This window comes from Lysobacter sp. P5_B9 (genome assembly GCF_054049835.1).
Genome location: NZ_JBFULP010000001.1, coordinates 509,903 through 736,928, shown reverse-complemented (window position 1 = coordinate 736,928; position 227,026 = coordinate 509,903). Strand labels below are relative to the sequence as shown.

205 protein-coding genes, 13 tRNA genes, 1 other RNA gene and 1 pseudogene (2 of these 220 cut by a window edge) are annotated in these 227,026 nt (G+C 66.0%); 67 read left to right on the top strand and 153 right to left on the bottom strand.

Annotation, left to right across the window (positions count from 1 at the left end):
* Positions 1-613, top strand: partial view of an acyltransferase family protein gene (locus ACXJJ9_RS03450; RefSeq protein ID WP_457095830.1) — the 3' portion only. The gene continues 578 nt to the left of window position 1, outside the view; 613 of the gene's 1,191 nt are visible here — the last part of the coding sequence; its start codon lies beyond the left edge, outside the window; it ends in the stop codon at positions 611-613.
* 79 nt (positions 614-692) lie between these two features.
* Here the strand turns inward: ACXJJ9_RS03450 and ACXJJ9_RS03445 are convergent, their stop codons facing one another.
* From ACXJJ9_RS03445 to ACXJJ9_RS03420, 6 genes are all read right to left on the bottom strand, one after another.
* On the bottom strand, positions 693-1,613 hold the full coding sequence (locus ACXJJ9_RS03445) for an alpha/beta hydrolase (protein WP_457095829.1): 921 nt from the start codon (positions 1,611-1,613) through the stop codon (positions 693-695).
* A 131-nt stretch (positions 1,614-1,744) separates the two neighbouring features.
* Positions 1,745-4,633, bottom strand: a complete 2,889-nt coding sequence (locus ACXJJ9_RS03440; RefSeq protein ID WP_457095828.1) for an EAL domain-containing protein — start codon at positions 4,631-4,633, stop codon at positions 1,745-1,747.
* Between the two features lie 287 nt (positions 4,634-4,920).
* Positions 4,921-5,403 carry a glutathione peroxidase gene (locus ACXJJ9_RS03435; RefSeq protein WP_457095827.1) on the bottom strand — a complete coding sequence of 161 codons (483 nt, stop codon included), beginning with the start codon at positions 5,401-5,403 and terminating at the stop codon, positions 4,921-4,923.
* Between the two features lie 117 nt (positions 5,404-5,520).
* Positions 5,521-7,821 (bottom strand): TonB-dependent receptor, encoded by a 2,301-nt coding sequence (locus tag ACXJJ9_RS03430; RefSeq protein ID WP_457095826.1) that lies wholly within the window; start codon positions 7,819-7,821, stop codon positions 5,521-5,523.
* Positions 7,822-8,042: 221 nt separating this feature from the next.
* Complete coding sequence (locus tag ACXJJ9_RS03425) at positions 8,043-10,082, bottom strand: amidohydrolase family protein (RefSeq protein ID WP_457095825.1); 2,040 nt, start codon at positions 10,080-10,082, stop codon at positions 8,043-8,045.
* Positions 10,083-10,382: 300 nt separating this feature from the next.
* On the bottom strand, positions 10,383-10,808 hold the full coding sequence (locus tag ACXJJ9_RS03420) for a CBS domain-containing protein (RefSeq protein WP_457095824.1): 426 nt from the start codon (positions 10,806-10,808) through the stop codon (positions 10,383-10,385).
* A gap of 163 nt (positions 10,809-10,971) precedes the next feature.
* Here ACXJJ9_RS03420 and ACXJJ9_RS03415 point away from each other — a divergent pair, with 163 nt between their 5' ends.
* The 6 genes from ACXJJ9_RS03415 (at position 10,972) to ACXJJ9_RS03390 (ending at position 18,080) form a co-directional block, all read left to right on the top strand.
* Positions 10,972-13,200, top strand: coding sequence for a M3 family metallopeptidase (locus tag ACXJJ9_RS03415; protein WP_457095823.1), 2,229 nt, complete (start codon positions 10,972-10,974; stop codon positions 13,198-13,200).
* A gap of 125 nt (positions 13,201-13,325) precedes the next feature.
* Positions 13,326-13,402: transfer RNA gene (locus ACXJJ9_RS03410), tRNA-Arg, on the top strand.
* An 88-nt stretch (positions 13,403-13,490) separates the two neighbouring features.
* Positions 13,491-15,023, top strand: a complete 1,533-nt coding sequence (gene amaB / locus ACXJJ9_RS03405) for an L-piperidine-6-carboxylate dehydrogenase (protein WP_457095822.1) — start codon at positions 13,491-13,493, stop codon at positions 15,021-15,023.
* A 3-nt stretch (positions 15,024-15,026) separates the two neighbouring features.
* Positions 15,027-16,082 (top strand): quinone-dependent dihydroorotate dehydrogenase, encoded by a 1,056-nt coding sequence (locus ACXJJ9_RS03400; RefSeq protein WP_457095821.1) that lies wholly within the window; start codon positions 15,027-15,029, stop codon positions 16,080-16,082.
* A gap of 17 nt (positions 16,083-16,099) precedes the next feature.
* Complete coding sequence (gene murB, locus ACXJJ9_RS03395) at positions 16,100-17,152, top strand: UDP-N-acetylmuramate dehydrogenase (RefSeq protein ID WP_457095820.1); 1,053 nt, start codon at positions 16,100-16,102, stop codon at positions 17,150-17,152.
* Positions 17,153-17,213: 61 nt separating this feature from the next.
* Positions 17,214-18,080, top strand: coding sequence for a DMT family transporter (locus ACXJJ9_RS03390; RefSeq protein ID WP_310053811.1), 867 nt, complete (start codon positions 17,214-17,216; stop codon positions 18,078-18,080).
* 27 nt (positions 18,081-18,107) lie between these two features.
* Here the strand turns inward: ACXJJ9_RS03390 and ACXJJ9_RS03385 are convergent, their stop codons facing one another.
* Both ACXJJ9_RS03385 and ispG read right to left on the bottom strand, forming a co-directional pair.
* Positions 18,108-18,830 carry a phosphatase PAP2 family protein gene (locus ACXJJ9_RS03385; RefSeq protein WP_457095819.1) on the bottom strand — a complete coding sequence of 241 codons (723 nt, stop codon included), beginning with the start codon at positions 18,828-18,830 and terminating at the stop codon, positions 18,108-18,110.
* Entirely contained in the window at positions 18,808-20,091 is a 1,284-nt protein-coding gene (gene ispG, locus ACXJJ9_RS03380) for a flavodoxin-dependent (E)-4-hydroxy-3-methylbut-2-enyl-diphosphate synthase (protein ID WP_457095818.1), read from the bottom strand. Before ispG ends, ACXJJ9_RS03385 begins: the two co-directional genes overlap by 23 nt.
* 87 nt (positions 20,092-20,178) lie before the next feature.
* Between ispG and xseA the strand changes: the two genes are divergently transcribed.
* The 3 genes from xseA (at position 20,179) to ACXJJ9_RS03365 (ending at position 24,920) form a co-directional block, all read left to right on the top strand.
* Positions 20,179-21,519: an exodeoxyribonuclease VII large subunit gene (gene xseA, locus ACXJJ9_RS03375; protein ID WP_457095817.1), complete on the top strand. Its 1,341-nt coding sequence runs from the start codon at positions 20,179-20,181 to the stop codon at positions 21,517-21,519.
* 76 nt (positions 21,520-21,595) lie between these two features.
* Positions 21,596-23,020, top strand: coding sequence for an aldehyde dehydrogenase family protein (locus ACXJJ9_RS03370; protein ID WP_457095816.1), 1,425 nt, complete (start codon positions 21,596-21,598; stop codon positions 23,018-23,020).
* An 88-nt stretch (positions 23,021-23,108) separates the two neighbouring features.
* Complete coding sequence (locus tag ACXJJ9_RS03365) at positions 23,109-24,920, top strand: vWA domain-containing protein (protein ID WP_457095815.1); 1,812 nt, start codon at positions 23,109-23,111, stop codon at positions 24,918-24,920.
* Positions 24,921-24,991: 71 nt separating this feature from the next.
* On the opposite strand, the gene ACXJJ9_RS03360 is transcribed toward ACXJJ9_RS03365, so the two are convergent.
* The gene (locus ACXJJ9_RS03360; RefSeq protein ID WP_457095814.1) at positions 24,992-27,910 is read right to left on the bottom strand and encodes a bifunctional diguanylate cyclase/phosphodiesterase; all 2,919 of its coding nucleotides are present in this window, start codon (positions 27,908-27,910) and stop codon (positions 24,992-24,994) included.
* Positions 27,911-28,150: 240 nt separating this feature from the next.
* Between ACXJJ9_RS03360 and ACXJJ9_RS03355 the strand changes: the two genes are divergently transcribed.
* From ACXJJ9_RS03355 to ACXJJ9_RS03340, 4 genes are all read left to right on the top strand, one after another.
* Complete coding sequence (locus ACXJJ9_RS03355; protein ID WP_457095813.1) at positions 28,151-28,705, top strand: RNA polymerase sigma factor; 555 nt, start codon at positions 28,151-28,153, stop codon at positions 28,703-28,705.
* The gene (locus ACXJJ9_RS03350; protein ID WP_457095812.1) at positions 28,702-29,706 is read left to right on the top strand and encodes a hypothetical protein; all 1,005 of its coding nucleotides are present in this window, start codon (positions 28,702-28,704) and stop codon (positions 29,704-29,706) included. The genes ACXJJ9_RS03355 and ACXJJ9_RS03350 overlap by 4 nt, the downstream gene beginning before the upstream one ends.
* Positions 29,703-30,287, top strand: coding sequence for an IMPACT family protein (locus tag ACXJJ9_RS03345; protein ID WP_457095811.1), 585 nt, complete (start codon positions 29,703-29,705; stop codon positions 30,285-30,287). The genes ACXJJ9_RS03350 and ACXJJ9_RS03345 overlap by 4 nt, the downstream gene beginning before the upstream one ends.
* Positions 30,288-30,382: 95 nt before the next feature.
* The gene (locus tag ACXJJ9_RS03340; protein WP_457095810.1) at positions 30,383-32,140 is read left to right on the top strand and encodes an ABC transporter transmembrane domain-containing protein; all 1,758 of its coding nucleotides are present in this window, start codon (positions 30,383-30,385) and stop codon (positions 32,138-32,140) included.
* A 38-nt stretch (positions 32,141-32,178) separates the two neighbouring features.
* On the opposite strand, the gene ACXJJ9_RS03335 is transcribed toward ACXJJ9_RS03340, so the two are convergent.
* The 9 genes from ACXJJ9_RS03335 to ACXJJ9_RS03295 all read right to left on the bottom strand — a co-directional run bounded on the left by ACXJJ9_RS03335 (position 32,179) and on the right by ACXJJ9_RS03295 (position 41,541).
* The gene (locus tag ACXJJ9_RS03335) at positions 32,179-33,813 is read right to left on the bottom strand and encodes an acyl-CoA dehydrogenase family protein (RefSeq protein ID WP_457095809.1); all 1,635 of its coding nucleotides are present in this window, start codon (positions 33,811-33,813) and stop codon (positions 32,179-32,181) included.
* 144 nt (positions 33,814-33,957) lie between these two features.
* The gene (locus ACXJJ9_RS03330; RefSeq protein WP_056133187.1) at positions 33,958-34,161 is read right to left on the bottom strand and encodes a cold-shock protein; all 204 of its coding nucleotides are present in this window, start codon (positions 34,159-34,161) and stop codon (positions 33,958-33,960) included.
* 127 nt (positions 34,162-34,288) lie between these two features.
* Positions 34,289-35,041, bottom strand: a complete 753-nt coding sequence (locus tag ACXJJ9_RS03325) for an S-methyl-5'-thioinosine phosphorylase (protein ID WP_457095808.1) — start codon at positions 35,039-35,041, stop codon at positions 34,289-34,291.
* Positions 35,042-35,043: 2 nt separating this feature from the next.
* Positions 35,044-35,592, bottom strand: coding sequence for a hypoxanthine-guanine phosphoribosyltransferase (locus ACXJJ9_RS03320; RefSeq protein ID WP_457095807.1), 549 nt, complete (start codon positions 35,590-35,592; stop codon positions 35,044-35,046).
* On the bottom strand, positions 35,592-36,602 hold the full coding sequence (gene nagZ / locus ACXJJ9_RS03315) for a beta-N-acetylhexosaminidase (RefSeq protein WP_457095806.1): 1,011 nt from the start codon (positions 36,600-36,602) through the stop codon (positions 35,592-35,594). Before nagZ ends, ACXJJ9_RS03320 begins: the two co-directional genes overlap by 1 nt.
* A gap of 121 nt (positions 36,603-36,723) precedes the next feature.
* Positions 36,724-37,239, bottom strand: coding sequence for a CYTH domain-containing protein (locus tag ACXJJ9_RS03310; RefSeq protein WP_457095805.1), 516 nt, complete (start codon positions 37,237-37,239; stop codon positions 36,724-36,726).
* 81 nt (positions 37,240-37,320) lie between these two features.
* A complete protein-coding gene (rlmD, locus tag ACXJJ9_RS03305; protein WP_457095804.1) occupies positions 37,321-38,664 on the bottom strand; it encodes a 23S rRNA (uracil(1939)-C(5))-methyltransferase RlmD in 1,344 nt (447 codons plus the stop codon).
* A gap of 188 nt (positions 38,665-38,852) precedes the next feature.
* Positions 38,853-39,470 carry a DUF1318 domain-containing protein gene (locus ACXJJ9_RS03300; protein ID WP_310051853.1) on the bottom strand — a complete coding sequence of 206 codons (618 nt, stop codon included), beginning with the start codon at positions 39,468-39,470 and terminating at the stop codon, positions 38,853-38,855.
* A 52-nt stretch (positions 39,471-39,522) separates the two neighbouring features.
* Entirely contained in the window at positions 39,523-41,541 is a 2,019-nt protein-coding gene (locus tag ACXJJ9_RS03295) for a hypothetical protein (RefSeq protein WP_457095803.1), read from the bottom strand.
* A 32-nt stretch (positions 41,542-41,573) separates the two neighbouring features.
* Here ACXJJ9_RS03295 and ACXJJ9_RS03290 point away from each other — a divergent pair, with 32 nt between their 5' ends.
* Positions 41,574-42,290: a response regulator gene (locus ACXJJ9_RS03290; RefSeq protein WP_457095802.1), complete on the top strand. Its 717-nt coding sequence runs from the start codon at positions 41,574-41,576 to the stop codon at positions 42,288-42,290.
* Between the two features lie 37 nt (positions 42,291-42,327).
* Here the strand turns inward: ACXJJ9_RS03290 and recO are convergent, their stop codons facing one another.
* The 9 genes from recO to rpoE form a co-directional block, all read right to left on the bottom strand.
* On the bottom strand, positions 42,328-43,059 hold the full coding sequence (gene recO, locus ACXJJ9_RS03285) for a DNA repair protein RecO (protein ID WP_457095801.1): 732 nt from the start codon (positions 43,057-43,059) through the stop codon (positions 42,328-42,330).
* 17 nt (positions 43,060-43,076) lie between these two features.
* A complete protein-coding gene (gene era, locus ACXJJ9_RS03280) occupies positions 43,077-43,985 on the bottom strand; it encodes a GTPase Era (RefSeq protein ID WP_457095800.1) in 909 nt (302 codons plus the stop codon).
* A 70-nt stretch (positions 43,986-44,055) separates the two neighbouring features.
* Complete coding sequence (gene rnc, locus ACXJJ9_RS03275; RefSeq protein WP_457095799.1) at positions 44,056-44,715, bottom strand: ribonuclease III; 660 nt, start codon at positions 44,713-44,715, stop codon at positions 44,056-44,058.
* Positions 44,712-45,095, bottom strand: coding sequence for a DUF4845 domain-containing protein (locus ACXJJ9_RS03270; RefSeq protein ID WP_457095798.1), 384 nt, complete (start codon positions 45,093-45,095; stop codon positions 44,712-44,714). Before ACXJJ9_RS03270 ends, rnc begins: the two co-directional genes overlap by 4 nt.
* Before the next feature lie 31 nt (positions 45,096-45,126).
* The gene (gene lepB, locus ACXJJ9_RS03265) at positions 45,127-45,930 is read right to left on the bottom strand and encodes a signal peptidase I (RefSeq protein WP_457095797.1); all 804 of its coding nucleotides are present in this window, start codon (positions 45,928-45,930) and stop codon (positions 45,127-45,129) included.
* Positions 45,931-46,057: 127 nt separating this feature from the next.
* Positions 46,058-47,851, bottom strand: coding sequence for a translation elongation factor 4 (gene lepA, locus ACXJJ9_RS03260; RefSeq protein ID WP_457095796.1), 1,794 nt, complete (start codon positions 47,849-47,851; stop codon positions 46,058-46,060).
* Between the two features lie 118 nt (positions 47,852-47,969).
* Positions 47,970-49,502: a DegQ family serine endoprotease gene (locus ACXJJ9_RS03255; protein ID WP_457095795.1), complete on the bottom strand. Its 1,533-nt coding sequence runs from the start codon at positions 49,500-49,502 to the stop codon at positions 47,970-47,972.
* A gap of 118 nt (positions 49,503-49,620) precedes the next feature.
* A complete protein-coding gene (locus tag ACXJJ9_RS03250) occupies positions 49,621-50,526 on the bottom strand; it encodes an RseA family anti-sigma factor (protein ID WP_457095794.1) in 906 nt (301 codons plus the stop codon).
* Positions 50,523-51,146: an RNA polymerase sigma factor RpoE gene (gene rpoE / locus ACXJJ9_RS03245; protein WP_310051829.1), complete on the bottom strand. Its 624-nt coding sequence runs from the start codon at positions 51,144-51,146 to the stop codon at positions 50,523-50,525. The genes ACXJJ9_RS03250 and rpoE overlap by 4 nt, the downstream gene beginning before the upstream one ends.
* Positions 51,147-51,389: 243 nt before the next feature.
* On the opposite strand from rpoE, the gene ACXJJ9_RS03240 reads away from it, so the two are divergent.
* Positions 51,390-53,450, top strand: a complete 2,061-nt coding sequence (locus ACXJJ9_RS03240; protein WP_457095793.1) for a 3-hydroxyacyl-CoA dehydrogenase NAD-binding domain-containing protein — start codon at positions 51,390-51,392, stop codon at positions 53,448-53,450.
* Between the two features lie 21 nt (positions 53,451-53,471).
* Here the strand turns inward: ACXJJ9_RS03240 and ACXJJ9_RS03235 are convergent, their stop codons facing one another.
* From ACXJJ9_RS03235 to ACXJJ9_RS03170, 14 genes are all read right to left on the bottom strand, one after another.
* Positions 53,472-54,113, bottom strand: coding sequence for a hypothetical protein (locus ACXJJ9_RS03235; protein ID WP_457095792.1), 642 nt, complete (start codon positions 54,111-54,113; stop codon positions 53,472-53,474).
* 24 nt (positions 54,114-54,137) lie between these two features.
* Complete coding sequence (locus ACXJJ9_RS03230; RefSeq protein ID WP_457096149.1) at positions 54,138-54,491, bottom strand: PilZ domain-containing protein; 354 nt, start codon at positions 54,489-54,491, stop codon at positions 54,138-54,140.
* A 5-nt stretch (positions 54,492-54,496) separates the two neighbouring features.
* On the bottom strand, positions 54,497-55,498 hold the full coding sequence (locus ACXJJ9_RS03225) for a DNA polymerase III subunit delta' (RefSeq protein ID WP_457095791.1): 1,002 nt from the start codon (positions 55,496-55,498) through the stop codon (positions 54,497-54,499).
* Positions 55,495-56,145, bottom strand: coding sequence for a dTMP kinase (tmk, locus tag ACXJJ9_RS03220; RefSeq protein WP_457095790.1), 651 nt, complete (start codon positions 56,143-56,145; stop codon positions 55,495-55,497). Before tmk ends, ACXJJ9_RS03225 begins: the two co-directional genes overlap by 4 nt.
* Entirely contained in the window at positions 56,142-57,161 is a 1,020-nt protein-coding gene (gene mltG, locus ACXJJ9_RS03215) for an endolytic transglycosylase MltG (protein ID WP_457096148.1), read from the bottom strand. The genes tmk and mltG overlap by 4 nt, the downstream gene beginning before the upstream one ends.
* Positions 57,162-57,239: 78 nt before the next feature.
* Complete coding sequence (gene pabC / locus ACXJJ9_RS03210) at positions 57,240-58,061, bottom strand: aminodeoxychorismate lyase (protein WP_457095789.1); 822 nt, start codon at positions 58,059-58,061, stop codon at positions 57,240-57,242.
* Complete coding sequence (locus tag ACXJJ9_RS03205) at positions 58,058-59,413, bottom strand: aminodeoxychorismate synthase component I (protein ID WP_457095788.1); 1,356 nt, start codon at positions 59,411-59,413, stop codon at positions 58,058-58,060. The genes pabC and ACXJJ9_RS03205 overlap by 4 nt, the downstream gene beginning before the upstream one ends.
* Before the next feature lie 94 nt (positions 59,414-59,507).
* Positions 59,508-60,743: a beta-ketoacyl-ACP synthase II gene (fabF, locus tag ACXJJ9_RS03200; RefSeq protein ID WP_457095787.1), complete on the bottom strand. Its 1,236-nt coding sequence runs from the start codon at positions 60,741-60,743 to the stop codon at positions 59,508-59,510.
* Between the two features lie 173 nt (positions 60,744-60,916).
* Entirely contained in the window at positions 60,917-61,156 is a 240-nt protein-coding gene (gene acpP, locus ACXJJ9_RS03195) for an acyl carrier protein (RefSeq protein WP_200613703.1), read from the bottom strand.
* A gap of 133 nt (positions 61,157-61,289) precedes the next feature.
* Positions 61,290-62,036, bottom strand: coding sequence for a 3-oxoacyl-ACP reductase FabG (gene fabG / locus ACXJJ9_RS03190; protein ID WP_457095786.1), 747 nt, complete (start codon positions 62,034-62,036; stop codon positions 61,290-61,292).
* Positions 62,033-62,980: an ACP S-malonyltransferase gene (fabD, locus tag ACXJJ9_RS03185; RefSeq protein WP_457095785.1), complete on the bottom strand. Its 948-nt coding sequence runs from the start codon at positions 62,978-62,980 to the stop codon at positions 62,033-62,035. The genes fabG and fabD overlap by 4 nt, the downstream gene beginning before the upstream one ends.
* Positions 62,981-63,089: 109 nt before the next feature.
* Positions 63,090-64,070 carry a beta-ketoacyl-ACP synthase III gene (locus tag ACXJJ9_RS03180; protein WP_310051805.1) on the bottom strand — a complete coding sequence of 327 codons (981 nt, stop codon included), beginning with the start codon at positions 64,068-64,070 and terminating at the stop codon, positions 63,090-63,092.
* Positions 64,071-64,303: 233 nt separating this feature from the next.
* The gene (gene rpmF, locus ACXJJ9_RS03175; protein ID WP_310051803.1) at positions 64,304-64,498 is read right to left on the bottom strand and encodes a 50S ribosomal protein L32; all 195 of its coding nucleotides are present in this window, start codon (positions 64,496-64,498) and stop codon (positions 64,304-64,306) included.
* Between the two features lie 42 nt (positions 64,499-64,540).
* Complete coding sequence (locus ACXJJ9_RS03170; RefSeq protein ID WP_457095784.1) at positions 64,541-65,068, bottom strand: YceD family protein; 528 nt, start codon at positions 65,066-65,068, stop codon at positions 64,541-64,543.
* A 147-nt stretch (positions 65,069-65,215) separates the two neighbouring features.
* On the opposite strand from ACXJJ9_RS03170, the gene ACXJJ9_RS03165 reads away from it, so the two are divergent.
* A complete protein-coding gene (locus ACXJJ9_RS03165) occupies positions 65,216-65,587 on the top strand; it encodes a hypothetical protein (RefSeq protein ID WP_457095783.1) in 372 nt (123 codons plus the stop codon).
* 2 nt (positions 65,588-65,589) lie between these two features.
* Entirely contained in the window at positions 65,590-66,165 is a 576-nt protein-coding gene (locus ACXJJ9_RS03160) for a Maf family protein (protein WP_457095782.1), read from the top strand.
* A gap of 21 nt (positions 66,166-66,186) precedes the next feature.
* On the opposite strand, the gene ACXJJ9_RS03155 is transcribed toward ACXJJ9_RS03160, so the two are convergent.
* Positions 66,187-68,058, bottom strand: coding sequence for an ArnT family glycosyltransferase (locus ACXJJ9_RS03155; protein WP_457095781.1), 1,872 nt, complete (start codon positions 68,056-68,058; stop codon positions 66,187-66,189).
* A 49-nt stretch (positions 68,059-68,107) separates the two neighbouring features.
* On the opposite strand from ACXJJ9_RS03155, the gene ACXJJ9_RS03150 reads away from it, so the two are divergent.
* From ACXJJ9_RS03150 to ACXJJ9_RS03135, 4 genes are read left to right on the top strand one after another with little or no spacing between them, the layout of a single operon-like run.
* A complete protein-coding gene (locus ACXJJ9_RS03150) occupies positions 68,108-69,061 on the top strand; it encodes an AAA family ATPase (protein WP_457095780.1) in 954 nt (317 codons plus the stop codon).
* 40 nt (positions 69,062-69,101) lie between these two features.
* Positions 69,102-70,106: a DUF58 domain-containing protein gene (locus ACXJJ9_RS03145; RefSeq protein ID WP_457095779.1), complete on the top strand. Its 1,005-nt coding sequence runs from the start codon at positions 69,102-69,104 to the stop codon at positions 70,104-70,106.
* Positions 70,103-72,082: a transglutaminase TgpA family protein gene (locus ACXJJ9_RS03140; RefSeq protein WP_457095778.1), complete on the top strand. Its 1,980-nt coding sequence runs from the start codon at positions 70,103-70,105 to the stop codon at positions 72,080-72,082. Before ACXJJ9_RS03145 ends, ACXJJ9_RS03140 begins: the two co-directional genes overlap by 4 nt.
* A gap of 21 nt (positions 72,083-72,103) precedes the next feature.
* On the top strand, positions 72,104-72,592 hold the full coding sequence (locus tag ACXJJ9_RS03135; protein WP_457095777.1) for a Slp family lipoprotein: 489 nt from the start codon (positions 72,104-72,106) through the stop codon (positions 72,590-72,592).
* An 87-nt stretch (positions 72,593-72,679) separates the two neighbouring features.
* On the opposite strand, the gene ACXJJ9_RS03130 is transcribed toward ACXJJ9_RS03135, so the two are convergent.
* Genes ACXJJ9_RS03130 through dnaX form a run of 4 tightly spaced genes read right to left on the bottom strand, consistent with a single transcriptional unit; the run spans position 72,680 to position 75,833 of the window.
* Entirely contained in the window at positions 72,680-73,030 is a 351-nt protein-coding gene (locus tag ACXJJ9_RS03130; protein WP_310051786.1) for a histidine triad nucleotide-binding protein, read from the bottom strand.
* A gap of 17 nt (positions 73,031-73,047) precedes the next feature.
* The gene (gene recR / locus ACXJJ9_RS03125; RefSeq protein ID WP_457095776.1) at positions 73,048-73,641 is read right to left on the bottom strand and encodes a recombination mediator RecR; all 594 of its coding nucleotides are present in this window, start codon (positions 73,639-73,641) and stop codon (positions 73,048-73,050) included.
* A gap of 44 nt (positions 73,642-73,685) precedes the next feature.
* A complete protein-coding gene (locus tag ACXJJ9_RS03120) occupies positions 73,686-74,006 on the bottom strand; it encodes a YbaB/EbfC family nucleoid-associated protein (RefSeq protein ID WP_310051781.1) in 321 nt (106 codons plus the stop codon).
* A gap of 57 nt (positions 74,007-74,063) precedes the next feature.
* Positions 74,064-75,833, bottom strand: a complete 1,770-nt coding sequence (gene dnaX, locus ACXJJ9_RS03115) for a DNA polymerase III subunit gamma/tau (RefSeq protein ID WP_457095775.1) — start codon at positions 75,831-75,833, stop codon at positions 74,064-74,066.
* A 218-nt stretch (positions 75,834-76,051) separates the two neighbouring features.
* On the opposite strand from dnaX, the gene ACXJJ9_RS03110 reads away from it, so the two are divergent.
* Positions 76,052-76,144, top strand: a tRNA-Ser gene (locus ACXJJ9_RS03110).
* 72 nt (positions 76,145-76,216) lie between these two features.
* Positions 76,217-76,313, top strand: an RNA gene (ffs, locus tag ACXJJ9_RS03105) — signal recognition particle sRNA small type.
* Positions 76,314-76,561: 248 nt separating this feature from the next.
* Here ffs and ACXJJ9_RS03100 read toward each other — a convergent pair.
* From ACXJJ9_RS03100 to ACXJJ9_RS03075, 6 genes are all read right to left on the bottom strand, one after another.
* On the bottom strand, positions 76,562-76,981 hold the full coding sequence (locus ACXJJ9_RS03100) for a molybdenum cofactor biosynthesis protein MoaE (protein ID WP_457095774.1): 420 nt from the start codon (positions 76,979-76,981) through the stop codon (positions 76,562-76,564).
* Between the two features lie 95 nt (positions 76,982-77,076).
* A complete protein-coding gene (locus ACXJJ9_RS03095; protein WP_457095773.1) occupies positions 77,077-77,322 on the bottom strand; it encodes a MoaD/ThiS family protein in 246 nt (81 codons plus the stop codon).
* The gene (gene moaC, locus ACXJJ9_RS03090; protein WP_457095772.1) at positions 77,319-77,807 is read right to left on the bottom strand and encodes a cyclic pyranopterin monophosphate synthase MoaC; all 489 of its coding nucleotides are present in this window, start codon (positions 77,805-77,807) and stop codon (positions 77,319-77,321) included. The genes ACXJJ9_RS03095 and moaC overlap by 4 nt, the downstream gene beginning before the upstream one ends.
* Positions 77,808-77,849: 42 nt before the next feature.
* Positions 77,850-78,878, bottom strand: a complete 1,029-nt coding sequence (moaA, locus tag ACXJJ9_RS03085; RefSeq protein WP_457095771.1) for a GTP 3',8-cyclase MoaA — start codon at positions 78,876-78,878, stop codon at positions 77,850-77,852.
* Positions 78,875-79,630 carry an MBL fold metallo-hydrolase gene (locus tag ACXJJ9_RS03080; RefSeq protein WP_457095770.1) on the bottom strand — a complete coding sequence of 252 codons (756 nt, stop codon included), beginning with the start codon at positions 79,628-79,630 and terminating at the stop codon, positions 78,875-78,877. Before ACXJJ9_RS03080 ends, moaA begins: the two co-directional genes overlap by 4 nt.
* Positions 79,630-80,379, bottom strand: a complete 750-nt coding sequence (locus ACXJJ9_RS03075; RefSeq protein WP_457095769.1) for a 3-deoxy-D-manno-octulosonic acid kinase — start codon at positions 80,377-80,379, stop codon at positions 79,630-79,632. The genes ACXJJ9_RS03080 and ACXJJ9_RS03075 overlap by 1 nt, the downstream gene beginning before the upstream one ends.
* A gap of 22 nt (positions 80,380-80,401) precedes the next feature.
* Here ACXJJ9_RS03075 and ACXJJ9_RS03070 point away from each other — a divergent pair, with 22 nt between their 5' ends.
* Together ACXJJ9_RS03070 and ACXJJ9_RS03065 are read left to right on the top strand one after the other, a co-directional pair.
* Positions 80,402-81,460 (top strand): glycosyltransferase family 9 protein, encoded by a 1,059-nt coding sequence (locus ACXJJ9_RS03070; RefSeq protein ID WP_457095768.1) that lies wholly within the window; start codon positions 80,402-80,404, stop codon positions 81,458-81,460.
* 10 nt (positions 81,461-81,470) lie between these two features.
* The gene (locus ACXJJ9_RS03065) at positions 81,471-81,920 is read left to right on the top strand and encodes a nuclear transport factor 2 family protein (RefSeq protein ID WP_310051759.1); all 450 of its coding nucleotides are present in this window, start codon (positions 81,471-81,473) and stop codon (positions 81,918-81,920) included.
* A 6-nt stretch (positions 81,921-81,926) separates the two neighbouring features.
* Here the strand turns inward: ACXJJ9_RS03065 and ACXJJ9_RS03060 are convergent, their stop codons facing one another.
* Complete coding sequence (locus tag ACXJJ9_RS03060) at positions 81,927-82,334, bottom strand: DUF6165 family protein (protein WP_457095767.1); 408 nt, start codon at positions 82,332-82,334, stop codon at positions 81,927-81,929.
* Positions 82,335-82,483: 149 nt separating this feature from the next.
* On the opposite strand from ACXJJ9_RS03060, the gene ACXJJ9_RS03055 reads away from it, so the two are divergent.
* Together ACXJJ9_RS03055 and ACXJJ9_RS03050 are read left to right on the top strand one after the other, a co-directional pair.
* Positions 82,484-82,574, top strand: a tRNA-Ser gene (locus ACXJJ9_RS03055).
* Between the two features lie 132 nt (positions 82,575-82,706).
* Positions 82,707-83,411: a PP2C family protein-serine/threonine phosphatase gene (locus tag ACXJJ9_RS03050; RefSeq protein ID WP_310051754.1), complete on the top strand. Its 705-nt coding sequence runs from the start codon at positions 82,707-82,709 to the stop codon at positions 83,409-83,411.
* A gap of 23 nt (positions 83,412-83,434) precedes the next feature.
* On the opposite strand, the gene dnaQ is transcribed toward ACXJJ9_RS03050, so the two are convergent.
* The 3 genes from dnaQ to ACXJJ9_RS03035 all read right to left on the bottom strand — a co-directional run bounded on the left by dnaQ (position 83,435) and on the right by ACXJJ9_RS03035 (position 85,497).
* Positions 83,435-84,193, bottom strand: coding sequence for a DNA polymerase III subunit epsilon (gene dnaQ, locus ACXJJ9_RS03045; RefSeq protein WP_457095766.1), 759 nt, complete (start codon positions 84,191-84,193; stop codon positions 83,435-83,437).
* A gap of 96 nt (positions 84,194-84,289) precedes the next feature.
* Positions 84,290-84,754 carry a ribonuclease HI gene (rnhA, locus tag ACXJJ9_RS03040; protein WP_310051749.1) on the bottom strand — a complete coding sequence of 155 codons (465 nt, stop codon included), beginning with the start codon at positions 84,752-84,754 and terminating at the stop codon, positions 84,290-84,292.
* Entirely contained in the window at positions 84,751-85,497 is a 747-nt protein-coding gene (locus ACXJJ9_RS03035) for a methyltransferase domain-containing protein (RefSeq protein ID WP_457095765.1), read from the bottom strand. The genes rnhA and ACXJJ9_RS03035 overlap by 4 nt, the downstream gene beginning before the upstream one ends.
* Before the next feature lie 52 nt (positions 85,498-85,549).
* Here ACXJJ9_RS03035 and gloB point away from each other — a divergent pair, with 52 nt between their 5' ends.
* The 4 genes from gloB (at position 85,550) to ACXJJ9_RS03015 (ending at position 89,028) form a co-directional block, all read left to right on the top strand.
* A complete protein-coding gene (gloB, locus tag ACXJJ9_RS03030; protein WP_457095764.1) occupies positions 85,550-86,314 on the top strand; it encodes a hydroxyacylglutathione hydrolase in 765 nt (254 codons plus the stop codon).
* The gene (locus ACXJJ9_RS03025; RefSeq protein WP_457095763.1) at positions 86,311-87,576 is read left to right on the top strand and encodes a transglycosylase SLT domain-containing protein; all 1,266 of its coding nucleotides are present in this window, start codon (positions 86,311-86,313) and stop codon (positions 87,574-87,576) included. The genes gloB and ACXJJ9_RS03025 overlap by 4 nt, the downstream gene beginning before the upstream one ends.
* Before the next feature lie 143 nt (positions 87,577-87,719).
* Complete coding sequence (locus tag ACXJJ9_RS03020; RefSeq protein ID WP_457095762.1) at positions 87,720-88,514, top strand: enoyl-ACP reductase FabI; 795 nt, start codon at positions 87,720-87,722, stop codon at positions 88,512-88,514.
* Between the two features lie 136 nt (positions 88,515-88,650).
* Positions 88,651-89,028 (top strand): hypothetical protein, encoded by a 378-nt coding sequence (locus tag ACXJJ9_RS03015; RefSeq protein ID WP_457095761.1) that lies wholly within the window; start codon positions 88,651-88,653, stop codon positions 89,026-89,028.
* Between the two features lie 60 nt (positions 89,029-89,088).
* Here ACXJJ9_RS03015 and ACXJJ9_RS03010 read toward each other — a convergent pair whose 3' ends face one another.
* The 17 genes from ACXJJ9_RS03010 to grxC all read right to left on the bottom strand — a co-directional run bounded on the left by ACXJJ9_RS03010 (position 89,089) and on the right by grxC (position 102,119).
* Positions 89,089-89,559: a hypothetical protein gene (locus ACXJJ9_RS03010; RefSeq protein WP_457095760.1), complete on the bottom strand. Its 471-nt coding sequence runs from the start codon at positions 89,557-89,559 to the stop codon at positions 89,089-89,091.
* 186 nt (positions 89,560-89,745) lie between these two features.
* Positions 89,746-91,722 (bottom strand): peptidylprolyl isomerase, encoded by a 1,977-nt coding sequence (locus ACXJJ9_RS03005; RefSeq protein WP_457095759.1) that lies wholly within the window; start codon positions 91,720-91,722, stop codon positions 89,746-89,748.
* Between the two features lie 198 nt (positions 91,723-91,920).
* Positions 91,921-91,997: transfer RNA gene (locus ACXJJ9_RS03000), tRNA-Asp, on the bottom strand.
* A gap of 67 nt (positions 91,998-92,064) precedes the next feature.
* Positions 92,065-92,139 (bottom strand) — tRNA-Val (locus ACXJJ9_RS02995).
* A gap of 133 nt (positions 92,140-92,272) precedes the next feature.
* On the bottom strand, positions 92,273-92,545 hold the full coding sequence (locus tag ACXJJ9_RS02990; RefSeq protein ID WP_056133023.1) for an HU family DNA-binding protein: 273 nt from the start codon (positions 92,543-92,545) through the stop codon (positions 92,273-92,275).
* A 218-nt stretch (positions 92,546-92,763) separates the two neighbouring features.
* A complete protein-coding gene (lon, locus tag ACXJJ9_RS02985; RefSeq protein WP_457095758.1) occupies positions 92,764-95,205 on the bottom strand; it encodes an endopeptidase La in 2,442 nt (813 codons plus the stop codon).
* A 421-nt stretch (positions 95,206-95,626) separates the two neighbouring features.
* On the bottom strand, positions 95,627-96,910 hold the full coding sequence (clpX, locus tag ACXJJ9_RS02980) for an ATP-dependent Clp protease ATP-binding subunit ClpX (protein ID WP_310051727.1): 1,284 nt from the start codon (positions 96,908-96,910) through the stop codon (positions 95,627-95,629).
* A 150-nt stretch (positions 96,911-97,060) separates the two neighbouring features.
* Positions 97,061-97,687: an ATP-dependent Clp endopeptidase proteolytic subunit ClpP gene (clpP, locus tag ACXJJ9_RS02975; protein WP_457095757.1), complete on the bottom strand. Its 627-nt coding sequence runs from the start codon at positions 97,685-97,687 to the stop codon at positions 97,061-97,063.
* A 191-nt stretch (positions 97,688-97,878) separates the two neighbouring features.
* Positions 97,879-99,174 carry a trigger factor gene (gene tig / locus ACXJJ9_RS02970; RefSeq protein WP_457095756.1) on the bottom strand — a complete coding sequence of 432 codons (1,296 nt, stop codon included), beginning with the start codon at positions 99,172-99,174 and terminating at the stop codon, positions 97,879-97,881.
* A 342-nt stretch (positions 99,175-99,516) separates the two neighbouring features.
* A tRNA-Leu gene (locus ACXJJ9_RS02965) sits at positions 99,517-99,601 on the bottom strand.
* Between the two features lie 71 nt (positions 99,602-99,672).
* Positions 99,673-99,748: transfer RNA gene (locus tag ACXJJ9_RS02960), tRNA-Lys, on the bottom strand.
* Between the two features lie 62 nt (positions 99,749-99,810).
* Positions 99,811-99,887, bottom strand: a tRNA-His gene (locus tag ACXJJ9_RS02955).
* A gap of 26 nt (positions 99,888-99,913) precedes the next feature.
* Positions 99,914-99,990, bottom strand: a tRNA-Arg gene (locus ACXJJ9_RS02950).
* Positions 99,991-100,054: 64 nt separating this feature from the next.
* Positions 100,055-100,131, bottom strand: a tRNA-Pro gene (locus ACXJJ9_RS02945).
* A gap of 103 nt (positions 100,132-100,234) precedes the next feature.
* On the bottom strand, positions 100,235-101,239 hold the full coding sequence (locus ACXJJ9_RS02940) for an isocitrate dehydrogenase (RefSeq protein WP_457095755.1): 1,005 nt from the start codon (positions 101,237-101,239) through the stop codon (positions 100,235-100,237).
* Positions 101,240-101,439: 200 nt separating this feature from the next.
* Positions 101,440-101,853: a carboxymuconolactone decarboxylase family protein gene (locus ACXJJ9_RS02935; protein WP_457095754.1), complete on the bottom strand. Its 414-nt coding sequence runs from the start codon at positions 101,851-101,853 to the stop codon at positions 101,440-101,442.
* Positions 101,850-102,119, bottom strand: coding sequence for a glutaredoxin 3 (gene grxC / locus ACXJJ9_RS02930; RefSeq protein WP_310051713.1), 270 nt, complete (start codon positions 102,117-102,119; stop codon positions 101,850-101,852). The genes ACXJJ9_RS02935 and grxC overlap by 4 nt, the downstream gene beginning before the upstream one ends.
* A 203-nt stretch (positions 102,120-102,322) precedes the next feature.
* Here grxC and ACXJJ9_RS02925 point away from each other — a divergent pair, with 203 nt between their 5' ends.
* The 5 genes from ACXJJ9_RS02925 to ppx all read left to right on the top strand — a co-directional run bounded on the left by ACXJJ9_RS02925 (position 102,323) and on the right by ppx (position 109,973).
* Complete coding sequence (locus ACXJJ9_RS02925) at positions 102,323-103,900, top strand: M48 family metalloprotease (protein WP_457095753.1); 1,578 nt, start codon at positions 102,323-102,325, stop codon at positions 103,898-103,900.
* A gap of 104 nt (positions 103,901-104,004) precedes the next feature.
* Positions 104,005-104,712, top strand: coding sequence for a phosphate regulon transcriptional regulator PhoB (phoB, locus tag ACXJJ9_RS02920; RefSeq protein WP_457095752.1), 708 nt, complete (start codon positions 104,005-104,007; stop codon positions 104,710-104,712).
* 151 nt (positions 104,713-104,863) lie between these two features.
* Complete coding sequence (gene phoR / locus ACXJJ9_RS02915; RefSeq protein WP_457095751.1) at positions 104,864-106,237, top strand: phosphate regulon sensor histidine kinase PhoR; 1,374 nt, start codon at positions 104,864-104,866, stop codon at positions 106,235-106,237.
* Positions 106,234-108,351, top strand: coding sequence for a polyphosphate kinase 1 (gene ppk1 / locus ACXJJ9_RS02910; RefSeq protein WP_457095750.1), 2,118 nt, complete (start codon positions 106,234-106,236; stop codon positions 108,349-108,351). Before phoR ends, ppk1 begins: the two co-directional genes overlap by 4 nt.
* 92 nt (positions 108,352-108,443) lie before the next feature.
* Positions 108,444-109,973 carry an exopolyphosphatase gene (gene ppx, locus ACXJJ9_RS02905; RefSeq protein WP_457095749.1) on the top strand — a complete coding sequence of 510 codons (1,530 nt, stop codon included), beginning with the start codon at positions 108,444-108,446 and terminating at the stop codon, positions 109,971-109,973.
* A gap of 9 nt (positions 109,974-109,982) precedes the next feature.
* Here ppx and ACXJJ9_RS02900 read toward each other — a convergent pair whose 3' ends face one another.
* From ACXJJ9_RS02900 to ACXJJ9_RS02825, 16 genes are all read right to left on the bottom strand, one after another.
* Positions 109,983-111,011, bottom strand: a complete 1,029-nt coding sequence (locus tag ACXJJ9_RS02900; protein ID WP_457095748.1) for a TraB/GumN family protein — start codon at positions 111,009-111,011, stop codon at positions 109,983-109,985.
* A gap of 138 nt (positions 111,012-111,149) precedes the next feature.
* Positions 111,150-111,226 (bottom strand) — tRNA-Pro (locus ACXJJ9_RS02895).
* 53 nt (positions 111,227-111,279) lie between these two features.
* Entirely contained in the window at positions 111,280-111,636 is a 357-nt protein-coding gene (locus ACXJJ9_RS02890) for a MerR family transcriptional regulator (protein WP_310051699.1), read from the bottom strand.
* Positions 111,629-111,931, bottom strand: a complete 303-nt coding sequence (locus ACXJJ9_RS02885; protein WP_310051697.1) for an integration host factor subunit alpha — start codon at positions 111,929-111,931, stop codon at positions 111,629-111,631. The genes ACXJJ9_RS02890 and ACXJJ9_RS02885 overlap by 8 nt, the downstream gene beginning before the upstream one ends.
* A 37-nt stretch (positions 111,932-111,968) precedes the next feature.
* Positions 111,969-114,341, bottom strand: a complete 2,373-nt coding sequence (gene pheT / locus ACXJJ9_RS02880) for a phenylalanine--tRNA ligase subunit beta (protein WP_457095747.1) — start codon at positions 114,339-114,341, stop codon at positions 111,969-111,971.
* A gap of 84 nt (positions 114,342-114,425) precedes the next feature.
* Positions 114,426-115,421, bottom strand: coding sequence for a phenylalanine--tRNA ligase subunit alpha (pheS, locus tag ACXJJ9_RS02875; protein ID WP_457095746.1), 996 nt, complete (start codon positions 115,419-115,421; stop codon positions 114,426-114,428).
* A gap of 247 nt (positions 115,422-115,668) precedes the next feature.
* Complete coding sequence (gene rplT, locus ACXJJ9_RS02870; protein ID WP_207525558.1) at positions 115,669-116,028, bottom strand: 50S ribosomal protein L20; 360 nt, start codon at positions 116,026-116,028, stop codon at positions 115,669-115,671.
* 11 nt (positions 116,029-116,039) lie between these two features.
* Positions 116,040-116,237 carry a 50S ribosomal protein L35 gene (gene rpmI / locus ACXJJ9_RS02865; protein ID WP_056132915.1) on the bottom strand — a complete coding sequence of 66 codons (198 nt, stop codon included), beginning with the start codon at positions 116,235-116,237 and terminating at the stop codon, positions 116,040-116,042.
* A 448-nt stretch (positions 116,238-116,685) separates the two neighbouring features.
* Positions 116,686-117,207 carry a translation initiation factor IF-3 gene (gene infC, locus ACXJJ9_RS02860; protein WP_345784488.1) on the bottom strand — a complete coding sequence of 174 codons (522 nt, stop codon included), beginning with the start codon at positions 117,205-117,207 and terminating at the stop codon, positions 116,686-116,688.
* A 74-nt stretch (positions 117,208-117,281) separates the two neighbouring features.
* Positions 117,282-119,183: a threonine--tRNA ligase gene (gene thrS, locus ACXJJ9_RS02855; protein ID WP_457095745.1), complete on the bottom strand. Its 1,902-nt coding sequence runs from the start codon at positions 119,181-119,183 to the stop codon at positions 117,282-117,284.
* Between the two features lie 405 nt (positions 119,184-119,588).
* On the bottom strand, positions 119,589-121,106 hold the full coding sequence (locus ACXJJ9_RS02850) for an efflux transporter outer membrane subunit (RefSeq protein ID WP_457095744.1): 1,518 nt from the start codon (positions 121,104-121,106) through the stop codon (positions 119,589-119,591).
* On the bottom strand, positions 121,100-121,837 hold the full coding sequence (locus ACXJJ9_RS02845; protein ID WP_457095743.1) for an SDR family oxidoreductase: 738 nt from the start codon (positions 121,835-121,837) through the stop codon (positions 121,100-121,102). The genes ACXJJ9_RS02850 and ACXJJ9_RS02845 overlap by 7 nt, the downstream gene beginning before the upstream one ends.
* 73 nt (positions 121,838-121,910) lie before the next feature.
* Positions 121,911-125,099, bottom strand: coding sequence for an efflux RND transporter permease subunit (locus tag ACXJJ9_RS02840; RefSeq protein ID WP_457095742.1), 3,189 nt, complete (start codon positions 125,097-125,099; stop codon positions 121,911-121,913).
* Between the two features lie 208 nt (positions 125,100-125,307).
* A complete protein-coding gene (locus ACXJJ9_RS02835; RefSeq protein ID WP_457095741.1) occupies positions 125,308-126,525 on the bottom strand; it encodes an efflux RND transporter periplasmic adaptor subunit in 1,218 nt (405 codons plus the stop codon).
* Positions 126,522-127,475 (bottom strand): SDR family NAD(P)-dependent oxidoreductase, encoded by a 954-nt coding sequence (locus ACXJJ9_RS02830; RefSeq protein ID WP_457095740.1) that lies wholly within the window; start codon positions 127,473-127,475, stop codon positions 126,522-126,524. Before ACXJJ9_RS02830 ends, ACXJJ9_RS02835 begins: the two co-directional genes overlap by 4 nt.
* A complete protein-coding gene (locus ACXJJ9_RS02825) occupies positions 127,472-127,741 on the bottom strand; it encodes a hypothetical protein (protein ID WP_310051671.1) in 270 nt (89 codons plus the stop codon). Before ACXJJ9_RS02825 ends, ACXJJ9_RS02830 begins: the two co-directional genes overlap by 4 nt.
* Before the next feature lie 128 nt (positions 127,742-127,869).
* Between ACXJJ9_RS02825 and ACXJJ9_RS02820 the strand changes: the two genes are divergently transcribed.
* Positions 127,870-128,922, top strand: a complete 1,053-nt coding sequence (locus ACXJJ9_RS02820) for a LysR substrate-binding domain-containing protein (protein ID WP_457095739.1) — start codon at positions 127,870-127,872, stop codon at positions 128,920-128,922.
* 106 nt (positions 128,923-129,028) lie between these two features.
* Here the strand turns inward: ACXJJ9_RS02820 and ACXJJ9_RS02815 are convergent, their stop codons facing one another.
* The 3 genes from ACXJJ9_RS02815 to ACXJJ9_RS02805 all read right to left on the bottom strand — a co-directional run bounded on the left by ACXJJ9_RS02815 (position 129,029) and on the right by ACXJJ9_RS02805 (position 131,380).
* Positions 129,029-129,709, bottom strand: a complete 681-nt coding sequence (locus tag ACXJJ9_RS02815; protein WP_457095738.1) for a hypothetical protein — start codon at positions 129,707-129,709, stop codon at positions 129,029-129,031.
* 94 nt (positions 129,710-129,803) lie between these two features.
* Positions 129,804-130,589: a CPBP family intramembrane glutamic endopeptidase gene (locus ACXJJ9_RS02810; RefSeq protein ID WP_457095737.1), complete on the bottom strand. Its 786-nt coding sequence runs from the start codon at positions 130,587-130,589 to the stop codon at positions 129,804-129,806.
* A 407-nt stretch (positions 130,590-130,996) separates the two neighbouring features.
* Positions 130,997-131,380 (bottom strand): hypothetical protein, encoded by a 384-nt coding sequence (locus tag ACXJJ9_RS02805; protein ID WP_457096169.1) that lies wholly within the window; start codon positions 131,378-131,380, stop codon positions 130,997-130,999.
* On the opposite strand from ACXJJ9_RS02805, the gene ACXJJ9_RS02800 reads away from it, so the two are divergent.
* The 3 genes and pseudogenes from ACXJJ9_RS02800 to ACXJJ9_RS02790 all read left to right on the top strand — a co-directional run bounded on the left by ACXJJ9_RS02800 (position 131,268) and on the right by ACXJJ9_RS02790 (position 133,533).
* On the top strand, positions 131,268-131,576 hold the full coding sequence (locus ACXJJ9_RS02800) for a GFA family protein (RefSeq protein ID WP_457096147.1): 309 nt from the start codon (positions 131,268-131,270) through the stop codon (positions 131,574-131,576). The two genes, ACXJJ9_RS02805 and ACXJJ9_RS02800, sit on opposite strands and share 113 nt — an antisense overlap.
* 59 nt (positions 131,577-131,635) lie before the next feature.
* Complete coding sequence (locus ACXJJ9_RS02795) at positions 131,636-132,529, top strand: 3-hydroxyacyl-CoA dehydrogenase (RefSeq protein WP_457095736.1); 894 nt, start codon at positions 131,636-131,638, stop codon at positions 132,527-132,529.
* Between the two features lie 99 nt (positions 132,530-132,628).
* A pseudogene (locus tag ACXJJ9_RS02790) lies at positions 132,629-133,533 on the top strand (SphA family protein).
* Positions 133,534-133,763: 230 nt separating this feature from the next.
* Here the strand turns inward: ACXJJ9_RS02790 and ACXJJ9_RS02785 are convergent.
* The 11 genes from ACXJJ9_RS02785 to ACXJJ9_RS02735 form a co-directional block, all read right to left on the bottom strand.
* Positions 133,764-134,420: a MarC family protein gene (locus ACXJJ9_RS02785; protein WP_457095735.1), complete on the bottom strand. Its 657-nt coding sequence runs from the start codon at positions 134,418-134,420 to the stop codon at positions 133,764-133,766.
* A gap of 51 nt (positions 134,421-134,471) precedes the next feature.
* Entirely contained in the window at positions 134,472-134,999 is a 528-nt protein-coding gene (locus tag ACXJJ9_RS02780) for a YidH family protein (RefSeq protein WP_457095734.1), read from the bottom strand.
* Complete coding sequence (locus ACXJJ9_RS02775; RefSeq protein WP_457095733.1) at positions 134,996-135,364, bottom strand: DUF1622 domain-containing protein; 369 nt, start codon at positions 135,362-135,364, stop codon at positions 134,996-134,998. Before ACXJJ9_RS02775 ends, ACXJJ9_RS02780 begins: the two co-directional genes overlap by 4 nt.
* Before the next feature lie 4 nt (positions 135,365-135,368).
* Positions 135,369-136,343, bottom strand: coding sequence for a formylglycine-generating enzyme family protein (locus ACXJJ9_RS02770; protein WP_457095732.1), 975 nt, complete (start codon positions 136,341-136,343; stop codon positions 135,369-135,371).
* Positions 136,340-137,269 (bottom strand): HAD family hydrolase, encoded by a 930-nt coding sequence (locus ACXJJ9_RS02765; RefSeq protein ID WP_457095731.1) that lies wholly within the window; start codon positions 137,267-137,269, stop codon positions 136,340-136,342. Before ACXJJ9_RS02765 ends, ACXJJ9_RS02770 begins: the two co-directional genes overlap by 4 nt.
* A gap of 180 nt (positions 137,270-137,449) precedes the next feature.
* Positions 137,450-138,238 (bottom strand): transporter, encoded by a 789-nt coding sequence (locus ACXJJ9_RS02760; RefSeq protein WP_457095730.1) that lies wholly within the window; start codon positions 138,236-138,238, stop codon positions 137,450-137,452.
* A gap of 54 nt (positions 138,239-138,292) precedes the next feature.
* Positions 138,293-139,243, bottom strand: a complete 951-nt coding sequence (locus ACXJJ9_RS02755) for a SphA family protein (RefSeq protein WP_457095729.1) — start codon at positions 139,241-139,243, stop codon at positions 138,293-138,295.
* 110 nt (positions 139,244-139,353) lie between these two features.
* On the bottom strand, positions 139,354-140,940 hold the full coding sequence (locus tag ACXJJ9_RS02750; RefSeq protein ID WP_457095728.1) for an arylsulfatase: 1,587 nt from the start codon (positions 140,938-140,940) through the stop codon (positions 139,354-139,356).
* Positions 140,941-141,491: 551 nt separating this feature from the next.
* Positions 141,492-141,953, bottom strand: coding sequence for a response regulator (locus ACXJJ9_RS02745; RefSeq protein ID WP_457095727.1), 462 nt, complete (start codon positions 141,951-141,953; stop codon positions 141,492-141,494).
* Positions 141,954-142,047: 94 nt separating this feature from the next.
* Positions 142,048-142,683 carry a response regulator gene (locus ACXJJ9_RS02740; RefSeq protein WP_457095726.1) on the bottom strand — a complete coding sequence of 212 codons (636 nt, stop codon included), beginning with the start codon at positions 142,681-142,683 and terminating at the stop codon, positions 142,048-142,050.
* On the bottom strand, positions 142,659-144,248 hold the full coding sequence (locus ACXJJ9_RS02735) for an ATP-binding protein (protein ID WP_457095725.1): 1,590 nt from the start codon (positions 144,246-144,248) through the stop codon (positions 142,659-142,661). The genes ACXJJ9_RS02740 and ACXJJ9_RS02735 overlap by 25 nt, the downstream gene beginning before the upstream one ends.
* A 225-nt stretch (positions 144,249-144,473) precedes the next feature.
* Between ACXJJ9_RS02735 and ACXJJ9_RS02730 the strand changes: the two genes are divergently transcribed.
* Positions 144,474-145,391: a helix-turn-helix domain-containing protein gene (locus ACXJJ9_RS02730; protein WP_457095724.1), complete on the top strand. Its 918-nt coding sequence runs from the start codon at positions 144,474-144,476 to the stop codon at positions 145,389-145,391.
* Positions 145,392-145,521: 130 nt separating this feature from the next.
* Here ACXJJ9_RS02730 and ACXJJ9_RS02725 read toward each other — a convergent pair whose 3' ends face one another.
* The 7 genes from ACXJJ9_RS02725 to ACXJJ9_RS02695 form a co-directional block, all read right to left on the bottom strand.
* Positions 145,522-147,126, bottom strand: coding sequence for a serine hydrolase (locus tag ACXJJ9_RS02725; protein WP_457095723.1), 1,605 nt, complete (start codon positions 147,124-147,126; stop codon positions 145,522-145,524).
* A 2-nt stretch (positions 147,127-147,128) separates the two neighbouring features.
* Positions 147,129-148,268 carry a YkvI family membrane protein gene (locus ACXJJ9_RS02720; RefSeq protein ID WP_457095722.1) on the bottom strand — a complete coding sequence of 380 codons (1,140 nt, stop codon included), beginning with the start codon at positions 148,266-148,268 and terminating at the stop codon, positions 147,129-147,131.
* Positions 148,269-148,284: 16 nt separating this feature from the next.
* Positions 148,285-149,301: a DUF1611 domain-containing protein gene (locus tag ACXJJ9_RS02715; protein WP_457095721.1), complete on the bottom strand. Its 1,017-nt coding sequence runs from the start codon at positions 149,299-149,301 to the stop codon at positions 148,285-148,287.
* Positions 149,302-149,368: 67 nt separating this feature from the next.
* Positions 149,369-151,705: a TonB-dependent receptor gene (locus tag ACXJJ9_RS02710; RefSeq protein ID WP_457095720.1), complete on the bottom strand. Its 2,337-nt coding sequence runs from the start codon at positions 151,703-151,705 to the stop codon at positions 149,369-149,371.
* A 224-nt stretch (positions 151,706-151,929) separates the two neighbouring features.
* Complete coding sequence (locus ACXJJ9_RS02705) at positions 151,930-153,258, bottom strand: peptide MFS transporter (protein ID WP_457095719.1); 1,329 nt, start codon at positions 153,256-153,258, stop codon at positions 151,930-151,932.
* Positions 153,255-154,271, bottom strand: coding sequence for a dipeptide epimerase (locus tag ACXJJ9_RS02700; protein ID WP_457095718.1), 1,017 nt, complete (start codon positions 154,269-154,271; stop codon positions 153,255-153,257). Before ACXJJ9_RS02700 ends, ACXJJ9_RS02705 begins: the two co-directional genes overlap by 4 nt.
* 57 nt (positions 154,272-154,328) lie before the next feature.
* Positions 154,329-156,350, bottom strand: coding sequence for a serine hydrolase domain-containing protein (locus ACXJJ9_RS02695; RefSeq protein ID WP_457095717.1), 2,022 nt, complete (start codon positions 156,348-156,350; stop codon positions 154,329-154,331).
* Between the two features lie 212 nt (positions 156,351-156,562).
* Here ACXJJ9_RS02695 and ACXJJ9_RS02690 point away from each other — a divergent pair, with 212 nt between their 5' ends.
* Entirely contained in the window at positions 156,563-157,222 is a 660-nt protein-coding gene (locus tag ACXJJ9_RS02690) for a helix-turn-helix domain-containing protein (protein ID WP_457095716.1), read from the top strand.
* 116 nt (positions 157,223-157,338) lie between these two features.
* Here the strand turns inward: ACXJJ9_RS02690 and ACXJJ9_RS02685 are convergent.
* Positions 157,339-157,413, bottom strand: a tRNA-Val gene (locus ACXJJ9_RS02685).
* Between the two features lie 139 nt (positions 157,414-157,552).
* Positions 157,553-159,583: an excinuclease ABC subunit UvrB gene (gene uvrB, locus ACXJJ9_RS02680; protein ID WP_457095715.1), complete on the bottom strand. Its 2,031-nt coding sequence runs from the start codon at positions 159,581-159,583 to the stop codon at positions 157,553-157,555.
* Between the two features lie 162 nt (positions 159,584-159,745).
* On the opposite strand from uvrB, the gene ACXJJ9_RS02675 reads away from it, so the two are divergent.
* Both ACXJJ9_RS02675 and ACXJJ9_RS02670 read left to right on the top strand, forming a co-directional pair.
* Positions 159,746-160,276, top strand: a complete 531-nt coding sequence (locus ACXJJ9_RS02675) for a GspH/FimT family protein (RefSeq protein ID WP_457095714.1) — start codon at positions 159,746-159,748, stop codon at positions 160,274-160,276.
* A gap of 54 nt (positions 160,277-160,330) precedes the next feature.
* A tRNA-Asn gene (locus tag ACXJJ9_RS02670) sits at positions 160,331-160,407 on the top strand.
* 105 nt (positions 160,408-160,512) lie between these two features.
* Here ACXJJ9_RS02670 and ACXJJ9_RS02665 read toward each other — a convergent pair.
* From ACXJJ9_RS02665 to ACXJJ9_RS02650, 4 genes are read right to left on the bottom strand one after another with little or no spacing between them, the layout of a single operon-like run.
* Positions 160,513-162,870, bottom strand: coding sequence for a type IV pilus modification PilV family protein (locus ACXJJ9_RS02665; RefSeq protein ID WP_457095713.1), 2,358 nt, complete (start codon positions 162,868-162,870; stop codon positions 160,513-160,515).
* Positions 162,871-162,883: 13 nt separating this feature from the next.
* Positions 162,884-164,554: a hypothetical protein gene (locus ACXJJ9_RS02660; protein WP_457095712.1), complete on the bottom strand. Its 1,671-nt coding sequence runs from the start codon at positions 164,552-164,554 to the stop codon at positions 162,884-162,886.
* An 18-nt stretch (positions 164,555-164,572) separates the two neighbouring features.
* A complete protein-coding gene (locus tag ACXJJ9_RS02655) occupies positions 164,573-165,181 on the bottom strand; it encodes a PulJ/GspJ family protein (protein WP_457095711.1) in 609 nt (202 codons plus the stop codon).
* The gene (locus ACXJJ9_RS02650) at positions 165,175-165,750 is read right to left on the bottom strand and encodes a GspH/FimT family pseudopilin (RefSeq protein WP_457095710.1); all 576 of its coding nucleotides are present in this window, start codon (positions 165,748-165,750) and stop codon (positions 165,175-165,177) included. The genes ACXJJ9_RS02655 and ACXJJ9_RS02650 overlap by 7 nt, the downstream gene beginning before the upstream one ends.
* 160 nt (positions 165,751-165,910) lie before the next feature.
* On the opposite strand from ACXJJ9_RS02650, the gene ACXJJ9_RS02645 reads away from it, so the two are divergent.
* Positions 165,911-166,288, top strand: a complete 378-nt coding sequence (locus ACXJJ9_RS02645) for a type IV pilin protein (RefSeq protein WP_457095709.1) — start codon at positions 165,911-165,913, stop codon at positions 166,286-166,288.
* A 1-nt stretch (position 166,289) separates the two neighbouring features.
* Here ACXJJ9_RS02645 and ppnN read toward each other — a convergent pair whose 3' ends face one another.
* The 5 genes from ppnN to grxD form a co-directional block, all read right to left on the bottom strand.
* The gene (gene ppnN / locus ACXJJ9_RS02640) at positions 166,290-167,681 is read right to left on the bottom strand and encodes a nucleotide 5'-monophosphate nucleosidase PpnN (RefSeq protein WP_457095708.1); all 1,392 of its coding nucleotides are present in this window, start codon (positions 167,679-167,681) and stop codon (positions 166,290-166,292) included.
* Positions 167,682-167,782: 101 nt separating this feature from the next.
* Positions 167,783-171,046, bottom strand: coding sequence for a TonB-dependent receptor (locus ACXJJ9_RS02635; RefSeq protein WP_457095707.1), 3,264 nt, complete (start codon positions 171,044-171,046; stop codon positions 167,783-167,785).
* A 208-nt stretch (positions 171,047-171,254) separates the two neighbouring features.
* Positions 171,255-171,854, bottom strand: coding sequence for a MarC family protein (locus ACXJJ9_RS02630; RefSeq protein ID WP_457095706.1), 600 nt, complete (start codon positions 171,852-171,854; stop codon positions 171,255-171,257).
* Between the two features lie 10 nt (positions 171,855-171,864).
* Complete coding sequence (locus ACXJJ9_RS02625) at positions 171,865-172,608, bottom strand: SDR family NAD(P)-dependent oxidoreductase (protein WP_457095705.1); 744 nt, start codon at positions 172,606-172,608, stop codon at positions 171,865-171,867.
* A complete protein-coding gene (grxD, locus tag ACXJJ9_RS02620) occupies positions 172,605-172,925 on the bottom strand; it encodes a Grx4 family monothiol glutaredoxin (RefSeq protein WP_310051589.1) in 321 nt (106 codons plus the stop codon). Before grxD ends, ACXJJ9_RS02625 begins: the two co-directional genes overlap by 4 nt.
* Before the next feature lie 166 nt (positions 172,926-173,091).
* Between grxD and sodB the strand changes: the two genes are divergently transcribed.
* Entirely contained in the window at positions 173,092-173,670 is a 579-nt protein-coding gene (gene sodB, locus ACXJJ9_RS02615; RefSeq protein WP_457095704.1) for a superoxide dismutase [Fe], read from the top strand.
* Between the two features lie 145 nt (positions 173,671-173,815).
* Positions 173,816-174,316 carry a hypothetical protein gene (locus ACXJJ9_RS02610; protein ID WP_457095703.1) on the top strand — a complete coding sequence of 167 codons (501 nt, stop codon included), beginning with the start codon at positions 173,816-173,818 and terminating at the stop codon, positions 174,314-174,316.
* Between the two features lie 22 nt (positions 174,317-174,338).
* On the opposite strand, the gene ACXJJ9_RS02605 is transcribed toward ACXJJ9_RS02610, so the two are convergent.
* Together ACXJJ9_RS02605 and purE are read right to left on the bottom strand one after the other, a co-directional pair.
* A complete protein-coding gene (locus ACXJJ9_RS02605; protein WP_457095702.1) occupies positions 174,339-175,484 on the bottom strand; it encodes a 5-(carboxyamino)imidazole ribonucleotide synthase in 1,146 nt (381 codons plus the stop codon).
* Between the two features lie 10 nt (positions 175,485-175,494).
* A complete protein-coding gene (gene purE, locus ACXJJ9_RS02600; protein ID WP_457095701.1) occupies positions 175,495-175,998 on the bottom strand; it encodes a 5-(carboxyamino)imidazole ribonucleotide mutase in 504 nt (167 codons plus the stop codon).
* Positions 175,999-176,055: 57 nt separating this feature from the next.
* On the opposite strand from purE, the gene ACXJJ9_RS02595 reads away from it, so the two are divergent.
* Positions 176,056-176,325 carry a Trm112 family protein gene (locus ACXJJ9_RS02595; RefSeq protein ID WP_457095700.1) on the top strand — a complete coding sequence of 90 codons (270 nt, stop codon included), beginning with the start codon at positions 176,056-176,058 and terminating at the stop codon, positions 176,323-176,325.
* Positions 176,322-177,209 carry a carboxylating nicotinate-nucleotide diphosphorylase gene (gene nadC / locus ACXJJ9_RS02590; RefSeq protein ID WP_457095699.1) on the top strand — a complete coding sequence of 296 codons (888 nt, stop codon included), beginning with the start codon at positions 176,322-176,324 and terminating at the stop codon, positions 177,207-177,209. The genes ACXJJ9_RS02595 and nadC overlap by 4 nt, the downstream gene beginning before the upstream one ends.
* 90 nt (positions 177,210-177,299) lie before the next feature.
* Here the strand turns inward: nadC and ACXJJ9_RS02585 are convergent, their stop codons facing one another.
* The gene (locus tag ACXJJ9_RS02585; RefSeq protein ID WP_457095698.1) at positions 177,300-178,079 is read right to left on the bottom strand and encodes an FHA domain-containing protein; all 780 of its coding nucleotides are present in this window, start codon (positions 178,077-178,079) and stop codon (positions 177,300-177,302) included.
* A 65-nt stretch (positions 178,080-178,144) separates the two neighbouring features.
* On the opposite strand from ACXJJ9_RS02585, the gene ACXJJ9_RS02580 reads away from it, so the two are divergent.
* Entirely contained in the window at positions 178,145-178,468 is a 324-nt protein-coding gene (locus tag ACXJJ9_RS02580) for a DUF3301 domain-containing protein (protein ID WP_457095697.1), read from the top strand.
* 26 nt (positions 178,469-178,494) lie between these two features.
* On the opposite strand, the gene ACXJJ9_RS02575 is transcribed toward ACXJJ9_RS02580, so the two are convergent.
* The 6 genes from ACXJJ9_RS02575 to ACXJJ9_RS02550 all read right to left on the bottom strand — a co-directional run bounded on the left by ACXJJ9_RS02575 (position 178,495) and on the right by ACXJJ9_RS02550 (position 183,640).
* Positions 178,495-178,989, bottom strand: a complete 495-nt coding sequence (locus ACXJJ9_RS02575; RefSeq protein WP_457095696.1) for a ClpXP protease specificity-enhancing factor — start codon at positions 178,987-178,989, stop codon at positions 178,495-178,497.
* An 88-nt stretch (positions 178,990-179,077) separates the two neighbouring features.
* The gene (locus ACXJJ9_RS02570) at positions 179,078-179,713 is read right to left on the bottom strand and encodes a glutathione S-transferase N-terminal domain-containing protein (protein ID WP_310053803.1); all 636 of its coding nucleotides are present in this window, start codon (positions 179,711-179,713) and stop codon (positions 179,078-179,080) included.
* A 175-nt stretch (positions 179,714-179,888) separates the two neighbouring features.
* On the bottom strand, positions 179,889-180,638 hold the full coding sequence (locus ACXJJ9_RS02565; RefSeq protein ID WP_457095695.1) for a cytochrome c1: 750 nt from the start codon (positions 180,636-180,638) through the stop codon (positions 179,889-179,891).
* Positions 180,631-181,899, bottom strand: a complete 1,269-nt coding sequence (locus ACXJJ9_RS02560) for a cytochrome b (protein ID WP_457095694.1) — start codon at positions 181,897-181,899, stop codon at positions 180,631-180,633. Before ACXJJ9_RS02560 ends, ACXJJ9_RS02565 begins: the two co-directional genes overlap by 8 nt.
* 3 nt (positions 181,900-181,902) lie before the next feature.
* Complete coding sequence (gene petA, locus ACXJJ9_RS02555; RefSeq protein ID WP_457095693.1) at positions 181,903-182,526, bottom strand: ubiquinol-cytochrome c reductase iron-sulfur subunit; 624 nt, start codon at positions 182,524-182,526, stop codon at positions 181,903-181,905.
* Between the two features lie 175 nt (positions 182,527-182,701).
* Complete coding sequence (locus ACXJJ9_RS02550; RefSeq protein WP_457095692.1) at positions 182,702-183,640, bottom strand: lytic transglycosylase domain-containing protein; 939 nt, start codon at positions 183,638-183,640, stop codon at positions 182,702-182,704.
* 165 nt (positions 183,641-183,805) lie between these two features.
* Between ACXJJ9_RS02550 and miaB the strand changes: the two genes are divergently transcribed.
* Entirely contained in the window at positions 183,806-185,206 is a 1,401-nt protein-coding gene (miaB, locus tag ACXJJ9_RS02545) for a tRNA (N6-isopentenyl adenosine(37)-C2)-methylthiotransferase MiaB (protein ID WP_457095691.1), read from the top strand.
* A gap of 63 nt (positions 185,207-185,269) precedes the next feature.
* Here the strand turns inward: miaB and ACXJJ9_RS02540 are convergent, their stop codons facing one another.
* The 5 genes from ACXJJ9_RS02540 to ACXJJ9_RS02520 all read right to left on the bottom strand — a co-directional run bounded on the left by ACXJJ9_RS02540 (position 185,270) and on the right by ACXJJ9_RS02520 (position 190,817).
* Complete coding sequence (locus tag ACXJJ9_RS02540; protein WP_457095690.1) at positions 185,270-186,358, bottom strand: ABC transporter permease; 1,089 nt, start codon at positions 186,356-186,358, stop codon at positions 185,270-185,272.
* Positions 186,355-187,281 (bottom strand): ATP-binding cassette domain-containing protein, encoded by a 927-nt coding sequence (locus tag ACXJJ9_RS02535; protein WP_457096146.1) that lies wholly within the window; start codon positions 187,279-187,281, stop codon positions 186,355-186,357. Before ACXJJ9_RS02535 ends, ACXJJ9_RS02540 begins: the two co-directional genes overlap by 4 nt.
* Before the next feature lie 26 nt (positions 187,282-187,307).
* Positions 187,308-188,255: an HlyD family secretion protein gene (locus tag ACXJJ9_RS02530; RefSeq protein WP_457095689.1), complete on the bottom strand. Its 948-nt coding sequence runs from the start codon at positions 188,253-188,255 to the stop codon at positions 187,308-187,310.
* A 59-nt stretch (positions 188,256-188,314) separates the two neighbouring features.
* Complete coding sequence (locus ACXJJ9_RS02525) at positions 188,315-188,920, bottom strand: TetR/AcrR family transcriptional regulator (RefSeq protein ID WP_457095688.1); 606 nt, start codon at positions 188,918-188,920, stop codon at positions 188,315-188,317.
* A gap of 226 nt (positions 188,921-189,146) precedes the next feature.
* Entirely contained in the window at positions 189,147-190,817 is a 1,671-nt protein-coding gene (locus ACXJJ9_RS02520; RefSeq protein ID WP_457095687.1) for an amidohydrolase, read from the bottom strand.
* A 103-nt stretch (positions 190,818-190,920) separates the two neighbouring features.
* Here ACXJJ9_RS02520 and ACXJJ9_RS02515 point away from each other — a divergent pair, with 103 nt between their 5' ends.
* Both ACXJJ9_RS02515 and ybeY read left to right on the top strand, forming a co-directional pair.
* Positions 190,921-191,907, top strand: coding sequence for a PhoH family protein (locus ACXJJ9_RS02515; RefSeq protein ID WP_457095686.1), 987 nt, complete (start codon positions 190,921-190,923; stop codon positions 191,905-191,907).
* Between the two features lie 40 nt (positions 191,908-191,947).
* Positions 191,948-192,430, top strand: a complete 483-nt coding sequence (gene ybeY / locus ACXJJ9_RS02510; protein ID WP_310051544.1) for an rRNA maturation RNase YbeY — start codon at positions 191,948-191,950, stop codon at positions 192,428-192,430.
* Between the two features lie 46 nt (positions 192,431-192,476).
* Here ybeY and ACXJJ9_RS02505 read toward each other — a convergent pair whose 3' ends face one another.
* On the bottom strand, positions 192,477-193,163 hold the full coding sequence (locus ACXJJ9_RS02505) for a DUF6496 domain-containing protein (RefSeq protein WP_457095685.1): 687 nt from the start codon (positions 193,161-193,163) through the stop codon (positions 192,477-192,479).
* Positions 193,164-193,291: 128 nt separating this feature from the next.
* Here ACXJJ9_RS02505 and ACXJJ9_RS02500 point away from each other — a divergent pair, with 128 nt between their 5' ends.
* The 5 genes from ACXJJ9_RS02500 to ACXJJ9_RS02480 all read left to right on the top strand — a co-directional run bounded on the left by ACXJJ9_RS02500 (position 193,292) and on the right by ACXJJ9_RS02480 (position 198,850).
* Positions 193,292-194,155 carry an HlyC/CorC family transporter gene (locus ACXJJ9_RS02500; RefSeq protein ID WP_457095684.1) on the top strand — a complete coding sequence of 288 codons (864 nt, stop codon included), beginning with the start codon at positions 193,292-193,294 and terminating at the stop codon, positions 194,153-194,155.
* Positions 194,148-195,416: a lipoprotein N-acyltransferase Lnb domain-containing protein gene (locus tag ACXJJ9_RS02495; RefSeq protein WP_457095683.1), complete on the top strand. Its 1,269-nt coding sequence runs from the start codon at positions 194,148-194,150 to the stop codon at positions 195,414-195,416. The genes ACXJJ9_RS02500 and ACXJJ9_RS02495 overlap by 8 nt, the downstream gene beginning before the upstream one ends.
* A 46-nt stretch (positions 195,417-195,462) precedes the next feature.
* Positions 195,463-196,464: a magnesium/cobalt transporter CorA gene (gene corA, locus ACXJJ9_RS02490; RefSeq protein WP_457095682.1), complete on the top strand. Its 1,002-nt coding sequence runs from the start codon at positions 195,463-195,465 to the stop codon at positions 196,462-196,464.
* 110 nt (positions 196,465-196,574) lie between these two features.
* Entirely contained in the window at positions 196,575-198,647 is a 2,073-nt protein-coding gene (locus ACXJJ9_RS02485; protein WP_457095681.1) for a carbon starvation CstA family protein, read from the top strand.
* Positions 198,644-198,850: a YbdD/YjiX family protein gene (locus tag ACXJJ9_RS02480; protein WP_310051531.1), complete on the top strand. Its 207-nt coding sequence runs from the start codon at positions 198,644-198,646 to the stop codon at positions 198,848-198,850. Before ACXJJ9_RS02485 ends, ACXJJ9_RS02480 begins: the two co-directional genes overlap by 4 nt.
* A gap of 7 nt (positions 198,851-198,857) precedes the next feature.
* On the opposite strand, the gene ACXJJ9_RS02475 is transcribed toward ACXJJ9_RS02480, so the two are convergent.
* Positions 198,858-199,034, bottom strand: coding sequence for a hypothetical protein (locus ACXJJ9_RS02475; RefSeq protein WP_457095680.1), 177 nt, complete (start codon positions 199,032-199,034; stop codon positions 198,858-198,860).
* 95 nt (positions 199,035-199,129) lie between these two features.
* Between ACXJJ9_RS02475 and ACXJJ9_RS02470 the strand changes: the two genes are divergently transcribed.
* Positions 199,130-199,261, top strand: coding sequence for a hypothetical protein (locus tag ACXJJ9_RS02470; RefSeq protein ID WP_457095679.1), 132 nt, complete (start codon positions 199,130-199,132; stop codon positions 199,259-199,261).
* 77 nt (positions 199,262-199,338) lie between these two features.
* Here the strand turns inward: ACXJJ9_RS02470 and ACXJJ9_RS02465 are convergent, their stop codons facing one another.
* Positions 199,339-201,429, bottom strand: a complete 2,091-nt coding sequence (locus ACXJJ9_RS02465) for a prolyl oligopeptidase family serine peptidase (protein ID WP_457095678.1) — start codon at positions 201,427-201,429, stop codon at positions 199,339-199,341.
* A 129-nt stretch (positions 201,430-201,558) separates the two neighbouring features.
* Positions 201,559-203,544, bottom strand: coding sequence for an OPT family oligopeptide transporter (locus tag ACXJJ9_RS02460; RefSeq protein ID WP_457096145.1), 1,986 nt, complete (start codon positions 203,542-203,544; stop codon positions 201,559-201,561).
* 181 nt (positions 203,545-203,725) lie between these two features.
* Between ACXJJ9_RS02460 and ACXJJ9_RS02455 the strand changes: the two genes are divergently transcribed.
* The gene (locus tag ACXJJ9_RS02455; RefSeq protein ID WP_457096144.1) at positions 203,726-205,654 is read left to right on the top strand and encodes a peptide MFS transporter; all 1,929 of its coding nucleotides are present in this window, start codon (positions 203,726-203,728) and stop codon (positions 205,652-205,654) included.
* A 148-nt stretch (positions 205,655-205,802) separates the two neighbouring features.
* On the opposite strand, the gene ACXJJ9_RS02450 is transcribed toward ACXJJ9_RS02455, so the two are convergent.
* The 7 genes from ACXJJ9_RS02450 to ACXJJ9_RS02420 all read right to left on the bottom strand — a co-directional run bounded on the left by ACXJJ9_RS02450 (position 205,803) and on the right by ACXJJ9_RS02420 (position 213,086).
* Entirely contained in the window at positions 205,803-207,791 is a 1,989-nt protein-coding gene (locus tag ACXJJ9_RS02450) for a prolyl oligopeptidase family serine peptidase (RefSeq protein WP_457095677.1), read from the bottom strand.
* A gap of 78 nt (positions 207,792-207,869) precedes the next feature.
* Positions 207,870-208,766, bottom strand: coding sequence for a dTDP-4-dehydrorhamnose reductase (gene rfbD, locus ACXJJ9_RS02445; RefSeq protein WP_457095676.1), 897 nt, complete (start codon positions 208,764-208,766; stop codon positions 207,870-207,872).
* A 5-nt stretch (positions 208,767-208,771) separates the two neighbouring features.
* Entirely contained in the window at positions 208,772-209,329 is a 558-nt protein-coding gene (gene rfbC, locus ACXJJ9_RS02440) for a dTDP-4-dehydrorhamnose 3,5-epimerase (protein ID WP_310051518.1), read from the bottom strand.
* Positions 209,326-210,213, bottom strand: a complete 888-nt coding sequence (rfbA, locus tag ACXJJ9_RS02435; protein WP_457095675.1) for a glucose-1-phosphate thymidylyltransferase RfbA — start codon at positions 210,211-210,213, stop codon at positions 209,326-209,328. The genes rfbC and rfbA overlap by 4 nt, the downstream gene beginning before the upstream one ends.
* Before the next feature lie 47 nt (positions 210,214-210,260).
* On the bottom strand, positions 210,261-211,316 hold the full coding sequence (gene rfbB / locus ACXJJ9_RS02430) for a dTDP-glucose 4,6-dehydratase (RefSeq protein WP_457095674.1): 1,056 nt from the start codon (positions 211,314-211,316) through the stop codon (positions 210,261-210,263).
* 74 nt (positions 211,317-211,390) lie between these two features.
* Positions 211,391-211,888 (bottom strand): single-stranded DNA-binding protein, encoded by a 498-nt coding sequence (locus ACXJJ9_RS02425; protein WP_457095673.1) that lies wholly within the window; start codon positions 211,886-211,888, stop codon positions 211,391-211,393.
* Positions 211,889-212,171: 283 nt separating this feature from the next.
* Complete coding sequence (locus tag ACXJJ9_RS02420; RefSeq protein WP_457095672.1) at positions 212,172-213,086, bottom strand: helix-turn-helix transcriptional regulator; 915 nt, start codon at positions 213,084-213,086, stop codon at positions 212,172-212,174.
* A 364-nt stretch (positions 213,087-213,450) separates the two neighbouring features.
* Between ACXJJ9_RS02420 and ACXJJ9_RS02415 the strand changes: the two genes are divergently transcribed.
* From ACXJJ9_RS02415 to ACXJJ9_RS02405, 3 genes are all read left to right on the top strand, one after another.
* Positions 213,451-214,575, top strand: coding sequence for a sensor histidine kinase (locus ACXJJ9_RS02415; protein WP_457095671.1), 1,125 nt, complete (start codon positions 213,451-213,453; stop codon positions 214,573-214,575).
* Positions 214,572-215,363, top strand: coding sequence for a LytR/AlgR family response regulator transcription factor (locus ACXJJ9_RS02410; RefSeq protein ID WP_457095670.1), 792 nt, complete (start codon positions 214,572-214,574; stop codon positions 215,361-215,363). Before ACXJJ9_RS02415 ends, ACXJJ9_RS02410 begins: the two co-directional genes overlap by 4 nt.
* 70 nt (positions 215,364-215,433) lie before the next feature.
* On the top strand, positions 215,434-216,444 hold the full coding sequence (locus ACXJJ9_RS02405; protein ID WP_457095669.1) for a polyprenyl synthetase family protein: 1,011 nt from the start codon (positions 215,434-215,436) through the stop codon (positions 216,442-216,444).
* Positions 216,445-216,459: 15 nt separating this feature from the next.
* Here ACXJJ9_RS02405 and ACXJJ9_RS02400 read toward each other — a convergent pair whose 3' ends face one another.
* The 4 genes from ACXJJ9_RS02400 to ACXJJ9_RS02385 all read right to left on the bottom strand — a co-directional run bounded on the left by ACXJJ9_RS02400 (position 216,460) and on the right by ACXJJ9_RS02385 (position 222,812).
* On the bottom strand, positions 216,460-217,269 hold the full coding sequence (locus tag ACXJJ9_RS02400) for a dienelactone hydrolase family protein (RefSeq protein WP_457095668.1): 810 nt from the start codon (positions 217,267-217,269) through the stop codon (positions 216,460-216,462).
* A gap of 151 nt (positions 217,270-217,420) precedes the next feature.
* Positions 217,421-218,818, bottom strand: coding sequence for a UDP-N-acetylmuramoyl-L-alanine--D-glutamate ligase (murD, locus tag ACXJJ9_RS02395; protein WP_457095667.1), 1,398 nt, complete (start codon positions 218,816-218,818; stop codon positions 217,421-217,423).
* Entirely contained in the window at positions 218,799-220,160 is a 1,362-nt protein-coding gene (murL, locus tag ACXJJ9_RS02390; RefSeq protein WP_457095666.1) for a UDP-N-acetyl-alpha-D-muramoyl-L-alanyl-L-glutamate epimerase, read from the bottom strand. Before murL ends, murD begins: the two co-directional genes overlap by 20 nt.
* A gap of 69 nt (positions 220,161-220,229) precedes the next feature.
* Positions 220,230-222,812 carry a bifunctional aspartate kinase/diaminopimelate decarboxylase gene (locus ACXJJ9_RS02385; protein WP_457095665.1) on the bottom strand — a complete coding sequence of 861 codons (2,583 nt, stop codon included), beginning with the start codon at positions 222,810-222,812 and terminating at the stop codon, positions 220,230-220,232.
* Between the two features lie 227 nt (positions 222,813-223,039).
* Here ACXJJ9_RS02385 and ACXJJ9_RS02380 point away from each other — a divergent pair, with 227 nt between their 5' ends.
* Together ACXJJ9_RS02380 and ACXJJ9_RS02375 are read left to right on the top strand one after the other, a co-directional pair.
* On the top strand, positions 223,040-223,939 hold the full coding sequence (locus tag ACXJJ9_RS02380) for a PhzF family phenazine biosynthesis protein (RefSeq protein ID WP_457096143.1): 900 nt from the start codon (positions 223,040-223,042) through the stop codon (positions 223,937-223,939).
* A complete protein-coding gene (locus ACXJJ9_RS02375; protein ID WP_457095664.1) occupies positions 223,936-224,733 on the top strand; it encodes an SDR family oxidoreductase in 798 nt (265 codons plus the stop codon). The genes ACXJJ9_RS02380 and ACXJJ9_RS02375 overlap by 4 nt, the downstream gene beginning before the upstream one ends.
* 49 nt (positions 224,734-224,782) lie before the next feature.
* Here ACXJJ9_RS02375 and ACXJJ9_RS02370 read toward each other — a convergent pair whose 3' ends face one another.
* The 3 genes from ACXJJ9_RS02370 to ACXJJ9_RS02360 all read right to left on the bottom strand — a co-directional run bounded on the left by ACXJJ9_RS02370 (position 224,783) and on the right by ACXJJ9_RS02360 (position 226,728).
* On the bottom strand, positions 224,783-225,505 hold the full coding sequence (locus ACXJJ9_RS02370) for a glycine zipper 2TM domain-containing protein (RefSeq protein WP_457095663.1): 723 nt from the start codon (positions 225,503-225,505) through the stop codon (positions 224,783-224,785).
* A 92-nt stretch (positions 225,506-225,597) separates the two neighbouring features.
* A complete protein-coding gene (locus ACXJJ9_RS02365) occupies positions 225,598-226,284 on the bottom strand; it encodes an alpha/beta fold hydrolase (RefSeq protein WP_457095662.1) in 687 nt (228 codons plus the stop codon).
* A 9-nt stretch (positions 226,285-226,293) separates the two neighbouring features.
* Positions 226,294-226,728 carry an OsmC family protein gene (locus ACXJJ9_RS02360; protein WP_310051479.1) on the bottom strand — a complete coding sequence of 145 codons (435 nt, stop codon included), beginning with the start codon at positions 226,726-226,728 and terminating at the stop codon, positions 226,294-226,296.
* 261 nt (positions 226,729-226,989) lie between these two features.
* On the opposite strand from ACXJJ9_RS02360, the gene fusA reads away from it, so the two are divergent.
* Positions 226,990-227,026, top strand: the beginning of a protein-coding gene (fusA, locus tag ACXJJ9_RS02355; RefSeq protein WP_457095661.1) for an elongation factor G. The gene runs 2,012 nt beyond the window's last position; only the first 37 of its 2,049 coding nucleotides appear in the window; the start codon lies at positions 226,990-226,992; the stop codon falls past the right edge of the window.

Sequence of the window (227,026 nt, the reverse complement as noted above, 5' to 3'; positions counted from 1 at the left end):
CGTGGTGTGGACGCTGACCCTGCAGCCGCTGTTCGATGAAACCGGCGACCTGATCCACGACTGGTACCGCCACGCCATCTATTTCACCGTCTTCCTGTACGGCTGGTGGCTCGGCGCGGACAACGGCGTCTGGGACGAACTGGTGCGCCTGCGCCGGCACGCACTGACCAGCGCGCTGCTGCTGGTGTCGGCCTACATGGCCATGGTGTTCGGCCTGCCCGACGACTCGCCGGAATGGGTCCTGGTGGTCGGGCGCACCCTGCGCAACCTCTACATCTGGATGGCCCTGTGCGCGATCCTCGGTTGGGCGAAGGCGTATCTGAATCGCTCGTTCCGCTGGCTGCCCTGGGCGAACGAAGCCGTGTATCCCTGGTACGTGCTGCACCAGAGCCTGATCCTGCTGCTCGCGTACTGGTTACTGCCCCTGCACCTCGGCCCGGTGCTGGAACCACTGCTCGTGCTTGCCGGTACGGTTGCCGGCTGCGCGCTGCTGCACGAATTCGTGATTCGCCGCGTGCGCTGGCTGCGGCCTTGCTTCGGTTTGAAACCGGTAGTGCGGCCGGAGCCTGAGCGTGGCTCAGCTGGCCTGCTGGTACCGGGTCGGAACGCCTAGCTGGCCGGATGCGAACAACCCGTTCGAAAAATGCGAACAGAGGGGGTAGGCCTTCGCGCTATCCAGTGCGCCCCGCTCGTCAGTGCGCCCCGCTCGCCTGCTCCGGCAGATCGAACAGCCACCGTACCGCGCGCGGAAACTCGGCGCGCCACGCCGTTTCGTTGTGCTCGGCCTCGGGTGCGACGTGCACGGTCACCGCCACTTTGTCCGGTTGCGCACGCAGGATGGTCGCCATTTTCTCCAGCATGGGCACGGACTCCTCGCCTTCGCGGCCGCCGGCGTACAGGTAGATGCGCGAGCCGGCCGGGAGCGGCGTGCGCGATGCGATCGCGAAAGGCTCGTCGGAGACCCAATACGACGGCGAGAACACGCCCGCCTTGGCGAACACCTGCGAGTAGCGATGCAGGGTGTAGTCCGCCGACAGCCCACCCAGCGAGCTGCCCAGGATCGCGGTGTGCTCGCGATCCGGCAGGGTGCGGTAGTTGGCGTCGATGAAGGGCTTGACCACGTTGACGACATCGGCGACGAAGGCGCTGCCGAGATTGGGCAGGAAGCGCACGTTCGGGTACGGGATCAGCTCGTTGAAACGCAGTTCGCCGCCGTGGTCGATGCCGACGACGATCGCGGGGAAGTCATCATCCCGCGCCAGCTTGTCCATGGTTTCGTCGACGCCCCACTCGCCCGCGTAGCTGGTGGCGTCGTCGAACAGGTTCTGCCCGTCGAACATGTACAGCACCGGATAGCGCCGCGTGCCTTGCGCGTAGTCCGGCGGCAGGTACACGCGCAGCCGGCGGGCGTAGCCGAGTTGCGGCATGCGCAGTGGCGGGACGAATACGCGCACGGTCGGGCCGGCGGTATGCGGGCGCGCGGGTTCGTCCGCGGCCGCGGGCAGGCACGCGAGCAGGAAGGCGAAGGCGAGTACGCGCGCCAGCATGGGGTTCTCCTGATTGGACGACACCTTGCCGGATGAGGGCGCGCGGCGGCCTGTCCCATCCGTCATGGGCTGCTTCCTTGGCGGCGGCTTCGTCGTAGCGCAGGAGCCTTGCTTCGGTTGAAGCCGGTAGTGCGGCAGGAGCCCGAGCGTGGCGCCGCTGGCCTGCTGGTAACGGGTCGGAACGCCTAGCTGCCCTGCTAGCTGGCCTGGTTGGCGCGCCCGGTCCATTCCAGTGCCGGCCGCGCACGCGAGAACAGGAAGCCCTGGCCCTGCTCGCAGCCGATCTCCAGCAGGCAATCGCGCTGGGAATCGGTTTCGATGCCCTCAGCGATCACTTCCATGCCCAGGGTGTTGGCCAGCGCCAGCACCGCGCGCACGACCGCGGAACTGCCACCGCGATCGCCGGGGCGCAGCGCGGTGACGAAGGAACGGTCGATCTTGAGCGCATGCAGCGGGAAGCGGTGCAGGTAACTCAGCGACGAATAACCGGTGCCGAAATCATCCAGGGCCGCGAGCACGCCGCCATTGCGAAGCGTGTCGAGTGTGGCGGACACCTGGTCCGGGTTTTCCAGCAGCGCGCCCTCGGTGACTTCCACGCGCAGGCGCTCGGGTGGAACGTCGTACGCCGCCAACAGGTCGAGCAGTTCCTGCGCCAGGGCGGGCGAGCGGAAGTGACGCGGCGCCACGTTGATGGTCACGTAGCCGCCCTTGCCGACCAGTGGCACCACCTCGCGGCAGGTGCGTTCGAACATCCGCCAGTCGATCTGCTCCACGCTGCCGCTGTCCTCTGCGACGCGCAGGAAATCGCCCGGGAGCAGCAGGTCGCGTCCGTGGCGGCGCCAGCGCAACAGGGCTTCATAGCCGAGCACCTGGCCGCCGCGCAGGTCCACGATGGGCTGGAAATGCGGCTCGAATTCGTCGCGCAGGATCGCGCGGCGCAGGTCGACCTCCAGGTCGAGCAGCTGCAGTGCTTCCTGGTGCAGGCGCTCGTCGAAGATCTCGAAACGGTGCCGCCCGTGCGCCTTGGCCCTATACATGGCCACGTCGGCGTCACGCAGGAGTTCCTCGGCCTTGCCATAGCGTGCGTTGCCCAGGGTGATGCCGATGCTGGCCGAAGTGAACAGCTCCTTGCCGTCGATATGCATCGGTTCGCTCAACGACTGTATGACGCGCTGCGCGGTATGGCAGGCATCCTCGGGCAGTTGCACGTCTTCGATCAGCAGGGCGAATTCGTCGCCGCCGAGGCGCGCGACGACATCGGAATCGCGCACGCAGTCGGCCAGGCGCTTGCCTGCCTCCTTGAGCATCAGGTCGCCGGAGAGATGACCGACGCTGTCGTTGATGACCTTGAAGCGATCGAGGTCGAGGAACAGCACGGCGAACCGATGGTCTGGATCGCGTTGCTGCCGCGACAGGGCCCGCTCGAGCGCGCCGTACAGGAAGGTCCGGTTCGGCAATCCGGTCAGCGAATCGTGCAGGGTCTCGTGCACCAGTTGTTCTTCGGCGCGCTCCCGTACCGCGATCTGCTCGCGCAACTCGCTGACGGCCGCGGCAAGTTGGCGCGTACGATCCTCGACCCGGCGTTCGAGCTGCCCCTGCACGCGCTTGCGCTCCAGCGCCGTCAGGATGTGCTGCGCCACGTAACCCAGCAGCGCGCAGTCTTCCTCGGTGTATCGCAACGCCTGGTCATAGGTCTGCACGACGACCGCGCCGCGCACCTCGCCTTCCGCGATCATGGAAACGCCGAGGAAGTCCTCCGCCGGCGTGCCCAGGCCGATGCCGCCGGGCACGTGCAGCATGGAGGCGACTTCACGCGCCGGCCCCATCGCCGTGCGGCCGAGGCGGATCAGTCCCAGGGTCAGGCTGTTGCGCAGTTTTTCCGCCGGAATCTCCTCATCCGGCTGGACCAGGCCGGGATCCTTTTCGTCGGCGTGATAGATGAACTGCAGGGTGTCGCGTTCGGCGTTGTAGAGCGCGATGTAGAAATTCTTGGCGTACATCAGTTCGCCGACCACGTCGTGGATGCGTGGCAGCATCTCGCTCATGTCCAGCTCGCTGCTGGCCAGGTCGGCGATGCTGTAGAGCGCCGCCTGCAACTTCTCGCCACGCTGGCGTTCGCGCACTTCCTCGGTCAGCTCACGGGTGCGTTCCTCCACCCGCCGTTCCAGTTCCTCATGGGCCTGCTTGCGCATCAACGCCGTGAGGATGTGCTGGGCGACGAAGGCGAGGAGCGCACGATCTTCTTCGGTATAGCGCGACGAGTCGTCGTAGCTCTGCACCACGATCGCGCCCCGCACCGTGCCGTTCGCGATCATCGGGACGCCGAGCCAGTCGGCACTGTCGGGGCCGTAGCGGTCGGAGTCCGGATAGTCCAGTCCGAACTCCGTCAACAACAGGCGCGACGGCCCCATCGCCGGACGGGCGTGCCGGATGATCGCGAGCGTCAGGCTGCTGCGCATTTCGGACGCAGGGATTTCTTCCCTGGGATCGACCACCATGGAATCGTGTTCATCGGCGAAGTAGATGAAGCGCATGCTGTCGCGCGCCGCATCGTAGAGCGTGATGAAGAAGTTCTCCGCGTACATCAGCTCACCGACGACGCCGTGCACGCGCGCGAGCATCTCGGGCATTTCCAGTTCGCTGCTCGCCAGGTCGGCGATGGCGAACAATGCGGTCTGCAACTTCGCCGTCTTCTCGAGCCGCTCCGCGGCGAGGCGTTGCTCGGCCAGTTCCATGGCCGTGCCGAGGCGGGCTGCGAGGACGTTGCGGAACTGGTTCCAGTCCGACGATTCAAGCGCCGGAATACCGTCCGCGGCCGGCCAGTCGGCCGTCAGCAGCGCGTGCTTGTTGGCGTCCTCGATACCCAGGTCCACGACGATCCGACGCCAGCCCGGCCGTGGTTCGACTTTCTCGACATGGTGATGCGGCTCAGGCCTCCCGGCCCAGCCTCCCGCCATACCCGATTCAGTTGCCGCCCGCGGAACCCAGTTCAGGCGGGCATTGCGGGCTCCGAAGGCCGCCTCGACCTGGCGTTCGGCCACAGCCGCGATTTCCTCGAGGCTGGACACCGCGAACAAGGCGGACACGAAATCGGCCGCTGGCGCTCTCCCTGCCCCCCTGCTGCCAATCTCCCCGCCCGGTTCGAAATCCTGGGGGCGCGTGGACATAGGCGACGGAGTGTACGCCCGCCATCCGGGCACGTCTTGCGCGTGATCGGCCGACCGGCGCCGCAATCGGCCCGCTCAGGCAGATGAATAGGCCGGAGCGCGGCCCGGGCAAGGGTTCCGGCACCGCCGCTGGAAGTGGCGCGGTCAGGTTTCTGCAACGACTTCCGGTCGAAGCGGACAAGTAAAGGAGCGCGTTCGGCGCGGCATCACGCCAGGGCTTTTTCGATGTCCTTGGAGATCGCCTTGGGCTCCTCGTTGGGAGCGTAGCGCTTGATCACTTCGCCATCCCGGCCGATCAGGAACTTGCTGAAGTTCCACTTGATGGCGTCGATGCCGAGAAAGCCGCTCTTCTCGTCCTTCAGCCATTTCCACAGCGGATGCGCAGCATCGCCGTTCACGTCGATCTTTGAGAACAGGGGGAAGGTGACGTCGTAGTTGAGGGAGCAGAAATTCCTGATCTCGGCCTCGTCGCCCGGCTCCTGATGGCCGAACTGGTCGCACGGGAAACCCAGGATCACCAGCCCCTTGGGACCGTAGTCACGCCACAGCTGCTCCAGGCCGGTGTACTGCGGCGTGAAACCGCACTGCGAGGCGACGTTGACGATCAGCAGCGCCTTGCCGCGGTAATCCGCAAGCGCCTTGGGCTGGCCGTCGATATCGGTGGCTGAGAAGTCGTAGGCGGTGGTCATGGCGGCGTCCCTGGATGCGTTGGCGCGAGCATAGCGCGCCAGGGCGCCAGGCGATGACCCCCAACGAAAAACGCCGGGGTTGGGCCCCGGCGTTCTTCGTTGCATCGTGTGCGTCGGTCAGAAAGTGGCTTTGAATTCCGCGCCGACGACACGCGGCTCATTGACGAAGCCGGTCAGGTTGTTGAAGTCGATGCCGCCGACGACCTGGACCTCGTCGGTGATGTTGCGTCCGTACACGGCGACGTCATACCTGCCGCTGTCCCAGGTGTAGCCCAGGCGCAGGCCGCCTTCGACCAGCGACTTGCCGGTGAATTCGACAGAGTCGTACAGGAAGAAATTCACTTCGCTGCGGTAGGTCCAGTCGGTGAAGACATAGAACTCGCCGCCGTTGTCCATCGGCAGGCCCCAGCGCAGGGTGAGGTTGTGCGACCACTCCGGTGCCTGCGGCAGCGAATTGCCGTCGATCAGGGCCTTGCCGTTGGCGTCGAGCGGATCGGTGACGGTGCAGGCGGCGCACACCGAGACCGCCAGGTCGTTGTCCTTGATCTCGGTGTCGTTGTAGCTGCTGCCGAGCGTGAACAGCAGGGTATCGGTGAGATAGGCCTGGAAGTCCATCTCGAAGCCCTGGCCAACGGTCTTGTCCGCGTTGAGCAGGATGTTGGCATTGGACGAACCGCCCACGGCGGTGAGCTGCTGGTCCTTGACCTCGTAGTAGAAGACGTCGGCGTTGAGGCGCGCGCGCTTGTCCCAGAAATCAGCCTTGACGCCCGCCTCGAACGAGGTCGACGTTTCCGGCTCGGCGACCGACTTGGCGTTGAAGGCGCCGGCGGCCTGGATGCTGCTGCCGCGGTAGCCGGTGGCGACGCGACCGTAAACGTTGACGTCGTCGTTGATCTCATAGGTGGCCGACACATCCCAGCTGAACCGCTGATCGTCGGGATGCGCCGACAAGTCGCCGTCCGGCTCCTGCGCGGCGAGCTGATCGATGGTGCACTTGCCGGCCAGCACGCACGGGGCGAAGCCGTTTTGGAAGTACTCCTCGACCTTCAGGTCCTTCTTGTCCCAGGTGTAGCGCATGCCTGCGCGCAGTTCGAGCTTGTCGGTGGCCTGCCAGGTCGCGGCGCCGAACACGGCCCACGAATCGTTGGTCTGGTTGATGCGCTCGTAGCCGTCCTGCGCGCCGCCGTTGAGCGAGTCGTAGCTGAAGCTTTCGACGTCGTAGTCTTCGTTGAAGTAGAACAGGCCTGCCTGCCAGTTCCAGGCGGTACCGGTCTCGGACTCGATGCGGAACTCCTGCGTCCACTGCGAGTGGTCGGGGATGCCGTCGGCGGTTTCCGAGGCGAACGGGATGAAGCCTGGGCCGGAGTTGCCTGGACCCAGGAACGCCGCGCCGAAGCCGCCGTCGATGTCGCCGCGGCTGTAGGTATCCAGCGTCTCGTAGCCGGTGATCGAGTAGAGCGTGTAGCCGCCACCCAGCTTCCAGCTCAGGCGGGCATTGGCGCCGGAACTGTCGAGCTCGGAGTGGTTGAAGCCGTCCAAGGAGACCTTGTCTTCGTCGAAACCATCGACCAGGTCGTTGGTGCCCGGCTTGATGATGTTGGCGCGGAACAGGCGCGCCGTGCCGTTGAGGTGGCGCGCGTGCGCGTTGAGCAATGCTTCGAAGCTCTCGCCCTCGTACAGGGCTTGCACGCGGGCGGCGGATTCGTCGTAGCCCTCGAAACTGTCGTTCGGGCCCGGGAAGGTGTTGTCCACCCAGTCATCGCGGCGCTGGAACAGCACCGACGCGCGCCCCGACCACTGGTCGGTCAGGCCGCCGCCGATGGCGCCTTCGAGGTTCCACATGTTGTCGCTGCCGATACCGACCTTGCCGTAGCCGCCGAAGTCCTGCGAGGGGCGGGTCGAATCGAACTTCACCACGCCGGCCGGGCTGTTGCGGCCGAACAGCGAACCCTGCGGGCCGCGCAGCACTTCGACCTGGTCCACGTCGAACACGGGGAAGCCCTTGAGGATCGGGTTCTCCTGGACGACGTCGTCATAGACCAGCGAAACAGGCTGCGAAGTGTTGAGGCGGAAGTCGGTGTTGCCGTAACCGCGGATGTAGAAGCGCGGGAAGGCGCGGCCGAACGAGGACTCGATGTTGAGGCTGGGCACGCGGCCGGACAGGAAGCGCACGTCGGTGCCGCCCGAGACCAGTGCGTCCAGCTTCTCGCCACTCACGGTGCTGACCGAGACCGGGACGTCCTGGATGTTCTCGACCCTGCGCTGGGCGGTGACCTGTATGGCATCGAGGGTGGTGGCGGATTTCTGCGCCGGGGTGGTGGCGTCCTGGGCGAATGCGGCCTGCGCCGGCAGCAGCAGGGCGATGGCGGCAGCCAGGGCGTGGCGGGACAGCGGACGAGCGTGAAGCTTCGTAGGCATGGTCGATCTCGCGGCAGGACGGCACGGGGCCGCCGGGGTCGGAAAAAGCCAGGTCGGGTTTTTTGCACGATCTGGCGCTTGGGACAGCGGTCATCCCCTGATGACCGGCGCGGGCAAGCCCGCCACGACGCGTCGATTGGTGGGCAAATGTTACAACAGGGTTAAGCCCTCCGTACGCCATGGCACTGTGACGCCCGGAAGCCCGGGCGTCACCCCAAGGTTCAAGGTGCGGCGGCCTTCACCGGCTGGGCGAACGGCCTGATACCCATCGCATCGAAGATCTCGCTGGGGTAGTAGGCGGTATCCCCCTTCAGGACCAGCGCCACCTTGCGGATGTCGGAAATGTTCCGGGTGGGGTCGCCGTCGACCAGCACCAGGTCCGACAACTTGCCAGGCGTGATCGAACCGCGGTCGTTGAGGGTCCGCGAATACTTGGCCCCGTTCCAGGTCGCGATCTGCAGCACCTGCGCCGGCGTCATGCCGGCCCGCACGTACCACTCCAGTTCGCTCTGCACGGTGAAGCCGGGGATGCTGTCGGTGCCGGCCACGATCGGCACGCCCGCCTTGTACATGCGGCCGACGAACTCGACCATCTTCAGGTACGACTTGTTGTAGCGCGCCGCGGTGGCCTCGTCCGGGATCTTCATCTCGGCGACCTTCAGGCCACGCTGGATGTCCGGCGGCATGTGGTCGGCGACCGGTGCATAGCTTTCCGCCACCTCACCCGCACGCTGCCGGATGAACTCGAATGTCGACAGGGTCGGGTCGATCGCGATCTGCTTCTTCGCGAGCGTCGCGATGAAGTCCTGCACCGGCTTGCTGTCGAAATCCAGGTCGGCGACCTTCTCGGCCGGCAGGTAGAAGCGCTGCAGCGTGCGCGTATCGGTCTTGTCGTCGACGAGGAAGTTCAGCATCACCTGGTTGATGTGCTGGATTTCGTCGTAGCCCTGGTCCACCGCATCCTGGGCGCGCAGGAACGCGGGAATGTGTCCGCTGACGCGCATGCCCTTGCTGTGCGCGTACGCCGCGGTCTCGCGCAGGATGTCCTTCGGGAAGGAGTTGTAGATCTTGATCTGCGGGTAGCCGTGCGCGGCGTACCAGTCGACGGCCTTCTTGGCCTCGTCGAGGTTCTTGATCACGAAGCCGTTGCGCGCCGACATCTCGCTCTCGCCTTCGATGAAGCCGGCCGGGACGATGTGCGTGGCCAGCAGGGTTCCCGCCTTCTCCTCGGCGATGATCTGCTGCAGCGTGGCGTTGTCGTTGCCCATGTCGCGCACGGTGGTGACGCCGGTGGCGATGTTCAGGCCGCCGTCCCAGCGGCCCAGGTGGCCATGCATGTCGAACATGCCTGGCAGCAGCACGCGCCCGCCGGCATCGATGACGTTGTCGGCCTTGCCCTTGCCAGCCTTGCCGACGGAAACGATGCGGCCGTCGCGTACCAGCACATCGGAAGCTGCACCGAGCGTGGCGTGTTCGCTGTCGAAGACGCGCGCGTTGCGGATGAGGGTCGAGCCCTTGAGCGGATGCGCCAGGCGCTGCTGGAAGGCCAGCAGCGTTTCGGCTTCCGCCTGCTTCTGCCGGGTCTCGAGCGCGGCGGCGTTGCCCGCCCAGCCGTCCTCGATCAGCTGCACGAAACCGGGGAAGATGAAGGCGAACAGGCGCGGCGACTCTCCTTGTGACGGCTCGCCCTGGGTCGCCCAGGCAAAGGTCGGTTGCAAGCCGACGCCGGTGATCGCCAGCAGGTCCACCTTGCGCGTCTGGCTGCCGTTGGTGACTTCGGCCTCGGCGACCTTGCGCGTGCTCAGCGTGCCGCTGGGAATCAGCGGCAGCTTGCCATCGGGACGCTTGGCCAGTGCGGCGAAGGCGACCGAGAACCCGGCCGGAGTTCCGCCCAGCGGCGAATACAACGCGGTGCCGGCGACGTCCAGCTCGCCCTTGTCGGAGGTCGACTTCCACCACGTCTTGTTGCCGTCGCGTCCGAACGATTCATCCACCGGCGCGCCGAACGTGGTGGTGCCGGTCACGTGGTAGCGGGTGAACGTACCATCCGCCGCGAGTTGGTATTCCTCCTTCAGCTCGGGACCGCGGCCGTTGTCCTTGAAAATGTAGTCGACGTGGGTCACGCCATCGTCGCCGGTGGTCACGACCTGGTGGCCGGCTTCCTTGCCGTTATCGACGAGGGCGACGTAGCGCAGCGTTTCGGCGGCATATGCGGGACTGGCGAGGATCATCGCCAGGGACAGGACCAGTGCACGTTTCATTCCCGGTATTCCTTGTCAGGGTCGAGTGGAGCCCGCAGCATCGCCGCAAAACGGCACGCATGCCCAGGCCATAAGTTGGGACGCGACACAGCTTCACGCCATGTCGGCTGGCGAACCATGGAAATCCCCCGGCCACCCTGCCTGGCGTGTCACGCCACGCCAGGCTGCAACCTGCGCCCCGCGTCGGATCGTACCCGCCATTGCTCCCGATGGAACGCCGGGCGACTCACACTTACACGGCTTACACGGCGCGCGTCGCGCGCGAATGCGGGCGGGCCATGGCCCGCCCTTGCCGACACTTCAATGCCGCATCGGTGCCGATACTTCCCTCACCACTTCCGCCGTGGCCTTCGGTTTGCCGGCAAGGGCCAGGTCGGCGATCGCGACGATGCCGACGAGCTTCCCGCTGGCATCGACCACCGGCACGCGGCGGATCTGGTCGGCTTCCATCAGGTGGACGCAATCGGCAAGGCTGGTATCGGTGCTGACTGTACGCACCGGCATGGTCATCGCATCGGCGGCGGTGGCGCCGTTGCTGTCGCGTCCCTCGGCGACCACGCGCATCGCGATGTCGCGATCGGTGACCACGCCGATGGGCCGCTGTGACGCGTCCACCACGGGGATCTGCCCACAATCGTGGTCGCGCATCATCCGGGCCACGTCACGCAACGGCGTGGTGGGCGTGCAGCAGGCCGGATTGGGTGTCATCACGGACACGACGGTCATGGCATATCTCCTCGGGCGTGGGACGCCAGCATGGAAGCGGCCCGGTTTTCACGGCGTGACAGGGCCATGAACAGCCCGCCGCCCCTGCCTTTTGTCATGGGCGTCGCCGATGCCCCATCGGTTACCCTCCGGCTCCCGCTCCACTTCCACTGAGACCCACCCGATGAAGCACCGTCTCGCGCTGGCCGTCGCCATCGCCCTGGCCTCGGCAGCCGCCCCGGCCCTTGCCCACAACTCCAAACCAGCACCCAGCGCCGTGAACGAACAGGCCAATCCCTTCTTCAGCGAAAGCCCGCTGCCGCTGCACTACCCGCAGTTCGACAAGATCAAGGACAGCGACTTCGCGCCGGCCTTCGATCGCGGCATGGCCGACCAGAAGAAGGAAATCGATGCGATCGCCAATAGCAAGGCGAAGCCGACCTTCGACAACACGATCATCGCGATGGAGAAGTCGGGCCGTATCCTGACCCGCGCGGCGACCGTGTTCGGCAACCTCGTCGGCGCCGACACCAATGACACGCGCGACAAGCTCGATGCCGACTACTCGCCGAAGTTCGCCGCGCACCGCGACGCGATCTACCTCAACCCGAAGCTGTTCGCGCGCGTCAAGGCGCTGTACGACAGCCGCGCGACGCTCGGCCTCGACGCCGAAGGCGTGCGCCTGGTCGAGAAGTACTACACCGACTTCGTCCGCGCCGGCGCCAACCTCACCGCCGAGCAGCAGGCACGCCTGAAGCAGATCAACGGCGAGCTCGCCTTGCTGGGCACGCAGTTCGGCCAGAACGTGCTGAACGAAAAGAACGACCTCGCCGTGGTGGTCGACAACAAGGCAGACCTCGCCGGCCTGCCCGACGACCAGATCGCCGCTGCCGTCGAAGCCGCCAAGGCCCGCAAGCTCGAAGGTAAGTACGTGCTGCCGCTGATGAACTTCAGCCAGCAGCCGCAGGAAACCTACCTGCAGAACCGCGCCCTGCGCCAGAAGCTGCAGGAAGCCTCGCTCATCCGCAACGAACGCGGCAACAAGTACGACAACCGCGAGATCGTGTCGAAGGTCGTGAAGCTGCGCACCGAGCGCGCGCAGATGCTGGGTTATCCGACCTACGCCGCCTACGCGCTGGAAAACGAAACCGCGAAGAACCCGGAAGCGGTCAACGCCATGCTCGGCAAGCTCGCCCCGGCCGCCGTCGCCAACGCGCGCAAGGAAGCGGCCGACATGCAGGCCATCATCGACAAGGAAGGCGGCAAGTTCCAGCTGCAGTCGTGGGACTGGGCCTACTACGCCGAGAAGGTGCGCCAGGCCAAGTACAACTTCGACGAATCGCAGCTCAAGCCCTACCTCGAACTCGACCGCGTGCAGCAGGACGGCGTCTTCTACGCCGCGGGCAAGCTGTACGGCCTGACCTTCAAGGAGCGCAAGGACCTGCCGGTCTACCACGACGACGTGCGCGTGTTCGACGTCTTCGACAAGGACGGCAAGCAGCTGGCGATCTTCATCTCCGACATGTACGCCCGTCCGTCCAAGCAGGGCGGCGCGTGGATGAACTCGTACATCGACCAGTCCGCAATGACCGGCTTCCTGCCGGTGGTCGCCAACCACCTCAACATCCCCAAGCCGCCGGCCGGCCAGCCGACCCTGCTGACGTGGGATGAAGTGACCACGATGTTCCATGAGTTCGGCCATGCGCTGCACGGCATGTTCTCGAACGTGAAGTACCCGTACTTCTCGGGCACCAGCGTTCCGCGCGACTTCGTCGAATACCCGTCGCAGGTCAACGAGATGTGGGCCGACTGGCCGGAAGTGCTGGCCAACTACGCCAAGCACTACCAGACCGGCGCGCCGATGCCGAAGGAACTGCTGGACAAGGTGCTGGCGAGCGCCAAGTTCAACCAGGGCTTCACCACGACCGAATACCTCGGCGCGGCGATGCTCGACCAGCGCTGGCACCAGGTGAAGACGGCCAACGAGGTTCCCGCCGCCGACGGCGTGATGGGCTTCGAAGCCGAGGCCCTGAAGAAGGACGGCCTCGATTTCGCGCCGGTGCCGCCGCGTTACCGCACGCCGTACTTCAGCCACATCATGGGCGGCTACGCAGCCGGCTACTACGCCTACATCTGGTCGGAAGTGCTCGACGCCGACAGCGTGGAATGGATGAAGCAGAACGGCGGCCTGACCCGCGCCAACGGCGACCACTTCCGCGACACCCTGCTCTCGCGTGGCGGCAGCAAGGACGCGCTGGCGCTGTTCCATGACTTCACCGGCCGCGATCCGTACATCGAGCCGCTGCTGGTGCGCCGTGGCCTGGTCGCCACGCCGGCGGCCGACGACACCCAGCCGGCGACGAAGGCCGACAAGGGCGGCAAGGGCAATAAGGGCAGCAAGGGTTCGAAGTAATCCCTGCCAGTGGAAAATCGACAGGACGCCCGGAGAAATCCGGGCGTTCTGCGTTTCCGGACAGCGCGGTACCAGTCGCCGGGGTACGGCCACGCCCGGTTCTCTGCGATAATTCCGCGCCTTACGGCCCCGTAGCTCAGCTGGATAGAGCGGTCCCCTCCTAAGGGACAGGTCGCACGTTCGAATCGTGTCGGGGCCGCCATTCATGGATCGCACGTCCGTGTGCGCAACCCGCACATCCATGTGCGGACTCCCAAATGCTTTGGTTTCCCCCTCCTGGAGCTGCATCAATGACCCACCCCGTCCTGACCGCCCTCGGCCTGACCGACAACGAATCCGGCACCTACCTCGGCAGCGGCCAGTGGTCGGCCACGAAGGACGCGGGCGTCATCGAACCGGTCAACCCGACCACGGGCGAGGTGCTTGGCCGCGTGCAGGCCTCCTCCAGGGCCGACTACGACACGATCGTCGAGCGCGCCCAGGCCGTCTTCAAAGTCTGGCGCACCACCCCGGCCCCGCGCCGCGGCGAAGCCATCCGCCTGTGCGCCGACGCGCTGCGGACGAACAAGGACGCGCTGGGCTCGCTGGTCGCGCTGGAGATGGGCAAGTCGAAGCCGGAAGGCGACGGCGAAGTGCAGGAAATGATCGACATCGGCGAATTCGCCGTCGGCCTGTCGCGCCAGCTCTACGGCCTGACCATGCACTCCGAGCGCCCGGGCCACCGCATGTACGAGCAGTGGCACCCGATTGGGATCGTCGGCGTGATCTCCGCCTTCAACTTCCCGGTCGCGGTGTGGGCATGGAACTCGTTCGTCGCCGCCATCTGCGGTGACATCACCGTGTGGAAGCCCTCGCCGAAGACGCCGCTCTCGGCCATCGCGGCGATGAAGATCTGCAACGAAGCGCTGAAGAAGGGCGGCTTCCCCGACATCTTCTTCCTGTTCAACGACGCCGGCAGCGACCTCGCGCAGCAGTTCGTCGACGACCGCCGCATCCCGCTGATCAGCTTCACCGGTTCGACCAAGGTCGGCCGCATGGTCGGCGAGCGCGTCGCCCAGCGCATGGGCCGTTCGCTGCTGGAACTCGGCGGCAACAACGCGATCATCGTCGACCAGAGCGCCGACCTGAAGCTGGCGATTCCGGCCATCGCGTTCGGCGCGGTCGGCACCGCCGGCCAGCGCTGCACCACCACGCGCCGCCTGTTCGTGCACGAGTCGATCCATGACGACGTGCTCGCCAAGCTGGTCGCCGCCTACAAGCAGGTCGAGAAGAAGATCGGCGACCCGACCGACCCGGCCAACCTGATGGGCCCGCTCAACAGCAAGGACGGCGTCGACGCCTACCTCGATGCGATCGAGAAGGCCAAGGCCGCGGGCGGCAAGATCGAAACCGGCGGCGCCGCGATCGAGGGCAAGGGCAACTTCGTCCTGCCGACGATCGTCACCGGCCTCACCAACGACGCCCAGATCGTCCAGCACGAGACCTTTGCGCCGATCCTCTACGTGATGAAGTTCAAGACGATCGACGAGGCCATCGACAAGCAGAACGCCGTGCCGCAGGGCCTGTCGTCGTCGATCTTCACCCAGAACCTCAAGGCCGCCGAAGCTTTCCTGGCCGCGTCGGGCTCGGATTGCGGCATCGCCAACGTCAACATCGGCACCAGCGGTGCGGAAATCGGCGGCGCCTTCGGCGGCGAGAAGGAAACCGGCGGTGGCCGGGAATCCGGCTCGGATGCGTGGAAGGCCTATATGCGTCGCCAGACCAACACGATCAACTACTCCGATGCGCTGCCGCTGGCGCAGGGCATCAAGTTCGATCTGTAACCCATGTACGGACTCGCGCGCCCCTTCCTGTTCGGTCTTGATGCCGAGACCGCACATGGCCTTGGCCTGTCGGCCATGGAAGCTGCCTACCGCAGCGGGCTCAACCCGCTGCTGGCGCGCAAGCCCGAACCGCTGCCGACCAAGGCCTTCGGACTGACCTTCCCGAATCCGGTCGGCCTGGCCGCCGGCCTCGACAAGAACGGCGCGCACATCGATGCGCTGATGTCGCTGGGCTTCGGCTTCGTCGAGATCGGTACGGTCACGCCCAAGCCGCAGGCGGGCAATCCCAAGCCGCGCATGTTCCGCCTGCCGGGGCATCGCGCGGTGATCAACCGCCTCGGCTTCAACAACGACGGCATCGAAGCGCTGGTGCGCAACGTCGAACGCGCCGAATGCCGCGGCCTGCTCGGCATCAACATCGGCAAGAACAAGGACACCCCCAACGAGGCGGCCGCGGGCGACTACATGTACTGCCTGTCGCGGGTGTTTCCGCTTGCCGACTACGTCACCATCAACATCTCCTCGCCCAATACCGCCGGCCTGCGTGAGTTGCAGGAAGAACAGGCGCTGCGGCGCCTGATCGGCACGCTGCGCGAGGAACAGGAACGCCTGCAGGCCAAGCATGGCAAATGCGTGCCGATGCTGGTGAAGGTCGCGCCCGACCTGAGCGAAAGCGACGTCGACGCCGCAGCGCGCGTGCTCACCGACCTCGAGGTCGATGGCGTGATCGCCACCAACACCACCGTCCAGCGCCTCCTGGTCGAGGGTGCACCGCATGCGAATGAAACCGGCGGTCTTTCGGGGCAGCCGCTGATGGGCCCGGCCACCACGGTGCTGCGCATGATGCGCACGCGCCTGCCCGAGTCGATCGACCTGATCGGCGTGGGCGGCATCATGAGCGGTGCCGATGCCGCGACCAAGCAGGCCGCGGGGGCGTCGCTGGTGCAGCTGTACACCGGCCTGGTCTACCAGGGCCCGAAACTCGTGTACGAATGCGTCGAAGCGATGCGTCGCCGCAAGGAAGCGCCCAGCCGCGGCAACCTGCCGCCGGAAGTCTGAGAGCAACCGCACACTCCATGACCGATTACATCCGCATCGCCCGCGACGCGCCGCTGCAATCCCGCAATACCTTCGGCGTCGCAGCGACCGCGCCGGTGCTGGTGGAAGTCGCCGATTCGGCTGCCCTGCCCGCCCTGCTCGCCGATCGCGAATTCGGCGAACGGTTGTCGCTGGTGCTCGGCGGCGGCAGCAACCTGTTGTTCGCAGGCAATCCGGAAGGCGTGGTGCTGGCCCTGACCGGCAAGCGCGTGAGCCATGTCGACGATGTCCCCACCGAAGCCGGCGTGCGCACCATCGTGCGCGCCGATGCCGGCGTGGAATGGCACGACTTCGTGATGCGCACGTTGCGCCACGGTTTTGCCGGGCTGGAAAACCTCGCGCTGATTCCCGGCACCGTCGGCGCCGCTCCGATCCAGAATATCGGCGCCTACGGCGCGGAAGTGCGCGAGTTCATCCACGCGGTGGAAGCCTTCGAGCCGGCAACGGGCCTGGTGCAGCGCTTCGACGCGCCCGGATGCCGTTTTTCCTATCGCGACAGCCTGTTCAAGCAGCAGCCCGATCGCTACATCGTCACCGCCGTCGAATTCGCCCTGTCGCGGGTACCGGCGCTGAAACTCGACTACGCGGGCATCCGCGAGGAACTCGACAGCATGGGCGTCGCTTCCCCGCTGCCCCGGCATGTCGCGGACGCGGTCATCGCGATCCGCCGCCGCAAGCTGCCCGACCCCGCCGTGATCGGCAACGCGGGCAGCTTCTTCAAGAATCCGATCGTGGCCGTGGCGCAGGCCGATGCGCTGAAGGCCGATCACGACGCACTGCCGGTGTTCCGCGGCAACGACGACAGCACCCGGAAGCTGTCCGCCGCATGGCTGATCGACCAGTGCGGCTGGAAGGGGCATCGCGACGGCGATGCGGGGGTGGCCGCCACCCACGCACTGGTGCTGGTCAACCATGGCCAGGCGACCGGCGCACAATTGCTGACGCTTGCGCGACGCATTGCCGATTCGGTGCGTAGGCGCTTTGGCGTGGTCCTGGAGCCGGAACCGCGCGTCATCGGCGCGGCCTGGTGACGGCGCGGTGGTGACTGCAACGGCAACGCCGCAACATCGTTTCCTCCGCGCCGCGGGCCTGATGCTCGTCAGCACGCTGTTCTTCGGCCTGATGGCGATCACCATACGTTTCGCCTCGCGCACGTTGTCGACCTACGAGATCGCCTTCTTCCGCAATGCCTTCGGGCTGCTGGCGCTGCTGCCGGTACTGCTGCACGGCGGTGCCTCGCTGCGTACGCGGCAACTGCCGCGTTACCTGCTGCGCAGCACGATCGGGATCGGCTCGATGCTGTGCGCCTTCTGGGCCATCGGCCACCTGCCCTTGTCGCAGGCGATCGCGCTGTCGTATTCGACACCGCTGTTCGTCACCATCGCCGCGGTGATCTGGTTGGGCGAGACCGTGCGCAAGCGGCGCTGGGCAGCGGTGATCATCGGCTTCATTGGTGTGCTCGTGATCGTGCGTCCGGGCACCAGTGGTTTCTCGCACGGCTCGCTGATCGCGGTGCTCGCCGCGGTGCTGAGCGCGATCGTCGCGATCCAGATCAAGCAGCTTTCGCGCGTGGACCCCGCCGACACAATCGTCTTCTATACCTACGTGTTCTGGGTGCCGCTGTCGCTGATCCCTGCCGTCTTCGCATGGACCTGGCCGCATGGCATCGAGTGGGCCTGGCTGGCACTGATCGGGGTGTTCGGCACCGGCGGCCAGCTGCTGTGGACGCGGGCATTGCGCCTTGGCGATGTCTCCGCGCTGACGCCGATCAGTTTCATGCAGCTACCGGTGGTGGCGTTCGCGGGCTACCTGTTCTTCGACGAAGGCATCGATCACTGGACGATACTGGGCGCGGCGATCATCTTCTGTGCGAATGCCTACATCGCCCACCGCGAGGCGAAACTGTCGCGGCAGCACGCGACCACGGCGCCGGTGGAAGCCGCAAAACCGGCGGAATGAGCACCTGAGCACCGCGACGACCGGGCCCTAACCCGGGCCGGCTGGCGCATCCCACGGATGACGGGCGTGCTGGAACACGACAAGGAAGCAGGACACCGCCCATACCGAAGCCGCTGCCCAGCCGGCGAGGATGTCCGAGGGGTAATGCACGCCGAGATAGATGCGCGACAGCCCCACCAGCAGCGTGAAACCCATTGCCAGCGCCGTGACCGGCAAGCGCCACGGAGTGCGCCACGCCAGCAGCACGCAGACCCACGCCAGGGTCATCGAGCCCATCGCATGGCCACTGGGAAAACTGTAGGTGCCCTCGGGCGCGATCGACTCCCACAGCAACGGCCGTTCCCGCGCGAACAGCTGCTTCGTCGCCACGTTCAGCAGGGCCGAGCCGCCGAGCGCCAGGCCGGCAAACAGGCCTTCGCGTGCCCGTCCCCTGATCGCGAGGACCAGCACCAGCACCACATCCGCGGGCACCACGCCCCATTGGTAACCCAGCGCGGAAGACAGAAGGAACACCCGATCCAGGCCGGCGTTGGCCATGCCGTGGGCGAAATGCAGGATGGGAGCGTCGAAGAAGAAGGCCTCGCCTTCGTGCAGTTCCTCGACCAGCCCGGCGAACCCCAACAAGGGCAGGAGTACGCCGATGAACAGCAACAGCAGGCGCAGCCAGTACCGGCGCAGGAACGCCACGCCGAAGCGCGCGTCCTGCTTGATTGTCCGTGCCGCGGGCTCAGCCGGGGCCGGCGGAACCATAACGCCGTTCCACGTACCGGTCGATCAGCCCCACGAAGTCCTGGGCGATGTTCTCGCCGCGCAGCGTCACCGTCTTCTCGCCATCCTCGAACACCGGCGCCGACGGCGCCTCGCCCGTGCCCGGCAGGGAAATGCCGATGTTGGCGTGGCGCGATTCACCCGGGCCGTTCACGACGCAGCCCATTACCGCAAGAGTGAGGTTTTCCGCGCCGGGATGGGTGATCTTCCACTCCGGCATCTTCGCGCGCACATGCTCCTGCACCCGCTGCGCCAGTTCCTGGAAGAAGGTGCTGGTGGTACGGCCGCAACCGGGGCACGCGGTAACCATCGGCGTGAACGCGCGCAGGCCCATCGTCTGCAACAGTTCCTGCGCCACGATCACTTCGGTGGTACGCGACTGGCCAGGTTCGGGCGTCAGCGAGATCCGGATGGTGTCGCCGATGCCTTCCTGCAGCAGGACGCCCAGTGCCGCGCTCGAGGCGACGATGCCCTTGCTGCCGATGCCGGCCTCGGTCAGGCCCAGGTGCAGGGCGAAGTCGCTGCGGCGCGCGAGTTCGCGATAGACCGCGATCAGTTCCTGCACGCCGCTGACTTTCGCGCTGAGCACGATGCGCTCCGCCGGCAAGCCGATTTCGACCGCTCGGGCTGCCGAATCCAGTGCGGAGCGGATCAGCGCCTCGCGCAGCACTTCGGCGGCCTCCTTGGGTTCGGCGAGCTTGTGGTTCTCGTCCATCAGCTGCGTGGCCAGGGCCTGGTCGAGCGAACCCCAGTTGGCACCGATGCGTACCGGCTTGCCATATTTGATCGCGAACTCGATCAGCGTGGCGAACTGCGTGTCCTTCTTCTTGCCGAAGCCGACGTTGCCCGGATTGATGCGGTACTTGGCCAGCGCCTCGGCGCAGGCCGGCTCGCCGCTCAGCAGCTGGTGGCCGTTGTAGTGGAAGTCGCCAATGATCGGCACGCTCAACCCCATCATCGCCAGCTTGTCGACGATGCGCGGCACGGCGGCGGCGGCCTCGGGCGTGTTGACGGTGATGCGCACGAGCTCGGAGCCCGCGCGCCACAGTTCGGCGACCTGCCTGGTGGTCGAGGCGACGTCGGCGGTGTCGGTGTTGGTCATCGACTGCACCACGACCGGCGCGTTGCCACCCACCTGGACGCCACCGACGGTGACGGCGCGCGTATTGCGGCGCGGCTGGGGGCCGAAACTCATGCCCGCGCAGGGCGGCGTGGCTGGGGTGAGGTCGAAGGCGGAATTCATGCCCGCCATTGTAGCGTCGGCGTGACCCGGCGCCCGGGCTGCGGTACGGTGGGCGGCCCGCTTTTCGGCCGTTTGTTGACCTGATTCATGAACCTCGACGACGCCAGCAACGTCCTCACCCCGTCCCAGCTCAACACCCTGGCGCGCGACCTGCTGGAAGGCAGCTTCCCGCTGATCTGGGTCGAGGGCGAGCTCGGTAACGTCTCGCGGCCCTCTTCCGGCCACCTGTATTTCGTGCTGAAGGATGAACGCGCGCAGGTCCGCTGCGCGATGTTCAAGCCGAAGAGCTCGTGGCTGAAGTTCGTTCCGCGCGAGGGCGTGCATGTCCTCGCGCGCGGCCGGCTGACGCTGTACGAGGCCCGCGGCGAGTACCAACTGGTGCTCGACCACATGGAGGAAGCCGGCGAAGGCGCGCTGCGCCGCGCGTTCGAGGAAATGAAGGCGAAGCTGGCCGCCGAAGGCCTGTTCGATAGCGATCGCAAACGCCCCCTGCCCCACTTCGCACGCCGCATCGGCGTGATCACGTCGCCGAGCGGTGCCGCCGTGCGCGACGTGCTCAGCGTGCTGGCGCGGCGGTTTCCACTGGTGGAAGCCGAAGTGCTGCCGGTGCAGGTGCAGGGCGCCGCCGCTGCCGCGCAACTCGTATCCATGTTGCAACGCGCCGCGGCCTCGGGCCGCTACGACGTGCTGCTTCTCACGCGCGGCGGTGGCTCGCTCGAGGACCTGTGGTCGTTCAACGACGAACGCCTCGCACGCGCCATTGCCGCGGCACCCATACCCGTCGTCTCCGCGGTCGGCCACGAGACCGACTTCAGCCTCTCCGACTTCGCCGCGGACCTGCGCGCGCCGACACCGTCGGTGGCGGCGGAGCTGCTGGTACCCAGCCGCGACGACCTTGCCCGCCGCATGCGCGCGCTCGACGCCCGCCTCCACAACCTGCAGGCGCAGCGATTGCGCGCCGCCATGCAGCGTGCGGACCGCGCCGCCCTGCGCCTCAATGCATTGCGACCGCGGGCGCGCCTCGACGCGCTCAGCCGGCGCCAGGAGGAAGCACTGCGCCGCCTCGCGGCCGCGTGGCAGCGACGGCTCGAACGCGAGCGCGCCCGCGTGCGCCACGCGGATGCCGTGCTGCGTGCCGCCCATCCGCAGCGGCGCATCGTGCGCTTGCGCGAACGACTGGCGGCGGTGTCGTCGCGACCGCAGGCCGCGATCGTGCGCCGCCTTGGCAACGAGATGCTGCGGCTTCGCGGACTCGCCCGCTCGCTGGAAGCCGTGAGTCCGCTCGCCACCGTGGCGCGCGGCTACACGATCCTCCGCCATCCCGACGGCCGCGTCGTGCGCAGCGTGCTCGATGCCGCGCCGGGCGATCGCCTCGATGCACGCCTGGCCGATGGCACGCTGCCGCTGCAGGTAGTGAAGACGACGTAGCGTCGACCATGCCAACGCGCGCATAACGAGCCGTCCCGGGGACATGGTTTAGGCTTCGCGGGACAAGGAGGATCCCATGCTCGCCAAGCACTATCCCAACTACCTCGCCAACCAGCCGGTGAGTGCGAAGCAGGAACTGGACGTCCTCGACAAATACACCGGCAAGCGCGCCACGCGCGTGGCCCTCGTGGATGCGGCCACCGTGCGCAAGGCGATAGTCGCTGCGTACAAGGCACGCGAAGCGATGGCGGCGTTCCCTCCGGATGCCCGTCGCGACGTGCTGGAGCATTGCGTCCGCCGCTTCAACGAACGCTTCGAGGAGCTGGCGCAGGCACTGTGCATCGAAGCCGGCAAACCGATACGGGACGCGCGCGGCGAGGTCACCCGCCTGATCGACACCTTCCGCATCGCCGCCAACGAAGCCACGCGCAGCCATGGCGAACTGCTGGAACTGCAGATCTCGCCACGCGCACGCGGCTATCGCGGCATGGTGAAGCGGGTGCCGATCGGCGTGTGCAGCTTCATCACGCCGTTCAACTTCCCGCTCAACCTGGTCGCGCACAAGGTCGCGCCGGCGATCGCGGCCGGCTGCCCCTTCGTGCTCAAGCCCGCGGACAAGACCCCGGTCGGCGCGCTGATCATCGGTGAGATCCTCGCCGAGACCCACCTGCCCAAAGGGGCCTTCTCGATCGTCGTCTGCACCACGGACAACGCCGCGGCCCTGGTCGAGGACGAACGCATCGCCCTGCTGAGCTTCACCGGTGGCCTGGTCGGCTGGGACCTCAGGGCGCGTGCTGGCCGCAAGAAGGTCACGCTCGAACTGGGCGGCAATGCGGCCTGCATCATCGACGCCGATCCGGGCGCGCCACTCGATCACGTGGTCGAACGCCTGGTCTTCGGCGCTTACTACCAATCCGGGCAGAGCTGCATCAGCGTGCAGCGGATCTACGCGCATGCGGCCATCTACGAGAAGCTGCGGCGCAAGCTGAAGGCGGCCGTCACCCGGCTGCCCATGGGCGACCCCCACGACGAGAAAACGTTCATCGGCCCGATGGTCAACGACGAGGCAGCGCAGCGCGTGGAAAGCTGGATCGCCGCCGCGCGCAACGGTGGCGCCAAGGTCCTCGCCGGTGGCCCGCGCAAGCGCAACATGCTGCCGGCCGCATTGCTGGAAAAAGTCCCGCACGACAGCGAGCTGTATCGCAAGGAGGCCTTCGGTCCGGTCGCGATGATCGAGCCCTTCGATGACTTCGACGACGGGCTCGATCGCGTCAACGACAGCGACTTCGGCCTGCAGGCCGGCGTGTTCACCGGCAACCTGGCGCATGCGATGCGGGCCTGGGATCGCCTGGAAGTCGGCGGCGTCATCGTCGGCGACGTGCCGAGCTTCCGCGTCGACAACATGCCCTATGGCGGCGTGAAGCATTCGGGCCTCGGCCGCGAAGGCGTGCGCTATGCGATCGAGGACATGACCGAGCAGCGCCTGCTGGTGATCCGCTGAACCCTCCCGGCGATTTTTTTCTCCGGGGGCTAACCCCGTCCACGAAAGCCATGCGTTTCCATCGGCAACCCAGCCGTGGAGACGCACCATGCAACGTTCGCCCCAGCCGCACCGCTTGACCCTGGCCCTTGGCTTCGCCCTGGCCCTGGGCGCATGCAGCACCACCCGCCCCAGCCTGGGCAATGCCGAAGAGGCCGACGCCGCGGCAGCGGCGGAACCGGCGGCAATCGCCGCGGACGCCGCTGCAGAAGCAGCAGATGGCGCGGCGCAGTACCGCCGCGAGCGCACCACCCGCGAAGCCGAACGCAAGGCCGCCATGGCGCCGCCCCCTGCGCCACCGCCGCCCGCAGCGAAATCGCTGGATCGCATCAGCGTCACCGGTTCGCGGGTGCAGGCAAACCAGGTGGCACCAGCCGCCGTCATGGCGCTGCAGCCGATGGTGTCGCCGATGCAGCCGGCCAACACCGAGAAGTACGCGCACAACGACGACAACCCGGTGCACCGCACGTCCGAGGAACCGGTTTCCACCTTCTCCATCGACGTCGACACCGGCAGCTACAGCAACGTGCGACGCATGCTGACCGAAGGCGTCCGCCCGCCCACGGACGCGGTGCGCGCGGAGGAATTCGTCAACTACTTCGACTACAACCACCCGGCGCCCGCATCGCGTGAAATTCCGTTCCGGGTCACCACCGAACTCGCACCGGCCCCATGGAACAGCAAGCGCCAGCTGCTGATGATCGGCATCAAGGGCTATGACGTACCGAAGGCGGAGATTCCGCCGGCCAACCTGGTGTTCCTCATCGACACCTCGGGCTCGATGCAGGATCCCGACAAGCTGCCGCTGGTGAAGGACGCGTTGCGCCAGCTGGTGAAGCAATTGCGGCCGCAGGACCGCGTGTCGATGGTCGTGTACGCCGGGTCGGCCGGCCTCGTACTGCCTCCGACCTCGGGCGCACGCCGCGACGACATCCTCGGGGCGCTGGATCGGCTCGAAGCCGGCGGCAGCACCAACGGTGGCGACGGCATCCGCCTCGCATATTCGATGGCGAAACAGGCCTACATCAAGGGCGGCGTCAATCGCGTCATCCTCGCTACCGACGGCGACTTCAACGTGGGCACGGTCGACGACAACGCGCTGGAGACCCTGGTCGCGGATCAGCGCAAGAGCGGCATTGCCCTGACCACGCTCGGCTTCGGCCAGGGCAACTACAACGATGAACTGGCGGAGAAGCTGGCGGACGTCGGCGATGGCAACCATGCCTACATCGACACGCCGATGGAAGCACGCAAGGTGCTCGTGCAGGAAATGGGTTCCACCCTGTTGACGATCGCCAAGGACGTGAAGATCCAGATCGAGTTCAATCCGGCGGTGGCGGCCGAGTACCGGTTGATCGGCTACGAGAACCGTATCCTCAACCGCGAGGACTTCGCCAACGACAAGGTCGATGCCGGCGACATCGGCGCCGGGCATGAAGTGACGGCGCTGTACGAGATCACGCCGGCAGGCTCCGGCGCGGACCGCCTGCCGCCGCTGCGCTACGGCCAGGGGGACAAGGCTGCCAACGCAGGCGACGCGAAGGAACTCGCCCACCTGCGGCTCCGCTACAAGCGCCCAGGCGAGGACACCAGCCGCCTGATCCAGACCCCGATCCTGCGTTCACAGCTGGCGGCCACGCCGAGCGAGTCGCTGCGCTTCGCCACCGCGGTTGCTGCCTTCGCCGATGCGCTGCGTGGCGGCAAGCAGATAGGACAATGGAGCTGGAATGACATTGCCACGATGGCGAAGCGCTCGCTCGGAAGCGACCCCTGGGGTCAGCGCAAGGAATTCGTCGAACTGGTCGAACAGGCGGGCAAGCTGACGTCTGCGGACGGAGTCGCCGTGCAGGTAAGCGAATAGTCCTCCCCAAAAACGAAACGGCTCCGGTCACCGCCGGAGCCGTTTTCGCATGGAGCCGCTACGTGTGCCGGTCAGCGCAACGACGCCATCGGCAACAACTGCTCTGTCGGATGGCCGAACAGGTATCCCTGTCCATGCTGGCAGCCGAGTTCACGCAGGATGATGCGCTGCGCTTCGCTTTCCACGCCTTCGGCGATCGTATGGATGCCGAGCGAACCGGCGAGCGCCTGGATGGCGCGCACCACGGCCATGCTTTCAGGCCGCGTGTCGCCCACGAGGCCGGCCACGAAACTGCGGTCGATCTTCAGGCATTCCAGCGGGAAGCGGTGCAGGTACGACAACGCCGAGAAGCCGGTGCCGAAGTCGTCCAGCTGCACCAGCACGCCATTGCTGCGCAGCGTGCGCAGCATGCGCAGCGCCCTCGCCGTGTCGTCCAGCAGCGCGCCCTCGGTGATCTCGATGCGCAGGCGGTGCGGGTTGGCGCCGGCTTCGTCGAGCAGGCGCAGCAGGCGATCGGCGAAGTCCGGCGACAGGAAATGCCGCGGTGAGACATTGACCGAGATGTAGCCGAAATCCTCGCGAGCGAGCCGCTTGGCCACCTGCGCATACATCAGCCAGTCGACCTCCTCGATCAGGCCGCTGTCCTCGCCGAGCCCGATGAACTCGCCCGGCGCCAGCAGGCCGCGCCGCTCGTGGCGCCAGCGCAGCAGGGCCTCGTGGCCGATCACGCGACGGTCGCTCAGGCGCACGATCGGCTGGTAGTAGGCGACGAAGTCGTCGCTGTTGATCGCCCGGCGCAGGTCGGCCTCGAGGTCGAGGATGCGCATGGCTTCCTCGCGCATGACCTCGTCGAACACCGCACAGCTGTTGCGGCCATTGGCCTTGGCCCGGTACATGGCGGCGTCGGCGTCGCGCAGCAGTTCGGCGCCGTTCTGGTAACGCGCATGCCAGGCGGCAATGCCGACGCTGGCCGAAGGGAATACTTCGCGCCCCGCCACCCAGCACGGTTCGCCCAGCGCGACCAGCACGCGGCGGGCGAGGTCCTCCGCCACCTGCAGGTGATCGATGTCGTTGATGAGGATGGCGAATTCATCGCCACCCAGGCGCGCGACGGTATCGCCGCCGCGTACCGTCGCGACGATGCGGCGGCCAGCTTCGATCAGCAGCTCGTCACCCGCGGAGTGGCCGACGCTGTCATTGACCAGCTTGAAGCGGTCGAGATCGAGGAACAGCACCGCGAAGTGCCGTGCCGGGGAATGTCCCTGCGCCGACTCCGCCTGCGCACGCGCGATCGCGGCGGCCAGGCGCTCCAGCAACTGGCTGCGATTGGGCAGCCCGGTCAGTGCGTCGTGGCGCGCCTGGTAGGTGAGCTGCTGTTCGGCGCGCAGGCGTTCGCCGATCTGCGAAAGGAGTTCGGTGTTGGCCTCGGCCAGCTCGCGGGTGCGCGAGGTAACGCGCTGTTCGAGCTCGCCGTGGGCGACCATCAGCCGGTCCTGCGCCTGCTTGCGCATGAGGCCGATGCCGATGTGGTGCGCGACGAAGGTCAGCAGTTCCTGGTCGCGGTTGGTGAAGCTGATCGCCGGCGAATAGCTCTGCACCGCGATCACGCCGACCACGACGTCGTCGCGGAACAGGGGCACGCCCAGCCAGCAATGCGACAGCGTGCCCAGCGTGCGCACCTTGCCCGCGCGCTGCAGCTCCTCGATCAGCGGACGATCGGCGAGCAGCGCATGGCCTTCGCGAATGACGTATTCAGTCAGGCCGGTGGCGAACTGGCGCGTCTGTCGCACGGCATCGCGCTCGTCGATCGAATACGGGAACTCGATCAGCTCGCCGCCTTCGGCAACCAGCGCGATGTAGAAATTGCGCGCATACAGCAGCTCGCCGACCACGTCGTGGACCTGCGCATAGAAGCGTTCCAGTGTTTCCGAGGTGATCGAAAGCTCCGCGATGCGGAACAGCGCGCGCTGCAGGCGCTCGCCGCGCTGGCGCTCGACGATCTCCGCCTGCAGGTCGCGATTGCTGTGCTGCAATGCGCGCGTGCGATCCTCGACGCGCCGCTCCAGGTCGTCACGAGCCTGGCGGCGATCCAGCGCTGTCAGGATGTGTTGCGCGACGTAGCTCAGCAGTGCGCGCTCTTCATCCCGGTAGAGATCGGGACGGTCGTAACTCTGCACCACGATCGCACCGCTGACGCGATCGGCGCGACGCATCGGCACGCCGAGCCAGTCGTCCGCATCGGGGCCATGGACGGCGTCGCGGGCAACACCGAACTGCTCGCGCACCACGTCGGAGGGACCGCGCAAGGCTTCGCCATGCCGCAACAGCGCCAGGGTCAGGCTGTTGGGCATGTCGATGGCGGGGATTTCGAGCGACGGATCGGCGACGTAAGGATCCTGCCGGTCGGCGAAATAGAGGAAGCGAATCGAGTCGCGGACATCGTCGTACAGCACGATGTAGAAATTTTCCGCATACATCAGGCCGGCGACGATCGCGTGGACCCGGCGCAGCATGTCCGCCATCTCGAGATCCGAGCCCGCCAGGTCGGCAATTTCGTACAGCGCCTGCTGCAGGCGCTCGGATTTCTCCAGCAGTTCGGCGCGCGCCTGCGCCTCGGTGGCGGATAGCTGCGCGGCGACCAGCATCGTCGCCATCGCCAGCCATCCGCGCCGGACGGACTGCGGCGTGGTCTCGGGAATGTGGGCCATGATCGCCGCGCGCAGGGAGCCCTCACCCTCCCACAACTGGGCGAGGGTCTGGGCATCCTCATGTGTATGCCCCGTGGCCATCAGCTGGTCGGCGGCGTCGTGCAGTCGCGCCGGCACGTCCCCGGACACGGAAAGGCTCAGGGCGCCTGCGCCGTCGCGCCAGCGCACCAGCACCTGCGAACCCGCGGGGAGCCCCTGCTGGAGCACGCCCGCCAACGCCTGTGCGTCGCCGCACTCCGCTGGTTCCGCCGGCTTGACCTTCGTCGCCCGCAATCGCTGCACTAGCCCCCCGGCCATCCCCTGACAACGTACGCAGCATAACCCCAGCAGGCACCACTGGAAGTGCAACCCCGGCCATCGGTCCCGGGCGTTATTCCTGACATGGAGCTTGCCCTCGCACCGCCGCTGATCCCTTCAACCCCAAATCCCCCAGCAGATATCCCCGCCCTGGGCCCCTTGCCCCGGCAGGCGACGTTGGCCACCCGCTTCACGCCATCCGCGCCAGCCCGTAACCTGACCGCGATGAATCCCGGCGCGGACGCCAATGACGACCTGTTGATGCTGGCCTGGGTGGGCGGCGACACGGCGGCGTTCGAGATCCTGTATGCGCGCCATCGCGGCCCGCTCTACCGCTTCCTGCTGCGCCAGGTGCGCAACCAGGCGCTGGCGGACGAGTTCTTCCAGGACGTGTGGCAGCGTGTGATCGCCGCACGGGCCGGCTGGAAGCCGGATGCCGCCTTCGCTACCTGGCTGTTCAGGATCGCCCACAACCGCCTCAACGATCATTGGCGGGCGGCCAAGCACCGCCCCCCGGCGCCGGAAGACTCCGACGAGCGCGCCGCGCGGGTGCCCGACCCGACCACGCCCGAGCGCGAACTGTCCGAATTCGAACAGCGCCGCCGCCTGCAACTGGCGATGGAGGAACTGCCGGACGAGCAGCGCGAGGTGCTGGTCCTGCGGCTCGAACAGGAATTGAGCCTGGATGAAATCGGCGCCATCACCGGCGTCGGCAGGGAAACCGTGAAGTCGCGGCTTCGCTACGCCATGGACAAGCTGCGCCAGAGATTGAACGAATGACCACCGTCCCCGACCACCACGAACCGCTGGACGCCGAGGAAAGAGACCTCGCCGCGCGGCTCGCGCGCACCGGTCCGCTGGAGGGGCCGCCGCCTGCGCTGGACGCGAAGATCCTTGCGGCCGCGCACGCCGCCGCGGCCACGCGTACGCGCGGTCGCCGCCATCTGGCGTGGCTCGGCATGCCGCCGGCGCTGGTCACCGGCATGGGCGTGGCCGCCGCAGCGGTACTGGCGCTCGGCCTGGTATGGCAGCTGCGACCGCAGTACAGCGGCGTCACCGCACAGGGCGATGCTGGCGAAGAGGAAGTGATCCTGGTTGCCGAACCCGCCGCCACCGCGTCGGCCCCAAGCGCCAAGGCGGCGCCCGCCGAGCAACCGCTTGCGGGCGCCGCCCCGCGACGGTCACGGCCCGCGGCACCGGCAACACTGGAATCCGCCCCGCAGCCCCACGAGGACACCGCCAAAGCCGTCGCGGCGTCCGCTGCAGCAGCTGATGCTGCAGCGGCTGAAGAAGCGTCCGCATCCGCTGCCGCCCAGGCCATGGCATCCGCAAAGGAAAATCGCGAAGCCGACCGCGTTGCCCGCGCTGCCGCCGAGTCCGGTTTCGTCGCGGAACCGCCTGCAGCCCCGGCGCCCGCGGTCGAGCGGAAGACTCGCGCCACTTATACGCGGCGCGAACAGGCAGCAAACGTCGCCCCCGCCGCTGCGGCAGCGCCACCCGCACCAGTCGCCGCTGCCGCGGATGAAGAACCCCAGACACTGGACCGCGTCGAAGTCACCGGGTCGCGCATCAAGCAGAACGGGGACGTCGAATGGGCAGCGATTCCCGTCAGCGACGACTCACGCCTCGCCGCGGCGGAATGGCTCGAACGCATCCGCGCGCGCCGCGATGACGGCGACACCGACAACGCGCGCGCCAGCCTGCGCCTGTTCCAGCGCGAATATCCCCGTGTCCACCTGCCCGACGATCTGCGCGCGCTGCTGGCCGAAACCAGGCGATGAGCGACACGCTCGCGGCACGGGCGATGCACACGCTGGAGGTGAAGCACAGCCGCTTCATCGTCCACGCCGCGCCGGTGGCCACCCCGGATGCCGCACTGGCCTTCCTCGCCGAAGTCGCCGATCCGGCCGCGACGCACAACTGCTGGGCCTACCGGATCGGCCCGCAGTACCGCTTCAGCGATGACGGCGAACCGGCGGGAACCGCGGGGAGGCCGATCCTCGCCGCGATCGAGGGCCAGGGTTACGACCAGGTCATGGCGGTCGTGACGCGCTGGTACGGCGGCATCAAGCTGGGCGCGGGCGGACTGGTCCGCGCCTATGGTGGCTCGGCGGCCGAATGCCTGCGGCTCGCATCGCGACAGGCTCTGATTGCCTATTGCGAGCTGGCGATCACCTACCCCTTCGAGGTGACGGGCGCGGTGCACGCGGCGTTGGGGCAATTCGGTGCCGAAAAACTGGCTGAGAATTTCCTTGCCGAAGGCGCCAGCTTGCGCCTGCGCCTTCCGGCTGATCGCATCGACGCCTTGAAAATCCAGTTGCGGGACGCCACCCGGAACCGGGTGCGATTCGGTTCCGCCTGAAGTTTCGCTCCTGACCACCCTTGCCGGCACACTGACGCCTCGGGCCTTGCCCTGACGTTGTGCGCAGCGCCCATCCGCCCCGAGCAGACACCTCCATGCCCGATCCCGTGATCAAAGCCCCTGTTGGCAGCCTGCGCGGCCTGTGGCCGTTCGTGCGGCGCCACTCCGGACTGTTCGTGGCATGGCTGGTTGCGCTGGCCTGCTCCAGCGCCGCCACCCTGGCCCTGCCCGCCGCATCCCGGGTGATGATCGACCAGGGTTTCGCCAGCGGTGGCGGTGCGGCTATCGATCGCGCTTTCCTGCTGCTGTTCTCGGTCGCGCTCGTGCTGGCCTTTGCGACGGCAGCGCGATTTTTCTTTGTCTCGTTACTGGGCGAACGTGTCGTCGCCGACCTGCGCGCGAGCCTGTATTCGCACCTGCTGTCGCTGGATGCCGGATTCCACGACCGCAACCGCAGCGGTGAACTGGTCTCACGCCTGACCGCCGACGCCGAACTGCTGCGCAGCACCGTGGGTTCGACCATGTCGGTGGCACTGCGCAGCGTCGTCACGGTGATCGGTTCCATCGTGATGCTGTTCGTGACCAGTCCGCTATTGGCGGCATGGGCCCTGATAGGCATCCCGCTGACGGTCCTGCCGATCGTGGTCGGCGGTCGCCGCCTGCGCAAGATTTCCCGTGCGAGCCAGGACCGCATCGCCGACGCCAATGCGCTCGCCTCGGAAACGCTCGGCGCCGTGCGCACTGTGCAGGCGCATGCGCGCGAGCCGTACGAACGCGGCCGCTTCAGCACGGCCCTCAAGACCGCGGTCAACACCGCACGCAAGCGCATCGGTGCCCAGGCCATCGTCACGGCAGTAGCCATCACGCTGGTGTTCGGTGCGATCACATTCGTCCTGTGGCTGGGTGCGCATGACGTCGTGGCCGGCCGCATGAAGGCCGGCGTGCTCCTGCAATTCGTGTTCTATGCCGTGATCGGTGGCGGCTCGATCGGTGCGCTGGCGGAAGTCTGGAACGAGATGCAGCGCGCCGCGGCCGGCATGGGACGCATCAGCGAACTGCTGCAGGAAGTGCCCGCGATCACCGCGCCCCAATCGCCGAACACCCTGCCATCGCCGGTGCACGGCGAGCTCACCTTCGACCACGTCACCTTCCACTATCCGCAGCGGCCCGAACACGCCGCGCTCACCGCTTTCAACCTGCGCGTGCGGCCGGGCGAAACCGTCGCCCTGGTGGGGCCGTCGGGAGCCGGCAAGAGCACGGTGTTCTCGTTGCTGCTGCGCTTCCACGATCCGGATTCGGGCACGGTGCGGGTCGACGACACCGACATCCGCACCCTCGATCCTGCCGTCCTGCGCGAAGCCATCGCGCTGGTGCCGCAGCAACCGACCATCTTCGCCACCAGCGCGCGCGACAACATCCGCTACGGCCGCCTCGAAGCCGACGCCGCACAGATCGACACGGCCGTCCACAATGCGCACGCCAGCGACTTCATCAATGCATTGCCAGAGGGGCTCGACACCGAGCTGGGCGAACGCGGGGCGCGCTTGTCCGGTGGCCAGCAACAGCGCATTGCAATCGCGCGGGCCCTGCTGAAGGACGCACCGATCCTGCTGCTGGACGAAGCCACCAGCGCACTCGATGCGCAGAGCGAGCGCGCCGTGCAGCAGGCGCTGGAAGCCCTGATGCAGGGCCGTACCACCATCGTGATCGCGCACCGCCTCGCCACCGTGCTCAAGGCCGATCGCATCGTCGTGATGGACCACGGCCGCGTCGTCGCCGAAGGCACCCACGAACAGTTGCTCGCGCAAGGCGGCCTGTACGCGGAGCTGGCGAAACTGCAGTTCCTCGACTGATCGCGGGCTGAAGCACTCCCGGTGCTCCGATGCCGTCGTCAGTCGGGCAATGCACGCGCCATCAGCGCACTGAATCCGGCATCGCCCGGCAGCGTACCGAACACCAGGCCATGATTTCCGGCCAGCCGGCTGCGACAGAAGGCGTCGGCCACCGGACTGCCCGCGCGCAGCAACACGGACGCCTGCAATGCCAACGCCACGCGCTCGACGAGGAAGCGTGCGCCGGCTTCGGCATCGGCCAGATCGGACAGGGCGTGGCGCAGGGACGCGATCTGCACGTCGAGCGCCGCGTGCATGCCGGTGGCGGCTTCGAGTTCATCCATGAGGGCCGTGCGCGTTTCGGGCTCCCGCGAGCATGCCCGCAGCACGTCCAGGCATTGGATGTTGCCGCTGCCTTCCCAGATCGAGTTGAGCGGAGCCTGCCGATACAGCCGTGGCAGCAGCGATTCCTCGACATATCCCGCGCCGCCAAGGCATTCCTGGGCTTCGTTGACGAACGCGGGCGTGCGCTTGCAGATCCAGAACTTGCCGATCGCGGTCGCGATGCGGGCGAAGGCGGCTTCGCCCGTGTCCGTGGGCGCACGGTCCACCGCGCGCGCCACGCGCAACGATAGCGCCAGCGCCGCTTCGGCTTCGATCGCCAGGTCGGCCAGCACGTTCTGCATCAGTGCGTGCTCGGCCAGGCGCTTGCCGAAGGCACGGCGATGCCGCGCGTGGTGCAGGGCCTGGGCCAGCGCCATGCGCATCAGCGCGGACGAACCCAGCATGCAGTCCAGCCGGGTCAGCATCACCATCTCGATGATGGTCGCGATGCCGCGACCCTCGCCGCCTAGGCGATGCGCACATGCGCCGTCGAATTCGACCTCGGACGAAGCGTTGGACCAGTCACCCAGCTTGTCCTTCAATCGCATCAGCCGGAGAGCATTCCTGGCGCCATCCGGCCGCCAGCGCGGCATCAGGAAACAGGTGAGCCCGCCCGGCGCCTGCGCCAAGACGAGGAAGCCGTCCGACATCGGCGCGGAGAAAAACCACTTGTGCCCCACCAGGGTGTATTCGTCCGTCCCTGGCAGCGGAACGGCCCGCGTCGTGTTGGCGCGCACATCGCTGCCGCCCTGTTTCTCGGTCATGCCCATGCCGAGCGTGACGCCATGCTTGCTGGCGATGGGTACGTCGCGCGGATCGTAGTGCGGCGCGCAGGCCTTGTCGGCCCACTCCTTCAATGCCGCCTCGCGCCGCAGCACAGGCACGGCCGCATGGGTCATCGTCAGCGGGCAACTGGTACCGGGTTCCACCTGTCCGTGCAGGTAACTCAGGGCGGCGCGCGCAACGTGGCTGCCCGATTGCACGCCCTGCCACGACAGGCCGGCGACACCGTGCTCGATCGCCGCCGCCATGACAGCGTGGTAATTGGGGTGGAATTCAACGAGGTCGAGGCGATGTCCGAAGCGGTCGTGGGTACGCAGGCGCGGGCGGTCGCGGTGCGCGTCGAAGCTCAGCCGCAGCAGTTCGCCACCGGCCAACTGGCCGTACGCACGCAGCCGGTCCGCGAACACCGCGGCGCCCTCGCGTTCGACGCCTTCGCGCAGGGCAGCGTCATCGGCCCACAGGTCGCGGGCCGCGAATTCCGGTGGCTGGTTGTCGACGTCGTGGGTGTCGAAGGGCGATGCGGCCACAAGCCTCTCCTCCGGTGGAGGTCTGGAATGTAGCGCAGCACAGGGTCGCGGCGCCGCAACCTTCGACGCAAAGAAAAGGCCCCGCCGAAGCGGGGCCTGGAAAGTCGTGTTCCCGGCCCGAGTGGACCCGGACACCGGTCCTGATCAGACCGGTGCGACTTCGGACGCCTGCGCGCCCTTCGGGCCCTGGGTCAGCTGGTAGCTGACGCGCTGGCCTTCCTGCAGGCTGCGGAAGCCCTTGGCATTGATGGCGGAAAAATGCACGAAAACATCGGCGCTGCCGTCTTCGGGTGAGATGAAGCCAAATCCCTTGGCGTCGTTGAACCACTTCACGGTACCGTACTGCATGTCCTTGTTGACCTCTGCTGGATGCGATGACGAGCGCCGGCCCTGGCGGCGCACAGCGAGTATGCCAACTTGCTGAACGAAGGCAACCGGGTCCGGCATGCGGCGATGCCGCTTGCGGGTGGCGCGATCAGGAGGCCAGCATGGCGCGAAGCAGCGCCGGTAGGCCCGCCGATGCGGCAGCAACGTTGTCGAGCACGTCCTGTAGCGTGATCACTTCGTCCGGGTCCGGTCCCGCACCCGCCGCCCAGTTGGCGACGATGGCGAGGCAGGCGTAGTCCAGGCCCATCTCGCGTGCCAACCCGGCTTCCGGCATCCCGGTCATGCCGACCAGGTCACAACCATCGCGACGCATGCGCGCGATCTCGGCGCGAGTCTCCAGGCGCGGCCCCTGCGTCGCGCCGTAACAGCCGCCGTCGGCGAGGGTTACTTTCGCCCCGGCCGCCGCCGCAAGCACCGCATGCCGCAGCGAACGCGTGTACGGTTCGCCGAAATCGACATGCAGCACTTCGGTGCCGGGTTCCTCGCAGATCGTGGAGATCCGCCCCCACGTGTAATCAATCAGTTGGTCCGGACAGGCCAGCACGCGCGGACCGAAGCGCTCGGTGATGCCACCGACGGTGTTGAGCGCCAGCACGCGTTGCGCGCCCAGCGCCTTCAGTGCCGCGAGGTTGGCGCGGTAGTTGATCTTGTGCGGCGGCAGCGAATGGCCTTCGCCATGGCGCGCGAGGAAGGCAACGCGATGGCCGTCCAGCATGCCCACGCGAACCGGTCCGGACAGCGCGCCGTAGTGCGTGACCGGCTGATGCGCTTCCACGTCCTCGAGTTCGGCGAGCTTGTACAGGCCGGTGCCGCCGATGATGGCCAGCTCGATGGCATCCATGATCACTCCTTCAACGCATAGATGGCGGGCAAACCGCGGCCCTGCTCGTGGTAATCCATGCCATAGCCGTAGACGTAGCGGTCCGGCACTTCCACGCCCACATAGTCCGCGGACAACCCCGGCACGCAGCGATCGTGTTTCTTGACTGCCAGTGCGGCGATGCGCACCTCGGCCGCACCCTGCTGGTTGCACCAGTCGCGGATGGCGGCCAGCGTGTGGCCTTCGTCGACGATGTCATCGACCAGCAGTACGCGGCGGCCCTGCAACGGCGTTGCCGGGCGATGTTTCCAGGTGAGCTCGCCGCCCGAAGTCGTACCGCGATAGCGCGAGGCGTGCAGGTATTCGAATTCGACATCCTGGCCGCAGGCGCCCAGCTCCAATACGAGTTGCCCCGCGAACGGCAAGCCGCCGTGCATCACGGTGATGTACACCGGCACGCCGCCGGCGTAGTCGTGGTGGATGCGTGCGGCCATGTCTGCGATCGCCCGCTCCAGCGTCGCGCGGTCGTGGACCAGGTCGCTGTTGGCGAGCGCGGTCTGGAGATCGGCCATCACGCCAGTCCTTCCTGGCGGCTGCGCGCTTCACCGTAGCGAGCGTCTGCGATCAGCCCGTCCCAACCCATCGCGCCGCGCCCGATCAGGCCGATGAGCGCCATGGTATTGAGCTTGCGGTCCTTGATGGCGTCGAGCGACTCCGCGACCAGTTCGGGGTGGCAGACGAGGACCACGTCGCACCCCGCATCCAGGTGCAGGTCCACGCGTTGCTTGACGCCGCCGGCCGAGAACGCCGCGGCCATGCCGATGTCGTCGCTGAAGACGACGCCATGGAAACCGAGCCCCCCGGACGCACGATCCTTGCGCAGGATGTCCTCGATCCAGCGCTTCGAGTAACCCGCCGGTTCCGGCGCCACCGCCGGATACACGACGTGGGCCATCATGACCGCATCGGCCTTGGCCTCGATGCCGGCGATGAAGGGAACGAGGTCGAGCGCGCGGATTTCCTCGAACGTACGCGGATCGACGGCGGCGTCGAAATGCGTGTCTTCCAGCACCGAGCCGTGGCCGGGGAAGTGCTTGAGCGTCGCGCCCATGCCGGCGGCGTGCATGCCGCGCACGTAGGCGCGGGTGAACTCGGCGACGACGGCCGGGTCCTCCGAGAACGCGCGGTTGCCGATCGCACGGTTGCCACGGCCGAGGTCGACGACCGGGGCGAAGCTGAGGTCGACGCCGGTCGCGCGCACTTCGCTGGCCATCAACCAGGCGTGCTCCCCGGCGAGCTTCAACGCGGCCTGCGGGTCCTGCGCGTAAAGCTTGCCGAAGCCTTCCAGCGGCGGCAGCACGCTGTAGCCCTCGCGGAAACGCTGCACACGACCGCCTTCCTGGTCGACGCAGACCAGCTGGGGACGTGGTGCCGCCTCGCGGATGGCCTGGGAGAGCTCCGCCACTTGCGCCTTCGACGCGAAGTTGCGGCTGAACAGGATCACGCCGGCGCAGGCGTCGTGCTGCAGCCAGTCGCGCTCCTGCGCGGTGAGTTCCTTGCCGGCAACGCCAATAATCAACATGTCAAAATCCAGTGAAAACTAAAGATGCGATGGTGACGAGCGAAGGGGTTCCTGCACGGCACCAACTCCTCCTCTCCCGCTTGCGGGAGAGGCCGGGTGAGGGTGGCTCAGCCCGCGGGAATCAAGCCGCAGTGCCTGCGCGCTCCGCCTCGCTCCATTGCGAGTACGGCCGCGAGGCCAGGGCCAGATTGTAGTAGCGCTTGCTGTCGGTCACTTCACGTCCGATCCAGGCGGGCTTTTCGAAGCTTTCCTGGGCGGATGCGAGTTCGATTTCCGCCACCACCAGGCCGGCGTTGTCGCCGAGGAACTCGTCTACCTCCCACAGGTGCCCGCCAACATCGACGTAATGGCGGCGCTTGTCGACCAGCCCGCCAACGCTCAGCGCGAGCAGGCCGCGCGCATCCTCGACCGGAATCGCGTAGTCGAACTCCTGGCGGGTATGGCCCAGTTCGCGCGACTTCAGGTTGAGGTAGGCCTCGTCGCCCTGGATGCGCACGCGCACCGAGGCCTTCATCGCGCCGGTGTCCATGGCCGCGATGTCGTTGAGGTAGCCCTGCGCCATCGGCACGACCTTGTGCGCGGCCATGCGCCAGGCGTCGCCGGTGACGAGGAATTTGCGTTCTATTTCGATGGCCATGGTTTCGTCACGCCCTAAAGGCAATCCCATTGCCTGAATTTGACACGCGCTGCGGCGCGTTTGAATAAGACCACACGCCCATCAACCCGCGGCGCGCTCGAACATCGCGATCGATTCGACATGCGCCGTATGCGGGAACATGTCCATCACCCCTGCCGCGCGCAGTTTCCAGCCCTTCTCGTTGACGAGGTAACCGGCGTCGCGTGCCAGAGAACCCGGATGGCAGCTCACGTACACGATGCGCTTGAACTGCTTGAGCTTCAGCTGGGTCAGGACGAAGTCGGCGCCCGAGCGCGGCGGATCCAGCAGCAACCGGTCGAAGCCGTCGCGCATCCAGGTGTGGTCGCTGAGGTCCTTGCCGAGGTCGGCGGCGTGGAAATCGGCGTTCGTGATGGCGTTGTGTGCGGCGTTTTCGCGCGCGCGGCAAACGAGTCCGGCTTCGCCTTCCACGCCCACGACCTCGCGCACACGCCGCGCCAGTGGCAGGGTGAAATTGCCGAGGCCACAGAACAGGTCGAGCACGCGGTCTTCCGGTTGCGGATCGAGCAGGTCGATCGCGGACTGGATCATCTTGCCATTGAGGCCCGCGTTGACCTGGATGAAGTCGAGCGGGCGGAACACGAACTCGATGTTCCATTGCGGCAGCATGAAGGCGAGCTTCGGCTCCGCCGGCCACAGCGGGTGCACGCTGTCGACACCGCCGGGCTGCAGGAAGATCGCGAAGCCATGCGCCTGGCCGAAGGCAACGAGCGCGGCCTGGTCTGATTCCGACAACGGCGCCAGGTGGCGGATCGTGAGCGCGATGCCGCTGAAATCATCGGTCGGATCGCCGGCGATGAATTCGATCTGCGGGATGTCGCGACGCGCCTGCAGGCCATCGACCAGCGCCGAAAGAGCCGACACCTTGCTGCCGATCTCGGGAATGACGGTATGGCATTCGGACAGGTCGGCGACGAAACGTGGATCCTGTTCGCGGAAGCCGACCAGGGTCTTGTCTTTCTTCTCCACGCGCCGCACCGAGAAGCGACCCTTGCGGCGATAGCCCCACGCCGCGTCGGTCAGCGGCGGCAGGACGCGCTCCGGCGTGACGTGGCCGATGCGTTCCAGGTTCTCCAGCAGCACGCGCTGCTTGGCCAGGATCTGTTTGTCCTCGTCGAGGTGTTGCAGGGCGCAACCGCCGCAGGTGCCGAAATGCGGGCAGCGTGGCGGCACCCGGTCCTGCGAGGCGCGAAGCACTTCCAGCGTCGTGGCTTCGTCGAAATGGCGCGAACGCGAAGTCTGCTTCGCTACCACCCGCTCGCCCGGCAGTGCGCCGGCGATGAAGGTCACCTTGCCACCCTCCCCGTCGCGGCGGGCCACGCCGCGGCCATCGTGGCTCATGCCGGTGATGTCAACTTCAAAGGGGGTCTGGTCGATGCGGGCCACGGGGGAATTCGATATTGCAGGGCCGCATATTGTCGCAGAGCCGGCCCGCGACGGCCCAAAAGCGCCCTTCGAATGATGCCGCGCCGGCGGCTGGGAAAATGCCGCGCTGCGCTTTAGACACCCAAAAACGCAGAAAAGCCCGCCAAAGCGGGCCTTTCTCCATGGATGACAGACTGGGCAGACGGGACTTACTTCTGCTTCCACGCCCCGCCACTCTGATACCACCAGCCCGCGCGCGCACTGGAAATCCACTGCTTGGCGAAGACGTCGCGGATCTGCGCTTCCCACTCGGGATGGCCATTGGCGACGGCGACTTCGCGGTACACCGCCTTGCGATCGCGATTGTCGTCGGCGACGGCCTGGTTCACCGCGACGCGGTCCTTGAGTGCCAGCTTGGCGGCGTCGCGCACGACGATGGAGCCGTCTTCGGCGAAGCCCAGGGCGCCTGCATCGAAGCCCCCGCGCAACTGCGAATCGAAGCGTTCGGCCATGCGTGCCTGGATCGCCTGGATGGCCGGGGTCTTGATGGTGATGTCCGGTTGCGACTGCGCATGGGCGCTGCCAATGCCGACCAGGCTCCACGGGTCGATGCGCGCGAACAGGCTGCGCTGCGCCGCCGGTGCCTGGAACGCCATGCCACCGCCGTCCGACGGCTTGGGCGGCACGTTCTTGGCTTCGTCCCCGATCACTTTCTCGACGAACTCCTTCGCCGCTTCCTTCGCCTCGGCGGCCGGGAAGTACACGTTGATCGTGACGCAGGCCGTAAGCAGCACGGCGGCGGCCGGAATTCCCATCAGACGACGCATGTCGTTTCTCCAGTGATGAATCAAAGTTTTGCGTTCGTTCGCCAGCAGCAGGTTATTCGACCACCGGCTTCACGTCGCCCTTGCCGATGGCGCCCAGCCGCTCGACCAGCGTCGGCCAGTCGACCCGGCGATTGAATCCGACCACGGTCAGCCGCGGCAAGCCGGAGCCTGCGACGATAATAAATCCCTGCCCGGCTGAACCCAGTCCGTCCATGCTGCAGACGTCGTCCGCGAGCCGGCACGAGATACCGATGCGCGAATAGCCGAAGTCGTCGAACAACCCGATCAGCTGCGACTGAAGGCTGGTGGCGAAGGACGCATCGCCCACGCTCGACAGGTCCTGCACGGCACGCTGGCTGATGCGCTGCTTCACGCCCGGTTTGCGCTGCGTGCGCAGCGTCGCATCGAAGGCCACGGGCTGCCAGTCGACCATGCGCAGCGCATTGAGGCTGCCGTCGAGGCGGCCGGTGATGCTGCCGAAACCGAAGACGCCGGTCAGCGCTTCCAGGTCGAGGTCGTCCAGCGCAATGTCGGCCGACAGCGTCGGCGCGACGCCGAAGGGCCGCTCCATCGACAGCGACGACACGGCGACGTCGCCGTCGAACACCTGCATGCGTAGGCCACCGTCGAAATCGAGCCGTTCCGCAGCGTAATGCGCCTGCGGGATTTCGCCGCTGAGATCGCCGGTGAATGCCGGCCAGTCCAGTGCCTTCGCCAGCTGCCCGACGTCCAGTTCCCGCAGGGTCAGGCCAAAACGGATGTCGAGTCCCTGCCCGTCCGCAGGCGGGCGCAGGGTGAAATGATCGAAACGCAGCTGGCCACCCAGCATCGGCACCGCGACAGCTTCCTGGAAGCGCAGTTTGCCGTCGTCGCTCACCAACGGCAGGCGTGCCGCACCAAAGGCGAGTCCATAGAGCTGCCCGCCCTGCCACTGCAAAGCCGATTGCACGGGCGCGCCTGACGAGAACGCAAGATCGCCTTCCAGGCGGGTGAAGCCGAAGCGCTGCGCGGGGTCGGTGACCGTCGTGTCATGGAGCGTGAGGGTGAAATCGCGCACCACTCCCGCAGCGAGGTGCAGGCTCGCATCCGTCGCGCCGCTGAACTGCAGTTGCGACAAGCCGGCAATGCCGAGCCAACCGCTGAGATAGGCGTCGCGCAGGGGGGCGAGGTCGGCGCTGTGCAGTTGCAGGTCGAGGGCATCGAGGTCGCCCGCGGGCGTGAATGCCGCGCTGCCTTGCGCCTCGAGGATGCCGCGATCACGCCAGGCAAATGCCGGCAACCGCCAGCCCTGCCCGTCCTGCTTCGTTGCATCCATGTGGAGGTCGACGGCATGTTGATCCAGGGAAACGTAGGCGTTGCCGAAGAGCAGTTCGCCGCCGTGCAATCGCCCTGCGACGACGGCGCGATCGCGATCGCCGAAGGACAGGTCCAGCGACAGCTCCGCGCCGAGGTTTTCGGCGGCGATGGTTCCATCGGGCGTGTCGAAGGCCGCGCCCGCCAGTTTCAGGGGACCTGTAACCCGGACCGACTGACTGGGCGACGACGCGACGGCAAGCTGGCCGTCGAGGGTGCCTCCCGTGATGCGGCCTTCGGCCCACGCACTCGCCAGCAGGGCCTGCGCCCAGGCCAACGGGACACGGACCAGGTCGATATCGGTGCGGTCGGGCGACGCCGCGTCACGATGCAGCGACAACATGCCGGCGCCGCGCGACAGCCGCGCATCGGTACTGGCGGCGCCGAGGTTCAAAGACAGGTGCACGGGTGCGCCATCGCCGTGCAAGGTCCCGTCGCAACGCCAGCCCCCTTGTCCGTCGCGCTGCAACGGGCATTGCCAGTCGAGATCGCGAAAGTGATAGCCGAGGTCGGGGGCGTCCACGCGCGCGGCCCGAAGCCAAAGCGCGCCCTGTGGTGCGGAGGCCGGCCAGTCGAGGCGGACCCGTACGTCCTGCAGCATCGCCACGGGCGTCGTCACCTTCGATATGCGCGCGCCCAGCGATCGTGCATGCGTCGGCGCCGCCGCGAGTGCGGCGATCCAGAGGCAACACACCAGGCGTACCATCCGACCGGACATTCGGAAAGGATACCGACAGGAGTGCAAAACGCATGACAGCCAGCCTGCCCCGCATCCTGCTGGTCGAGGACGACCCCGTCAGTCGCGCCTTCCTTGGCGCCGCCGCCCATGCGCTGCCGGCCGTGGTCGATGCCGCCGACAGCATGGCGGCCGCGATGGCGCTGGCCGCTGCCGGCCGCTACGACCTGTGGCTGATCGATGCCAACCTGCCGGATGGCCACGGCGCGGAACTGCTCTCGCGACTGCGTGCCCGCGAGGCACGGACGCCGGCGGTCGCCCACACCGCCGCCCACGACGCCGAGGTGGCAACCGGATTGCTGGAAGCCGGCTTCCAGCGCGTGTTCGTCAAACCGCTACCTGCGAAGTCGGTGCAGAAAGGCCTTCGGGAAGTGCTCGGACTCGAGGCGGAACCTCAGCCAGCGGGTGAAACACCCGGCATCGACGCATTGCCGCTTTGGGATGACGAAACCGCAGCGCGCGCCCTGAACGGCAATCGCGAACATATCGCGACACTACGCATGCTCTTCATCGCGGAATTGCCGGGCGTTACCGAACGTGTGCGGAATGCATTCCACAACGAGGATATCCGGGGGCTCCACGACGAACTGCATCGGCTCCGCGCCAGTTGCGGTTTCGTCGGAGCGACGCGGCTCCGGCAAGCAGTGCAGACCCTCGGGAACGACGACCGCTCGCAGGCTGGACTGCAGGCGTTCACGGCGGCGGCGCAGGCGCTGGTGGATTCGCCGTGACGGTGGGGATTGAAACGGCACGTTCCGCCGTTTCCGATCAATCTCCCGCCGACATGCGGGCGAGCTCGCCCAGCATCTCCCACGACTTCAGGCCGCGTGGCCCCAAGTGGAAAGCGAGCACCTCGCGCATCGGCCGGCGCAGGCTCGCGAGGTCTTCATCGGAGGGCAACACGTCTTCGGACAGCGCAAGCAGCGCACGTCCGGTTGCGGCGTTGCGTCGATCACCGTGGCCACGGTCGGCCAGCAGGCGGCGCGGGCCGAACTCCGGATCCAGCCGGTAGCGCGCTGCAGGGTCGATCGGCGCACCCTCGCCATCGAGGCCCCAGTCGAAGCCGAAGCCGATGGCATCGAGCAGGTCGCGTTCGTAGCGGCGCAGTGTCCACGCAAGCGGATCGGATCCACCCAGGCGCTGACGCGTTGCCGCATAGGCAATGAACAGGTCCGGCTGCGGATCTCCTCGCGGAGCGAGGCGCATGGTGAGTTCGTTGAGGTAGAAGCCGGCAAGCATCGCATCGCCGAGCAACCGCGGTGCCGCATCCAGCGCTTCGGCGGCAGAGAGCGTCGCCAGTTCGCCGCGCTGTACCGCGTCGAAGCGGATGTGCTGCAGCGGCTGCAGCGCGGCCCGCAACACCTGGCGCTTGGCGCCTTGCACGCCGCGAGCGACCAGTCCGAGCCGCCCATGTTCGGCGCTCAGGACTTCGACCAGCACGCTGCTCTCGCGCCATGGGCGCGTATGCAGGACGAAGGCAGGTTCGGCGGTGAGCCGCATCGATCCGGGTGAGCCGGTCAGTCGTGGTAGCCGAACGCCCGCAAAGCCGCCTCATCGTCGGACCAGCCTTCGCGGACGCGCACCCAGGTTTCGAGGAATACCTTGGAGCCGAACAGGCGTTCCATCTGCAGGCGCGACTTCATGCCGATCTCGCGCAGGCGTTCGCCGCCCTTGCCGATCACGATCAGCTTCTGGCCGTCGCGTTCGACCCAGATCACGGCACCGATGCGCAGCAGCACGCCTTTGGGCGAGGGTTCCTCGACGAAGCGCTCGATTTCCACCGTGGTGGCGTAGGGCAATTCCTCGCCGAGCTGGCGCATCAGTTGCTCGCGCACCAGTTCTCCGGCGAGGAAGCGCTGGCTCTTGTCGGTTATTTCGTCTTCGGCGTAGAGCGGCGGCTGCTCGGGCAGCTGTGAAAGCACGGTCTTCGTCAACGCTTCCAGGCCGCTGCGCTTGAGCGCGGACACCGGATGCACGCCGGCGAAGTCGCGACCGTCGCTGACCTTGGCCAGGTAAGGCAGCAATTTGGTCTTGTCGGTGATGCGATCGACCTGGTTCACGACCAGGATCACCGGGAGGCCGGCGTTTTTCAGGGCATCGTAGGCGAGCGTGTCCTCGTCATCCCACTGCCCGGCCCGGACCACCAGGAGCGCGACATCCACGCCCTCCAGCGCACCGCGCGCCGCGCGGTTCATCAGGCGGTTCATGGCCCGCTTCTGCTCGCGATGGATGCCTGGGGTGTCGACGAGCAGCAACTGCCCCTCGGGGAAGGTGGCTATGCCGAGCAGGCGGTGGCGGGTGGTCTGCGGGCGCGGCGAGACGATGCTGACCTTGGCGCCGACCAAAGCGTTGACCAGGGTGGATTTGCCAACGTTGGGACGGCCGATGACGGCCACGTGGCCGGCGCGATGCGTGGGGGAATTCATGTGGGGATTGTCCGCTCCGGTGCGCTGGAGGGCAAACCGCGGCGCCAAGGTCAGGTAGGCGTGCGGGGAATCAGGGCGCGCCCAAGGCCTGCAATGCGGCTTCTGCGGCCATCTGCTCGGCGGCCCGGCGTGAGCCACCCTCGCCTTCGGTGACCAGGACCGGCTGCTGCAACGTGCAGGTGATGCGGAAGGTCTTGGCGTGGTCGTCACCGCTCTCCGAGAGCAAGGCATAGACCGGCAGCGGCTTCTGCTTGCCCTGCAGCCATTCCTGCAGGCGCGTCTTCGCGTCCTTGCCGACCTTGTGCGGGGGTGGCAGGGCTTCCATCGCCGACTGGAACCACGGCAGCACGACGGCACGGCAGGTTTCAAATCCAGCGTCGAGATAGATCGCGGCGACCAGGGCCTCCAATGCGTCCGCGAGGATCGAGTCGCGGCGATGGCCGCCCGACTTCATCTCCCCGGGACCGAGGATCAGCTTGGCGCCGAGATCCAGTTGCCTGGCAATCGGCGCCAGCGCGGATTCGCGGACCAGCTCGGCGCGTGCGCGCGTCAACGCGCCTTCATCGGCCTGCGGCCAGTGCTGGTAGAGGGATTCGGCGACGATCAGGTTGACCAGGGCGTCGCCGAGGAATTCGAGGCGCTCGTTGTGGGGAGCGCCTGCACTTCTGTGGGTCAGGGCCTGGGTGAGCAGGTCCGGACGAAGGAACGCATGGCCGATCGCGACGGTCAATCGACGGTCTGCGCCTTGCGGGCCAGCTCTTTCTCCGCATGGAACTTGCCGACCACATCGAGATTGGCGATCACCGGGCGGCGTACCTCGTAATCCACGGTCATCAGCCACCCGGCGCCCTTGCGCACCAGCTTCACATGCTCCGGCTTCACATTTTCGGAATAGCTTATATACAAACGATTGAAGAACTTTTGCTTGACCTTATCAATGCTTTCTTCCGCGATTCCCGGCTCGTCTGCCAAACTTGCCATCGCCTGCTTGACCGAGAAAAATTCGTTGTACATCGGGAATATCTGCATACCCACGTAAACAAATACCCCGGCAACCGCCATTGAAATGATGAACCCGATCAGGGTCATGCCTTTCTGCTTACGTTTCATCGAACTCTCCCCAGTTATCGAAAACGCAACCTCAACGGATGCTGGTACCAATCCGCTGGTACTCGAGACCGCCGTCCCAGCTCATCCAGATCAGGAATGCCTTGCCGCGAAGCTGACCTTCCGGCAGGACGCCCCAGTATCGGCTGTCGTCGCTGTTCTTGCGGTTGTCCCCCATCACGAAATAATGCCCCCGCGGCACTTCCCAATCGCCCTCCCCTGGATCCATGAACGGCGAAGCCGTGGATTCCAGGACGGAGTGCGGCCGCCCGGGAAGATTCTCACGCAATTCGAGGGAGCCCGTCATCTCGGCGCCCCGCCCCCTGCCGGTGTAGGTCCCGATCTCCGTGTAGGGGATCGGATTGCCATTCACCAGGACCTGGTTGTCGTGGTATCCGATGCGGTCCCCCGGCAGGCCGATCACGCGCTTGATGAAGTCGACGCCCTTGTTGGGATCGTCCGGCGTGCGCCCCGGGAAGTGGAACACGACGACGTCGCCGCGCTGGGGCTCGCCCACGTCGAGGAATTTCTTGTTGGTGATGGGCAGGCGCAGCCCATACGCGAACTTGTTGACCAGGATGAAGTCGCCGGTCAGCAGCGTCGGCATCATCGAATTCGACGGGATGCGAAAGGGCTCGGCCACGAAGCTGCGCAGGATCAGCACGATCGCCAGCACCGGGAAGAACGCCTTGGAGTAGTCGATGACAACCGGCTCCTCCCCTTCGTCCAGCAGTCCGGCGCCTGCGATGCGGCGCCTGGCCAGGAACAGCTTGTCCACCAGCCACACCACGCCGGTGAACGTCGTCAGGATGACCAGAATGATCTCAAACCACTTCATGCTTGCTCCTCGGAGCCGAAATCTTCGATTTGGAACACCGGATCCGGGAACGCCGCGGCAACCCAAGCCGCCACAGCATGCCCGTCCAGAATGACCGCCTTGGGCACCTGAGGTTCCCCCTTTCCGCTTACTTATTGTCCACCTGCAAAACCGCCAGGAAGGCCTCCTGCGGAATCTCCACGCGGCCTACCTGCTTCATTCGCTTCTTGCCCTCTTTCTGCTTCTCGAGGAGCTTCTTCTTGCGGCTGATGTCGCCACCGTAGCATTTCGCCAGCACGTTCTTGCGCATGGCCTTGACGGTGCTGCGGGCGATGATCTGCGAGCCGACCGCGGCCTGGATCGCGACGTCGAACATCTGCCGCGGGATCAACTCGCGCATCTTCTCGGAGATCTCGCGGCCACGGCGGTCGGCGTGGGCGCGGTGGGTGATGATGCTCAGCGCATCGACCTTGTCGCCGTTGATGAGCGTGTCCACGCGCACGAACGGGCCGGCCTGGAAGCGCAGGAAGTGGTAGTCCAGCGAGGCGTAGCCGCGCGACACCGACTTCAGACGGTCGAAGAAGTCCAGCACGACCTCGGCCATCGGCAGCTCGTAGCTGATCTGGACCTGGTTGCCCATGTAGGTGATGCCGATCTGGCTGCCGCGCTTTTCCTCGCACAGGGTGATCACATTGCCGACATAGTCCGGCGGCGTGAGGATGTTGGCGCGGATGATCGGCTCGCGGATCTCTTCGATCAGGTTGACCTGGGGCAGCTTGGCCGGGTTGTCCAGCGGCATCACGGCACCGTCGGTCTTGAGCACTTCGTAGATCACCGTCGGCGCGGTACTGATGAGATTGAGGTCGTATTCACGCTCCAGGCGCTCCTGCACGATCTCCATGTGCAGCATGCCGAGGAACCCGCAACGGAAGCCGAAGCCCATGGCCTCGGAGCTTTCCGGCTCGAAGCGCAGCGCGGCGTCGTTGAGGCGCAGCTTTTCCAGCGCCTCGCGCAGCGCCGGGTAATCCTCGGCGTCGACGGGAAACAGGCCGGCGAACACGCGCGGCTGCATTTCCTGGAAACCCGGCAGCGGCTTCGATGCCGGATCGCTGGCCAGGGTCAGTGTGTCTCCGACCGGCGCGCCATGCACGTCCTTGATCGAGGCATTGATCCAGCCCACCTCGCCGGCGCCGAGCTTGGTCAGCACCTTGCGCTTGGGGGTGAACACGCCGACCTGGTCGACCTGGTGCGTGCGTCCGGTCGACATGACCAGGATCTTGCTGCCCGGGGTGATCTCGCCCTGCATGACGCGGACCAGCGACACCACGCCGAGGTAGTTGTCGAACCAGGAGTCGATGATCAGCGCCTGCAGCTTGTCGGTATCGCGCGGCTTCGGCGGCGGAATGCGCTTGACGATGGCCTCAAGCACGTCCTGCACGTTGAGGCCGGTCTTCGCGCTGATCGCCACTGCGTCCTCGGCGTCGATGCCGATGACGGCTTCGATTTCGGCCTTGGCACGGTCGACGTCGGCGGTGGGCAGGTCGATCTTGTTCAGGACCGGAACCACTTCCAGGCCCTGCTCGACCGCGGTATAGCAGTTGGCGACGGACTGGGCTTCCACGCCCTGCGCCGCGTCCACCACCAGCAGCGCGCCCTCGCAGGCGGCGAGCGATCGGCTGACCTCGTAGCTGAAGTCGACGTGGCCGGGCGTGTCGATGAAGTTGAGCTGGTAGGTCTTGCCGTCCTTCGCCTTGTACGGCAGCGACACGGACTGGGCCTTGATGGTGATGCCGCGCTCGCGCTCGATCGGATTGGAGTCGAGCACCTGTGCTTCCATCTCGCGGGCTTCGAGGCCACCGCAGAGTTGGATGATGCGGTCGGCCAGCGTCGACTTGCCGTGGTCGACGTGGGCGATGATGGAGAAATTGCGGATCAGTTGCATGCGGGCGGCTTGAAGCCGTCTCGAGAAAATTAACGGGCGATTATCGCATACGCGGCTGCGCCCGCCTTCCAGGGCGGGCGCAGCTTGCGATCGCGATGGGGCATTCACGATGGGGCATTCAGCCCGCCGCTTCGCCCTCGCCCGCGGTTACGGCGATGAACTGGGTCGCGTTGCCACGGCGAACCAGGAGCATCACCGTCTGGCCGTCCCTCACGCCCGAGAGCGCGCGATCGAGCGATGCCGACGTGCCCACGCTGGTACGGCCGACCGACAGGATCACATCACCTGGTTGCAGGCCGGCTTCGGCGGCGGCATCGCCCACGCGGGACAAACGCACGCCTTCGTTCGATTGCAGCCCCAACTGTTGCCGTTCCGCATTGCTCAGGTCCTTGCCCACCAGCCCCAGGGCATTCTTCCCGCCAGGCGTGGCGGGCGCAGGCGTGCCGCTCTCTGAACCCGACTCGTCGACGGCACCGTCCGCCAGGGCCTCGTTCAGCGCATCGAGCGTCACGCTGATCTCGCGAGGCTTGCCATCCCGAAGGATGCTCAGCCGTACCTTCGAGCCGGGCGACAAACCGCCGATCAGCGGGGGCAAATCGCTGGATACGCTCACCGGCCGACCGTTCACGGCCCGGATGACGTCCATCCGTTCGATGCCGGCGCGGCTGGCGGCGCTGCCCGGCATGACCACCGACACCAGCGCCCCGCCGGCATCCGGCAGGCCCAGGCCACGCGCCTCATCGGCCGAGATTGCCTGCACCTGCACGCCGAGCTGGCCGCGGCTGACCTTGCCGGTCTTCTTGATCTGGTCCGCGGCGCTCATCGCCACGTCGATCGGGATCGCGAAACTCACGCCCATGTAGCCGCCGGAATTGCTGAAGATCTGCGAGTTGATACCCACCACCTCGCCGGACGTATTCAGCAGCGGACCACCGGAATTGCCGCGGTTGATCGCCACGTCGGTCTGGATGAAGGGCACATAGCGCTGGTCGGCGTACGGATTGGCGCGGCCGACGGCGCTGACGATGCCCGCGGTGACGGACTGGTCGAGCCCGAACGGCGAGCCGATCGCCACCACCCACTGCCCCGGCTTGAGATGCGCGGAATCGCCGATCCGCAGTGCCGGCAGGCTCTTCGCATCGATCTTCAGCAGCGCCACATCCGACTGCTGGTCGCTGCCGACGACCCTGGCCTTGAATTCGCGGCGGTCGGAGAGTGTCACCGTCACCGTATCCGCGCCATCGACCACATGGTGGTTGGTCAGCACATAACCGTCATTGGAGATGAGAAACCCGGTGCCCATCGAAACGCCGTGGGGCCCCTGCGGCATCTGCGGGCCGTCCGGGCCTTCGAACATGCCCGGCGGCAGCATGCGGCGGAAGAACTCGGGAATCTGCTCTTCGTCCGGCATCTGCTGGGTGCGGGCGACCCGGCGCGATCCGGCTTCCGCGCTGACATTCACCACTGCCGGCCCGACTTGCTGGACCAGGTTGGTGAAGTCCGGCAAGCCGGTGACGATCGGGGCCGCGGGCACGAGCTGTGCGGTGGTAGCCCCCTGCAGGGAGGCGCCGGAGGGTTGCGCGGTACAGGCGGTCGGCAGGGTGGCGGCGATGACGCCGAGCACGGCCAGGGAGCGGAGCGGTCGGTTCATGGGCATGTGCTTGGGGAAGTTATTGGATATCGGCGATAGGGCCGGAGGTTGGTCCGGGTTGGTGAAATCGCTGGTGAAATCGCTGGTGAAAATCGCGTTCCGGGGCGGCATCGGGCGGTCAGCGTTCCGGCTCGGCCACGGTCTCGTGCGCGGTAGCCTCCGGAGGCAGGCGTGGCTCGAACGGGTAGAAAGACGGCGCAGCCGCACTGGTACCGAAGCCAACCGTAACCGCGCCTGCGGTGTTTTCAGCAGGTAACACCGCGCGTGGCCACGGTCGCGTGACGATGTCATCGACCGGCGGATGGAAGGGCCGCGTCGTTTCCGACGCCGTCGTCGCCACGGCCGTGGCGCGCGCGCCAGAAGGAGACTGCACCGGTGCAGCCGTCGCTGGCGTCGATCGCGCAGTCGAACGGACCGGACGGCGCGGAGTCGTTCGCGGCACATCCGTCACGGCAACCGCGGTGGCGGAAGCCGGCGATGTCGCTACTGCCGCAGTGGCGGTCCTCGACTCGACTGCCCCCGCCTCGACTGACTGCGCCACCGGCGCCTGATTGGGCGGCGAAACCACACCGGCCGCGACCTGCCGGTCGCCTGCCGGCGATGGGGACCGCGAGAACGGCCCGACCACCAATACCGCCGCCACCGCCACCGATGCCGCCAACGCCGCACCGCCGCCGATCCAGCGGCGACGCGAAACGGCGGAAGATGCGGCTTCCATCGCATGCGCCGACGCGGGGGACGTGACCACACCGACCGCCCCTTCCGCGGCCAGCATGCGCATCACGCCCGAAGCAAAATCAGGCGGGGCCACGGACGTCGCTTCGCCACGCAGGGCATCGCCAATCAATTGCCAGCGGCCGCAGGCTTCGCGCCAGCCGGCGTCATGATCGAGACGCCGCAGTGCAAACCGGATCGCATCGCCTGGCAGCTCGCCGTCGAACAGCGCGCTGAGCGCCTCGCGGTCGTCGCGCGGGTGCAGGGGATGGTGGTTGGAGTTGGAATGAGAGTTGGAACCGGTAGTCATCGGTGCGCACGCTCCCGCAGGTTGGCGTCGTGGTCCAGCAGGGGTCTCAACTGATTGTCGATCGCTTCACGCGCGCGGAAGATCCGCGAACGCACGGTGCCGATCGGGCAATCCATCCTGGCCGCAATCTCCTCGTAGCTCAGTCCATCGACTTCGCGCAGGTTGATGGCCATGCGCAATTCCTCGGGCAAGGCTTCGACCGCACGCATCACCGTAAGTTCGATTTCCTGGCGCAGGAGTTCGTGCTCCGGCGTGGCCGTCTCGCGCAGGCGCGTACCGCTGTCGTACTGTTCGGCATCCGCCGCGTCGACATCGTCCGTGGGCGGCCTGCGGTTCTGCGCTACGAGATGGTTCTTGGCAGTGTTCACGGCGATCCGGTGCAGCCACGTATAGAACTGGGAGTCGCCCCGGAAATTGGGCAGCGCGCGATATGCGCGGATGAAGGCTTCCTGCGCCACGTCCTGGCATTCGCTCCAGTCGGCGATGTAGCGCCCGATCAGGGCCACGATCCGATGCTGGTACTTGCGCACCAAGGCATCGAACGCGGTGCTGTCACCACGCTGCACGCGCCGCACCAGCTCCTGGTCCAGGTCGGATTCCGGGGTCAATTGTTCGGCCATCACCGCGCCGGCACTCCTGTCAGCTCGGCGGGGCCGAACCGTGGGACAGCCCTTCCGGGCAAAAGTTCATTCATCCGCTCATTTATTGGGGCGCGGACCATACGCCGCAAGCGCCATCTGTCATGGTCCGACCATACGGTTTGACGCCGTCGAAACAAGCTCTGGATCATAGGAGCATGAACCGGCCGCGATGGCCGACACCCGGTGCGGACGCACCCCCACTGTTTGGAAGGATGGTCCCGCATGATCGCTGGCCTCGACGGTCTTCGCTTGCAGCACTGGAAACTGGAACAGCGCGACGACGGCGTCATGGTGCTGTCGTTCGACCGCGCCGGCAGCTCGGTCAACACCTTCGCACAGGCAGTGCTGATCGAGCTCGACGGCGTGCTCGAACGCCTCGCGCTGGACCCCCCTAAAGGCATGGTGATCCGCTCGGCCAAGGCCAGTGGGTTCATCGCCGGCGCCGACATCAGGGAATTCGCCGAGTTCGACGCAAAGGGCAACGTCAACGACGCCATCCGCCGCGGCCAGCAGGTCTTCCAGCGTATCGCCGAACTCCCCTTCCCCACCGTGGCGGCGATCCACGGCTTCTGCATGGGCGGCGGCACTGAAATGTCGCTCGCCTGCCGCTACCGTGTCGCCAGCAGCGACGCCTCCACCCGCATCGGCCTGCCGGAAGTGAAGCTCGGCATCTTCCCCGGCTGGGGTGGCAGTGTCCGCCTGCCGCGGCTGGTCGGCGCGCCGGCGGCGTTCGACATGATGCTGACGGGCCGCTCGCTGTCCGCGTCGGCGGCGCGCGCGATTGGCCTCGTCGACAAGGTCGTCGATCCGGCCTCGCTGGTGGAGGAAGCCGCCAGGCTCGCGCTTCGCGGCACCCAGCGTCCGTTCAAGCAGCGCTTCATGGCATGGGCCACGAACACGTGGCCGGCGCGCCAGGTCCTCGCTCCGATGCTGGCCAAGCAGGTCGCGCGCAAGGCGCGCAAGGAGCACTACCCGGCCCCCTATGCATTGATCGCCAGCTGGCAACGCGCTGGCGGCGGCGCGCAAGCGCTGTTGTCGGCCGAACGCAAGGCCGTGGTGAAACTGTCCTCGACGCCCACCGCGCGCAACCTGATCCGCGTCTTCTTCCTGCAGGAGCGCCTCAAGTCCAGCGGCGGCAAGGATCATGGGATCAAGCATGTGCACGTGGTGGGCGCCGGCGTGATGGGCGGCGATATCGCGGCGTGGTCGGCCTATCGCGGCTTCGACGTAACGCTGAGCGATCGCGAGCAGCGCTTCATCGATGGCGCGCTCACCCGCTCCGCCGAGCTGTTCGCCAAAAAGGTGAAGGACGAGGGCAAGCGCGCCGCCGTATCCGCACGCCTCAAGGGCGACCTCGCCGGCGATGGCGTGACGCAAGCCGACCTAGTCATCGAAGCGATCATCGAAAAGCCCGAAGCCAAGCGTGATCTCTACGCCGCCGTGGAACCGCGGATGAAAGCCGGTGCCCTGCTCACCACCAACACGTCTTCGATCCCGTTGACTGAACTGCGCGGACACATCGCGCGACCGGCGCAGTTCGCCGGCCTGCACTACTTCAACCCGGTCGCGCTGATGCCGCTGGTCGAGATCATCCATCACGACGCGATGGCGCCCGAAACCGGGCAACGCCTCGCCGCATTCTGCAAGGCGATCGACAAGCTTCCAGTACCGGTTGCAGGCACCCCGGGGTTCCTTGTCAATCGCGTGCTGTTCCCGTACCTGCTCGAAGCGGCGACGGCATTCGCCGAGGGCATTCCAGGCGCGGCGATCGACAAGGCCGCAACCAGGTTCGGCATGCCGATGGGACCGATCGAACTGATCGACACCGTGGGTCTCGACGTCGCCGCCGGCGTGGGCGCGGAACTCGCACCCTTCCTCGGCCTGCCGATTCCCGTCGCGCTATCCGCGCCGCCGGAAGCCGGCAAGCGTGGCAAGAAGGATGGCCAGGGCCTCTACAAATGGGTCGATGGCAAAGCGCAGAAGCCGGATCTGCCGAAGGACTACAAGGCGCCGGAAGATCTCGAAGACCGCCTGATCCTGCCCCTGCTCAATGAAGCCGTGGCCTGCCTGCACGACGGCGTCGTCACCGATGCCGACCTGCTCGACGCGGGCGTGATCTTCGGTACCGGTTTTGCCCCGTTCCGTGGTGGCCCGATCCAGTACATCCGCCAAACCGGAGCGGCCGTGCTGTTACGCAAGCTCAACGCACTGCAGGCGACGTACGGGGAACGCTTCGCTCCTCGCGAGGGCTGGTCGAATCCGGCGCTGGCGGAGCCCGCCTGATGCCCGTGCGCCCCGTGGGGTTCAACACCCCATGGGCACGCTGAATTCGATCGTGGTCAGCAGGCTCCACTCGTTGCCATCGCGCTGTTCGACCCGCACGCGCACCATGCTGATGGCGACGTAAGACGGGAACTCGCCCACCCGCGGGGCTTGCTCCACCAGACCCAGCCATTGCTGGTTCCTTTCCTGGCCGAAGTCGTATGGGCCCAGCGCATCCCGCACGGCCTGGCGCAATTCCTCGCGCGTGGCGTGCGGGAAGCAGGTGTCGTCGCCATCGTGCGGAACGGGCATTCGGAAGCCGTCGGTCCCTACCGGCTGGGCCGGACGCCATTCCGACCGGCAGTGCTTCCAGTCGAGCAGGTCGATGTGCGGACCTTCGCCGCTGATTCCCATGCTGGTTTCGAATTGAACGCTGACGCGGTAACGGCTCGCGTCGCCATCGGCCTGAAGCACGCGCAGGATGCGGCCACCGGTTTCTTCGCCCAGTCCCAGCGTTGCGCCGATGCGCTTGGGGATGGGCCCGGATTTCGGCACCCAGACCTCCAGCAATTCGCCTGCAGGTACGCCAGGATCCAGGACGATTGCCTGCAATGTCGCGCCACCCGAAACCGCACTGCCTGCCACCATGCATAGCGGCAACCAGAAAAAGTGGCGCGTCTTCAATGGTCGCATCCTGCGAGCGATGGGCTACATCGTGTGCGTCGGCCGCTCCGCCGTAAGCGTGCCGGCCAGCAGGGCCTCTATCTTGCCCTTCACGGCCTCGCCTTCGGCGCTTTCAGCGAACTGCACGCCGATGCCCGCAGGACGATTGCCCTGTGCGCCCGGTGGCGTGACCCAGACCACCTTGCCCGCGACGGGCAGGCGCTCGTTGGATTCCGGCAGGGTCAGCAGAAGAAAGACTTCATCGCCGAGGAAGTAGCGCTTGATCGTGGTGACGAAAATGCCGCCATGCTTCAGGAATGGCATGTAGGCGCTATAGAGCGCCGCCTTGTCCTTGATCGCGTGCGACAGGATGCCCTGGCGTGCGCCACCTGCTGTCATTCCACTCATTTCCGGTTTCCTCCCGTACCCTCGCCGGCCGCGCCGCCATCGCGCCAGGCGAGCAACAATTCCACCACGGCCAGATCGGCGCGGACCGTCGTTCGCAGCAGGTCGCGAACGCGATTGGCGCGGTCAAACCATAGGGCCAGCCTGCTCGCTCGGGCCGGATCGGTCAAGCGGCCGGCGTCGGCCAGGACCAGGTCCGCGGCATGGCGCAGGCGCAATTCGAGATCGCCATCGGCCGACCAGCGCTGCGCCGTGTCGGCGACGGCGGCTTCGCCGCGCGCGAGCTTGGCCAGGTCGGTGGCGACTTCGCGCCGGACGGCAAGCCCATTGCCCTGCAGCCATTCGTGCGCGAGCCCGGGATGGCCACGGGCAGCGTCAAGCGCTTCGCGTGCAGCCGCCTCCGCATGGCCGCGGGTGCGCAACCACGCGAGCGACTCCTCCTGCGGAGGCAGGCGGAATTCCAGCTTCTGGCATCGGCTGCGGATCGTCGCCGACAGGCGCGCCGGGTGCGCGGTGACCAGCCACAGATAGCGACCCGGAACGGGTTCCTCCAACGTCTTCAACAAGGCATTGCTGGCGGAATGATTGATGGCCTCGGCCGGATCGATGATCACGACCTGTGCGCCACCGTACTGCGGCGTGAGCGAGAGGCGCTCGGACAGCTCGCGGATCTGTTCGATGACGATTTCGGTGCGAAGCCGCGTGCCTTCCTTGTTCGGGATGAAGGAAATCAGCTGGTAGTCCGGATGGGTGCCGGCCTCGAGCAGATGACAGCCGCGGCACTGGCCGCAGGACTCGCCATCACCGCCAGGCTGGTTGCACAGCAGGCGCCGCGCCATCCGCTGCGCCACGTCGCGTTTACCCAGCTGCGCGGGCCCGGCGAACAGCAGGGCATGACCAAGACGCCCGGCAGCGAGCGATGCCGATGCCTGTGCGTATATGCGCTGCTGCCAGGGCGCAAACACACTTGGCGAAGACGCACTTGGCGAAGACGCGCTCATGTTTCCGCCAGCTCGCGCAGGCACGCGACGGCCTGGCCGGCCACGACGTCGACCGGCCGGGTGGCATCGATTACGCGGAAGCGGCGCGGCTCGGCCTGTGCACGCGCGAGGAACCCCTCGCGCACGCGCTCGAAGAACTGGTCCTGTTCGCGTTCGATGCGGTCGGGACCACTGCCGCCGGGAGCAAGGTCGCGTCCGCGAGTGCGTTCGCGTCCATGCGCGACTCCGATGTCCAGCAACAGCGTCATCGCGGGTGCGATGCCGACCACGCGGCGTTCCAGTTCGGCGATGAATGCCGCATCCAGCCCCCGTCCGGCACCCTGGTAGGCGTAACTCGAATCCGTGAAGCGGTCGCTGATCACCCAGGCACCGCGCTGCAGCGCGGGCAGGATCACCTCGCGCACATGCTGCGCGCGCGCAGCGAACATCAGCAGCAGCTCCGTCTCCACCGCCGGGGGCTCGTGATGCGTATCCAGCAGCAGGCCACGGATCTGCTCGGCGAGCGGAGTGCCACCCGGCTCGCGCGTGGAAACCACTTCGTATCCGCGCGCCAGCAGGAACTCGCGCAAGGCGGCCAGCACGGTCGACTTGCCGGCACCTTCGCCGCCTTCGAGCGTGACGAAGCGGACGTGGGTCTGCAGTGTCATTGCTTCTCCGCCGCGGATGGGGAACCTTGCTGCGCGCGATAGTTTTTCAGGTACCGACCGACGTTCGCTTGGTGTTCCGCCAGCGTGCGTGCGAAGAGGTGGCGGCCGCTGCCGTCGCCAATGGCCACGAAGAACAAGGCATCCCCGGTTGCGGGATTCGCGACCGCTTCGAGCGCATCGATGCCCGGCATCGCAATCGGCGTGGGCGGCAGCCCGGCGCGCGTGTAAGTGTTGTACGGAGTATCGGTCAGCAGGTCGGCCTTGCGGATATTGCCGTTGTAGCGCGAGCCCATGCCATAGATCACGGTCGGGTCGGTCTGCAGGCGCATGCCGATCCTGAGGCGGCGCGCGAACAACCCGGCGATCTGCGGGCGTTCGGACGCGATGCCGGTTTCCTTCTCGACGATGGAAGCCAGCGTGAGCATCTCGTCCGGCGTTTTCAGGACGGTGTCCTCGCCACGCTGTTCCCACGCGGACGCCAGGGCCTTGTCCATCGCATCGTGGGCGCGGCCCAGCACCTCGAGGTCGCTGTCGCCGGTTGTGTAGAGATAGGTTTCCGGCAGGAAGCGGCCTTCCGGATGCTGGCCCGGATGGCCCAGCAGCTTCATCAACGCAACGTCGTCGAGTTGCGTTGTTTCGTGTCGCAAGGGCTCGGCACGGGACAGCGCTGCGCGCAGTTCGCGCATGTTCCAGCCCTCGACGATCGTGAAGCGGCGCTGGCTCACCTTGCCATCGCGCATGGCGATCAGTAGTTCACGCGGCGTGGTCGTCGGGTCCAGCCGATACTCACCGACCTGCAATTTGCCTGCAGCCTGCAACTGGCGCGCGAGTACGCGCCATTCAATCGATTCGCCGGTTTCGATACCGGCCGCGCGCAGCTTGCGCAGCACGATGGGAAGCGAATCCCCGGCTTCGACGACCACGGATGCGCCCGTCTCGATGCCCGCCATGGGTCGATACGCGAAGCTGGTGTAACGCTGCCAGGCCCAGAAGCCTGTACCGGCGGCGACCAACATGATGAGGAACAGGAATCCGCCGAAACGGCGCTTGGGTTTGCGACTCACATCGTCTCCGGGTCATTCACAGGAGTTTTCTCACGCAGCAAAGCCCGGATGGGCCGCGGCGAGCCGGTCCCGGAGCGCGACGACCTGCGGATGCAGGGGCCACGCGCGCGCGCCCAACTTCGCCACCGGCAGGATACCGCGCACTGCATTGCACAGGAAAACAGCGTCCGCGGTTTCGACCTCGGTCACATCGAGGCGGCGCTCCGCGGCGCCGGTCGCGCCCATCGCCCAGGCACGGCAGATGCCGGCGACGCCGCACCGGTCGACGGGCGGGGTCAGCCAGCGGCCTTCACGCAGGACGAAGAGATTGGCCGCCGTGGCGCTGACGACGTCGCCTTCGGCGCTCTGCATCAGGCCTTCGACGGCGTAGGGCTCGATGGCGGCTGGATCATTCCATTCCGCTCGCGCCAGAACCTGCTCCAGGCGATTGCAATGCTTGATGCCGGCAAGCCTTGGCTGCACGGACAGCCGCGTTTCGCACCAGCGGACGGCGATGCCGGAATCGGGCGAATCCGGCGGCAGGGGATGCATGGAAACAATCCAGGTCGCAGGCGCATCGATGTCCGGTGCATAGCCGCGCCCTCCACTGCCGCGGGTGACGATCAGCTTGAGAATCGCGTCTTCGCCAGCGAGCAGGTCGACGGCCTCCCTCCGGACCATGCTCGCCTGCGGCAACACGATCTGCAGGCGTTCGGCACCGCTTCGCAGTCGCGCCCAGTGCGCGTCCCACCAGGGCACGTCCCCCCGGTGCGCGCGCATCGTCTCGAACAAACCATCGCCGTAGGCAACACCGCGGTCATTGGCCGCGATCGCATCGAAGCGCGTATCGCCCACGAAGATGCGTGCACTCACTCGGTGGCTCCCAGCGCGCGCAACATGCCGCGTGCCTTGGCGCGTGTCTCTTCCAGCTCATGCTGCGGATCGGAGTCGGCCACGATGCCGGCCCCGGTACGGAACCGCATCGTCGCCCCTTCCACTTCCGCACTGCGAATGAGGATGTTGAGATCCAGGTCGCCGTCGCGATTCAACCAGCCCATCGCCCCGGTGTAGGCACCCCGGCCCTCGCCTTCCAGTTCGGCGATGACCTGCATGCAGCGTACCTTCGGGCAGCCCGTGATCGTCCCACCCGGAAACACGGCGCGGATCACTTCACCCGGCGAGGTCCCGCTGCGAAGACGCCCACGTACGTTGCTCACGATATGGTGCACGTGCGCGTAGCTCTCGACAGTCATCAGCTCGTCGACCTCGACGCTGCCCGGCACGCAGACGCGGCCCAGATCATTGCGCTCCAGGTCTATCAGCATCACGTGTTCCGCGCGCTCCTTCGGATGACCGACCAGCTCGCGGATGCGTTCGGCATCGTCGTCGCCTGCGAAGCGGGCGCGCGTCCCCGCGATCGGACGGGTTTCCACCAGGTCGCCACGTACCGAGACGAGCCGTTCCGGCGATGAACTCACCACCGCCCACTCCCCCTGCGTGAAAACACCGGCGAACGGCGCGGGATTGTTTTCGCGGAGGCGTTGGAACAAGGCTGACGGGTCCAGCGGCCGGTCGAAGCACGCTCGCCAGCCACGCGAGAGATTGGCCTGGAATACATCGCCAGCCGCAAGGTACTCCAACACCCTCTGCACGCCATCGACGTATCGCCTCGGCTCGTCTTCCTCGATCGTGCCCGGAACCTCCCACGCAGGCAGCGCCGCCACCGAGTGCGTGGCGCCGACGTCGGCCGCGATGGCATCGAGCATCGCTGCATGCGCGGGCTCGGCCACCACGACGCATTCGCCAGTCGCATGGTCACGCAACACCGCGGCAGGGCATCGCAGAGCCAAAGCGACCGGCAATGTCCCGGGCGCTGGGGGGAGGCGCAGGACCGGCTCCACCTGCGCGGCCAGTTCGTAACCCAGCAGCAGGGCCCAACCGCCGCGGAACGGCCAGCGTGGTTCGTCCCGCGGAATGCGTTGCGATTGCCACGCGGCATCCAGCGCCGCAAGGAAGTCGCCGGTCATCTCGCGATCGTCCCCGTCGCGGGTCACGCCATCACGGTCCAGGCGCAAGGACTCGCCACTGGTGGCCAGCAGCAGGTCCCAGCGCCCCTGCGCGGTACCGTGGGCGCTGGATTCGAGCAGCAACGGATAACGCGAAGGCGCGAGGCGATGCAGCGCCAGCAGGTCGAGCGAGGACGGCAGGGATCGGGTCAACAGCATGGGCGTATTAGACCGCGTTTCGTTCCACGGGACCCGGAAAAAACAATCCCCGCCGAAGCGGGGATCGTCGAGGCGCATGGCGGCCAGACCGGCATCAGAGGCGCTTGAACACCAGCGAACCGTTGGTGCCGCCGAAGCCGAAACCATTCGACACCGCGACATCGACCTCGGCCTGGCGCGCCGTATGCGGCACGTAATCCAGGTCGCAGCCTTCGCCCGGAGTATCGAGGTTGATCGTCGGCGGGATGATGCCGGTGTGCAGCGCCATCACGGTAAAGATGGCCTCGACACCACCCGCGGCACCCAGCAGGTGGCCGGTCATAGACTTGGTCGAGGACACCATCGTCTTGTATGCGTAGTCGCCCATCGCACGCTTGATCGACAGCGTTTCGGCCAGATCGCCGAGCGGCGTCGAGGTGCCGTGCGCATTGACGTAACCGATCTGTTCGGCCGTCACCCCGGCATCCTTCATCGCCGCGACCATGCAGCGCGCGGGACCTTCTCCGTTCTCGCTGGGCGCGGTCATGTGGAAGGCGTCGGACGACGCGCCGAAGCCGGCGAGCTCGCAGTAGATGCGCGCGCCGCGGGCCTTGGCATATTCGTATTCCTCGAGGATCAGGATGCCGGCGCCGTCGCCGAGCACGAAGCCGTCGCGGTCCCTGTCCCACGGACGCGAGGCGCGGGTCGGGTCATCGTTGCGGGTGGACATCGCCTTCATCGAGCAGAAACCGCCGACCGAAGTCGGCGAGGAGCCGCGCTCGGCACCGCCGGCGATCATCACGTCGGCATCGCCGTACTGGATCATGCGCATCGCCATGCCGATCGAATGGTTCGACGTGGCGCAGGCGGAGACGGCGGAGAAATTGGGGCCCTTGGCACCGGTGATCAGCGACACCTGGCCGGGCAGCATGTTGATGATGGTGCTGGGAACGTAGAACGGCGAAATCTTGCGGACACCGCCTTCGTGGTACTTGATCGTCTGCTCCTCGATACCGAGCAGGCCGCCGATGCCGGAACCGATCAGCGCACCGGTGCGCTCGGCGTTGGAATCGTCGATCTTGAAACCCGCATCGTCCAGCGCCATCAGCGAAGCGGCGACGCCGTAATGGATGAATTCATCCATCTTCCTGGCGTCCTTCGGATTGACCCACTTGGTGACGTCGAAGTCCTTCACCAGGCCGCCGATGCGGGTGGTGAACGCCGCGGGATCGAAGTGGGTGATCGGGCCGATGCCGGAACGGCCGTTGATGATGCCGTCCCACGTCGTCGCCAGGTCGTTGCCCAGCGGCGAAACGGTGCCCATACCGGTGATTACTACACGCCTCTTCATGGAACGCTCCGAACGCTGCGCCGGGTCGGGCCGGCAGGATTGCGGATTACAGGCAATGGATCGCGAAACCCGTTGCGCAAAAACGCGGGGCCGCAGAACGCGGCCCCGGTTGGTTTTCATGGTTCGCCGTACCGACAAACCATCGGAGCCGGCCTCGCCGGCTCCGCGACACATCAGGCCTTGACGTGCGCCTTGATGTAGTCGATGGCCTGCTGCACCGAGGTGATCTTTTCGGCTTCCTCGTCCGGGATCTCGCACTCGAACTCTTCTTCGAGGGCCATCACCAGCTCGACGGTGTCGAGCGAGTCCGCGCCGAGGTCGTCGACGAACGAAGCGTTGTTGGTGACTTCTTCTTCCTTCACGCCGAGTTGTTCGACGACGATCTTCTTGACGCGCTCTTCGATGCTGCTCATTGGGTCTCACTCCTCCCGGGATCGGGAAATTCGATGGAATAGTCTAAATGAATCACAGGCGTTCGCGAAGCACGCGAAAACCCTTTTACTTCAATCGGTTACAGTTATATGGGCAACCGATCGAAGCCAGCCGTTATGGCATGTACATGCCGCCGTTCACGTGCAGGGTCTCGCCAGTGATGTAGGCGGCCGCGGGACCAGCCAGGAAGCCGACCGCGCGGGCGATGTCGGCCGGCTCGCCGAGGCGCCCCAGCGCGATCTGGTTCATCAGCGCCTGCCTGGCGTCTTCGGGCAGGTCCTTGGTCATGTCGGTGGCGATGTAGCCGGGGGCCACGACATTCACGGTGACGCCGCGCGAACCGATTTCCTTCGCCAGCGACTTGCTGAAGGCGATGATGCCGGCCTTGGCCGCGGCGTAGTTGGTCTGCCCGGCGTTGCCGGTGACACCGACGACCGAGGCGATGTTGATGATCCGGCCCTTGCGCGCCTTCATCATCGAGCGCATCACCGCCTTCGAGGTGCGGTAGACGCTGGTGAGGTTGGTATCGAGGATGGCCTGCCAGTCCTCGTCCTTCATCCGCATCAGCAGGTTGTCGCGGGTGATGCCGGCGTTGTTGACGAGAATCGAGATCGCGCCGATGTCCTTGGCCACGCCCTCGATCAATGCATCGACGGATCCGGCATCGGCAACGTCGAGCACGCGTCCGTGGCCGCCGCTCGCGGCGAGGCGGCCGGCGATGGCCTGGGCGCCGGACTCCGAGGTCGCGGTGCCGATGACGGTCGCGCCCTGCGCGGCAAGCTCATCGGCGATCGCGGCGCCAATGCCCCGGCTCGCGCCCGTCACCAGTGCGACTTCGCCACTCAGCGGTAGATTGCTCATGCCTTCCACTCCGTCAATGCGGATTCGAATTCCGCGTTCGTGCCGATGGCACGTGCGTCCAATGATTTGTCGATGCGCTTGATGAGGCCGGCAAGCACCTTGCCGGGGCCGCATTCGGCGACGCGCACAATGCCGCGCGCGGACAGCGCCTGCACGCAACCGGTCCACTGCACCGGCAGGTACAACTGGCGCACGAGTGCGCCGCGGATCGACTCGACCCCGTCGTGCACTTCGGCATCGACGTTCTGCACTACCGGCAGCTTGGGAGCGTGCCAATGGAGACCGTTCATCGCCTCGGCGAGGCGGTTGGCGGCTTCACGCATCAGCGGCGTATGCGACGGCACGCTCACGGCGAGCTTCACAGCCTTGCGCACACCGCGTTCACCGAGCATGGCCAGGGCTTTGTCGACCGCGGCGCCGTGACCACCGATCACGATCTGGCCCGGCGAATTGAAGTTTGCGGGGACGACGATTTCTTCGCCGGACGCGGCCTTGCACACCTCGAGCACGAGTTCATCCTCGGCGCCAAGCACGGCGGCCATCGCGCCGGTCCCGGCCGGTGCGGCGTCCTGCATCAACTGGCCGCGCAGGCGCACCAGGCGCGCGCCTTCGCGCAGCGACAGCGTTCCGGCGGCGACCAGCGCGGTGTACTCACCCAGGCTGTGGCCCGCAAGCACCGACGGCTGCGCGCCGCCCTGCTTCTGCCATGCGCGCCAGGCGGCCACGCCGGCGGCGAGCAACGCGGGCTGGGTGAACTCGGTACGGTTCAACTGCTCTTCGGGACCATCCTGCGACAGCGCCCACAGGTCGACGCCGGCCCCTTCGCTGGCTTCAGCGAAGGCCTCACGAACCACGGCCTGGGTGGCAGCGAGTTCGCCGAGCATGCCCAGCGACTGCGAGCCCTGCCCGGGGAACACGAATGCGAGTTGCGAAGGCTCCGTCACGGCGGTTCCCTTCAAAAAAGAGGCGGCATCATACGGGCGAACCCGTCCATCCGTCTGTACCAGTGCGTATGCGGCAGCGGTCGCGGAAGTCTACTCCGCGACGCAGTGCTCAGTAGCGCAGCAGCGCAGAGCCCCAGGTGAAGCCGCCGCCGAAGGCTTCCAGCAGCAGCAGTTGGCCGCGCTGGACCTTGCCCGAGCGTACCGCTTCGTCCAGGGCCAGCGGCACCGAACCGGAGGAGGTATTGCCATGCTTGTCGACGGTGACGACCACGCGCTCCATCGGCATGTCCAGGCGCTTGGCCGTGGCTTCGATGATGCGCAGGTTGGCCTGGTGCGGAATCAGCCAGTCGATGTCGTGGCGATCGAGGCCGTTGGCTTCCAGCGTTTCCTCGACCACGGAATCCAGCGCCTTCACGGCGTGCTTGAACACGTCGTTGCCGCTCATGTGGATGCGGACGCCGGCGTTTTCTTCTCCGGGCTTGAAGCCGACCGAAACGCCGACCGGGTTCCACAGCAGCTCCTTCTTTCCGCCATCGGCGTGCATGTGGGTGCTGAGGATGCCGGTCTCGGTGTCGGCCTTGAGCACGACCGCGCCCGCGCCGTCGCCGAACAACACGCAGGTGGTGCGATCGCTCCAGTCGACCATGCGGGTCAGGGTTTCCGCACCGATCACCAGCGCGGTCTTTGCCGCGCCGGAACGGATGAACTTGTCGGCCACCGTCAGCGCATAGACGAACCCCGAGCAGGCGGCATTGACGTCGAACGCCGGGCAACCGTCCGCGCCGATGCGATGCTGGATCAGGCAGGCGGTGGACGGGAAGATCAGGTCCGGCGTGGTGGTGCCGACGACAATGAGGTCCAGCTCCTTCGCATCGACGCCGGCGGCCGCCAGTGCGCGCATCGCGGCGTGGTAACCCAGGTCGCTGGTGGTTTCACCTTCAGCGGCAATGTGGCGTTCACGGATGCCGGTACGCGCCGCGATCCATTCGTCGGTGGTGTCGACGAACTTCGCCAGGTCGTCATTGGTGAGCACCTTTTCCGGCAGGTAGCTGCCGGTACCGGCGATGCGCGCGAACACTTGCTGGGTCATGCCTTTCTCAATTCGTGGGGCTGCGGGGGTCGAGCGCTCGCCGCGCGGACCGCTGGAACCCAGCGACGTCCGGCAGAACGTGAACTGCAAATGCTACTCCGCCTGCGCGGGCACCGTGCAAATCACGCAAACGCGAACGGGCGCCTAAGCGCCCGCTTCGCCCCGCGGCGTTGTACGGCCAAAAAAACCGTTCTAACGGCGGGAATTACTCCGGCGCGAAGACGCCGGAACAATCACTCTTCGTCCGCAACCTTCGACTTGGTGTCGATGACCTTCTTGCCACGGTAGTAACCGTCGGCGGTCACGTGGTGGCGCAGGTGGGTTTCGCCCGTGGTCGGGTCGGTGGCCAGCTGCTTGGCCGAAAGCGCATCGTGCGCACGACGCATGCCACGCTTGGACGGGGTGACGCGGGATTTCTGAACTGCCATGGTCTTGCTCCAGAAAAAAGCTGTGAAAACTTGCCTTGAATATCACTTGTCCGGCTTTTTCAGCGCGGAGAGTGCTGCAAACGGGTTTGCGCGTTCCTGTTCAACCTGCGTGGCTGGCCAGTCGCGCTCCACCGCCTCGCTGCCGGGCTTCACCGGCACCACCGGCACGGCGAGGATCAATTCGTCCTCGACCAGCTCGGCTGTCCGCAGCTCGCCGTCGTCGGGCACCAGCAGCGGTTCGTAACCCTCGGGCAGCGCAGCCTCGTCCGCTTCATCGCGGATGAGCCCGAGCCGCTGCACGATCCTCACCGGCAGGAGGAACCGATCCATGCTGCGCTGGCAGACCAGCGGCAACTCAGCGTCGATTCGCAACTCGACGTAGGGCACCTGCAGCGAATCGCGGTCGAATTCGAGCGCGAAACGCACCTCGCCTTTGGTATCGAGCAGGCTGTCCTCCAGCCGTGTCAGCGCCGACAGCGGCAGGCGTCCTTCGACCCCGCGCCGCGCCGCCACCATCCTCCAGGCGTCCAGAATTTCGGGGACCCGATCGGATGGTGTGCCAGCTGACATAAGACGCGGGAGTTTAGAGATCGCGACGCCCTCGTGTCAAACCGCAAGTCCTTGTGGCGCCGGGGTTTTGCGACCTGGCGCCGGCTTCGTTGTCTAAACGGGGGCCGGCGGTTCAGACTGCGGGTCCCTCTTCCAGCCGCCGACACCGTGACCCCATCCGCCCTGATCTGGATCCTGCTCGCAGCAGGCATCGCGACCTTGTTGGCGGTCCTGTTCCGCCAGCGGGCCCCACAGCGCCGGGCCCGCGCGGTCCAGGAATTGCTGGATGCGGCCGATGCACTGGAATCCCGGCTCCGCATGGCGCGGGCCGAAATCGCGGCCGTAGCGGGTGAACAGGGCCCGGACCCGGTCGGCGACGCCATGCGCGAGATGCTCCGCCAGCGTCTGTGGCTGCGCGACCATGGCCGCGATGCCAGCCTTGCCCAGCTCGCCGATGTCCGGGCCTCGATAGACTTGGCCCGCGACCGCATCGATACCCAGCTGGCCAAGATCGCCCGAGCCCGCGCGCCGCAGGCCTGACCGTGGCGCGCCTGGTCCTGGCCTCCACGTCACCCTATCGTCGGGAACTGCTTTCGCGGTTGCGGCTGCCCTTCGAGACCGTCCGTCCCGAAGTGGATGAATCTCCGCTCCACGGCGAGACGCCGCTGGCCCTCGCCGAACGCCTGGCGCGGGCCAAGGCCGGCGTGATCGCCCGCCGCGAGCCGGGGGCATTCGTGATCGGTTCGGACCAGGTCGCCGAGCTCGAAGGACAGCCGCTGGGCAAAGCCGGCGATCGCACCGGGGCGATCGCGCAACTCGGCGCGATGTCAGGCCGCGAAGTCCTGTTCCGCACCGCGGTATGCATCCAGCGCGAAGGCGATCCGCCGAGGATGGCGACAGACACGACCACGGTGCGCTTTCGCCCGCTCTCGTTCGCCGAAATCGAACGCTATGTCGATGCGGAAGCAGCGTTCGATTGCGCCGGCAGCTTCAAGGCCGAGGGCCTGGGCATCACCTTGTTCGACGCCATCGATTCGTCCGATCCAACCGCACTGATCGGACTACCTCTCATCATCACGGCGCGGCTGCTGCGCGAAGCGGGATTTGTTCTTCCCTAGGCCGCGGCCTGAGTGGCGCCGTCAGCGTGCGATATCCAGCGGTTGCTCGGACCACTCCTCGACGCTGCCGTCGCGGCCATGCAGGCGCAGTCCCAGCCAATGGCGCCCGGGATTCACGCCCGTCGCACCGCGCAGGTCGACCTGAGCGCTGAAGCCGACATCCGGATGCCGCGGATCGTTGGTTTCCGGCCATGACGTCGACAGCCCCTCGTACGGCTCTCCGTACTTGGCAACTGCAACCGGCCGTCCATCCAGCAGTACCTCGATCTTTTCCAGGCCCACGCCGTCCTTGAAAGCCCATCCCCTCATGTCGAAACGGCGCCCCACGGAGGCGCCTCCTACCGGCGCATCGATCCACGCCATGGCGGGTGTCGTGCAGTCGCCGCCGCGCTTGGCATCCAGCGCGAACAACGCAAAACGCTGGCGGCCGTGATCGATGTTGAGAACCTGCGGCGGCGGCAAGGGACCGACCATGCCGCACAAGGCGTGGTAGCGATGGAGCAGGTCCTTGTAGGACACCTCGGTGATGCCCACGACCAGCAGGATCGGCCCCTTCGACCAGTCGACGGCCGATTCATTCTCGAGACCCCACAGGCGCAGTTGCGGCGCACGACCGTGGTTGTGGTTGCTTGGATGATCGAGCACCGGGATATCCGGTTCGCCGAGCGCAAAGCCGAGCTCGGCCCCCACCTTGAAGCTGTCGGCGACGACGCGGGTGCCGCGAGGCAACTGCTCGAGGCGGCGGCGCGTGACGTCTGCCAGCTCGTCCCAACCCGCGAAATTCGCCTGATAGAACTTCTCGGCTGCACTGCGTGCACGCACCTGTGGCATCGACAGTGCCGCATAGAACGCCAGCATCGCGACCAGCCCGAGACCGGCCAGCAGCCATGTCGCGATCCGGAGCCAGCGCGGCCACCGGGACAGGAGCGCGGGCAGCAGCGGCAGCAATGCCAGGTAGCCCGGCAGCGGCCAATGGAAACTCACGCGCTCGGTGTCCGCGAAGAAGCCCAGGATGAAAAACCCGAGCACGACCAGTCCGCCCAGATGGGCGAAATAACGTGTCGACGGCAGGCTGCCGAGGCGTCCGCGCCAGCCGGCCAGCAGCAGCGCCGCGAAGAGCAACGGTGTCACCAGCAGGGCCTGGATGCCGATGAACAGGATCCCGTCCACATGAAAGGCCCAGGGATGGCGATCGACCAGTTGGAAGCGCAGGCCTGCATCGGCGTTGTCGAGATTCCACGCCAGCAACGGTATCCATGCCGATGCTCCCAGGGCGACCGCGGTCCACACCCGCACGTCGCGCAGCGCACGGCGCCCTTCCGGAAGCAACAACAGAGCGACGAAGCCGACCCCGATCACGGCGATGAAGCGGTAGTGGCTCAATGCACCCAAGGTGAGACCGAGCGCAAGCTCCAACGCCGCGGTCGCGCCGACTTCGCGCAGCAACTTCGCGCCGGCATCGACGCACAACAAGGTAGCCAGCGCCATCATCGCGTCGGGCAACGCCAGCAGACCCAGCGTGCCGGCCAGTGGCAACAGCAACGCAAAGCAGCCCGCCTGCCAACCGTAGCGCTCGCCGAATTCGCGTGTCGTGAGCCGCACCACCAACAGCGGAACCAGCGCGGCCAGGAACAGGAACGGGGCACGCAAGGCGAAGGCATGCTCGCCGCCCAGCACCACCCCGAGCCGCGTGAGCCAGGCCGTCAATCCGGGCAGGTCGGAATAGGCCGCAGCGAGGTGCTGCCCTTCCTGCCAGTAGAAGGCCTCGTCGACGAACAACGGCAACCGTGCGGCCACGGCCAGCTTGAGCAGCAGGACGGCCGACCATAACAGCCAGAAACCGAGTCGTACCGGGCCGGAGGCCTGCCCGGCATGCATCCCTTCGTCGCGCATGGATGGAGAACAACCCCGCTACACTGCCAAGACTGGTGAGGAGGACGAAATGGCGGCATCCCCGACCGCAGCGACCATGCTACCCGATGCGTTGCGCATGACCCTTGAACGCGCGCAGGCCCAGGTCAATGCGCTGGTGCTGGGCAAGGCACATGAAGTCCGCCTCGCCTTCGTGGCGCTCCTGGCCGGCGGCCATCTGCTGATAGAGGACCTGCCCGGACTGGGCAAGACCACGCTCGCTCGTGCGATGGCCACGACGCTGGGGCTCGACTTCCAGCGCGTGCAGTTCACCTCGGACCTGTTGCCGGCCGATGTCGTGGGTGTTTCGGTATTCGACCCGCAAACGCGCAGCTTCCAGTTCCACTCGGGACCGGTGTTCGCGCAGGTACTGCTGGCCGATGAAATCAACCGGGCGCCGCCGCGGACGCAGAGCGCCCTGCTGGAAGCGATGGCGGAGCACCAGGTGACGGTGGATGGCACCACGTATTCGTTGCCCGACCCCTTCTTCGTGATCGCCACGCAGAACCCGGTCGACCTGGCCGGCACCTATCCGCTGCCCGATTCCCAACTGGATCGCTTCCTGCTCCGGCTGACCCTGGGATATCCGGGCGAGGCGGCCGAACGGGACCTGCTCGCCGGCGTGGATCGCCGCGACCTGATTGCACAGACGATGCCCCTGCTGGACACCGCGGACGTACGGGCTGCCCGACGGGCCGTACTGGGAGTGCATGCGAGCGATGCCCTGATCACCTACGTACAGGCCCTGCTCGCGCGCAGCCGCAAGCACCCGGGCGTGCGTGTCGGCCTTTCGCCCCGCGCCGGACTGGCGCTGCTGCGTGCCGCGCGCGCGTACGCGCTGTTGCTGGGGCGTTCGCATGTGCTGCCCGAAGACGTGCAGGCGTTGTTCGGTGCGGTTGCAGCGCATCGCCTGGTGGCGGACGCGCAGGCCGGCAGCGATGCGTCGCTGGCCAAGGCGATCCTGCATGCGGTGCCCGTGGACTGAGGGGCGCGTGCCGTGATGCTCCCCGCTGTCGGCTGACACCATGCCTGCGATTGCCGCCAACCCTGAGGCCCTGGCCACGCTCTGGCGGCGCGTTCGCACCATCGCCCTGAGCCTGACCCGGCCGCGCGAACCGGAAGCGCTGCCCGTCACCATCGACCGGCGCCGTGTCTATGTGCTTCCCACGCGCTTCGGGCTGTTCTACAGCACGCTGCTCCTGGGCATGGCGGCAGGCGCGCTCAACTACAACAACAATCCCGCCCTGATGCTGTGCCTGTTGCTTGGCGGCGCCGCGCTGGCCAGCCTGATCGCCGCGCAGCTGCAGCTCACCGGACTGAACATCACCACGATCGATGGCGAACCGGTGGCGGCGGGACAAACGCTGCTGCTGCGCGTGCATGTGCAGGCCGATCCGTCGCGCATGCGCCGTGGCTTGCGCGTCGACGATGACGACCTGCTCGATACCTCCGTCCTGAACCTCGACCAGGGGCATGGCGAAGCCGAAGTCGCGCTGCCTACCCGGCAGCGCGGCTGGCTCGATGTTCCCCGCCTCCGCGTGTTCACCACGCGTCCGCTGGGATTGGCGCGGGCGTGGACGTACGTCTGGAGCGACGCACCCTTGCTCGTATACGCCGCGCCCGAGCCCAACGGCCCGCCCCTGCCGAGCGGCTCCGGCCAGCAGGCACAGACCCGCTTGCATCCCGCCGGGGACGATGTGCACCACCTGCGCAATTACCGGCCCGGCGATTCGCGCCGCACCATCGCGTGGAAGCCTTCCGCGCGCCGCGACACCCTGCTGGTGCGCGAGTACGAGCAACCGTTGGGCGCGGATGTTGTGCTCGACTGGCGCCAGCTGGCCAATCTCGATTTCGAAGCGCGCATCTCCCGCCTGGCACGGTGGGTCGATGAGGCCGAACGCGATGGCCGTCGCTACCGCCTGTGCCTGCCCGGCCAGCCCGACATCGGCCCCGATCACGGCATCGTGCATCGCCATGCCTGCCAGCGCGCGCTGGCGCTCCTCCCCCTGGGCGGAGGGTACGGGCGATGAGCGCGACGATGGGTCACGCACTGGTGCTCGATCGCACCAGCCGCCATTGGGCCCTGCTCGCGGCCGTCGCCTGTGTGGTCCCGCTGTTGCTGCAACTCCCCGCCAACCTTGCATGGCCCATAGCCGCAGCCGGTGTCGCGACAACCGCACTGGCCTGGTGGAAGCCGCTGCCGGCTGGCTTGCGCCTGTTGCTTACCCTGCTCGTGGTTGGCGCCGTGCTGGGGGTTGCCGGCCTGCGCTTCGGCCGCGATACCGGCTGCGCCCTGCTTGCCGCGATGCTCGCGATCAAGCCCTCGGAAACCGCGAAACTGCGTGATGCGCGCAGCCTGATCGGGTTTGCCTTGTTCGCGCCGTTCGCCACGTTCCTGCTCGACGAGGGGCCGCTTTCGCTCGCCTTGGCCCTCGCTGCCACCGTGGGAGCCCTGGCGGCGCTGCAACGCCTGGCCGACGTCGAATCCGGCGATGCGCGTTTCAACGTGCCGCTACGAACCCGGCTGCGCAGCGTGTTGCAGTTGCTGTTGATCGGCCTGCCGTTGGCGCTGGCCACGTTCTGGTTGTTCCCGCGCCTGGCTTCACCGATGTGGGGCGTGCCGGGTCGCGCCATGGCCAAACCGGGTTTGTCCGACTCGATGCGGCCCAACGACTGGCTGGACCTGATGTCCGACGACACGCCCGTCCTGCGCGCGCGCTTCTTCGGTGCGACACCCCGCCAGGACCAGATGTATTGGCGCGGACCCACGTTGTGGCGTTTCGACGGGGAGGAATGGACGCAACCTGCGTGGACACGCGGGCTGCACGCGCCGCGCGTACAGGCCTCGCCCCGGCAATGGGACTACGAACTGGAAGTCGAACCCACCGACCGCCGGCAGCTGGTAGCGCTCGATCTGCCCCTGGCGGCACCGGGGGGCAGCGCTCTGATCGGCGACTATTCGCTGCGCACGGAACGTCCCCTGAGCTCGCTCACGCGCTGGCGCATGCAATCGGCCGCCCCCCTGCGGAACGAGTCGCAGCTGAAACCAGCGCTGCGGCAGGCCGCACTGGAACTCCCCTCCGGATTCAACCCGCGCACCCTCGCCCTCGCCCGCCAATGGCGCCGGGACGCCGGCAGCGATGACGCTGCGATCGTGCGGCGTGCCTTGGCGTGGATCCATCGCGAATTCGCCTACACGCTGGACACCCCGCCCTGGGGTCATGACGCCATCGACCAATTCCTGTTCGACGGCAAGGCGGGGTACTGCCAGCACTTCAGCTCGGCCTTCGTGGTGCTGATGCGCGGCGCCGGCATTCCGGCGCGCGTGGTGACGGGGTATGCGGGCGGCTATCGCAACCCGATCGGCGGCTACTGGATCGTGCGGCGTTCGGATGCCCATGCCTGGACCGAGGTATGGATGCCCGAACGTGGCTGGGTCCGGATCGATCCGACAGCCGCGGTCGCTCCCGAGCGGGTTTACGACACGCTCGCCGATCGTGCACCCGGTACCGACAGTGTGCTCGGCGACTTCGGCGGATCGCTGTGGAACGCCCGCGACTGGCTGCGACGCGGCTGGAACGACCTGGTCCTCGGTTTCGACGCCAACCGCCAGTCGCGGATGTTCGCGCCACTCGGACTGGACCGGATCAACGGGCGTCAGCTCGCCATGGTGTTTGGGGCCGTTGCCACCCTGGCCCTGATGTGGATGGTCTGGCTCAGCGCCCGGGGCCAGCGCGAGCCCGACCCGGTGCTGCGCGCCTGGCATCGGTTGGGCCAACGTTACGGGCGGTTCGGGCTGGCGCGCGAATCGCACGAAACCGCCGCCCACTGGGTGGATCGCGTCGCCCATGCGCACCCCGGGCTCGCGAACGGACTGCGCGAAATCAGCCACCGTTTCGCCATTTGGCGCTACGCTGAGCCCCAGCCCGGGACGCACGACCCCCGTGCCGCCAAGGACCTGGTCCGAGCGCTGCGCAGCCATCGGCCCAAGCATTCGAATCCCTGACCCGTCCAACGGAGAAAGGCTATGAAGGCAAGCGTCGTCCTCACCATGCTCGGTACGGCATTACTCGCCGCTTGCGCCTCGCAGCCAGCGCCGCTGCAAGGCAGCTTCAACGAGATCACTCCGCAGCAGGCCGCTGCCACGGATTCGACGGGCGCGGTGGTCCGGTGGGGCGGCCGCATCGTCGGTGTCGAACCGCAACCCAACCGCACCTGCTTCGAGATGATGTCCACGCGGCTGGCGGCCAACGGTCGGCCCTACTGGGCTGCCGATGACGTCGGCGGCCGCTTCATCGCCTGCCGCATCGGCTTCTACGACCCTGCGCTGTTCGAGAAGAACCGCGAAGTGACCTTCACCGGCCGCATCGGCGGCTACGACACCCGCCGCATCTTGGGTTATGACTACCGCTTCCCGCGCGTGGATGCCGAGGTGATCTACTTGTGGCCGGCGCGTGAGTATGTCGACCTGGTCAACACGCGCCCGCCGCCGTGGCCGTGGTGGGGCTACTGGTGAAGCAACATCGCTCGGACATGCGCGCCCGGCCTCGAGCCGGGCGTCATGTTTTCGGAAGCAGACAACGCCCGGCCATGCCGGGCGTTGTCATCTCGGCGTGCCGAAGCGGCCCAGCGGCGCGCCCGCCAGCAGGTGCAGATGGACCTGGAATACGGTCTGCCCGCCATGGCCGTTGCAGTTCATGACCACGCGGTAGCCATCATCGGCGAAGCCCTGCTGCTTGGCGTAATTCGCCGCCGCCACGTGCAGGCGCCCTATCACTTCCGCCTGCGAGGCCTGCACGTCATTGAGCGTGGCGATATCGACCTTGGGCACGAACAGCACGTGTACCGGCGCTTGCGGCGCGATGTCGCGGAACGCGATCTGATGCTCGTCTTCGTAGACGATGTCTGCGGGGATCTCGCGCCGGATGATCTTGTGGAAGAGAGTGTCTGCCATCGATTCTTCTCCTGAAATCAGGGCATTTCGCTGCGACTGCCGAACGCGTGCGACAGCGTGCCACGGTCCACGTATTCCAGTTCGCCGCCGAGCGGCACGCCATGCGCGAGCCGGCTCGGGCGAACCTTGTGCTGGCGTGCCAGTTGCGCCAGGTAATGTGCGGTGGCCTCGCCTTCCACGGTGGGATTCGTGGCGATGATCAATTCCTGCACCTCACCCTCGGCCAGGCGCGAGGCAAGGCGGTCGAGGCCGAGTTCACGCGGACCAATCCCGTCCAGTGGCGACAACCGCCCCTGCAGGACGAAATACAGGCCGCGATAGCCCGTTGCCTGCTCGATGGCAAGCCGGTCGGCCGGCGATTCGACCGCACACAACAGATAGGCGTCCCGCGAAGCGCTGGTGCAGGTGGCGCACACTTCGGTCTCGCTGAAGTCGCGGCAGCGGGCGCAGTGGCCGACCTTCTCGACGGCCGCGGACAGCGCCTGCGCCAGCCGCGTGCCGCCGTCCCGGTCACGCTCGAGCACGTGGTAGGCCATGCGTTGGGCCGACTTCGGCCCGACGCCAGGCAGCACGCGCAGTGCTTCGATCAGTTGTTCGAGCAACACACTCACGAAGTCACGCTCACGAAGTCACGCTCACGGAAGGAGGCACCGCGTCAGAACGGAAGCTTCATTCCCGGCGGCAACTGCATGCCGGCGGTGGCAGCCGACATCTTCGCCTGCGATTCCTCGTCGATCTTGTTCGAGGCATCGTTGAACGCCGCGGCGATCAGGTCCTCGACCATTTCCTGGTCCGACAGCACGCTCGGATCGATGCGCACCTTGCGGCACTCCTTGCGGCCGGTGAGCGTCACCGTGACCATGCCGCCCCCGGCCGAACCGGTGACCTCGATCTTTGCGATCTCTTCCTGCGCACGCTGCAGGTTTTCCTGCATGCGCTGGGCCTGCTGCATCATTTGGGCGATGTTGCCACGCATAGTCTTGCTCTCTTGATTGATGCGCCGCGTCGATCGACGTCGGCATGGGGAACGAAACTAATTCTCGTCGAAAGGACGGATCGAGTCCGGCACCAGCTTCGCGCCGTGCTGGGATATCAACCGCTGGACGTCCTGATCGTTCATGAAAGCGGTTTCTGCCGCCGTCTGGCGCTCATCGCGCGCGCGCTCGTTGCGTTCCCGCAACGACTCTCCCTGCGCGGGAGCATTCTCGAAGCGGATTTCCGGCGCGGCACCCAGTACCGGCGCCAACGCATTGGCCACCATCGCAGTCAATGCGCTGGACTTGAGATGCTCGTCCGAAGTCGGCAAGGCCAGGCGCAGCAGCGTGCCGTTGTAGCCGATGAAGACCGAATGTTCGGCGAGCAGGCGGGCGGGACCGCGCAGACCGCTGTTGGCGACCATTGCGTGCCAGGCGTCCGCATCCGCCAAGGCGGAGGCGGATATTGCTGACTCTGGCGCTGGCTCAGCCATGCGTGGCGCTGGCATGTCGACGGGTGCCGGCGCCGGCGCGGGCACCGGTTCCGGCATGGCCGCCGGCGCGGCAGCCGGCGCGACGTCGGGTTCGCGCACCGCAGGCGCCTGCGGTGCGACGTTGCGAGCCAATGCCTCGCGTGCGGCATTCGCCGCCGACCGGCTCGTATCGGGTGCCGCCATCGCGGCCGCGCGCGGCGGCGCGGTTTCGCCACGGGTCGGGGTGGTCACGGACGGGCCACGTGCGCCCTCGCCTTCAACGGGACGGAACGCGAGCATGCGCAGCACGCTCATCTCGAAACCGGCACGCGGGCTCGGAGCCAACGGCAGGTCACGGCGGCCGTTGAGGGCCATCTGGTACCAGAGCTGCACGACCTCGGGACGCAACGCGGCAGCCAGCGCATCGATATCGACGCCCTCGCCGTCGACCGGGGCCTCCGGCACGAGCTGGCGCACCTGCACGCGATGCAGTGCATCGGCGAGCGCATCCAGCACCCCGCTCCAATCGGGTGAGAATTCGGCCAGCACGCCCACTTCCGCCAACAGGGCGGGGCCATCGCCGCGCGCGAGTGCCGCCAGCAGCGCACCGACGCGCATGCGATCGACGGTACCCAGCATCGTCGCCACCGCCGCGTCGTCGAGCTTGCCGCCCGTGTAGGCAATCGCCTGGTCCAGCAGCGATAGGCCATCGCGCAGGCTGCCATCCGCCGCCTTGGCGAGCTGGCGGATCGCAGCAGCGTCGGCCGGGATGCCTTCGGCCTCCAGGATGCGCGTGATCTGCCCGGTGATCTGCTGCTCGTCCAGGCGCTTCAGGTTGAATTGCAGGCAGCGCGACAACACCGTGACCAGCAATTTCTCGGGATCGGTCGTCGCGAACAGGAACTTCACGTGCTCCGGCGGCTCTTCCAGTGTCTTCAGCAGCGCGTTGAACGCCGCCTTCGACAGCATGTGCACTTCGTCGATCAGGTAGACCTTGTAGCGACCGCGCGACGGCAGGTATTGCGCGTTCTCGATCAGCTCACGGACGTTGTCGACACCGGTATTGCTCGCCGCGTCGATTTCCAGCAGGTCGATGTAGCGGCCGGCATCGATGGCCCGGCAGGTCTCGCATTCGCCGCAGGGATCGGCCGAGGTGCCACGTTCGCAGTTCAACGACTTGGCGAAGATGCGCGCAATCGTGGTCTTGCCCACGCCGCGCGTGCCTGTGAACAGGAAAGCATGGTGGACACGGCCCGAATCCAGCGCGTTGGTGAGCGCGCGGACCACGTGCTCCTGCCCGACCAGTTCGGCAAAACGCTTGGGGCGCCACTTCCGGGCGAGGACGAGATAGGACATGTCGTCATTCTGCCGCGCCGCGAAGAACTTTGCCCGCGCCGCGTCGCGAAAGACCCGCGCCGCGAAAAACCTTGCCCGCCTGGACACTGGAACGCGCCGCAGCGCACAGAGGACTGGCCGCTGGTAGTCCCGTGGCTTGTTCGAAACCCGCCCGAAAGCTAGAATCTCGGACCCTGACGTCGGCCGGATGCCGTATTCAGGGCAGCGGTGCCAGGTGCGGAGAGGTGTCCGAGTGGTTGAAGGAGCACGCCTGGAAAGTGTGTAAGCGTCTAAACCGCGCTTCGGGGGTTCGAATCCCCCTCTCTCCGCCAGCCGCATCACAACAAGGTCACGTGCAATGCGTGGCTTTGATCAAGCAATCCCAGCAAGTCTCTATGGTGGCCCCGTCGGCCCCTCGCGACGCTAGGTCGAAAACCCCGCCAGGGCCGGAAGGCAGCAACGGTATCGATCGACGCGGGTGCCGAGGCAAGCCGGCGGGGTCATCGCCCGTTTTGGGCTACGCCCGAAAACGGCCCAGGATTTGCTTCGCAAATCCCGGGTCCCGCTATGTGCTTCCGATCCCCGCGGCTTCGCCGCGCCCCCTTACCAGGGGGGCTTTCCACCAGAGCGATTTCCACTCTGGGCTGGTCACGGCTCGGTCGCTGCGCATGGAAATCCAAGATTCGCTTCGCAAATCCCCGGTTCCTTACCAAGGGGCCACTTCACCAGCAGGATTTTCGCCCCGGTCGTTACGGCTCGGGGTGTAGCCAGCCGGCGTCGCCTTCGCGGTAGCGTTCGTGCTTCCAGATCGGCACGCGCGCCTTCACCTCGTCGATGACGTAGCGACACGCGGCGAACGCCGCATCGCGATGCGCGGCGCTCACGCCAACCCAGACGGCCAGTTCGCCGATCGCCAGGTCGCCCACGCGGTGCACGCAACGGGCGTCGATGATGTCGAACTTCTCCAGGGCCTCGTCCAGCACCTTCTCGCCTTCGCTTTCGGCGAGCGCGGCATAGGCTTCGTAGCGAAGGCCGTGCACGATGCGGTCCGCATTGTGATTGCGCACCCAGCCCTCGAAGCTGGCGTAGCCGCCGACGCGCTCGTCCAGCAGGTTGGCGCGCAGGGTGGTGGTATCGAACGGCGTATCGGCGAGGGTGAAGCGTTTCATTTGCGGGCTCTGATTCGGAAACTTTTCCTCTGCCATCCATGGCCGGGCGTTCGGGAGTGCGGTCGATGCCAATAAGGCATCGACCACGCACTTCCTCACCCACCGCTTACCGGCGGAATGAACGCGACTTCAGTGCCATCGCGTGGCGCCTCGTCCCATGCCGCAAAGTCGCCATCGACCGCCACGCGCAACTGGCGCACGGGAAACGGCAAGGCATGGCGCGCCTGCAGCTCGTTGTAGAGCGCACGCAGGTCGGGCGCTGCACTGTCCACGACCTCGCATGCGACACCCGACGCGTCGCGCAGTGCAGCGAAGTACAGGATCGTCACCTTGGCCATCACACCTTCCCGAAATCGTGGCGGCCGCCGCTCTTGCGCAGCAGTTTCGCCGGCCCGACGAGGATGCGGTGCGACAGCGCCTTGCACATGTCGTAAACCGTCAACGCGGCGATGCTTGCACCGGTCAGCGCTTCCATTTCGACGCCCGTGCGGTGGGTCGTGCGGACCACGCATTCGATGTTCAAGTCGCGTTCGCCGCTCCATTCCACGCTGATGCGGCAGCCATCGATCGGCAGGGGATGACAGAACGGTATCAATTCGTGGGTGCGCTTCACGGCCATGGTGCCGGCGATGATCGCGGTCTCGACGATGCTGCCCTTGGCGCTTTTCATGCCGCTGCCCCGCAGCTGCACCGCGACATCAGCAGGGAAGCGTACCCGGCACGTGGCCGCAGCCTCGCGCGCCGTCAGCGGCTTGGCGGAAACATCCACCATTGCGGGGCGACCGGCGGGATCGACATGGGTAAGGACGCGGGCGGTTTTTTTCACCCGCGCATTCTGCGCTGATCGCGTGGCGGGCGGTAGCCGAGGTCAGCCGCCGACCAGGTACATCTCGACATGCTTGCGCGGTGCTTTCGCCTGACCCCGCAGTTCGCTGTACCGGTCCCTGCGCCGCGACCATTGCCCTTCCAGATGGCGGGCCAGCGCATCGGCCCCTTGGGGAAGTACCGCTCGCAGATCGTGTCCGGTTCCCGCGAACAGGCAGGTGTAAAGCTGTCCGTCGGCGGAAACGCGCGCCCGATGGCAGTCCCCACAGAACGGCTCGCTGACGGAACTGACGAAACCCACCTCGCCCACGCCATCGGCGAAACCGTATCGGGAGGCGACTTCGCCACGGTACTGCGCATCCAGCGGCCGCAGCGGCCATTGCGCGTGGATGCGGTCGCGCAGCTCGGCCGACGGCACCACGCGCTCGCGCCGCCAGCCGTTGCAGGTGCCCACGTCCATGTATTCGATGAAGCGGATGATGTGGCCATGCGCGCGCGCGAACGCCACCAGCGGCAGCACTTCACCCTCGTTGATGTCGCGCTGCACCACGCAGTTGAGCTTTACGGGCGCGAAGCCGGCCGCCGTTGCGGCGTCGATGCCCTTGAGGACGTCCGCGACTTCACCGCGGCCACCCGACAGGTTGCGGAACAACATCGGGTCCAGCGCGTCGAGGCTGACCGTCACGCGGTGCAGTCCCGCCTCGCGCAGCGCACGTGCCTGCGGCGCCAGCAGTGAACCGTTGGTGGTCAGTGCGATGTCGGTGAGTCCATCGATGGCGGCCAGCCGTGCAACCAGTTCGGGCAGGCGCTTGCGCAGCAATGGCTCGCCCCCGGTGAGGCGCAGCTTGCTCACCCCGGCCTGGACGAAGCCCCGCACCAGCGTTTCGATCTCGTCGAACGACAGGCGCGACGCCGCATCGAAGCCGTAGTCCTCCGGCACCCGCTCCGCCGGCATGCAGTACGGACAACGGAAATTGCAGGCTTCGATCACGGACAGGCGCAAATCGCGCAGCGGACGACCCAGCGCGTCGTGGACGCCGGCCGGGACGACGATTGCGGCTTCCCCTTTCACGGCTGCGCCCTGGGCGCGCTCGGATCGGCCAGGCCGATCACGTCGTCCGCTTTCGCCACGCGATGGCCGCGCGCGGCCAGGGCTTCGCCTTCCTCGTGGCTGGCGTAGTGATAGAGCAGGCAGCGCGAAAGCAACTCGGCAGGGTATTCACGTTCGAGATCGTCGATGCCGCTGTGCGAGGGATTGCCATGCAGCGCGCAGTCGTGGGCGACCAGTTCGCCGGCATTGGCGTACTTGGCCAGCTGCTCGGGAATCGGCCGCGTATCGCCCGTCCACACGACGCTGCCCTGGAGGCGCAGGCCGAAGGAAGTCTCGGGCCAGTGATGGCGCGTGGCGAACACCTCCAGCCGCACGCCGTCGTGCCAGAACGAAGCCCCGACCGGGATCACCTGGAAGGCGTCCCAGAAGTTCGCTCCGCCTTCGGCCAGCGGGTTGGGATAGTCGCCCACGCGCTGGTGCAGCAGCGGCACGAGTGCCGCGGGGACATAGAGGCGCACCCTGCCGCGCCTGCTTTCATCGAAGTAGCTGGAAACGAACAGGCGCTCGAAACCGGCGACGTGATCGAGGTGGGTGTGGGTGATGAACAACGCGCGCGGCGCTTCGCCGTACTGCGCGAGGTAGTGGCTCAGGCCTTCGTTGCCGCAATCGATCGTGAGCCACGGCGCGCCATCGCGCTCGATCGTGGCCATCGCCGATCCCAATTGAACCGCTGACGCGTTGCCGACTCCCTGCAGTCGCAGACTCCAGCCCATCAAGTGCCTCGTGCCCAGACGCGGTCGTAGGCCGCGCGCAAACGGGCGAAATCCCGCTCTACTTCCTCGATGGGGCGCGCACCGCGCAGTTTCAACAGCGAACGCTTCAGGCGTGCCAGGTTGCCTTCGCGCCAGCCGGTGGCGGGAATGCGCTGCTCGCCACGATCGAGGTCGATCACCCAACCGCGGCCGGTCGGGTCGAACAGCAGGTTGTGGGCGTTGAGGTCGGCGTGGTCCAGGCCGGCGCGATGGATACGGGCGATCAACCGGCCGGCCTCTTCCCATGGTGCGCCGTCGCCGGCGACGACGGCACGGTCAGCCAGTGTGCGCACGTCATCGATGCGCTCGATCAGGATGGCCGCACTGTAGAAATGGCCCTCGCGCCGGTAATACGCGGCGATCGGCCTGGGCACCGGCACGCCTTTGGCTGCCATTCCCCGGGTGAGGCGGAATTCGGCGAAGCTGCGGGTGCGGTTGGCACCCCGCCACCAGTAACGGTCACGGCTGAAATTGGCAGCCAGCCCGCCGCGCAGGTAGCAACGCAGGACACTCGAACCGAACGGCGCATCCACGAACCACGCGCCGCCACGGCCACCACTCGCAACCGGTCGGGCCTGCTCGCCCCAGAACGCCGGCAGGAACCATTCCGGCTTGGCTTGTCGCACGCGCGTGTTGTCGAACAGAATCGCGCCGTAGCCGCGCTCGTCGCGGAACGGCATCAATCCTTCGGCAGCGTCATAACCTGTCATCCCACCGAGTCTAGCAAGACCCATGCCGCAAGCACCCCTGTCGATCTGCCTGCTGCGCTTGTCCGCACTGGGCGATGTCACCCACGTCGTGCCGCTGGTGCGCACCCTGCAGGCTGCGTGGCCGCAGATCGCGTTGACCTGGGTCATCGGCAAGGGCGAGCACCGGCTGCTGGAGGGACTGCCCGGTGTCGACTTCGCCGAGTACGACAAGAAGACCGGCTTCGCGGGCATGCGCGCCCTGCGCAGCCAGCTGCGCGAACGCACGGGCGGCCGCGGTTACGAGGTGCTGCTGCAGATGCAGGTGGCAGCGCGCGCCAATCTGCTGTCGGCCTTCATTCCAGCCGAGCTCCGCGTTGGGTATGACCGTTCCCGTTCCAAGGACCTCCACGGCCTCTTCATCAACGAGCGCATCCCCGACAGCCCCGGTCTCCATGTCCTGGATGCCATCGGCAGCTTCTGCGAACCGCTTGGACTCAAGCAGACGCAGGTGCGCTGGGACCTGCCGGTACCGGATGCCGCGCGCGAATGGGCGCATGCCCAGTGGATCGAGGACGGCTCACAGACGCTGCTGATATCGCCCTGCTCCAGCCACAAGCTGCGCAACTGGCGAGCAGACCGCTACGCCGCCGTCGCCGATCACGCCGCCGCGCGCGGCTGGCGCATCGTGCTTTGCGGTGGCCGCAGCCAGCTGGAGCGCGAAACCACGGATGCGATCCTTGCCGCCATGAAGGCCCCCGCCCTGGACCTGGTCGGCAAGGACACGCTCAAGCAGCTCCCTGCCCTGCTTGAACGGGCCGACCTGGTGATGACGCCGGATTCGGGCCCGATGCACATCGCCAACGCGATGGGGGCAAAAGTGCTGGGGTTGCATGCAGCGAGCAATCCCGCACGCAGCGGGCCCTATTCCGATCGCCGCTATTGCGTGGACCGCTACGACGACGCGGCCCGCAAGTACCTCGGCCGGCCAGCATCGGAACTGAAATGGGGCACCAAGATCGAGCACGACGGCGTCATGGACCTGGCCACCGTCAATGATGCGATCGCCGCATTCGAACGCTATGTCACGGACTACACGGACTGAAGGAGATTCAATGAACCTGGAAACGCTGATCGACAAGGACGCCATAGGCGACGTGATCCACGGGCTGTTCATCGGCACCGACAACCGCGATTGGGCGACGGTGCGTGCGGCACTGGCGCCGCGACTGCATGTCGACATGACCTCGCTGGTCGGCGGCGAGCCGTTCGAAGTCGCCGGCCCCGAAATGGCGGCGACGTGGGAAACCGGCCTGCAGCCGATCCAGGCCGTGCATCACCAGATCGGCAACCTGCGCATCACGGTGGACGGCGATGCCGCGGAAGCCTACTGCTACGGCACGGCCACCCACTACCGGCCGACAGCCAGCGGCCGCAACGTGCGCACGTTCATCGGCAGCTACGACTTCCGCCTGGCGCGGATGGACGGCACATGGCGGATCACGCTGTTCCGTTTCAATCTGCGGGTGCTCGATGGCAACCTGCAGCTGGAAACGGACAACTGAAACGCCTTACGGCGCGGCGCCCGCCCTGTAGTCCTGGTAGGACTTCTCCTCGACATAGGCCGAGCCCAGTGCGAGGTTGATGTCCTTCTTGATGCGCGCGCGTTCGTCGTTCTCGAAGTAGACGCTGCGGGCGAGGCGGATGAATTCGGCATCGAACTCCTGCGCCTTTTCCTTGATGCGGATGTCGTCCTCGATCACCCACAGGCGCTCGTTCACGGCCTTGAGCGCTGCGCGCAGTTCCACGATGTCCTTGCCCGCGGCCGGATGCCCCATCCAGGTCTGTTCCAGCGCCGAGAGCTCGTTGCGCACGTTGGCGAGCTTGGCCTCGTCGCTCATGCGCTCGGACTTGATCTGCAGGATGGCGAGCTTGTCGAGCAGCTCACCGAAGGACACCGGAACCAGGATTTCGGACATGGGGGGAACCGTTTTGGGCCGGGCGCTTGCCGCGGCGGGAGGAGGAAGGGCGAGCAGACCACCCGACCTGTCGAAGGCGACAGTGTAGCTTCCCCGCCCGGAAACTTGCCGGGACTGGGCCCGGCACGTATCATTCGCGGCCCACTTCCGGAGAGGTGGCAGAGTGGTTGAATGTACCTGACTCGAAATCAGGCGTACGTTTATAGCGTACCGAGGGTTCGAATCCCTCCCTCTCCGCCAGATCGAGCAAAACGCCCCTTTCGAGGGGCGTTTTGCTTTTCGGCCGGGCGGTGCCGGCGCTTGCCTTTACGGCCGCTCCACCACGATTATCGCGTTCACCCTTCCGAAAGCCCTCCTCGCCGCGGTTTCCCAATGATCGAATTCGGACACCTGACGCATGTCGGCCTGCGTCGGGAACTCAACGAGGACACCTATTACGGGGACAGTGAACTGGGCCTGTGGCTGGTCGCTGACGGGATGGGTGGGCACGAATATGGCGAGGTCGCCAGCGCATTGGCCCGCGAGACCATCGTCCGTGAGATCCGCGATGGCACGCCGCTTGCCACCGCGATCCGCATCGCCGACGAGGAAATCATCCGCATCTCCCGACGCCGCCACGACGCATTGCCGATGGGCACCACCGTCGTGGCCGCCCGCGTCAGCGGCGGCCGCTTCGAAGTGGCCTGGGTTGGCGACAGCCGCGTCTACCTGTGGCGCGACAACCAGCTGGTGCAGCTCTCCCAGGACCACAGCTACGTACAGGAGCTGATTGCCAATGGGGCGATAACCCATGAGCAGGCACGCAGCCACCCTCACCGCAACGTGGTGACGCAGGCGCTGGGCGTGACCGACCCGCGCAGCCTGAACGTCGAGACCATGACCGGCGAACTGCGCCCAGGCATGCAGCTGCTGCTATGCAGCGATGGCCTGACCGAGGAAGTGGAAGACCGCAACATCGCCAAGGTGCTGTCGCACAGCGATTGCAGCGCACAGGAGTGCGTGGACGAGCTGGTCGCGGCGGCACTCGACGGCGGTGGCTCGGACAACGTGACCGTGGTGCTGGTCCGCAATCACTGAGCGCGCCCCCCCGCTACGGGGTCTCAGGCGGGAATGGCGGCCAGCTCGTCCAGGGCCGCCTCGGCCGATTGAGCCTCGTCGGCCCACGCATCCCACAACACCTTCCCCGCCTTCTTGCGCAACTGCGCGAGCCGGGACTCGTGCGCCGCGACGTCCGCCGCATCCACGACGACACGCGGACGCGGGGCACGCAGGTCGACTTCGAACGCGACGGCCGCAGCGCCGGCCGCGGCCTCCGCCCCGGCTTCGAAACCGATTTCGCCCTGGCCGGACGTCAGCCCGATGAAGACCTCCGCCAGCAACTGCGCATCGAGCAGCGCGCCGTGCAGCTGGCGATGGGTATTGTCGACGTCGAACCGCTTGCACAGTGCATCCAGCGAGTTGCGCTGGCCGGGGAAGCGCTGGCGCGCGAGCAGCAGCGTGTCCTCGATGGTGCAGCGGTCGGCGAGCGCGCCGTACTGCGGGCCCAGCAGGCGCAGTTCGTTGTCGAGGAACCCGACGTCGAAGGCCGCATTGTGGATCACCAGCTCGGCGCCTTCGATAAAGGCGAGGAATTCATCGGCGACGGCGGCGAACAACGGCTTGTCGGCAAGGAACTCCAGCGTCAAACCGGTGACTTCCTGCGCGCCGGCTTCGAACTCGCGCTCGGGATTGAGGTAACAGTGGAAGGTGCGGCCAGTCGGGCGGCGCTCCACCATCTCGACGCAGCCGATTTCCACGACCCGGTTGCCGCTGGCCCAGCTCAGGCCGGTGGTTTCTGTGTCGAGGATGATCTGGCGCATCGGGCACTCTTGGCAGTTACAGGTCGGAAGCTTAAGGCCTGGCGGCCAGCTGGAACGACGGGTTACAAAACGACGGGTTACAAATTCACGATCGCCCTAGACGGCGACACCCTGCTTGAAACGCAGGGCCTGGTTGCGCGCCAGGACATCGACGCGTTCGTTGTCGGGATCACCCGAGTGCCCCTTCACCCACTTCCATTCGATGCGGTGGCGTCCGGTGGCGGCGTGCAGGCGCTCCCACAATTCCCGGTTCTTCACTGGATCCCCGCCCGCGGTCTTCCAGCCGCGCCGCACCCAGCCCGGCATCCATTCCGTGATGCCCTGGCGCACGTACTGCGAATCCGTAAACAGGGTGACTTCGCAACCTTCGGACAGCGCTTCGAGCCCCGAAATCGCGGCCATCAATTCCATCCGGTTGTTGGTGGTCGCCGCTTCGCCGCCGACGACCTCGCGCTCGTGGCGGCCATAGCGCAGCAGCGCAGCCCAGCCGCCGGGTCCGGGGTTGCCGAGGCAGGCGCCATCGGTATGGACCTCGACCGACTTTCGTTGTGCTTGTGTCATTTACGGATTATCGCTGCCTGACGTCGCAGTTGTTCGGATCGCAGCTCTTCAAAACGCCATGACACGCGAGAGTGCGCGGCGCCCTGCAGCCGGAAGCTGTGCTTGGGCGCCAGCGGCGTCAACGCATGGACGCGCTTGTTCACGCTCAGGGCGATGCCAGCGCGCAGCCAGTCGTTCATGCCGACGCCAACCTCGCCCCGATCCATGCGCCAACGAGGGCCCAGCCACTGCAGGTTCACCGAATCCAGTGCGAAACCAGCCCGTCGCAGCGACGCCTGCCAACTGCCGGTAACGCGGGCGTGCAGCCCGGTACGGCCCCAGCGTGCGCGGTACGGGCTCCAGGCATTGAGCGTCGCCAGCCACAACGTGCCGCCGGGCGCGAGGATGCGCTCGCATTCGCCCAGTAATTCATCGATGTCGAAGCCGTCGTCCACCGTGTGCTGAAGCAGGACGGCGCCGAAACTCTCATTGGCCAGCGGCAGCGGCAGGCTGCAGCGGAGTGCTCCCGTGAAGCGGAAGTCATCGAAATGTTCGCCATCCCGCCGCAGCAGCACGCCACGTCCGCCCGGCGCGTCCGGCGGCACGGCGCCCGGGACGCCAAGCCAGCACCAGGGCAGCGCGGGAATGCCGGCCAGCACCCGCGCCATGGCCGCGGCCTCGACCGCGAGCAGCCCCTGCCCGGCAGCACTGCCGAACCAGGCCAGCGGGCCTTCGGATTGACGGGTTGCGGCGAGCGGGGGCATGGTCGGATTGTGAGGGATCGCCGCTCGGGATGGGTGTTCAACGGAGCCAAGCATGCAACTGCGTCCGCTGCCCGCGTTTGCCGACAACTACATCTGGACCCTGGCGGACGAGGCCGGACGGGCGCTGATCGTCGACCCTGGCGAGGCCGGCCCGGTGCTGGCGGCCGCCGCGGAGGGTTTGCAGCCCATCGCCATACTGCTCACCCACCATCATCCGGACCACATCGGCGGCGTTGGCGATCTCCTGCAAAAGTGGCCCGATCTGGCGGTCATTGCCCCGGATGACCCGCGCATCGGCCATGCCACCCGCCGTGTCGGCGAAGGCCATGGCGTCGAAATCGAGGGCTGGCGGTTCGCGGTCATGGAAATCCCCGGCCATACCCTCAGCCATATCGCCTTCCATGGCGAAGGACTCGTGTTCTGTGGCGACACCTTGTTCAGTCTGGGCTGCGGCCGCCTGTTCGAGGGGACCCCCGCGCAAATGCTGGCCTCGCTCACAAAACTGGCAAGTCTTCCCGGGGAGGTGCTGATCTGTTGCGGGCATGAGTACACGGTTAACAACGGCCGCTTCGCGAGCGTGGTAGAACCCGGCAACCTGGCGCTGCGGCGTCGTACCGAGGAGGCCCGGACCATGCGGGACCGTGGACTGCCTACCCTGCCCAGCACGCTGGCCAATGAACTGGCCACCAATCCGTTCCTGCGGATCGACGCCCCCGAGGTCCGCCGCACCATCGAGGCTCGCCTTGGCGGCGTTCCTGCCGACAGGGTCGAAGCCTTTGCCGAACTGCGGCGCTGGAAGGACGGGTTCACGTCATGACGGCCCGTGCCGCGGGACTAGCGCTGGCCCTGCTGCTGGCGGTGCCGGCATGCGCAAGCGCTGCCGACGCCGTCCTCACCGAGGCTGGGACCCGCAACGGCCGCGAGATCTACCAGCGCTTCCGGGAGGGCCTGGCCGACCCGGACTGCAAGGACGCCGCCAGTGCACGCTGGCAGGCTCACTTCGCCCATGCCCCCGGGCAACTGGCTGCGGGCAACGATGACGTGCTGCCACTGTTCGGCTACGTGGTGGATTCCGTCCGGGCGGCGCACCTGCCGACCGAATTCGCGTTGATTCCCTTTGTCGAAAGTGGCTACAAGCCAGGCGCGCGCAGCCCGCAAGGGACGGCGGGGCTGTGGCAGATGATCGCGGTGACAGCGCGCGACCATAAGGTGTCGATTCGGGCCGGGTACGACGGCCGGTTGTCGCCGGTGGACTCCACCACGGCTGCGGTGCGCTACCTGAAAACCTTGTATGGAATGTTCGCCGGCGACTGGCGGTTGGCAGTGATGGCATACAACGCCGGCGAATATCGGGTGATGGGCGCCCTCAAGCGCGGCGGTCAGGTCGCACGCAACGCCACGCCGGAAACGCTTCCCGGCCTCTCGCCGATCACCCACGCCTACGTCCGCAAGCTGCACGCGCTGTCCTGCCTGCTCGAGCAGGCCGACGATCGCGAGGAATGGCTGCAGGCGCTCGATCGGCCCGTGCCGCGCCTGCAGACCGTGACGCTGCCGGAGGGCGTCATCGACATCGCTGGCTGGGCCCGGCGCAACGGGCAGGATGCCGCGCAGTTGCAACGGCTCAATCCCGCCTTTGCCGGCGGGCGGATCACACGGGCCGACGGCAAGCCCGCGCGCCTGCTGGCCGTGGCCGCTGCCGGGCCGGAGTCTTCCGCTTCGGGCGCGCTCGACGTCACCGCTTCCACGCCCGTAGCAATGAAGGCCTCCGACCCGCCTGCGCCCGGCACTGTCCTGGCGGACGTCGCCGTCCCCATCGCAGCGGCGGATGGCTCGCCATCCCAGGCCATGCCGACCGATACCCCCGCCCCTCCCGAGCCGCAGAGCACCGCGCGCCGCCACACCGTCCTGCGCGGCGAGAACGCCTCGAAGATCGCCACGCGCTACGGGCTGCGCGCGGGCGTCCTGCTCGAGCGCAACGGGCTCGACGCCGACAGCGTCCTGCGCCCCGGAACGGTGTTGCTGATCGATGCCGGCGCCCCTGCCGGCGATGTGCCGAAGACGGCCGCCGCCACGCCCTGAAACCGGTTGCCGTGAAACCGGTTTGGGTCATGCCCGGCTGACTCAAGGCTCCTCCTGCCCGCCAGCAACAACCGGCTTCCACCCCTCCGCTACACTAGAGCCTTTGCTCAGCCGCCCCCACGCGGCCAACACGAGGACGAGTCATGGGTTTCCTGCAAGGCAAGCGCGCACTGATCACCGGCATCGCCAGCGAACGTTCCATCGCCAGCGGCATTGCCGAAGCCATGCATCGCGAAGGCGCGCAGCTGGCTTTCACGTATCAGACCGACAAGCTCAAATCCCGCGTCGAGAAGGCGGCCGAGGAATACGGCAGCAATATCGTGATTCCGCTGGACGTCACCAGCGACCAGCAGATCGCCGACTGCTTCGCCGAACTGGGCAAGCACTGGACCGACGGTTTCGACATCCTCGTCCACGCCATCGCCTATGCGCCGCGCGAAGCGATCGCCGGCCAGTTCCTGGATGGCCTGACCCGCGAAAACTTCGCGATCGCCCACGACATCTCCGCCTACTCGCTCGCCGCGATCGCCAAGGCCGCGCGCCCGCAGATGCAGGGTCGCAATGGCTCGATCCTGACCCTCAGTTACCTCGGCGCGGAGCGCGCCCTGGCCGGTTACAACGTGATGGGCGTGGCGAAGGCCAGCCTGGAAGCGACCGTGCGCTACCTTGCCTACAACCTCGGCCCGGAAGGCACGCGCGTCAACGCGATTTCGGCCGGCCCGATCAAGACGCTGGCTGCGGCAGGCATTGCCGGTTTCCGCAAGATCCTCGGCCATGTCGAGGAAAATGCGCCGCTGCGCCGTACCGTCACCATCGAACAGGTCGGCAACGTCGCCGCATTCCTGTGTTCGGACCTGGCCGCAGGCGTGACCGGCGAAGTCACCTATGTCGACTCCGGTTACAACATCCTCGGCATGACCGGCCTCGACGTCGAGTAACGTCGCAATGACACGGAGCATGCGCCATGGGGCGCATGCTCTTTCGATGAACGCTCCCGGTTTCCTCGCCCGATCGATGATCGTGGCGATTGCATGCATGGCCGGTGCATGCAACCGCCCCACGCCAGACGTTGTCATGACGCAGGCCACCTTTGGCCTGTATCGAACCGAACAGGCCGGCCAGGCCATGTTCGAACCGACACGGATAGTGCCGCTCACCGCCGGCCAGCAATATGGCTGGCTCATTCGGCTCCGGACGGACAGGCCCCGCATCCGATGGCGTGAGGAACTCACGCTTCCCTCGCCCCCGCGGACCTGGGGCAAGGAGAAGATCGGTATCCGTGTGCTTGCCGCGAACAACCGATCCATCGTCACCGAGCGGGAAGTCCGCGCCGACAGCGGCTACATCTTCAACGCATGGAAGGTCGAACCGGGCGATCCCCCAGGGCACTACGCGATCACGGTATCCATCGAAGATGGTCCATCGCGCAAGTTTGCGTTCGAGCTGAAGTAGCCGATCGATCGGCACGGAAGCCGGTCCATGGACCGGCTCGTCACGCGACGCGAGATCCCGCTAGGGCAGCAGCGTTCCCTGATCCGCGATCGAGAGCCACTTATTGCCGTCATGGGTATATGTGACGCTCGTAAGCGCATGTTGGCGGAAGCCGATGCGGGGGATCGCATACACGGTGTCGTACAGGATGACGGCCGAGTGGCAGCCATCAACGACACGATACAACTCGGTCCAGCTCCAGACCGCTTCGCGGTTGGCGAAATGCGAAGCCAGGGCCTGCTCGATGGCATCGATTCCGATGCGCTTGGCGCCGCTGGCGAATACGGTGACGGCACGTTCATCGTGGCCGGCCAGCCACGTTTCCAGGTCGTAATCCCGGAACGACTCCATATCCACGCGTTGGGCAAGTTCGAATTGGCGGGCACAACCAGCCGCGTCCTGCGCGAATGCCGGGGAAATGCTGATCGGCGCCGCAACCATCACGGCCAGCATCGGCAACACGCGGCTACCACGGAATGACTTTGTCTTCATGGTGTTCTCCTTCGGGACGATTCCCGTCGCGACCATAAAGTGCGAGCGGCCGCGGGTTAGAGGCCACTCCCGCGAGAATTCATTGGGCCAATTGGCCGCCCGCCCCTGCGATGTGCAGGAGCTGCGAAAAAAGAAAAGCCCGGCAAGGCCGGGCTTTTCGTTTCGCGAAGCCTGAGGTTACGTCGATCAGAGGTTCTGCTCGACGATCTTCACTTTCATGCCCTTGCGCAGCGACAGCACCAGCGCCTGCAGTTCCTCTTCGGCGGCTACGCGCGCCAACTGGTCCCGCGTGCGGTCACGCTGGGCCTGTGGCATGGCACCGATATCGCCAGGCTTGACGCGGTCGACGGTGAACAACACGACATTCCCGCCCTTCAAGGTGGTCTTGCCCGGCGTGACCTTGCCTTCTGCCGGGACGGCCGCGGCGAACATGGCCTCGGACACTGCGGGATCCGGCACCGGCATGCCACGTTGTACGCCCGGGATCACGTTCGGCGGAGGCAGATTCTTCGACGCGGCGACCTGCGCCAGCGCCTCGCCGCCGCGCAGGCGGGCCAACAGCGCGTCGGCTTCCTGTTCCGCTGCCTTGCGCGTGCGATCGGCATGCACGGCCGCGATCACCTCATCGCGAACCTGTGCGAGTGGCTGGGCGCGTTCGGGCGTATGCGCGGTGACACGCAGCAGCACGCTGTGGTTGGGACCGATCTCGATCGGATCGCTGACGGTGCCGTCCTGGATGCGCGTTTCGTCGAACGCCTGGCGCTTCACCGCCGCGGTGGCAAGGATTCCCTCATTGGAGTTGCGGGCGACCGGTCCCAGCGTACGAACGGGCAGCTTCAGCTCGCTCGCGGCCGGGCCCAACGACGACGGGTTCTTCAGGACCAGGTCGACGAGCTTGCCGCTGACGTCGTTGAACGCACGCTCGCGCGCCGCCTCGCTTTCCGTGCGCAGCAACTGTTCGCGCACCACTTCGAAGTCCTGCTGCTGCGCGCTCTTGACCTCGCGCAGCTGGATGATGTGCCAACCGAAGCTGGTTTTTACCGGCTCGCTGATCTCACCGGGCTTGAGCGCGAACATGACCTTGTCGAATTCCGGGACCATCACGCCCTTGGCGTTCCAACCCAGGTCGCCGCCGCTGTCCTTCGAGCCCGGGTCGTCGCTGTTGGCGCGGGCAAGCGCAGCGAAATCCGCACCTGGAGCCTTGGCCTGCGCATAGATCTGCTTCGCCTTGGCTTCAGCGGCCTTCTGGGTCGCGGCGTCGGCCTTCTCATCGACCTGGATCAGGATATGCGAGGCCAGTCGCTGCTCCTGTTCGACAAACTGCTTCTTTTCCTGCTCGAAGCGCGCGCGCAAGGCGGCATCATCGGGCGCAGCCACCGGCAGCTCTGCTGCATTGACCTCGACATACTCCAGCGACACCGTTTCCGGCGCGCGGTACGCGGCAGCATGCGTGTCGTACCACGTCTTGATTTCCGCATCGCTCACCGGAGCGGTATCCGCGGCGGGAGGCGGCAACAGCAGCACGCTGGCGTCGCGGGTTTCGTACATCAACTGGAGCAGCCTGTCCGTTTCCGCCGGGGTATAGAAGCTGCTCTTGTCGATCGCGACATTCACGAGCGACTGCTCAAGGCCCTCGCGCACCAGGCGCTCGAACTGCTTTTCGGTCTGCGGCGGGATCTGGGAAGACAGTGCCAGGCGGTAGCGGTCGTAGTTGAACTTGCCATCGACCTGGAACGCCGGGATGCCCATTACTTCCTTCTGCACCATCGCGTCGCTGACGGTGACACCGGCCGAGCGCGCAGCGAGCTTCTGCACACTCAGGTTGACCATCTGGTCGAGGATCCGGCGCTTGTTCTCAGCGCTCTCGAACTCCCTGGCATCGAATGCCTCGCCCTGCTGAGCACGCTGCTGCTGGCGCGCGCGCTCGAACTGGCTACGGAATTCTTCGCGGGTGACGTCCTCATGGTCCCACAGTGCCGACGCGGGCCACCAGGACGGCGCCGACGCCCACCACGACGGCGGCGCTTCGACGCGCGCGGCAAAGTCTTCGTTGCGCTGGACCTGGTACTGGCTGATGCCGAAGGGAACCAGCAACAGGGCAATGAACCCGAGGATCACGGTGGCGATCCAGCCCGAGGTTTTTTCGCGAATGGCTTGCAACATGGGATAACCAACAAGGGCGATAACGTAGCCGCGCAGTGTAGAGCCGGTCTTGACCCGCCGTCGAGCGCCATGGATTTCGCCCAGGCAATCCGTCCCTGCGGCGGCGAATGCATGCGGATCCGCCCCGCCAGGCGCTGTCCGCATTTGCGGGACGCCAAAAGCAGAACGCCCGCATTTCTGCGGGCGTTCCGGGATAAATGGCGGAGTGGACGGGACTCGAACCCGCGACCTCCGGCGTGACAGGCCAGCATTCTAACCGACTGAACTACCACTCCGCGCTGAGCCGAAAATAATACAGATCAGAACCGTACTGCGCAACACCCGATCTGAAATTCTCGAACCTGGTGGGTGCTGAGGGTTTCGAACCCCCGACCCTCTCCGTGTAAAGGAGACGCTCTACCGCTGAGCTAAGCACCCGGGCGGCGAATCATAGCGCAGCGCGGGCGATGCGACGATCACCAGCCGACGAGGCGAGCAAGGGAAGCGGGATTGCCGCCAACAAAAAGCCCGGCGAGTGCCGGGCTTCGTGCAGGCAACGCCGAGGCGTTGATCAGTTGACCGCGTCCTTCAGTGCCTTGCCGGCCTTGAACGACGGGTTCTTCGACTTCTGGATCTTGATCGTTTCGCCGGTCTTCGGATTGCGGCCTTCGCGTGCAGCGCGCTCGCGCACCTGGAAGGTGCCGAAGCCGACGAGGGTGACCGCGTCGCCCTTCTTCAGTGCCTTGGTGATGACACTGATGGCGGCGTCGACAGCCTTGGCGGCATCGGCCTTGGAAAGTTCGGCAGCGTCAGCGACGGCGCTAACAAATTCGCCCTTATTCATTCGTATGGACTCCCTGTGCGGCAGATCGCCGCGATGTACTGATAACCGGACAGCCGATTGTGTAAATCGGCTACCGATCGAGTGGGCCGCATGATTGCGCTGGCTCAGCAGCAACGCGGCTGGCGTCGTTATACCAGCGGGGTTGCGGGGGCCGCAAGCTGAAAGCAAGCAGTAGTGCGGGCTTCAGGGCGATTGGGATGCGGGGCCAGGCGTCGACATCAATGCTTGACGTCCACCTGCGCCGCCGACTGCACGCCATCCGGCACCGGCAGTTCGCCCGGCGGAATCGCGGGCGTCGGGGTCACCGGCCGCTCCAGCGCGACATCGAGCACTTCGTCAATCCACTTTGCGGTGACGATCTTCATGCCCTGCGTGACGGCCTTGGGCAGGTCGGCCAGATCCTTCTTGTTCTCGTCCGGAATGATCACCGTGCGTATGCCTCCGCGCAGGGCCGCCAGCAGCTTTTCCTTCAAGCCACCGATCGCGAGCACCTTGCCACGCAGGGTGATTTCGCCGGTCATCGCAACATCGGCCTTGACCGGGTTCTTCGTCAGCATGGACACGAGGGCCGTGGCCATCGCGATGCCCGCACTCGGTCCGTCCTTCGGCGTCGCGCCTTCGGGGACATGGACGTGGATGTCATGCTTCTGCAGGAAGTCCAGGTCGATGCCCAGGCGATCGGTCCGCGCGCGCACGACCGACAAGGCGGCCGAGGCGGACTCCTTCATCACTTCGCCGAGCTGGCCGGTGAGCAGCAGTTGCCCCTTGCCGGGCACCAGGGTCGACTCGACCTGCAGCAGATCGCCGCCCACTTCGGTCCACGCCAGGCCTGTTACCAGGCCGATTTCGCTCTGTTCCTCGATGCGGCCGAAGTCGAAGCGGCGCACGCCCAGGTACTTGTCGAGGTTCTTCGAGGTCACGGTGACGGGCTTGGCCTTGGCGCCCGCCTTCTTTGCCTTGGCAGGGCCGGCAAGCGCGATCTCCTTCACCACCTTGCGGCAGATCTTGGAGATCTCGCGTTCCAGATTACGCACGCCGGATTCGCGCGTGTAATAACGCACGATGTCCTGCACGGCGTCTTCCGCGATCTTGATTTCTTCCGGCTTCAGGCCATTCGCCTTGATCTGCTTGGGCAGCAGGTAGCGCATGGCGATGTTGAGCTTCTCCTCCTCGGTGTAACCCGGGATGCGGATCACTTCCATGCGGTCGAGCAACGGACCTGGAATGTTCAAGGAATTGGACGTCGCCACGAACATCACTTCGGATAGGTCGAGGTCGACTTCGAGGTAATGGTCGTTGAAGGCGGTGTTCTGCTCGGGATCGAGCACTTCCAGCAATGCCGAGGACGGATCGCCGCGGAAGTCCATCGACATCTTGTCGATCTCGTCGAGCACGAACAGCGGATTCTTGCTGCCGATCTTGTTGAGGTTCTGCACGATGCGGCCCGGCATCGAGCCGACGTAGGTGCGGCGGTGGCCGCGGATTTCAGCTTCATCACGCACGCCGCCCAGCGACATGCGCACGAACTTGCGGTTGGTCGCCTTTGCGATCGACTGGCCCAGCGAGGTCTTGCCCACGCCCGGCGGGCCGACGAGGCACAGGATCGCGCCCTTCATCTTCGCCACGCGCGATTGCACGGCAAGGTATTCGAGGATGCGTTCCTTGACCTTTTCCAGGCCGAAGTGGTCGGCATCGAGCACATCCTGCGCGGCCTTGAGGTCCTTGCGGATCTTGGTGCGCTTTTTCCACGGCACGCCGAGCAGCCATTCCAGGTAGTTGCGCACGACGGCCGCCTCCGCGGACATCGGCGACATCTGCTTGAGCTTGTTGAGTTCGTTGCGCGCCTTGGCTTCGACCGGCTTGGGCATTCCGGCTTCGGCGATCTTGCGGGTCAGTTCGTCGATGTCATTGGGCGCGTCGTCGATCTCGCCGAGCTCCTTCTGGATCGCCTTCATCTGCTCGTTGAGGTAGTACTCGCGCTGGCTCTTTTCCATCTGCGACTTCACGCGGCCGCGGATGCGCTTCTCCAGCTGCTGCACGTCGATTTCACCGTCGACGAGGCCGACGAGTTGCTCTAGGCGCGCACCGACGGAGTGGCTTTCCAGGAGCTTCTGCTTGTCGCTGAGCCGCACGCCCAGGTGCGCGGCGATCGTGTCGGCAAGGCGACCGGGCTCGTCGATGCCCGCCAGCGTCTGCATGAGTTCCGGCGGCAGCTTGCGGTTGGTCTTCACGTACTGCTCGAACAGCCCCATCAACGAACGGGTAATCGCATCGAGTTCGCGCTCGTCCCGGTCCATCACGGGATCAACGACCTGCGCATTGCCGGCGAGCGCGCCATTGCTCTCGCCGACCTGGTCGACGATTACGCGTGACACGCCTTCCACCAGCACCTTGATCGTGCCGTCCGGGAGCTTGAGCAGTTGCAGTACCTGGGCCAGCGTGCCGGTTTCGTACAGGTCCTTGCCCGACGGGTCGTCGGTCTCGGCGGAGCGCTGGGCTACCAGCAGGATCCGCTTGTCGGACTCCATCGCCAGGTCGAGCGCGCGGATCGACTTGTCGCGGCCGACGAAGAGCGGAATCACCATGTGCGGAAAGACCACGACGTCCCGCAGCGGCAGCACCGGCAGGTTCATGGTTTCGCGGTCGGAAGAGACAGTCATGGCAACTCCAGGAGATCAGGCGGACGCATTGGGTGCGGCCCGGGAGGCCAGGTCGCAGCGCTTCGCACGGTTATGGGGCTGACGGCCAAAGGATGCAAGCGACCGTGTTCACTGATTGTCTTTTTGCCTGACAACCCACGAAAAATCAGCAGCTTGGCGCGTCTAACCGGCACCTTCCGCAGGGGCGGCCTCGGCCCGCATTCATGCAAAACGGCCCGCGATTGCGTGCCTTGCGCAGGGCCCTCGCCCGCAGGCCGACGGCCGGTTCTTCACTTGTGTGATGGCTGCGGTGGCCTGGGCCAGGATCCAGCCGGGGTTGTGCCAATCCCGCCACGTCGGGGGACACCCACAGACGGCGCCACCGCGTGCACATCTGGAAGGCGAAAAAGAACAAGGGCGGCCTCGGCCGCCCTTGTGATCACTACTCTGCCGATGCGAGCTTGGGCGCTGCCGGCGGTGTCTGATAGATCAGGTAAGGGTCGGACTTGTGTTCGACCACCGACTCATCGACGACCACCTTGCTGACATTCTCCAGCGACGGCAGGTCGTACATCGTGTCGAGCAGGACGCTCTCGACGATCGTGCGCAGGCCGCGGGCACCGGTCTTGCGCTTGAGCGCCTTCTTGGCAATCGCAATGAGCGCATCCGGGCGGAACTCAAGTTCCACGCCTTCCATGTCGAACAGCTTCTTGAACTGCTTGGTGATGGCGTTCTTCGGCTCCGTCAGGATCGTCACCAGCGCGGCTTCGTCCAGTTCCTCCAGAGTCGCCACAACCGGCAGGCGGCCGACGAATTCGGGGATCAGGCCGAACTTGATCAGGTCTTCCGGCTCGACATCCGCCAGCACCTTGCTGGCATCGGTCTTGCGCGTAGTGCTCTTGACCTTGGCGCCGAAGCCGATGCCGCCTGCTTCGGTCGAACGCTGCTGGATGATCTTGTCCAGGCCGGCGAACGCGCCGCCGACGACGAACAGGATGTTGCGGGTGTCGACCTGCAGGAATTCCTGCTGCGGATGCTTGCGTCCGCCCTGCGGCGGCACGCTCGCGACAGTGCCTTCGATCAGCTTCAGCAGTGCCTGCTGCACGCCTTCACCCGACACGTCGCGGGTGATCGACGGGTTGTCGCTCTTGCGCGAGATCTTGTCGATCTCGTCGATGTAGACGATGCCCTGCTGCGCCTTCTCGACGTCGTAGTCGCACTTCTGCAGCAGCTTCTGGATGATGTTCTCCACGTCCTCGCCGACATAGCCGGCTTCGGTCAACGTGGTGGCATCGGCCATCGTGAACGGGACGTTGAGCAGGCGCGCCAGCGTCTCGGCCAGCAGCGTCTTGCCCGAACCGGTCGGGCCGACCAGCAGGATGTTCGACTTCGCCAACTCGACGTCGTCGTTCTTCTGCCGGCTCTCGATCCGCTTGTAGTGGTTGTAGACAGCGACCGCGAGCGTCTTCTTCGCGCGCGACTGTCCGATCACGTACTGGTCGAGGACCTCGAGGATCTCGCGGGGCTTGGGCAGGTGGCTGCGGGCCGACTGCGCCTTTTCCTCGAGCTCCTCGCGGATGATGTCATTGCACAGCTCTACGCACTCGTCGCAGATGAAGACGCTGGGGCCTGCGATCAGCTTGCGTACTTCGTGCTGGCTCTTACCGCAGAAGGAGCAATAAAGGATCTTGTTGCTGTCTCCACGGCCTTGTCTTTCGTCGCTCATGCCCCTGCCTTGCGTGTTGCTGGCTGCCGGTCGACCGGCCACCCGAGAATACCACAGCGATCCGGGCCGCCTGCAGCCCGGATTTCATGCTGATTTGTAAGTGAAATCAATAATTTGCCGATTGAGGCGCCAGCGGAAGGTCCCGCCGGCTCAACCCGCCTGGATCGAGTCTTCAGGACGACGCTCGAGCACCTGGTCAACCAGACCGTACTCGCGGGCGGCTTCGGCACTCTTGAAGTTGTCGCGCTCGGTGTCGCGGGCGATCGTTTCCAGCGCCTGGCCGGTGTGCTTGGAGAGCACTTCGTTCAGCCTCTGGCGCAGGGTCAGGATCTCGCGGGCATGGATGTCGATGTCCGACGCCTGTCCCTGGAAGCCACCCAGCGGCTGGTGGATCATCACGCGTGAATTCGGCAGCGCATAGCGCTTGCCCTTGGCGCCCGAGGCCAGCAGCAGCGCGCCCATCGAGGCGGCCTGGCCAACGCAGATCGTGCTCACGTCCGGCTTGATGTACTGCATTGTGTCGTAGATCGCCATGCCGGCCGTGACGATGCCACCCGGCGAGTTGATGTAGAGGCTGATGTCCTTTTCGGGGTTTTCAGCCTCGAGGAACAGCATCTGGGCCACGATCACGTTGGCGACGTGGTCGTCGATTCCGCCTACGAGGAAGATCACCCGCTCCTTCAACAGGCGCGAATAGATGTCGTACGCGCGCTCGCCCCGGCTGGTCTGTTCGACCACCATCGGAACGAGGTTCAGGGCTCGGGTTCTGTTGTCCATCTGTGGCGGTACCTGGTGGTCTGCGATGTCAGCAAGTTGGGGCCTGCGCGGCTCCAGCGCAAGTGGGTCCGACCGGCATGATTCATGACCGCGGCGGAAGCAGGGTCGCATTCCGGACCCCGAAAACGACGCGGGCGCGACCGGAGCCGCGCCCGACACCGGACCGCCGCTGGGGCGGTCTTCCTTGCGATTTATTGGCGGATGGCGTCGCTGAAGGACAGCGCCTGCTCGGTGTGCTGGGCGCGCTCGGCGATCCAGTCGATCACCTGCTCCTCCATCACGCGGGCCTGCAGGCCGGACATCAGCTGGGCGTCGTTGCGGTACAACTCGATCACCTGCTGCGGCTCCTCATAGGTCGAAGCGATCAGCTTGAGGGTCTCGGTGACGCGGCGCGGGTCGAGACGCAGGTCATTGCGACGCGCGATTTCGCCCACGAGCAGGCCAACGAGGACGCGCTTGCGGGCCGGATCCATGAAGCCAAGGTAGGCGTCCGCCGGCACTTCCGGGATGTACTGGCCCTGGCGGCGGGCCTGCTCGACGGCCTGGAAGGCCATGTTGCGGGCCTCGGCTTCCACCAGGCGCGGCGGCATTTCGACGTGCGCATAGGCGGCGATCAGCTGTTCGCCGACCTCGCGACGCAGGCGGTTCATCAATGCGCCTTTCAGTTCGCGCTCGAGGTTGCTGCGGATGTCGGCGCGGAACTGGTCCGAATCGCCGCTCTTGATGCCGAAGCTCTTGATGAAGCCGGCGTCGACCTCCGGCTGCACGGGCTCGGAAACCTTGGTCGCCGTCAGGTGCACCTTGACGTTGCGGCCGGCGAACTGCGGAACCCGCCAGTCGGCCGGGAAGTCGACGTCGATGGTCTTCTCGTCGCCCACCTTCATGCCGGCCAGCGCGGATTCGATCGCAGCAAACATGTTGCCCGACCCGAGTACGGCTGCGCCGCGCTCAGTGCCTTCCGCCGGAACGCGCTCGTCGCCCGCCTGCGACCAGGTTTCGATCTCGACCGCGTCGCCTTCCTGTGCGGCGCGCTCGACCGGATTCCAGATGCGACGCTGCAGGCGCAGGTTTTCGATCATCGCCTCGAGGTCGGTATCGGCGACTTCGGCGGTATGGCGGGTCACATTGAGCTTGGCGACATCGATGTCGCCGAAATCCGGCACCACCTCAAACGTGGCGACGTAGGCGAGCTCGTCGCCTTCCTTCGGCTCGATGCGGGGGTTGCCGGCGATCTGCAGCGCATGCTCGCGCACGGCATTGCCAAACCCTTCACGCAGCAGCGCATCCAGGGCCTCGGCACGGACCTGCTGGCCGAAGCGCTGTTGGATCACCTTCGCCGGCACCTTGCCCGGGCGGAAGCCCTTGATCTTGGCGCCCCGCGCGATCTCGCGCAGGCGGCCGTCGACCACGGTCTCCAGGCGGTCTGCCGGAAGACTGAAGGTGACACGGCGTTCGAGGTTGCCCAGGGTTTCGACCGAAGCTTGCATTGCTGACACTCCTGCTGCCACGCGGTCGCTTCCGCGGGCGGCGTTTTGAAGGCTGGATTGGCGGTTTGGCTGTCGGCACGACGCGAAATCGGCCAGCCAGCGGAACTTGCTAGTTTCGCCGATTATCGGGCCGGGTGCCAGTTGCGCGGGCGCCGCGACAGACGTGCCGCAGGGCCCAAAGACTGGAGCGCGCCGCAGCGCGTGGGGAAAACAAGGCGCCGGCGAATTTATTGGCCCTCGCCCGCGAGGGCTTTCAGCCACCGGCTCCAAACGCCGGCAATTCACTTTCATCACTCGCGACGGCTCGATCACCCTGCCCGGCCGCCCCTGGCTGAGGCGGCGTGGTGCGAAAGGCGGGACTCGAACCCGCACGCCTTGCGGCACTGGAACCTAAATCCAGGGCGTCTACCAATTCCGCCACTTTCGCGTGGATCGCATTCTGGCCGACCGACTGCCGGCAAAGCAAAACGCCCGGCTTTTGGCCGGGCGTTTCGTGTTTGGTGGGCCGTCAAGGATTCGAACCTTGGACCTATTGATTAAGAGTCAACTGCTCTACCAACTGAGCTAACGGCCCCGAACAACGGGAGCGAAATTGTAAGCAAACCGTTTCTGTTTGGCAAACCCAACTTCGCAAACTGGGGTGGCTGAGGGGACTCGAACCCCCGACAACTGGAATCACAATCCAGTACTCTAACCAACTGAGCTACAGCCACCATAAAGCTTGTTTTCACGGCATTTTTGGCGCGCCCGGCGGGACTCGAACCCACAACCACCGGCTTAGAAGGCCGGTGCTCTATCCGGTTGAGCTACGGGCGCCAGATTCGCATCTTAGCTGACCCGCGATTTCGAACCTTATGGATTCGAACCTCATGGAGACGGATGGTCGGGGCAGAGGGATTCGAACCCACGACATCCAGCTCCCAAAGCTGGCGCTCTACCAGGCTGAGCTATACCCCGAAGCCGGTACTTTCGTTGCGCACCAACGCCGCGAAAGGCCCAACATTCTGGTGGCAGGCGCCCTGAGTGTCAATGACACATCGAGCTGCTGGGCCGGCGGAAGTCAGATACGACTGGCGATCGCCTTGGCGAAGCTCGTGGTGGAACCGTCGCCACCCAGGTCAGGGGTGAGCGAATCCTTGGCCTCCAGCGTGGCAATGATCGCGGCACGCAACCGTTCGGCTTTGTCGGTCATGCCCAGGTGGTCGAGCATCTGCGCCGCACCCAGCAAAAGCGCGCAGGGATTCGCGATGCCTTTGCCGGCGATGTCCGGCGCGGAGCCGTGCACGGCCTCGAAGATCGCCGCGTCGGTGCCGATGTTCGCCCCAGGCGCGAGCCCCAGGCCGCCGACGAGGCCCGCACACAGGTCGGAAATGATGTCGCCGAACAGGTTGGTGGTGACGATGATGTCGAACTGCTCGGGCTTCATCACCAGCTGCATGCAGGTGTTGTCGACGATCATCTCGTTGCACTGGATGTCGGGATATTCCGCCGCCACCACGCGCGCGGTGCGGAGGAACAGCCCTGACGTCGACTTCAGGATATTGGCCTTGTGCACCACGGTGACCTTCTTGCGGCCGGTCTTGCGCGCGAGCTCGAAGGCGTAGCGCACGATGCGCTCGGAGCCGCGACGGGTGACTTTCTGCGTCAGCACGGCGGTTTCGCCGTCTTCGGACAATGCCTGCCCTTCACCGATATAGGCGCCTTCGGTGTTCTCGCGCACGGTGACCAGGTCCACGCCAGAGGGAAAGCGCGACTTCGTGTTCGGGAACGACTTGGCCGGGCGCACGTTGGCGTAGAGGTCGAAACGCTTGCGGAGCTCGACGTTGATCGAGGAAAAGCCCTCGCCCACCGGCGTGGTCAGCGGCGACTTCAGCGCAATGCGGTTCTTGCGGATCGAATCCATGGTGGCGGCCGGCAGCAGCTCGCCGTGCTTCTCCAGCGCAACCAGGCCGGCGTCTGCGAATTCGTACTGCAGGCCGACGTTCATCGCGTCGAGCACGCCCAGGGTGGCATCCATGATTTCCGGGCCGATGCCGTCGCCGCGGATGACAGTGATCGTCGTCATTTTTCAATATTCCAGACAGGCCGACGCCACGCGCGCAGGCGTGGCGCAAGGAAGGGCTTAGAACTGGAAATTATGCCGCGCTGTAGGGACCTTTGACAGTCCCACGGGGCCCAACGCGCCGCAGTGCGCTGGGAAAAGCGGCTATCGGGCCGGGATTTTGCGCCATCTGGCGAACCCGGCCCGCCGGCCTCAGCCGGGCCTCAGCCGTGATCGTGCGCAGCGGGTGCGCCGGCGCTTCCGCCTTCGAGCTGGTCGAGGAAATCGACCGCACGACGCAGGTGGGGAATGACGATCGAACCGCCGACCACCAGCCCGACCGAGAACGTTTCGAACATCTCGTCGCGGGAGACTCCGGCCTCCTTGCACTGCGCGACGTGATAACTGATGCAGTCATCGCAGCGCAGGACCAGCGACGCCACCAGCCCCAGGAGCTCCTTCGTTTTCACATCCAGCGCACCAGCCTGGTACGTCTGGGTGTCCAGGGCGAAAAAACGCCGGACGACCTGGTTGGGCTCCGCGAGGATGCGTTCGTTCATCCGCTTGCGGAACGCGGTGAATTCGGCGACGCGTCCCTCCTCTCCGGAACCACCGGTCCCGCTGCCTGCGCCGGTCATGCCGCACCTGCCAGCAGGGGTTCCAGACCGCCGGCACGGTGCAGCGCGATCATGTCGTCGTACCCGCCCACGTGGGTCTCGCCGACGAATATCTGTGGCACGCTGGTGCGCCGCGTCGACGCGATCATCTTTTCGCGCTCCGCGGGATCGGTATCGACACGGATTTCAGTCCACGCGCGACCCTTGCTCTTGAGGAAATTCTTCGCAGCTACGCAATAGGGGCATACCGCCGTGGTGTAGATCAGAATACTGGGGGCGTCACTCAAGACCGTCTCCTGGAAACTTACGTATGGATAGATGGTCGAAATATGGGCCTGGAGCCCCACGTTTTCCACCCTGTGCACGGAACAGAGTGACGTGCGTACCAAAGGGTGCGGACTTTCCCGGACGAGCCTATTAACTGACGATTCACACCGCCACCCCGACCTGCCCGCATCCTGCCCCGACTGGTCGCCCCGAGGATTCCCGCTTGCGACGTACTACCCTGCTCTCCGCTGCCGTGGTTTTCGCGCTCGCCAGCGCGTTCGCCAGCGCGCAGGAATCGCGCCTGCCCGACATTGGATCTTCCGCCGGCGAGTTGCTGACGCCGCACAGGCAGCGCGAGTACGGGAGCATGATGCTGGCCCAGCTCCGTCACTACGACTACACGCTGGAAGATCCGTTGATCGCCAGCTGGCTGGACACCCTGGGCTCGCGGCTCGCGGCCAACAGCGACAGGCCGCAACAACCCTTCACGTTTTTCATGCTGCGCGAGCGCCAGATCAACGCCTTCGCGACGCTGGGCGGCTATGTCGGGGTGAATTCCGGACTGGTACTGGCGGCGGAACGCGAGGATGAAGTCGCCGCCGTGCTGTCGCATGAAATCGCGCATGTCACCCAGCAGCACGTGCTCCGCGCGGTCGAGCGCGCCCAGCGCGACCAGCTGCCGATCCTGCTGGCAATGCTCGGTGCTGTGGTCGCGGCGCAGGCCTCGGGAGGGACGTCCGCAGATAATGCCGTGCAGGCCGCGGTCGTCTCCGGCCTGGGCCTGATGCAGCAACGACAGATCGACTACACGCGCTCCAACGAATCGGAAGCCGACCGCATCGGCATCCAGACCCTCGCCCGCAGCCATTACGACACCGCTGCAATGGCGGGCTTTTTCGGAACACTCAACTCGCGATCGCGCGCCAACCGCGCCGGCTACTACGGCGAGACCCCGAGCTATCTGATGAGCCACCCGGTCACCACGACGCGCATCAGCGAGGCCAAGGCGCTGGCCGAACAGATCGCCCGTGCACCGGCGCATTTCGAAGCCGATATCGCCAGCGACAACCCGCTGCTGCCAAGCGGGCTGAAGATCGGCTCCTCGGCGGCCGGCGGCGGCACTGGCCAGTTCGACTACGCGCGCGAACGCCTGCGTGTGCTGAGCGCCGACAGCCCCAGCGATGCGATCCGCGAATACGACCGCCTCGCCAAGGGCAAGCCACTGAACGATGCCCAGCGCTATGGCCTGGCCGTGGCGAAGCTGCGCGCCAACCAGGGTGCCGGCGCGGCCTCCATGCTGGCCGAACTGCTGGAAAAGCATCCCGGCGATCTCTGGCTGTCGCTGGCGCTGGGCGAAGCCGAAGCCCGTTCGGGCAAGGCGGACGCGGCCGACGCTCGCTTCGAGGCCATCCTGAAGTCGATGCCGCAGAACCGGCCCGCGGCGCTCACCTATGCGCGCACGCTGGCTGAACGCAACTCGCCGGCGGCGGGCAAGCGCGCGCAAGCGATCCTGCGCCCGCTGCTGGGGCAGTCTGGCGAGGATCCTGAATTCCAGCAGGTGTTCGCCCGGGCCAGCGAAATCGCCGGCGACCCGGTCCGGGCCGGTGAGGCCTACGCGGAATCGGCCTATCTGAATGGCCGCGCCGAACAGGCCCTCGTCCAGCTCAACACGCTCCGGCGTCGCCAGGACCTGGACTATTACGCCCGTGCCCGCATCGACGCCCGCATCGCCGCGATCACACCGACGGTGCTGGAATTGAAGCGCCAGGGCATCCGCGACGAGGATCTGCAACGCCACTAGCTTGTGCCGGCGGCGCAAGGCTTGGCGGTGTCACGGAGTCGTCACAAAACGGTAGTGTACTGGCGCGGCTTCAGCTTCCCCGCCCTTCCCCCGACCGGTGCCCCGTGCAGAAGCGCATTCTTATCGTTGAAGACGAACCCGCCATTCGCGACATGGTGTCCTTCGCCTTGCGCAAGGGCGAATACGACCCGGTCCACGCCGGCGACGCCCGCGAGGCGCAGGCGGCCATCGCCGACCGCGTCCCCGACCTGATCCTGCTGGATTGGATGCTGCCCGGCACCAGCGGCCTCGAGCTAGCCCGCCGCTGGCGCAAGGAACAGCTGACCCGAGAGATACCGATCATCATGCTCACCGCGCGCGGCGAGGAGAACGACCGCGTCGGCGGCCTGGAGGCCGGCGTCGACGACTACGTGGTCAAGCCCTTCTCCGCCCGCGAACTGCTCGCACGCATCCGCGCCGTGCTGCGCCGCTCACGCGAGGACGACGAAGACGGCAGCGTGGGAGTCGGCCCCCTGCGCATCGACGGCGCCGCGCACCGTGTATTCGCCCATGCCGATGGCAGCGAGCAACCGGTGCAGATCGGTCCCACCGAATACCGCCTGCTGCATTTCTTCATGACCCATCCCGAGCGGGTCTACTCGCGCACCCAGTTGCTCGACCATGTATGGGGCGGCAGCGTGTACGTGGAAGAGCGCACCGTCGACGTACACATCCGGCGCCTGCGCAAGACGCTAGAGCCGCACCTGCTCGACGGCATGGTGCAGACCGTGCGCGGAGCGGGCTATCGCTTTTCCGCTGCGGTGGAGGCGTAGCCGGGGAACCCATCGCCGCAAGCCCGCCCTGCCAGGTCCGCCGCGGATCGCGTGCCGCCCACGGGATCAGGCGCAAAATGCGATAGGCGCGCCACATGCGTGCATGCCTTTCCCCGACAATCGCCCTACTCCGCCCGGAATCCGCCAGAACATGCCACCCCGCATCCGCTCCGCCTGGTTCCGCACCCTGGGTCAGCTCGCCCTGATCCTGGCGGCGGCAGCGCTGGTGGGAGTGCTGATCCGGCACCCGTGGCAGGTGCTCACCGTAGCCGCGCTCGGCGTGGTGGCGTGGCACTACTGGCGACTGCGCAAGCTCCTCATGCGGCTCACCGCCCGCCAGCGCTACACGCCACCGCTGGGCGGGGGCACATGGAACGAGCTCGACCGCCTGCTCCACCGCGGCCAGCAGGAAATGCGCGGCCGCAAGCGGCGCCTGATCGAAATGCTTCGCGCATACCGGGCCGCGGCCGCCGCGTTGCCTGACGCCATCGTCGTCGTCGAACGCAACAGCCAGCGCATCCAGTGGTTCAACGAAGCCGCCCACGGCCTGCTCCACCTGCAGCATCCGCAGGACATCAATACCCCCGTGGCCCATCGCCTGCAGCCATTGCAGATATCGCGCTGGCTCGCCTCGGGGCGCAATGCCGAGCCGCTGGAAGTCGCTTCGCCATGGAATCCCACGATCACGCTCAGCCTGCGCCTGATCCCGTATTCCGAAAACCTGTGGCTGCTGGTGGCGCGCGATGTCACCCGGCTGCTGCAGCTGGAGCAGATGCGTCGCGACTTCGTCGCCAATGTCTCGCATGAGCTGCGCACGCCGCTTACGGTGGTGCATGGCTACCTGGACATGCTCGATCCCGCCGAGCACCCCGACTGGGCGCCGATGCTCGCCGAAATGCAGCGCCAGTCGCAGCGGATGACCCAACTGGTGGAAGACCTGCTCACGCTGTCACGCCTGGAGTCCGCCGACCACCTTCCGGCCGAGGAACCGGTCGCGATGTCCACCATGCTCAGTACGCTGCGGCGTGAAGCGATGGCCCTGAGCCAGGGCCGGCACGAGGTCAGCGTGGAAGACAGCGCCGGCGTCGACCTGTTTGGCTCCGGCAAGGAACTGCACAGCGCATTCTCCAATCTCGTCGGCAACGCGATCCGGTACACCCCCGCCGGCGGGCACATCACCATCCGCTTCCGCAAGGACCGGCCCGAGCGGCTCAACAGTGGTGCAATGGCCAGGGACACGGGTGTCGTGCTGGAGGTGGTGGACACCGGCTACGGCATTCCCGCGCCGCACCTGCCGCGCATCACCGAACGCTTCTATCGGGTTTCGACCAGCCGCTCGCGCGAGAGCGGCGGAACCGGCCTGGGCCTGTCGATCGTCAAACACGTGCTCAACCTGCACCAGGCGCGACTGGAGATCACCAGCGAAGTCGGTCTTGGCAGTACCTTCTCATGTCACTTCGGCGCCGAGCGCGTGCGCCCGCGCGAACCCCTGGATGCCTCCGACATGAAAGCTGCCCTGCCATGAAACACGCCACCGAGCTTTTGAACAACGCGGCCAACGCCAGCGCCTATGAAGCCGGCCACGAAACCGATCGCCTGCGTGACCCCGCGCTGTACTTCAACCGCGAACTGTCGCAGCTCGACTTCAACTTCCGGGTGCTCGCACAGGCGCAGGACGCGAACTTCCCGCTGCTCGAACGCCTGCGCTACCTGTGCATCTCATGCACCAACCTCGATGAATTCTTCGAGATCCGTGCAGGCACCCTGCGCCATGCACATGATCTCGGCCTGGCGCCGGGCGCCGACGGCCTCGCACCGGCGGCCGTGCTCGCGCGCATCCACGATCGCGCCGCCGACCTCGTCGCCGCGCAATACGAATGCTGGAACCAGGTGCTGCGCCCGGCGCTGTCGGAAGCCGGCGTGCGCGTGCTGCACCGCGACGCCTGGACCGAAACGCAGACCCAATGGCTGCGTACCCATTTCCGCGAAGAGATCATGCCAGTGCTGTCGCCACTCGGCCTCGATCCCGCGCACCCGTTTCCGAAGATCCTCAACAAGTCGCTGAACATCGTCGTCGTGCTCAAGGGCCGGGATGCGTTCGGCCGCGCCGGGCATCTCGCGATCGTGCGTGCGCCGCGGTCGCTGCCGCGCATCATCCAGTTGCCCGAGGAGGTTTCGGGCGGACCGCATGATTTCGTCTTCCTGTCCGCGGTGCTGTCGGCCTTCGTCGATGAGCTTTTCCCCGGCATGAAGGTCGAAGGCGCCTACCAGTTCCGCGTTACCCGCAATTCCGAACTGGTGGTCGACGAGGAAGAAGTCGACAACATCGCGCTGGCGCTGCGCGACGAACTCGCCGGCCGTGGCTACCTGCGCGCAGTCCGCCTGGAGATCGCCGAGCAGTGCCCCAAGCCGATCGTGCGCACGCTGCTGGAGAATTTCGACCTGCCCGAGAATGCCGTGTACCGCATCAACGGCCCGGTCAACCTCAACCGCGTGATCCAGGTGTACGACCTGGTGCAGCGACCGGAACTCAAGTTCCCGCCGTTCCAGCCCCGGGTACTGGGTGGGCTCGACTCGATGTTCGACATCGTCGGCGAGCGCGACGTATTGCTGCACCATCCCTTCGATTCGTTCGCACCGGTCCTCGAGCTGATCAAGCAGGCGGCCGAAGACCCGAACGTGCTAGCGATCAAGCAGACGCTGTACCGCACCGGCAAGGATTCGCCGATCGTCGACCATCTCGTGCAGGCTGCGCGCAACGGCAAGGACGTCACCGTTGTCGTCGAGCTGCGCGCGCGCTTCGACGAGGAAGCCAACCTCGGCCTCGCCGACCGCCTGCAGGATGCCGGCGTGCAGGTCGTTTACGGCGTGGTGGGCTACAAGACACACGCGAAGATGCTGCTGATCGTGCGCCGCGAGGGCCGCAAGCTGCGCCGCTACGTGCACATGGGCACCGGCAATTACCATAGCGGCACCGCGCGTGTGTACACGGACTTCGGCCTGCTCACCGCCGACCCGGACATCGGCAGCGACGTGCACCAGATCTTCCAGCAGATCTCTGGCCTCGCGCCGGCGGTCAAGCTCAAGCGCCTGCTGCAATCCCCGTTCACCCTGCACGCGGGCGTGCTCAAGCGCATCGATCGCGAGACCCGGCACGCGAAAGCAGGCAGCCCTGCCCGCATCGTCGCCAAGATGAATGCCTTGAACGAACCCCAGGTCGTACGCGCGCTCTACCAGGCCTCGCAGGCCGGTGTGCAGATCGACCTCATCGTACGCGGCGCGTGCACCTTGCGGCCCAGCGTGCCGGGCGTGTCCGACAACATCCGGGTGCGTTCCATCGTTGGACGCTTCCTGGAGCACCACCGCGTCTACTGGTTCGCCAACGACGGCACCCCGGACCTGTTCTGCTCCAGTGCCGACTGGCTCGAACGCAACCTGCTGCGCCGCGTCGAAACCGCTTTCCCGCTGCTCGATACCGACCTGCGCCAGCGTGTTTTCGATGAGGCGCTGGCCAACTACCTCGCCGACAACGTCAACGCATGGCAGCTGCATGCCGACGGCAGCTACGAGCGCCTGCAACCGGACGGCAAGCCACCGCATTCGGCGCAGGCGGTCTTGCTGGACAAAATCAGCGGCTGACGGCAGCCTGCGCACCAGTCCTGCTCCCCCGCCGGTCACTCTGGCGGCCGCTCTCGTTCCGGGGTCTTACATGAACATGGGATCATGTGCGCATGAATGACCTCTATCCGAGTGCGCGGCTTCCCCTCGAAGACGGCGACTTGCTTGCGGCCGTCGACCTTGGTTCCAACAGCTTCCACATGGTGGTCGCGCGCTATCTGCTCGGACAGCTGCGCACCGTCGATCGCCTCCGGGAAACCGTGCGCCTTGCGGAGGGCCTCGATGGCAAGGGCGGCCTCAGCACCACGGTGCGGCAGCGGGCAATCGACTGCCTCGCACGTTTCGGACAGCGCGTGCAGGACATCCCGCCGCAGCGGATCCGCGCCATCGCCACCAACACGGTGCGCAGCCTCGCGCAACCGCAAACCTTCCTCGTGCCGGCGGAAGCCGCCCTGGGCCACGCGATCGAAGTCGTGTCCGGCCGCGAAGAGGCACGACTGGTGTACCTGGGTGTCGCCCATGCGCAGCCGTCGAAGCCGGGCGAGCTGCGACTGGTCATCGACATCGGCGGTGGCTCGACCGAATGCATCATCGGCGCCGGCTTCGAGGCTATCGAACGCGAAAGCCTGCAACTGGGCTGCGTCGCCAGCACGCGCCGCTTCTTCCCCGGCGGCAAGCTCTCCAAGAAGAAATGGCGCGAGGCGCTGACCGAAGCGACAGCGCAGTTCCAGCAGTTCACCGGGACGTATCGCGCCCTCGGCTGGCATGAGGTCACCGGCTCCTCGGGCACCAACAAGGCCATCGGCGAGATCTGCGCGGCGATGAAGCTCACCAAGGGCGCCGTCACCGCCGAGGCGCTGCCGCAGGTGCGTGACCGCCTGCTGCAGGCCGACCACATCGATAAGATCGACTTGCCCGGCCTCTCATCCGAACGTCGCCCGGTGATCGCCGGCGGCGTGCTGGTGCTGGAAGCCGCATTCGCGGCGCTGGACCTGCAGCGCATGCAGGTCAGCAAGGCGGCGATGCGCGAAGGCATCCTGTACGACATGATCGGTCGTGGCGGCGAACACGATCCGCGCGACTCCTCGGTCGATGCCTTGATGGTGCGTTACGCGATCGACAAGAAGCAGGCCAAGCGCGTCGAGGATTCGCTGATGCTTTTGTTCGACCAGGTGGCGAAGGCCTGGTCGCTGGATGCCGATGACCGGCTCATGCTCGGGCGCGCCGCGCGCCTGCACGAGCTCGGCCTGGTGATCGCGCACAGCCAGTACCACGTGCATGGTGCCTATGTCGTCGAAAACTCGGACATCGCGGGCTTCTCGCAGCAGCAGCAGCGCTTCCTCGCCGCGCTGATCCGCACGCATCGCCGCAACATCCCGAAGTCCGCATTCGACGCCGTGCCGGACCGCCTGCTGACCACTGCCCGGCGCAGCGCCGCGCTGTTGCGGCTTGCCGTGCTGCTGCATCGTTCGCACGAGAACGGCGAGATCCCGCGCCTCGACCTCAAGGCCGACGGCGCCCAGCTGATGCTTACCGTATCGAAGCGGTGGCTGGACGCACGGCCGCTGGTGAAGGCCGACCTGGACGGCGAGCCGGAGGACATGGCCGGGCTGGGCATCCAACTGCAGATCCAGGCGCTTTGACGAAGCCTCTCAATCGGTAGACGGCTCTGCGGCATCCGGGGCCTCGACGACATAGCCCTTGGCTTGCAGCGCCGGCACAGACCCGTCGCTCTTAAGCAACTCCGCCATCGGCAACACGGCGAAACTTACCGGGTTGTCGGCGATCGCCGACTCCGCGGCCGACAGCCAGGCCCGGCGGGCCTGGCCTTCGGCATCGACGATCCCGCGCTTCTGCGCCGCGGGCGCCTGCATGAGCGCGTTCTGGCAAGTCTGGTACTGATCGCCGAGCGGCAGGGTGCGTAGCGCGTCGATATCGCCCACGGCCCAGGCGTTCGCCCGCTGCGCCATTCGCGCGACGTCGGTTTCCAGGTTCGCCAGCATCTTGTCGAAGCAGGCCTGGTCGCTGATGGACTCGGAGCGGAATTCCTTCAACGCCGCCTTTGGATCGGAGATCGTCACCTTCACCTTCGGTTCGGTGAGCTTGATGTGGTTCGCCTTGATCGAATGCTCCACCACGGGCCAGACGATGCCACCGGCCAACCCCGCATCCTTGATGGCCGCCTGGTACAGCTCGCTCGCCGCGAAGATCGGCCGCATCTTCTCGACGCTTCCATCGCGACCGAGGTAGCGCTGCTTGAGCACCAGCCAGCGCGCATACGATTCGGCCGAAACCACTTCCTGCAGCTTCTTGTCGCCGGGGTTTTTGCGCACACCGACCAGCGAAGGCAGCAGCGCCAGCTTGCCGAAGAAACCGACATCGGTGTCGACCTGATAGCTCGGACCGGTTACAACCTCGCGCGCTTGCGACAGCACCTGCTCGACGTCGCGGGAAATCCATTCCATGCCCTTGGGCAGTGGCGATACCGTGCCCAGCACATACATCACGTGCCCGTTGCGCGACACCTTCCACATGCCCGGACCGGGCAACTTGCCCGAGACCATGACCGGTGCTTCATCGCGGATCGGCGGCGCGGCTTGCGACGCACCTTCTTGTGTCGCCAAGGCCGGAGTGACCCACAACGACGTCAACAACAGGCAAGCCAGGGCAGTCGAACGCATCCATTGCACTCCGTGATGGCCTTCGGGATCGAGGCGGTGAACTTAAAGACACCCGAACGCGGTGCGAGTTCGCCCCACCCTGTCCATGGTGGCCAAACGACAACGCCCGGCGCGGGCCGGGCGTTACGGTAAACGAATTGGTCGGGGTAGCCGGATTCGAACCGACGACCCTCTGCCCCCCAGGCAGATGCGCTACCAGGCTGCGCTATACCCCGAAAAGTCTTGCTGTTGCCGCGTTTGAGCGGGCGGCAAGTATAAACAAAAGGCCTTATCGACGCAGCAGCTGCAGAACTTCTTCCAGTTCCATCCGCACCTGCCGGATGATCTGCGAGCTCAGTGCCGATTCTTCCTTCGCACCCTCGCCCTCGAGGCGCAGGCGTGCGCCGCCGATGGTATAGCCCTGTTCGTACAGCAGGCCGCGGATCTGGCGCACCATCAGCACTTCATGGCGCTGGTAGTAACGGCGGTTACCGCGGCGCTTGACCGGGCTGAGCATCGGGAATTCGGTTTCCCAGTAACGCAGCACGTGCGGCTTCACTTCGCACAGCTCGCTGACCTCACCGATGGTGAAGTAGCGCTTGGCCGGGATCGGCGGGAGTTCGCGGTTGCTGCCGGGGTCAAGCATGCTCGGCTCCGGTGTAGGCCTCGACGCGTTCCTTCAACTTCTGGCCGGTACGGAAAGTGACCACCGTGCGGGCGGAAATCGGGATTTCCTCACCGGTCTTCGGATTCCGGCCCGGGCGCTGGTTCTTGCGGCGCAGGTCGAAATTGCCGAAGCCGGACAGCTTGACCTGGCGACCCTGTTCCAGGGCCTCGCGCAGCGCGTCAAAGAACGCGTCGACGAATTCCTTGGCCTCGCGCTTGTTCAGCCCGACTTCGTCGAACAGACGTTCGGCCATCTCAGCCTTGGTCAATGCCATCGGTCACAACCCTCAACTACTGCTTGAACAACTGCGTTCAACTGCGTATCGCGGCTCCATGCGTCTGCTGCAGCGCGGCGATCACTGCCGCCACTACCGCGTCCACGTCGTGCTCAGTGAGCGTGCGCGATTCTTCCTGCAGAATCAAGCCCATAGCCAGACTCTTGAATCCGGTTTCCACGCCCTTGCCGGCATAGCGGTCGAACAGCACCAGATCCCGTAGGGACGGCCCCGCGGCCTGTCTCACGGTCGCCGAGACGGCCGCCCATGGCGTGGCTTCGGCGACGACAAACGCCAGGTCGCGGCGGACGGACGGATAACGCGACAGGGCGCGGGCCTTGGGAATTGCCCGATCCAGCATTGCCGCCAGATCCAGCTCAAAGGCGACCACGTCGGTGTCCAGGTCCAGCGTCCGTTGCAGGCGGGGATGCAACTGGCCGATCCAGCCCAGCCGGGTGTCATCCCGATAGACGTCGGCGGACCGGCCGGGGTGGGCCCAACCCGGCTGCGAGGGACGGTACTCGAGCTGCGCCCCCGCCATCGCGGCAAGGCTGTCGAGATCGCCCTTGAGGTCATGGAACCCGATCGGGTGCGATTTCGCGGCCCACTGCTCGCCGTCCACGGCGCCACAGACCGCCGCGGCGATGCGCTGGGTCTCGATCGGTGCATTCGCGCCGTTGGCGGCGAAGACGTTGCCGAGCTCGAACAGGCGCACGCGTGATTGCTGGCGGGCGGCATTGCGCGCCACGGCGGCGACCAGCCCCGGCAACAATGCGGTGCGCATGACACCGAGTTCGGCACTGAGCGGATTCGCCAACGGCACCGCGCCGTCGGTGGCATTCCACTTCGCCAGCAGATCGGCGTCGACGAAGGCGTAGTTCACCGCTTCCAGGTAATCGCGTGCGGCCAACTGCCGGCGTGCGGTGCCTTCATCCACGCGGCTCTCGGACGGCGCGACGAGGCGCGAAGCCCCGGCAGGCAGCGTCGTCGGGATCGCGTCGTAGCCGTGGATGCGTGCGATCTCTTCGATCAGGTCTTCTTCGATCGCGAGGTCGAAACGGCGGGTCGGGGTGGTAATGCTCCAGCCATGGGCCGTCGCCGTAACCGAGAGACCGAGGGCGCGCAGGATGCGCTCGACTTCCGCATCCGCGACTTCCAGGCCCAGCACGCGCGCGAGGCGGGCACGGCGCAGAGTGATCGTCTGCGGCTGCGGCAGGTGCTCCGGCAATGCCGCCTCGACCACCGGGCCCGGCATGCCGCCGGCCACGTCGAGGATGAGCTTCGTCGCGTATTCGATGGCAATGCGCGGCAATTCCGGATCGACGCCGCGTTCGAAGCGGTGGCCGGCATCGGTATGCAGGCCCAGTTTGCGGCCGCGACCGATGATGGCGTCGGGTGCGAAGTGCGCGGCTTCGAGGAAGACGTTCCGGGTGATGTCGGTGACGCGCGTGTCGAAGCCGCCCATTACACCGGCCAGTGCGACCACGCGGCCGGCGTCGGTGATGGCCAGGAATTCCGGATCGAGCACGGCATCGCGGCCGTCGAGCAGCTTCACGCTCTCGCCCGCGCGCGCCCGCCGGACGCCTATCGGGCCCTTGAGCAGGTCGCGGTCGAACGCGTGCATCGGCTGACCGAGCTCCAGCATCACGTACTGAGTCACGTCGACCAGCAGCGAGATCGGGCGGATCCCGCTGCGGCGCAGGCGTTCGGCCATCCACGCGGGCGTCGGTGCCGCCGCGTCGAGGCTTTCGATCACACGGCCAACGTAGCGCGGCGCGTCGGCGCCGGCGTTGAGTTCCACTGCCATGGTCGCTTCGCCCTGCGCGGCCACCGGCGCGGCTTCGAACGGCGCCACTTCGCTGCCCTTCGCCGCGGCCACGTCGAAGGCGATGCCGCGCACGCTGAAGCAATCGGCACGGTTCGGGGTCAGCTTGAGCTCGATCGTGGCATCGGGCAGGCCCAGGTAGTCGGCAAGCTTCGCGCCGACCGTTGCATCGGCTGGCAGTTCGAGTAGGCCGGAGGCATCCGGATCGACGCCGAGTTCCTTGGCCGAGCACAGCATGCCGAACGACTCGACGCCACGCAGCTTCGCGGCCTTTATCGCCATGCCGCCCGGCAGGTTCGCGCCGACGGTGGCCAACGGTGCCTTCAGGCCGGCGCGTGCGTTCGGCGCGCCGCAGACGATCTGCACGATGCCGTTGCCGGTATCGACCTGGCAGACCTGCAGGCGGTCGGCTTCCGGGTGCTTCTCGGCACTGACGATCTGCGCGACCACGACGCCATCGAGCGACTCGCCCAGCACCGTCATGCCTTCGACTTCCAGACCGATCGCGGTCAGTGTCGCGGCCAGCTCGTCGCGCGTCGCGGTGATCGGTACGTGTTGGCGCAGCCAGTTCTCGGAAAACTTCATGTGTTCGTTACCCGTTGGATGGGCCTCGGCCCATCGTCATCGCTCGTGGAATGGCGGGCTGCGGCCCACCTTACGAATGCTGGTTCAGGCGAATTGCTTGAGGAAGCGCACGTCGTTCTCGAAGAAGCTGCGCAGGTCGTCGACGCCGTAACGCAGCATCGCGAAGCGCTCCACGCCCATGCCGAAGGCATAGCCGGTGTATTTCTCCGGATCGATGCCGACGTTGCGAAGCACGTTCGGATGGACCATGCCGCAGCCCAGCACCTCGAGCCAGCGCGTGGAACCGTCCGGCTGCTGCCAGGCGATGTCGACTTCGGCCGAGGGCTCGGTGAAGGGGAAATAGCTGGGGCGGAAGCGCATTTCGAAATCGCGCTCGAAGAACGCACGCACGAATTCGGCCAGCGTGCCCTTGAGGTCGGCGAAGCTCGCGTGCTCGTCGACGAGCAGGCCTTCGCACTGGTGGAACATCGGCGTGTGGGTCTGGTCGCTGTCGCTGCGGTAGACCTTGCCGAGCGCGATCATGCGCAGCGGCGGCTTGTTGCCGAGCATGTAGCGCACCTGCACGCCCGAGGTGTGCGTGCGCAGCAGGCGGCCGTCGCCAAAGTAGAAGGTGTCGTGCATTGCACGCGCCGGATGGTGCGGCGGGAAGTTCAGCGCCTCGAAGTTGTGCCAGTCATCCTCGATTTCCGGGCCATCGCTGAGCTCGAAACCGAGGCGGCCGAAGATGTCGGCGATGCGCTCGATCGTGCGGCTGACCGGATGCAGGCCGCCACGGCCGGCGTCGAGGCCGGGCAGCGTGACGTCGATGGTCTCCGAGGCGAGGCGTGCATCGAGCACGGCATCTTCCAGCTTGACCTTGCGCTCGGCCAATGCCGCGGTGAGCACGTCGCGCGCCTGGTTGATCGCCTCGCCGGCGGTCTTGCGTTGTTCCGGCGGCAGGGTGCCGAGTTGCTTGAGCTGGGCGGTGACGCTACCGCTCTTGCCCAGCAGGGCGACACGCAGGGCCTCGATCGCATCGGGCGTTTCCGCCGTGGCGATGTCGCTCAGTGCTTGCTGCGTCAGCGATTCGATTCCACTCATTCGAACCTCGAACTTGAAGTCGTCATCCCGGCGAACGCCGGGATCCAGCTGTTGCTCTACCTCACCGCGATCCGGCCCTTCGCGCGCAGCTCAAAGCAAAAGCGAAAGCTGGATCCCGGCGTTCGCCGGGATGACGGCAAAAACAACAGTTCCAAAACGAAACATGGGGAAGGACTTGCGCCCTTCCCCATGCGTGTATTGCGTTGTGCGATTCCCGCTGCCACGACGGGCTGCGGGATCGATCAACTTACGCTGCGAGTGCGCTCTTCGCCTTCTCTGCCAGCGCCGCAAAACCCTTCGCGTCGTGCACGGCGATATCCGCCAGCACCTTGCGGTCCAGGGTGATGCCGGCCTTCAGCAGGCCGTTGATGAAACGGCTGTAGCTCATGCCGTTGATGCGGGCAGCCGCATTGATGCGGGTGATCCACAGCGAACGGAAATTGCGCTTCTTCTGCTTACGACCGATGTAGGCGTACTGCAGGGCCTTCGTCACCGCCTGCTTGGCGACGCGGAAGACCTTGCGGCGGGCGTTGTAGTAGCCCTTGGCCTGCTTCAGGATTTTCTTGTGACGGGCTCGTGCCGTTACACCACGCTTAACTCGTGCCATTTCTCATCTCCTCACAAATACGGAAGCATGCGGTCCAGACGGCCCGCGTCCTCGGCACGAACATGGTTCGTCTGCCGCAGGTTGCGCTTCCGCTTGGTCGCCTTCTTGGTGAGGATGTGGCTCTTGTTGGCGTGGCCAGCCTTGTACTTGCCGGAAGCGGTCTTCCGGAAACGCTTGGCCGCCGCCCGATTGGTCTTGATCTTGGGCATTGCGATGTCCTTTCGGATGTCTGTGACTGGCCTGGGCGCCGTGTTTTGGGTCTTTGCGACTACGTCGCGAAGACTTTTCAGTCTTTGCTCTTTCGTCGCGAAGACCAAATCCGGTCTTTCCTTCCTGCCCGTGCCGGCTTGTAAGTCGTTGATCCACAAAGGGATCACGACAGGTTCCGTAATACAACTGACTGCAAACCCGGCGAACCGGGCCGCGCATTATGCCGGGAGATGGTTTCCCTTGCAATTCCGGGGGTTAGGACTCAGGCGGGCTGCCTCCCTTCTCCCCGCGCTGGCGGGGAGAAGGTGCCCGACAGGGCGGATGTGGGGCGCTTTTGCTGCTGCATGAAAAGCGAAGGGCGCCTTTCGGCGCCCTCCCCTCACCCTTTGCCCTCTCCCCGCAGGCGGGGAGGGGGGAACGTTGGAATCAGCCGCTGCGCGGCTGATCTCATTTCTTCTTGGGGGCGATCATCATGACCATCTGCCGGCCTTCCAGGCGCGGGCGCGATTCGATCACGATCTCGTCGCCCAGGTCCGACTCGATGCGCGCGGCCATCTCGCGACCCAGTTCCTGGTGGCTCATTTCGCGGCCACGGAAGCGGATGTTGATCTTGACCTTGTCGCCTTCCTCGAGGAAGCGGCGGATGTTGCGCATCTTGATCTGGTAGTCACCCTCGTCGGTGACCGGCCGGAACTTGAGTTCCTTGATCTCGACCTGCTTGGTCTTCTTCTTGGCCTCGTTCGCCTTCTTCTGCATCTCGAACTTGAACTTGCCGAAATCCATGATCTTGCAGACCGGCGGATCAGCGTTCGGCTGGATCTCCACCAGGTCGAGGCCTTCATCCTCGGCCATGCGCAGGGCTTCGTCGCGCGTGAGCACGCCGATCATTTCGCCATCGCTACCGATCACGCGCACGCGAGGCACGCGGATTTCGCTGTTCTTTCGATTCGGCTTTTCGGGGGTACTGATGTTGCAATCTCCAAGAAGTCGCCCGTCGCTAGAGGGGCGGATGCCGGCCGTCCGAGCGGCCGGGGTTCAAAACACTACTGGGCGTTCTCACTGCGCAAACGCGAAGCGAAATCGGCTACGGACATCGTGCCGAGATCTTCCCCTCCCCGCGTACGCACCGCGACCATGCCGTTTTCCTTTTCGCGGTCTCCGACCACCAGCAGGTACGGCACGCGCTGCAGCGTGTGCTCGCGGATCTTATAGCCGATCTTCTCGTTCCGCAAATCGGACTGGACCCGGAACCCTTGATTTGCAAGGGTTTTCCGGACCTCTTCGACCCAGTCAGCCTGGGCGTCGGTGATATTCATGGCCACCGCCTGGATCGGCGCCAGCCAGGCCGGGAAGTGGCCGGCGTGGTGCTCGATCAGGATACCGATGAACCGCTCCATGGAGCCGACGATGGCCCGGTGCAGCATCACCGGATGCCGTTTCTGGCTGTGTTCGTCCACGTATTCGGCGCCCAGGCGGCCCGGCATCATGAAATCGACCTGCATGGTGCCCAGCTGCCAGGTCCGGCCGATGGCGTCCTTGAGGTGGTATTCGATCTTCGGGCCGTAGAAGGCGCCCTCGCCCGGCAATTCCTGCCATTCCACGCCGGCGGCCCTCAAGGCCGAGCGCAGGGCATTCTCGGCCTTGTCCCAGGTGGCGTCGTCGCCGAGGCGCGGATCCGGGCGCAGGGCGATCTTGAGCTGGACGTCGCTGAAACCGAAGTCCGCGTAGACCTGCATCGCCTGCTGGTGGAAGGCGGTCACCTCGGCCTCGATCTGGTCTTCGGTGCAGAAGATGTGGCCATCGTCCTGGGTGAAGCCGCGCACGCGCAGGATCCCGTGCAGCGCGCCCGAAGGCTCATTGCGATGGCAGGCACCGAACTCGCCGTAGCGGATCGGCAGGTCGCGGTAGCTGTGCAGCCCCTGCTTGAACACCTGCACGTGGCCGGGGCAGTTCATCGGCTTGAGCGCGTAGGTGCGCTTCTCCGACTCGGTGAAGAACATGTTGTCCTTGTAGTTGTCCCAGTGGCCCGAGGACTTCCACAGCGACACGTCGAGGATCTGCGGGCAGCGCACCTCGCCGTAACCGGTCTCGCGATAGACGCGGCGCATGTGCTGCTCCACGACCTGCCACACCGACCAGCCCTTCGGGTGCCAGAAGATCAGGCCCGGCGCTTCTTCCTGCAGGTGGAACAGGTCCTGCTGCTTGGCGATCTTGCGGTGGTCGCGCTTCTCGGCTTCCTCCAGCTGGTGCAGGTACGCCTTGAGGTCCTTGTCGTTCAACCAGGCCGTGCCGTAGATGCGGCTGAGCATCTGGTTGTTGGAATCGCCGCGCCAGTAGGCGCCGGCGACCTTCATCAGCTTGAAGGCGCGCAGCTTGTCCGTGCCCGGCACGTGCGGGCCGCGGCACAGGTCGGTGAATTCGCCCTGCGAATACAGCGACAGGTCTTCATTGGCCGGAATCGACTCGATGATCTCGGCCTTGTAGGCCTCGCCCATGCCCTTGAAGAAGGCGACGGCATCGTCGCGCGACTTCACGCTGCGCGATACCGGCAGGGATTCCTTGACGATCTTCTGCATTTCCGCCTCGATCGCCGGCAGGTCTTCCGGCGTGAACGGGCGCTCGTAGGCGAAGTCGTAATAGAAGCCGTTGTCGATCACCGGGCCGATGGTGACCTGCGCGCCGGGGAACAGGCGCTGCACGGCCTGCGCCAGCAGGTGCGCGGTGGAATGGCGCAGCACCTCGAGCGCGTCGGGATGCTTGTCGGTGACGAGCTCGAGCGAGGCGTCGTTGTCGATGCGGAAGCTGGTGTCGACCAGCTTGCCGTCGACCTTGCCGGCCAGCGCGGCCTTGGCCAGGCCGGCACCGATCGAAGCGGCGATGTCGCCGACCGTCACGGGATTGTCGAATTCACGGCGGCTGCCGTCGGGGAGGGTAATGGCGATCATGGAATTGCGTTGGACCTTTGCTGCCTTCCCTACGGGGGAAGGCTGGGTGGAGGCACTCGCGCAGGGCGCGGAAACGAAAACGGCGCCGCGAGGGCGCCGTGCGACGGGACCTCGGGGCGTTTCAGCGATGGGCGGTGGTAGTGCTCATGTCACACGCTAGACCGGCGGATTGCCGCGGGCCACCTGATCCTGCTCGGGTCGGGCGCGGCAGGCGCCGCGCAGGTGGCAATGGTTGGGGACGGGGGTTGGCAAGTCAACCCGCGCAGGCCCCAGGCTTGCGCACCGATGGAACCCCGGAGCCTCGACTCCGGGCTTTTTTCTCCCCGCGCCCCCCTCATCCGCCCTGCCCCCAGCGGCTGTCGGCTGCTTCGACCTTCTCCCCGCGGCGCGGGAATAAGGCAAGGTTCACTCTGCGCGTGAAGCGAGCTTCTTGCGCTCCGGCATCCGTTCCGGCCAGCCACCGGCCAACGCCTTGTACAACGCCACTGCGCTGGTGACGCTGCGGGTGCGGCCGTCGGCGAACGCATCCTGTGCCTGCAGCTGCGTGCGCTCGGCATCCAGTGCCTCGAACAGGTCCGTGGCGCCGGCTTCGTACCGCACGCGGGCCAGCCGGGCCGCCTTGGCGCTGTCCAGCGCCGCCTGCTCCAGGTGCTGGTCCTCGATCCGGGCCCGCGCATGGCGTACCAGTGCGTTCTCGGTGTCTTCCAGCGCCAGCAGCACGGCCTGTTCGTAGCGCGCGAGATCGCCTTCGGCATCCGCGTCTGCGGCCTTGATGCGCGCGCGCACGCGGCCGATGTCGAGGAAGGACCAGTCGATGCCGAGCGCCACCAGGCGCGTCTCGCTGCCGCGTTCGAACAGCGCGCTGCTGTCGATGGCCTGCGAACCGATCAACCCGCCGAGCGTGAAGCGCGGAAACAGGTCGGCGGTCGCCACGCCGATCCGTGCCGTCGCGGCGTGCAGGCGTTGTTCGGCGGCCGCGACATCGGGACGGTGGCGCAACAGCTCGCCCGGAGTACCCGGATCGAGCGCGCCGGGCAACGCCGGCAATGGCTGCTGCGCTTCCAGCTCGGCGATCAGCGCGTCGGGCGTGCGCCCGGTCAGCACCGCCAGGCGATGCATGTTGACCGCGACCTGGGCTTCCAGCGCCGGTACGCGGGCCAGTGTCGATTCCAGCTGGGCCCGCGCGCGCGAGGTGTCGAACTCGGTGCCCCGCCCCGCATTGAAGCGTGCCTCGACCAGGCGCAGGGTTTCCTGCTGGTTGTCGGCGTTCTCGCGTGCGACGCGCAGGCGTTCCTGCAGGCCCCGCAGTTCGACGTAGCTGCGCGCGACCTCACCCACGATCGCGACCTGCATCGCCTGCAGGTCGGCGGCCGAGGCCTCGGCCCCGGCGCGCTGCGCCTCCACGCCGCGGCGCACGCGACCGAACAGATCCAGCTCCCACGACGCCTGGGCGTTGACGCTGTAACTCTCCACGTCACGATCCGCGCGTGCCACGCCCGGCGCCTGGTCGGCACTGGCACGGCCATCCGCGGCTTCCGCATGCGCGGTGACGGTCGGGAAGAAATCGAACTTGGCCCCGCGCAGCAACGCGTTCGCACGGTCGTAGTTGGCCAGCGCGATGCGCAGGTCGTGGTTGGCAGCCAGCGAGTCCTCGACCAACCGCGTCAGCAGCGGGTCGTTGAAGTCGCGCCAGAATTCCGCATCGGCCACCAGCGGGAAACTGGCAGTGTCGGCCGGTGCAGCTGCCGTGGCCGCACTGCCGTTGGCAGGCTCGGCCACGGATGCGCCCGCCTCGGCCTGCACGAAGTGCTCGGGCGTCGGCACGTCCGGGCGCACGTAGTCGGGCCCGACCGCGCACGCCGCCAGCAGCGCCGCAGCGATGCCGATCGTCAATGCGCGGACGTTGGGGAGGGGGTTCACCATGGCAGCGTGTCCTCGAAGTAAACGAAGCCGCCGCTCTGGCCGGCATCGTCGAGCAGCGCCATGCGCACGCTGGTCCTGGCGCCATCGGCGACTTCCAGCTCGCCGCCGGCATTCATGTCGGTCTTCACCGAGCCGGGGTGCACGGCGTTGACCTTGATCGCGGTGTCCTTCAGTTCGTGCGCCAGCTGCACCGTCCACGCATTCACCGCGCTCTTGGAGACGTTGTAGGCCGGCACCTTGAAGTCGTAGATCGGCGAGGCGGGATCGGCATTGGCCGCGACCGAGCCCAGGATGCTCGACACGTTGACGATGCGCGCGGACGGCGCGAGCCTGAGCAGGGGCAGGAACGCCTGCGTGGTGGCGACGACGCCGAACACATTGGTGTCGAAGGTCTCGCGCCAGGTGTCGAGCGTCTGCTCCGACGGCTTGCGCTGCATGTCGTCGCGGAACACGCCGGCATTGTTGACGAGGATGTCGAGCTTGCCGTGCTTGCTCGCCACTTCCTCGACGGCGACGGCGATGCTGCTGGCAAGCGTGACATCGAGGGTGATCGCTTCGACCGACAGGCCTTCGGCCTGGAGCTTCAACGAGGCCTCGACCGCCTTGTTGCGATTACGACCGGCAAGAAGCACGTGCACGCCCTTGCTGGCGAGCTGGCGGGCGGTTTCAAAGCCGATGCCGCGGGTGGCGCCGGTGACGAGGGCAACCTTGGAAAGATTCTGGGCAGACATTGGGATTCCTTGCTTGGTAGGGCGGGCCTTGGCCCGCCGTGGGGGTATTCCGGAAGGGTGGGTCGAGCCCGCCCTACAGCACCGACGAAGCGGTCAATGAGTGGGCAGGAAGCGACGGCGAATGGTCGTGGCGCACCAGCGGCCGGCCGGCGAGCTTGCGCAGCGCGACATAGAACACCGGGGTGAGGAACAGACCGAACAGCGTCACGCCCAACATGCCGGCGAACACGGTGATGCCGGTGACCGAGCGGACTTCCGCACCGGCGCCATGCGAGAACACCAGCGGGATCGTGCCGGCGATGAACGCGATGGAGGTCATCACGATCGGGCGCAGGCGCAGGCGGCAGGCTTCCAGCGCGGCTTCGACAATGCCCTTGCCCTGCAGCTCCAGTTCGCGGGCGAACTCGACGATCAGGATCGCGTTCTTGCACGCCAGGCCCATCAGTACCACCAGGCCAACCTGCACGAACACGTTGTTGTCGCCACCCGTGAGCTTCACGCCCAACAGCGCGGACAGCAGCGTCATCGGCACGATCAGGATGACTGCCAGCGGCAGCGTCCAGCTCTCGTACAACGCGGCCAGCACCAGGAACGCCAGCAGGATCGCGAGCGGGAACACGACCAGCGAAGCGTTGCCCTGCGTGGCCTGCTGGTAGCTCAGATCGCTCCAGTCGAAGCCCATGCCGTTCGGCAGCACCTTGCCGGCGATCTCGGTGACCTTCTCCATGGCTTCGCCGGAGGACATCAGGCGCGGGTCGTAGCCGCCGAGCAGGTCGGCCGCCGGATAGCCGTTGAAGCGCAGCACCGGGTCGGGGCCGTAGGTCTGCTTGATGGTGACCATCGAACCGATCGGCACCATCTCGCCGTTGACGTTGCGCGTGCGCAGTTTGGTGATGTCCTCGACACGACCGCGGTACTGACCGTCGGCCTGCGCGATGACCTGCCAGGTACGGCCGAACATGTTGAAGTCGTTGACGTAGGCCGAACCCAGGTAGGTCTGCAGGGTGTCGAACAGCTCCGTCAGCGGCACGCCCTGCGCCTTTGCCTTCACGCGATCGACTTCCGCGTCGAGCTGCGGCACGTTGGCCTGGTAGCTCGAAATCGGAAAGCCCATGCCCGGCGTCTGCGCGGCGGTGCCCTGGACCGCCTGCACCGCGCTCTGCAGCGCGCCGTAGCCGAGGTTCGCGCGATCCTCGACGAACAACGAGTAACCCTGGCCGTTGCCGAGGCCGAGGATCGGCGGCGGCATCAGCGAGAAGGCGAAGCCTTCCTGGATGCCGGCGAGCTTCGCATTGAGCTCGTCGTTGATCTGCTTGGCGGACTTGTGGCGCTCGCCGAAGGGCTTGAGCGGGAAGAACGCGACGCCGCTGTTCGGTGTGTTGGTGAACTGCAGCGGATTCAGGCCCGGGAACGCGACTTCATGGGCGACGCCGTCGATGCTCATCGCCGCCGCGGCAACCTTCTTCAGCGCGGCGTCGGTGCGTTCGATGGACGCGCCTTCCGGCAGGCGTACGCCGGCGATCAGGTACAGCTTGTCCTGGGTCGGGATGAACCCGGCCGGCACCCACTGGAAGACCGCGGCAGCGGCGAGCAGGAGAACGGCGTACACGCCAAACACGCGCCCACGGTGGCCGAGGATCCGGCCCACGCCGGTGCCGTACTGCGACGACTTGCGGTTGAAGAAGCGGTTGAACGGACGGAACACCCAACCGAACAGGCGTTCAATGAGGCGCGAGAGCGCATCCTTCGGCGCATCGTGGCCGCGCAGCAGCATGGCCGCGAGCGCGGGCGAGAGCGTCAGCGAGTTGACCGCCGAGATCACCGTGGAGATCGCGATGGTCACCGCGAACTGCTTGTAGAACTGGCCGGTGACGCCCGAGAGGAACGCCATCGGCACGAACACCGCGCACAGCACCAGCGCGATCGCGATGATCGGACCGGACACTTCCTTCATTGCCAGGTGCGCGGCCTCGAGTGGCGTGGCGCCGTGTTCGATGTGGCGCTCGACGTTTTCCACCACCACGATCGCGTCGTCGACCACGATGCCGATCGCGAGCACGAGTCCGAACAGGGACAGCGTATTGATCGAGAAGCCAAGCAGGTAAAGGGCGGCAAACGTACCGACCACGGAAACCGGCACCGCGATCAGCGGAATGATCGAAGCGCGCCAGGTCTGCAGGAACAGGATCACCACCAGCACGACCAGCAGCGTGGCTTCGAGCAGCGTGCTCACCACGGCCTTGATCGAGTCGCGCACGAAGATCGTGGTGTCGTAGACCGTGCGGTACTCCACGCCCGGCGGGAAGCTCTTCTGCAGTTCGTCCATCTTCGCGACGACCGAGTCGCGGATCTGCAACGCGTTCGCGCCCGGCGACTGGAAGACGCCCATCGCCGCGGCGTTCTGGCCGTCGAGGCGTGCACGCAGGGTGTAATCGCCCGCGGCGAGTTCGACGCGCGCCACGTCGCCCAGGCGCACAACTTCGCCATTCGCGCCGCTCTTCAGCACCACGTCGCGGAATTCCTCGACCGAGCGAAGGCGGCCCTGCGCGTTGATCGGGGTGAGGAAGTCGCTGCCGTTGGGCATCGGCTCGGCGCCGAGCTGGCCGGCGGAGACCTGGATGTTCTGCTCGCGCACGGCGCGCAGGACGTCGCTGGCGGTCATACCCTGCGACGCGATGCGGTCGGGATCGAGCCAGATGCGCATGGCGTAGTCGCCGCCACCGAACTGGTGCGCTTCGCCGACGCCCGGGATTTTCGCGATTTCGTCCTTGACGTGCAGACGCATGTAGTTGCGCAGGTATAGCGTGTCGTACTTGCCGTTCGTGGACACCAGGTGCACGACCATCAGGAACACGGGCGACTGCTTCTGCGTCGTCACGCCCTGGCGCCGCACGTCCTCGGGTAGGCGGGCAAGCGCCTGCGCCACGCGGTTCTGCACGCGCACCGCAGCATCGTCGGCATCGGTACCCGGCTTGAACGTGACGGTCAGCTGCAGCACGCCGTCGGAACCGGCAACCGACTTCATGTACATCAGGTGCTCGACGCCGTTGATCGCTTCTTCAAGCGGCGTGGCGACGGTTTCGGCGATCACCTTCGGGTTGGCGCCCGGATACACGGTGCGCACCACGACCGACGGTGGCACGACTTCCGGGTATTCGCTGATGGGCAGCAGCGGGATGGCGATCAGCCCCGCGGCGAAGATGATGATCGACAGCACCGCGGCGAAGATCGGCCGGTCGATGAAGAATTTGGAGAAGTCCATGGTTTCTTCCTGGCCCCTTCCCCCGCCTGCGGGGGAAGGTTGGGATGGGGGCCCTTACCCGCGCACGCGGGAGAGAGTCATCGAAAAAGGCCTGCCGACCCTCCCCGCGCAGGGGGGAGGGGAGATCTTTGGCAAGATCCGGGGGAGGATCGGCGGCCTGCAACGTTTGCCGGGGTTTTATCCGGCGGTTTGGCGACAACTACATGGGCTACTTCGAACCGGCGGCTGCGCTCGCGACCAGCGACGGCGGCGGCGCACCCATCGCGATCTGCTTTGGCGACACCGGCATTCCGGGGAAGAACACCTTCTGCACGCCGTGCACGATCACCTTGTCCGCCGGGGTCAGTCCGGACTCGACCACACGCAGCCCATCGATGCTGCGACCGAGCGTGATGTCCTTGCGCGTTGCCGCGTTCTTCGGCCCGAGCACGTAGACGTACTTGCGGTCCTGGTCGGTGAGCACGGCCTTGTCGTCGATCAGCAGCGCCTTGAACTCACCAGTGCCCTGGAGCTGCACGCGGGCAAACAGGCCCGGCGTGAACAGGCGATCCGGATTCTTCAGCACCGCGCGCGCGCGGATCGTGCCGGTATGCGGATCGACCTGGTTGTCGACGAAGTCGACGGTGCCGGCATGCGGATAGCCGGTTTCACTGGCCAGGCCCACGCGGACCGGGTTCTGCGTGTCGCTGCGCTCACCCTTGCGCGCCAGTTCGCCGTAACGCAGGAAGCTCTGCTCGTCGCTTTCGAAGTAGACGTACACCGGATCCTGCGACACCACCGTGGTCAGCAGCGTGCCGTCGGCCTGGGCGAGGTTGCCCTCGGTCACCAGCGCGCGGCCGGCGCGGCCTTCGATCGGCGAACGCACCTGGGTGAACTGCAGGTCGAGCTGCGCGGCGGCGACGGCGGCTTCGGCGGCGCGCACGGCGGCGTTGCTGCCGGACGTGGTGGCCTTGCGCGTCTCGAATTCCTCGCGGGAGATCGCCTGGGCTTCGATCAGGGTCTGCGCGCGCGCGTCCTGCGCCTGCGCCAGGCGCGCCTCGCTGCGGGCGCGTTCGAGATTCGCCTGGGCGCGATCGAGCGCGGCGCGGTACGGACGCGGGTCGATCACGAACAGCAGATCGCCCTTGTGGACCTCCTGCCCTTCCTCGTACGCGACCCGCTGCACGTAACCGCTGACGCGCGGACGCAGCTCGACGGATTCCACCGCGGCGACGCGGCCGGTGAATTCGTCCCACTGGTGCACGGACTTCGACAGCACGTTGGCGACGCTGACTTCGGGCGGCGGCGGCATGCCGGCATTCGGCGCGGCCTCGCTGCTGCAACCGACGATGGTCAGTGCAATAGTGACGCTGGCCGCCAGTGCCAGCCATGCCCAACCGGCCTTGGGACGCAATAGTCCTGACCGGGAAAGTGTCCTTCGGCTCATTTCATACGCTCCTGATTTTTTTTCACGGTGACTTTGGGGGAGGTGATCGTGTCGAGCAGATTGCGCACGTCCTGCAGACAGCGTGCTGGCAGCAGGGATGCGTCGCTATCCATTTCTTGCGGTGTTGCCTTCGGGTTCGAATCCCTGTGCGACGATTCGTCCAACCCGCGGGTCGCGCCGTCGCCGGACTCTTCCCTTGCTGAGCTCGACGATCGGGGGACTTCGCTTTCGACAGGCAGCGTTTCGCCGCTGGTGCAGGTATCGCTGCGGTAATCGACGACGGCTTCCATGCAACGCGGATCGTTGCGATGGCGCAGGAGCTCCAGGGCCTTGCGCCCGATGTGCTCCACGCACGGCCACTGCTCGCAGGCATGCTTTTCGTTGTCGTCGGTGCGCACCGGCGATTCGACTTCGAGCAGTTGCAGGCGCACCGAGAACTGCCGGGCCTCGCCATGCAGCACCCGCGCGAGCATGCGCACGGCAGCGGCAGCGATCGAACGGTGGCCGTAGCCGGCCCATGGATAGCGACCGCCCGGACCGCCGATCACGACGTAGCCGCAGTTGCGGCCGGACGCACCGAGCCAGGGCAGCAGGTGGCGAGCCGCGACCAGGTGCGGCAGCACGACGTCGTCGAAGGCGTGACGAAGCTGGTCCGAGGATTGATCCAACAGGCGGCCGCGCTCACCGCCCGCTCCAAGGGCGGCGATCACGCCGGCGAAGGGACGGTCGAGGCGCTGCAGTTCCGCCACGAGCTCGGCGGCCCCGGCATCGTCGGAAACGGAGCCGGGCAGCACCTGCAGCGCGGCTTTCGGATGACGGCGGCGCAGTTCTTCCAGTGCCTGCGCGTCGCGGGCCACGGCGACTACGGGCCAGCCCGCATCGACGGCGGCCTTGACCGCGCCGCGACCAATCGTGCCGGTCGCGCCCAGGATCAGAACGGCGGGCTTCACTGTCCCGCTCCCGGGACATTTTCTCCCACATTCGGGACGATGGCATGTGCGCGGGCGCGTTGTTGCAACCAGCTCGCGACCGGCAGCAGGACCATGGCCAGGGGCAGTCCGACGACCACGGCCAGCACGCCCCCCATCATCCAGGCCTCCGCCGCACCCGCGAAAATAGCCTGTTTCATCGCGATAACCGCCAAGCCCAGCACGCCCGTGAAGGCGGCCAGCATGGTCAGGACATAGGCGAATCGGGCACGGGGGGTGGTCAACATGACGGCGGTACCGGGGGAACTGGTGCGCAGATTAGTCCCGTAAATGGCACTTGATTAGCCGTCGATTAAGGGAATAATTGTCCCGGAATCGGTCCAATTGGCCCGAGCCTTACCGGAGTCGCCCCCCCATGACCCGCGATCTCAACGACACCCTGATCTTCGTCAAGGTCGTCGAACACGGCAGCTTCATCTCCGCGGCGCGTTCGCTGCGGCTTCCCAAGACCACCGTCAGCCGCAAGGTGCAGGAGCTGGAAACGCGCCTGGGCGCGCAGCTGCTGCACCGGACCACGCGCAAGCTCGGGCTCACCGAGGCCGGCAATATCTACTTCGAACATTGCCAGCGCATTGCACGCGAGCTGGACGAAGCCGAGAGCGCCGTCGGCCAGTTGCAAAGTGGTCCGCGCGGCTGGCTGCGCTTCACTGCACCCTACTCGCTCGGCATCGACAAGATCGCGCCACTACTGGGCGAATTCCACGCGCGCCATCCCGAGGTGCGCGTGGAGATGCTGCTGAGCAACGAGCCCCTCGATCTGATCGACAAGGAAATCGACGTCGCCCTGCGCGTGGGCAACCTGCCCGATTCGAACCTCGTCGCACGCCGGCTCGCCGTATTCCGCACGCAGGTGTTCGCCAGCGCGGAATACATCAAGCGCCACGGCGAGCCCCTGCACCCCGATGACCTGCAACACCATGCGACCCTGGCCATGAACAAGGCGCGGCGCAACGGCAACGGCTTCGTGTGGACACTGGACGATGGTGAGCGCGCCGGCGATTACCGCATCGACCCCATCTTCGTCGCCAACGACTACGGCGCACTCAAGGGCGCCCTGCTCTGCGGCGAAGGCCTGATGCTGGCCGCCGACGTGATGATGAAGCCGCTGGCCGAACACGGCTTCGTGCAGCGCGTGCTCGCCGGCTGGACCGGCCCGGAATACGAGTTCAACGCGGTGTTCCCGCGCGGCATGGTGCAGTCACCGAAGGTGCGCGCGTTCGTCGACTTCCTGGTCGAACGCCTGAACTTCGACGCGAACTACATGGAAGAGCTCTGCCCCATCTTCCAGCGCCAGCAGGAACAGGCGCGGGCCACCGCCGAGGGCAGCGCGAGCAAGAAGAAGCGCGCCCCCGCGGCAGTCCCGGCAAGCAGCGAGGAAGGCTCGGAAGAGGATCTCGCCCTGGTCTGATCGCCGCGGCGATTGCCAACAGCAAACGGCGCGACCCCTAGGGTCGCGCCGTTGCACCCGGGCGATGCGCGAGCCGCGACATGGGATCGCGCAGACCACTGGCGCGCTACAACACCGGTTCTACGGCGATGTCCCGTTCGCCGCGCAGTGTCTGCACGCCCGAGGGCATTGGCGGCCATGCCCGGATCACCCAGCGCCCGGTAAAGAGCGCCAGTGTCGTCCATGCCACGCGGTAGTCCGAAGCGGCGAAAGCATCCAGGTCGCCGAGCACGGCCGCGGCAGCATCGGGCTGGCCCCGATCCAGCAGCAGTCTCGCCTGCAGCAGCCCCGTCCGGACCCGATCGTCCGGACTGCCCATGCGTTCGGCGCCGGCCCGCGCCTGGCGTGCCATCTGCAAGGCGTGCTCGGCGCGCCCTTCGCTCTGGGCTACCAGCGCACGGGCCACATCCCACGATGTCGTGGCGCCCTGCATCGGCGATCGCGACAACCAGTAACGCGCCGTGCCGGCATCGCCATTGCGAAGTGCTGCCTGAACCGCGGTGAGCGCCAGGGAACCCTGTACCCGGTCACCCGCGTTGGGGTGGCGCCGCGCCAACACTCCCGCTTCGGTCCGTGCGTTCCGGGCCAACTGCAATCGCAGCATCAGTTCCTGCAGCCCCTGGCCGGTCTCTTCCACACCCAGCGCCCAGGTGTGGAAGAAACGACAAGCCTCGGTCGGCATGGTCTCCACGCTCTGGTGCCCGCAATGTGGGCAGGTGAGTTGGCTTTGCAACTGCAGGGCCGTCATTCGGATCTCGGATGAATGGACGGAGGGCGGTTCCTGAAGCCATCTGAGGTTATGCACGAACGGTTGCTTGTGGCCGAATACGGCCCCTGAGTCGTCATTCGAGAAAGAATCGAGCAACCTCGGTTTCGATATCCCAGAAGATGATCGCCAGTGCAGTGAGGTCGAACGCGGTGTGTGCGCACATCAGCATCCAGATCCGGCCCGTGACCGCGAAGACCGTTCCGAATATCAGGCCGACGATGAATCCTTGTTCGGCCCCCGACAGCCCCTGGTCGGCATAGTGGCTTAGGCCGAACCATGCTGACGTGATCATCACGATTGCGATCCTTGCGCCGAGGCGGGATCCCAGGAGCTTTCCCAGCCGTTCGAAGAGGTACCCGCGAAACACGGTCTCTTCCGCGAAACCCGCCACGAACATGGCCCACACGGCAGCGGGAAGCATCGCCTGGTTCCCAGCCAGGTGGTGATACGCATGATTGATCGGGTCCGCACCGAGTAGCGGCATGACAACGGCTTTCATCAGGAGTTTGAGCACAACGCCGAGCACGATCCCGATGGCCAGACCGCCGATCCAGCTCCTGGGCCGAACGTAGCCGATCTCATGCCACGGTGTCCGCGACCACCGGGCCCACAACAGCACCAAGACGGCGCCCAATGGCACCACGACAGGGCCGACGAAGACATTGCCGGAAAGGACGATAAGAAGAACCGCGGCCATACCAGCCGGTCCGAAGCCGCGTAGAGCCGCGGCGAAGCTGTCGCCGGATACTGGCTCGGCCGGCGCACCGCCCGAGCTCGTGGAGCCCTTCTCCGTCGTCGTTGGGCGATCATCCGTCACGTTGATGTCCCCGACACCGCCGCCAAAGGAGAGCACGGCCATCGGCTGACCGGCTAGGGGTAGAGAGTACCGCGACCGACCGTGCGCGCCGATCCTTGACGGCTGCTTCTTGCCGAGAGCTGACCTCGTGCGAACGACTGCTTACGACCCAAAGCGGTCGTTGCGAATTTGTGGATGGCAACGCTTCTTAGCAGCGCAGGAACTTCCCGCCGTTGAGCATATCCATTCATAGGACCTCAACTTCCAGCATCGTGGGAACCGCGGCGCAGGTGATCAACAGCAGCAACACGACAATGGGGCAGAAGCTCGTTGGTCTTCCACAGCGCAACCACCATACCGATGCGCATGGCGGCTAACTGGCAGGACCGTGAAGAGCGGCCCCAGATGCCGGCTTGCCCCGGGCATCGGACCATCGCCGTTGATCGGCACTACTAGGCGGGCGTTCGGGATCACATTCCGGGCGGCTGTTTCGCCCACGGATAACCCTTCGATGCTTGCTCGTAGCCAAGCTTGAACAGCGCGCGCATGTACTCCGTGTCGAACTCCTCCTTGTGCGGTGCGTTGAAGGCTTCCGGAATGTAGGCAAGGTTGTAGTCCACCTCGTCCCGCTGTGTAACGGAGTAGATGCGGTAAAGATCGCCGATGCCCTGCGTCTGGATGAGCGACCCGATCGACGGGCAGCGTGTGTTCTCGGTCCAGGCGAGATTCCCGAACGAGCAGGTGAGGATCGAAGGTAAATCTAAGGCGTGGATCTTCGATGGCGCAACACCGGTTCCGTATCGCACCTGCGCCGGCAGCAACGGGATCGCCAATAGTCCAGCTGACGTGGTCACGTCTCATTTTTGCCCTGAGTGCGGGTCGACCGTTTACTACTTCCGGAAGTCCGACCCCGCGCGGACGGGCGTGAGAGTCGGCGCCTTTGCCGACAACACGTTTCGGCCGCCGATGGGTTCCGGCTTTGAGCAGTACGCGCATCCGTGGGCGATGAATGTCTCGGCCCTGCCCATGCCACTGGGACATCATCAATAGATGTCGGTTCGGCAGTGTCAGAGTAATTAGAAAGGCTATCGACGACTCTGGAGAGAACGATGGATATCAGAAAGGTTCTGATCGTCGGATCGGGAACGCTGGGCGGGCAGATCGGATTTCAATGTGCGACGCATGGCCTCGACACCACCATGTACGACCTGCGCCAGGAGTCGCTGGACGCTTGTCGCGCCACCCACCGCACGCTCGCGGATATGTTCGTCGCCCAACGCGGCAAGAGCAAAGCGGAGATGGATGCGGCACTCGCGCGCATTTCCTACACGACTGATCTCGAAGCAGCGAGTCGGGACGCCGATCTGGTGAGCGAGTCGGTGCCCGAGGTCCCGAAAATCAAGGCGGACGTGTACGGGTTGCTCAACAAATATTGCCCTGCGCATACGATTTTCACGACCAACACGTCCACCCTGCTGCCGAGCCAGTTCGCCGAAGCGACGGGACGTCCTGCGCAATTTCTGGCGCTGCACTTTGCCAATGAGATTTGGGAACGCAACGCCGCAGAGGTGATGGGGCATCCTGGTACAGATCCCGAAATCTACAAGCGCGTGGTCGAGTTCGCCAGAGCCATCGGGATGGTGCCCATCCTCCTGTCCAAGGAGCAGAACGGCTATGTGATGAACTCGCTGTCGATTCCCGGGATGATGGCCGGGCTGTCGCTGCTCGCCAATGACGTATCGATGGTGGAGGACATCGACAAGACCTGGATGATCTGCCTGAAGTCGCTCGGTCCTTGCGCGCTGATGGACATCGTCGGCCTGGAGACCATGTATCACGTCGCACACTATTGGGGAGAAGAGAGAAACGATGCGCAACTCAAGAAGAATGCGGAGTACCTCAAGGCGCACTTTGTCGACAAGAACAAGCTGGGCGTAAAAACCGGAGAAGGCTTCTACAAGTATCCGAATCCGGCGTATCAAGCAGCGGACTTTCTGCGCTGATCGGCGCGTATGCCGACGTCGAATTGCTAGGATGGTGTTCCTGTATACGGCGCCATGGATCGCCTACTGCTGACGACCGGACGACCATAGGAGCTCGCGATGAATCGCCGGATCGCTCTCGCACTGGTCTTTGCCTGCGCGGGTCTCAGCGCAACACCGACCGCTTCCGCCGACGAGGGCGGCGTGAGCTTCTGGCTGCCGGGGCAGTTCGGCAGCCTCGCCTCGGTTCCCGGATCGCCGGGCTGGTCGCTGGGCGCGGTTTATTTCCACAGTTCTGCAGATGCAGGTGGCGACAGGAGCTTTCCGCGCGGCGGCCGCATCACCGCTGGCCTGGATGCGAAGGCCGATCTTCTCTTCCTTGCCCCCAACTACATCTTTGCCGAACCCGTGCTAGGCGGACAGGCCGCGCTCGCGGTGACCGGTGTCTTCGGGCGCGTGAAGGTCGACATCGATGCCACGCTGACCGGTCCCAACGGCGGCACGTTGTCCGGTTCGGAGGTCGACTCCTTGACCGCGGGCGGCGACCTCTACGGACTCGGATCGATCAAGTGGACGCAGGGTGTCCACAACACCATGGCCTACGCCATGGTGGGCGCGCCTGTAGGCGCCTACCAGCCGGATCGGCTTGCCAATGTCGGCAGCGGACACGCAGCGATCGACGTGGGTGGCGGCTACACCTACTTCGACAAGAAGAACGAGTTCTCCGCCGCGCTCGGCTTCACTTACAACTTCGAGAACCCGGACACCGACTACCAGAACGGCATCGATGCGCATATCGATTGGGCCGCCTGACTGGCGATAGCGGTGACGGTGCGTCGCTTGGCGACTTTAAATCCCGGGTCGCGGGCATTGGCCCGCAGCTGGGCCACTTTTACCCGGTCGGCCAGCAGTTGTGGTACCTGAACTTGAAGGGCTTTTACGAGTTCAGCGCCAGGAATCGTCCAGAGGGTTGGAACGTCTGGGTCGCGCTGGCGATTCCGCTGAGCGCGCCGCAGAAGCCGTAGCGGCGAAGTCGAAAATGTCTGCTTTGGTCCGGCAGCCTGCTCGGCCTTCTGTCCGCTTCTGGCCGAAAGCGGACAATGGCAGCCTTAGTTGCTTTCGCGATTGCCGCGGCGGCGCCCATGTTGCCGGTGGTACTGATCACGATGTCAGTCGATGACTTCCTGGGCAAGCTGTTTTCGATCATTGCCTGAGGTGGCCCGCAGCAGCTCGCGCGGCAGGACCAATGCTGGCGCTATATGACGTGCAGACCCCGCAACCCTTCGAAAATCAGTTGCAGCGCCAATGCCACCTGCAGTACCGCCAGCATGGCCCCGAGAATGCCCAAGGGAAGCGCCACCCTTCGCATGATCCAGTGGGCAGACAGCATCCCAAGCAGGTTGAGCAACATCATCGCCAGCACGATCCCCAGGACCAGCAAAATGCGCGCGGAATCCTTGCTCAGCGCCAACAGCACGATCACCGCGGCAATGCCGTAGGGCGTCAGCAGCATCGGGAACACGATATGCATCACCGCCGGGGGCGCGCTCGGCGCGGTCGCGGTCGCGGACGACGGCGCCGGGGCTTCGTATTGCTGCATGACCAGCCGCAACGCGACCAGGAAGAGGACCAGTCCGATGGTAATTTCGAGAATGAACGAATCGATCTTCCAATTGCCCATGACTGCAGCGCCGATGAAGCCGCCAAGGACAACCGACACGGTGGCGATCACGGTCGCCTTCACGGCAAGCGCGCGCACCTGCGCGGCGGGCAGCGTGGCCGTCGCCTGGGCAAACGCGCCCAGCAGCTTGAGCGGGCCGAGCATGACGAACAGGAACGTGAATATCTCCGGTGCGCCAAATACGTAATGCGGCCGCGTGGCGGGACTTTCCACGGCGATGGCCGCCTGCATGAGGAGCAGCAATGACGTTTGCATGGACTACTCCGACGTCGACGGGAGGTGTCAGGTCTTGGCCGCGAACAGCCACAAGGCCGTGGTGGTTCCCAGCAGGATCAACAGGAACGTGAACGCCATGACGGCCTTGTCGCGCGGCACGAACTGCGCGCGCTTGATGTCCTGGTTGACGCGCCAGTAACGGTAAAGCGACCACAGGATCAACACCAGGCCAAGCACGACCATGCCCGAGCCCGCATTCTGCGCATCGCGCAACATCGGACCGGTCTGGTCGGAGGCCAGCGCATGGTTCTGCCGCAGGTAGATGCTGAAGCGGTTCAAGGTGATGCCGAAGCCGATCATCGATATGGCCGTGCGCAGGTACGACAGGTGCGTTCGTTCGTTGGAAAGGTGCGAGCGCAGGTCCGACAAGCCGGTCCGATGTTCCGACAGGTCAGTGCGGTGTTCCGACAACTGCGTCCTGTGGGTCGACAACAAGGTCGACGCGGTGCCGCTGTCCTTGCCTTCGATGGATTTGGCCACGTCGTCCGGCAATGGTTCGACCCGGCCCCTGCCGGTTTTCTTGTCAGTACTCATGGCGCCTCCGCCGGATGCTCGACCACGGCGCTTGTTTCCATCGCCGCCTCGAGGTCACGTTCCAGGAAATAGTTGAGGAAGGTACGGATCACCGCGATCGCGGCGAGCTGGCCGATGTCGTCCCAGCTGGGCGCGATTGCGGTGCGGACGATGTCCGCGGCGAGCATGAACTCGAGCCCGAGCACCAGCCAGCGCGCCAGGGTCAGCCACGCGGTGCGGCGCGCTCCCTGGGTGGCCGTGTGCCTGGCCATCGGCATGAGTATCTGGAACAGCGACTCGACACCGCCGAGTGCAATCATCAGCACCGACAGTGCTTCCAGCGCGAGCGCGACATAGCCGGCCAGTTCGCGGAAGTACGTTTCCATGGATTCACTCCGACGCTCCACTGCGAACGATGCAGCGGAAGCCCAGGTGCGAGGTCGACGTGTCTACCGGCTGCGCCATCCGTGCCGCCGGGCGGTAGCGGCGACAGTAGTTCGGCGCGCACAGGTGCGAGCCGCCCTTCATCACCTTGCGTGCGATGCGCAGTGGTTGCTGCGGGTCATGGCTACCTTCCTCCGTCGCACCGCGCGGGTTACTGGGAATGCAGCAGGCCTTGGCTTTTTCCTCGGGATGCCGGGGGCTGTAGAAGTCGCCGGTCCATTCCCAGACGTTGCCGATCATGTCGACCAGCCCATAGCAGTTGGGCGGGTATGCACCGACGGGCGAGGTGCCGACATGGCCGTCTTCGGTGAGGTTCCGCCACGGGAATTCGCCTTGCCAGGTGTTGGCCCGATGCACGCCTTCCGGCGCCAGTTCCGTGCCCCAGGCGTATTCGCTGTCGCCGCAATCGCCGCGCGCGGCGAACTCCCACTCCGCCTCCGTCGGCAAGGACTTGCCGGCCCAGCGCGCGTAGGCCTCGACGTCGGCGTAGGCGACGTGCACGACCGGGTGGTCGTCGCGGCCTTCCAGCGAGCTACCCGGGCCCTGCGGATGCCGCCAGTCGGCGCCGGGAACGAACTGCCACCACTGGTAATGGTCGCGCAGGTCGACGCGGTGCGGCGGCGGCACGAACACCACCGATGCGGCGCGCAGCATCTCCGGCAACGCGCCGGGGTACTGCGCCGGATCCGGCGGGATCTCACAGAACGTCACGTGGCCAGTGGCTTCGACGAAGCGCCGGAACTGCGCGTTGGTGACCGGTGCGACATCCATCCAGAAAGCATCGACGCGGACCCGGTGTGCCGGCGCTTCCTCCGGATAGTGGTGGTCCGAGCCCATGCGGTAGGTACCGCCCGGAATCCAGACCATCTCCGGATACGGGGCTTCCGCCGGCGCTACCGTGACTTCGACGCTGACATTCATGGCGAGACCTCGGCCGGATGGATGATCTTCCAGTCGCGCTTCATGTCCACGACGACCCAATGTTTCGCCTGCGCCTCGACCAGTGCCTTGTCGAGGCGGCCGACGTGGGAGTCGCGGTCGTAAGCCCACTCGCGGTCGGCATCGGTGTGGTGGACCAGGAGCGCGAAGCGCGGGCCGTCACCGGCCATCGTCCACTCGAGCATCTGCAGGTCGCCGTCGGAGTTGCCGAACGCGGCGATCGGGCGGCGGCCGATGTGGGTCTGGATGCCGACCGGCTTGCCCGCCCCGTCGTCGACCAGGTTGATCTCCGGCAGCTTCACCAGCACCGGCTTGCCATCGCGCAGTTCGAACTTCAGCTTGCCGCTGCTGCCGACGACCTGCTCGGGCGGAACCCCGTAGACACGCTCCGCCCACGGACGCATGAACTCGATACCGCCGCCGGAGACGATGAAGGTCTTGAAGCCGTTCGCACGCAGGTAGGCCAGCAGTTCGAGCATGGGTTGATAGACCATTTCGGTGTAGGGCCGGCCGGTCTTGGGATGCCTTGCGCTGGCGATCCAGTCGCCCGCGGTGTTGCTGAACTCCTCGGTGGTCATGCCGGTGTGCGTGGTGGCGATGAGGGTCATGAGCGACTTTTCACCACCGGCCATGAATGCCTCCATGTCGCCCGCGAGCAGGTGGTTGAACGGTTCCTGCTGCTTCCACTCCGGATGTTGCGGGGCGAGTGCCTTGACCCGGTCGAGCGCGAACTGGAGCTGGACGTACATCGGCTGCTCGGTCCACAGCGTGCCGTCGTTGTCGAACACGGCGATCCGCTCGGGCGGCGCCACGTAATCCGGTCCACCTTCCCGAGTCACCCTGGTGACGAAGTCGAAGATGGCCTGTTTGCTCGGGCCGTCATTCCAACTCGGAAGTACCGCGGTCATGGGGTTCTCCGTGGCTGGTTTCGTGGCCCGTGTGCCCTCTCCCGCCACGTCCGTGGCACCTTGCCGGGACGTGCAGGCGGCCACCGCGCCCAACATCAGCATCAGCAACAGGACGTAGCGGTGCGTGAAATGGCGTATGGACGGCAAGTGCATGGGGGGCAGTTCCATCGACAGGCATGCTCAATGGGGATAGAGCAGCGTGAGCGTGAAGCGCACGCCCCAATCCGGACCGTCGCCCGGGGTTTCGAAGTAGTAGCGCAGGCCACCCTGCAGGCTCAGGAGCTGGCTGCCGACCTTGGTTACCTTGGAGTAGCCGATATTCATCGGCACGTTCCAGGTATCGCCCTTCCAGTCGTAGCTCGATTCGAAGTTGAACGAGAGCGTGCGTCCACCCGGGAAACCCTTGGCCAGGAACGGCTGCAGGAACGTGCTGCTGACATCCGCGCGATCGCCCTCACCGGCCACCGACCAGATGTGGTTGACCAGCACGCCATACGTCCAGCCGGCCTTGGTCTGCTTCAGCACGAGCGCGCTGGGGCCAATGCCCCATTTTTCGGCGCCGAGCAGATCATCGGTAGCGGTCGGCAACAGGAACACCGGGCCCACGGCCCAGATCCAGCCGGCAGCGGTTGGTTTCTTCGGTGAGAAAAAGAAGGTCGGGGTGATGTCGCCGAGACCAAACTGGCTGCCGGAATTTGCGAGCACATCGTCCTGGTAGATCACCGGCGCGATCACGCGCGTGATCAGGTTCCAATCCTCCGAGATCGAAGTCGGAATGACCGGCTGGATGTTCAGGAAATGCCTGGTGCCGTCTTCGGAGCCGATGTTGAAGTCGACGTTGTACTGCAACGGCACGCTGATGAGCGAAGCGACCGGGTTGGACAGCTGCTTGGCCAGCTCGTCGGCATCCTGCGACCGGGCCACGGGCGCGGCCAGCACGAGTAGCGCGATCACAAAGATGCGCTTCATCGTCCGGCTCCTGTGCAGTCCTGATGGCTTGCGGCCATGCGGTCACCTCGCGGCTCAGAACTGGATGCTGGCCGACAGCAGGAAGGGATCGCCTGAGAAGCGGTTCTTGACATCGAACTCGTGCAGCCACCGCGCCGAGAACTCGACCTGCCCGCCTTCCCATTTCTTGGCAAAGGTCACGACGGGCCCGAGCGCGAGCGAATGGCCCTTGAAGCCGTCGAGACGGTCGGCGATCTCGGCATCGTCGTCTTGGAGCTGCTCGATCCAGCCCCCGGCCGCGCCAACACCCCACCCGTTCGAAAAGCGCTTGACCAGCAGGGAATCGAGGCGGAACACCGCGCCGTTCTGGTAATCGGTCGCATGGTTCTCGGTGTAGAAATCGACGGCTGCCAACGCACTGAATTCGAGCGAGCCTTTCTGGAACAGTTGCGTGTAACCCACTGTCGGCGAATAGGTCCAATTGTTGAGGCTGAGCTCGGCCAGTCGGCCTTCCTCGTAGGAGCCAGTCGGCGCAAAGATGTAGAGCGCGAGCGACAAGTGCTGGGTTGCGCTGAAATGGCGGCTGGCGATTACCGGCACGAACGCCATGTCGAACAAGCCGGTGTCGCTGTCGCTGACGCTGCCGCTGCCGCTGACCGAGCCGATCCGCAAATCGACCTCGGCGTCCATTTTCGCGAATGGCACGACGGCGACCGACGCGAAGTTCCAGCGGCCCTCTCCCGTATCCCAGACGTAGATCCCGGTGATGGAAAAGAGCTGGGCGGTTACTTCGAGGCCGAGCGCACTGCCGCCACCAGGGAGCGGCGACTCGCGTTGGCCGCTGACCGTTCCCGCGTAGTAGGCGTAGGACAGTCCCAGGCTCCAGCCTGGAGTCGGAGGCACCACGCCGGCGAACGAGGTTCCCTGTAGGCCGGTGATGGGGCGGCCCAAGGCACCTTCCGAGGCCAGGGCCGGGGTCACGGACAGCGCACAGAGCGCCAGGGTCACGAGTGCACGTTTCATCATGGTGGCGATCCTCGGTTGGCGACGACGGAAGCCGCCGCCGCGTGCGCCGTCATGCGTTACCGCTTTGCACCGTGGCGAAGCGCAACTCGCATCGCCACGGCGCTTTCCCATCACCCTCCCGCGGCGGCCTTGTGCATTTCGTCAACTGCGACGTCGACGGTGAAGCTCGCCGACTTCTGCCGGGGCGGGAAGGCCTTGAACGAGGACATGAAGTCGGCCGCGACCTTCTGCGCGGCCATCAACAAGTAGGCCTTGTTCATGTACCAGTCCCAGTAGGTGTTCGAGGTGATGTCCGCGCGTTCGTACGGATCCGTGCGGAGGTTGAAGAACTTCGGCGTGCGCAGCCGCACGAAGGGTTCGGCCCACACCTGCAGGGTGCCCGGGCAGCGCTGCTCCAGGAACACGATCTTCCAGTTATCGAAGCGCAACGCGACCATGTCGCCGTCGTCGCTGAAGTACATGAAGCCTTTGCGTGGGCTCTTGTCGACCTCGCCCGTCAGGTAGGGCAGCAGGCTGTAGCCGTCGATGTGCACCTTGAAGGTCTTGTCGCCGGCTTTGTGGCCTTTCTTGAGCTTCTCGACGATGTCGGGTTCGCCGGCGGCGGCGAGGAAAGTCGGCAGCCAGTCGTGGTGGTGCACGATCTCGTTCGACACCACGCCGGCCTCGATCCTGCCCGTCCAGCGGATGATCTCCGGGATGCGGAACGCGCCTTCCCAGTTGGTGTTCTTCTCGCTGCGGAACGGGGTCATGCCGCCGTCGGGCCAAGTGTTCATGTGCGGCCCGTTGTCGGTGCTGTAGATGACGATGGTGTCTTCGGCGAGGCCGAGTTCGTCGAGCGCGTCGATGATCGTGCCGACGTTCTTGTCATGGTCGATCATGGTGTCGTGGTACGGCGACTGCCAGCGGCCCGCCTGCCCCAGGCTTTCCGGCTTGGTGTGCGTGCGCAGGTGCATATGGGTGAAGTTGACCCAGCAGAAGAACGGCTTGCCCGCCTTGTGCTGGCGCTTGATGAAGTCCACCGCCGCGGCGGCGAAATCGTCGTCGCAGGTTTCCATGCGCTTGCGCGTCAGCGGTCCGGTGTCCTCGATCTTCTGCCTGCCGACCCGACCCCAGCGCGGCTCTTCGGTCGGGTCGTCCTTGTCGGTGGCGAAACTGCGCATGACCCCGCGCGGCCCGAAGCTCTTCTTGAACTCGGGGAAGTCCTTCACCGACGGATAGTCCGGATCCTCCGGGTCTTCCTCGGCATTGAGGTGGTAGAGGTTGCCGAAGAATTCGTCGAAGCCGTGCGCTGTCGGCAGGAACTTGTTGAGGTCGCCCAGGTGGTTCTTGCCGAACTGGCCGGTGGCGTAGCCCAACGGTTTCAACAGCTCGGCGATCGTCGGATCCTCCGCCGCCAGGCCGATCGGCGATCCCGGGATGCCGACCTTCGTCAGCCCGGTGCGATAGCCGCTCTGGCCGGTGATGAATGAGGCGCGGCCCGCGGTACAGGACTGCTCGCTGTAGGAGTCGGTGAAGCGCATGCCCTCGTTGGCGAGGCGGTCGATGTTGGGCGTGCGATAGCCCATCAGGCCGTCGCTGTAGCAACTCAGGTTGCTGATGCCGATGTCGTCGCCCCAGATCACCAGGATATTGGGCTGTTTGGAATTCGCGCCCCCCTGCTTGGCTGGGGCCTTCTTTGTTGCGGCTTGCGGGCTCATCTCGGACTCCTGTGCGGGGGGAAGCGGGAGGTGCGGATTCGCGGAATCTGGTGTTGCAGCGTTCGCCCCCCTTGCGTGAAGAAGGGAGAGACGGAAGGCGTGTACCTAGGCTACGGCGTGCACCATCGGCTGCCATCGACAAAAGCGCGTAGCTCGCTTCGGTAAAGCTACTTAGGCGTCAGGGCGCTGGTCAGGCGCAACCGCATTCCCCTTCCTCGGCTTTGAGGCTCGCAGTCTCAGCGATGAGACTTTTTGCCCTTGCGATGGAGCTCGGAGCCTTTCGACTGAGGCTCCTTTACTCACCGATGACCTCCCGGGCCATTCAGTCGAGACTTTTTGCCTCTCCGGTGAGGTCCCGAGCCTCTCGGTTGAGGCTTTTTGCCTCTCCGGTGAGGCTCGGAGCCTCTCGGTCGAGGCCTTTTGCCTCTCCGGTGAGGCTCGGAGCCTCTCGGTGGAGGTTTTTTGGCTCTCCGGTGAAGCTCAGGGCCCCTCGCTGCGTGCCAACCGGCATTGCGGCTCCGCCCGCCCGGAATCGGCATACCCACTCAGACCTAGTCGCCGAGCGCTTGATATTCGGCCATCCGAGCGCAGCTGCGCTTCAGTTCGTCGAGTACCTCCGCCGGCCCCAGTTCGGCCGACAGGAAAGTGCCGCCCTGCAGCGCCGTGCTGATCGCAGGCAACAGTTCTTCGCCGGCGGAACTCTTGAGCACATAGCCGCTGCATCCCGCCAGCATCGCTTCCCTCACCAGGTTGAGGTTGTTGTGGACCGTCAGCAGGATCACGCGGCTCCGCGGATTGGTCCGCAGGATCATCCTTGCTGCGTCGATGCCGTCCATTTTCGGCATCGAGATGTCGGTCACCACTACGTCGGGCGAGAACTTCCGCACGGCATCCACCAGGGCCTGCCCATCCGCGACGACCGCCCTTACCTCGAAATCGTGCGCGAGCAGCTGGCGCAGTTGATCAGCCACCGCGGGATGGTCTTCAGCCACTACCACGCTCCAACGACCCATTGGCCAGCCTGCCGCCGATTCCTGGACAGCTAGACCTTATGGCTCGCAGGGCCGCGGCGACACCGAAAAGTTGCGCAGCGCGGGGTAAGGAAATCTACGCAGGCTCGATGAGACCATTGCGCTCCGCGGCCCGGACCAGCTCGACTCCGTTGTGGACGCCGAAGGCCTGCATCATGGCGTACTTGTGCGTTTCGACCGTCCGCGTGGCGATCCCGAGTTCTGCCGCGATCTGCTTGGACCGGTAGCCCTTGGCCAGGCCGTTGAGCACGTCGAGCTGCCGGCGCGTCAGGCGCGTGCTCTTGATAAGGCGGTTGCTGAGCAGTCCATGCGAAAGCGATGTCGAGACATAGGTGGCACCCGAGGCAACCTCGCGTATCGCCCGCACCAGCTCCTCACCCGCCGCGTGCTTGGGCACGTAGCCGTTGGCACCGCAATGCAGTGCCTCTTCCACGAAACCGATGGCATCGTGCATGGTCAGGATCAGGAATGGCGTCATGTTGCCAACCGAGCGCAGGCTCCTGAGAGCCTCCAACCCGCTTACCCCCGGCATGCTGATGTCTGCAACGATGACGTCCGGGGACGATGCCTGCACGGCATCGAGCAGCTGTTGGCCTTCGCCGACGACTTCCACCGATCCGAAACATTCGAGCAGCAGGCGCTCCAGCCCCTCGGCCACGACGCGGTGGTCCTCGGCGAGCAATATCTTCAGCCTGCTGTATTCGTTTGGCATGGCAGCGGCACCTTTGCGAAAACAGTTGTCCCCTCACCGGGACTGGAAACAAGGCGGAAGGTACCGCCGACCAGCCGGACCCGTTCCTCCATGCTGATCAGGCCGAGGTGACGCTTGGCGGTAGGCGAATCGGGATCAAAGCCGCGCCCATCGTCGGCAATCGTCAATTCGGCCGAATCACCGCAGCGATGCAAGGTGAGTCGCATCGTCCGGTGGTTCGCGTACTTCGATGCGTTGTGCAGTGCCTCCTGCGCCACCCGGTACAGGCACAAGCTGGCCTGTCCGGGGATCTGCAATGTTTCATCCATGTCCAGCTCAAGACTCCTGCCGTTCGTTGAATGCTGCTCCAGGCACAGGGACCTGAGCGCGCAGACCACTCCGGCATGCCGGATCACATCCGGGTGCAGGTCGTGGGAGAGGCGCCGCACATCGCCGGACAGGCATGCGAGCTGATCCTTGAGCTTGCCGACGCCGACGCGCATCTCTCCTTCGCTCATGCGCCTGAGAGCGCTGGTGGCGATGCAGAGTGACGCCAGCTTCTGGCTGATGTCGTCATGGAGCTCGCGTGATATCCGGGCACGCTCTGCTTCCTGCACGTCGATCAGTCGCCCCGCCAGGTCGAGTGCCTGTTCGTGCCCCGCCTCGCCTTCCCTCGACAGACGATTGCGCTCATCTGCGAAGGCGCCGATGACGTATGTAGCCGATACCACCAGCAGCAGCCAGACCTGAAGGCTGAAACTGCCTGCCAGCGAAGGCGCGACGGCGATGGGTGCGAAGAGACTGAAAGTTACGAGTGCGAGCGAGATGGCCAGGATGGACGCACAGGCTCCGCGCATGCCGAAACGGGCCGCCATCCAGAACAGGATGGCCATGGGCACGACGGAAACAGGCAGGCGTAATTCGTACCAGCGGGAGAGCATCGACCAGAGAAACGACGACAGCAGTGCGACTCCCAGCAAGGCCAATAGCCCCGCCAGCACTCCACTTCTTCCAAGCCGCCTTGGCGATGCATTCCCGGCCAGGACCATGATCGGCGGCGCCATCACCAGATATCCCAGTGCAATGGCGAAAGCCGCGACTATCCATGCCTCCGCAAAATCCTGGTAGCGCCCGTTCCAGCGAACCAGCGCCGCCGGCGTGGCGACGACCGTCGCGATGATCCATGCATGCCAGGCGAATCTCCGGAGGTCAACGAAGTCCCAGCCCGATGATTCCCTGGTGTGTGTCCTCCACTGGTTTGCAAAATGCGCGGTGAGCAGGCAGGCGGCCAGCATTACCAAGGCAGCGGCGGGCACATTCCAACCTTCCGGCAGTCCAACGCAGGCGGTAGCAATCGATGCCAAAACCAGGCATTGCCCTTGCATGGATTTGGGAAGCACGACCAGTGCGCCGAACACCAGGCCACCGGGCAGCCACAACAGCGCCACATCGGGCCCGTGCCACAAGGCGAGCGACGCATATTGTGCGAAGTAACAACCCGCTCCCAATAGCAGGAGCAGCGTCACATTCCAAAGCGAGGCGCCAGGGGAATGCGGCTGGGAATCCGCCTTCTCAAAATCGACCATGTGCCTGCTCATGGCGAAGCTTCGTCCTTGTACTTGATGGCGATGGCCGGCAGTGCCGACGCTGCTACCGTCAATAGAGCGCCTTGTGCGCCCCCGTCCTCCAGTGCGTTTGTGCGCGATGCGCACAGGCCTGGATTCTTCTTGTCGTCACGTATTCATTACATCCCGTTCACGCGCGGCGGTACAAAAAAACGGCATAAAGTCGCTTTGGAAGGGATAGGGACGGTGCCCGAACTTGTCTGCGCGACTTTCGACGAATTCGAAGCCCAGCTCATCGGTTTCGATGGTCGCTATCACCTGACCGGACCCGAACGCGGCGAATGGCGCTCGCAGGTGTTCCGTGTCGAACGCATCCTCGTGCAGCTCGTATCCGAAGGCGCCGCGTGCGCCTATGCGGGCGCGGTACTGCACGGATGGGCGACCTTGTTCGTGCCCCGCTCGCCGCCGCAGTGGTACCGGATGCTGGGTCGTCCGATGGATGACCGGAGCGTGATTCATTTCGCCCCCGGACAAGAGTTCCGGGCGGCGGTGAACAGCGCCAATCAATGGCTGTCGCTCTCCGCTCCGGCCGAGTTGTTGCAGTCCGGGATCGACAGTGTTCGAGTCAACAGGAGCCTCGATCTCGAGCCCGCGACGATTGCGTCCCTCATTGAACTGCTGGATCGGCTTGCCGCACTAGAGGCTGCAGGCACGCTTCCAACGCAACCGCTCTCCGGGATCCTGGAGGAGCAGTTGCTGGCTATCTGGCGGTACGCGCTGGGCCGCGGGGCGCTCTGTGTCTCCGGCAAGGGGCGGCCTGCGGTTTCCCGCGAGGTGGTCTTCAGCAAGGCGGTATCGCTGATGAATCGGCGCGCGAGCCGCGAGGTGCGAATCGACGATCTGTGCAGGGCCGCAGGCGTCTGCGAGCGCACCCTGCGCGCCGCCTTCAACGACCTGGTCGGCATAGGGCCGCATCAATATCTGCAGATCCACCGATTGCACAGGATTCGCAGGGCCCTGATTGCAGCCAACCCCATCAAACACTCGGTGGCGGGTATCGGCGCCCGGCATGGTTACTGGAACGGCAGCCGCCTCGCCCACGACTATCGCTCCCTCTTCGGTGAGCTTCCGTCGGAGACCTTGTTGCGTCGGATTCCGCAGTAGACGTAGCCACGGATTGGTCCGCACGGAAGCGATCAACGCGAATGCCGTGCATCGGCACATGCTCAGAGAGCAGAACGGCGCGATCCCGCGATCGCGACCGTTGCTCATTGCCCGTCAATGTGTGCCGCGTTCACCCCTTGGGCAGCGGCGTGAACAGCAGGTCCTGGAAGTCCCAGCTGAAGTCGGCGATAGGCGAGATCGCCTTCATCGTGATGCGCTCGACCTTGCCCTCCGGATCGAGGCCGAAGTTGACGTAGGCCTGTTCGTATTCCGGGTTGTCCCACACCGTGCGGAAGGTGTCGAAGCGTTCGTGCTCGAGGCGACCGGTCAAGCCCGGGGACTGCAGGAAGTTCACCCGCAGCACGCCCTTCTCGTTGGTGATCGCGATCGGGCCGTACCACGGATCGGCGTAGCGGCCGGCGTAATTCGCCAGCGGCAACGTGGGCTTGCCCTGCGCGGCTGGCGCGGACTTCGCGCTGGCGCCGAGCGCGGTGATGCCGCCCTGCATGCGCTGTTCCAGGAACGTGTCGAACGCGGCGACCCAGTCGGTATCCGGCGCGCCCAGGTAATGGTCGATCACCTCGAGCGCGATCCCGCGCATCACCTGCACGTCCTCGGAGTTCATCTGGAAGGCAACGCCGAAGTTGCGGTCCGGGAACAGCGCGATGTACGTGTACACACCGAAGATCGCGCCGCCATGCTCGATCATCTTCTCGCCGCGGTAGTCGCGCACGCTCCAGCCCAGCGCGTAAGACGAGAACTTCGGCGCGGCCTCGGCGAGCTTGCCCGGCCACTTGGGCGTCGGCGTGGGCACCACGGGCGTCCACATCTGCGCCGAGGATTCTTCGCTGAACACCTTTACCTGCTTGCCAGTCGATGCGTCTGTCCACGTGCCGTGGCCGAGCTGCACCTGCATCCAGTGGGCAAGGTCGTTCGCGCTGGACGACAGGCCGCCCGCGGGCGCGCCGTTGTCGCCGAGCGTCTTGCGTTCGTCGAGCACCTTCTGCTCGCCCATGCCGCGCACGCGGCCACCGGTGCGGGCGTGCGGCCACGCGCGGTTGGGGTTGGCGAAGCGCGCCGACTGCTCGGTCACCGAGCTCGTCATGCCCGCGGGCTTGAGCACGCGCTCGCGCACGAACTTCTCCCAGGTCTGGCCGGTCACTTCCTCGATCAGCTGGCCGGCGACCGAATACAGCACATTGTCGTATGCATAGCCGCTGCGGAAGCTGGTGGCCGGCTTGATGTAGCGCAGTGCGCGCACGGTGTCGGCGCGGCTGCGCGAGGAGGACGGCACGAACATCAGGTCGCCCGCGCCTAGGCCGAGGCCGCTGCGGTGCACGAGCAGGTCGCGCACCGTCATCTCGCTGGTTACCCACGGGTCGTACATGCGGAACCACGGGATGTGGTCGATGACCTTGTCGTCCCACTTGATCTTGCCGTCGTCGACGAGCACGGCGAGCGCGGCGGCGGTGATCGCCTTGCCGGTCGATCCGGTCGGGAAGATCGTGTCCGCGTCCACGCGCTCGGGCGATCCGAGCTTGCGCACGCCATAGCCTTTCGTCATCGCGACTTTGTCGTCCTCGACGATGGCGATTGCCAGGCCCGGAACGCCGTGCGCGCGCATTGCGGCATCCACGCGTGCATCCAGGTTCGCGGGCGGCGCCGCAAACGCGGCACCAGCCAACAGCGTCGAGGCCAGAAGTACGAAGCGCGGCGCAAAGCGGCGTCCGGTCATGTTCATTCTCCTTGCAAGGAATGGGATTGCGCGGCCAGGGTCGCTTGCGGCGAACGCCGCCACAGCCACCACACGCCGACCGTCAGCAACGGCAGCACGTAGACCACCAGGAAGAGGTAGGCCAGGCCGCGGTAGCCCTTGGCGATCAGCGCGACCAGGCCGAAGTGGTCGGCGATGAAGATCGAGCCGACCAGCAGCGTCGCGGCGATCGCGAACCGCCCGGCGCTCGACAGTTCGCGCGAACGGTGCGTGCGCCACGCGGCGGCGATGCGCTCGTTGGCGGCATGCACGGCGGCGGCGCCGCTCTCCAGCAGCGCACTGAAGATCATCGCCTGGAACAGCAGGTGGAAGACCGGCATGTCCAGCTTGCGCAGGATGTAGTCCGACGGCAGCGCCTCGTTACCGATCTGCGGATACCACGCGACCATGCAGATGAAGAACAGCAGGCCTGGCACCATCGCCAGCGGTCCGGCGAGCACGCCGGCCACCACCGCGTCGCGGCGCGAGGTGAAGTGCCGGGCCAGCGGCAGGATGATCACCGCACCGACGATGTTGTAGCCGGCATAGGTGAGGCCACCCGACAGCCAGCCATCGGTCGGCACCGGCGTCCGGAAGATCTCGGCGGCGCGGTCGCCGAAGCCGAGGAGCACGAACACCACGAACAGCACGTACACGCCGTAAAGGAAGAACGACACCCACTTGAACAACTGTTCCACCGCATGGTTGCCGTAGGCGGTGAACGCGCCGATGCCCAGCATCAGCAGCAGCGTGCCGACGAGCGTGGGCCAACCGAACATCGCCTGGCAGATCGCGCCCGCGGCCGCGCCGAACACGGCGAGGATCAGCACCATGAACACCAGGTACGCGAGTTCGAAGACCACCGCGAACGGCCCCAGCAGCGTGCCGAAGAAGCTGCGGTAGTCGAAGCACCGCGTCGCCTGGGCCAGCGCGAAGGTCAGCGCGCAGATCACGCTCCAGGACACCATCGCCACGAGGATCGCGAGGATGCCGCCCTGCGGGCCGCTGGGGATGAAGTACTCCGCCAGTTCGCGACCGGTGGCATAGCCGCCGCCGATCACCGCGGCCTTGAACGCCAGGCCCGGCAAGATCAGGCGCTGGAACCGGGTCGACGTCGTGCTCATGACATTCCCCGCCAGCTCATGCGAGGCATGCGTCGACCAGTCGGTCGAACGCAGCGCCGCCGCGCATCGGGTCGGCGACCGGAAGCCCGAGGCGCTCGCTTTCCGCGACGATCAGACGGTGCGCCGCGGCTCCGTCCAGCTTGGCGGTGTTGAGGCTGACACCGGCGCAGCGGATGTTGGGCCGCGTGCGCGAACCCAGGCGCAATGCCAGCTCGATGGTTTCCTCGATTCCGGGCACGGCGTAGCCGGGATGGCCGAGCACGCGTTCGCGTCCGGGCTCATGGCACACCACGATCACGTCGGGCTGGCTGCCGTGCAGCAGCGCCAGCGAGACGCCGGCATAGGCCGGATGGAACAACGACCCCTGCCCTTCGATGACGTCCCAGTGCTCGGCGTCCGCATCGGGCGTGAGCATTTCCGCGGCACCGGCGGCGAAATCGGCGACCACCGCATCCATCGGAATACCGCCGCCAGCAATGAGGATGCCGGTCTGACCGGTCGCGCGGAACGTCGCATCCTTGCCGCGCGCGGTGAACGCCCGGGTCAAGGCGAGCGCCGTGTACTTCTTGCCTAGCGCGCAGTCGGTGCCGAGCGTCAGCAGGCGCTTCCCCTGGCGCGGCCGACCCGATGCGACCGGGATCCCCGTGGGCGGTTGCCGCACATCGATCAGGCGGCGCCCGAGACGATCGGCGGCCTCGCGCAACACATCGAAGTCACGCAGCCGCGCGTGCATGCCGCTGATGATGTCCAGGCCGGCTTCCATCGCCTCGACCAGGGCCGCCAGCCACGACGGCGGAATGAAGCCGCCTGCGTTGGCCACGCCGATCACCAGGGCGCTGGCGCCAGCGGCGCGCGCCTCGGCCGGGGTCATGAATGGCAGGCCGGTGCTGACCGTGGCGCCGCAGGCGTACTCGCCCACGCAGCGTTCGCCGGCCCAGTCGCGCAGGCCGAACGCGGTCTTTGCATAGCCGGGCTCGGTGGTGTCACCGAGGAACAGGAGGTAAGGCTGGGGCAGCAGGACGTCGGGTTTCAAGCAATTTCACCGGAGAAGAACAGCAGCTTGGCCCGCGGGCGGCCGGCGGCCGCCCGCGGGAACACACTCAGAAGCGGTAGTCGACTTCGATGCCGAACGTGCGCGGCTGGATCGGCGCGGCGACGAGCTTGTTGACCTGCTTGGTCAGCGCATCGGTGATATCGCCGATGCTCTGGTAGCCGCGCTCGTCGGTGACGTTCTTGACGTAACCGCGCAGGGACCAGTTCTCATTGCTGAAATCGGCATTCAGATCCAGCGACCAGTAGTCCTCGACCCGCAGCGGCTCGGTCCGCGTCGACAGCAGCAGGGTCGTCCTCGCGGCGTTGAAGATGTTCTGGACTTCGGTCGTGCCGTTCTCACGCTCGTCGACGAAGCGCACGGCGCCACCGAAGTGCGCGTTCCAGCCGCCGGAGAGCGGCAGGGTGTAGTCGGCGGTACCGGCCCAGCTCCATTCCGGCACATACGGCAGCGAGTCGCCCTTCAGGCCGCTGGTCTGCTCCACCAGGAGCGCGCCCGACGGCACCGAGATCACCGGGAAGTTCTCGTCGAGCTGGGCATTGGTGTAGGCACCGTTGAAGCCCAGGTCGAGACGGTCGCTGGCATGCAGCAGCAAGGACCATTCGACGCCCGCGGTGCTGGCCTTGCCGGCGTTGACCAGGCCGGAGATGTTGTTGACGACCGACGCCACCTGGATGTCCGACCAGTCGATGTAGAAGCCGGTCAGGTCAAACACCACGTTGTCGAACAGCTGCGACTTCAGGCCGAGCTCATAGCTGGTCAGCGTCGACGAATCCACCTGCGAGGGCAGGCCCGGGACCAGCACGTTCGGACCGCCCGGCTGGTAGCCGGTCGCCACGCGCGCATAGAGCATCGCGTCTTCGCTGAGCTTGAGCTGCGGGCTCACGCTCCAGGTGAACACGTCTTCGGACGAGCTGTTGGACGCGCTGCCGATCGGCGCCAGGATGCCCTCGGTGACGGTCTGCGAGAACTCCTGGTCGTTCTCCGCATAGCGGATGCCGGCATCGATCTTGAAGACATCATTGAACCGGTAGGAACCGTTGGCGAAGACCGCCGTTTCCTTGTAGTCGCTCGGAATCAGGATCGATGCCAGGGTGAGGTTGCCGAACGGCGGCGGCAGCGGCGAGCCGTCGCGCTGGAACAGCTGGGCGAACTGGGCCTGGGTGGCGTCTTCCTTGGTGTAGAACACGCCGGCCATCCACTCGAACGGACCGTCGGCCTTGGACACCAGGCGGAATTCCTGGGTGAACTTGTCCATGTCCAGGTTGATGTCGAACTTGGCCGCGCCCGGCGCGGGCTGTCTGAGGAGCAGGTTGGCGACCTGGCCGAACTGCACGGTCGCGTCCTGGCGGAAGAGGCTGCTCGATTCGGAGTAGCCCGTGGCCGAAACGAAATCGGCCCAGCCCAGGTTCCAGTTCAAAGTCGCCGAGTAGTAGTCGACGTCCTTGGTGAACGGCTCGTCGACCCACACGCTGTTGGTGAGGTCGCCGAACTGCGGTTCCTGGCTCACCGGATCCAGCGCGACCTGTGCGTTGTTGTCGCTGTCGATGGTCTGGCGCATCGCGACCAGGTCCAGGCTGAAGCTGTCTTCCTGCCAGCGCAGCGCGGCGCGCGCGCTGGTCTGCTTGGCATCGTTGATGTCGTCGCGGCCGTCGACGCTGTTGTCGATGTAGCCCGGCAGTTCGTTGACGGCATAGCTCATCCGCAGGCCGACGCGGTCGGTGACCAGCGGAATGTTGGCGCCGAAGCGCGCATCCCAGCCCAGGTCGCCCGCCCCCTCGACGCTGGACAGGCCGCCGCCCACGCGGAACTCGGTGCTGGACAGATCCGGTGCGACGGTGACGTATTTGATCAGGCCGCCCATCGTGCTGGCGCCATACAGCGTGCCCTGCGGTCCGCGCAGCACTTCGATGCGCTGGATGTCGTAGGGCAGCAGGTCGAGTGCGAAGAAGTTGGCGGCCTGGTACACACCGCTCGAGCCCAGCGGGGTTTCGTCGAGGTAGGTGCCGACGGTGGCGCTGGACGACAAGGGCGACACACCGCGCAGCGACACCGTGGTCCGGCCCGGGCTGCCGTTGCTGTTGATGGCCAGGCCGGGCACCGAGGCCTGGAAGTCGCTGAGCTGGGTGGCGTGGGAATTCTCGATCTTCTCTTCGTTGATCACGCTGATCGACGAAGCCACTTCACGGATGTTCTCGACGCGCTTGTTGGCGGTGACCACGACCTCATCCAGCGTCACGGCATTCGGCGCAGCCGCATCCCCCGCCTCGGCCGGGGCCTGCTGCGCAAGCGTCGGCCCGGCCATGCCCAGCGCCAAGGTCAACGAGATCGCGGTGGTCAACGAACGGCGCATCGGTGCGCGTTCGCGCGTGTGGTGCTTGTGCATTCCCCTCTCCCCAAAGGTTCGCCGTTGGATCGGCGTGTGTCAGCCAAGAACATCACCGGGCAGGTGCGGGAGTTGCCTCCCATGGCGAGCCAGATGCGGTATCGGAATAACCGCGGCGGATCAGCGCCGCGGCCAGTGCATGAATCTCTATGAAGCCCTAGAACGCCGCCTTATCAGGCTTAGTAAATCCTTATCAGGATATAAACATCCTGTTTGGAAAATTGTCAATCAGTGTGTGGCCAGTTCAGCCTGCCGTTGGTCGGCGCCGCGACCGTTGGCCGCTTCGGCACGGGGGCCGGATCGAGCAGGCGCAGCAGGCAACCGGCGAGCACGGCGACACCCGCCATCACGCCGAAGAACGCCGCATGCCCCATCGCGCTCCACAAGGTGCCGAGCGCACCGGCCAGCAGGTTTCCGCCGAATGACGCGAAGTACCAGGCGGCGACCGTGGTCGCGGCATGCCCTGCCGGTGCCAGCCGGGCGAACAAGCCAAGGCCGATCGGCAGGATGAAAAGCTCGCCGACCGTGAACAGCAGGAAGAAACCCGCGAGCCAACTCCAGTGGGCATGCCCGGCCGCGCTCGCATCGACGCAGGCGAGCATCGCGAAGGCGGACGCGACGACGAACGCTCCCATCGCCATCTTCTTCGCCGGCGACGGTTCGCGGCCGCTGCTTGCCTGCTTCGTCCACCGCATGACGAGCAGTGGCGTGAGGAAGATCACCAGCAGCGGATTGAGCGCCTGGAACCACGTCATCGGAATCGTGAAGGCACCCGCAGCGCGATCCAGCCCGACGTCCGCCCACAGCGCGATCGTGTTGCCCGACTGTTCGTACGCGCCGCGGAACACCATGACGCACAGACCGATCCCGAGCAGCGCGAGGACGCGCCTGCGCATGGCATCGCGCGGCATGCGCTCGGATGGCGCGACGTCCTTCGGCTTCGGTCGTTCCGGCGGCAACCAGCGCGCACCGCACATGTAGATCAAAAGGCCCAGCAACATGCCGATGCCCGCCGCACCGAAGCCCCAGTGCCAGCCATACAGTTCGCCAAGCGTGCCGCACACCAGCGGCGCGAGCAGGCCGCCGACGTTGATGCCCACGTAATAGAAGTTGTACGCCGAACCGCGACGCGGATCGTCCTTGGCGTACAGGTCGTCGATCTGGCTCGGCAGGCTGGGCAGGAACAAACCGTTGCCCAACGCGATCGCCGCGAGCGCGAAATAGAGCAGCGCTTCGGACGCCATCAGGAAATGCCCGATGGACATGATCGCGGCGCCGATGATGACCGAGCGCCTGCGTCCGAGCCAGCGATCGGAGATGACGCCACCGACGATCGGCGTGAAGTAGAACGTCGCCACGTACACGCCGTAGACCAGCGACGCATGCTGCTGGCCGAACAACAACTGCTTCGTCATGTAATAGACGAGCAGCGTGCGCATCCCGTAATAGGAGAAGATCTCCCACATCTGCGTGAGGAACAGTATCGCCAGCCCCGGCGGCTGGTTGAACCAGTGCGAACGGGCGATGGCGCGCGGTGGCGAGAGCACGCTCACAGCACCGCGTCCGGGGCACCCCACACATTGTCCGGACAATCGACGTGACCGTCGGCGTAGACCACGCCGGGCGTGCGATCGCGCTCCAGGAACAGCGGGCCGTCGAGGTCGACGATGTCGCAGTGCTGGCCGAGGATGAAGGCCGGTGCCATCGCCAGGCTCGTGCCGACCATGTTGCCCACCATCACGCGCTTGCCCATTTCGCGCGCGCGCCTGGCCATCATCAAGCCTTCGGTGAGGCCACCGCACTTGTCGAGCTTGATGTTGATGACGTCGAACCGGTGCGCGCGTTCCTCGAGTTCGGCGAGGTCGAGGATGCTTTCGTCCGCGGCGATCGGCACTACGTGGTCGATGCCGTCGAGGTCCGCTTCGTGGTCGCGACGGCAGGGTTGTTCGAGCAGCGACACGCCCTCGTCGACCAGCACAGGCAACAGCTGCGACAAGGTCCTCGGCACGTAGCCCTGGTTGGCGTCCACCCCGATCCATGCCTCCGGACGCGCCTTGCGGACCGCACGGAGCCGGGCAATGTCGAGGTCGACTTCGCCGGTAAGCTTGAGCTTGATCGCGCGCGCATGCGTGTACGCCAGCGCGCGTGTCGCCATCTTGTCCGGATCGTCGGCACCGACAGTGAACGTCGTCAGCAGTGGCCTCGGTTCCGCGATGCCCGCGAGTTGCCAGGCAGGCACGCCGGCCAGGCGCGCTTCGAGCTCCCACAGCGCGCAGTCGACGGCATTGCGCGCGCCGCCGGACGGCAGCAGGCAGCGCAATTCCTCCCGCGTCATGCCGGCCTCGAGGCGATCGCGCTGCTTTTCCAGTGTGCGCGACATGTCCGACGGCTCGTCGTGCATGTAGTACACGCCAGCCGCTTCGCCGCGGCCGATGTAGTGGCCCTGGCGCAGGGTGACGACGGTGACGGGCGAGGCCTCGAAGACGTGGCCGGAAATGCGGAACGGGGCGGACAGGCGCAGCAGTTCGTTGCGCACCATGAGCGCAACGCGGTCGGTCTGGATCACGATGTTGTTTCCCGGAGATGTGCGCGGCGGCACGAGGGCCGCCGCGCATTGGACAGGTCAGTAGTTCGCGCTGAAGCCGAGCACGTGGCAGGCAACGCCGATCCACAGCAGCGCGAGGCAGGACACGGCGAGCACGATGCCCCACAGCTTCGCCCACAGCGAGCGCTTGCTGCCCAGCACCGTCCACGCGTTCCACAGCGCGATGGCGGCGCCGATCGGCAGGAGGATCGTCGTCAGGCTGCGCACCGCGATGACCATGGCGTCGGCCTTCGGCGACATCATCGCGAGGTCCGACATCATCGCGAAGATCATCGCGATCATCCCGCCCATCGACACGAGTACGGCAAGCGAGGCGATGCGGCTCCAGCGGTGCGCGCGCGCATCCTGGCCCGCCAGCGGATAACGCACGCCGTAGTGGCGGCGCACCAGCGCCGACACCGGCCAGGCGAGCACGGTCAGCAGCAGCACGGCGAGGCTGCCGAACAGCATCGGCAGGAACACGCCCGGGGTCTGCCACCACGCGGCGCGCTGGAACACCATGATCGCCGAGAACGGTTCGGCGCTGAAGCGCGTCACGTGGCCATCGATGACGTCGGCGGCAAGGCGGTCGCCGCTGTTGGTGTCCTGCCACACGAACGGGCTGATTTCGCGCCACTTCTTCGGCGCGCCGCTGTAACCGGCCAGCATGGGGACGCTGATCGTGCCGTCCTCGTTTGCGGTGACCTTGGTCTGGCCGAGCATGTACACGAGGTTCATGAAGTTGGAATCCGCGCGGCGGCTGCTGTTGTAGCTGCCTGCGATCAGCTGGGCGTGCTGCTTCGCGGTGGCGGCATCGACGCCGCCGTCCTTGCGTTCCGGACCGGGCAGGTAGCGGTTGACGAAGCCGGTGACCAGGCCGTCGCGGATCAGGCGTGCGCTGCCGTCCTTACCGGCGCTGTTGGTCGAGACGTAGATGCCGATGCCGTCGTCGAGGAACAACTGCAGGTCGCTATGGAACCACTGCGTGTCGCCGCCGTGCGCGATCGCGCGATGGCCGTTGGCCGTGGTTTCGTAGAAACCGAGCATCATCTTGTTGAGCGGGCCAACCGAGGCCTGCGCGGTGCCGTGCATCTCGCGCGCTGTCTCTTCGCGCAGGATGCGCTGGTCGCCGAACGCGCCGTTCTGCAGGTGCGCGATCATGAAGTTGGCCATGTCGGCGCCGGTCGACGCCAGGCTGCCCGCGGGCGCGAGGTTGATGTACTCGTACGGCTGCTCCTTGCCGTCGGAGGCCGTCTTGTAGCCCTTCGACGTCATCGCCAGCAGGTTCTTCTGGATCGGCTGGCTGAAGGTGGAGTGCTGCATGCCCAGCGGCGCGAAGATGTGCTGCGCAATGTACTGGTCGAACGGCTGGCCCGACACGCGCTGGACGATGTAGCCCGCGAGCGCCGTGGCGTAGTTGGAGTACGCGGGCGTGGTGCCCGGCGCGTACACGCGTTCGGGGATCCAGTGCTTGAGGGTCGCGTCGAGCGGCAAGATCTCCTTCTCGTCGTTGGCGATGAGGCCGCGGATCACCTCTTCCATGCCCGTGGTGTGGGTCATGATGTTGCGCAGGGTGACCGGCTTGCCCTGGTAGGGCGGGATCTTGAAGTCGATGTACTTGTTGACGTCCTCGTCGAGGTTCAACTTGCCCTGTTCGACCAGCTGCATCACGGCGGTCCAGGTGAACAGCTTGGACGTCGAGCCCGGGCGGAACAGCGTGCGAGCCGGATCGACCGGCGTGCGCTTGGCCAGATCGGAGAAGCCGTAACCCTTCTCCAGCAGGACCTTGCCGTCCTTCACCACGACGACGACCGAACCGGCGACGTCGGTCTGCTCCAGCGCGTACGGCATGAAGCCGTCCAGCCAGGCTTCGAGGTCCGGGGCGGTCAGGCGGTCGGTCGGGCCGGGCATGGCGTCTGCGGGCGGCGGCGCGGCGGATGTCGCGGGCGCCTGCATGACCGGCGGCACGTTGGTGGCCGGCTCCTGCGCGGCGGCGGTGGCAGCCACGAGTCCCAGCGCAAGCAGCGCGGTGAACAGCTGACCTCGTTTGAACAGTTGCATCTTTTCCCTCTCCCCTCGGCGATGGCGATGGTCATCCGGCGCTTGGCGCGCCATGACCGTAATAGAGAATAAAGATCCTGATCGGAAAATTGTCAACCCACTTTGGTCATGATGATCTAAAATTGCGACCAGGCTGTACCTTGAGACACCCCCAAGTTGGGGGGGGGAACCACCGGGAACCCGCCCCTCCCCTGCAGGAGCAACGAATCCGCATGACCCAGCAGCACCCCACCATCGGCAGCCTGTTGCGCGCGCTGCGCGCCCGCAACGACTGGACCCTCAAGGAAATGAGCACGCGTTGCGGCATTCCGCTGTCGACGCTGTCCAAGGTCGAGCACGACCGCCTCAGCCTCACCTACGACAAGCTGCTGCAGATCAGCCAGCGACTGAACATCCGCATGTCGGAACTCTTCGCCGAGGAGGACAGTTCACTCGAGCCGGCGGTGACGGCGCGCCGCAGCATTGGCCGCGTGGCGGATTCGATCCGGGTCACCACGCCCAACTACGACTACTTCTACCTGTGCCCGGAATTGCGCCGGAAGCGGATGATCCCGGTGGTGACGCGGGTGCGCGCCAAGAGCATCGAGGAATTCGGCGAACTCGTGCGCCATCCGGGTGAGGAATACATCCACGTGCTGGAGGGCCGTGCCGAAGTGCACACCGAGTTCTACGATCCGATCGTGCTCGAGGCCGGCGAGTCGGTATACATCGACTCCAACATGGGGCATGCGTACATCGCCGCCGAGGGCTGCGAAGAGGTCGTGCTGCTCGGGGTCTGCTCGAGTGCGGACGAACACCTGATGGAGTCGCTGCTCACGATTCATGGCGAGACTGGCAAGCCGGAAAAGGCGACCAACGCCGGCAGGAAATAGCAGTCGTTCCCGCCTGGCGGGCCGAAGCCGTCTTCCAGGCAACGAAAAAGGCCACCTGCAGGAGGTGGCCTTGGAAGTCTTCGATCCATCCGTCCAGCATTCATGCCGGATCAGGATGGTGGGCGGTACAGGGTTCGAACCTGTGACCCCTACCATGTCAAGGTAGTGCTCTACCGCTGAGCTAACCGCCCTTTGCAGCTGAAACCCCGCTGCGAGGGGCGCGCAGTGTATCCCGGCGATGGCCTTCGCGGCAAGGGTTTCCGTTGCCACCCGCCTGCAGCTGCGATGGTTTCCACGGTCGCGCGCCGCGACCCGCAGCCCACCGGGAAATCACGCGGCAAAACCGGCTTCGCGCAGGCGCCGCAGCTGGTCGCGAATGCCCGCGGCTTCCTCGAACTCGAGGTCGCGGGCGTGCTTGTACATCTGCTGTTCCAGCGTCTTGATCCGCGCTGCGAACTGGGCCGGGCTGAGCGCGGCGTATTCAGCGGCCTCCTCGGCCACCCTGCGCGCCCTGCCCCGGGCTTTGAGCGAGTCCGGATCGACGCGCGCGCCTTCCATCACATCCATCACCGCGCGCACGATGCTTTGTGGCGTGATCCCATGCGCGGCGTTGTACTCCACCTGCTTCTGGCGGCGTCGATCGGTCTCCTCGATCGCCTTCAGCATCGAATTGGTGACGCGATCCGCATACAGGATCGCCTTGCCACGCAGGTTGCGCGCAGCGCGGCCGATGGTCTGGATGAGCGAGCCGGCCGAACGCAGGAAGCCCTCCTTGTCCGCGTCCAGGATCGCCACCAGCGAAACCTCGGGCATGTCGAGGCCCTCACGCAGGAGGTTGATGCCAACCAGCACATCGAACTTGCCCAGGCGCAGGTCGCGGATGATCTCCACCCGCTCCACGGTATCGATGTCGGAGTGCAGGTAGCGCACGCGCACGCCGTGCTCGCCGAGGTATTCGGTCAGGTTCTCGGCCATGCGCTTGGTGAGTGTGGTGATCAGCACGCGGTCGCCCATCGCCACGCGCTCAGTGATCTCGCCGAGCACATCGTCGACCTGGGTAGCGACCGGCCGGATCTCGACCTGTGGATCGATCAGGCCGGTCGGGCGGACCACCAGTTCGGTGATCTGGCCTTCGGAGTGCTTCAATTCGTAAGGTCCGGGCGTTGCGGACACGAAAATCGCGCGCGGCGAACGCCCCTCCCACTCCTCGAACTTCAGCGGCCTGTTGTCGAGCGCCGAGGGCATGCGGAAGCCGAATTCGACCAGCGTTTCCTTGCGCGAACGGTCACCCTTGTACATCGCCCCGAGCTGCGGGACGGTGACGTGCGATTCATCGACGACCAGCAACGCATCCGGTGGCAGGTAGTCGAACAGGCACGGCGGCGGCTCGCCCGGCATGTGCCCGGTGAGATGGCGGCTGTAGTTCTCGATGCCGTTGCAGTAGCCGACCTCGGCCAACATTTCCAGGTCGAACTGGGTGCGCTGCGCAAGACGCTGCGCTTCCACCAGCTTGTTCTGTGCGTAGAGCTGCTCGAGACGTTCGCGCAACTCGTCCTTGATGGCCGTGATCGCATCCAGCACGGTCCGGCGCGAGGTCACGTAGTGCGAACCCGGATAGATCGTGTAGCGCGGCAACTTGCGCAGGGTCTCGCCGGTCAGCGGATCGAACATGGTGAGGTTTTCGATCTCCCCGTCGAACAACTCGATGCGCAAGGCTTCCGAGTCGCTTTCCGCCGGGTGCACGTCGATCACTTCGCCGCGCACGCGGTAGGTCGCGCGCCGCAGTTCGGTGTCGTTGCGGGTGTACTGCATTTCGGTTAAGCGGCGGATGAGCTCGCGCTGCTCGATGCGCTCGCCGCGCACCATGTGCAGCACCATCTTGAAGTATTCGTTGGGGTCGCCCAGGCCGTAGATCGCGGACACCGTGCAGACGATCAGGGCGTCCTTGCGTTCCAGCAGCGCCTTGGTGGCGGACAGGCGCATCTGTTCGATGTGCTCGTTCACCGAACTGTCCTTCTCGATGTAGGTATCGGAGGACGGGACGTAGGCTTCCGGCTGGTAATAGTCGTAGTAGCTGACGAAGTACTCGACCGCGTTGTGCGGGAAAAACGACTTGAATTCGCCGTACAACTGCGCGGCGAGCGTCTTGTTCGGAGCCATCACGATCGTCGGCTTCTGTATCTGCTGCACGACGTTGGCGATGGTGAAGGTCTTGCCCGAGCCGGTGACGCCCAGCAGTGTCTGGTGGGCCAGTCCATTCTCGAACCCAGCCACCAGTTTGGTGATCGCCTGCGGCTGGTCGCCGGCGGGCTGGTAGGGCGTAACGAGCTGGAAGCCTGCGGGATGGATCAGTTCGTTCATGGGCCTGCGGGGAGTAGGCAATCGCTGAGTGTAGCCAGTCCCCGTTATGAGGGCGGACGCGGACTTTTCCTACCCCGCAACCGGGCCCGCGCCGACAGCGCGGCATGAACGGCTCAGTCAGCATTGCCGGCATCTGTGACGGGAGTCCGGTAGATGCCGAGCGTGAAAGGATTCACCCTGATCGAGGCCCTGGTCGCCATGGCCGTTATCGCGATCGTGGTGGCGGTGGCGGTTCCCGCGTGGTCGCATGCGAAGGCGGCGGCCGATTCCGGCGCCGTGCGCGCGGGACTCGCGGCCAGCCTGCTGGATGCCGTTCGCCATTCCGCAATCTCCGGAAGCGAAGTCGTGATCTGCCCCACCCTGGCGGCAGGCCAATGCAGTAAATCGACCAATTGGGACCACGGCTGGCTGGTCTTTGCCGACATCAATGGCAACCGGATTCCCGACCCGAATGAAACGCGCCTCGCCGAGGGCCGGCCACTGCCGGACGCGGTGCACCTTCGCTCGACGACAGGTCGTACCCGCCTGGTTTTTCAACCGAACGGAGGCAACGCCGGCTCCAACGTCACGTTCACGTTGTGCGACTCGCGCGGCCCCAAATTCGCGACAACGCTGGTCCTGTCGAATTCCGGCAATCTCCGGACGGGCCAACCCAGCGCCAGTGCGGCCTGGGACTGCGCATATGGTGGGTAAAATGGCGGTTCCGGGCTTGACCCTCGCCCACCCCACACCTAACATACGCGTCCCGCCCGAATAGCTCAGCCGGTTAGAGCACTTGACTGTTAATCAGGGGGTCGTTGGTTCGAGTCCAACTTCGGGCGCCAGATTCAAAAGAAAAGGCCTGCAGAGATGCAGGCCTTTTTCTATTGCGCTTTGGGACTGCCAAAAGAAAGGCCTGCATTGCTGCAGGCCTTCCATTTGAGCTGACTTTATGGGCAGGCGGCAGCCACGACAGTGAACGTGTCGCCTTGGCCAGTGGATTTATATGTACAGGTAAACGAATAGGTATCCGCCTCCGTGCCGAAGAGGATGGTCGCGCTGGCGCCTCCACTAACCGATGCGAAATTGACCGGGGTCTGTTCCGCCTGGAGACCTGGCGAGGTCACCGTTCCGACTGTGTACGCGGCATCCGGAAGTACCCGATAGTTCTTGCAAATATTGATGGGGTCCGAACTGGTCAAGGTATAGAGCTGCGTGCCCGGATTGTTGCTCTTGTTTTCAGTGCATGTGATCGTGCGTTGCCCGCTGGGAATAGCCGTGCCGTCACTAGCCTGATATCCGTTATAGCCGGAGACGGTAATCGTGGTTGGTGTGCCCGCACCGAAACCAGCCGAGTTGCGGCACTTGTACGGGTTGGTCGAACTCGTCGAATTGGCACTGCAGGGAGTCAGCCCCGAACCCGTGGACCAGCGGATACCCGGGTCGTCAAGCAGGGTACCGTTGTTCATGGTGGCGAACGCCGGCGACAGGCTGACCAGGAAATCATCCCCCGTGGTGGGCGTACCGTTGGTCACTACATAAGTCTGCTTGCCCGGTGTCCACGTGGCAGCCGGCGGGGGCGGAGTCGGCAACACGGTTGCATCCTGCGGATCGATCGGCAGTACGCCTGCAAGACCCGTATTGGAAAGCTTGATGGTGGCATCCGCCGTTACCGTGGTCGAACCGAGAGGTGCCGAACTCAAGGCAGTGACCCGTCCCTGGATGATCGCCGGGTCATTGAAGTTCACGCCACCGTCCAGCACACCGATGACCTGGTCGTTGCTCGGCAAGTACTTGCTGAGCTCCGTGAGGTTGATGGTGGTGAACGGAATAAAGGGCAGGACGCAATCGGCCTTGTCCGTCGTGGAAGCGGGACAGCTGGCCACCTTCGCGTTGATCTTCGCCAGCGCCTCGGGCTCGATATGGTCCACCAGCAAGCCGTGCGTGTGCTGGTAGCGCTTGTCGCCAATGACAATGGCGATGGAGGCCGGCTTCTTGATCGGAGCCTGCGCGTAACGCTGGTCCGCTGAGACGCCCGTGTCCGGGCCAACGAAGCGGTTGCGCAGATAGTCGACGACGAAGGTCCTGTAGGCGTCGGAGTAGACAGGATCAGGCCCTTGATCCGTGATCGCCGGACCCGTGCCGATATAGTCGAAATGCTCTACCCGCGCATCCGTAGCCACGCGCCAGAAACCGTCGACGCGGATTACACGGCAAGCCTCGTTGTACTCGCCGCCACTGGTGGGCTGGACGGCCGCGCTCAGATTGTTGTTGCGATAGTGATCATGCGGATCCGTGCGGAAGGGATCGAATTTGATCGTGTCTCCGCTCGCATCGTGGTGATCGCGACAGCAGTCAGTGCACAGGTCGCTCTGCGGGCTGTCCCGATCGGTCGAGCCACTACCAACGGGGCCGGAGATCGGACGCAGGGCGGAGTTGGTGCGGCTGACCATCTGCGGGACCTTATACCGCGTCCCATCCCAATAGGTCGGTCGGAAATTCTGGGAGAAGATGCCCGTCAGCTGGCTCTGGTTGCCATATTTGCAACGGCATCCGACCACCGTGGTTTCGACACGCTGCTGCACCTGTGCCGCACCACCGGCGATCTGGTAGGTCAGCACGTTGAACTTGGTTTCGATCAGGGTGTTGTTGCGACCAACCACGATAGGCTTGGGGTTGGTGGCTGCCGTCTGGCTTCCATCGCCAATGGCGATCGGAATCATGCCCGTCTCGGCCGGATCGTCTTCACGAACCACCGGACGCACGTTGCTTGCACTTGTCGGGTCGGGCGGAGGAACCAGGCTGCTTCGCAACGCCAGCGCGCTGATGTCGGATGACATGGACACGTTGTGCACGACATCAGACGCATCCCTCCATGTCGCAGTGAGCTCCACGCGTTTGAACTGGGGTTGGGTAGCCGGGTCGGTCGGGGCCCCGGGTGCAAAACCGACAGCGCCTATCGCACCCGACCAGACCTGCACGCCCTGGGCCACCGTAAGCTGGTTCAGTGCGGCTTCCTTGCCGGCCGCACAGAGCCACGGGCGTGTCGAGGCAGCGCAGTTCTCAGCCGCCGTGGTAGTGGCGGCATCCGCCGCGACGGCGTCATAACCCATGCTCCGCAACTGGTCCATGCGCGCTGAAAGCATTGCCGTCACGCGCCCGCGGACCTTTGCCTCCGCCGAGTTCCTAGTGAGACTGCCTTGCAGGGCAGCCAGCGCCATGAGACCCGTCGCCAGCACGACCACTGCGATCATGACCTCGATCAGCGAGAAGCCACGAACTTTTTTTGTCAGGTAAGAGCGGGACATTGGCTCCGTCTCCTTAGTAAGAACGCAGGTCTGTCCACGCGCCCGGCAGCGTGGCGTAGCGGTTTCCTGCCGGGTCGGTCGCAAGACGGTTGAGGATGTCGCCGTTGTAGACGACCGCCGCATTGCCGTTGGCCTTGTCCACGGAACCTTGCACTACCACTGCCCCGTACACAGTCGCACCAGCATTCATGTCCAGAACGGCAGTGCCACCGGTACTGGCATCCAGGGGGCCAGCCGTACTAGTGCGCAGGAACACCATGCCGAACACCCTGCCTTGGATACGGGCAGAACCATCGATCACGAGGAGGACGGGGTGATCAGGAGATCCGACGACGGCCCCCGAGCCAATGTCGCAACCGGGTTGGCACCAGATCATTCCGGCGGCGTTCTGATCAAGATAGCCAGCAGTGACAATCTTGTCGGATCCAGCAGTAACCCTCACCGCCTGCGCGTTGTTTGTGTCGACGACGATGTGCGCTGCATTCGCGTAGAGATACGCCTCGTCGGGGTAGACGGATTCCTGGAGTGAAGGATTCCAATCCGGGGTATATGAAATCCTGGGTCTGCGCGTCTCGCAGAAATAGTCGCTGTTGTTGTCCTGCCACGTCTTGACGCCAAACACGTAATCGAACAGGTCGCAGGGGAACTCGTTCATGTTCAGCCGAACGTCACGATTCGCCTGCTGCGCATTACCGCCAGCCGTATTGCCGTCGATGTCCAGAATATCGATACCCTCGTCGATCTGGTTGCCGGACTTGTCGAAAGACAGTGACTTATCGCCGGAACACTCGCAGGTGTCGCAAACCGTCGTACGCACGTTGGTGCCGACCCACTGGGCATCACCGTGCTTGTCCCCGTATCGGAAAAACTCGTCTGCATAGCAGGTGTTTGGTGTGCCGTGCTTGACCACGTCACGACGCGTCCAGATCGACACCGGGACCCCAGGGCCGCCGCTGTTCGGGTTCGTGACGACTTGCAGGGTACCGGTAAGGTCCACGGAGCCCGATGCGAGAATCGGAGGAACTTCAGGACCATTCTGCAGAATGGAGTAGAGACCGACAGTCTGGGTCAGAGTCGCCTTGGCCGATTCGCCCGGAATAGCGCCCACGGCAACAAACGTTGCGATTCGCAGTTTGTTGGCATTCGTCGGATCCGTTGCGCACCGCACGGGAGTATTGGCGGGCTCCGTGGGAAGCGGGCGCGCAACCCGGCACAGCACGGGCGCGACCCCGTAGGAAACATTGAACCCGCCAACGGTGGCCAGCTTGTTGGGCATGGTGAGCATGTGGACATCGAGATTATCGTCGATGCCCTGGATGTCGTTGCCACCGATGAACCGGTACATCGTCGCGCGCCTCGGCGTCGTTCCATCCGGTTCGAACTGCGGCACCGCGCCACAGGGGAATGTCGTATCCGTGTCCACGCACTGTTCCCAGCGCGCCGGATCGTCCAGCCAGTCGCTATGCTGGCGCATCAGGAATTCGAACCCTTCCGACAGCCCCGCCTCTGCAACCTCATTGACCATCTTGGCGCGCGCGTCGTTGGCGGTACTTCTCGTCTCGAATATGCCGACATTCAAGGCAAAGACGGTTGCGATACTGGCCAACAGCAGTATGACGATGGCAACTAGCAGGACAGTGCCACGCTGGTTGCCGGGCGCGCGAACTTGATTAGCAGAGCTCATATCAGGACTCCTACGCCGTCAGCTTCCAACGGAACGAATGAACACGGTTTGGGAAAGGGTTCTGTTGATGGAGGTCAACTGCGAATCCCCTTGCAGCAACGACCCCGTCAGCGTGATGGTTACCTGGCGTCCGCTGATGGTGAAACGCAGGTTGCTGATTCCAACCTGTGCGGAATTCAGCCGCTCCCCTGCAAGCCCGCATGACGCGGCGGCCGCGGTACCTGCTTGCCCCAGTGACACCTTGCCGTTGTCGAGGCGGATCACATGGAAGCCGCCACCGGGGGCATTGGCATATCCATAGCTGATGCATTGGCCAGTGGTGCCATCAGGAGGGTTTTTTACGCCATCCAGATAGATATCGGCATAGATGTTTCCCTGCTTGGCAGCAGCCAACGGGTCTTGCACGCCCCTGGCGCGCTTGAGGTCAGACGCGATCACGGCCGCGGTAGCGCGCAACTCCTGGTTCAATCGCGTTGACTGGACCGTCTGGTTATTGGAGCGAATGATCGACAGGACCAGAGTGAGCACGGCGGCCATTACAATCAGGCCAAGCGCTATCGCCACCATCAACTCGATAAGCGTGAAACCGCGCATGCGGGCGCGGCGACCCTCAGGCCGAATCAACATGAGGAAACTCCTGCAATCGCCGGCTTGCCGGAAGGAACGCATACGGCGGATTGACCCAAAGCGTTTACGTTGAGCCGCAGGTCGTACTTCGCAGTTGGCGAGGTGAATGTCGCGCTTGCGGTCCCCAGCGGAGAAATGACCCCCAGCTTGCTGCTGAAGACAAAAGCTGTGGCGACGCTATTCACAGTGACACCACTATGACTGCCCTGCGCAACGGCCAGCGTCTGCCCACCAACCTGGCACGTGGCCACCGTTCTGCAATCGCATGGCTCCGCTCCGGCGGCAGGTCTTCCACCCGTCGGCTCCACGGCGGCGTTTGCCCCGACGCACCAGTCTGCCGTGGCGCCTCCGAACGCAATGCTTACGTCGCGGTCGTTCTTCACGGCCTCGGCCCGCGCATTCGAAATCAGGCTAACGGCATCATCGACGGCGCCCCGCAAGCGGTATCTGTCGATGAAGTCCGCAAACGATGGGCCCGCAAGGACGGCCAAAATCGCCAGCACTGCGAGGGTTACCATCAATTCAATCAACGTGACGCCGGACGCCTTGTTGTGTTTGTTCCCAGCCACGGGCGCCCCCTAGATTGACCAAGCTGGACTTTAGGAAGCCAGCGTCAGCCCCTGCAAGCTGCGACGGACGAGCGGCCGGTTTGGAGGGACAAGCGCCATCCAGCAGAGGCTCACCACGGAAGCCGAGTGCTACTATTTTGCCGAACGTAAGGGGGCACGCATGCGTAACGCGAAGGGTTTCACACTTATTGAACTCATGATCGTGGTCGCAGCCGTCGCGATCCTGGCCGCAATTGCACTGCCGTCGTATCAGGAGTACGTCCGCAAGGGGCGGCGTGCAGAAGCTATGCAAGCGGTAGGGGAAGTGCGCTTGGCCCTGGAGCGCTGGCGTGCCGAAAACCCGTCGTACGCAGGCTGCACAACCTGCCCGTCCGCCACTACCGCCACGACGTCCTACACGATCGGTCTGTCGGGGGAGGACGCAATCAGCTACACCCTCACCGCCACACCAGCAGGCGCACAGATCGGAGATCGTTGCGGCAACTTGGTCGTCACCCGGGCGACCAAGCCGGCGTGGTCCACGGCATCTTGCAACTGAGCTACGCCACCACGCGGTAGCAAGGCCGATATTCACCGGCAATCTTCATCCGGCGCTGCTCGACGAACGCGCGCAGCAGCGCATCCAACGACTGCATGATCTCGGTATCGCCGTGGATCTCGAAGGGTCCACGCTCCTCGATGCGGCGCATGCCGTCCTCCTTGACGTTGCCGGCAACGATTCCGGAGAAAGCGCGGCGCAGGTCGGCGGCCAGCTCATGGGGTTTGCGCCCGTGGTGCAGGTCGAGGGCGGCCATCGCCTCGTGCGTCGGAACGAAGGGGCGCTGGAACTCCTCCGGAATGGCGATCGACCAGTTGAAGAAGAACGAATCCTTCTGGGCGATGCGGTGTTCCCGGACCTTGCGGACGCCCGCAGCCATGCGCTTGGCAACTTCGGCACTGTCGCCGGTGATGATCTGGTAGCGGCGCGTGGCTTCCTCGCCCAGGGTCAGGCGGATGAAGCGATCGATCTGCTCGAAGTAAGGCGCTGAGGCCGTCGGTCCGGTGAAGATCAGCGGCAATGGCAGGCTGGCGTTTTCTTCGCGTAGCAGGATGCCGAGCAGGTACAGGATTTCCTCCGCCGTCCCCACTCCGCCCGGGAAAACGATGATGCCGTGCCCCAGGCGCACGAATGCCTCGAGGCGCTTCTCGATGTCCGGCATGATCACCAGGTGGTTGACGATCGGGTTTGGCGACTCGGCGGCGATGATGCCGGGCTCGGTGATGCCGATGTAACGGGTGTTGCGCTTGCGCTGCTTGGCGTGCGCGATGGTTGCGCCCTTCATCGGGCCCTTCATTGCACCGGGGCCGCAGCCCGTGCAGATGTCTAGCCCGCGCAGGCCCAGCTCGTATCCCACCTGCTTGGTGTAGACGTATTCCTCGCGCGAAATGGAATGGCCGCCCCAGCAGACCACGAGATTCGGATCCGCCGGACGCAGCAGACGCGCGTTGCGCAGCAGGCCAAAAACGGAGTCGGTGATCCCGTCGCTGCTGTGCAGGTCGCGACCGCCCTCCTCCCCCAGTTCAATGGAGATGTAGGCCAGGTCGCGGACGGCCGCGAACAGCAGTTCGGCGACGCCGTGGATGATCTCGCCATCGACAAAGGCCATGGCGGGCGCATGGCGCAGGTCGATGCGGACGCCCCGGTCCTGCTGTTGCACCTCGATGTCGAAATCGGGGTAGAGCTCGCGCGCGGCGCGCGGATCGTCGGAGGCGCTGCCGCTGGTCAGCACGGCCAACGCGCACCGGCGCAGCAGGTCGTGCATGCCACCGGCGGAGGCATCCCTGAGGCGGGCGACTTCGGAGCGCGAGAGCACGTCCAGCCCCCCGCGCGGATAGATGTGGGTGTTCACCGTCGGCAGGCTGGTGTCGATGGCTTCGAGGGTGGTCTTCATTTCTGGCTTCTTCGTGTCGTATTGCGGGGACTCTAGCGCAGCGGCGCCCACAAAAAAACGGCCGGGTTTCCCCGGCCGTTTCGTATTGCCTGCATCGACGATCAGAACTTGTAGCGGAAGCTCACCTGGGCGCTCCAGCGCGAGATGCCCTTGTCGTCGTAGATGGTCAGGTTGTCGGCACCATTCCAGCGGTACACGTACTTGCCTGCATTCCCCACGCAGGTGCCGGTCAGCGGAGCACCGCCGGCGCCGCAGATGCCGCCGTATTCCACGATGCCGCGCATGGACGGGAACGCGACTTCCTCGATCTGGCCCCAGTCCTTGTTGAGGAGGTTGCCGAAGTTGAGGATGTCGAACGACAGCTCCGCCTTGTGCCCCTTCATGAAGCCAGGGAATTCCTGGGAGAGGTGCAGGTCGAACTGGTTGACCCAGGGACCTTGCGCGGCATTGCGCTCGGCGACCTGGCCCTGGTGCTGCATCAGGTAGTCGTTGTGGCTGACGAAGTTCCAGAACGCAGCTTCTTCGGCAGCCGAACCGAACACGACGTCGCCCGGGGCAGACGGAATGTACAGCAGGTCATTGAGGCGGCCGTCACCGTTGGCGTCGTTGTCGAAGTTGTAGCTGTACGGACGGCCCGAGCGGCCTTCGTAGACCATCGACACGATGGTGTCGTTGTCACCGAAGAACGCGTGCTTCCAGCTCGCCGTGCCCAGGAAGCGGTTCTTGATCTCGTAGCTCGAGGTCGAGTTGACTTCCTCATTGGCCTGGAAGATCGAAGTGTTGCCCAGCTGCGAGCTCGAGGTCGAGCTGGTCAGCGGGCTGACTTCGTTGGCGTTGGTGTAGGTGTACGACGCATTCCACGACCAGTCGCTGTTGTTGAACGGCTTGCTGAGCGAGAAGCTCAGCTGCTGGCTCTCGCCCTTGCCGGTCTGCTTGGCAATGATCGCGTCGTTGTAGGCGCGATTGCGGTTGAAACGCGCATCACCGCCGGTGACCACGCCGTTGACGTTCCAGCTGTTCGGGCGCAGGCCGTTGTTGGCGCCGGTGTTGTTCCAATAGATCAGGCGACCATCCTGGCCCACGGCGGTCGGCGCGCCGAGGTTCAGCTGCTGGTAGAAGATACCGTCCTTGACCGAGGTCAGGACCAGCTCGGTCGAAGCGACCACGCCCCACAACGGCAGTTCGGTATCGAACGCGAAGTTGGCCTTCCACACCGAGGGCTGGGCCAGGTCGTCATCGAGGAAGTCGACCGACTGCGTGGCGCCCGTACCCGGCGTGAACTGGTTGATCTGGTTGTCCGGATCCGGCGAGAAGTTCGCGATGCCATTGGTGAAGACGTAGTCCGTGTAGGACAGGCCGTTGTTGGCATACGGATTGGCCAGCCACACCGTTGCCGCCGAGCCCTTGAACAGGCCCAGACCGCCGCGCACCTGGGTCGGACGCTCGGCGTCGAAGGTGTAGTTGAAGCCGAGGCGCGGCGACCACAGCTCGGTGCCGTCGATGGTGTTGTCGTTGCGCACGCCGAACACGCTCGAAGCCGCGGCGTTGAAGGTCGGCTTGTCGTCGACGATCGAACGGTCGTAGCGCAGGCCGTAGGTCAGCGTCAGGTTGTAGTTGACCGCCCAGCTGTCCTGCACGAACAGGCCGAGGTTCTCCTGGGTGAAGACCGCCGCCATGTTGTCGAGGTCGCCACCGCGCGGATAGAACAGCTGGTAGCGGCTGGAGCGGCCGCTTTCGAACGACTGCGCGCAACCGGCACCCGTGGTCGGGTTGGTGACCGTGTTGATGCAGTTGAAGGTATAGACGCCGTTCACGCGACGGCCGAACAGGTTGTAGACGTCGTTGGACTCGTAGTCGGCGCCGAACTTGACGGTGTGGTCGCCAAGGAACAGATTGCCGGCGAAGAAGCCATTCCAGGTCTGGGTTTCCAGGACGTTGGCGTGGGTGTTCTCTTCGGTGCCGAGGTTCAGGGTGTTGCTGCCGATGCGAATCGCGATCGCCGGCAGGTCGGCCAGCGGGTTGCGCACGGCAGAGTAGTCGCGGTACGAGATCTTGGCTTCGGTCGAGAATACGTCGTTCCAGTCACTGAAGAGCTGGGCCGTGTAGGTTTCCAGGCTGAAGTCGCGGACGTAATGATAGGTATTCAGCGCAAGCTGCGAGGCGTTGAAACCCTGCAGGAACGGAGTGTTCTGCTCGGTCTTGCCATAGCGGAAGCTGGCGCGGTGGGCGTCGTTGATGTTCCAGTCGATCTTCAGGCCGTACTCTTCGCTTTCCGTGTCCAGCGCCGGCTTGTCCATCGTGCCCGGGTCGAAGCCCTTCAGCTGCGCCAGCCTGATGACCTCGTCGATCTGGGCCTGCGTGATGCCGACGATGTTGCTCTCGCCCGAACCCACGGGACCAAAGCCCGAGTTGCCGGTGAACAGGCCCTTGCCCTTGTAGTTCTCGTAGTTGGCGAAGAAGAACAGCTTGTCCTTGACGAGCGGGCCACCGAAGGTCATGCCGTAGGTGGTTTCGTCCTGGAAGAGCTGCGGACGGATGTCGTTCTGGTTCTTGCCCGACCAGTCGTTGTCACGGTAGATACCGTAGACCGAACCGTGGAAGTCGTTCGTGCCCGACTTGGTCACGGCGTTGATGACGCCGCCGGTACCACCGGAGATGGTGACGTCGTAGTTCGCCACGTCGACCGCGATTTCATCGATGGTGTCCATCGAGAACGGCTGGCGCGGGGTCGGCAGGCTGTTGGACTCCAGGCCGAAGGAGTCGGCACCGCTGATGCCGTCGACGCGGATCACGTTGAAGCGCGGGTTCTGACCGCCCACCGAGATCTCGTTGCGCGCCTTGTCGGTCTGCGCAACGCGCGGATCCAGGCGGACGAAGTCCTGCAGGTTGCGGTTGATGCTCGGCATCGTGGTCAACTGCTCGCGCGTGATGTTCGAACCTGCGCCCATCTTGGTCGCACTGAACAACTCCGAGCCCACGACCGCGACTGCCTTGACCGCTTCCAGCGTGGTGACTTCGGCATTCAACGCCGCATCGACCTGGTTGACCTTGTCGAGGTTGAGGTACACACCGTCCTGGCTGGTGGAACCTTCGCCAGACTTGTTGATCGTGATGGTGTACGGACCGCCCACGCGCAGGCCGCGCGCGTTGTAGCGGCCGTCCGCATCGGTGATGGCGTGGCTGACGGTGCCGGACTCGGTGTGCGTGATGGTGACTTCGGCGCCGGCTACGGGCCTGCCATCGGCGCCGGTGACGCGGCCACCCACACCAGCGGAGGTGCTCTGTGCGAATGCAGGAGCAGTTGCAAGAACGGCAAGCAGGCCGAGCGTGAGCTTCGACATGCGGACGCGATTCGAATGAGTCATTGTTTGGGATGCCTCGGAAATTCGGATGTGAAGAAAAGGTGACGTGCAGCGACGCGCCCGCATCCAGCCGGCACGCTGCAAACTGATTTATTGGAGCCCCTGACCCCACCGGAACCGGTTGGGTTAACGCCAGTTTAACCCATACTGCGGCGGATTCATGTCAAGTCCGTGACGCGGTCACGGAATCTCGCGCTCCGGTGAGCCGGGCTCAGGTGCCCGGCGCGATCTTCAGGTAGGTGCCCAGGCCGTCCAGGAACATCTGGACCGAGATGGCCACCAGCAGCATGCCCATGAGCCGCTCCACGGCCATCAGCACGCGGGTGCCCAACCACTTGTAGAGATAGGTGGCGCTGAAGAGGATTGCTGCGGTCGCAGTCCACGCCAGCAGCAGCGCAAGGCTCCAGTCGGCCAGGCGGCCCGGATCGTTGCTGCCCATCAGCATCACCGCGGCCATGCCGGAGGGACCGGCAACCAGGGGGATGGCCATGGGCACGATGAAGGGTTCGCCCCCGGGCAGTTCGCCCATCAACCCTTCCGGCGGCGGGAAGATCATGCGGATGCCGATCAGGAACAGCACGATGCCACCGGCGATCGACACTGATTCCTGGCGCAGGTGCATCAATTCCAGGGCGTACTTGCCACCCCATAGGAACACCATCAGCACGCCCAGTGCGATCAGCAGTTCCCGCGCCAGTACGATCCGCTGGCGTCGCGCCGGCAGCCCGCGCAGCAGGCTGAGGAAGACGGGGATGTTGCCCAGCGGATCCAGGATCAGGAACAGCAACAGGGCGGCTGAGGCGATCGTCATCAGAGTACGGTCACGAGTCGGGCGTCCAGATCCGGCCGCGGTGGCCGGCGCCTTCCGGCGACAGCAGGGTAACGCAGGCCTGCGCGTAGGCTTCCGGATCGCGACCGACGCGATCGGTCTCCTCGAGGTATGCCTTGGCCCGAAGCGGCGTGCGCATGGGGCCCGGCTGCAAGCCGGAAACCCGGATCCTCGAACTCTCCACTTCCGACTGCAGCATGCCGATCAGCCCGGCCATCGCATGCTGGGCCAGCCCATAACCACCCCAGTACGCACTGCCGACCCGCGCGAGGTCATCCAGCACGAACACCACCGCCGCGTCGGCGGCCTTGGCCAGCAATGGCATGCAGGCCTGCGTCAGCCACCAGCGCGCGGTCAGGTTGACGTGGATGGCGCGTGCGAATGCAGCCGGGTCCGTCTGCTGGAGCGGAGTGAGCCCGGCAAAATTTGCCGCGCAATGCAGGACACCATCGAGGCGGCCGAGTTCGCTTTCGATCTGTTGCGCCATGTGCGCGTAGTCATCGGCCGAAGCGCCTTCCAGGTCCAGCGGATACAGCAAAGGCTCGGGCCCGACGGCCGCGACGGCGTCATACACGCGATTCAACTTCGGCACCTTGCGCCCCAGCAGCACGACCGTCGCACCCGCGCGCGCGCAAGCGACGCTGGCGACGCTGCCCAATCCGCCATGCGCGCCGGCGACCAGCACGACGCGGTCCTTCAATGCCGGTTCCGAACCCGGCGCGGCGGCGGCACTCACTGTTGCTGGGCTTCGCTGATCATGCGGGCCAGCTCGCCCGACTCGAACAGCTCGAGGGTGATGTCGCAGCCGCCGATCAGCTCGCCGTTGATGAAAAGCTGCGGGAAGGTCGGCCAGTTGGAATAGCGCGGCAGGTTGGCGCGCACTTCCGGATCTTCGAGCACGTTGATGGTGTGCAGCTGGCCGGCGCCGGCGGCCTTCAGCGCCTGCACGGTGCGGCTGGAGAACCCGCACATCGGGAACTGCGCGGTGCCCTTCATGAAGAGGACGATCGGATGGCCTTCGACTTCGGCCTGGATCCGTTCGATGACAGACATGGACTACTCCTGGGATAAGGCGCTGCGCAGAAGCGGAAGGCGCGTCTCCGGCTCGTGAGGACCGGGCAGCTGAACGTGGGGATACAATGCGTATTGTAAAAGCTTTCGCCCCGCCGCCGCCCATCCGGCGCGGCCGGCGCCCCTTCCAGCCAGCAAGGAGCCAGCCATGGCCATCGAACTGCCCGCCCTTCCCTACGACCGCACCGCGCTCGAACCGCACATCTCGGCCGAGACGATCGACTACCACTACGGCAAGCACCACCAGGCCTACGTGACCAACCTCAACAACATGATCGCGGGCACCGAATTCGCCGACATGCCGTTGGAGGACATCATCCGCAAGTCGCAGGGCGGCATGTTCAACAACGCCGCGCAGGTGTGGAACCACACGTTCTACTGGAACTGCCTCAAGCCCAATGGTGGGGGCGAGCCCACCGGCAAGCTGGCCGACGCCATCAGCAAGGCCTTCGGTGACTTCGCCAAGTTCAAGGAAGAGTTCACCAAGGTATCGGTCGGCACCTTCGGTTCGGGCTGGGGCTGGCTGGTGCAGCGTCCGGACGGTTCGCTGGCACTGGTCAGCACGTCCAACGCCGCCACGCCGCTGACCGGCGAGGACACGCCGCTGTTGACCTGCGACGTGTGGGAACACGCGTACTACATCGACTACCGCAATGCGCGCCCGAAGTACGTCGAGTCGTTCTGGAACCTGGTCAACTGGGATTTCGTGGCTTCGAACCTGCGTTGATCCGAGCGCCACGCATCGGGCACCGAACGGCCGGGCAATCCGGCCGTTCCTGTTTCTGGCCTATGTCGCCGCAGAATCTGACCTTTGGCACCTAGCCGGACCGGCGCGGACCAATAAGCTGCCGTGAACTGAACAAGGACCCGTCATGGCCGCACCCGCGCTTCCTGCCCTGCTTCCCTACGCCCTTACCGCCGGCATCGGCTGGATGTACTACGGGCGCATTCGCCGCCAGTTCGGCAGGCAACCGTGGCAACCCCGCCGCACGCTGGCGCGGATCGCCCTGCTTGCGCTGGTGCTGGTGTCGCTGGTCCTTGCAGGCATCTTCGTTCCGCACGCGGGCTGGGCGGTTGCAACGGGGCTCGCATCGGGGCTGGCGCTGGGTTTCTACGGGGTGGCGCTGACGCGGATCGAAGCGGCGGAGGGCATGCGCAGCTACGTGCCCAATCCATGGATCGGCGGCGCATTGTCGGCGCTGCTGCTCGGCCGGCTCGCATGGCGCGTCCTGCATGGCGGCTTCATGCAGCAGGCAGGCACGGGAGCCAGCCCGCTCACTCTCGCTTTCGCCGCGGCGCTGATCGGCTACTACCTCACCTACTCGATCGCACTGACCTTGCGGATGCAGCGACTGGCGGCGCCGGCCGGCTGATCGATGAGCCGATCCCGAGGGATCAACCGCCGCGCAGCGCCGCGACCACCGGCGCCACCTGCGCTTCGCGTCCCAATGCCGCCCCGGTACGCTGCAGCGTCACCGCCAGGTCGCTTGCGGAATCCGCGCGCAATGTCGCGTGGCCGACCTTGCGGCCAGCGCGCGGCTCCTTGCCGTAGTCATGCCAGTGGCCGCCGGCTTCGCGCAGCACGACACCGGCGTCGGGCATGGACCCGATCCAGTTGAGCATGCAGGCCAGGCCCACCATGCGTGTGTCGCCCAGTGGCAGGCCGAGCACGGCGCGCAGGTGGTTCTGGAACTGCGAGGTCTCGCTACCCTCGATCGTCCAGTGTCCGGAGTTATGCACGCGCGGCGCGAGTTCGTTGGCGAGCAGTTCGCCATCGCGGCAGAACAGTTCCAATGCGAAGACACCGACGTAATCGAGGGCTTCGGCAAGCTTCTTCGCATGGTCGAAAGCGGTTTGCGCCATCGCCGCGTCGACTTTTGCCGGCGCCAGGCTGGCCGACAGCACGCCGTCGACGTGCCAGTTCTCGGTCAACGGCCACGTGCGGAACTCGCCATCGCGGCCGCGCACGGCGACTACGCTCAGCTCGCGCTCGAAGGCGATGAAGCCTTCGAGGATCAGGCCGACTGTCGTCGCCTGCGCGCCAAGCGCGTCCCACGCGGCCACGGCATCGGCGGGTGTCTTGATGCGGAACTGCCCCTTGCCGTCGTAGCCGAGGCGGCGCGTCTTCAGGATGCAGGGCGTGCCCAGCTGCGCGATCGCGCTGTCGAGATCCTCGCGTGAGGCAATCGCGGCGAACTCCGGAACCGGGATGCCGAGTTCGCGGAACAACGTCTTCTCTGCAAGGCGGTCCTGCGCCACGGCGAGCGCACGCGGTTGCGGGAATACCGGCACGCGCTCGGCCAGCCACTGCGCGGATTCGGCCGGTACGTTTTCGAAGTCGAACGTGGTGACGTCCACCCGGGACGCGAACTCGCCCAGCGCCTTCTCGTCGCGCCAGTCGCCGACGATCAAAGGCGCGAATTGACCGGCGCAGGCGTCGGCAACCGTGTCCATCACCAGGAAGCGCAGGCCCAGTGGCGCACCGGACAACGCCATCATGCGGGCAAGCTGGCCGCCGCCCAGGATTCCTACCGTGGTCATCGTGTGCCGGTCACTTGCGCGGATCGTCGTTGGCGATCACGTCGTCGGTCTGCTTCGCGCGAAAAGCTTCGAGCGCGGAACCGATCTTGGGGAATTCCTTCGCCAACATCGCCGCCGCGAACAAGCCCGCATTCGCGGCGCCCGCGTTGCCGATGGCGAACGTCGCCACCGGGATGCCGGCGGGCATCTGCACGATCGACAGCAGCGAGTCCATGCCGTTCAGCGCCTTGCTCTGGACCGGCACGCCCAGCACCGGCACCGCGGTCTTGGAGGCGAGCATGCCCGGCAAGTGCGCGGCGCCACCCGCGCCGGCGATGATCGCGCGCAGGCCGCGCTGCGCGGCGGTTTCGGCGTACGAGAAAAGCACGTCCGGGGTCCGGTGCGCGGAGACCACGCGGATCTCGTGCGGAACTCCGAGTGCTTCGAGCCGGGCGGCTGCGTGCTGCATCGTCTCCCAATCGGAGCGCGAGCCCATGACGATGCCGACGAGCGGGGCTTCCCCTGTTGCTGCCATGACGGATCCAAGCCTCAAAAAGGTATTCTACCGGCCTTCCGCCGCGCCTTCATCGCCATGGATCGCAAACTGCTGGACCTGCTCGTCTGCCCTACCACCCGCCAGCCGCTGGCCCTGCTCGACGGTCGCGGCCTTCAGGCCGTGAATGCGGCTATCGCCGCGGGCGACGTGATCCGCGGCGATGGCAGCGCCCAGGCCGAGACGCTGCACGAAGCCCTGGTGACCCGCGATCGCAAGACGGTGTACCGCCTGGATGACGGCATCCCGGTACTGCTGGCCGAAGAGGCCATCGCCACTGCGCAGATCGTAGGCTTTCCGCAGGCATGAGCGGCGCCGCCGTGAAGGGTGATTTCCTGCCGCCGCCGGCCGAAGTCATCGAGGCCGATGTCGCGCGGGCCCTGGCCGAAGACCTGGGCAACGGGGACGTCACCGCGACCCTGCTGCCGGACGTTGCCGACAGCGCCTACCTGCTGTGCAAGGAAGACAGCATCGTCTGCGGTCGTCCCTGGTTCGATGCCTGCCATCGCGCGCTCGATCCGGACGTGCGCATCGACTGGCACGTAAGCGAGGGGGACCGCGCCGCCAAGGGCATGGTGCTGGCGACATTGCAGGGCCGTGCACGCTCCCTGGTCAGCGCCGAACGAGCATCGCTCAATTTCCTGCAGACGCTTTCCGGGACGGCCACCGTCACCGCCCGCCACGTCGAGGCCGTGCGCGGTACCGGCGCTCTCATCCTCGACACCCGCAAGACCATTCCTGGCTTGCGGCTGGCCCAGAAGTACGCGGTGCGTGTGGGCGGCGGCGCCAACCACCGCATGGGCCTGTACGACGCGGTGATGCTGAAGGAGAACCACGTGCGCGCGGCAGGCTCGATCACCGGTGCGATCCATGCCGCGCGTGCCATGCATCCGTCCTTGCCGTTGATTGTCGAAGTCGAATCGCTGGCGCAACTCGAGGAAGCGCTGCGGGAAGGCTGCACGCGCATCCTGGTGGATGACTTCGACGCTGCGATGCGCCGCGAAGCCGTGCGCATGGCCCGCTCCGCGCCGTTCAACGGCACCATCCCGCTCGAAGTCTCCGGCGGCGTGGACCTGGAGACGCTGCGCGCCATCGCGGAAGATGGCGTGGATTGCATCTCCATCGGCGGACTCACCAAGCATGTCCATGCGATCGACCTGTCGCTGAAGCTGGGACCGCCCCCGGCGGGTTGACTCGCCGCTGGAGAGGGACATGCCGGCACGCATACGAAAAAGGGCAGGCCCGCGCGGACCTGCCCTTTTTTCTTTCGTATGTGCGGTGCCCTAGCCGTTGCTCACCACGATGGTGATCACCGCCGCCGCAACCGCGATCACCAGGCCAATCCAGAGCCAGCTGCTTCCGCGCGGCGCGCCGTGCACCTTCGTCGCCTCGACGTGCACCGGTTCGTGGCCAGCCGCACCGACCAGGCGGAAGCGCAGCTTGTCGAAGCCGATCTCGTCGCCCATGCGCGCCCGCTCCCTGATCACGCGGCGATCGTTGAGGGACGTGCCGTTGGTGGAGTTCAGATCCTCGATCGTCACGCCGTCCTCGCCCGGGATCAGCCGCGCATGCACGCGCGAGAGCCCCAGATCATTGATGTGGATGTCGCACTCCGGCGAACGGCCGATCGTCACGGGCCCCTGCAATGGATAGCTGCGACCGAATGCACCACCGGTGACGCCGCGCAGCACATACATGGGCACCACGTGCCGCACCGCGGTGACGCCCGGGTCGTCGTTGGCCGCGTGCGGATAGCCGCCGTCGCCGCCACGAGGTGCGACGGCGTCGATCGCGGCCAGGCGCGCCAGCACATGGTCGAAGGTGACGCTGTCGCCGGGACGCAGGGCGATCAGGCCATCAACATGCCGCCCGTTCACGCTGACGGTGGTGCCCGAAGGCACCTCCAGCATCACGCCGGTCGCACTGACGTGCAGCTGGCAGTGCTGAGGCAACACGCCAGGCGTGTCCAGCACGATGTTCGACCCAGGATCGGAACCGATGCGGTTGACCCCGGGACCGAGCAGAACCTGCGGGTGTTCACCACCCGGAAAAACAAGCTTCATCGGTGCGCCGCCCTCCCGGCGAACGTAGACTTGTGGCGAGCATTCTGCGCCACTACCTTTGGTTCATGCCGACTCTAATCCTCCTGATGATCGTGTCTGCGACCGTGTTCGCGTTCTGGAACGCGAGCCGCGCTGCTGCTGAACGCGCCGAAGCGCTGGGGCGTGACGCGTGTCGCATCGCTGGCGTGCAATGGCTGGACCACAGCGTCCATGCCATCGGCCTGCGCGTGTGCCGGCAGGAGAGCGGCTGGCTCGGCTTCGAGCGCACGTTCCGGTTCGACTACTCGCACACTGGCGAGGATCGGCATATCGGTCGCCTGGTGCTGCGCGGCGACCGGCTCGTGTCATTCAGTGGGCCGGTAATGCCGTCGGTGGCGCAGTTCCACTGAGATTGCGCGGAACGCGGATCGACCGTTTACTTGACGATGCGCAGATGCCCACTGCGGCGCGGCGTGGGCGTCGGCGGGTCGTCGCCATCGTCCGGGGCACCCTCGTCAGGCACGATGCTAAGTGGCGCGTGGGAGACTTCGTCCGCGTCGGTTTCCATTACGACATCGGTCTCGTCCGCCGCATCGGCCAGCGAGTCCTCCGGCAGTGCCATGCCCTGCCCCGTTTCACGCGCATAGATGGCCAGCACGGCCGACACCGGCACGGATACCGAGTGGCTCACGCCGCCGAATCGGGCGCTGAAACGGATCACGTCATTGCTCATCTGCAGCCCGGCGACGGCGCGCTCGGCGACATTCAGGACAATGCGACCGTCCTTGACCGCGTGCACGGGCACCTGCACGTGCGGACGGGTGGCATCGACCAGGAGGTGGGGCGTCATGCCGTTGTCGGCGATCCACTCGTACAGCGCCCGCAGCAGGTACGGGCGGTGGCTGGTCATGATGGTGCTGTCTTCGGTCATGCGGGAAGTGTAGCGCCGCGCCAGCCTTCCAGAAATGCGAAAAGGCCCGGAGTTCCGGGCCTTGTCACAGTGCATTCGGCGGACCGGCCTAGGCCGGCATCTCGCGCAGCTTGCGCTCGGCGTCGGTGAGACTCCGGGTAAAACCGGGATTGCGGAAGATCCGGTTGCCGTAGTCCTCGATCACCTTGCCGTCCTTCGGCAGCGGCACGCCCAGCGCCGGCAGGCGCCAGATGATCGGTGCCATCGCACAGTCGGCCAGGCTCATCTCGGGATTGAGGAAGAACTTGCTGGCCTTGAACAGCGGCACCGAGGCCGTGAGGAGTTCCTTGAGGCGCTTGCGACCGGCTTCGGCCTGGACCTTGTTGCCGAGCTGGATCGCCTGCACCTGCGGCACCCAGTCGTGTTCCAGGCGCAGCATGGCCAGGCGCAGGCGCGCACGGGACAACGGGTCCACGGGCATCAACGGCGGATGCGGGTAGCGCTCGTCGAGGTATTCGCTCACCACGCTGGCGGCGTACAGGACCAGGTCGCGTTCGACCAGGGTCGGCACCGAGTGGTACGGGTTGAGGTCGACCAGGTCTTCCGGCGGATTCTGCGGATCGACCGGAATCAGATCGTAGGTGACGCCCTTGGCTGCCAGTACCAATCGCACGCGATGGCACAGCACGCAGTCGGTGGAAGAAAACAGAGTCAAGGCATTACGCATACGTGGACTTGCCGCCATCATCGATTGCTCCTGCGTTCGGTCTGGCCCGGCCATCCGCCGGTCTCAGGTCGCCGCCCACCCCCTGCGTGCGGTCGCCTAGGCTCCCGAGACTAGCGTTACTGCCTGAAAAAGTCGCCCCCCGGGACCCCAGATGCAAAACGCCCGGCTTGAAGCCGGGCGTCTTGGGAAGCGGTCAGTGCACGTCCTTCCAGTATTCGTGCTTCAGCAGGTAGGCCAGGAGGGTAAAGGCGGCCAGGAACAGGACCACCCACACGCCGAGCTTCTCTCGCTTGAGGACGGCCGGCTCACCGGCGTACTCGAGGAAGGTCGTGATATCGCGGACCGACTGGTCGAACTGCTCCGGGGTCTGCGTACCCGCCGTGGCGACCTTGAGGCCGTGGACCGGGCGCTCGCCCGTGGCCTTGTCCGGTTCGCCGTACTCGGCGTGCTGCAGGCCCTGCATCTGCCACAGCGGATTCGGCATCGACGCGTTGGGGAACAGCTTGTTGTTCCAACCCAGCGGGCGGGTCTCGTCCAGGTAGAAGGACTTCAGGTAGGTATAGATCCAGTCACTGCCGCGGACGCGCGCGATCAGGCTGAGGTCCGGCGGCATCTTGCCGAACCACTGCTGGGCGTCGGCCTCGGTGAGGGTGACCTGGACCTGGTCGCCGATCTTGCCGCCGCTGAGATTGAGGTTCTGCATCACTTGTTCTTCGCTCAGCCCGAGGTCCTCGCCGAGGCGCGAGTAACGCAGGTACTTGAGCGAATGGCAGCCCGAGCAGTAGTTCATGTACAGCTGGGCGCCACGCTGCAGCGACGCGCGGTCGCCGAGGTCGGTACCCGAGTGCAGCAGGTTGCCGCCCTCGTTGGCGAAGGCCGAGACCGAAACCAGCAGGCCTGCCGCGAGGCCGGCCAGGGTGCGGACGAGATTCATCTTAGTCATGCGTCGTCACCCGTTCCGGCACCGGCTTGGTCTTGTCGAGTTTGGTCCACACCGGCATGGTGATGAAGAAGGCGTAGTACAGGAAGGTCAGCACGCGGCCGATGATGGTTTCGACCGGGTCGGTACCCGGACCGGCGCCGATCTTCATCAGCCACAGGAAGCAGAATGCAAAGCCGAGCAACATCGCCCACGACAGCTTGCCGCGATAGCGGAACGAGGTGACCCGGCTGCGATCCAGCCAAGGCACCAGGAACAGCAGCACGATGGCACCGAACATCACCAGCACGCCCCACAGCTTGATGCCGAAGAACGACGGGACCACGCGCAACATCGCGTAGTACGGGGTGAAGTACCAGACCGGCTTGATGTGCTCCGGCGTCACCAGCGGATTGGCCGCGGTGAAGTTGTCGTGCTCGAGGAACCAGCCGCCGAAGGTCGGGGCGAAGAAGATGATGAAGGCCGCCAGGATCAGGAAGAAGGCGACGCCGAACGTGTCCTTCACCGTGTAGTACGGGTGGAAGGGAATGCCGTCGGCCGGCTTGTTGGCGTCCCAGCGGTTGCCCTTCGGGCCCTTCTTGATGTCGACGCCGTCCGGGTTGTTGGAACCGACTTCGTGCAGCGCGCCCAGGTGCAGCACGACGAGCAGCAGCAGCACCAGCGGCAACGCGATGACGTGCAGCGCGAAGAAGCGGTTGAGCGTCGCGTCGGACGGGATGTAGTCACCCATGATCCATTCGGTCAGGCCCGTGCCGATCTTCGGGATCGCGCCGAACAGCGAAATGATCACCTTGGCGCCCCAGAACGACATCTGGCCCCATGGCAGCACGTAGCCCATGAATGCCTCGGCCATCAGCACGAGGTAGATCACCATGCCGAGGATCCAGACCATTTCGCGCGGCTTCCTGTACGAGCCGTACATCAGGCCGCGGAACATGTGCAGGTAGACGACGATGAAGAACAACGAGGCGCCGGTACTGTGCATGTAGCGGATCAGCCAGCCCCACGACACGTCGCGCATGATGTACTCGACCGAAGCGAACGCTTCCGCGGCGCTGGGCTTGAAGTGCATCGTGAGGAAGATGCCGGTGACGATCTGGTTGACCAGCACCAGCAGTGCGAGCGAACCGAAGTAGTACCAGATGTTGAAGTTCTTCGGCGCGTAGTACTCGGTCATGTGCTTGCGGTACATCGGCATGAGAGCCGGCGCCCGGTCGTTGACCCAGTTCGCGACGTTGTTGACGGTGCGCGTAATCATGCTCATGGCTTACGCAGCTCCTGCAGTGCTTTTACCAACCGGATCCACGCCGATCACGATCGTGTTGTCGTTTTCGAAGTGGTACGGCGGAACCGGAAGGTTCGCCGGCGCCGGCATGCCCTTGAAGACGCGGCCCGCGGAGTCGTAGCGCGACTTGTGGCAAGGGCAGAAGTAACCACCCTTCCATTCGGGATCGAACGGCTCCGGCTTGATCTCCGGCTTGAACTCGGGAGCGCAGCCCAGGTGGGTGCACACACCGATCAATACCATCAGGTCCGGACGGATCGAACGCGTCGCGTTCTTCGCATAGGCGGGCTGCTGGTCGCTATTGTCCGACTTCGGATCGAGCAGCAGGCCATCGAGCGACGGCAGCACATCGAGCATCTTCTTGGAGCGGCGCGCCACGTAGACGGGCTGGCCGCGCCAGGCGAGCGTCAGCTGCTGGCCTTCCTGCAACGCAGTGATGTCCTGGGTCACAGGAGCGCCGGCCTGTTTGGCACGCTCGCTGGGACTCCATGACTTGATGAACGGTACCGCCGCAAATCCGGCCCCGACCGCGCCGACCACCGCAGTAGTCGTGGTCAGGAAACGGCGGCGGCCCTGGTTGACGGGGTGGTCCCCTTGGTTGGCCATCCGGCACTCCGCAAAGCTTGTGAACGAGTCACCGCAGGCCCTCGCCAACGGCGACGGCTTACGGCGTAAAAAGACGGCGAAGTGTAACGGAACGGTGAATGACCCGACAATCCGGCGAAACCGGAGCCATCGCGGGATCTGGAATGCCGGGCAGGTTTTCCGCCCTGCGGCTGCTTCAGCGCGAACCGGCGCCCGCGCCCGTGGCTGCCATCGTGGTCTTGCCGCCGGCGCTGCGGTAGCGATCCGCAAGCACCGCCACGCGCTGCACATAGCGCTGGGTCTCGGCATAGGGCGGAACGCCCTTGTACTTGTCTACCGCCCCCTCACCGGCGTTGTAACCGGCCGCGGCGAGCTTCACGTCGCCGTTGAAGCGCTTGAGCAGCCAACCGAGGTACTGGACGCCACCGCGGATGTTCTGCGCCGGGTCGAAGGCATTGGAGACGCCGAAGCGGCGCGCCGTCGCCGGCATGAGCTGCATCAGTCCCTGCGCCCCCACCCGGGAAAGCGCTCCGGGGTTATAGGACGACTCGGCATGGATGATGGCCCGCACGATGGCCTCCTCCACCCCGAACTGCGCCGCCGAGCTGGCGATTTCGGCGTTGTACGCCGTGGTGTTGAGCCGGATATTGCCGAAATTGACGCCTGGCAGCGCACCGCAGGCATAGCAGTTCTCGATCTGGAAGATCGGGAACTCGACCCGGCTCACCTTGACGTTGGCCACGCCTTTCGGCCGGCGGTTGCTGTAGTTGCGCACGCCGTTGGCGTCGATGTACGAGTAGGTCAGGGACGAGCCCATGCGCACGAAACGCGCCTTCATGCTCGCGTCACCGACAGGCTTGGGGGTGACGGTCGCCGGCGAGCCGGTCACGGTCATGGCGGGAGTCGCCGTCCCCACTCCGGTCCCTGCGCCGGTCGCAACTGCCGGCGCGGCGGCCGCCGCGCGAATGTGCTTTTCCGGCTGGTAGCTGATGACGGTGCATCTGGCACCGGCAACGCGCTTGCTGGCGTAGGCACGGGTGCCGTCCGGGCTGTCGCAGCGATAAAGGTTGCCCGCCCACGCCGGCGTCGACGCCAGCGCAGCCACTGCCACCAGAATTCCCCGGAGCCCCCTCATTCGGCGGACTATCCCCTCATTGAAAAGTCTTTACAAGCCGTTGATTTATATGAACGCGACGCCTATCGCGTTTCGGCCAGCGAGGGCGTGGACCTGCACACCGGCCCCTGTCCTACAATGCGCGCCCCGGCGCGGAGTAACCGCCGCCCTCCCGGATTCAACTCAATGACCGATCGCACCGCCACCGCCGAGGCCGCCCCGGCCTCCTCGCCCCTGCCGCCGAAGGGGAAGCTCTTCATCGAGACCCACGGCTGCCAGATGAACGAGTACGACTCGGCCAAGATGGCCGACGTCCTTGCCGCCAGCGACGGCCTCGAACTGACTACCAACGTCGAGGAAGCCGACGTCATCCTGATCAACACCTGCTCGATCCGCGAGAAGGCACAGGAAAAGGTGTTCAGTCAGCTTGGCCGCTGGAAGTCGCTCAAGGAGAGCGGGCTCAAGCAGGGTGGCAAGCCGGTGGTGATCGGAGTCGGTGGCTGTGTGGCCTCGCAGGAAGGCGAAGCCATCATCAAGCGTGCCCCCTACGTCGACCTGGTCTTCGGCCCGCAGACCCTGCACCGCCTGCCCGAGCTCATCCAGGCCAAGCGCGACACAGGCCTGCCGCAGGTCGACATCAGCTTCCCCGAGATCGAGAAGTTCGATCGCCTGCCCGAGCCGCGTGCCGAGGGCGCGAGCGCCTTCGTCTCGATCATGGAAGGCTGCAGCAAGTACTGCTCGTTCTGCGTGGTTCCCTATACCCGCGGCGAGGAGATCAGCCGTCCGTTCGAGGACGTGCTGGTCGAAGTCGCCGACCTTGCCGCGCAGGGCGTGCGCGAGGTCAACCTGCTCGGCCAGAACGTCAACGCCTACCGCGGTCCCTACGGGGACGGCGAGATCGCGGACCTCGCCCTGCTGATCCGCGCCATTGCCGAGATCGACGGCATCGGCCGCATCCGCTTCACTACCTCGCACCCGCTGGAATTCTCGGATTCGCTGGTCGAGGCTTATCGCGATGTGCCCAAGCTCGCGAATTACCTGCACCTGCCGGTGCAGGCCGGCAGCGACCGCGTCCTCGCGGCGATGAAGCGCGGCTACACCGCGCTGGAGTTCAAACAGAAGATCCGCAAGCTGCGCGCGGTGCGGCCGGACATCTCGGTCTCGTCCGACTTCATCGTCGGCTTCCCGGGCGAGAGCGACGCCGACTTCGAAAAGACCATGAAGCTGATCGAGGATGTCGGTTTCGATCAGTCGTTCTCGTTCATCTATTCGCGCCGCCCCGGCACGCCCGCCGCCGATCTCGAAGACACCGTCGGCAGCGAGGAGAAGCACGCCCGCCTCTCGCGCCTGCAGGCCACGATCAACGCCAAGGCGCGTGAGATCAGCGACGCCATGGTCGGCAGCGTGCAGAGCGTGCTGGTCGAGGGACCGTCGAAAAAGGACCCGAACGAACTCACCGGCAAGACCGAGAACATGCGTTCGGTGAACTTCCCGGGCAATCCGCGCCTGGTCGGGAAGTTCGTCGATGTGGTCATCACCGGGGCGATGAGCAATTCGCTGCGCGGGCGCCTCGCGATCGCAGACTGAGTGCCCCCGGGCCGCTGGCTTGCCGCCACCGGCCTGGGCGGAGTTGCCAGCATCGTGGCTTCCTCAGTCGAGGCGCTTGGTGAAGCGCAGGATGGCCGTGGTCATCATCAAGGTGATGAACGCAACCAGCGCCAGCACCTCCGGCCAGAGTTCGAAGATGCTCGCCCCGCGCAGCATCACGCCGCGGATCAGCCGCAGGAAGTGCGTCAACGGCAACACTTCGGCCAGGTACTGGATGATCTTCGGCATGCCCGAAAATGGAAACATGAAACCCGACAGCAGGATCGACGGCAGGAAGACGAAGAACGTCATCTGCATCGCCTGGAACTGGGACTGCGCCTTCGTCGAGATCATCAGGCCCAGCGAGAGATTGGCCAAGATCAGCAGGATCGTGGCGGCGTAGACGTCCAGCACACTGCCCCGCACCGGGACGTCGAACAGCCAGGCACCGAGCAGCAGCACCAGCGTCGTCTGGATCAGGCCGATCCCCGCGAACGGCAGCACCTTGCCGATCATCAGTTCACTGCTGCTGACAGGCGTCGCGATCAGCAACTCCATGTTGCCGCGTTCGCGTTCACGGACGATGGCGACCGCGGTGAAGAGCACCATCGTCATCGTCAGTATGATGCCGATCAGTCCGGGAACGATGTTGATCGCCGAGCGCCGCTCCGGGTTGTAGAAGCCGACGACGCTGATCTGCGAAGGCTTCGGCTTCACGTACGCCGCGCTGTCTAGCGGCGTCTGCGCCAGCTGCACGGCCGCGGCCTGCACCGCGGTGTCGCTACCATCGACCAGCACCTGCACGGCTTCACGCCCGTCGACGCGGCGGCGTTCGAAATCCGGCGGCACCACCACGCCGACGCTGATCTCGCCCCGCCGCAGCATCGTCATGAGCTCCTGTGGGCTGCTCGCGTCGCGTACCGGGTTGATGACCCCGGTGTTCTGCATGTCCATGACGAGCGCGCGCGACCCCGCGGTGGCGGCCTGGTCGGAAATCGCGGTATCCAGGTCGCGCAGGGTGAAGTTGATGGCGTAGCCGAACAGCACCAGCTGCATCACCGGAATGCCGACGATCATCGCCAGCGTGATCCGGTCGCGGCGCATCTGCCGCAGTTCCTTCACCATGATCGCGAAGAGGCGGCGGGTGCTCATGCGGCCTCCTCTGTCTTGGCGGAGCCGCGGGTGGCGGCGACGAAGACGTCTTCGAGGTTGGGTTCGGAAGGTTCGACCGTGGCGACGACGCCGGCCCCACGCAGCACCTCGGCGATGCGTCCGGCGGCATCGCCGTTCTCGCCCGTGAGCACGCGCAGCGTGTTGCCGATCTGCGCCGCGCTGATGACGCCAGGCGTCGCGATCAGCGCCCGCTGCGCGCTGCGCGGATGGTCCGCGAGCACCGCCAGCGTACGGCCAGCAATGGCGCTGGTGAGCTCGGCGGGCGAGCCGTCCGCGACGAGCACGCCGCGGTCGAGGATCGCGAGGCGGTGACAGCGTTCGGCTTCGTCCATGTAGTGCGTGGAAACGAGGATGGTCGTACCAGCGTCGGCCAGCTCGAAGAGTTTCTCCCAGAAGTCGCGGCGCGATTCGGGGTCGACGGCACTGGTGGGCTCGTCGAGGAACAGCAGTTCCGGCTTGTGGATCACCGCGCCCGCGAGTGCGAGGCGCTGCTTCTGGCCGCCGCTCATCGTGCCGGCGAGTTGCTTCTGGCGATCCTCGAAGTGATAGAGCCCGACCAGCTCGTCGATGCGTTGCCTGGCCTTCGCTCGTGGAATGTCCTGCACGGCGGCAAGGAATTCCAGGTTCTCGCGCACGCTGAGGTCGTCGAACAGCGAGAACTTCTGCGTCATGTAGCCGATGCGGCGCCGCAATGCTTCCGCCTGTTTCGGCAACTGCAGTCCGAGCACCTCGATGTCGCCCTCGGTCGGTGTCATCAGGCCGCAGAGCATGCGGATGGTGGTGGTCTTGCCGGAGCCGTTGGGGCCGAGGAAGCCGTAGACGTTCGCCTTCGGTACGCTCAGGTCGACGTGGTCGACCGCCACGAGATCCTTGAAGCGCTTGGTCAGGCCGCGCGCGCGGATGACAAGGTCATCGGCTGGCTGCGCGTTCATTTGCCGAACTCCACGCGCACCGGCAGGCCCGGTGGCAGTGCGGCCTCCTTCGCATTGATCGCGACTTCCGCGACATAGCTAAGGCGCGCGGCGTCCCTTCCTATCAATGCGTAGTACGGCGTGAACGTCGGCTCGGTGCGGACCAGGCGCACGGTGCCGGCAAGTCCGTCCTTGTGCCCGTCGACGAACACACGTGCCGCGTCGCCCACCTGGACGTGGGTGCGGATGGGTTCAGGCACGTACACGCGTGCATAGGGCGCGCCGACGAGCAGGATCGCGAGCGGCTGGCCCACGGCGGCCTGGTCGCCAAGCTTGAACGGCAGGCTGTCGACCAGCGCGTCGCGCGGGGCGACGAGGGAGAGCTTGTCGAGCGTCACCTGCTGCGCCGTGGCCTCCGCTTCGGATGCGGCGAGCGCCGCCTGGCCACGCGCGATCTGTTCGCGTCGCGTACCCGCTTCAAGTTCGAGGAGCGAAGCCTGCATCGCGCGTACGGATGCGGCCGTGTTTTCGGCACTGGCGCGCGCCCGGTCGACTTCGGCGGCGGCGATCAGCTGCTGGCGCCCAAGCGGGCGTACGCGTGCGTAGAAGTCGCTCGCCTCGCGCGCCTGCGCCTGCGCGGCCGCGAGTTGGGCACGCGCCTGCGCGATCGTCTCCGAACGCGGGCCCGCCTCGAGCTCTTCCAGCGATGCACGCTGCGCAGCGGCCTGCGCACGCGACGCTTCGGTCGCCGAACGCGTGCGATCGAGTTCGAGGCGCAGGATCGGCTGGCCGGCTTTCACGCGCTGCCCTTCGCGCACGTCGATCGCTGCGATGCGTTCGGCGGCGGGCGCGGGGAGCGTGATGCGGTCGTACTCGAGCGTGCCCAGGGCCTGGGGCGTGTCGTCTCTACAGGCCGACAAGAGCGCGGCGAGGACGACCAACAGCTGCGTGCGGAGGGAACGCATGGCATGGGTTCTCGTGGCAATCGTGCGGGCGTGCATCGCGCGCATTGGGATCATTGGGATCAGGAGGCGCCGATGCCATGGTCCAGCAACGCAATCGCGTGATTGCGCATGGTCGAGGCGTCGATGTCGTCGGCGGCGAACAACCGGCGCCAGATCGGCGCGCCGGCGGCTGGGAACAGGGTCAGGCCGATCAGCGAGGTGACGAGCAATCGCGGATCCAGGTCTGGACTGAGCTCGCCGGCTTCCTGCGCGGCGGCGAAGCGCGCGGCGAGCAGTTGCGGCATCTGCGGCGCGACGGTGGTGAAGAGCACTTCGCGCAGCGCGCCGCCTTCGCACAGCACTTCGCGCACCCATAACGGCGGCAGCCAGGGATGGCGTTCGACGGTCGCGCACATTCCGCGGACGAAGCCTGCGATGAGCCCGGAGATGTCGTCCCCCGCCTGCATCGTGGACTCGCGGACTTCGTCGAACGCCGGCATCACGCGTTCGGCGATGACGGCCTGTTGCAGCTGCGTCTTGTCGCCGAAGTAGTAGTGCAGCAGCGCAGGGGTTACCGCGCCTTCGCTGGCGATGGCACGCAGCGAGGTGCCGGCGATGCCGTCACGGGCGAAACAGGCGACCGCGGCATCGAGCAGGCGGGCCCGCAGGTCGGGGCCGTCGCCCATCGGGCGGCCCGGGGTGCGCTTGGGTTTTCCAGGGGCCCGGACGGACCGGGTTCCGCTGGAAACCTTGGTTTTATCGGGGCGCGTATCAGTCACGGTGCAATAATTAATTCAATGATCAATTATTTGCAAGGACGAACCGACGGACGGCCTTGCCCCGGCGGGAACAATGAGGAACCGCACTTACAGGGCGGAATCGCCCCCCTGCCCCATGCACTCTTGCGCCCGCTTATTTCCCGCCGGCGCGATAGACCGGCCGGCCATCCACATAGGTGGCCTGCACGGTCAGGTTGCGCAGTTGCGCAGGATCGATCGCCAGCGGGTCCTCGGCCACGATCACGAAGTCGGCGCGCTTGCCGACTTCGAGGCTGCCGACCTCGGTCTCCGCGAATCCCGCGTACGCGGCGTCGAGGGTGAAGCCGCGCAGCGCCTCGTAGGCCGTCAATTTTTCCTCGGGGCGCCAGCCGCCAGCAGGCTGGCCTTCCCCATCGGCCCGTGTGGTAGCGGCATACAGGCCAAGGCGCGGATCCACCGACTCGATCGGGAAGTCGGAACCCAGCGCCAGCCGCGCTCTGCTGTCGCGCAGCAACCTCCACGCGTAGGCCCCGACGATGCGCTGCGGACCAATGCGCTGCTCGGCCCATGGCATGTCGCTGGTGGCATGCGTGGGCTGCATCGAAGCGATCACGTGCAACTGGGCGAGGCGTGGAATGTCGTCGAGGGCCAGCACCTGGGCGTGTTCGATGCGCCAGCGATGGTCGCTCTTCGCGGCATCGTCGCCGAGCACGCGTGCATAGGCATCCAGCACCTCGCGATTGCCGCGATCGCCGATGGCATGCGTAGCCACCTGCACGCCGCAACGCTTCGCCTTTTCCGCGATCTTCGCCAGCGCATCGGGCGGGGTAAGCAACAGGCCGCGGTTGCCGTGGTCGTCGCTGTAGTCCTGCAGCAAGGCCGCGCCGCGACTGCCCAGCGCGCCGTCCATGTAGAGCTTGACCGTGCGCATCTTCAATCGCCCGGCGGGGTGCGCGTACAGGCCATCGCTGCAAAGCCTGGCCAGCGCCGCACCGTCGGCATCGGCCATCGCGGTGATGCGAAGCGGCAGCTTTCCGGCATCGGCGAGCCGGGTGTAGCGCTGCAATTGGGTTAACGGAATCCCGGCGTCGTGCACTCCGGTCAGCCCGTGGGAGACCGCTTCCTGCATGCCCAGTTCGAGCGCGCGCGTTGCGGTGGCCTCGTCCAGCGGCGGCATTGCGGCATCGACCAGATCCTGCGCGTTGTCGATGAAGACGCCGGTGGCGCGCCCCTGCGCATCGCGCACGATGCGGCCGCCGTCTGGCTGGCACTCGCCGGCCAGGTCCCGCTTCAGCAGGCGCATCGCGGCGCTGTTGGCCCAGGCGGCGTGGCCATCGATGCGGCGCAACCACACCGGCCGGTCCGGGAAAACCGCGTCGAGCTCGACGGCCGTCGGGAACTCCTTTTCCGGCCAGTCGTTCTGGTCCCAGCCGCGGCCCAGCAGCCAGGCCTGCGGCGGCAGCTCGCGGGCGAAATCGCGCAGCCGCTGCAGGATGTCCTGCTTGTCCCGGGTGCCCCTGAGGTCCACCTGCAGCTTCGTCAGCCCGAGCCCCTCTACGTGGCCATGGGCATCGATCAGACCCGGGATCACGGTCGCATTGCCCGCCTCGATGCGCTTGGCACCGGGATAGCGCGCCAGCAATTCCGCCGTGCCGCCCAATGCCAGGATGCGGCCATCACCGTCGTAGGCCATCGCCTGCGCGTGAGGCTGCTCGTGATCCATCGTGTGGATTCGCGCGGCGCTCACCACGGTGACCGGTAGCGTGCCCGCAACGGAAACATGCGACACGAACAACAGCGCCAGCAGGATTCGGATATCACGCATCGACCAGTCCCCCTTTCCACCCCAGGCGTCGACTTTGCGAAAAAGCCCCCACAGGCGCAAGCTTTCGCTGCTACCTCCGAGAGTGCCTTTCGAAGACCCCCAGATGCCTTCCCGCACCGTTTCCGAATTCGCCCTCGAGCCCGCCGAGACCGAGCGCCTGGCCAACCTCAGCGGCCCATTCGACAGCCACCTGCGCATGATCGAGCTGCGCCTCGGCGTGGAGATCGCCAACCGCGGAAACGTGTTCCGCGTCGATGGCTCTGAAACGGCTGTCAACAAGACGGAACGGTTGCTGCGCCAGCTGTGGAACGAGGCCGCCGACACCACGCTCACCGAGCCCGACATCCACCTGCAGCTCACCGAATACGAGGCGGACGATATCGCCGCCAGCGACATCGAGCCGCAGGAAGTCACCATCCGCGTCAAGCGCGGCACCCTGCGCGCCCGCGGCGCGAACCAGGCCAAGTACCTGCACGCGATCGCCACGCACGACATCAACTTCGGTATGGGCCCGGCTGGCACCGGCAAGACGTTCCTGGCCGTGGCGATGGCGGTGGAGGCACTGAACGAGGCCCGCGTGCAACGCCTGGTACTGGTGCGGCCCGCGGTGGAGGCCGGTGAGAAGCTGGGCTTCCTGCCGGGCGACCTGACCCAGAAGGTCGACCCTTACCTGCGCCCACTCTACGATGCCCTGTACGAGATGCTTGGCGTGGAAAAAGTGGTCAAGCTGCTGGAAAGGAACGTCATCGAGATCGCTCCGCTCGCCTACATGCGCGGACGCACGCTTAACGACGCGTATGTGATCCTCGACGAAGCGCAGAACACCACGATCGAGCAGATGAAGATGTTCCTGACCCGCATCGGCTTCGGCAGCACGGCCGTGGTGACCGGCGACATGACCCAGATCGACCTGCCCAAGCACCAGAAGTCCGGGCTGAAGGATGCGCTGGAAGTGCTGCGCAACGTCAACGGGATCAGCTTCACCTTCTTCGAGTCGCGCGATGTCGTGCGCCATCCCCTGGTGGCGCGCATCGTCAACGCCTACGACGCCCGCGATTCGGCGGACGCGCAGACCGGGCCGGCTCCCTGAGCATGGTCTTCTTCCATCAACCTCGACAGGACTACAACGCATGACCGTCGGCCCGGTTCGTCTTGATGTCAGCGTCAGCTATGCGGTTCCGCGCGTCGGCGTCCCCTCCGCGGTGAGCTTCCGGAAGTGGGTGGCCGCGGCGCTCGAGAACCGCATCCGCGAAGCGGACCTCGCCATACGCATCGTCGGTGCCAAGGAAGCGCGTGCCCTCAACCGGCATTACCGCGGCAAGGATTACGCGACCAACGTCCTGAGCTTCCCCGCCGAACTGCCGGATGGACTGCCCAAGGGCGTGAAGCTGCCGCTGCTCGGCGACCTCGTGATCTGCGCCCCCGTGGTGGCGCGCGAGGCCAAGGAGCAGAAGAAACACCTGGTCGAGCACTACGCGCACCTGACCGTGCACGGTGCCCTGCACCTGCTCGGCTGGGACCATGAGAACGAAGCCGACGCGATCTGCATGGAGCAGCTGGAACGGGAGATCCTGGCGGGAATGGGGATCGAGGACCCCTACGTCCTCGCCTGACACGCCGCCGTCGTAGCCGGACGTCGTCCTGACAGGCCTCCTGCGTTCAGGCGTGCGACCTCGCCCCGTTGTGCTTCGACCCTGCCCCGTCGTGCCGTGCACGGGTGCGCGCTGCTTTCCGCGCCGCTTGCGAACGGCCTTCCGCACCCTTGGTGCGTACCGCCTTCTTCGCCGCCGCGGAACGCTCACTGGCCGTGCGCTTGCGCGCCGCCGCCTTCGCCTGCCGTGACAACGCCAACGTACTCGCCGCTGCGTGCCCTTCGCGCTTGAGCGCCTGGGTAGTAGCGCGGGAGCGGGTCTTCGACGGGGCCGCGGCGGCCTTTGTCGCGGACTTCGTGGCGGCTTTTCGCGCGGTCGTCTTGCGGGCGCCGGTCTTCGCGGCCGCCTTCTTCGCAGTGGCTTTCCTGGCCACCGTCCGGCCCGTGGCGGTCTTGCTCGCGGCCTTCCGGGTGGTCGCCTTGCGCGTGCGAGGTGCGCCCGCCTCGGCATCCTGTCGCGCCTTGCGCCGGGTTCCTTCGGAGGCCTCGCCCTTCTTCGGCGGTGGCAGTTCCACGCCAGCGCGACGCGCCTTCGACAGGCCGATCGCGATCGCCTGCCTGGCCGAACGCGCACCGTGCTTGCCTTCGCGGATGTGTTCGATTTCCTCGCGGACGAATTCGCCGGCCTGCGTGCTCGCCGCCTTGCCTTCGCGCTTGTCCTTGCTGGCGCGTTTCAGGGTGCGTTTCTCAGGCATTTCGCAGTCCTCCGCGCGGGACCGCGGCGATTATCCGTTCGGCCCCGGGATGCCATCGTGAAACCCTTGGGCCCCTTCCGCGCTAGACTTCCACGGTCCGCCCACCCCCCGGGCGTTGCCGAAACACCATGTCCGAGGACGACAGTAGTACCCCGCAGGAGCACCCCGAGCGCCGGCGCGGTTGGCTGGAACGCATCAGCACGATGCTCTCCGGCGAGCCCAGCACGCGCGAAGGCCTGGTCGAGCTTCTCCGAGATGCCCAGGCCGATGGCCTGATAGCCGCCGACACCCTGCGCATGATGGAAGGCGCGATCGCCGTATCCGACCTGACCGTCGGCGACGTGATGATCCCGCGCGCGCAGATGGTCGCCCTGCCCGCGGAGGAGCCGCTGCTTGAACTCATGAAGCGCGTGGTCGAGTCCGGCCACTCGCGTTTCCCGGTCCACGGCGAGGAGAAGGACGAAGTCCTCGGCATCCTGCTGGCCAAGGATCTGTTGCGCGGGGTCGTCGCCGACAACGGCCCGGGCAGCATCCATGCCCTGCTGCGTCCGGCCGTGCTGATTCCCGAATCCAAGCGCCTCAACGTGCTGCTGCGCGAGTTCCGCCAGTCGCGCAACCACATGGCGATCGTGATCGACGAGCACGGCGGCGTCGCCGGACTGGTCACCATCGAGGACGTCCTCGAGCAGATCGTCGGCGACATCGACGACGAGCACGACGAAGCCGAGGACCCGCAGGCGCTGATGCGCGCCCAGGCCGATGGCCTGTTCGTGGTCGACGCACTGACGCCGATCGCGGACTTCAACGAGCGCTTCGACGCCGACTTCGATGACGACGAGTACGACACCATCGGTGGCCTGATCACGGCGGCCATTGGCCATCTGCCGGAAGCCGGCGAGGAACTATCGATGGGCCGCTTCGTGTTCCGGGTCGCCACGGCAGACGCGCGCCGCGTGCATGCGTTCCACGTCGACGTACTCGGCAATGCGTGACGCAAACGGGTCCCTTCCCGTCGCGGGGGGAAGGGCGGGTTCCCTGAAGCGCTGGCTGCTGCCGGGCCTGCTCTGGCTGGTGTCGCTGGGCGCGTTGGCGCAGGGAGCTCCGGCGCCCTCCCCCATGGAAGCAGCGCCCCCGGCAACGGCGGAGGCCGTGCCACGCATCGGCATCATGGTCATGCAGCCGGGGGAGATCTTCTGGGAGCGTTTCGGCCACGATTCGGTGCTGGTGGCCGATCCGCGGACCGGCGAAGCGATCTCGTACAATTTCGGCTTCTTCGATCCGACCGAACCCGACTTCATCTCCCGCTTCGTCCGCGGCGACATGCGCTACCGCCTCGCGGCCGTGCCCTACACGGATGACCTGATCCTGTATCGCGAGGAAGGGCGCGGCGTCAGCGTGCAGTGGCTCGACCTCGATGCCGCGCAGGCGCGCGAGATAGCCACTGCGCTCGCCGAGAACGCGAAGCCGGAAAACGCGTTCTATCGCTACGATTACTTCAAGGACAACTGCTCCACGCGCGTGCGCGATGCCGTCGACCACGCACTGGCGGGCGGCTTGCTCAAGCAGGTCCAGGGCCGCTCGCAGGGCCTGACCTGGCGCGATGAGGCGCTGCGCCTGGCCTCCCCGGCACCGTGGATGTGGCTGGGATTCGACGTCGGCCTCGGGCCCGCCGCGGACCAGCCGATGACGTTGTGGGAACAGGCGTTCGTGCCGCGCCGGCTGTCCGACATCCTGCTGGAAGCCAGGAACAATTCGGGCCAGCCACTGGTGCGCGACCGCCAGGACATCCTCCCCCATCGCATCGCCCCCGAACCCGTGGCCCGCGCGACGCGCTGGTGGCTGTGGGGCCTGTGGGGGATCGCGATCGGCGGCGTCGTCGCATGGGCGGGAAAGCGCGGCTCGCGCGCGTTGGGCATGGCGCTGCTGACCTTCTGGCTGGTTTCGGGTGCGATCGGGGCGCTGATGTTGTTCCTGTGGTTCGGCACCGCGCATGTCATGGGATGGGCCAACCACAATCTCTTCCTGCTCAATCCGCTGGCCTGGCTCGCATTGCCCGGCGCCTGGGGACTGCTGCGCGGGCGCATGCCGGGTCGCTGGACGGCGGGCATCACCCTGCTGATGGCGCTGTCCGCCGTGGCCGGCCTGCTCTTGCATTGGGTGAGCGCGCAACCACAGGCCAACCTGCATTGGATCGCCCTGCTGCTGCCACTGCATGCCGCGACCGCCACGTTCTCCCTTCGCAACCCCCGGTGAACCTGGCGCGCGCGTGTGTTGCGCCTGATCGGGCGAAAGGGGCACGATGCCGCGCATGAAGGACCCCACGCTCCCCCAGTGCGTCATCAACTGCGTCGCCTACGACCGTGACGGCCAACGCCGCGACGTCAGCCTCGACGCGATCAGCGACGTGCTGGCGGTCGACGACGGCAGCTTCGTCTGGGTCGGCCTCTACGAGCCGGACGAGAGCGTCCTCGACAAGCTGCAGGAGGAATTCGGCCTGCATGACCTCGCCGTGGAGGATGCGCACAACGCGCACCAGCGCCCGAAGATCGAGGCCTACGGCAATTCGCTGTTCATTGCGATCCATACCGCGCAGACGGTGGACAGCCACATCCGCTTCGGCGAAACGCACATCTTCGTCGGGCCGCGCTACCTGGTGACCGTACGGCACGGCGCGTCGAGCAGCTACGCGCCCGCACGCGCGCGCATGGAACGCGAGCCGGAGATGATGAAGCACGGTCCCGGAGCCGCGTTGTATGTGGTACTGGACATGGTCGTCGACAACTACACGCCAATCATCGACGAGTTCAACCAGGAACTGAACGAACTCGAGCAGGACGTCTTCGCCGAGGCTTTCCGCAAGGACACGGTGCACAAGCTGTACGACCTCAAGCGCGAACTCACCCGCCTGCGGATGGCGGCCTCGCCGCTGCAGGACATCCTGGGGCAACTGATGCGTGCGCGCACCACGCTGATCGACGAGGAAATCCAGCTCTATTTCCGCGATGTGCACGACCACACCGTGCGCCTCAACGAAAGCACCGACACGTTGCGCGAAATGCTCACCGCGGCGATGACGGTGAACCTGTCGCTGGTCACCGTGCAGCAGGGCGAAACCGTCAAGCGCCTCGGCGCCTGGGCGGCGCTGCTGGCCGCGCCGACATTGATCGCAAGCTGGTACGGCATGAACTTCACCCACATGCCGGAGCTGGCCGGGCGCCACAGCTACTGGATCCTGATCGGCGTGGTGGTGGTGACCTGCGCGGTGCTGTACGGGATGTTCAAGCGCGCGAAATGGCTGTAACCACACGCTGATCCGGATGGCCGCGCCGGTCGCGCCACAGGAATCCCACCGCCATCATTGATTTCCCCCGGAACTCGGGCGACGCTTCGGGCTTCCCCGGAGGGACGTCAATGCAACGCTTTTCCTGGCTCGTCTGGGCCGCGCTTACCGTCGTGGCCGTTGCCAGCGTGGGCACGCTGGCCCTGCACCGCGGTGAAACCATCAGCGCCATGTGGCTGGTGGCCGCGGCCATGTCCGTGTTCGCCATCGCCTATCGCTTCTATGGCCGCTACATCGCGAACGTCGCACTGGGCGTCGATGCGACGCGTGCAACGCCTGCGTGGCGGCGCAACGATGGCCTCGACTATGTCCCCACCGAACGCAGCGTGCTGTTCGGCCACCACTTCGCCGCCATCGCCGGCGCGGGCCCCCTCGTGGGCCCGGTACTTGCGGCACAGATGGGCTACCTGCCGGGCACGCTGTGGATCCTCGGCGGCGTGGTCTTTGCCGGTGCGGTGCAGGACATGCTGGTCCTGTTTTTCTCCACGCGCCGCGATGGCCGCTCGCTCGGCGAGATGATCCGCGCGGAGATGGGCGGCGCCGCGGGCGTCACCGCGATGATCGGCATCCTCTTCATCATGGTGATCCTGCTCGCCGTGCTCGCGCTGGTCGTGGTGAAGGCGCTGGCGCAGAGCCCGTGGGGCACGTTCACGGTGGCAATGACTATCCCGATCGCGGTGCTGATGGGCGTGTACCTGCGCTACTTCCGGCCCGGCCGCATCCTCGAAGTGTCGGTGATCGGCCTGGCGCTGCTGCTGCTGACGATCTGGATCGGTGGCCGGGTCGCGGCCGATCCGCAATGGTCGGCGGTATTCCGCCTGGAGGCGACCACGCTGGCCTGGCTGCTGATCGGCTACGGTTTCATCGCCGCCGTGCTGCCGGTGTGGCTGCTGCTGGCGCCACGCGACTACCTCAGCACCTTCCTCAAGATCGGCACCATCGGCCTGCTGGCGATCGCGATCTTCATCGCCACGCCCCACCTGCAGATGCCGGCGCTCTCGCGCTTCATCGATGGCACCGGCCCGGTCTTCAGTGGAAAGCTCTTTCCGTTCCTCTTCATCACCATCGCCTGCGGCGCGGTATCCGGCTTCCACTCGCTGATCAGTTCCGGCACTACGCCCAAGATGCTCGCCAGCGAATCGCACATCCTGCCGATCGGTTACGGCGGCATGCTGATGGAGGCCTTCGTCGCGGTGATGGCGCTCGTCGCGGCCTGCGTGCTGCAGCCGGGCGTCTATTTCGCGATGAATGCGCCGGCGTCGCTGATTGGCTCGACCGTCGACTCCGCCGCGGCAGCGATTTCCAACTGGGGCTTCGTCATCACGCCCGACGTGCTCGCAGCCACCGCGAAGGAAATCGGCGAGGAAACCCTGCTCTCGCGCACCGGCGGCGCCCCGACGCTGGCGGTCGGCATGGCGCAGATCCTCCACGGCATCTCTGGCGGCACCGGGATGATGGCGTTCTGGTACCACTACGCGATCCTGTTCGAGGCCTTGTTCATCCTGACCACCCTCGATGCCGGTACGCGCGTCGCCCGCTTCATGCTCCAGGACATGCTGGGCATGGCGCACCCATCGCTGGCGCGCACCGAAAACTGGGGGGCGAATGTCCTGTGCACCGGGATCGCGGTCGCGGGCTGGGGCTGGTTCCTGTACCAGGGCGTCGTCGATCCACTCGGCGGCATCAACACACTTTGGCCGTTGTTCGGCATCGCCAACCAAATGCTGGCAGGGATCGCGCTGGTGTTCTGCTGCGTGATCATGGTGAAGATGAAGCGCGAGAAGTACCTGTGGATCCCGCTGTTGCCGACCGCATGGCTGCTGCTGTGCACGCTCACCGCCAGCTGGCAGAAGATCTTCCACGATGATCCCAAGATCGGGTTCCTGGCCAGTGCGCACAGGTTCACCGACGCCATCGCGCGTGGCGAAGTAGTGGCTCCGGCGAAGTCGATCGAAGAGATGCGGCGCCTGGTGTTCAACTACCACGTCGATGTGGTGCTGTGCGCCATGTTCATCGTGGTCGTGCTGTCGACCGTGTTCTTCGGCGCGCGGGCCGCGCTGGCGGCGCGCCAGGCCCACGCACCCACCACGCGCGAAAGCGACTACGTGGCGCTCGACAGCGTGCTGGCCAAGCCGACGGCATGATCACCGCCCTGCGAACGCTGCTGCGGGACATCTGGTCGAACGCCGCGCGAACGGCGCGGCTCGCGATCGGCATTCCGGACTACGAGGCGTATGTCGAGCACATGCGCAGCCATCATCCGCAGCTCGCACCGATGGGGCGCGACGCGTTCTTCCGGGAGCGCATGGCTGCGCGTTATGGCAAGGGGCGGTCGCGCTGCTGCTGAGTCGCGGTTAGCGGATGGTGTCCCAACCGGTGCGCTTGCGCCGGTCCTTGCCGCTGCGGCGATCGTCCTTGGTCGGCTCGAACCGGATCATTTCGCGCCGGTCCTGGCCCTGCCTGCGATCGCCGCCCTTGCGGCGTTCCGGCCCCCGGTATGGCTCCGGCGGCTTGCGGAAATCGTCGGTCATCTCTGTCCCCTGCGACTGTCCCCGGCAGCGAGCATACGCCCAAATCCGGATGGTCAGAACAACGGGCTGGCCCCCGGATTCCGGCCATCCGACGCATGACCGATGCAGCCCGCGCCGACGGAATGTTCACTGAAGCGCGGGCGGTCTGGATGGAAACACGGCAGGCCGAGCCGCAACGCGTCGTCACGATGCCGGCCCTGATCCGCCGCGAACAACCGGTGCGATAGCTCGATCGCCTGCCCGGCCAAAAAGAAAAGGGCGGAGCCGCAGCTCCGCCCTTCTTCATCCAGGCCAATGCAAGCGCTTACTGCCCGATGTGCTGCTTCAACCAGCCATTGACCGTGTCATGCCATTGAATGGAGTTCTGCGGCTTCAGCACCCAATGGTTCTCATCGGGGAAGTAGAGGAACTTCGACTCCACGCCCTTGCGCTGCAGGGCCGTGAACAGCGCGATGCCCTGCTCTGCCGGGATGCGGAAGTCCTGCTGGCCATGGATGACCAGCATCGGCACGCGGAAGTCGGCGACGTGGTTGGCCGGGTTGAACTTCTGGTAACCCTGCGGATTCTCGAACGGGGTGCCGCCGTTTTCCCATTCGCTGAACCACAGCTCCTCGGTCGCGTAGCCCATGGCATTGTTCTCGAACACGCCGTCGTGGCTCACCAGGCACTTCCACGGCTGGTTCCAGTTGCCCGCGATCCAGTTGACCATGAAGCCGCCGTAGCTCGCGCCCAGCGCACAGGCCTTGTCGCCGTCGAGGAAGGCGAACTGCTGCTGCGCCGCGGCCCAACCCTTCTGCAGGTCTTCCAGCGGGCGATCGCCCCAGTGCTGGCTGATCGCATCGGTGAACGCCTGGCCGTAGCCGGTGGAGCCGTGGAAGTCGATCATCACCACCGCGTAGCCCTGGCCCGCGTAGGTCTGCGGATTCCAGCGGTAGCTCCAGCCGTTACCGAAGCTGCCCTGCGGACCGCCATGGATGAGGAAGGCGACCGGATACTTCTTGCCCTTCTTGTAGTTCCACGGCTTGACCACGTAACCGTGCACGGTCTCGTTGTTCCAGCCCGCGAACTTGAACTGCTCGTAGTCGCCGAAGCGGACGTCCGGCAGCATCTGGCCGGCACTCTGCGTGATCGGACGCTGCGGTGCGTGGCCATCCGCGCTGGTGGTGAAGATCTGGTCGCCACTCTTCAGCGAGGAACGCGTGAACGCGAGCGTCGGGCCCGCCAGTGCGAACGAGGTGACGGAGCCCTCGGCGCCGAACACGCTGCTCACTTCGCCATTGCCGATCGACACGGCGAACAGCGGCTCCTGTCCGAGTTCCTGCGCGGTCGTGTAGATGCTCTTGCCATCCGTCGACAAGGTGATGCCATTGGCCGACGCGTCCCAACGCGGCGCGATCTCGCGCGTCGAGCCGGAGGCCAGGTCCATCGCCATCAACGCGAAGCGATCCGCTTCGAAGCCGGGGCGCTTCATGGCGCGGTAGTACAGCGTCTTGCCATCCGGACTGAATACCGGCGTGGTGTCCCAGGCCGGATTGGCAGCCGTGAGGTTTTTCGCCGTGCCGCCGCCGTCGGCATTGACCAGGTACAGGTCGAAGTTGGTCGAATGGGGCTCGTCCTGGTCGGACTTGCGCGCGCTCAGCACGAGCTGCTTGCCGTCGGGCGACCACTCGTATTCGCTCTGGTCGCCGAAGGGCCTGGACGGCACATCGCCGATCACGTCGGCGCCCACCAGCGTTCCCGTGTTCGCCATCGCCGTGCCATCGCCCAGGCCGGTGACGAAGAGACGGTTGAGGCGCCCGTCATTCCATGCATCCCAATGGCGGATGAAGATGCGGTCGAACAGGATGCCCGAATTCTTCTGCTTGCCACGCTCCTCCATGCGCTTGGGGCTGCACGCGAGGTCGCTGCCGCAATCCGCGAACGCCTCGACGCTGAAGGCCAGGCGCTTGCCGTCCGGCGAGAGCTTGTAGCTGCCGATGTCGCTGGGGAAATCGGTGAGGCGGACCGGCTCGCCGCCGCGCATGGGGATCGCGTACAGCTGCATGGACCCCGACTTCGCGCTGAGGAAATACACGGTGCTGCCGTCGCTGGAGAACGACGGCGAATTCACGTTCCAGCCATCCGGCGTCAGGCGCTTGGGCGGCGCGGCATCGCGCGCGAACAGGTCTTCGATCCACAGCGCCGTCGACGACTTGTTGGCGGACAGGTCCACCACGCGCTTGGCGAACACCAGCGTGCGGCCATTGGGCGACAGCGTGGGAGCGGATACGCGGTCGAGCGCGGCGAGGTCACGGACCTCGAAACCGCGCGCGGCGGCGGCATCGAACGAAGGCAGGGCCGCCGCGACGCACAGCACAAGAGCTGGCAGCGGCAGGACGGCATGGCGCAGATTCATCGGAACTCCGGGCGGGACAACGAAGGTCCCGATGTTAGGCGGCCGGCCCCTGTCGTCGCAAAGGCCGGCCGTCACATGCCCGGGAACTGCAAACTCCGGTCAGGCGTTCTCCAGTCAGGCGTGCTCCAATCAGGCCGCCGCGGTGCGACGCGCCACGCCTTCGATCCAGCGGTACAGGACCAGCATCGCCACCACGAACGCGATGCCGCCGATCCATACGGCAGCGTTCGCGAAATCCGGGCCCACCAGCGCCAGCGGCGCATCCATGCCCGAGAACGCCACGATCGCCGCGATCACCACGCCGATCAGGCCTTCGCCGACGATCATGCCCGAGGCCAGCAGCACCCCGAGCTGCTTCGCCGACTCCGGCTTGGCCGTGCGTTCGGCACGCTTGTCGTAGAGCGAACCGGCCAGCGCACCCACCACTACCATCAGCGTCGCCGAGGTCGGCAGATAGATGCCCAGGCCCACGGCCAGGGGCGACAGGTGTGCGGACTTGGTCGTGCGGCGCAGCACCTCGTCCAGCACGATCAGCACCACGCCGATTCCGGCGCCGATTTCGATCAGGCTCCAGTCGATGTTGTTCTGGATCACGCCCTGCGCCAGGGCGGAGATCAGGCCGGCCTGCGGTGCGGCCAGCGCCTTGGACGGATCGGCGCCCGGCGTGCCGGCGAAACCGTAGGCATGGTTCAGCAGGTCGAGGATCGGCGGAATGATCGCGGCGCCCGCGATCACGCCGACCACCAGGGCCCACTGCTGCTTGGACGGCGTCGCGTCCACCAATTGGCCGGTCTTGAGGTCCTGCAGGTTGTTGTTGGCGATCGCGGCGACGGTGAACACCACCGACGTCACCAGCAAGGCGAATGCGACCAGTCCCTTTTCATTGCCCGGCGCCATCAGCGGCTTGATACCGAACACCAGCAGCAGCGCCGCGCCGATGACCACCAGGATGCCGATGCCCGACAGCGGGCTGTTCGACGATCCGATCAGGCCCGCCATGTAGCCGCAAACCGCGGACACCAGGAAGCCCATCACCACGCAGTAGATCAGGCCGCCGACGATCAGCGTCCACATGTGCGCGCCCAGGCCGCTCTGGATGCTCAGGTGACCGAGCAGCCATGCGATCGGCAGGAAGCAGGCGACCATGATGATGCCGACGAGACCGATCGGAATGTCGTGCTCGGTGCGTGGCAGCGAGTCGAGCTGGCCGGCCTTGCGCACGCGCGAAGCCACCATCGCAGAGCGCAGGCCACTGGCGACAGGCTTCACCAGCTTGGCCAGCGTCCAGATGGCCGCAACACCAATCGTGCCGGCACCGACGAAGCGCACCTGATGGCTCCACGTCGCCTGTGCCACGTCCGCCGCCGCGCCAGCCGCCGCCGCGAGGGCCGAGTAATGCGGCACGCCCCATGCCCACGCGATTACCGCGCCCAGCAGCATCGCGACGCCGACCCACAGCCCCACCAGGTGGCCCACGGCGAACAGCGCCATCGAGAGGTTGAAGTCGAAGCCCGTCACCGACCCCTTCTCGCCGCCGAAGCGGAAGTACTGCGCGACGTCGCTGGCAAACACGCGCGTCGCGACGATGACGGCAAAGGTCGCAGCCACGATCGAACCCCAGATCACCGCCATCAGGCCGACACGGCTTTCCTCGATGCCGGCGGCGGTCGCATCTTCACCCGGACTGCCGACCTTCAGCACTTCTGCGCAGGCGACGCCCTCGGGATATGGCAGCTCCGAGTTCGTCACCAGCGCGCGCCGCAGCGGGATGGAATACATCACGCCGAGGATGCCGCCCAGTGCGCAGATCAGGAAGGAAATCCAGTAGGGAAACCCCGTCCACCAGCCAATCATTACCAGGCCCGGCAGGACGAAGATGATCGAGGACAGCGTGCCCGCCGCGGAAGCGACGGTCTGCACGATGTTGTTTTCCTGGATGGTGGAATCGCGGAAGTTGCGCAGCAACGCCATCGAGATGACGGCGGCCGGAATAGAGGTAGCGAAGGTCAGGCCGGCTTTCAATCCGAAGAACACGTTCGCCGCGGTGAACGCCACGGTGATGATCACGCCCAGGACCAGGGCGCGGATGGTCAGTTCGGTACGCGGCTCTGCCATGGATTTGGCTGGGCTGTTCAAGGACGGTCTCCCCCTTCGTATAGACGCCCCAGTATCGCAGACCGCCCGACCCGCGGGGACGGCCGGCGTTGGCGGGCCGTGGCTATACTCGGCCCACTTTGCGCATGGAGGCGCGTTGCAATCGGGGTTCCTCTTGTCCGCACTCTCTGCTCCCGCCGCCCTGCCACTCGCGACGGACGCCAGCGATGACTTCCTCGGTCATCCCAAGGGCGTCTATGTCTGCTTCTTCACCGAGATGTGGGAGCGCTTCTCCTTCTACGGAATGAAGGCGCTGCTGCTGCTGTACCTGCTGCAGCACCACAAGTTCGGCGACCGCGCGGGGCTGGACGTCCTGGGCGCGTACGGCGGCCTGGTGTATTGCGTGCCGGTCATCGGCGGCTTGCTGGCCGACCGTTTCCTGGGCATGCGCAAGGCCGTGATCTTTGGCGGCCTGTTGCTGGTGGCCGGGCATGCGGGCATGGCGATCGAGGGCCACGCGGCAACGGTGGTCAACGGCGTGGTGACGCGCGACGACGCCGCGCTGCGGATGTTCTATCTGTCGCTGTCGCTGATCATCATGGGCGTTGGTTTCCTCAAGCCCAATGTCTCGACGATAGTTGGGCGCCTGTACGAAGAGAACGATCCACGCCGCGACTCCGGCTTCTCGCTGTTCGTGGCCGGCATCAACCTCGGCGCGCTGTTCGCATCGATCGTGTGCGGTTACCTCGGCCAGCAATACGGGTGGAAGTACGGTTTCGGCGCGGCGGGCATCGGCATGCTGCTCGGGCTCGGCCAGTTCCTGTGGGGCCGCAAGTACCTGCGTGGCGTGGCGGAACCGCCGAAGCCGCTCAGTCGCGGGCGTGAGCTGACCATCTACGCATTCGCCCTCCTCGGCCTGCTGCCGGTCGCATGGCTGATGCATGCAGTCACCGCGATCCAGTTGGGCCCCTCGACCATCCGCTGGACTTATTGCATCGTCGTCATGGCATTGGCCGGCATCGTCTGGACCATGTGGCATGGCTGGCGCAGGACCGACGGGGACAGCGTCCCGCTGACGCGATATGCGCCGTCGCTGCTGGGCTTCTCGCTGCTCGGCCTCGCCGCGATCTGGCTGTCGCAACGCTTTGGCGTGCTCGATTTCTTCATCGAGGAAGCCACGCTGGCACTGGTGCTGATGTCGGTCGTGTTCCTGGTCGTCGGCTTCTGGTACGTCGGCTTCGTGACGCGCGGCTGCTCGAAGGTCGAGGCCCAGCGCATGGGCGCGATGATGGTGCTGATCTTCGCCGCGCTGGTCTTCTACACCCTGTACGAACAGACCTACGGCTCGTGGGTGACCTTCAATGACCGTCTGATGGGCAAGGACCTCATTCCTTCGCTGGTGGTGCGTGAAGGCGCGCCGTGGCCCTGGTCGATCGTCGCGCTGGTGCTGGCGCCGTTGTCGTTCATGGTGGCGTCGACGATTTCCGAACGGAACCCTGGATCGGCCACTCCGAAAGTGGCCTTCCTCCTCGCCGTCGCCGCGATGCTGGTGACCTTGCTGCACGATGCATTGGTGCTGCCGCAGAACGCAGGCTCGCTCACCTACCTGGGCTCGTTGTTCATCGTTCTGCTGGCGCCGTTGTTCGCTGTGATCTGGGCATGGCTGGACAAGCGCGGCCTCGACCCCACCAAGCCCACGAAATCGGCGCTGGGGCTGTTGTTCGGTGGCCTGAGCTTCCTGCCGCTGGTCTGGGCCGCGCAGCAGGCCGGCGCGACCGGCGAAATGGCCAGCGTGTGGTGGCTGGTGCTCGCCTACCTGCTGCTGGAACTGGGTGAGATGTGCCTCTACCCGGTCGGCCTGTCGGCAGTGACGCAGCTGTCGGTGCCGCGCGTGGTGAGCCTGATGATGGGCACCTGGTTCCTGGCCACCGCATTCTCCGAAACGCTGGCGGCACTGCTAGGCAAGCTGGCCGCCATCGAAGTCCCCGAAGGCGAGACCATGAACTTCGCCGAGGCCGCGGCCAAGTACGCCGACCTCTTCACGCTGTTGATGTGGCTGGGGATCGGCTGCGCGGTCGTCGCGCTGCTGGTGTCGCCGCTGCTGCGGAGGATGATGCACGGGGTCAAGTGACCCCTGCATGCGTGATGCGAACGGCGCCGTTGGGCGCCGTTTGCATCTGCTCAACGGTCCCTTGTGCAATGTCGGATGCCGTCGCCAACGGGTAGCCCTGAAACAACGACGGCGCCCAGGGGCGCCGTCGTGAATTGCGGAGACCGTATTACTTGGCGCTGTCCGTTCCCGGACCCGTCGTCATGGCAAGACTACCGCCCAGATGGCGCGACAGGAACGCGAGCAGGCGGGTATAGAACTCCTTCTGGTGCTCCGGCTTGTAGAAACCGTGGCCTTCGGTGTCGTAGTAGAGGGTCTCCACGGGTGTCCCCGCCTTGCGCAGTGCCGCTTCCATCATTTTCGAATGTTCGATCGGAACATTCTCGTCCTCGCCACCGGCCGCCAGGAACACCGGCACCTTGATGCGGTCGGCCATGTGGTTGGGTGAAAGGGCAGCCAGCTGTTCGTTCTTCCCCATCCAGTCCGCCGCCCAATTGCCTTTGCGTGCGCTATCGCTGTGCAGATCGTTCTTGCGCTTGGGCAGGTCGTAGACGCCGACGTAACCGGCCGCGCACTTGTATAGCCCCTGCTCCTTGGCGACGCCCATGAGGGACGCATAACCACCGTAGCTGGCGCCATACAGGCAGATCCGGTTTTTGTCGGCGATGCCTTGCGCGATCGCCCACCTGGTGGCGTCGGTCAGGTCGTCCTGCATCGCCCCGCCCCATTCCTGGGCACCGGCAACCTTGAATGCGCGGCCGTAACCGCTGGAGCCCCGGTAGTTGAGCTGCAGCACCGCATAGCCGGCCGCTGACAGCATCTGCGCCTCGTCATTGAATTCCCAGACATCCTGCACGCCGAACGGGCCGCCATGGGGCATCACCACCAGGGGCAGGCCCTTGCCGGTGCTCCCCTTGGGCGTGGTCAGGTAGCCGTGCAGTGGCAGCCCGTCGCGGGCAACCAACTTGATCGGCTGCATGGGCGCCTGCTGCTCCGGGTCGAGCCACTCGCGCCTGGCCACTACGTGGGCGGCCTTCTTGGCCACGGTGTCGAACAGATAGAAGTCACCCGGATTGCGATCACTGGAAACACTCACCAGGGCCAGGCGGCCATCGGCCGTCTGCGATGTGATCACGACGTCATCGCCGGGGAAGGCGGCCTCCAGGCCATGCTGCAGTCGGGCCTCGGGCGATTTCTCGTCCAGGAAGGCCGTTCGCGGCTTGCCATCCATGAAGTAGAGCCCGACCGGAGTGCGCGTCCCGTTGCGGTAGATCACACCGGCGGGATCAACGTCGTCATCGCGCAGGACTTCAGTACGCTTGCGCGTCTCCAGATCCATGGCCACCAGCGTATCCGGACCGTTCTGTTCCCTCACGAGCAAGTACGCGATCTTGTCGTCCGCAGAAAACCCGACCGGATGTTCGGCGCCTTTCGTATCCGACTCGTAGCTCAGCAGCTCCCACTCCGCAGCATCGCCGACACGGTAGTAGAGGCGACTGATGTTGTCCGAACTGGAGCCGGTGACGAAGCGGACCACGCCTTTGTTATCGGTCTGGAACCACGCACCCCGCACCGGCGCCTTCGCCACGCGCGTCAGGCGCCCCGTGTACACGTCCAAAAGCTGTGCGCTGGACCACGGATCCTCTGATTCGTACGGCTGTGTCGACACCAGCACCGACTTGTCGTCGGCGGGGAGGCTGTCCACCAGACGGCCCCAGACATTCATGTTGTCCTTCTTCGGTTTGATCGTTGTGCCCGCGCCACCATCGTTGACGCGATAGCCGATCAGCATTTCCGGCTTGCTGCCGTTGGCCCCGATCGCGAACAGTTCGCCGGTCGGTTGGGGCTCATCGAGAAGGCCGAATTTCTTGGCCACGCTGATGACCAGGCGATCGTTGTTGACCCAGCGGAAGTCGGCGACGTAATTATCGACGGGAAGCTTGAAGCTGCCGGTCACCTTGGTGGTCGCGCGCTCGATCACGACCAGGATCGAGCGATCCTCCTGCGGAACCGTGGCCGCGTAGTACTCGCCGCCGGGCGAGATCTTGAGCTGGTCGAACGCATCCCTTTTTACGTAAGCGCCCACGTCCACCGCCGCCATCGCCGGCATGACGGCGCCACCGGCCATCAAGACCAGGCCAAGTACCAATCGCTTCATTTCACCCTCCCTTGCGTCCATTCTCGCGTCCGCGCATGTCACCGCGGACCCCCATTTGAAGCCTAGCATCGCCTTGAACTAGCAGCCATCCGCGGAAAGTGTCCGCGCAAGTGCGGCGCGCCACGCCGGCAACGAAAGACCGTATTCGCGCCGCAACAGTGAGGCATCCATCACGGAATACGCCGGGCGGCGTGCACGGGTCGGATATTCGGCAGTCGTGATCGGCACGACGTTCGGTACACGGCCGATCAATCCGCGTGCATGTGCCTCCGCGAAGATCGCTTCGGCAAAGCCGTGCCAGGTGGTTTCGCCATCGGCGACCAGGTGCCGGATGCCGGATTGCCTGATGCCCTGCCGCAGGACCTCGGCAGTCGCATCGGCGATCAGCCATGCGGGCGTGGGGCAGCCATGCTGGTCGGCGACTACGCGCAGTTCCTCGCGTTCCGCGCCGACCCGCAGCATGGTGCGCAGGAAGTTGCCACCGCGGGTTGCGTAAACCCAGGCAGTACGCAATATCAGGTGCTGGGCACCGCTGGCCTGCACGCCCTGTTCGCCCGCGAGCTTGCTCGCGCCATACACGCCCAGGGGCGCGGTCGGGTGGTCCTCGCGGTAGGGCGCGTGGCCGCTCCCGTCGAAAACATAATCCGTCGAGTAGTGGACGAAGGCCGCGCCGCGCTCAGCGCACAGGCGCGCCAGCTCCGTCGGAGCTTCAGCGTTGGCACGGAACGCGAGCGCGGGTTCGTCCTCCGCGCGATCCACCGCCGTATGCGCGGTCGCGTTGACAATCAGGTCCGGTGCGACGCGGTCGACAAGCGGCGCGAAGGTTTCGAGCGCCTGGATGTCCAGCGCCTCGCACCTTCCGCCGTCGGGCAACTCCCCGCTTCGGGTCGTCACCGTGACCTCGCCCAGCGGCGAGAGGCTGCGCTGCAGTTCGTACCCGACCTGGCCATTGCCTCCAAGCAGCAGGATTTTCATGCCGCTCAGCCCGTATAGACCGGCAATCGTTCTGCCGCCACGTCCGCGAGCAACGGCGCGCGCGAATCCTTGTCCGACAGTTGTGGGTCGCTCACCGGCCAGTCGATGGCCAGCGCCGGATCGTCCCAGCGGATTCCCGCATCGGCCTTGGCGTCATAGGTAGCGGTGCACAGGTAGGTGAACACCGCACGCTCGCTCAGGACCACGAACCCATGGGCAAAGCCTTCCGGAATCCAGAAGTGGCGCTTGTTCTCCGCATTGAGCACGACGGCCGCCCACTTCCCGAACGTCGGCGAGCCGCGGCGGATGTCCACGGCCACGTCCCACACTTCGCCCTCGATGACCGACACATACTTGCCCTGCGGGTTCGGCCACTGGTAGTGCAGACCCCGCAACACTCCCTGGCTGGAAGACGAAACGTTGCCCTGCACGAACTTCGGTTCCAGGCCGTGCGCCGCCAGCTTGTCGCTGTTGAACGACTCGAAGAAATAACCGCGGGCATCGCCGAATACCTGCGGCTCGACCACCACGCAGCCCGGCAGGTCGGTTTCGATGACCTTCATGCGACCGGTCCGTGTTCGAGCATGCTCAGCAGGTACTGGCCGTAGCCGTTCTTGGCCAGCGGCCTGGCGAGTTCGCGCAACTGCGCGCCATCGATCCACTCGTTGAAGTAGGCGATTTCCTCCGGGCAGCACACGCGCAGACCCTGGCGCTTCTCGATCGTCTCGATGTAGCTCGAAGCCTCGACCAGGGATTCATGCGTGCCGGTGTCGAGCCAGGCAAAGCCGCGCCCCATGCGCTCCAGTTGCAGCGAACCGTCCTCGAGGTAGCAGCGGTTGAGATCGGTGATTTCCAGCTCGCCACGCGCGGACGGCTTGAGACCGGCGGCAAAATCCGAGGCACGGCCGTCATAGAAGTACAGGCCGGTGACCGCATAGCTGGACTTGGGCTGTGCCGGCTTTTCCTCGAGGCCCACGACCCTTCCGGACGCGTCGAATTCGGCAACACCATAGCGTTCCGGGTCTTTTACCCAATACCCGAACACGGTCGCGCCATGGTCGCGCGCCGTCGCGCTCCTCAACAGCTGGGTCAACCCGTGTCCGTAGAAGATGTTGTCCCCGAGAACGAGGCAACTGGGTTGCCCGGCGACGAAGTCGCGACCGATCAGGTACGCCTGCGCCAGGCCATCGGGACTGGGCTGTACGGCGTACTCGATCTTCATGCCCCACTGGGAGCCATCGCCGAGCAGGTGCTTGAACAGCGCCTGTTCGTGCGGCGTGTTGATGATCAGCACTTCGCGGATGCCCGCCAGCATGAGCACGCTGAGCGGGTAGTAGATCATTGGCTTGTCGAAGACTGGCAGCAGCTGCTTGCTGATGGCCTGGGTGATCGGATACAGGCGCGTGCCGGAACCTCCGGCGAGGATGATGCCTTTGCGTTGGGTCATGAAATCCACTTCAGTCAATGCACTTCGTTGTGCCGGCAGCGCGACGGTCAGGCCGCGGCGCCGATGCGTTCCAGACGATAGCTTCCGTCCAGCACGCGCTGCACCCAGGGCTGATTGTCCAGGTACCACTCGACCGTGCGGGCCATGCCCTGCTCGAAGGTAACCGTCGGAGCCCAACCGAGTTCGTCCTGCAGTTTGGACGCGTCGATGGCATAGCGGCGGTCGTGGCCCGGACGATCCTTGACGTAGGTAATCAGCGATTCCCGCGCGCGGCCGTCGGCCAGGGGACGCGACTGGTCGAGCAGCGCGCAGATCGTTTTCACCACCACGATGTTCTGGCGCTCGGCGTCGCCGCCGACGTTGTAGGTTTCACCCACGCGCCCGGCTTCGAGTACGCGCCGGATGGCGGCGCAGTGGTCGCCCACGTAGAGCCAGTCGCGCACGTTGAGGCCGTCGCCGTAGACCGGCAGCGGTTCGCCAGCGAGCGCCTTGGCGATCACCAGCGGGATGAGCTTCTCCGGGAACTGATAGGGACCGTAGTTGTTGGAACAGTTGGTCGTCAGGACCGGCAGGCCGTAGGTATGGTGGAAGGCGCGCACCAGGTGGTCGGACGCAGCCTTCGATGCGGAATACGGGGAATTCGGCGCATACGGCGTGGTTTCGGTGAACTTGCCGGTGTCGCCCAGCGAACCGTAGACCTCGTCGGTGGAGACATGCAGGAAGCGGAAGGCATCGCGTGCCGGCGCATCGAGCGATTTCCAGTAATCGCGGGTTTTTTCCAGCAGGGCCAGCGTGCCGAGGACGTTGGTCTGTACAAAAGCGGCAGGTCCGTCGATGGAGCGATCGACGTGGCTTTCGGCCGCGAAGTTGATCACGGCGTCGGGACGATGCTCACGCAGCAGGCGTTCGACCAGTGCCGCATCGCCGATGTCCCCCTTGACGAACACGTGGCCCGGGTGGTCGTCGAGCGATGAAAGCGTGTCCAGGTTGCCGGCATACGTCAGTACGTCGAGGTTGATGATGCGAACCCCGCGCTGCACCGCTTCCAGGACGAAATTACCACCAATGAAACCGGCGCCGCCGGTCACAAGCCATGTTGACACTCGAAACTCCTTTTTTGCAGGAACAATCCGCCTATCTGTGCTGCGTCCGCATGATGACGGACGCCTCGCCCGCATCAGAACGGAATGTCGTCATCCGCGAAATCCGTACCGAAATCATTCGACTTGGCCGGCGCCGCCTCGCGGCGCGGCGCGCCACCCTGCGGCTGCGACGGACGCGACTGGCGGGATTCGCCACCGCCACCGCCACCGAACTCACGCTTCGGCGCGCCGCCTTCGGCACGGCCACCGAGCATCTGCATCTCGTCGGCAATGATGTCGGTGGTGTACTTCTCGACGCCATCCTGGCCGGTGTACTTGTCGTATCGGATCGACCCTTCCACGTAGACCTGGCTGCCCTTGCGAAGATACTCGGCGGCGATCTCGCCGAGCTTGCCGAAGAAGGTCACCCGGTGCCATTCGGTGCGTTCCTGGGTATTGCCCTCGCGATCCTTGCGGACGCTGGTGGTGGCCAGGCTGGCCTTGGTGACCGCCATGCCGCCCTGCGTGTACTTGGTCTCCGGATCGTTGCCCAGATTGCCGACCAGGATGACCTTGTTGATGCCACGTGCCATGGGGTTACGGTCCTTTCAGAAGGAGATTCCGCCAGGAATCCCGGGTAGAGGAGATATATGTCCCGTCGCGGCGGCCCAGAGACGCCGGGGGGCAGCGGACAAGTGCAATGACAGTATATCCGGCGCCCTGAGGTCGTCAGGACATGCCGCATGTCCCGGTCGGAAACCCCTGATTTTGCTGGGAACCCGCGGGCCGGAGTCGCCGGGGGCGGCGATCAGCGCGCATGCAAGCGGGGCCGGCGTACTACGCCAGCCCCACCCATGGCTCCGCGTCGGCCCCTGGCTAGCAGGCGGAGGCAGCGACTGGCACGTCCGGATCGCGGGCCAGTGCGGCGACAGCCAGTTGCTGGCGTGACCGCCAGGTGGAAGCGGTTTCCCCGTGCCAGGCTTTGAACTGGCGGGCGAAACTGCAGGGGTCGTGAAAGCCGCAGGCTTCGGCCAACTCGGTGATCGAGAGCTGGCTGTTAAGCAGCAGGTCGCGGGCGCGCTGCATGCGAAGGCGCATCGATGCCTTCTGCAGCGTCTCCTGGTAGACCGCATGGAAGGTCTTGGACAGCCACCAGCTGGAGAAGCGGGTCAGTTCCATCAGGTCCTCGATCCGCAGCATCCGCTGGGGATTGCCCTCGAGACACAGGCGGGCCTTCTGGATGCGGGAGAAGATCCGCGTCTTGCGATGGAACGATCGGCCGGGGCAGCGCTCGATCATGTCCGCGAAGTGGTCCTGGGCCCCCTGCCAGTGCTTGAGCAGCGGCTTCAGGCCGCGCATCACCGCCGCGGCGCCGGCGTCGTTCGGCAGCGATGCGCACTGGCGCCACAGGCGCAAGGCCACGCGCCGCTCATGCAGCGGGACCTCGCCACGGCCGGCGAGCAGGCCGCGGTCGGTGGAATCCAGCGCCCCATGCATCACGTCGGGCGTGAGCATCAGCGCGATGGTCAAACCGCGTTCGTCGGACTGGACCTCGGGCATGGAACCGCGCTCCAGCGCGATCCATTGGCCCGCCCGCAGGACGAAGCTGCCTTCCGCGGCGGTGACCTGCGCAGTGCCACGCAGCTGCAGCCAGAAGGAGAACATCGGCGCTGGTGCGCGCGCCCGCTCCGAGCGGGCCACGGTGGCGAGCCGGAGCGGCATCGCCGCGATTCCCGCCCTGTAAGGGGCCGGTATTCGCGCGTCGTGCGCGGTCACGAAGGTGTCAGGCATGTCAGGCTCCTGATGATCGCTGGCGATACGCATGGATGGAACTGGCGATGTTTGTTGTAGCGCGACATCCACTGAGATGCGCGAGGTATTCGTTGAGTTGCCCGTGGAGCGCGACCAGTGCCGTGAAAATCGACGAAACCGCCTTTTGCGGCGACGAAATTGCCGTCGAGCCCGTCTGGGCGGCCTCATCGGATCGGGCTGGATCGCGGTGCCGGCCACCGCTTCCGGCGACCGGGCCAGACACGCCCGCTTTGACTCCGTGGGCGCGGCGCGCGCAGGCTTGTATCGCGGGTCCATGCCGGGTACACCACCCGGCCTGCGCGACCGCGTGGAAACGATCGTATCCAAGGGCACACGGGCCGCAATGACCAATTCACGCAATTTCCTGCAGACCACGCCCGTTCTGCGCAGGCTCGACCCGCTCGACCGCACCGTTTTCGCGCTCACGCTGGCGGTGTGGGCGATGCATTACGTCATGCGCACCATGCTCGCCCTGATGCCCGGCGACATGCTGGTGGAAACCGGCAGCCTGATGGCGCGTACCGTCGCCAGTTCCATCGGCATCGCCCTGTGCCTCGCGATCCATGTCCTGCTCAGGAAAGTCGACAGCGAACGGCCCTGGCGGCTGCTGGGCTACGCCCTTGCCCTGAGTTTTCCCGCTTGCCTCATGCTCACCGGGGTGGGCGAGTACGTCTTCCGCTACTTCACCGACTACTACACGATGTATCCGGATCGCTGGATGAACCGCTGGGAGTTGAGCGAGACCTACAAGGCCTACCAGTGGAACTTCTTCGCGTGGTGCGCGCTGTATGCGGCCGCGCGCAACGTCGCCGAGGTGCGCCGCCGCGACCAGCAACTGGCCGACGCCCACAGCGCCGCGCAGCAGGCGCAACTGCTCGCGCTGCGCCTGCAGATCAACCCGCATTTCCTCTTCAACACCCTGAACACCCTGGCCGGGCTGATCGTGCTCGGGCGCAATGCCGAGTCGGAGAAGATGGTGCTGAGCCTGTCGCGCTTCCTGCGCTACACGCTCGCGCGTACGCCCTCGCAGCTCACCACGCTGGCGGACGAGATCGGCATGCTCCGGCAATACCTCGAGATCGAGGCCGCGCGCTTTTCCGATCGCCTGAAAGTGACCTGGGACATCCCCGCGGACTGCACCCGCGCGATGGTACCCAGCCTGGTCCTGCTGCCGCTGGTGGAGAACGCACTCAAGTACGGCCTGGGCGGCTCCGAGCGGCCGGTCGAGATCCTCATCCGCGCGCGCCGCGAAGATGGCCATCTGGTTCTTGGCGTCGAAGACGATGGCGGCAGCACCCACGGCAATGCCGGCGGCGGCCTCGGCATCGGCCTGTCCAATGCCCGCCAGCGGCTCGCGGCCCTGTACGGCGATGACGCGCGCCTGGACAGCGGCCCGCTCGAACACGGCTGGCGCAGCGTGATCCGCGTTCCCTGGCAGGCAGACCAGGTGCTGGAAAGCGCTGCGTGATCCGCATCCTCCTTGCCGACGACGAACCCATCGCGCTCGATCGCCTCGAGCTGGCCGTCGCCGGCATTCCCGATGCGGAGCTCGTCGCCAAGGCGCGCAACGGCAAGGAAGCGCTGACCCTCATCCGCGAACTCAAGCCCGACATCGCGGTGCTCGACATCCAGATGCCGGTGAAGGATGGCTTCGCTGCCATCGCCGAGCTCAAGCCGGGCGAGCACCTGCCCGAGATCATCTTCGTCACCGCCTACCAGGAACATGCCGTGCGCGCGTTCGAAGTGCACGCCGTCGACTACCTGCTCAAGCCGGTCTCCTTCGAGCGCTTCCGTGAAGCCGTGCGCCTGGCGCGGGCACGGCTGGAGGCGCGCGCCGCCGAAGTGCGCTTCGACGAACTGCAACACCTGATCGCCAGCCTGCAAGCCGCGGGCAACCCGGAAAACGCGTCGAGCTTTGAGCGCGAATTCTGGGTGCGGACGCGCGACGGCATCGTCCGCGTTCCCGTGGAAACAATCGACGCGATCACCGCCGAAGGCGATTACGTGCTGCTGCATGCCGGTGGCCGGTCGCACCTGCTGAAGGACACGATCAGCTCGCTGGCCACGCGCCTCGATCCGGCCGTCCACCTGCGCGTGCATCGCTCGACGATCGTCAACCTCAAGCAGGTCACCAGCCTGCACCGGCGCGGGCCCAAGGGCATGTCGCTGACACTGGCCTCCGGGGCCGATCACGCGATCGGGCCGAATTACGTCGAAACCGTCCTCAAGGTCGTCAACGCACGCCGCTGGCGCTGACCGCGCAAGGCCGGGCGCGGACTGCCCGTGTACGTGCCCGTATAAATACCTGCCCGTATAATCGCGGCCCATGTCTGCCGATTCCTCCCTGCACCCCGCGACTTCGTCGCTGCCCGACCTGGCCACCATCCAGGCCCTCGCCCGCGACGACATGGCCGCGGTGGATGCCCTGATCCGCCATCGCCTTGCGTCCGACGTCGTGCTGATCAATCAGGTCGCCGAGTACATCGTCGGTGCCGGCGGCAAGCGCCTGCGCCCGATGCTGCTGCTGCTCGCCGCGGGCGCCCTCGGGCACCGCGGCCCGGACGCGCACCAGCTCGCCGCGGTGGTCGAGTTCATCCACACGGCCACCCTGCTGCACGACGACGTCGTCGACGAATCCGACCTGCGCCGCGGCCGCAAGACCGCCAACGCGGTGTGGGGCAATGCCGCCAGCGTGCTGGTGGGCGACTTCCTGTATTCGCGCAGCTTCCAGCTGATGGTCGAACTCGACCGCATGGAAGTCATGCGCATCCTCGCCGACACCACCAACCGCATCGCCGAGGGCGAGGTGTTGCAACTGCTGCACGTGCGCAACCCCGACACGGACGAAACCGCCTACCTGCGCGTGATCGAACGCAAGACCGCGGTGCTGTTCGCCGCGGCGACCCGCCTGGGCGCTCTGCTGTCGGGCGCGGATGCGGCGACCTGCGATGCGCTGCACGACTACGGCCTGAACCTGGGCTACGCCTTCCAGATCGCCGACGACGTGCTCGATTACGCCTCCGACGCGGAGACGCTGGGCAAGAACCTGGGCGACGACCTCGCCGAGGGCAAGGCCACGCTGCCACTGATTCACGCCATGCTGCACAGCGAAGCCGCGACGCGCGAACGCCTGCGCCACGCCGTCGAACACGGCGATACCGGGGCCTTGCCGGAAGTGCTGCAGGCGATCCACGCGACCGGCGGCCTCGATTACAGCCGCCAGTGCGCCTTCGAATACGCAGCCGCCGCCGAACGCGCGCTCGACGGCTTCGCCGACAACGACTACACCGCCGCCTTGCGCGGACTGGCCCGCTACGCGGTCAACCGCGATTACTGATCGCGGCAGCGGCCGTTATTTCCGGGAAACGCGCTCGCGGAAGAAGGCGTGGAGCATCTCGAACGCGCGCCGTGACGAGCGCTCGTCGTAGCGACAGTTGTCCGCCGGGTCCGTGGGCTGGTCTTCCGGCTGCGTGAAGCAGTGGCGCGCGCCGCTGAAGTTCACGAACTGCCAATCGGCGCCGGCCGCATCCATTTCCTGCTCGAAGGCGGCGATCTGGGTGTCCGGCACCGACGTGTCGTCGGCGCCGTTGAGCACCAGCACGGACGCCTTGATGTCGCCTTTCTTCGCCGGCCGATAGCTGTCCAGGTCGCCATGGATGCTGACCACGCCGGCGATATCGGCGCCGCTGCGCGCCAGCTCCAGCGCCACGGAACCGCCGAAGCAGAAGCCGAAGGCACCGATCCGCGCCGGGTCCAGCGGGGCCTTGCCCGCCTGCGCCTTCAACGCCGCCACGGCCGCGGCGGCGCGCCTGCGCAGCGTCACGCCACCGTCGGCGAAGGCTCTCATCACCTGCGCTTTCGCCTCCGTCTTGTCCCGGGGCAGCACGCCCTTGCCGTAGACATCGGCCACCAGCACGACGTAATCGCGGCCGGCGACACCCGCGGCGCGGGCTATGTTGGCCTGCGACATGCCCATCCAGTTCGGCACCATCACCAGACCGGGCCGTGCGGTCGTGCTGGCATCGTCGTAAACCAGCATGCCGCTGAAACTGTCGTTGCCTACCGTCCATTCGACGGGGCGAGTCTGCATCGCGGCGAATGCCGGGGCGAATACCGGGGCAATTCCCATGGCAAGGGCAAGGGTGGCCATCAGCTTGCGCATTGCGTCATCTCCTGGGGTCCGTCGCAGGTAGCGGATGGCGCAGCCTACGCTGCGGGCCGGCACCATCGTGTAGCCCCGCGATCTTGCCATCGTGGTGCGGGTGGGCACCCCGCGCATGTTGGCCGTTCGGACGTGCGACGCGGCTGTTGCGTCAGCCGATGCCCAATCCCGGAATCGCGCTGATCCCGTCGGGATCGAAACCCGCGAGTTCGGCGAAATGGCGGCCGCGTGCGACATAGTCGCGGTAGGCACCGAAGCTGGGCGCACCCGGCGACAACAGCACCACCCCGTCGCCCGCGAGCACGGCCCTGGCCTGTTGCATGGCATCGGCGAGATCGGTAGCGGCGCTCAGCGCGAAGCCGCCTTCGCCTGCGACTGCTGCAAGCAGGTCATGGATGCGCGGGCCGTTCTGGCCCATCGTGATGATGGCCAACGGCGCGGAACGGCGCATCGCCGCGACGAACTCTTCCCAAGGCAGGCCGCGGTCGTGGCCGCCCACGAGGAGCGCCACGCGCCGGCCGCGGAATACGTCCAGGGCCGCGAGGCTGGCGTGCGGCGTGGTGCTGATCGAATCGTTGACGTAGGTGATTCCGTCCCGCGTACCGATGGTCTGCAGGCGATGGGGCAGCGGCTTGAAGCTGGCGGCGTGCGGGGCGAGCGCGACGGCGTCCAGTCCCAGCGCTTCGATCGCGGTCAATACCGCACACAGGTTGCCGCGGTTGTGGCGGCCGGGCAGCGGCAGCGCGATGGTGTCCATCACGAACTCGTCGCCGCGATACAGCGCGTCTTCACGCAGGTGCCAGCCATCGCTGCGACCGAACCAGCGGATCGCGCTGTCGGGCAGCTGCAGGGCCGAAAGGATCGGATCACTGGCGTTGAGCACCGCGATGCGCGGCTTCGCCTCGGTCAGCAGGCGCAGCTTGTCGGCGATGTAGCGCTCGTGCGAGCCGTGCCAGTCGAGGTGCTCGGGAAAGATGTTGAGCGCAATGGCGACGCCGGGCCGTACGCCGCTCGCGGCGACGTCGCCGGTCTGGTAGCTCGACAGTTCGATCGCCCAGTAGTCGGGCGCGGCTTCCGGCTCGATCACCTCCAGCAGCGGCAGGCCGATATTGCCGACCAGCGCGGTCGCGTGGCCGCCAGCGCGCAGCAGGTGCGCCAGCAGCGAGGTCGTCGTGCTCTTGCCCTTGGTTCCGGTCACGCACACCGCGTTGTCGACAAAACCGGCGGCGTCTGCATGCTCGCCGAACCAGAGCGCCGTGCCGCCGAGGAAACACGTGCCCTGCCCCGCCGCCGCGACGGCTTCGGGGCGGTAGGGGCTGATGCCGGGCGACTTGACCACGACATCGAATGTACCCAGCGCATCCGCGTCGGTTTCGACGGACAGGAACGCATCGCCCAGGGCGCGCGCATCCGTCGCCTCGTCGGCATTGCAGACCAGGGTCAACGACAGTTGCGGAAGCCGCGAACGGATCGCGCGATAGGCGGCGCGGCCTTCACGGCCCCAGCCCCACAACGCGACCCTGCGTCCCTCAAGCTGCGAGATGCGCACGCAGGCGATTCCACAGCGCGGCGGGAATGCGCTGCTCTTCGTCGATCACCAGCAGCGGCTCGATGCGCAGTTCCGCGTCGTCGAGCTGCGGGCGGATTTCGCGCGCGAAACGCTCGACCAGCCCATCTTCGCGCCATTCGGGCCGCACGCTCAGCGCGGCCATCGCAGCGCGCGATTCACGGCCCTCGCCGACGCACTCGAACGGCTTGTGGTCCTGGTATTCGAGCAGCGCGTCGTAGCCGGCGGTCTGCGCCGGATCGTCGAGCAGGTTGCGGCCGAAGATGCCGACCAGGCGTGGCTTGGGCATGAACGGCGCTAGCGCGAGGAACACGAAGTGGCACTTCGGGCAAACGCCACACCAGCGGTTGGCCGGGCGCTCGCCGAGGATGTGGAAGTTGCGGTTGCAGCTGCTGAAGTGCGCGTCGTAGCGGTCGGTCCTGGCGAACTGGCGCGCGACGGCCAGCTCGCTGAGCGGACGCAGCAGCGAGTAGTAATGCAGGTCGCTGGCGATCTCGCGCTGCACGTAGTCGCCGAAGGCCGACTCGCAGGCCCAGCCCTTCGACCACTGGTGGTTCACCTCGCCCGTGCCCTCGATCATGCTGCCGTAGCTGGCCGAGCGTTCGTTCGAGAACACCACCTGGTCGACGCCGAGCAGGACCGCGGCGAACACCATGATCGCGGAGTTCAACACGGTGACCGGGATGTGCCCGTTCCACGCGCCTTCGCGGTTGTAGTCGAACAGTTGCGGCGCCAGCGCGCGGCCGAGATTGAGCGTGGGCAGGCCGGTGCGCTCGGCGCAGGCCTTGATCAACTGCGAGCCGCCGATCCAGGTGACGGTCTGCTCGACGCCGAGCGTGCGCAGGGCCTCGATGCTGACCAGCGAATCCTTGCCGCCGCCGATCGCGACCAGCGCATGCTCGCGCAGGCCGAGCGCGGGCGCCGCGGCGCGCGGCTTGGCTTCGCTCGGGAAACGGATCTTGCCGTGCAGGTTCAGGCCGTTGCGGTAGGCGAATTCGCCCAGGCCGTTGACGTAGATCAGTTCCAGCATCGCCGCGGTATCGGCATCGATGGCGTACGACTCGATGCGGATCTCCGGCGGTACCGCAGCTTTGTAGTAGCTCACGCCAGCGATCAGGTGCAGCAGCTGCAGCGCGCGTTCGGCCGCAGCGGCGCGCACTTCGTTCAGCACGAATGGCGCGCCCGGCACGGTGATGGTCTCGATTAGTTCGGGGCCGTCATCGAACGCATACATGAGCTGCGCGACGCCCGTGGCCGCATCGAACGTGCAGCGCACGAAGCGGAAGGCCTTGATCGCGTCGCGTTGGAATTTCCAGTCAGTCATTTCAGAACCATCGTAGGGCGGGCCGCGGCCCGCCGTTGAAACATCATCGCCGTGGCGGGCCAGCCCGCCTTACAGCACGTCCTCGGCCGGCAGGGCCCGCAGGTTGTAGGTATTGGCCATCGCCATGCCGTAGGCGCCGGCGTCGGCGACCAGCAGCACGTCGCCTTCGCTGGTCGACGCGGGCAGCAACCGGCTGCGGCCGAGCACGTCGCCGCTTTCGCAGATCGGTCCGACCACGTCGAACGCGACCATCGCCGGATCCGCCAGCCGCGACAGGTTGTGGATGCCGTGGTACGCCTCGTACATCGCCGGTCGCATCAACGCATTCATGCCTGCATCGCAGCCGACACGGCGAACCCCGTCCTTCTCCACGACCTGGGTCACGCCCAGCAGCAGCACGCCCGCTTCAGCAACCAGGTAACGGCCCGGCTCGATCACGAGGCCGTAGCGCGGATACGCCGCCTTGATTTCGTCCAGGCCCGCGCGCCATGCCACCAGGTCGAAATGCTGCGCGTCCGGCGTGTACGGGATCGGCAGGCCGCCCCCGATATCGACAGTCTCGATGGTGCCCACGTTGTCGGCGAGACCCACCAGGTGCGCGTAAACCTCGCGCCAGTGCCGCGGATCGTCGATGCCGCTGCCCAGGTGCGCGTGCAGGCCGCTGATGCGGATGCCGAGCTTGCGCGCCTCGGCCAGGAAGGCGTCGAAGCGCGCGACCGGCAGGCCGAACTTCGCCGCGACACCGCCCGTCTTCACCTTCTCGTGGTGGCCCTCGCCATGACCGAGGTCGAGGCGCAACCAGATCGTGCGGCCGCGGAAGACTTCCGGCCAGCGCTGCAGCGCCTCCACGTTGTCCAGCGTCACGGTCACGCCGCGCGCGAACGCCGCCTCGTATTCCCGGCGCGGCGCGAAGCTCGGGGTGAACAGCACGCGCTGCGGCGACAGCTCCGGCAGTACGGCAAAGACGTGGTCGAGCTCGGCCTGCGACACGCATTCCAGGCCGAAGCCTTCGTTCGCGAGTGCGTGCAGGACGGCCGGGTTCGGATTGGCCTTGATCGCGTAGAAGCAGCGGTCGATGGCCGATACCGACAGCAAGCCCCGCGCGCGTTCGCGCACCGTGGCGAGGTCGTAGATGTAGCGCGGGGTGCCGGCCTGCGCGTGTTGCAACAGCTGCACACGCGCGCCTGCCCACCACGCCGGTGCGCGCTCGACCTTGCCGTGCGCGATCTCGCGCCAGCTGGGGCCGAATACGCTGTCATCGAGCACCGGCATCGCGCCGCCACGCACGAGTTCGGCGTGCAGCTGCGGCAGCATGCCGTCGGCATCGGCCTCGTCGATGACGAAGGTGAGATTGAGGTCGTTGGACGACTGCGAGATCAGGTGCACGCGTTCGCGGCCGAACGTCGCCCACACGTCGGACAGCTTGTGCAGCAGCGAACGCATGCCGCGACCGACCAGCGTGATCGCCGCGCACGGCGCGATCACCTTGACCCGGCAGATCTCGGCCAGATCGGCACTGAGCGCCTCCAGCACGTTGGACGTGACCAGGTTCTCGCTGGGATCGAGCGAGACGGTGACATTGGTTTCGGACGAGCCGATCAGGTCGACGGAGAGTCCATGGCGCTTGAAGCGCTCGAACACGTCGGCAAGGAAGCCGACCTGCTGCCACATGCCGATGCTTTCCATCGAGACCAGGACAATGCCGTTGCGGCGACTGATGGCTTTCACGCCCGGCACGGTCGCGGCCGAGGCGTCGATGCGCGTGCCCGGCAGGTCGAAGCGCTCCGTGTCGAGGATCGCCATCGGCACGCCCGCGTCGCGGCAGGGCGCGATCGAGCGCGGATGCAGCACCTTGGCACCGGTGGTCGCGATTTCCTGCGCCTCCGCGTAGTCCAGGCGGGTGAGCAGGCGGGCATCGGGCACGTCGCGCGGATTCGCGGTGAACATGCCCGGCACGTCGGTCCAGATCTCGACCCGCCTGGCCTTGAGCAATGCGCCGAAATACGCGGCGGACGTGTCCGAACCACCACGACCCAGGATCGCCGTGCCGCCATCGCCGTGGCGCGCGATGAAGCCCTGCGTGAGCAGCATCGGTGCCTGCTGCCGGGAGAACCGCTCGATGAAACCGGCCTCGCCGTTGTGGCGGCAATTCACCGACAGCCGCTGCGCCCAGGGACTGGCATTGGGCAGCGACACGGCATCGAGCCACTGGCGCGCGTCGCACCAGCCAAAATCGTGGCCCTGGGTGCGCAGGTACGCCGCCCCCAGCGTGGAGGAGAGCAGTTCGCCCTGGGCGAGCACTTCGGCCTGCCAGTCGAGCGTGCGTTCGACTGCACGCGCATCGGTACCAAGCGCCTGCAGCACGGACAGGCGTTCGCCGAGCACCGCCTCGGCATCGAAGCCCAGTTCGGCGCAGAACGCGCGATGGCGCTTGACCAGCGCGGCGATGCGGCCGGCGATGTCGTCGCCATTCGCAATCGCCTGCAACTCGTTGGTCACCCCCGACAATGCCGACACCACCACCAGTACGCGCGCGCCGTCCTCGGCCATGCGTTTCGAGGCGAGGCGTCCAATGGTGTCCCAACGGTTGCGGCGCGATACGGAGGTTCCGCCGAACTTGAGTACTACCCAGGGAGTCGCTCCCGCTGTCACTGATGTGCGTCCTTATGAAGGTGATGAGGAAAGGAAATGTCCGCGCAGGGGCGCCAGCCCCCTAGAATCGCGTCTTTCGGGCCCACTCCGGAAGATCCATCCGCACCGCGAGGCGCGGACCGGCAGGTTCAGCGGTACGAGACTTCAAGAACCGGCAATTCTAGTCGAACCCGCCAGTTCATTCCCCCACCCGGGATACCACCCGGACTGCGTTCCATGAGCCCTTCCTGATGAAACGTCGTTATCTGCAACTGGATGTCTTTGCCTGCAACCCCGGCGATGGCAACCCGCTAGCCGTCGTCCTCGATGCCGACGGCCTGGACGATGCCGCCATGCAGGCCATCGCCAAGTGGACGCGCCTGCCGGAAACGACATTCGTGTTCCCGCCGACCCAGCCGGGAGCCAGCTACCGCATCCGCATGTTCAGCCCGCGCCGCGAAGTCCCGTTCGCCGGGCACCCGAGCGTCGGCACTGCGCACGCCGTAATGGAGGCCGGATTGGTGGCACCCCGCGATGGCCTGCTCTGGCAGGAAGGCATCGCCGGGGTGTTGCCGTTGCGTGTCGTCGGCGAAGGACGCACGCGCACGATCGCGGTGCGCACGCCGAAGGCGCGGGTCGTGGAAGTCGCCGCCCCGGGCGATCCGCGCCTCGCAGCCGCCCTCGCCGGCCTGCCCCTCGGCACCCTGCCGCCGGCATTGATGGACGGTGGCCGGCGCTGGTGGCTGGCCGAACTCGCCGACGAGGCCGCGCTGCGCGCCGCCTCGCCCAACTGGGACGCCATCGCCGAACTCGCGCAGGCCACCGAAAGCATGGGCCTGTTCGTCTATGCCCGCAGCGCCGATCCGGTGCATTACTACGCCGTCCGCGCCTTCGTCGGCGCGCCGGCGCGGTTCGAGGATGCCGCATCCGGCGCCGCCAACGCGACGCTGGCGGCGTGGTTGGCGGCGCGGGGCGCCCTGCCCAGCGCAGACGGCCGCTACCGCGTGAGCCAGGGCCGCGAAGTCGGCCACGACGCGATCATCGATCTGCAGGTGGATGCCGACGGCGAAGTCTGGTCCGGTGGCCGCGTCTGCGACGTGGTGACCGGCGAGATCGAGTGGCCTGCGGCGGACTCAAAGCGCCGATGACCCACCTCGCAAACAAGACCATCTGGATCACCGGCGCCTCCAGCGGCATCGGCGAAGCGCTGGCGAAGCTGGCGGCCCAGCGCGGCGCGAAGCTGGTGCTGTCGTCGCGGCGCGAAACCGAGCTCGAACGCGTGCGGCAGTCATGCCCGCGGCCGCACGACGTTGCCGTGCTGCCCGTCGACCTGGCCAATCTCGATGACGCGCAGGCCCTCGCCGCGCGCGCCGCCAGCTACTTCGGCCCCATCGACGTGCTGGTGAACAATGCCGGCATTTCCCAGCGCACGGCCATGCTGGATACGGACATGGCGGCCTACCGCCAGCTGATGGAGATCGATCTGTTCGCGCCGATGGCGCTGACCAAGGCGCTGGCGCCCGGATGGGTGGAACGGGGCAACGGCCATGTCGTGGTCGTGAGTTCCGTATTCGGCTACATCGCGATGGCACGGCGCACCGGTTACGCGGCCGCCAAGCACGCCCTGCACGGTTTCTTCGACAGCGCCCGCATCGAACTGGGCCATCGCGGCGTGAAGTTCACCCTGGCCTGCCCGGGCTTCGTGCGCACCAACGTGTCGGTCAACGCGCTCGGGCCCGGCGGGCTGCCTTATGGCAAATCCGACCACGACATCGACGGCGGGATGGATCCGCTGGTGTGTGCGGAGAAGATCTGGCGCGCGGTGGAAGCCGACCGCTATGAGGTCACCATTGCCGGTGTCGAGCGTGTCGCCGTGCTGTTCAAGCGCTTCCTGCCACTGCGCTGGTACACCGCGTTCGCGCGGCGGCTCCGGGTCAACTGACCAGAAAAAGAAGGGGCCCGTGGGCCCCTCCTTGTTTCCAGTACAACCCTTACTCCGGTCGCACGTCGACGCGTACGCGGATGCGATCGCCCGGATGATAGTGGGTGCGGGTGGTGTACTGCTGGCCGGCGTATTCGTAGGTCACGTCGTACGCGTCGACCGAGCCATCGTTGCTGCTGTAGTAACCATTGCCGTCGTGAACCGGTACCGGGTCACACACGGTCACCGTGCCCGTTCGATCCGGCATGCGCTGGCGCTGGCGCTGCTCATAGATCTGCCGGCCGGCCATGCCGCCCACCATCGAACCGATCGCGGAGGTCGCGTAACGCGCACTGCCGCCGCCGACCTGGCTGCCGATCGCGGCGCCGACGATGCCGCCGAGGACGGTCGCCATGGTCGCGCCGGTCTGCGTGCCGGCATTGCGATGGTAATTGCCGTACTGGTCGTAGTAGCCGTCGTTCCCGTAACCGTTGTTGTAGCCGCCGTTGTTGTAGCTACCGTTGTTGTAGCCGCCGTTGTTGTAGCCGCCGTTGTAGGAATCGTCACCGTGGACGACGGTATTGCGCTGGTAGCACCGTTGCGAGTTCGACGTGGCATAGCCCGAGCCGTTGCCCGAATCGAACACGGGATCGACGCGGAGCACGCGGGCATAGTCGTAACGGACGTTCGCGGCCTGCGCGTTGTACGGCGCAGCACTGTAGGTCTGCGCGGAAGCGAGGCCGGTGGTGGCCGCCAGGCACAGGGCCAGGGTGGAAACGGACAGGCGCTTCATGTGGGGCACTCCGGACGCCGGGATGGCGTGCGCGGATCGTGGGTCTGCCGCGGTCAATACAGGCTGAATCCAGCCAAGTTCCGCAAGCGGATTTACCTGGCCGACAGCCAGGTGCAGACCTGCAAGGCCAGCGCCGGGGCACCACGCCCCAGCAACGGTCCGACATGGCTTTCCGAAGGGGTCTGCAGCAACTCGGCATTCCATGCGGCCGCCAGCCCACGGGTCAGCCCGGGTGGCACGTCTTCGTCCTGCGTCGACGCGATGCAGAGCACGGGGCACACGGGCCGTGTCGCTTCGATACCCGCATGCGCCGCGCGCACTACCGCACCCGATTCGTCGCGCCAGCGACGGAAAGCAAACAGCACCGTCGCAGCATCGGAATCGGGCAGCGCGCGCCGAGTGGAAGCCAGTCGCGCATCGCAACGCCAGGGCACGACGTCGGGCCAGTCACGCGCAGGCAGCCCGGCCGACCACGGCAACGGCGGCAACGGATTCACCAGCACCAGCGCATCGGCTTCGTCGGCGCACGCGATCGCCAGCAGTCCCCCAAGGCTGGCGCCGATCAGGGCACGTGGCCGCGGCAATGCAGCGAGGGCGGAACGCGCCTGCGACAGGTAGTCGTCGAAGGTCGTGCGGGCCAGTCCGCCCGCGGCCGGCTGCAGGTCCGGCGTGACGGCCTGGATCTCCGAGGCCGCCAGCACGCCTCGCCACGCATTCCATTCCCAGCCGCCGCCACCCGCACCATGCAGCAGGAGCGCGTGCCCGATCGAAGACCGCATGGTCGCGGGTCAGCCCAACGTTGCCGACAGCGTCACCGGCACCGACAGCGCACGCGAGATCACGCAGCCGGCCTTGGCGGCTTCGGCGGCCTGCTGGAACTGCTCGGCGCTCATCCCGGGCACCTTGGCGTTCACGACGAGATTGACGCCGGTGATGGTCGGGCCCGGGTCCATGCCCGGATCCATGGTCGCCTCGGCGCGGGTCTGGATCCGTTCCGGCGTGAAGCCGGACTTACCCAACACCGCGGACAGCGCCATGCTGAAGCAACCCGCGTGCGCCGCCGCCAGGAGCTCCTCGGGGTTGGTCCCCTTCTCGTCGCCGAAGCGGGTCTTGAACGAATAATTCTGGTCGGCGAACAGGCCGCTCTGCGGCGTGCTCATGCTGCCCTTGCCAGCTTGCAGGTCACCTTGCCAGACCGCGTCCGCGTAACGCTTGAAGGCCATGTCGATGCTCCGGGGAAAGGGCGGCCAGCGTAGCGCCGCGTTCGTTAGCTTTGTGATGCGGCTTCCACCGCCCGCCCTGGTCTCGCCCGCGCTTGACCGGCCGCACGACCTGCGGGATGGTTGCTTCCCGGCTACCCGCCGGACCCGCCATGACCGCCCTCGCCGAGTGCACGCTCGGAACGGCAGCGCTTCCGACGCGGACAGCCATGACGGCCGATTTCCTGGGCGCACGCCCTACCCAACCACGGGAGAAACGGCCTCATGTCGTACAGCACACAAGACATCCGCAACGTGGCCC

Bases quoted from the DNA above. Each gene is read 5' to 3' on its own strand.
- ACXJJ9_RS03075 (WP_457095769.1), bottom strand. From the start codon at position 80,379: ATGACAGGTTATGACGCTGCCGAAGGATTGATGCCGTTCCGCGACGAG.
- ACXJJ9_RS03435 (WP_457095827.1), bottom strand. From the start codon at position 5,403: ATGACCACCGCCTACGACTTCTCAGCCACCGATATCGACGGCCAGCCC.
- ACXJJ9_RS03390 (WP_310053811.1), top strand. From the start codon at position 17,214: ATGCTCGTCAGCACGCTGTTCTTCGGCCTGATGGCGATCACCATACGT.
- miaB (WP_457095691.1), top strand. From the start codon at position 183,806: ATGACCGATCGCACCGCCACCGCCGAGGCCGCCCCGGCCTCCTCGCCC.
- rfbC (WP_310051518.1), bottom strand. From the start codon at position 209,329: ATGAAGGTCATCGAAACCGACCTGCCGGGCTGCGTGGTGGTCGAGCCG.
- gloB (WP_457095764.1), top strand. From the start codon at position 85,550: ATGCAACTGCGTCCGCTGCCCGCGTTTGCCGACAACTACATCTGGACC.
- ACXJJ9_RS02415 (WP_457095671.1), top strand. From the start codon at position 213,451: ATGACCAATTCACGCAATTTCCTGCAGACCACGCCCGTTCTGCGCAGG.
- ACXJJ9_RS03205 (WP_457095788.1), bottom strand. From the start codon at position 59,413: ATGCTGTTGACCCGATCCCTGCCGTCCTCGCTCGACCTGCTGGCGCTG.
- ACXJJ9_RS02660 (WP_457095712.1), bottom strand. From the start codon at position 164,554: ATGAGCTCTGCTAATCAAGTTCGCGCGCCCGGCAACCAGCGTGGCACT.
- ACXJJ9_RS02720 (WP_457095722.1), bottom strand. From the start codon at position 148,268: ATGAGCACGACGTCGACCCGGTTCCAGCGCCTGATCTTGCCGGGCCTG.
- pheT (WP_457095747.1), bottom strand. From the start codon at position 114,341: ATGAAGTTTTCCGAGAACTGGCTGCGCCAACACGTACCGATCACCGCG.
- ACXJJ9_RS02500 (WP_457095684.1), top strand. From the start codon at position 193,292: ATGTCCGAGGACGACAGTAGTACCCCGCAGGAGCACCCCGAGCGCCGG.
- ACXJJ9_RS02425 (WP_457095673.1), bottom strand. From the start codon at position 211,888: ATGGCACGTGGCATCAACAAGGTCATCCTGGTCGGCAATCTGGGCAAC.
- ACXJJ9_RS02820 (WP_457095739.1), top strand. From the start codon at position 127,870: ATGACCCGCGATCTCAACGACACCCTGATCTTCGTCAAGGTCGTCGAA.
- ACXJJ9_RS02505 (WP_457095685.1), bottom strand. From the start codon at position 193,163: ATGCCTGAGAAACGCACCCTGAAACGCGCCAGCAAGGACAAGCGCGAA.
- ACXJJ9_RS03420 (WP_457095824.1), bottom strand. From the start codon at position 10,808: ATGACCGTCGTGTCCGTGATGACACCCAATCCGGCCTGCTGCACGCCC.
- ACXJJ9_RS02610 (WP_457095703.1), top strand. From the start codon at position 173,816: ATGGCCGCACCCGCGCTTCCTGCCCTGCTTCCCTACGCCCTTACCGCC.
- ACXJJ9_RS03130 (WP_310051786.1), bottom strand. From the start codon at position 73,030: ATGGCAGACACTCTCTTCCACAAGATCATCCGGCGCGAGATCCCCGCA.
- ACXJJ9_RS02850 (WP_457095744.1), bottom strand. From the start codon at position 121,106: ATGGTGAACCCCCTCCCCAACGTCCGCGCATTGACGATCGGCATCGCT.
- ACXJJ9_RS03350 (WP_457095812.1), top strand. From the start codon at position 28,702: ATGACCACCGTCCCCGACCACCACGAACCGCTGGACGCCGAGGAAAGA.
- ACXJJ9_RS02585 (WP_457095698.1), bottom strand. From the start codon at position 178,079: ATGAAGCTTGTTTTTCCGGGTGGTGAACACCCGCAGGTTCTGCTCGGT.
- ACXJJ9_RS03010 (WP_457095760.1), bottom strand. From the start codon at position 89,559: ATGAAGACAAAGTCATTCCGTGGTAGCCGCGTGTTGCCGATGCTGGCC.
- lon (WP_457095758.1), bottom strand. From the start codon at position 95,205: ATGACTGTCTCTTCCGACCGCGAAACCATGAACCTGCCGGTGCTGCCG.
- ACXJJ9_RS03230 (WP_457096149.1), bottom strand. From the start codon at position 54,491: ATGACAGCAGGTGGCGCACGCCAGGGCATCCTGTCGCACGCGATCAAG.
- rpmF (WP_310051803.1), bottom strand. From the start codon at position 64,498: ATGGCAGTTCAGAAATCCCGCGTCACCCCGTCCAAGCGTGGCATGCGT.
- ACXJJ9_RS02465 (WP_457095678.1), bottom strand. From the start codon at position 201,429: ATGAATCTGCGCCATGCCGTCCTGCCGCTGCCAGCTCTTGTGCTGTGC.
- ACXJJ9_RS02760 (WP_457095730.1), bottom strand. From the start codon at position 138,238: ATGAAGCGCATCTTTGTGATCGCGCTACTCGTGCTGGCCGCGCCCGTG.
- thrS (WP_457095745.1), bottom strand. From the start codon at position 119,183: ATGATCGCCATTACCCTCCCCGACGGCAGCCGCCGTGAATTCGACAAT.
- ACXJJ9_RS03120 (WP_310051781.1), bottom strand. From the start codon at position 74,006: ATGCGTGGCAACATCGCCCAAATGATGCAGCAGGCCCAGCGCATGCAG.
- ACXJJ9_RS03250 (WP_457095794.1), bottom strand. From the start codon at position 50,526: ATGACTACCGGTTCCAACTCTCATTCCAACTCCAACCACCATCCCCTG.
- ACXJJ9_RS02900 (WP_457095748.1), bottom strand. From the start codon at position 111,011: ATGCGTTCGACTGCCCTGGCTTGCCTGTTGTTGACGTCGTTGTGGGTC.
- ACXJJ9_RS02470 (WP_457095679.1), top strand. From the start codon at position 199,130: ATGACCGATGCAGCCCGCGCCGACGGAATGTTCACTGAAGCGCGGGCG.
- ACXJJ9_RS02710 (WP_457095720.1), bottom strand. From the start codon at position 151,705: ATGCACAAGCACCACACGCGCGAACGCGCACCGATGCGCCGTTCGTTG.
- ACXJJ9_RS02495 (WP_457095683.1), top strand. From the start codon at position 194,148: ATGCGTGACGCAAACGGGTCCCTTCCCGTCGCGGGGGGAAGGGCGGGT.
- lepA (WP_457095796.1), bottom strand. From the start codon at position 47,851: ATGCAACTGATCCGCAATTTCTCCATCATCGCCCACGTCGACCACGGC.
- ACXJJ9_RS03135 (WP_457095777.1), top strand. From the start codon at position 72,104: ATGAAGGCAAGCGTCGTCCTCACCATGCTCGGTACGGCATTACTCGCC.
- ACXJJ9_RS02935 (WP_457095754.1), bottom strand. From the start codon at position 101,853: ATGACCGGCGCAGGCAGCGGGACCGGTGGTTCCGGAGAGGAGGGACGC.
- ACXJJ9_RS03365 (WP_457095815.1), top strand. From the start codon at position 23,109: ATGCAACGTTCGCCCCAGCCGCACCGCTTGACCCTGGCCCTTGGCTTC.
- ACXJJ9_RS02745 (WP_457095727.1), bottom strand. From the start codon at position 141,953: ATGGGTCGTTGGAGCGTGGTAGTGGCTGAAGACCATCCCGCGGTGGCT.
- ACXJJ9_RS02890 (WP_310051699.1), bottom strand. From the start codon at position 111,636: ATGCTTGACCCCGGCAGCAACCGCGAACTCCCGCCGATCCCGGCCAAG.
- ACXJJ9_RS02740 (WP_457095726.1), bottom strand. From the start codon at position 142,683: ATGCCAAACGAATACAGCAGGCTGAAGATATTGCTCGCCGAGGACCAC.
- ACXJJ9_RS03425 (WP_457095825.1), bottom strand. From the start codon at position 10,082: ATGAAACGTGCACTGGTCCTGTCCCTGGCGATGATCCTCGCCAGTCCC.
- ACXJJ9_RS02765 (WP_457095731.1), bottom strand. From the start codon at position 137,269: ATGACCGCGGTACTTCCGAGTTGGAATGACGGCCCGAGCAAACAGGCC.
- ACXJJ9_RS03240 (WP_457095793.1), top strand. From the start codon at position 51,390: ATGATCGCTGGCCTCGACGGTCTTCGCTTGCAGCACTGGAAACTGGAA.
- ACXJJ9_RS03140 (WP_457095778.1), top strand. From the start codon at position 70,103: ATGAGCGCGACGATGGGTCACGCACTGGTGCTCGATCGCACCAGCCGC.
- ACXJJ9_RS03150 (WP_457095780.1), top strand. From the start codon at position 68,108: ATGGCGGCATCCCCGACCGCAGCGACCATGCTACCCGATGCGTTGCGC.
- ACXJJ9_RS02520 (WP_457095687.1), bottom strand. From the start codon at position 190,817: ATGCGTGATATCCGAATCCTGCTGGCGCTGTTGTTCGTGTCGCATGTT.
- ACXJJ9_RS03400 (WP_457095821.1), top strand. From the start codon at position 15,027: ATGTACGGACTCGCGCGCCCCTTCCTGTTCGGTCTTGATGCCGAGACC.
- ACXJJ9_RS02990 (WP_056133023.1), bottom strand. From the start codon at position 92,545: ATGAATAAGGGCGAATTTGTTAGCGCCGTCGCTGACGCTGCCGAACTT.
- nagZ (WP_457095806.1), bottom strand. From the start codon at position 36,602: ATGTTGATTATTGGCGTTGCCGGCAAGGAACTCACCGCGCAGGAGCGC.
- ACXJJ9_RS02605 (WP_457095702.1), bottom strand. From the start codon at position 175,484: ATGACCACGGTAGGAATCCTGGGCGGCGGCCAGCTTGCCCGCATGATG.
- ACXJJ9_RS02835 (WP_457095741.1), bottom strand. From the start codon at position 126,525: ATGAGCCGAAGGACACTTTCCCGGTCAGGACTATTGCGTCCCAAGGCC.
- amaB (WP_457095822.1), top strand. From the start codon at position 13,491: ATGACCCACCCCGTCCTGACCGCCCTCGGCCTGACCGACAACGAATCC.
- rfbA (WP_457095675.1), bottom strand. From the start codon at position 210,213: ATGACCCAACGCAAAGGCATCATCCTCGCCGGAGGTTCCGGCACGCGC.
- ACXJJ9_RS02725 (WP_457095723.1), bottom strand. From the start codon at position 147,126: ATGACCGGACGCCGCTTTGCGCCGCGCTTCGTACTTCTGGCCTCGACG.
- ACXJJ9_RS02825 (WP_310051671.1), bottom strand. From the start codon at position 127,741: ATGTTGACCACCCCCCGTGCCCGATTCGCCTATGTCCTGACCATGCTG.
- ACXJJ9_RS02645 (WP_457095709.1), top strand. From the start codon at position 165,911: ATGCGTAACGCGAAGGGTTTCACACTTATTGAACTCATGATCGTGGTC.
- ACXJJ9_RS03180 (WP_310051805.1), bottom strand. From the start codon at position 64,070: ATGACCCAGCAAGTGTTCGCGCGCATCGCCGGTACCGGCAGCTACCTG.
- recO (WP_457095801.1), bottom strand. From the start codon at position 43,059: ATGCGGCTCACCGCCGAACCTGCCTTCGTCCTGCATACGCGCCCATGG.
- rfbD (WP_457095676.1), bottom strand. From the start codon at position 208,766: ATGAAAATCCTGCTGCTTGGAGGCAATGGCCAGGTCGGGTACGAACTG.
- ACXJJ9_RS03355 (WP_457095813.1), top strand. From the start codon at position 28,151: ATGAATCCCGGCGCGGACGCCAATGACGACCTGTTGATGCTGGCCTGG.
- rnhA (WP_310051749.1), bottom strand. From the start codon at position 84,754: ATGACACAAGCACAACGAAAGTCGGTCGAGGTCCATACCGATGGCGCC.
- ACXJJ9_RS02940 (WP_457095755.1), bottom strand. From the start codon at position 101,239: ATGACGACGATCACTGTCATCCGCGGCGACGGCATCGGCCCGGAAATC.
- ACXJJ9_RS03065 (WP_310051759.1), top strand. From the start codon at position 81,471: ATGAACCTGGAAACGCTGATCGACAAGGACGCCATAGGCGACGTGATC.
- ppx (WP_457095749.1), top strand. From the start codon at position 108,444: ATGAATGACCTCTATCCGAGTGCGCGGCTTCCCCTCGAAGACGGCGAC.
- mltG (WP_457096148.1), bottom strand. From the start codon at position 57,161: ATGTTGGTCGCCGCCGGTACAGGCTTCTGGGCCTGGCAGCGTTACACC.
- ACXJJ9_RS03430 (WP_457095826.1), bottom strand. From the start codon at position 7,821: ATGCCTACGAAGCTTCACGCTCGTCCGCTGTCCCGCCACGCCCTGGCT.
- ACXJJ9_RS02810 (WP_457095737.1), bottom strand. From the start codon at position 130,589: ATGGCCGTGCTCTCCTTTGGCGGCGGTGTCGGGGACATCAACGTGACG.
- ACXJJ9_RS02780 (WP_457095734.1), bottom strand. From the start codon at position 134,999: ATGAGTACTGACAAGAAAACCGGCAGGGGCCGGGTCGAACCATTGCCG.
- ACXJJ9_RS03070 (WP_457095768.1), top strand. From the start codon at position 80,402: ATGCCGCAAGCACCCCTGTCGATCTGCCTGCTGCGCTTGTCCGCACTG.
- ACXJJ9_RS02400 (WP_457095668.1), bottom strand. From the start codon at position 217,269: ATGCGCAAGCTGATGGCCACCCTTGCCCTTGCCATGGGAATTGCCCCG.
- ACXJJ9_RS02570 (WP_310053803.1), bottom strand. From the start codon at position 179,713: ATGGCGGCAAGTCCACGTATGCGTAATGCCTTGACTCTGTTTTCTTCC.
- tig (WP_457095756.1), bottom strand. From the start codon at position 99,174: ATGCAAGCTTCGGTCGAAACCCTGGGCAACCTCGAACGCCGTGTCACC.
- ACXJJ9_RS02565 (WP_457095695.1), bottom strand. From the start codon at position 180,638: ATGACTAAGATGAATCTCGTCCGCACCCTGGCCGGCCTCGCGGCAGGC.
- ACXJJ9_RS03445 (WP_457095829.1), bottom strand. From the start codon at position 1,613: ATGACGGATGGGACAGGCCGCCGCGCGCCCTCATCCGGCAAGGTGTCG.
- ACXJJ9_RS03290 (WP_457095802.1), top strand. From the start codon at position 41,574: ATGACAGCCAGCCTGCCCCGCATCCTGCTGGTCGAGGACGACCCCGTC.
- ACXJJ9_RS03295 (WP_457095803.1), bottom strand. From the start codon at position 41,541: ATGTCCGGTCGGATGGTACGCCTGGTGTGTTGCCTCTGGATCGCCGCA.
- ACXJJ9_RS02580 (WP_457095697.1), top strand. From the start codon at position 178,145: ATGCCGACTCTAATCCTCCTGATGATCGTGTCTGCGACCGTGTTCGCG.
- ACXJJ9_RS02630 (WP_457095706.1), bottom strand. From the start codon at position 171,854: ATGACGATCGCCTCAGCCGCCCTGTTGCTGTTCCTGATCCTGGATCCG.
- nadC (WP_457095699.1), top strand. From the start codon at position 176,322: ATGAGCGGCGCCGCCGTGAAGGGTGATTTCCTGCCGCCGCCGGCCGAA.
- sodB (WP_457095704.1), top strand. From the start codon at position 173,092: ATGGCCATCGAACTGCCCGCCCTTCCCTACGACCGCACCGCGCTCGAA.
- ACXJJ9_RS03385 (WP_457095819.1), bottom strand. From the start codon at position 18,830: ATGGTTCCGCCGGCCCCGGCTGAGCCCGCGGCACGGACAATCAAGCAG.
- ACXJJ9_RS03325 (WP_457095808.1), bottom strand. From the start codon at position 35,041: ATGGATGCCATCGAGCTGGCCATCATCGGCGGCACCGGCCTGTACAAG.
- ACXJJ9_RS02515 (WP_457095686.1), top strand. From the start codon at position 190,921: ATGCCTTCCCGCACCGTTTCCGAATTCGCCCTCGAGCCCGCCGAGACC.
- ACXJJ9_RS03340 (WP_457095810.1), top strand. From the start codon at position 30,383: ATGCCCGATCCCGTGATCAAAGCCCCTGTTGGCAGCCTGCGCGGCCTG.
- ACXJJ9_RS03300 (WP_310051853.1), bottom strand. From the start codon at position 39,470: ATGCGTCGTCTGATGGGAATTCCGGCCGCCGCCGTGCTGCTTACGGCC.
- ACXJJ9_RS02370 (WP_457095663.1), bottom strand. From the start codon at position 225,505: ATGAAGCGCCTGTCCGTTTCCACCCTGGCCCTGTGCCTGGCGGCCACC.
- xseA (WP_457095817.1), top strand. From the start codon at position 20,179: ATGAACCTCGACGACGCCAGCAACGTCCTCACCCCGTCCCAGCTCAAC.
- ACXJJ9_RS03225 (WP_457095791.1), bottom strand. From the start codon at position 55,498: ATGAGCGCGTCTTCGCCAAGTGCGTCTTCGCCAAGTGTGTTTGCGCCC.
- ACXJJ9_RS02450 (WP_457095677.1), bottom strand. From the start codon at position 207,791: ATGAAGCGATTGGTACTTGGCCTGGTCTTGATGGCCGGTGGCGCCGTC.
- pheS (WP_457095746.1), bottom strand. From the start codon at position 115,421: ATGAGTGGAATCGAATCGCTGACGCAGCAAGCACTGAGCGACATCGCC.
- ACXJJ9_RS03155 (WP_457095781.1), bottom strand. From the start codon at position 68,058: ATGCGCGACGAAGGGATGCATGCCGGGCAGGCCTCCGGCCCGGTACGA.
- ACXJJ9_RS02595 (WP_457095700.1), top strand. From the start codon at position 176,056: ATGGATCGCAAACTGCTGGACCTGCTCGTCTGCCCTACCACCCGCCAG.
- dnaQ (WP_457095766.1), bottom strand. From the start codon at position 84,193: ATGCGCCAGATCATCCTCGACACAGAAACCACCGGCCTGAGCTGGGCC.
- ispG (WP_457095818.1), bottom strand. From the start codon at position 20,091: ATGAATTCCGCCTTCGACCTCACCCCAGCCACGCCGCCCTGCGCGGGC.
- ACXJJ9_RS02885 (WP_310051697.1), bottom strand. From the start codon at position 111,931: ATGGCATTGACCAAGGCTGAGATGGCCGAACGTCTGTTCGACGAAGTC.
- corA (WP_457095682.1), top strand. From the start codon at position 195,463: ATGCCGCGCATGAAGGACCCCACGCTCCCCCAGTGCGTCATCAACTGC.
- ACXJJ9_RS02475 (WP_457095680.1), bottom strand. From the start codon at position 199,034: ATGACCGACGATTTCCGCAAGCCGCCGGAGCCATACCGGGGGCCGGAA.
- ACXJJ9_RS03270 (WP_457095798.1), bottom strand. From the start codon at position 45,095: ATGAAACGTAAGCAGAAAGGCATGACCCTGATCGGGTTCATCATTTCA.
- ACXJJ9_RS02655 (WP_457095711.1), bottom strand. From the start codon at position 165,181: ATGTTGATTCGGCCTGAGGGTCGCCGCGCCCGCATGCGCGGTTTCACG.
- ppk1 (WP_457095750.1), top strand. From the start codon at position 106,234: ATGAAACACGCCACCGAGCTTTTGAACAACGCGGCCAACGCCAGCGCC.
- ybeY (WP_310051544.1), top strand. From the start codon at position 191,948: ATGACCGTCGGCCCGGTTCGTCTTGATGTCAGCGTCAGCTATGCGGTT.
- ACXJJ9_RS03025 (WP_457095763.1), top strand. From the start codon at position 86,311: ATGACGGCCCGTGCCGCGGGACTAGCGCTGGCCCTGCTGCTGGCGGTG.
- ACXJJ9_RS02735 (WP_457095725.1), bottom strand. From the start codon at position 144,248: ATGGTCGATTTTGAGAAGGCGGATTCCCAGCCGCATTCCCCTGGCGCC.
- acpP (WP_200613703.1), bottom strand. From the start codon at position 61,156: ATGAGCAGCATCGAAGAGCGCGTCAAGAAGATCGTCGTCGAACAACTC.
- ACXJJ9_RS02815 (WP_457095738.1), bottom strand. From the start codon at position 129,709: ATGACGGCCCTGCAGTTGCAAAGCCAACTCACCTGCCCACATTGCGGG.
- ACXJJ9_RS02420 (WP_457095672.1), bottom strand. From the start codon at position 213,086: ATGCCTGACACCTTCGTGACCGCGCACGACGCGCGAATACCGGCCCCT.
- ACXJJ9_RS03370 (WP_457095816.1), top strand. From the start codon at position 21,596: ATGCTCGCCAAGCACTATCCCAACTACCTCGCCAACCAGCCGGTGAGT.
- ACXJJ9_RS02560 (WP_457095694.1), bottom strand. From the start codon at position 181,899: ATGAGCATGATTACGCGCACCGTCAACAACGTCGCGAACTGGGTCAAC.
- ACXJJ9_RS03345 (WP_457095811.1), top strand. From the start codon at position 29,703: ATGAGCGACACGCTCGCGGCACGGGCGATGCACACGCTGGAGGTGAAG.
- ACXJJ9_RS02665 (WP_457095713.1), bottom strand. From the start codon at position 162,870: ATGTCCCGCTCTTACCTGACAAAAAAAGTTCGTGGCTTCTCGCTGATC.
- ACXJJ9_RS02775 (WP_457095733.1), bottom strand. From the start codon at position 135,364: ATGGAAACGTACTTCCGCGAACTGGCCGGCTATGTCGCGCTCGCGCTG.
- clpP (WP_457095757.1), bottom strand. From the start codon at position 97,687: ATGGACAACAGAACCCGAGCCCTGAACCTCGTTCCGATGGTGGTCGAA.
- ACXJJ9_RS03100 (WP_457095774.1), bottom strand. From the start codon at position 76,981: ATGAAACGCTTCACCCTCGCCGATACGCCGTTCGATACCACCACCCTG.
- ACXJJ9_RS03060 (WP_457095767.1), bottom strand. From the start codon at position 82,334: ATGTCCGAAATCCTGGTTCCGGTGTCCTTCGGTGAGCTGCTCGACAAG.
- ACXJJ9_RS02485 (WP_457095681.1), top strand. From the start codon at position 196,575: ATGCAACGCTTTTCCTGGCTCGTCTGGGCCGCGCTTACCGTCGTGGCC.
- uvrB (WP_457095715.1), bottom strand. From the start codon at position 159,583: ATGAACGAACTGATCCATCCCGCAGGCTTCCAGCTCGTTACGCCCTAC.
- dnaX (WP_457095775.1), bottom strand. From the start codon at position 75,833: ATGTCCTATCTCGTCCTCGCCCGGAAGTGGCGCCCCAAGCGTTTTGCC.
- ACXJJ9_RS02770 (WP_457095732.1), bottom strand. From the start codon at position 136,343: ATGAATGTCAGCGTCGAAGTCACGGTAGCGCCGGCGGAAGCCCCGTAT.
- ACXJJ9_RS02695 (WP_457095717.1), bottom strand. From the start codon at position 156,350: ATGCAACTGTTCAAACGAGGTCAGCTGTTCACCGCGCTGCTTGCGCTG.
- murL (WP_457095666.1), bottom strand. From the start codon at position 220,160: ATGACTGACTGGAAATTCCAACGCGACGCGATCAAGGCCTTCCGCTTC.
- ACXJJ9_RS02375 (WP_457095664.1), top strand. From the start codon at position 223,936: ATGACCCACCTCGCAAACAAGACCATCTGGATCACCGGCGCCTCCAGC.
- phoR (WP_457095751.1), top strand. From the start codon at position 104,864: ATGCCACCCCGCATCCGCTCCGCCTGGTTCCGCACCCTGGGTCAGCTC.
- ACXJJ9_RS03145 (WP_457095779.1), top strand. From the start codon at position 69,102: ATGCCTGCGATTGCCGCCAACCCTGAGGCCCTGGCCACGCTCTGGCGG.
- ACXJJ9_RS03015 (WP_457095761.1), top strand. From the start codon at position 88,651: ATGACGCAGGCCACCTTTGGCCTGTATCGAACCGAACAGGCCGGCCAG.
- murB (WP_457095820.1), top strand. From the start codon at position 16,100: ATGACCGATTACATCCGCATCGCCCGCGACGCGCCGCTGCAATCCCGC.
- ACXJJ9_RS02460 (WP_457096145.1), bottom strand. From the start codon at position 203,544: ATGGCAGAGCCGCGTACCGAACTGACCATCCGCGCCCTGGTCCTGGGC.
- rplT (WP_207525558.1), bottom strand. From the start codon at position 116,028: ATGGCACGAGTTAAGCGTGGTGTAACGGCACGAGCCCGTCACAAGAAA.
- rpoE (WP_310051829.1), bottom strand. From the start codon at position 51,146: ATGGCCGAACAATTGACCCCGGAATCCGACCTGGACCAGGAGCTGGTG.
- ACXJJ9_RS02840 (WP_457095742.1), bottom strand. From the start codon at position 125,099: ATGGACTTCTCCAAATTCTTCATCGACCGGCCGATCTTCGCCGCGGTG.
- era (WP_457095800.1), bottom strand. From the start codon at position 43,985: ATGAATTCCCCCACGCATCGCGCCGGCCACGTGGCCGTCATCGGCCGT.
- tmk (WP_457095790.1), bottom strand. From the start codon at position 56,145: ATGACACTGCAGACCCACGTCCGCTTCGTCACGCTCGAAGGCGGCGAA.
- ACXJJ9_RS03255 (WP_457095795.1), bottom strand. From the start codon at position 49,502: ATGAACCGACCGCTCCGCTCCCTGGCCGTGCTCGGCGTCATCGCCGCC.
- purE (WP_457095701.1), bottom strand. From the start codon at position 175,998: ATGGCAGCAACAGGGGAAGCCCCGCTCGTCGGCATCGTCATGGGCTCG.
- ACXJJ9_RS03330 (WP_056133187.1), bottom strand. From the start codon at position 34,161: ATGCAGTACGGTACCGTGAAGTGGTTCAACGACGCCAAGGGATTTGGC.
- ACXJJ9_RS02405 (WP_457095669.1), top strand. From the start codon at position 215,434: ATGTCTGCCGATTCCTCCCTGCACCCCGCGACTTCGTCGCTGCCCGAC.
- ACXJJ9_RS02525 (WP_457095688.1), bottom strand. From the start codon at position 188,920: ATGGGCGACGGCCCCGACCTGCGGGCCCGCCTGCTCGATGCCGCGGTC.
- ppnN (WP_457095708.1), bottom strand. From the start codon at position 167,681: ATGAAGACCACCCTCGAAGCCATCGACACCAGCCTGCCGACGGTGAAC.
- ACXJJ9_RS02795 (WP_457095736.1), top strand. From the start codon at position 131,636: ATGGATATCAGAAAGGTTCTGATCGTCGGATCGGGAACGCTGGGCGGG.
- lepB (WP_457095797.1), bottom strand. From the start codon at position 45,930: ATGAAGTGGTTTGAGATCATTCTGGTCATCCTGACGACGTTCACCGGC.
- ACXJJ9_RS03415 (WP_457095823.1), top strand. From the start codon at position 10,972: ATGAAGCACCGTCTCGCGCTGGCCGTCGCCATCGCCCTGGCCTCGGCA.
- ACXJJ9_RS02360 (WP_310051479.1), bottom strand. From the start codon at position 226,728: ATGGCCTTCAAGCGTTACGCGGACGCGGTCTGGCAAGGTGACCTGCAA.
- ACXJJ9_RS02480 (WP_310051531.1), top strand. From the start codon at position 198,644: ATGATCACCGCCCTGCGAACGCTGCTGCGGGACATCTGGTCGAACGCC.
- ACXJJ9_RS02785 (WP_457095735.1), bottom strand. From the start codon at position 134,420: ATGCAGGCGGCCATCGCCGTGGAAAGTCCCGCCACGCGGCCGCATTAC.
- petA (WP_457095693.1), bottom strand. From the start codon at position 182,526: ATGGCCAACCAAGGGGACCACCCCGTCAACCAGGGCCGCCGCCGTTTC.
- ACXJJ9_RS02755 (WP_457095729.1), bottom strand. From the start codon at position 139,243: ATGATGAAACGTGCACTCGTGACCCTGGCGCTCTGTGCGCTGTCCGTG.
- ACXJJ9_RS02540 (WP_457095690.1), bottom strand. From the start codon at position 186,358: ATGAGCACCCGCCGCCTCTTCGCGATCATGGTGAAGGAACTGCGGCAG.
- ACXJJ9_RS02530 (WP_457095689.1), bottom strand. From the start codon at position 188,255: ATGCGTTCCCTCCGCACGCAGCTGTTGGTCGTCCTCGCCGCGCTCTTG.
- ACXJJ9_RS02635 (WP_457095707.1), bottom strand. From the start codon at position 171,046: ATGACTCATTCGAATCGCGTCCGCATGTCGAAGCTCACGCTCGGCCTG.
- ACXJJ9_RS02750 (WP_457095728.1), bottom strand. From the start codon at position 140,940: ATGAGCCCGCAAGCCGCAACAAAGAAGGCCCCAGCCAAGCAGGGGGGC.
- ACXJJ9_RS02575 (WP_457095696.1), bottom strand. From the start codon at position 178,989: ATGACCGAAGACAGCACCATCATGACCAGCCACCGCCCGTACCTGCTG.
- grxD (WP_310051589.1), bottom strand. From the start codon at position 172,925: ATGTCTGTCATCGAACGGATCCAGGCCGAAGTCGAAGGCCATCCGATC.
- ACXJJ9_RS02550 (WP_457095692.1), bottom strand. From the start codon at position 183,640: ATGAGGGGGCTCCGGGGAATTCTGGTGGCAGTGGCTGCGCTGGCGTCG.
- ACXJJ9_RS03005 (WP_457095759.1), bottom strand. From the start codon at position 91,722: ATGTTGCAAGCCATTCGCGAAAAAACCTCGGGCTGGATCGCCACCGTG.
- ACXJJ9_RS03050 (WP_310051754.1), top strand. From the start codon at position 82,707: ATGATCGAATTCGGACACCTGACGCATGTCGGCCTGCGTCGGGAACTC.
- ACXJJ9_RS03080 (WP_457095770.1), bottom strand. From the start codon at position 79,630: ATGGGCTGGAGTCTGCGACTGCAGGGAGTCGGCAACGCGTCAGCGGTT.
- fabF (WP_457095787.1), bottom strand. From the start codon at position 60,743: ATGAAGAGGCGTGTAGTAATCACCGGTATGGGCACCGTTTCGCCGCTG.
- ACXJJ9_RS02690 (WP_457095716.1), top strand. From the start codon at position 156,563: ATGACCCAGCAGCACCCCACCATCGGCAGCCTGTTGCGCGCGCTGCGC.
- ACXJJ9_RS03320 (WP_457095807.1), bottom strand. From the start codon at position 35,592: ATGGCCGATCTCCAGACCGCGCTCGCCAACAGCGACCTGGTCCACGAC.
- clpX (WP_310051727.1), bottom strand. From the start codon at position 96,910: ATGAGCGACGAAAGACAAGGCCGTGGAGACAGCAACAAGATCCTTTAT.
- ACXJJ9_RS03035 (WP_457095765.1), bottom strand. From the start codon at position 85,497: ATGCCCCCGCTCGCCGCAACCCGTCAATCCGAAGGCCCGCTGGCCTGG.
- ACXJJ9_RS02365 (WP_457095662.1), bottom strand. From the start codon at position 226,284: ATGCGGTCTTCGATCGGGCACGCGCTCCTGCTGCATGGTGCGGGTGGC.
- rpmI (WP_056132915.1), bottom strand. From the start codon at position 116,237: ATGCCCAAGATCAAGACCAATCGGGCGGCGGCCAAGCGTTTCCGGAAG.
- ACXJJ9_RS03310 (WP_457095805.1), bottom strand. From the start codon at position 37,239: ATGGCCATCGAAATAGAACGCAAATTCCTCGTCACCGGCGACGCCTGG.
- ACXJJ9_RS03020 (WP_457095762.1), top strand. From the start codon at position 87,720: ATGGGTTTCCTGCAAGGCAAGCGCGCACTGATCACCGGCATCGCCAGC.
- ACXJJ9_RS03170 (WP_457095784.1), bottom strand. From the start codon at position 65,068: ATGTCAGCTGGCACACCATCCGATCGGGTCCCCGAAATTCTGGACGCC.
- fabG (WP_457095786.1), bottom strand. From the start codon at position 62,036: ATGAGCAATCTACCGCTGAGTGGCGAAGTCGCACTGGTGACGGGCGCG.
- ACXJJ9_RS02845 (WP_457095743.1), bottom strand. From the start codon at position 121,837: ATGTCTGCCCAGAATCTTTCCAAGGTTGCCCTCGTCACCGGCGCCACC.